The 230686-nt window shown below is 32.0% G+C and carries 232 protein-coding genes, 5 pseudogenes, 2 riboswitches and 4 other annotated features (2 of these 243 running past the window's edge); of the genes and pseudogenes, 50 read left to right on the top strand and 187 right to left on the bottom strand.

Annotation, left to right across the window (positions count from 1 at the left end):
* Positions 1 to 208: the start of an MFS transporter gene (locus ACSVC9_RS05105; RefSeq protein WP_446899272.1), read on the bottom strand. Its footprint begins 1130 nt before the window's first position; the window shows 208 of its 1338 coding nt (coding positions 1–208); its start codon is at positions 206 to 208; its stop codon lies off the left edge, out of view.
* Between the two features lie 101 nt (positions 209 to 309).
* Positions 310 to 517: a binding site (T-box leader), on the bottom strand.
* 42 nt (positions 518 to 559) lie between these two features.
* Positions 560 to 758, bottom strand: a binding site (T-box leader).
* A gap of 177 nt (positions 759 to 935) precedes the next feature.
* Between ACSVC9_RS05105 and ACSVC9_RS05100 the strand changes: the two genes are divergently transcribed.
* Positions 936 to 2240, top strand: a complete 1305-nt coding sequence (locus tag ACSVC9_RS05100; protein WP_446899271.1) for an alkaline phosphatase family protein — start codon at positions 936 to 938, stop codon at positions 2238 to 2240.
* Between the two features lie 122 nt (positions 2241 to 2362).
* Here ACSVC9_RS05100 and ACSVC9_RS05095 read toward each other — a convergent pair whose 3' ends face one another.
* The 3 genes from ACSVC9_RS05095 to ACSVC9_RS05085 form a co-directional block, all read right to left on the bottom strand.
* Complete coding sequence (locus ACSVC9_RS05095; RefSeq protein ID WP_446899270.1) at positions 2363 to 2899, bottom strand: flavoprotein; 537 nt, start codon at positions 2897 to 2899, stop codon at positions 2363 to 2365.
* A 143-nt stretch (positions 2900 to 3042) separates the two neighbouring features.
* Positions 3043 to 3546, bottom strand: coding sequence for a GNAT family N-acetyltransferase (locus ACSVC9_RS05090; RefSeq protein WP_446899269.1), 504 nt, complete (start codon positions 3544 to 3546; stop codon positions 3043 to 3045).
* A 9-nt stretch (positions 3547 to 3555) separates the two neighbouring features.
* Entirely contained in the window at positions 3556 to 3996 is a 441-nt protein-coding gene (locus ACSVC9_RS05085; RefSeq protein ID WP_446899268.1) for a MarR family winged helix-turn-helix transcriptional regulator, read from the bottom strand.
* Between the two features lie 256 nt (positions 3997 to 4252).
* Here ACSVC9_RS05085 and ACSVC9_RS05080 point away from each other — a divergent pair, with 256 nt between their 5' ends.
* A complete protein-coding gene (locus tag ACSVC9_RS05080; protein WP_446899267.1) occupies positions 4253 to 5074 on the top strand; it encodes a methyl-accepting chemotaxis protein in 822 nt (273 codons plus the stop codon).
* A gap of 275 nt (positions 5075 to 5349) precedes the next feature.
* On the opposite strand, the gene ACSVC9_RS05075 is transcribed toward ACSVC9_RS05080, so the two are convergent.
* Complete coding sequence (locus ACSVC9_RS05075; RefSeq protein ID WP_446899266.1) at positions 5350 to 5541, bottom strand: helix-turn-helix domain-containing protein; 192 nt, start codon at positions 5539 to 5541, stop codon at positions 5350 to 5352.
* A gap of 164 nt (positions 5542 to 5705) precedes the next feature.
* Between ACSVC9_RS05075 and ACSVC9_RS05070 the strand changes: the two genes are divergently transcribed.
* A complete protein-coding gene (locus tag ACSVC9_RS05070; protein WP_446899265.1) occupies positions 5706 to 6065 on the top strand; it encodes a helix-turn-helix domain-containing protein in 360 nt (119 codons plus the stop codon).
* A 93-nt stretch (positions 6066 to 6158) separates the two neighbouring features.
* Here ACSVC9_RS05070 and ACSVC9_RS05065 read toward each other — a convergent pair.
* Together ACSVC9_RS05065 and ACSVC9_RS05060 are read right to left on the bottom strand one after the other, a co-directional pair.
* A pseudogene (locus tag ACSVC9_RS05065) lies at positions 6159 to 6759 on the bottom strand (AAA family ATPase).
* 54 nt (positions 6760 to 6813) lie between these two features.
* Complete coding sequence (locus ACSVC9_RS05060; protein ID WP_446899264.1) at positions 6814 to 7677, bottom strand: PhzF family phenazine biosynthesis protein; 864 nt, start codon at positions 7675 to 7677, stop codon at positions 6814 to 6816.
* A 425-nt stretch (positions 7678 to 8102) separates the two neighbouring features.
* On the opposite strand from ACSVC9_RS05060, the gene ACSVC9_RS05055 reads away from it, so the two are divergent.
* From ACSVC9_RS05055 to ACSVC9_RS05040, 4 genes are all read left to right on the top strand, one after another.
* A complete protein-coding gene (locus ACSVC9_RS05055) occupies positions 8103 to 8645 on the top strand; it encodes an MFS transporter (protein ID WP_446899263.1) in 543 nt (180 codons plus the stop codon).
* A 41-nt stretch (positions 8646 to 8686) separates the two neighbouring features.
* Positions 8687 to 9310 (top strand): hypothetical protein, encoded by a 624-nt coding sequence (locus ACSVC9_RS05050; protein ID WP_446899262.1) that lies wholly within the window; start codon positions 8687 to 8689, stop codon positions 9308 to 9310.
* A gap of 206 nt (positions 9311 to 9516) precedes the next feature.
* A complete protein-coding gene (locus tag ACSVC9_RS05045) occupies positions 9517 to 9804 on the top strand; it encodes a GNAT family N-acetyltransferase (protein ID WP_446899261.1) in 288 nt (95 codons plus the stop codon).
* A 170-nt stretch (positions 9805 to 9974) separates the two neighbouring features.
* Positions 9975 to 10457, top strand: coding sequence for a peptide deformylase (locus tag ACSVC9_RS05040; RefSeq protein ID WP_446899260.1), 483 nt, complete (start codon positions 9975 to 9977; stop codon positions 10455 to 10457).
* A gap of 97 nt (positions 10458 to 10554) precedes the next feature.
* Here ACSVC9_RS05040 and ACSVC9_RS05035 read toward each other — a convergent pair whose 3' ends face one another.
* Positions 10555 to 12546: a methyl-accepting chemotaxis protein gene (locus ACSVC9_RS05035; protein WP_446899259.1), complete on the bottom strand. Its 1992-nt coding sequence runs from the start codon at positions 12544 to 12546 to the stop codon at positions 10555 to 10557.
* Positions 12547 to 12780: 234 nt separating this feature from the next.
* Here ACSVC9_RS05035 and ACSVC9_RS05030 point away from each other — a divergent pair, with 234 nt between their 5' ends.
* Entirely contained in the window at positions 12781 to 13152 is a 372-nt protein-coding gene (locus tag ACSVC9_RS05030) for a DUF6483 family protein (RefSeq protein WP_446899258.1), read from the top strand.
* Between the two features lie 44 nt (positions 13153 to 13196).
* On the opposite strand, the gene ACSVC9_RS05025 is transcribed toward ACSVC9_RS05030, so the two are convergent.
* From ACSVC9_RS05025 to ACSVC9_RS04975, 11 genes are all read right to left on the bottom strand, one after another.
* Positions 13197 to 13325 (bottom strand): hypothetical protein, encoded by a 129-nt coding sequence (locus ACSVC9_RS05025; protein ID WP_446899257.1) that lies wholly within the window; start codon positions 13323 to 13325, stop codon positions 13197 to 13199.
* Between the two features lie 268 nt (positions 13326 to 13593).
* The gene (gene splB, locus ACSVC9_RS05020) at positions 13594 to 14601 is read right to left on the bottom strand and encodes a spore photoproduct lyase (protein WP_446899256.1); all 1008 of its coding nucleotides are present in this window, start codon (positions 14599 to 14601) and stop codon (positions 13594 to 13596) included.
* An 82-nt stretch (positions 14602 to 14683) separates the two neighbouring features.
* Positions 14684 to 15502, bottom strand: coding sequence for a nitroreductase family protein (locus ACSVC9_RS05015; RefSeq protein WP_446899255.1), 819 nt, complete (start codon positions 15500 to 15502; stop codon positions 14684 to 14686).
* Between the two features lie 78 nt (positions 15503 to 15580).
* On the bottom strand, positions 15581 to 16060 hold the full coding sequence (locus ACSVC9_RS05010) for a DUF6442 family protein (RefSeq protein WP_446899254.1): 480 nt from the start codon (positions 16058 to 16060) through the stop codon (positions 15581 to 15583).
* The gene (locus ACSVC9_RS05005; protein ID WP_446899253.1) at positions 16057 to 16254 is read right to left on the bottom strand and encodes a helix-turn-helix transcriptional regulator; all 198 of its coding nucleotides are present in this window, start codon (positions 16252 to 16254) and stop codon (positions 16057 to 16059) included. Before ACSVC9_RS05005 ends, ACSVC9_RS05010 begins: the two co-directional genes overlap by 4 nt.
* Before the next feature lie 226 nt (positions 16255 to 16480).
* Complete coding sequence (locus ACSVC9_RS05000; RefSeq protein WP_446899252.1) at positions 16481 to 18706, bottom strand: transglutaminase-like domain-containing protein; 2226 nt, start codon at positions 18704 to 18706, stop codon at positions 16481 to 16483.
* Positions 18707 to 18718: 12 nt separating this feature from the next.
* On the bottom strand, positions 18719 to 19714 hold the full coding sequence (locus tag ACSVC9_RS04995; RefSeq protein WP_446899251.1) for a DUF58 domain-containing protein: 996 nt from the start codon (positions 19712 to 19714) through the stop codon (positions 18719 to 18721).
* A gap of 94 nt (positions 19715 to 19808) precedes the next feature.
* Positions 19809 to 20771, bottom strand: a complete 963-nt coding sequence (locus ACSVC9_RS04990) for an AAA family ATPase (RefSeq protein WP_446899250.1) — start codon at positions 20769 to 20771, stop codon at positions 19809 to 19811.
* Positions 20772 to 20894: 123 nt separating this feature from the next.
* Positions 20895 to 22721 (bottom strand): ABC transporter ATP-binding protein, encoded by a 1827-nt coding sequence (locus ACSVC9_RS04985; RefSeq protein WP_446899249.1) that lies wholly within the window; start codon positions 22719 to 22721, stop codon positions 20895 to 20897.
* On the bottom strand, positions 22718 to 24442 hold the full coding sequence (locus tag ACSVC9_RS04980; RefSeq protein ID WP_446899248.1) for an ABC transporter ATP-binding protein: 1725 nt from the start codon (positions 24440 to 24442) through the stop codon (positions 22718 to 22720). Before ACSVC9_RS04980 ends, ACSVC9_RS04985 begins: the two co-directional genes overlap by 4 nt.
* Positions 24443 to 24862: 420 nt before the next feature.
* Entirely contained in the window at positions 24863 to 25180 is a 318-nt protein-coding gene (locus ACSVC9_RS04975) for a DUF960 family protein (protein ID WP_446899247.1), read from the bottom strand.
* Positions 25181 to 25494: 314 nt separating this feature from the next.
* On the opposite strand from ACSVC9_RS04975, the gene ACSVC9_RS04970 reads away from it, so the two are divergent.
* The gene (locus ACSVC9_RS04970; RefSeq protein ID WP_446899246.1) at positions 25495 to 25854 is read left to right on the top strand and encodes a helix-turn-helix domain-containing protein; all 360 of its coding nucleotides are present in this window, start codon (positions 25495 to 25497) and stop codon (positions 25852 to 25854) included.
* Positions 25855 to 25957: 103 nt separating this feature from the next.
* On the opposite strand, the gene ACSVC9_RS04965 is transcribed toward ACSVC9_RS04970, so the two are convergent.
* The 10 genes and pseudogenes from ACSVC9_RS04965 to ACSVC9_RS04920 form a co-directional block, all read right to left on the bottom strand.
* On the bottom strand, positions 25958 to 26536 hold the full coding sequence (locus ACSVC9_RS04965; RefSeq protein WP_446899245.1) for a DJ-1/PfpI family protein: 579 nt from the start codon (positions 26534 to 26536) through the stop codon (positions 25958 to 25960).
* Between the two features lie 248 nt (positions 26537 to 26784).
* Positions 26785 to 27249 (bottom strand): cupin domain-containing protein, encoded by a 465-nt coding sequence (locus ACSVC9_RS04960; RefSeq protein WP_446899244.1) that lies wholly within the window; start codon positions 27247 to 27249, stop codon positions 26785 to 26787.
* 59 nt (positions 27250 to 27308) lie between these two features.
* Positions 27309 to 27842 (bottom strand): hypothetical protein, encoded by a 534-nt coding sequence (locus ACSVC9_RS04955; protein WP_446899243.1) that lies wholly within the window; start codon positions 27840 to 27842, stop codon positions 27309 to 27311.
* 314 nt (positions 27843 to 28156) lie between these two features.
* Entirely contained in the window at positions 28157 to 28852 is a 696-nt protein-coding gene (locus tag ACSVC9_RS04950; RefSeq protein WP_446899242.1) for a zf-HC2 domain-containing protein, read from the bottom strand.
* The gene (locus tag ACSVC9_RS04945) at positions 28849 to 29319 is read right to left on the bottom strand and encodes an RNA polymerase sigma factor (RefSeq protein WP_446899241.1); all 471 of its coding nucleotides are present in this window, start codon (positions 29317 to 29319) and stop codon (positions 28849 to 28851) included. Before ACSVC9_RS04945 ends, ACSVC9_RS04950 begins: the two co-directional genes overlap by 4 nt.
* A gap of 383 nt (positions 29320 to 29702) precedes the next feature.
* On the bottom strand, positions 29703 to 30089 hold the full coding sequence (locus ACSVC9_RS04940; protein WP_446899240.1) for a phenylalanine--tRNA ligase beta subunit-related protein: 387 nt from the start codon (positions 30087 to 30089) through the stop codon (positions 29703 to 29705).
* A gap of 129 nt (positions 30090 to 30218) precedes the next feature.
* Complete coding sequence (locus tag ACSVC9_RS04935) at positions 30219 to 31097, bottom strand: DMT family transporter (RefSeq protein ID WP_446899239.1); 879 nt, start codon at positions 31095 to 31097, stop codon at positions 30219 to 30221.
* Between the two features lie 368 nt (positions 31098 to 31465).
* Positions 31466 to 32860: an ABC transporter permease gene (locus ACSVC9_RS04930; RefSeq protein WP_446899806.1), complete on the bottom strand. Its 1395-nt coding sequence runs from the start codon at positions 32858 to 32860 to the stop codon at positions 31466 to 31468.
* Between the two features lie 51 nt (positions 32861 to 32911).
* Positions 32912 to 33226, bottom strand: a pseudogene (locus ACSVC9_RS04925) (FtsX-like permease family protein); the annotation flags it as partial.
* A gap of 206 nt (positions 33227 to 33432) precedes the next feature.
* On the bottom strand, positions 33433 to 34188 hold the full coding sequence (locus ACSVC9_RS04920) for an ABC transporter ATP-binding protein (protein WP_446899238.1): 756 nt from the start codon (positions 34186 to 34188) through the stop codon (positions 33433 to 33435).
* Positions 34189 to 35306: 1118 nt separating this feature from the next.
* Between ACSVC9_RS04920 and ACSVC9_RS04915 the strand changes: the two genes are divergently transcribed.
* Both ACSVC9_RS04915 and ACSVC9_RS04910 read left to right on the top strand, forming a co-directional pair.
* Positions 35307 to 35663 carry a PadR family transcriptional regulator gene (locus tag ACSVC9_RS04915; protein ID WP_446899237.1) on the top strand — a complete coding sequence of 119 codons (357 nt, stop codon included), beginning with the start codon at positions 35307 to 35309 and terminating at the stop codon, positions 35661 to 35663.
* Complete coding sequence (locus tag ACSVC9_RS04910; protein WP_446899236.1) at positions 35656 to 37011, top strand: permease prefix domain 1-containing protein; 1356 nt, start codon at positions 35656 to 35658, stop codon at positions 37009 to 37011. The genes ACSVC9_RS04915 and ACSVC9_RS04910 overlap by 8 nt, the downstream gene beginning before the upstream one ends.
* A 166-nt stretch (positions 37012 to 37177) precedes the next feature.
* On the opposite strand, the gene ACSVC9_RS04905 is transcribed toward ACSVC9_RS04910, so the two are convergent.
* The 5 genes and pseudogenes from ACSVC9_RS04905 to ACSVC9_RS04885 all read right to left on the bottom strand — a co-directional run.
* Positions 37178 to 38293, bottom strand: a complete 1116-nt coding sequence (locus tag ACSVC9_RS04905; RefSeq protein WP_446899235.1) for a DUF4179 domain-containing protein — start codon at positions 38291 to 38293, stop codon at positions 37178 to 37180.
* A 5-nt stretch (positions 38294 to 38298) separates the two neighbouring features.
* A complete protein-coding gene (locus ACSVC9_RS04900) occupies positions 38299 to 38811 on the bottom strand; it encodes a sigma-70 family RNA polymerase sigma factor (RefSeq protein ID WP_446899234.1) in 513 nt (170 codons plus the stop codon).
* Positions 38812 to 39062: 251 nt separating this feature from the next.
* The gene (locus ACSVC9_RS04895; RefSeq protein WP_446899805.1) at positions 39063 to 39647 is read right to left on the bottom strand and encodes a GyrI-like domain-containing protein; all 585 of its coding nucleotides are present in this window, start codon (positions 39645 to 39647) and stop codon (positions 39063 to 39065) included.
* A gap of 126 nt (positions 39648 to 39773) precedes the next feature.
* Positions 39774 to 39878, bottom strand: a complete 105-nt coding sequence (locus ACSVC9_RS04890; RefSeq protein ID WP_446899233.1) for a MerR family DNA-binding transcriptional regulator — start codon at positions 39876 to 39878, stop codon at positions 39774 to 39776.
* 244 nt (positions 39879 to 40122) lie between these two features.
* Positions 40123 to 40725, bottom strand: a pseudogene (locus tag ACSVC9_RS04885) (D-alanyl-D-alanine carboxypeptidase family protein); the annotation flags it as partial.
* Between the two features lie 155 nt (positions 40726 to 40880).
* Here ACSVC9_RS04885 and ACSVC9_RS04880 point away from each other — a divergent pair.
* Entirely contained in the window at positions 40881 to 41585 is a 705-nt protein-coding gene (locus ACSVC9_RS04880) for a VanZ family protein (protein ID WP_446899232.1), read from the top strand.
* Here ACSVC9_RS04880 and vanS read toward each other — a convergent pair.
* The 11 genes from vanS to ACSVC9_RS04825 form a co-directional block, all read right to left on the bottom strand.
* Positions 41575 to 42720, bottom strand: coding sequence for a vancomycin resistance histidine kinase VanS (gene vanS, locus ACSVC9_RS04875; protein WP_446899231.1), 1146 nt, complete (start codon positions 42718 to 42720; stop codon positions 41575 to 41577). The two genes, ACSVC9_RS04880 and vanS, sit on opposite strands and share 11 nt — an antisense overlap.
* Positions 42698 to 43396 (bottom strand): VanR-ABDEGLN family response regulator transcription factor, encoded by a 699-nt coding sequence (gene vanR / locus ACSVC9_RS04870; protein ID WP_446899230.1) that lies wholly within the window; start codon positions 43394 to 43396, stop codon positions 42698 to 42700. Before vanR ends, vanS begins: the two co-directional genes overlap by 23 nt.
* A 28-nt stretch (positions 43397 to 43424) precedes the next feature.
* Positions 43425 to 43916, bottom strand: coding sequence for a flavodoxin family protein (locus ACSVC9_RS04865; RefSeq protein ID WP_446899229.1), 492 nt, complete (start codon positions 43914 to 43916; stop codon positions 43425 to 43427).
* 131 nt (positions 43917 to 44047) lie between these two features.
* Positions 44048 to 44635: an ATP-dependent Clp endopeptidase proteolytic subunit ClpP gene (gene clpP, locus ACSVC9_RS04860; RefSeq protein WP_446899228.1), complete on the bottom strand. Its 588-nt coding sequence runs from the start codon at positions 44633 to 44635 to the stop codon at positions 44048 to 44050.
* A gap of 21 nt (positions 44636 to 44656) precedes the next feature.
* Complete coding sequence (locus ACSVC9_RS04855; RefSeq protein WP_446899227.1) at positions 44657 to 45007, bottom strand: helix-turn-helix transcriptional regulator; 351 nt, start codon at positions 45005 to 45007, stop codon at positions 44657 to 44659.
* Positions 45008 to 45266: 259 nt separating this feature from the next.
* The gene (locus ACSVC9_RS04850; RefSeq protein WP_446899226.1) at positions 45267 to 45950 is read right to left on the bottom strand and encodes a DNA alkylation repair protein; all 684 of its coding nucleotides are present in this window, start codon (positions 45948 to 45950) and stop codon (positions 45267 to 45269) included.
* A gap of 40 nt (positions 45951 to 45990) precedes the next feature.
* Entirely contained in the window at positions 45991 to 46416 is a 426-nt protein-coding gene (locus ACSVC9_RS04845) for an HTH domain-containing protein (RefSeq protein ID WP_446899225.1), read from the bottom strand.
* A gap of 30 nt (positions 46417 to 46446) precedes the next feature.
* Positions 46447 to 46986 (bottom strand): flavodoxin domain-containing protein, encoded by a 540-nt coding sequence (locus ACSVC9_RS04840; RefSeq protein ID WP_446899224.1) that lies wholly within the window; start codon positions 46984 to 46986, stop codon positions 46447 to 46449.
* A 42-nt stretch (positions 46987 to 47028) separates the two neighbouring features.
* Entirely contained in the window at positions 47029 to 47853 is an 825-nt protein-coding gene (locus ACSVC9_RS04835) for a pentapeptide repeat-containing protein (protein WP_446899223.1), read from the bottom strand.
* A gap of 70 nt (positions 47854 to 47923) precedes the next feature.
* Complete coding sequence (gene pdxR / locus ACSVC9_RS04830) at positions 47924 to 49237, bottom strand: MocR-like pyridoxine biosynthesis transcription factor PdxR (RefSeq protein WP_446899222.1); 1314 nt, start codon at positions 49235 to 49237, stop codon at positions 47924 to 47926.
* The gene (locus ACSVC9_RS04825; protein ID WP_446899221.1) at positions 49225 to 49347 is read right to left on the bottom strand and encodes a hypothetical protein; all 123 of its coding nucleotides are present in this window, start codon (positions 49345 to 49347) and stop codon (positions 49225 to 49227) included. Before ACSVC9_RS04825 ends, pdxR begins: the two co-directional genes overlap by 13 nt.
* 102 nt (positions 49348 to 49449) lie before the next feature.
* Here ACSVC9_RS04825 and ACSVC9_RS04820 point away from each other — a divergent pair, with 102 nt between their 5' ends.
* Both ACSVC9_RS04820 and ACSVC9_RS04815 read left to right on the top strand, forming a co-directional pair.
* Positions 49450 to 49938, top strand: a complete 489-nt coding sequence (locus ACSVC9_RS04820; RefSeq protein ID WP_446899220.1) for a peptide deformylase — start codon at positions 49450 to 49452, stop codon at positions 49936 to 49938.
* A gap of 7 nt (positions 49939 to 49945) precedes the next feature.
* Entirely contained in the window at positions 49946 to 50632 is a 687-nt protein-coding gene (locus ACSVC9_RS04815) for an aspartate/glutamate racemase family protein (RefSeq protein WP_446899219.1), read from the top strand.
* Between the two features lie 188 nt (positions 50633 to 50820).
* Here ACSVC9_RS04815 and ACSVC9_RS04810 read toward each other — a convergent pair whose 3' ends face one another.
* The 6 genes and pseudogenes from ACSVC9_RS04810 to ACSVC9_RS04785 form a co-directional block, all read right to left on the bottom strand.
* A complete protein-coding gene (locus tag ACSVC9_RS04810) occupies positions 50821 to 51036 on the bottom strand; it encodes a ribosomal protein L7/L12 (protein WP_446899218.1) in 216 nt (71 codons plus the stop codon).
* A gap of 29 nt (positions 51037 to 51065) precedes the next feature.
* The gene (locus ACSVC9_RS04805) at positions 51066 to 51749 is read right to left on the bottom strand and encodes a DNA alkylation repair protein (RefSeq protein ID WP_446899217.1); all 684 of its coding nucleotides are present in this window, start codon (positions 51747 to 51749) and stop codon (positions 51066 to 51068) included.
* A gap of 163 nt (positions 51750 to 51912) precedes the next feature.
* Positions 51913 to 52449 (bottom strand): stage II sporulation protein M, encoded by a 537-nt coding sequence (locus ACSVC9_RS04800; protein WP_446899216.1) that lies wholly within the window; start codon positions 52447 to 52449, stop codon positions 51913 to 51915.
* A gap of 19 nt (positions 52450 to 52468) precedes the next feature.
* The gene (locus ACSVC9_RS04795; RefSeq protein WP_446899215.1) at positions 52469 to 52732 is read right to left on the bottom strand and encodes a DUF3658 domain-containing protein; all 264 of its coding nucleotides are present in this window, start codon (positions 52730 to 52732) and stop codon (positions 52469 to 52471) included.
* Positions 52704 to 52967 (bottom strand): DUF1835 domain-containing protein, encoded by a 264-nt coding sequence (locus ACSVC9_RS04790; protein ID WP_446899214.1) that lies wholly within the window; start codon positions 52965 to 52967, stop codon positions 52704 to 52706. Before ACSVC9_RS04790 ends, ACSVC9_RS04795 begins: the two co-directional genes overlap by 29 nt.
* 22 nt (positions 52968 to 52989) lie before the next feature.
* Positions 52990 to 53644, bottom strand: a pseudogene (locus tag ACSVC9_RS04785) (alpha/beta hydrolase).
* A gap of 398 nt (positions 53645 to 54042) precedes the next feature.
* Between ACSVC9_RS04785 and ACSVC9_RS04780 the strand changes: the two are divergent.
* The 3 genes from ACSVC9_RS04780 to ACSVC9_RS04770 are packed head-to-tail and all read left to right on the top strand — an operon-like array spanning position 54043 to position 55546.
* Positions 54043 to 54645: a TetR/AcrR family transcriptional regulator gene (locus ACSVC9_RS04780; RefSeq protein ID WP_446899213.1), complete on the top strand. Its 603-nt coding sequence runs from the start codon at positions 54043 to 54045 to the stop codon at positions 54643 to 54645.
* Between the two features lie 25 nt (positions 54646 to 54670).
* On the top strand, positions 54671 to 55069 hold the full coding sequence (locus ACSVC9_RS04775; RefSeq protein WP_446899212.1) for an FMN-binding protein: 399 nt from the start codon (positions 54671 to 54673) through the stop codon (positions 55067 to 55069).
* Positions 55070 to 55546: a flavodoxin domain-containing protein gene (locus ACSVC9_RS04770; protein ID WP_446899211.1), complete on the top strand. Its 477-nt coding sequence runs from the start codon at positions 55070 to 55072 to the stop codon at positions 55544 to 55546.
* 175 nt (positions 55547 to 55721) lie between these two features.
* Here ACSVC9_RS04770 and ACSVC9_RS04765 read toward each other — a convergent pair whose 3' ends face one another.
* From ACSVC9_RS04765 to ACSVC9_RS04745, 5 genes are all read right to left on the bottom strand, one after another.
* Entirely contained in the window at positions 55722 to 56594 is an 873-nt protein-coding gene (locus ACSVC9_RS04765; protein ID WP_446899210.1) for an AraC family transcriptional regulator, read from the bottom strand.
* A 21-nt stretch (positions 56595 to 56615) separates the two neighbouring features.
* Positions 56616 to 57725 (bottom strand): C45 family autoproteolytic acyltransferase/hydolase, encoded by a 1110-nt coding sequence (locus ACSVC9_RS04760; protein ID WP_446899209.1) that lies wholly within the window; start codon positions 57723 to 57725, stop codon positions 56616 to 56618.
* A gap of 176 nt (positions 57726 to 57901) precedes the next feature.
* A complete protein-coding gene (locus tag ACSVC9_RS04755) occupies positions 57902 to 58249 on the bottom strand; it encodes a TIGR04076 family protein (RefSeq protein ID WP_446899208.1) in 348 nt (115 codons plus the stop codon).
* Positions 58250 to 58396: 147 nt separating this feature from the next.
* On the bottom strand, positions 58397 to 58777 hold the full coding sequence (locus ACSVC9_RS04750; protein WP_446899207.1) for a VOC family protein: 381 nt from the start codon (positions 58775 to 58777) through the stop codon (positions 58397 to 58399).
* Between the two features lie 230 nt (positions 58778 to 59007).
* Positions 59008 to 59292: a hypothetical protein gene (locus ACSVC9_RS04745; RefSeq protein ID WP_446899206.1), complete on the bottom strand. Its 285-nt coding sequence runs from the start codon at positions 59290 to 59292 to the stop codon at positions 59008 to 59010.
* 128 nt (positions 59293 to 59420) lie between these two features.
* On the opposite strand from ACSVC9_RS04745, the gene ACSVC9_RS04740 reads away from it, so the two are divergent.
* Both ACSVC9_RS04740 and ACSVC9_RS04735 read left to right on the top strand, forming a co-directional pair.
* Positions 59421 to 60098 carry a TetR/AcrR family transcriptional regulator gene (locus ACSVC9_RS04740; protein ID WP_446899205.1) on the top strand — a complete coding sequence of 226 codons (678 nt, stop codon included), beginning with the start codon at positions 59421 to 59423 and terminating at the stop codon, positions 60096 to 60098.
* 32 nt (positions 60099 to 60130) lie between these two features.
* Positions 60131 to 60901, top strand: a complete 771-nt coding sequence (locus ACSVC9_RS04735; protein WP_446899204.1) for an acyl-CoA thioester hydrolase/BAAT C-terminal domain-containing protein — start codon at positions 60131 to 60133, stop codon at positions 60899 to 60901.
* A 253-nt stretch (positions 60902 to 61154) separates the two neighbouring features.
* Here ACSVC9_RS04735 and ACSVC9_RS04730 read toward each other — a convergent pair whose 3' ends face one another.
* The 7 genes from ACSVC9_RS04730 to ACSVC9_RS04700 form a co-directional block, all read right to left on the bottom strand.
* On the bottom strand, positions 61155 to 61715 hold the full coding sequence (locus tag ACSVC9_RS04730) for a hypothetical protein (RefSeq protein WP_446899203.1): 561 nt from the start codon (positions 61713 to 61715) through the stop codon (positions 61155 to 61157).
* A 307-nt stretch (positions 61716 to 62022) separates the two neighbouring features.
* Complete coding sequence (locus tag ACSVC9_RS04725; RefSeq protein ID WP_446899202.1) at positions 62023 to 62811, bottom strand: ABC transporter permease; 789 nt, start codon at positions 62809 to 62811, stop codon at positions 62023 to 62025.
* Positions 62804 to 63706 carry an ABC transporter ATP-binding protein gene (locus tag ACSVC9_RS04720; RefSeq protein WP_446899804.1) on the bottom strand — a complete coding sequence of 301 codons (903 nt, stop codon included), beginning with the start codon at positions 63704 to 63706 and terminating at the stop codon, positions 62804 to 62806. The genes ACSVC9_RS04725 and ACSVC9_RS04720 overlap by 8 nt, the downstream gene beginning before the upstream one ends.
* Positions 63707 to 63740: 34 nt before the next feature.
* A complete protein-coding gene (locus ACSVC9_RS04715; protein WP_446899201.1) occupies positions 63741 to 64442 on the bottom strand; it encodes a response regulator transcription factor in 702 nt (233 codons plus the stop codon).
* A 12-nt stretch (positions 64443 to 64454) separates the two neighbouring features.
* Positions 64455 to 65309, bottom strand: a complete 855-nt coding sequence (locus ACSVC9_RS04710) for a sensor histidine kinase (protein WP_446899200.1) — start codon at positions 65307 to 65309, stop codon at positions 64455 to 64457.
* 111 nt (positions 65310 to 65420) lie between these two features.
* On the bottom strand, positions 65421 to 66203 hold the full coding sequence (locus ACSVC9_RS04705) for a hypothetical protein (protein WP_446899199.1): 783 nt from the start codon (positions 66201 to 66203) through the stop codon (positions 65421 to 65423).
* The gene (locus tag ACSVC9_RS04700) at positions 66204 to 66896 is read right to left on the bottom strand and encodes an ABC transporter ATP-binding protein (RefSeq protein WP_446899198.1); all 693 of its coding nucleotides are present in this window, start codon (positions 66894 to 66896) and stop codon (positions 66204 to 66206) included. It lies immediately after the preceding gene.
* A gap of 132 nt (positions 66897 to 67028) precedes the next feature.
* Here ACSVC9_RS04700 and lepB point away from each other — a divergent pair, with 132 nt between their 5' ends.
* On the top strand, positions 67029 to 67562 hold the full coding sequence (gene lepB, locus ACSVC9_RS04695) for a signal peptidase I (RefSeq protein ID WP_446899803.1): 534 nt from the start codon (positions 67029 to 67031) through the stop codon (positions 67560 to 67562).
* A 64-nt stretch (positions 67563 to 67626) separates the two neighbouring features.
* On the opposite strand, the gene ACSVC9_RS04690 is transcribed toward lepB, so the two are convergent.
* The 8 genes from ACSVC9_RS04690 to ACSVC9_RS04655 all read right to left on the bottom strand — a co-directional run bounded on the left by ACSVC9_RS04690 (position 67627) and on the right by ACSVC9_RS04655 (position 77532).
* The gene (locus ACSVC9_RS04690; protein ID WP_446899802.1) at positions 67627 to 69303 is read right to left on the bottom strand and encodes an ABC transporter ATP-binding protein; all 1677 of its coding nucleotides are present in this window, start codon (positions 69301 to 69303) and stop codon (positions 67627 to 67629) included.
* 46 nt (positions 69304 to 69349) lie between these two features.
* Entirely contained in the window at positions 69350 to 71131 is a 1782-nt protein-coding gene (locus ACSVC9_RS04685) for an ABC transporter ATP-binding protein (protein WP_446899197.1), read from the bottom strand.
* A gap of 107 nt (positions 71132 to 71238) precedes the next feature.
* A complete protein-coding gene (locus ACSVC9_RS04680; RefSeq protein ID WP_446899196.1) occupies positions 71239 to 72198 on the bottom strand; it encodes a helix-turn-helix domain-containing protein in 960 nt (319 codons plus the stop codon).
* A gap of 221 nt (positions 72199 to 72419) precedes the next feature.
* On the bottom strand, positions 72420 to 74555 hold the full coding sequence (locus ACSVC9_RS04675) for an HAD-IC family P-type ATPase (RefSeq protein WP_446899195.1): 2136 nt from the start codon (positions 74553 to 74555) through the stop codon (positions 72420 to 72422).
* Positions 74556 to 74677: 122 nt separating this feature from the next.
* A complete protein-coding gene (locus tag ACSVC9_RS04670) occupies positions 74678 to 74944 on the bottom strand; it encodes a hypothetical protein (RefSeq protein ID WP_446899194.1) in 267 nt (88 codons plus the stop codon).
* Between the two features lie 25 nt (positions 74945 to 74969).
* On the bottom strand, positions 74970 to 76259 hold the full coding sequence (locus ACSVC9_RS04665; RefSeq protein ID WP_446899193.1) for an HMA2 domain-containing protein: 1290 nt from the start codon (positions 76257 to 76259) through the stop codon (positions 74970 to 74972).
* A gap of 8 nt (positions 76260 to 76267) precedes the next feature.
* On the bottom strand, positions 76268 to 76666 hold the full coding sequence (locus ACSVC9_RS04660; RefSeq protein WP_446899192.1) for a hypothetical protein: 399 nt from the start codon (positions 76664 to 76666) through the stop codon (positions 76268 to 76270).
* A gap of 224 nt (positions 76667 to 76890) precedes the next feature.
* On the bottom strand, positions 76891 to 77532 hold the full coding sequence (locus ACSVC9_RS04655) for a hypothetical protein (protein WP_446899191.1): 642 nt from the start codon (positions 77530 to 77532) through the stop codon (positions 76891 to 76893).
* A gap of 466 nt (positions 77533 to 77998) precedes the next feature.
* On the opposite strand from ACSVC9_RS04655, the gene ACSVC9_RS04650 reads away from it, so the two are divergent.
* A complete protein-coding gene (locus ACSVC9_RS04650) occupies positions 77999 to 80989 on the top strand; it encodes an HAD-IC family P-type ATPase (protein ID WP_446899190.1) in 2991 nt (996 codons plus the stop codon).
* Positions 80990 to 81036: 47 nt separating this feature from the next.
* Here ACSVC9_RS04650 and ACSVC9_RS04645 read toward each other — a convergent pair whose 3' ends face one another.
* From ACSVC9_RS04645 to ACSVC9_RS04600, 10 genes and pseudogenes are all read right to left on the bottom strand, one after another.
* Positions 81037 to 81945 carry a sensor histidine kinase gene (locus ACSVC9_RS04645; protein WP_446899189.1) on the bottom strand — a complete coding sequence of 303 codons (909 nt, stop codon included), beginning with the start codon at positions 81943 to 81945 and terminating at the stop codon, positions 81037 to 81039.
* A 19-nt stretch (positions 81946 to 81964) separates the two neighbouring features.
* Positions 81965 to 84601 (bottom strand): FtsX-like permease family protein, encoded by a 2637-nt coding sequence (locus ACSVC9_RS04640; protein WP_446899188.1) that lies wholly within the window; start codon positions 84599 to 84601, stop codon positions 81965 to 81967.
* Positions 84598 to 85280: pseudogene (locus ACSVC9_RS04635) on the bottom strand (ABC transporter ATP-binding protein). Before ACSVC9_RS04635 ends, ACSVC9_RS04640 begins: the two are co-directional and overlap by 4 nt.
* 29 nt (positions 85281 to 85309) lie before the next feature.
* Positions 85310 to 86047: an ABC transporter permease gene (locus tag ACSVC9_RS04630; RefSeq protein ID WP_446899187.1), complete on the bottom strand. Its 738-nt coding sequence runs from the start codon at positions 86045 to 86047 to the stop codon at positions 85310 to 85312.
* On the bottom strand, positions 86047 to 86952 hold the full coding sequence (locus ACSVC9_RS04625; RefSeq protein ID WP_446899186.1) for an ABC transporter ATP-binding protein: 906 nt from the start codon (positions 86950 to 86952) through the stop codon (positions 86047 to 86049). Before ACSVC9_RS04625 ends, ACSVC9_RS04630 begins: the two co-directional genes overlap by 1 nt.
* A gap of 117 nt (positions 86953 to 87069) precedes the next feature.
* Positions 87070 to 87744 (bottom strand): response regulator transcription factor, encoded by a 675-nt coding sequence (locus ACSVC9_RS04620; protein ID WP_446899185.1) that lies wholly within the window; start codon positions 87742 to 87744, stop codon positions 87070 to 87072.
* 41 nt (positions 87745 to 87785) lie between these two features.
* Positions 87786 to 87971 carry a hypothetical protein gene (locus ACSVC9_RS04615; RefSeq protein ID WP_446899801.1) on the bottom strand — a complete coding sequence of 62 codons (186 nt, stop codon included), beginning with the start codon at positions 87969 to 87971 and terminating at the stop codon, positions 87786 to 87788.
* A gap of 338 nt (positions 87972 to 88309) precedes the next feature.
* Positions 88310 to 88783, bottom strand: coding sequence for an IS200/IS605 family transposase (gene tnpA, locus ACSVC9_RS04610; protein ID WP_446899184.1), 474 nt, complete (start codon positions 88781 to 88783; stop codon positions 88310 to 88312).
* Positions 88784 to 89148: 365 nt separating this feature from the next.
* On the bottom strand, positions 89149 to 89292 hold the full coding sequence (locus ACSVC9_RS04605; RefSeq protein ID WP_446899183.1) for a hypothetical protein: 144 nt from the start codon (positions 89290 to 89292) through the stop codon (positions 89149 to 89151).
* 18 nt (positions 89293 to 89310) lie between these two features.
* Entirely contained in the window at positions 89311 to 89634 is a 324-nt protein-coding gene (locus tag ACSVC9_RS04600; RefSeq protein ID WP_446899182.1) for a winged helix-turn-helix transcriptional regulator, read from the bottom strand.
* 144 nt (positions 89635 to 89778) lie between these two features.
* Here ACSVC9_RS04600 and ACSVC9_RS04595 point away from each other — a divergent pair, with 144 nt between their 5' ends.
* Positions 89779 to 90348 carry a flavin reductase family protein gene (locus tag ACSVC9_RS04595; RefSeq protein ID WP_446899181.1) on the top strand — a complete coding sequence of 190 codons (570 nt, stop codon included), beginning with the start codon at positions 89779 to 89781 and terminating at the stop codon, positions 90346 to 90348.
* A 194-nt stretch (positions 90349 to 90542) separates the two neighbouring features.
* Here ACSVC9_RS04595 and ACSVC9_RS04590 read toward each other — a convergent pair whose 3' ends face one another.
* Positions 90543 to 90998 (bottom strand): AraC family transcriptional regulator, encoded by a 456-nt coding sequence (locus ACSVC9_RS04590; RefSeq protein WP_446899180.1) that lies wholly within the window; start codon positions 90996 to 90998, stop codon positions 90543 to 90545.
* Between the two features lie 406 nt (positions 90999 to 91404).
* Between ACSVC9_RS04590 and hcp the strand changes: the two genes are divergently transcribed.
* Positions 91405 to 93057, top strand: coding sequence for a hydroxylamine reductase (gene hcp, locus ACSVC9_RS04585; RefSeq protein ID WP_446899179.1), 1653 nt, complete (start codon positions 91405 to 91407; stop codon positions 93055 to 93057).
* A gap of 102 nt (positions 93058 to 93159) precedes the next feature.
* Here hcp and ACSVC9_RS04580 read toward each other — a convergent pair whose 3' ends face one another.
* From ACSVC9_RS04580 to ACSVC9_RS04530, 11 genes are all read right to left on the bottom strand, one after another.
* Positions 93160 to 93345 (bottom strand): hypothetical protein, encoded by a 186-nt coding sequence (locus ACSVC9_RS04580; protein ID WP_446899178.1) that lies wholly within the window; start codon positions 93343 to 93345, stop codon positions 93160 to 93162.
* Positions 93346 to 93431: 86 nt separating this feature from the next.
* The gene (locus ACSVC9_RS04575) at positions 93432 to 94088 is read right to left on the bottom strand and encodes a M15 family metallopeptidase (RefSeq protein WP_446899177.1); all 657 of its coding nucleotides are present in this window, start codon (positions 94086 to 94088) and stop codon (positions 93432 to 93434) included.
* 45 nt (positions 94089 to 94133) lie between these two features.
* Positions 94134 to 94832 (bottom strand): ABC transporter permease, encoded by a 699-nt coding sequence (locus ACSVC9_RS04570; protein WP_446899176.1) that lies wholly within the window; start codon positions 94830 to 94832, stop codon positions 94134 to 94136.
* On the bottom strand, positions 94816 to 95745 hold the full coding sequence (locus ACSVC9_RS04565) for an ABC transporter ATP-binding protein (RefSeq protein ID WP_446899175.1): 930 nt from the start codon (positions 95743 to 95745) through the stop codon (positions 94816 to 94818). The genes ACSVC9_RS04570 and ACSVC9_RS04565 overlap by 17 nt, the downstream gene beginning before the upstream one ends.
* Before the next feature lie 82 nt (positions 95746 to 95827).
* A complete protein-coding gene (locus ACSVC9_RS04560) occupies positions 95828 to 96742 on the bottom strand; it encodes a sensor histidine kinase (protein WP_446899174.1) in 915 nt (304 codons plus the stop codon).
* A 1-nt stretch (position 96743) separates the two neighbouring features.
* The gene (locus ACSVC9_RS04555) at positions 96744 to 97448 is read right to left on the bottom strand and encodes a response regulator transcription factor (protein WP_446899173.1); all 705 of its coding nucleotides are present in this window, start codon (positions 97446 to 97448) and stop codon (positions 96744 to 96746) included.
* A gap of 435 nt (positions 97449 to 97883) precedes the next feature.
* Entirely contained in the window at positions 97884 to 99008 is a 1125-nt protein-coding gene (locus ACSVC9_RS04550) for an MFS transporter (protein ID WP_446899800.1), read from the bottom strand.
* A 186-nt stretch (positions 99009 to 99194) separates the two neighbouring features.
* Positions 99195 to 99638 (bottom strand): MarR family winged helix-turn-helix transcriptional regulator, encoded by a 444-nt coding sequence (locus ACSVC9_RS04545; RefSeq protein ID WP_446899172.1) that lies wholly within the window; start codon positions 99636 to 99638, stop codon positions 99195 to 99197.
* A 72-nt stretch (positions 99639 to 99710) separates the two neighbouring features.
* Positions 99711 to 100442 carry an ABC transporter permease gene (locus ACSVC9_RS04540; protein ID WP_446899171.1) on the bottom strand — a complete coding sequence of 244 codons (732 nt, stop codon included), beginning with the start codon at positions 100440 to 100442 and terminating at the stop codon, positions 99711 to 99713.
* Between the two features lie 12 nt (positions 100443 to 100454).
* Positions 100455 to 101216, bottom strand: a complete 762-nt coding sequence (locus ACSVC9_RS04535) for an ABC transporter permease (RefSeq protein ID WP_446899170.1) — start codon at positions 101214 to 101216, stop codon at positions 100455 to 100457.
* Positions 101213 to 102124, bottom strand: coding sequence for an ABC transporter ATP-binding protein (locus ACSVC9_RS04530; RefSeq protein WP_446899169.1), 912 nt, complete (start codon positions 102122 to 102124; stop codon positions 101213 to 101215). The genes ACSVC9_RS04535 and ACSVC9_RS04530 overlap by 4 nt, the downstream gene beginning before the upstream one ends.
* A 166-nt stretch (positions 102125 to 102290) precedes the next feature.
* Here ACSVC9_RS04530 and ACSVC9_RS04525 point away from each other — a divergent pair, with 166 nt between their 5' ends.
* Together ACSVC9_RS04525 and ACSVC9_RS04520 are read left to right on the top strand one after the other, a co-directional pair.
* A complete protein-coding gene (locus ACSVC9_RS04525; RefSeq protein WP_446899168.1) occupies positions 102291 to 103004 on the top strand; it encodes a response regulator transcription factor in 714 nt (237 codons plus the stop codon).
* A 14-nt stretch (positions 103005 to 103018) separates the two neighbouring features.
* Positions 103019 to 104431: a sensor histidine kinase gene (locus ACSVC9_RS04520; RefSeq protein WP_446899167.1), complete on the top strand. Its 1413-nt coding sequence runs from the start codon at positions 103019 to 103021 to the stop codon at positions 104429 to 104431.
* Here the strand turns inward: ACSVC9_RS04520 and ACSVC9_RS04515 are convergent.
* Both ACSVC9_RS04515 and ACSVC9_RS04510 read right to left on the bottom strand, forming a co-directional pair.
* The gene (locus ACSVC9_RS04515) at positions 104426 to 104983 is read right to left on the bottom strand and encodes an RNA 2'-phosphotransferase (RefSeq protein WP_446899166.1); all 558 of its coding nucleotides are present in this window, start codon (positions 104981 to 104983) and stop codon (positions 104426 to 104428) included. The genes ACSVC9_RS04520 and ACSVC9_RS04515 overlap by 6 nt on opposite strands.
* Before the next feature lie 69 nt (positions 104984 to 105052).
* Positions 105053 to 105412 (bottom strand): hypothetical protein, encoded by a 360-nt coding sequence (locus ACSVC9_RS04510; RefSeq protein WP_446899165.1) that lies wholly within the window; start codon positions 105410 to 105412, stop codon positions 105053 to 105055.
* A gap of 81 nt (positions 105413 to 105493) precedes the next feature.
* On the opposite strand from ACSVC9_RS04510, the gene ACSVC9_RS04505 reads away from it, so the two are divergent.
* Entirely contained in the window at positions 105494 to 105646 is a 153-nt protein-coding gene (locus ACSVC9_RS04505; protein ID WP_446899799.1) for a putative holin-like toxin, read from the top strand.
* Positions 105647 to 105893: 247 nt separating this feature from the next.
* On the opposite strand, the gene rlmH is transcribed toward ACSVC9_RS04505, so the two are convergent.
* Entirely contained in the window at positions 105894 to 106373 is a 480-nt protein-coding gene (gene rlmH, locus ACSVC9_RS04500) for a 23S rRNA (pseudouridine(1915)-N(3))-methyltransferase RlmH (protein ID WP_446899164.1), read from the bottom strand.
* A gap of 37 nt (positions 106374 to 106410) precedes the next feature.
* Entirely contained in the window at positions 106411 to 107286 is an 876-nt protein-coding gene (locus ACSVC9_RS04495; RefSeq protein ID WP_446899163.1) for an aldo/keto reductase, read from the bottom strand.
* Positions 107287 to 107566: 280 nt separating this feature from the next.
* Here ACSVC9_RS04495 and ACSVC9_RS04490 point away from each other — a divergent pair, with 280 nt between their 5' ends.
* Entirely contained in the window at positions 107567 to 109261 is a 1695-nt protein-coding gene (locus ACSVC9_RS04490; RefSeq protein ID WP_446899162.1) for a M3 family oligoendopeptidase, read from the top strand.
* A gap of 26 nt (positions 109262 to 109287) precedes the next feature.
* Here ACSVC9_RS04490 and ACSVC9_RS04485 read toward each other — a convergent pair whose 3' ends face one another.
* The 12 genes from ACSVC9_RS04485 to ACSVC9_RS04430 form a co-directional block, all read right to left on the bottom strand.
* Positions 109288 to 110685: a HAMP domain-containing sensor histidine kinase gene (locus ACSVC9_RS04485; protein WP_446899161.1), complete on the bottom strand. Its 1398-nt coding sequence runs from the start codon at positions 110683 to 110685 to the stop codon at positions 109288 to 109290.
* Positions 110676 to 111335 carry a response regulator transcription factor gene (locus ACSVC9_RS04480; RefSeq protein ID WP_446899160.1) on the bottom strand — a complete coding sequence of 220 codons (660 nt, stop codon included), beginning with the start codon at positions 111333 to 111335 and terminating at the stop codon, positions 110676 to 110678. The genes ACSVC9_RS04485 and ACSVC9_RS04480 overlap by 10 nt, the downstream gene beginning before the upstream one ends.
* 17 nt (positions 111336 to 111352) lie before the next feature.
* Positions 111353 to 112108 carry a lantibiotic immunity ABC transporter MutG family permease subunit gene (locus ACSVC9_RS04475; protein ID WP_446899159.1) on the bottom strand — a complete coding sequence of 252 codons (756 nt, stop codon included), beginning with the start codon at positions 112106 to 112108 and terminating at the stop codon, positions 111353 to 111355.
* Positions 112109 to 112858, bottom strand: coding sequence for a lantibiotic immunity ABC transporter MutE/EpiE family permease subunit (locus ACSVC9_RS04470; RefSeq protein ID WP_446899158.1), 750 nt, complete (start codon positions 112856 to 112858; stop codon positions 112109 to 112111).
* A gap of 1 nt (position 112859) precedes the next feature.
* Positions 112860 to 113567 carry a lantibiotic protection ABC transporter ATP-binding protein gene (locus ACSVC9_RS04465; RefSeq protein ID WP_446899157.1) on the bottom strand — a complete coding sequence of 236 codons (708 nt, stop codon included), beginning with the start codon at positions 113565 to 113567 and terminating at the stop codon, positions 112860 to 112862.
* 58 nt (positions 113568 to 113625) lie between these two features.
* A complete protein-coding gene (locus tag ACSVC9_RS04460; RefSeq protein WP_446899156.1) occupies positions 113626 to 114429 on the bottom strand; it encodes a hypothetical protein in 804 nt (267 codons plus the stop codon).
* On the bottom strand, positions 114426 to 114779 hold the full coding sequence (locus tag ACSVC9_RS04455) for a hypothetical protein (RefSeq protein WP_446899155.1): 354 nt from the start codon (positions 114777 to 114779) through the stop codon (positions 114426 to 114428). The genes ACSVC9_RS04460 and ACSVC9_RS04455 overlap by 4 nt, the downstream gene beginning before the upstream one ends.
* Positions 114776 to 115123 carry a hypothetical protein gene (locus ACSVC9_RS04450; protein ID WP_446899154.1) on the bottom strand — a complete coding sequence of 116 codons (348 nt, stop codon included), beginning with the start codon at positions 115121 to 115123 and terminating at the stop codon, positions 114776 to 114778. The genes ACSVC9_RS04455 and ACSVC9_RS04450 overlap by 4 nt, the downstream gene beginning before the upstream one ends.
* The gene (locus tag ACSVC9_RS04445) at positions 115104 to 116018 is read right to left on the bottom strand and encodes an ABC transporter ATP-binding protein (RefSeq protein ID WP_446899153.1); all 915 of its coding nucleotides are present in this window, start codon (positions 116016 to 116018) and stop codon (positions 115104 to 115106) included. The genes ACSVC9_RS04450 and ACSVC9_RS04445 overlap by 20 nt, the downstream gene beginning before the upstream one ends.
* Positions 116019 to 116189: 171 nt before the next feature.
* Entirely contained in the window at positions 116190 to 117545 is a 1356-nt protein-coding gene (locus ACSVC9_RS04440; protein WP_446899152.1) for a sensor histidine kinase, read from the bottom strand.
* Complete coding sequence (locus tag ACSVC9_RS04435) at positions 117536 to 118261, bottom strand: LytR/AlgR family response regulator transcription factor (RefSeq protein ID WP_446899151.1); 726 nt, start codon at positions 118259 to 118261, stop codon at positions 117536 to 117538. Before ACSVC9_RS04435 ends, ACSVC9_RS04440 begins: the two co-directional genes overlap by 10 nt.
* Before the next feature lie 666 nt (positions 118262 to 118927).
* Positions 118928 to 119027: riboswitch (TPP riboswitch) on the bottom strand.
* Between the two features lie 35 nt (positions 119028 to 119062).
* Entirely contained in the window at positions 119063 to 119623 is a 561-nt protein-coding gene (locus ACSVC9_RS04430; RefSeq protein WP_446899150.1) for a TetR/AcrR family transcriptional regulator, read from the bottom strand.
* Positions 119624 to 119782: 159 nt separating this feature from the next.
* Here ACSVC9_RS04430 and ACSVC9_RS04425 point away from each other — a divergent pair, with 159 nt between their 5' ends.
* Positions 119783 to 120895, top strand: a complete 1113-nt coding sequence (locus tag ACSVC9_RS04425) for an alpha/beta fold hydrolase (protein WP_446899149.1) — start codon at positions 119783 to 119785, stop codon at positions 120893 to 120895.
* Positions 120896 to 121051: 156 nt separating this feature from the next.
* Here ACSVC9_RS04425 and ACSVC9_RS04420 read toward each other — a convergent pair whose 3' ends face one another.
* The 7 genes from ACSVC9_RS04420 to ACSVC9_RS04390 form a co-directional block, all read right to left on the bottom strand.
* Entirely contained in the window at positions 121052 to 121648 is a 597-nt protein-coding gene (locus ACSVC9_RS04420; protein WP_446899148.1) for a MarR family winged helix-turn-helix transcriptional regulator, read from the bottom strand.
* Positions 121649 to 121856: 208 nt separating this feature from the next.
* The gene (gene ilvA, locus ACSVC9_RS04415; protein ID WP_446899147.1) at positions 121857 to 123068 is read right to left on the bottom strand and encodes a threonine ammonia-lyase; all 1212 of its coding nucleotides are present in this window, start codon (positions 123066 to 123068) and stop codon (positions 121857 to 121859) included.
* A gap of 105 nt (positions 123069 to 123173) precedes the next feature.
* Positions 123174 to 123427, bottom strand: a binding site (T-box leader).
* A gap of 44 nt (positions 123428 to 123471) precedes the next feature.
* Complete coding sequence (locus tag ACSVC9_RS04410) at positions 123472 to 123993, bottom strand: peptidylprolyl isomerase (RefSeq protein WP_446899146.1); 522 nt, start codon at positions 123991 to 123993, stop codon at positions 123472 to 123474.
* A 58-nt stretch (positions 123994 to 124051) separates the two neighbouring features.
* Positions 124052 to 125107 carry an HD-GYP domain-containing protein gene (locus ACSVC9_RS04405; RefSeq protein WP_446899145.1) on the bottom strand — a complete coding sequence of 352 codons (1056 nt, stop codon included), beginning with the start codon at positions 125105 to 125107 and terminating at the stop codon, positions 124052 to 124054.
* Positions 125108 to 125115: 8 nt separating this feature from the next.
* Positions 125116 to 127110 (bottom strand): methyl-accepting chemotaxis protein, encoded by a 1995-nt coding sequence (locus ACSVC9_RS04400; protein ID WP_446899144.1) that lies wholly within the window; start codon positions 127108 to 127110, stop codon positions 125116 to 125118.
* Positions 127097 to 127480 carry a PilZ domain-containing protein gene (locus ACSVC9_RS04395; protein ID WP_446899143.1) on the bottom strand — a complete coding sequence of 128 codons (384 nt, stop codon included), beginning with the start codon at positions 127478 to 127480 and terminating at the stop codon, positions 127097 to 127099. The genes ACSVC9_RS04400 and ACSVC9_RS04395 overlap by 14 nt, the downstream gene beginning before the upstream one ends.
* A 143-nt stretch (positions 127481 to 127623) precedes the next feature.
* Positions 127624 to 128574 (bottom strand): ROK family protein, encoded by a 951-nt coding sequence (locus ACSVC9_RS04390; RefSeq protein WP_446899142.1) that lies wholly within the window; start codon positions 128572 to 128574, stop codon positions 127624 to 127626.
* A gap of 213 nt (positions 128575 to 128787) precedes the next feature.
* Positions 128788 to 129062 (top strand) — a binding site (T-box leader).
* A 49-nt stretch (positions 129063 to 129111) separates the two neighbouring features.
* Between ACSVC9_RS04390 and asnB the strand changes: the two genes are divergently transcribed.
* Complete coding sequence (gene asnB, locus ACSVC9_RS04385; protein WP_446899141.1) at positions 129112 to 130701, top strand: asparagine synthase B; 1590 nt, start codon at positions 129112 to 129114, stop codon at positions 130699 to 130701.
* A 68-nt stretch (positions 130702 to 130769) separates the two neighbouring features.
* Here the strand turns inward: asnB and ACSVC9_RS04380 are convergent, their stop codons facing one another.
* From ACSVC9_RS04380 to ACSVC9_RS04355, 6 genes are all read right to left on the bottom strand, one after another.
* Positions 130770 to 133838 carry an insulinase family protein gene (locus ACSVC9_RS04380; protein ID WP_446899140.1) on the bottom strand — a complete coding sequence of 1023 codons (3069 nt, stop codon included), beginning with the start codon at positions 133836 to 133838 and terminating at the stop codon, positions 130770 to 130772.
* Positions 133839 to 133975: 137 nt separating this feature from the next.
* Complete coding sequence (locus tag ACSVC9_RS04375) at positions 133976 to 135373, bottom strand: PH domain-containing protein (protein ID WP_446899139.1); 1398 nt, start codon at positions 135371 to 135373, stop codon at positions 133976 to 133978.
* Positions 135366 to 135851 (bottom strand): PH domain-containing protein, encoded by a 486-nt coding sequence (locus ACSVC9_RS04370; protein WP_446899138.1) that lies wholly within the window; start codon positions 135849 to 135851, stop codon positions 135366 to 135368. The genes ACSVC9_RS04375 and ACSVC9_RS04370 overlap by 8 nt, the downstream gene beginning before the upstream one ends.
* A gap of 132 nt (positions 135852 to 135983) precedes the next feature.
* Complete coding sequence (amrS, locus tag ACSVC9_RS04365; RefSeq protein ID WP_446899137.1) at positions 135984 to 136970, bottom strand: AmmeMemoRadiSam system radical SAM enzyme; 987 nt, start codon at positions 136968 to 136970, stop codon at positions 135984 to 135986.
* Between the two features lie 29 nt (positions 136971 to 136999).
* A complete protein-coding gene (gene amrA / locus ACSVC9_RS04360; protein WP_446899798.1) occupies positions 137000 to 138373 on the bottom strand; it encodes an AmmeMemoRadiSam system protein A in 1374 nt (457 codons plus the stop codon).
* A gap of 72 nt (positions 138374 to 138445) precedes the next feature.
* Positions 138446 to 139270 (bottom strand): L,D-transpeptidase family protein, encoded by an 825-nt coding sequence (locus ACSVC9_RS04355; protein WP_446899136.1) that lies wholly within the window; start codon positions 139268 to 139270, stop codon positions 138446 to 138448.
* A gap of 456 nt (positions 139271 to 139726) precedes the next feature.
* Between ACSVC9_RS04355 and fsa the strand changes: the two genes are divergently transcribed.
* Positions 139727 to 140377 (top strand): fructose-6-phosphate aldolase, encoded by a 651-nt coding sequence (fsa, locus tag ACSVC9_RS04350; RefSeq protein WP_446899135.1) that lies wholly within the window; start codon positions 139727 to 139729, stop codon positions 140375 to 140377.
* A 104-nt stretch (positions 140378 to 140481) separates the two neighbouring features.
* Here the strand turns inward: fsa and ACSVC9_RS04345 are convergent, their stop codons facing one another.
* The 5 genes from ACSVC9_RS04345 to ACSVC9_RS04325 all read right to left on the bottom strand — a co-directional run bounded on the left by ACSVC9_RS04345 (position 140482) and on the right by ACSVC9_RS04325 (position 145623).
* Positions 140482 to 141297: an alpha/beta fold hydrolase gene (locus tag ACSVC9_RS04345; RefSeq protein ID WP_446899134.1), complete on the bottom strand. Its 816-nt coding sequence runs from the start codon at positions 141295 to 141297 to the stop codon at positions 140482 to 140484.
* A 129-nt stretch (positions 141298 to 141426) separates the two neighbouring features.
* Positions 141427 to 141741 (bottom strand): hypothetical protein, encoded by a 315-nt coding sequence (locus tag ACSVC9_RS04340; RefSeq protein WP_446899133.1) that lies wholly within the window; start codon positions 141739 to 141741, stop codon positions 141427 to 141429.
* A gap of 94 nt (positions 141742 to 141835) precedes the next feature.
* On the bottom strand, positions 141836 to 143074 hold the full coding sequence (locus ACSVC9_RS04335) for a YibE/F family protein (RefSeq protein WP_446899132.1): 1239 nt from the start codon (positions 143072 to 143074) through the stop codon (positions 141836 to 141838).
* Between the two features lie 12 nt (positions 143075 to 143086).
* The gene (clpA, locus tag ACSVC9_RS04330; protein ID WP_446899131.1) at positions 143087 to 145315 is read right to left on the bottom strand and encodes an ATP-dependent Clp protease ATP-binding subunit ClpA; all 2229 of its coding nucleotides are present in this window, start codon (positions 145313 to 145315) and stop codon (positions 143087 to 143089) included.
* A gap of 2 nt (positions 145316 to 145317) precedes the next feature.
* Positions 145318 to 145623: an ATP-dependent Clp protease adaptor ClpS gene (locus ACSVC9_RS04325; RefSeq protein WP_446899130.1), complete on the bottom strand. Its 306-nt coding sequence runs from the start codon at positions 145621 to 145623 to the stop codon at positions 145318 to 145320.
* 304 nt (positions 145624 to 145927) lie between these two features.
* Here ACSVC9_RS04325 and ACSVC9_RS04320 point away from each other — a divergent pair, with 304 nt between their 5' ends.
* Positions 145928 to 146668 carry a TerC family protein gene (locus tag ACSVC9_RS04320; RefSeq protein WP_446899129.1) on the top strand — a complete coding sequence of 247 codons (741 nt, stop codon included), beginning with the start codon at positions 145928 to 145930 and terminating at the stop codon, positions 146666 to 146668.
* Positions 146669 to 146709: 41 nt separating this feature from the next.
* Here the strand turns inward: ACSVC9_RS04320 and ACSVC9_RS04315 are convergent, their stop codons facing one another.
* From ACSVC9_RS04315 to ACSVC9_RS04290, 6 genes are all read right to left on the bottom strand, one after another.
* A complete protein-coding gene (locus tag ACSVC9_RS04315; RefSeq protein ID WP_446899128.1) occupies positions 146710 to 147159 on the bottom strand; it encodes a PadR family transcriptional regulator in 450 nt (149 codons plus the stop codon).
* A gap of 5 nt (positions 147160 to 147164) precedes the next feature.
* Positions 147165 to 148016, bottom strand: coding sequence for a DegV family protein (locus tag ACSVC9_RS04310; protein WP_446899127.1), 852 nt, complete (start codon positions 148014 to 148016; stop codon positions 147165 to 147167).
* Between the two features lie 164 nt (positions 148017 to 148180).
* Positions 148181 to 148960, bottom strand: coding sequence for a hypothetical protein (locus ACSVC9_RS04305; RefSeq protein ID WP_446899126.1), 780 nt, complete (start codon positions 148958 to 148960; stop codon positions 148181 to 148183).
* Positions 148960 to 149655 carry an ABC transporter ATP-binding protein gene (locus ACSVC9_RS04300; RefSeq protein WP_446899125.1) on the bottom strand — a complete coding sequence of 232 codons (696 nt, stop codon included), beginning with the start codon at positions 149653 to 149655 and terminating at the stop codon, positions 148960 to 148962. The genes ACSVC9_RS04305 and ACSVC9_RS04300 overlap by 1 nt, the downstream gene beginning before the upstream one ends.
* Positions 149656 to 150042, bottom strand: coding sequence for a GntR family transcriptional regulator (locus ACSVC9_RS04295; RefSeq protein ID WP_446899124.1), 387 nt, complete (start codon positions 150040 to 150042; stop codon positions 149656 to 149658). It lies immediately after the preceding gene.
* 152 nt (positions 150043 to 150194) lie between these two features.
* On the bottom strand, positions 150195 to 150455 hold the full coding sequence (locus ACSVC9_RS04290; protein WP_446899123.1) for a hypothetical protein: 261 nt from the start codon (positions 150453 to 150455) through the stop codon (positions 150195 to 150197).
* A 307-nt stretch (positions 150456 to 150762) separates the two neighbouring features.
* Between ACSVC9_RS04290 and ACSVC9_RS04285 the strand changes: the two genes are divergently transcribed.
* Positions 150763 to 151782, top strand: coding sequence for an AI-2E family transporter (locus ACSVC9_RS04285; protein WP_446899122.1), 1020 nt, complete (start codon positions 150763 to 150765; stop codon positions 151780 to 151782).
* A 61-nt stretch (positions 151783 to 151843) separates the two neighbouring features.
* On the opposite strand, the gene ACSVC9_RS04280 is transcribed toward ACSVC9_RS04285, so the two are convergent.
* Positions 151844 to 152095 (bottom strand): hypothetical protein, encoded by a 252-nt coding sequence (locus ACSVC9_RS04280; RefSeq protein WP_446899121.1) that lies wholly within the window; start codon positions 152093 to 152095, stop codon positions 151844 to 151846.
* Between the two features lie 185 nt (positions 152096 to 152280).
* Here ACSVC9_RS04280 and ACSVC9_RS04275 point away from each other — a divergent pair, with 185 nt between their 5' ends.
* Positions 152281 to 152682 (top strand): hypothetical protein, encoded by a 402-nt coding sequence (locus ACSVC9_RS04275; RefSeq protein ID WP_446899120.1) that lies wholly within the window; start codon positions 152281 to 152283, stop codon positions 152680 to 152682.
* 60 nt (positions 152683 to 152742) lie between these two features.
* Here ACSVC9_RS04275 and ACSVC9_RS04270 read toward each other — a convergent pair whose 3' ends face one another.
* The 6 genes from ACSVC9_RS04270 to ACSVC9_RS04245 form a co-directional block, all read right to left on the bottom strand.
* Complete coding sequence (locus tag ACSVC9_RS04270) at positions 152743 to 154632, bottom strand: LTA synthase family protein (RefSeq protein WP_446899119.1); 1890 nt, start codon at positions 154630 to 154632, stop codon at positions 152743 to 152745.
* Between the two features lie 119 nt (positions 154633 to 154751).
* On the bottom strand, positions 154752 to 156302 hold the full coding sequence (locus ACSVC9_RS04265) for an ABC transporter permease/substrate-binding protein (RefSeq protein WP_446899118.1): 1551 nt from the start codon (positions 156300 to 156302) through the stop codon (positions 154752 to 154754).
* Positions 156299 to 157429, bottom strand: a complete 1131-nt coding sequence (locus tag ACSVC9_RS04260) for a betaine/proline/choline family ABC transporter ATP-binding protein (protein ID WP_446899117.1) — start codon at positions 157427 to 157429, stop codon at positions 156299 to 156301. Before ACSVC9_RS04260 ends, ACSVC9_RS04265 begins: the two co-directional genes overlap by 4 nt.
* Before the next feature lie 287 nt (positions 157430 to 157716).
* Complete coding sequence (locus ACSVC9_RS04255; protein WP_446899116.1) at positions 157717 to 159249, bottom strand: ATP-binding protein; 1533 nt, start codon at positions 159247 to 159249, stop codon at positions 157717 to 157719.
* On the bottom strand, positions 159246 to 159926 hold the full coding sequence (locus ACSVC9_RS04250) for a response regulator transcription factor (RefSeq protein WP_446899115.1): 681 nt from the start codon (positions 159924 to 159926) through the stop codon (positions 159246 to 159248). Before ACSVC9_RS04250 ends, ACSVC9_RS04255 begins: the two co-directional genes overlap by 4 nt.
* An 81-nt stretch (positions 159927 to 160007) precedes the next feature.
* Entirely contained in the window at positions 160008 to 160568 is a 561-nt protein-coding gene (locus tag ACSVC9_RS04245) for a DUF3867 domain-containing protein (protein ID WP_446899114.1), read from the bottom strand.
* A gap of 125 nt (positions 160569 to 160693) precedes the next feature.
* Here ACSVC9_RS04245 and ACSVC9_RS04240 point away from each other — a divergent pair, with 125 nt between their 5' ends.
* A complete protein-coding gene (locus ACSVC9_RS04240) occupies positions 160694 to 161965 on the top strand; it encodes a dihydroorotase (RefSeq protein WP_446899113.1) in 1272 nt (423 codons plus the stop codon).
* 100 nt (positions 161966 to 162065) lie between these two features.
* Here the strand turns inward: ACSVC9_RS04240 and ACSVC9_RS04235 are convergent, their stop codons facing one another.
* From ACSVC9_RS04235 to yaaA, 3 genes are all read right to left on the bottom strand, one after another.
* Positions 162066 to 162518, bottom strand: a complete 453-nt coding sequence (locus ACSVC9_RS04235; protein ID WP_446899112.1) for an MBL fold metallo-hydrolase — start codon at positions 162516 to 162518, stop codon at positions 162066 to 162068.
* Between the two features lie 128 nt (positions 162519 to 162646).
* Positions 162647 to 164824, bottom strand: a complete 2178-nt coding sequence (locus tag ACSVC9_RS04230) for a methyl-accepting chemotaxis protein (protein ID WP_446899111.1) — start codon at positions 164822 to 164824, stop codon at positions 162647 to 162649.
* An 87-nt stretch (positions 164825 to 164911) separates the two neighbouring features.
* The gene (gene yaaA / locus ACSVC9_RS04225) at positions 164912 to 165703 is read right to left on the bottom strand and encodes a peroxide stress protein YaaA (protein ID WP_446899110.1); all 792 of its coding nucleotides are present in this window, start codon (positions 165701 to 165703) and stop codon (positions 164912 to 164914) included.
* A gap of 147 nt (positions 165704 to 165850) precedes the next feature.
* Between yaaA and ACSVC9_RS04220 the strand changes: the two genes are divergently transcribed.
* Together ACSVC9_RS04220 and ACSVC9_RS04215 are read left to right on the top strand one after the other, a co-directional pair.
* Positions 165851 to 166234, top strand: a complete 384-nt coding sequence (locus ACSVC9_RS04220; RefSeq protein WP_446899109.1) for a NusG domain II-containing protein — start codon at positions 165851 to 165853, stop codon at positions 166232 to 166234.
* Positions 166235 to 166251: 17 nt separating this feature from the next.
* Positions 166252 to 166770, top strand: a complete 519-nt coding sequence (locus ACSVC9_RS04215; protein ID WP_446899797.1) for a Gx transporter family protein — start codon at positions 166252 to 166254, stop codon at positions 166768 to 166770.
* Positions 166771 to 166827: 57 nt separating this feature from the next.
* On the opposite strand, the gene rnfB is transcribed toward ACSVC9_RS04215, so the two are convergent.
* From rnfB to ACSVC9_RS04140, 15 genes are all read right to left on the bottom strand, one after another.
* On the bottom strand, positions 166828 to 167685 hold the full coding sequence (rnfB, locus tag ACSVC9_RS04210) for an RnfABCDGE type electron transport complex subunit B (RefSeq protein WP_446899108.1): 858 nt from the start codon (positions 167683 to 167685) through the stop codon (positions 166828 to 166830).
* 33 nt (positions 167686 to 167718) lie between these two features.
* Positions 167719 to 168300: an electron transport complex protein RnfA gene (locus ACSVC9_RS04205; RefSeq protein ID WP_446899107.1), complete on the bottom strand. Its 582-nt coding sequence runs from the start codon at positions 168298 to 168300 to the stop codon at positions 167719 to 167721.
* The gene (rsxE, locus tag ACSVC9_RS04200; RefSeq protein ID WP_446899106.1) at positions 168300 to 168950 is read right to left on the bottom strand and encodes an electron transport complex subunit RsxE; all 651 of its coding nucleotides are present in this window, start codon (positions 168948 to 168950) and stop codon (positions 168300 to 168302) included. The genes ACSVC9_RS04205 and rsxE overlap by 1 nt, the downstream gene beginning before the upstream one ends.
* 1 nt (position 168951) lies before the next feature.
* Entirely contained in the window at positions 168952 to 169509 is a 558-nt protein-coding gene (locus tag ACSVC9_RS04195) for an RnfABCDGE type electron transport complex subunit G (RefSeq protein WP_446899105.1), read from the bottom strand.
* Positions 169510 to 169513: 4 nt separating this feature from the next.
* The gene (locus ACSVC9_RS04190) at positions 169514 to 170512 is read right to left on the bottom strand and encodes an RnfABCDGE type electron transport complex subunit D (protein WP_446899104.1); all 999 of its coding nucleotides are present in this window, start codon (positions 170510 to 170512) and stop codon (positions 169514 to 169516) included.
* 20 nt (positions 170513 to 170532) lie between these two features.
* Positions 170533 to 171855: an electron transport complex subunit RsxC gene (gene rsxC, locus ACSVC9_RS04185; RefSeq protein WP_446899796.1), complete on the bottom strand. Its 1323-nt coding sequence runs from the start codon at positions 171853 to 171855 to the stop codon at positions 170533 to 170535.
* A 161-nt stretch (positions 171856 to 172016) separates the two neighbouring features.
* Positions 172017 to 172430 carry a SoxR reducing system RseC family protein gene (locus ACSVC9_RS04180; RefSeq protein ID WP_446899103.1) on the bottom strand — a complete coding sequence of 138 codons (414 nt, stop codon included), beginning with the start codon at positions 172428 to 172430 and terminating at the stop codon, positions 172017 to 172019.
* A 732-nt stretch (positions 172431 to 173162) separates the two neighbouring features.
* Positions 173163 to 174557, bottom strand: a complete 1395-nt coding sequence (locus tag ACSVC9_RS04175; RefSeq protein WP_446899102.1) for a GntP family permease — start codon at positions 174555 to 174557, stop codon at positions 173163 to 173165.
* A 75-nt stretch (positions 174558 to 174632) separates the two neighbouring features.
* Entirely contained in the window at positions 174633 to 175481 is an 849-nt protein-coding gene (locus ACSVC9_RS04170; RefSeq protein ID WP_446899101.1) for a 3-hydroxybutyryl-CoA dehydrogenase, read from the bottom strand.
* Positions 175482 to 175580: 99 nt separating this feature from the next.
* Positions 175581 to 176582, bottom strand: a complete 1002-nt coding sequence (locus ACSVC9_RS04165) for an electron transfer flavoprotein subunit alpha/FixB family protein (RefSeq protein ID WP_446899100.1) — start codon at positions 176580 to 176582, stop codon at positions 175581 to 175583.
* Between the two features lie 19 nt (positions 176583 to 176601).
* Positions 176602 to 177381, bottom strand: a complete 780-nt coding sequence (locus ACSVC9_RS04160) for an electron transfer flavoprotein subunit beta (protein ID WP_446899099.1) — start codon at positions 177379 to 177381, stop codon at positions 176602 to 176604.
* A gap of 13 nt (positions 177382 to 177394) precedes the next feature.
* Positions 177395 to 178534, bottom strand: coding sequence for an acyl-CoA dehydrogenase (locus ACSVC9_RS04155; protein ID WP_446899098.1), 1140 nt, complete (start codon positions 178532 to 178534; stop codon positions 177395 to 177397).
* Positions 178535 to 178700: 166 nt separating this feature from the next.
* A complete protein-coding gene (locus tag ACSVC9_RS04150; RefSeq protein ID WP_446899097.1) occupies positions 178701 to 180251 on the bottom strand; it encodes an acyl CoA:acetate/3-ketoacid CoA transferase in 1551 nt (516 codons plus the stop codon).
* 231 nt (positions 180252 to 180482) lie between these two features.
* On the bottom strand, positions 180483 to 182216 hold the full coding sequence (locus ACSVC9_RS04145) for a sigma 54-interacting transcriptional regulator (RefSeq protein WP_446899096.1): 1734 nt from the start codon (positions 182214 to 182216) through the stop codon (positions 180483 to 180485).
* A gap of 362 nt (positions 182217 to 182578) precedes the next feature.
* Complete coding sequence (locus ACSVC9_RS04140; RefSeq protein ID WP_446899095.1) at positions 182579 to 182998, bottom strand: MaoC family dehydratase; 420 nt, start codon at positions 182996 to 182998, stop codon at positions 182579 to 182581.
* A 289-nt stretch (positions 182999 to 183287) separates the two neighbouring features.
* Here ACSVC9_RS04140 and ACSVC9_RS04135 point away from each other — a divergent pair, with 289 nt between their 5' ends.
* The gene (locus ACSVC9_RS04135; RefSeq protein WP_446899094.1) at positions 183288 to 183773 is read left to right on the top strand and encodes a hypothetical protein; all 486 of its coding nucleotides are present in this window, start codon (positions 183288 to 183290) and stop codon (positions 183771 to 183773) included.
* 76 nt (positions 183774 to 183849) lie between these two features.
* On the opposite strand, the gene ACSVC9_RS04130 is transcribed toward ACSVC9_RS04135, so the two are convergent.
* Positions 183850 to 184968: a D-alanyl-D-alanine carboxypeptidase family protein gene (locus ACSVC9_RS04130; RefSeq protein WP_446899093.1), complete on the bottom strand. Its 1119-nt coding sequence runs from the start codon at positions 184966 to 184968 to the stop codon at positions 183850 to 183852.
* Positions 184969 to 185180: 212 nt separating this feature from the next.
* On the opposite strand from ACSVC9_RS04130, the gene ACSVC9_RS04125 reads away from it, so the two are divergent.
* Together ACSVC9_RS04125 and ytfJ are read left to right on the top strand one after the other, a co-directional pair.
* On the top strand, positions 185181 to 185717 hold the full coding sequence (locus ACSVC9_RS04125) for a DUF2953 domain-containing protein (protein WP_446899092.1): 537 nt from the start codon (positions 185181 to 185183) through the stop codon (positions 185715 to 185717).
* A 43-nt stretch (positions 185718 to 185760) separates the two neighbouring features.
* On the top strand, positions 185761 to 186195 hold the full coding sequence (ytfJ, locus tag ACSVC9_RS04120) for a GerW family sporulation protein (protein ID WP_446899091.1): 435 nt from the start codon (positions 185761 to 185763) through the stop codon (positions 186193 to 186195).
* Positions 186196 to 186293: 98 nt separating this feature from the next.
* Here the strand turns inward: ytfJ and ACSVC9_RS04115 are convergent, their stop codons facing one another.
* From ACSVC9_RS04115 to ACSVC9_RS04105, 3 genes are all read right to left on the bottom strand, one after another.
* Positions 186294 to 187400, bottom strand: a complete 1107-nt coding sequence (locus tag ACSVC9_RS04115) for an amidase domain-containing protein (protein WP_446899090.1) — start codon at positions 187398 to 187400, stop codon at positions 186294 to 186296.
* A gap of 79 nt (positions 187401 to 187479) precedes the next feature.
* Positions 187480 to 188382, bottom strand: a complete 903-nt coding sequence (locus tag ACSVC9_RS04110; RefSeq protein ID WP_446899089.1) for a M15 family metallopeptidase — start codon at positions 188380 to 188382, stop codon at positions 187480 to 187482.
* Positions 188383 to 188455: 73 nt separating this feature from the next.
* Complete coding sequence (locus ACSVC9_RS04105) at positions 188456 to 190495, bottom strand: methyl-accepting chemotaxis protein (protein ID WP_446899088.1); 2040 nt, start codon at positions 190493 to 190495, stop codon at positions 188456 to 188458.
* Between the two features lie 156 nt (positions 190496 to 190651).
* Between ACSVC9_RS04105 and ACSVC9_RS04100 the strand changes: the two genes are divergently transcribed.
* On the top strand, positions 190652 to 191239 hold the full coding sequence (locus tag ACSVC9_RS04100; RefSeq protein WP_446899087.1) for a DsbA family oxidoreductase: 588 nt from the start codon (positions 190652 to 190654) through the stop codon (positions 191237 to 191239).
* 52 nt (positions 191240 to 191291) lie between these two features.
* On the opposite strand, the gene ACSVC9_RS04095 is transcribed toward ACSVC9_RS04100, so the two are convergent.
* Positions 191292 to 191690, bottom strand: a complete 399-nt coding sequence (locus tag ACSVC9_RS04095; RefSeq protein WP_446899086.1) for a helix-turn-helix domain-containing protein — start codon at positions 191688 to 191690, stop codon at positions 191292 to 191294.
* A 200-nt stretch (positions 191691 to 191890) separates the two neighbouring features.
* Between ACSVC9_RS04095 and ACSVC9_RS04090 the strand changes: the two genes are divergently transcribed.
* Complete coding sequence (locus tag ACSVC9_RS04090; protein ID WP_446899085.1) at positions 191891 to 192061, top strand: Spo0E family sporulation regulatory protein-aspartic acid phosphatase; 171 nt, start codon at positions 191891 to 191893, stop codon at positions 192059 to 192061.
* 64 nt (positions 192062 to 192125) lie between these two features.
* On the opposite strand, the gene ACSVC9_RS04085 is transcribed toward ACSVC9_RS04090, so the two are convergent.
* The 8 genes from ACSVC9_RS04085 to argF form a co-directional block, all read right to left on the bottom strand.
* Positions 192126 to 193958, bottom strand: coding sequence for a GTP-binding protein (locus tag ACSVC9_RS04085; RefSeq protein WP_446899084.1), 1833 nt, complete (start codon positions 193956 to 193958; stop codon positions 192126 to 192128).
* 52 nt (positions 193959 to 194010) lie between these two features.
* Positions 194011 to 194811, bottom strand: coding sequence for a sulfate adenylyltransferase subunit CysD (cysD, locus tag ACSVC9_RS04080; protein ID WP_446899083.1), 801 nt, complete (start codon positions 194809 to 194811; stop codon positions 194011 to 194013).
* A 21-nt stretch (positions 194812 to 194832) separates the two neighbouring features.
* The gene (locus ACSVC9_RS04075) at positions 194833 to 195147 is read right to left on the bottom strand and encodes a 4Fe-4S dicluster domain-containing protein (RefSeq protein WP_446899082.1); all 315 of its coding nucleotides are present in this window, start codon (positions 195145 to 195147) and stop codon (positions 194833 to 194835) included.
* Positions 195131 to 196822 (bottom strand): adenylyl-sulfate reductase subunit alpha, encoded by a 1692-nt coding sequence (locus ACSVC9_RS04070; protein WP_446899081.1) that lies wholly within the window; start codon positions 196820 to 196822, stop codon positions 195131 to 195133. The genes ACSVC9_RS04075 and ACSVC9_RS04070 overlap by 17 nt, the downstream gene beginning before the upstream one ends.
* Positions 196823 to 196832: 10 nt before the next feature.
* The gene (gene cysC, locus ACSVC9_RS04065) at positions 196833 to 197426 is read right to left on the bottom strand and encodes an adenylyl-sulfate kinase (RefSeq protein ID WP_446899080.1); all 594 of its coding nucleotides are present in this window, start codon (positions 197424 to 197426) and stop codon (positions 196833 to 196835) included.
* Between the two features lie 123 nt (positions 197427 to 197549).
* Positions 197550 to 197659: riboswitch (SAM riboswitch) on the bottom strand.
* A 340-nt stretch (positions 197660 to 197999) separates the two neighbouring features.
* A complete protein-coding gene (gene carB, locus ACSVC9_RS04060) occupies positions 198000 to 201188 on the bottom strand; it encodes a carbamoyl-phosphate synthase (glutamine-hydrolyzing) large subunit (RefSeq protein WP_446899079.1) in 3189 nt (1062 codons plus the stop codon).
* 18 nt (positions 201189 to 201206) lie between these two features.
* Positions 201207 to 202277 (bottom strand): glutamine-hydrolyzing carbamoyl-phosphate synthase small subunit, encoded by a 1071-nt coding sequence (carA, locus tag ACSVC9_RS04055; RefSeq protein WP_446899078.1) that lies wholly within the window; start codon positions 202275 to 202277, stop codon positions 201207 to 201209.
* 14 nt (positions 202278 to 202291) lie between these two features.
* The gene (gene argF, locus ACSVC9_RS04050; protein ID WP_446899077.1) at positions 202292 to 203299 is read right to left on the bottom strand and encodes an ornithine carbamoyltransferase; all 1008 of its coding nucleotides are present in this window, start codon (positions 203297 to 203299) and stop codon (positions 202292 to 202294) included.
* A 421-nt stretch (positions 203300 to 203720) separates the two neighbouring features.
* Here argF and ACSVC9_RS04045 point away from each other — a divergent pair, with 421 nt between their 5' ends.
* On the top strand, positions 203721 to 205724 hold the full coding sequence (locus ACSVC9_RS04045; RefSeq protein WP_446899076.1) for an oxidoreductase: 2004 nt from the start codon (positions 203721 to 203723) through the stop codon (positions 205722 to 205724).
* Between the two features lie 35 nt (positions 205725 to 205759).
* On the opposite strand, the gene ACSVC9_RS04040 is transcribed toward ACSVC9_RS04045, so the two are convergent.
* The 3 genes from ACSVC9_RS04040 to recQ all read right to left on the bottom strand — a co-directional run bounded on the left by ACSVC9_RS04040 (position 205760) and on the right by recQ (position 209651).
* On the bottom strand, positions 205760 to 206710 hold the full coding sequence (locus ACSVC9_RS04040) for an oxidoreductase (protein ID WP_446899075.1): 951 nt from the start codon (positions 206708 to 206710) through the stop codon (positions 205760 to 205762).
* Between the two features lie 120 nt (positions 206711 to 206830).
* Positions 206831 to 207454 carry a class I SAM-dependent methyltransferase gene (locus ACSVC9_RS04035; protein ID WP_446899074.1) on the bottom strand — a complete coding sequence of 208 codons (624 nt, stop codon included), beginning with the start codon at positions 207452 to 207454 and terminating at the stop codon, positions 206831 to 206833.
* Between the two features lie 22 nt (positions 207455 to 207476).
* Positions 207477 to 209651 carry a DNA helicase RecQ gene (gene recQ / locus ACSVC9_RS04030; protein WP_446899795.1) on the bottom strand — a complete coding sequence of 725 codons (2175 nt, stop codon included), beginning with the start codon at positions 209649 to 209651 and terminating at the stop codon, positions 207477 to 207479.
* A gap of 212 nt (positions 209652 to 209863) precedes the next feature.
* On the opposite strand from recQ, the gene ACSVC9_RS04025 reads away from it, so the two are divergent.
* Complete coding sequence (locus tag ACSVC9_RS04025; protein ID WP_446899073.1) at positions 209864 to 210220, top strand: tetratricopeptide repeat protein; 357 nt, start codon at positions 209864 to 209866, stop codon at positions 210218 to 210220.
* A gap of 11 nt (positions 210221 to 210231) precedes the next feature.
* On the opposite strand, the gene ACSVC9_RS04020 is transcribed toward ACSVC9_RS04025, so the two are convergent.
* From ACSVC9_RS04020 to ACSVC9_RS04010, 3 genes are all read right to left on the bottom strand, one after another.
* Positions 210232 to 211422 carry a transglutaminase-like domain-containing protein gene (locus ACSVC9_RS04020; protein WP_446899072.1) on the bottom strand — a complete coding sequence of 397 codons (1191 nt, stop codon included), beginning with the start codon at positions 211420 to 211422 and terminating at the stop codon, positions 210232 to 210234.
* Positions 211423 to 211498: 76 nt separating this feature from the next.
* Positions 211499 to 212335 carry a recombination regulator RecX gene (gene recX / locus ACSVC9_RS04015; protein ID WP_446899071.1) on the bottom strand — a complete coding sequence of 279 codons (837 nt, stop codon included), beginning with the start codon at positions 212333 to 212335 and terminating at the stop codon, positions 211499 to 211501.
* A 19-nt stretch (positions 212336 to 212354) separates the two neighbouring features.
* On the bottom strand, positions 212355 to 213587 hold the full coding sequence (locus tag ACSVC9_RS04010) for a M16 family metallopeptidase (protein ID WP_446899070.1): 1233 nt from the start codon (positions 213585 to 213587) through the stop codon (positions 212355 to 212357).
* A gap of 171 nt (positions 213588 to 213758) precedes the next feature.
* On the opposite strand from ACSVC9_RS04010, the gene ACSVC9_RS04005 reads away from it, so the two are divergent.
* The gene (locus tag ACSVC9_RS04005; protein WP_446899069.1) at positions 213759 to 215345 is read left to right on the top strand and encodes a DEAD/DEAH box helicase; all 1587 of its coding nucleotides are present in this window, start codon (positions 213759 to 213761) and stop codon (positions 215343 to 215345) included.
* 47 nt (positions 215346 to 215392) lie between these two features.
* Here ACSVC9_RS04005 and ACSVC9_RS04000 read toward each other — a convergent pair whose 3' ends face one another.
* Together ACSVC9_RS04000 and ACSVC9_RS03995 are read right to left on the bottom strand one after the other, a co-directional pair.
* Positions 215393 to 215860, bottom strand: a complete 468-nt coding sequence (locus ACSVC9_RS04000) for a YbaK/EbsC family protein (RefSeq protein WP_446899068.1) — start codon at positions 215858 to 215860, stop codon at positions 215393 to 215395.
* A gap of 29 nt (positions 215861 to 215889) precedes the next feature.
* Positions 215890 to 217632: a phosphoenolpyruvate carboxykinase gene (locus ACSVC9_RS03995; RefSeq protein WP_446899067.1), complete on the bottom strand. Its 1743-nt coding sequence runs from the start codon at positions 217630 to 217632 to the stop codon at positions 215890 to 215892.
* A gap of 221 nt (positions 217633 to 217853) precedes the next feature.
* Here ACSVC9_RS03995 and greA point away from each other — a divergent pair, with 221 nt between their 5' ends.
* A complete protein-coding gene (gene greA, locus ACSVC9_RS03990) occupies positions 217854 to 218318 on the top strand; it encodes a transcription elongation factor GreA (RefSeq protein WP_446899066.1) in 465 nt (154 codons plus the stop codon).
* A gap of 156 nt (positions 218319 to 218474) precedes the next feature.
* Positions 218475 to 219323: a YitT family protein gene (locus tag ACSVC9_RS03985; protein WP_446899065.1), complete on the top strand. Its 849-nt coding sequence runs from the start codon at positions 218475 to 218477 to the stop codon at positions 219321 to 219323.
* Positions 219324 to 219353: 30 nt separating this feature from the next.
* Here ACSVC9_RS03985 and ACSVC9_RS03980 read toward each other — a convergent pair whose 3' ends face one another.
* The gene (locus tag ACSVC9_RS03980; RefSeq protein ID WP_446899064.1) at positions 219354 to 219812 is read right to left on the bottom strand and encodes a hypothetical protein; all 459 of its coding nucleotides are present in this window, start codon (positions 219810 to 219812) and stop codon (positions 219354 to 219356) included.
* An 84-nt stretch (positions 219813 to 219896) separates the two neighbouring features.
* On the opposite strand from ACSVC9_RS03980, the gene ACSVC9_RS03975 reads away from it, so the two are divergent.
* Entirely contained in the window at positions 219897 to 220193 is a 297-nt protein-coding gene (locus tag ACSVC9_RS03975) for a hypothetical protein (RefSeq protein WP_446899063.1), read from the top strand.
* 11 nt (positions 220194 to 220204) lie between these two features.
* On the opposite strand, the gene ACSVC9_RS03970 is transcribed toward ACSVC9_RS03975, so the two are convergent.
* The 3 genes from ACSVC9_RS03970 to ACSVC9_RS03960 are packed head-to-tail and all read right to left on the bottom strand — an operon-like array spanning position 220205 to position 222571.
* Positions 220205 to 220816 carry an ABC transporter ATP-binding protein gene (locus ACSVC9_RS03970; RefSeq protein ID WP_446899062.1) on the bottom strand — a complete coding sequence of 204 codons (612 nt, stop codon included), beginning with the start codon at positions 220814 to 220816 and terminating at the stop codon, positions 220205 to 220207.
* 14 nt (positions 220817 to 220830) lie between these two features.
* A complete protein-coding gene (locus ACSVC9_RS03965; RefSeq protein ID WP_446899061.1) occupies positions 220831 to 221589 on the bottom strand; it encodes an ABC transporter permease in 759 nt (252 codons plus the stop codon).
* Positions 221552 to 222571: an ABC transporter substrate-binding protein gene (locus ACSVC9_RS03960; RefSeq protein ID WP_446899060.1), complete on the bottom strand. Its 1020-nt coding sequence runs from the start codon at positions 222569 to 222571 to the stop codon at positions 221552 to 221554. The genes ACSVC9_RS03965 and ACSVC9_RS03960 overlap by 38 nt, the downstream gene beginning before the upstream one ends.
* A 448-nt stretch (positions 222572 to 223019) precedes the next feature.
* On the opposite strand from ACSVC9_RS03960, the gene ACSVC9_RS03955 reads away from it, so the two are divergent.
* Genes ACSVC9_RS03955 through ACSVC9_RS03945 form a run of 3 tightly spaced genes read left to right on the top strand, consistent with a single transcriptional unit; the run spans position 223020 to position 226323 of the window.
* Positions 223020 to 224081 (top strand): sugar phosphate nucleotidyltransferase, encoded by a 1062-nt coding sequence (locus ACSVC9_RS03955; protein WP_446899059.1) that lies wholly within the window; start codon positions 223020 to 223022, stop codon positions 224079 to 224081.
* Between the two features lie 19 nt (positions 224082 to 224100).
* The gene (locus ACSVC9_RS03950) at positions 224101 to 225261 is read left to right on the top strand and encodes a glycosyltransferase family 4 protein (protein ID WP_446899058.1); all 1161 of its coding nucleotides are present in this window, start codon (positions 224101 to 224103) and stop codon (positions 225259 to 225261) included.
* A 3-nt stretch (positions 225262 to 225264) separates the two neighbouring features.
* Positions 225265 to 226323, top strand: a complete 1059-nt coding sequence (locus ACSVC9_RS03945; protein WP_446899057.1) for a glycosyltransferase — start codon at positions 225265 to 225267, stop codon at positions 226321 to 226323.
* Positions 226324 to 226396: 73 nt separating this feature from the next.
* Here the strand turns inward: ACSVC9_RS03945 and ACSVC9_RS03940 are convergent, their stop codons facing one another.
* The 4 genes from ACSVC9_RS03940 to preA all read right to left on the bottom strand — a co-directional run.
* Complete coding sequence (locus ACSVC9_RS03940) at positions 226397 to 227488, bottom strand: glycerol dehydrogenase (RefSeq protein WP_446899056.1); 1092 nt, start codon at positions 227486 to 227488, stop codon at positions 226397 to 226399.
* A gap of 128 nt (positions 227489 to 227616) precedes the next feature.
* Positions 227617 to 228627, bottom strand: a complete 1011-nt coding sequence (locus ACSVC9_RS03935) for a spore photoproduct lyase family protein (RefSeq protein ID WP_446899055.1) — start codon at positions 228625 to 228627, stop codon at positions 227617 to 227619.
* The gene (locus ACSVC9_RS03930) at positions 228593 to 229420 is read right to left on the bottom strand and encodes a 5'-methylthioadenosine/S-adenosylhomocysteine nucleosidase family protein (RefSeq protein ID WP_446899054.1); all 828 of its coding nucleotides are present in this window, start codon (positions 229418 to 229420) and stop codon (positions 228593 to 228595) included. Before ACSVC9_RS03930 ends, ACSVC9_RS03935 begins: the two co-directional genes overlap by 35 nt.
* An 88-nt stretch (positions 229421 to 229508) precedes the next feature.
* Positions 229509 to 230686: the 3' portion of an NAD-dependent dihydropyrimidine dehydrogenase subunit PreA gene (gene preA, locus ACSVC9_RS03925; protein WP_446899053.1), read on the bottom strand. Its footprint extends 55 nt past the window's final position; only the last 1178 of its 1233 coding nucleotides appear in the window; the start codon falls outside the window, past its right edge; the stop codon is at positions 229509 to 229511.

Raw genomic sequence — 230686 nt, 5'->3', positions numbered from 1 at the left:
GCCCTACAAAAGTTACGGAAATAAACGTAGCATTTAAGCTTATGTTTGACCATCCACTTTTCAATAGCACTCCCAAAACTCCTCCTGCCAGATATACATCAAACCCATCTAAAAATATTCCAAGTCCAATGAGCCATAAAATTTTATAATGCAATTTAGATACTGGAACATAATCCATTTTTTCAGAAATACAATTTACCCTTTCCATTAAGATACCTCCGTATACATAGACTAAAATTAATATTTTTATATAATTTCACTGGCCAGTAAAAATTATTTTTTAGAATTAAGTATAAAAAATAGACCTTTCCATGGGGCGAAAGGTCTATCGCGGTACCACCCAAATTTATAACTTGAATATTTTAACGGCATCATCGATGATTGTCGGCAGAATCTTACTGACTTTTTCAGATTGCAATTTAAGGGTGAGTTTCAATACAATATAAATGTGTTTTTTCACCATGAACACTCTCTTTAAAATATATTTATATTTACTTATCCCTGGCATTATTTTTGTAATATTAAATTGTCTGTAAAATAAAAAAGCGGCATTCGTTTCTCTTGGAGCGAAAAACAAATACCGCGGTACCATCCAAATTTTTTCTCTATAAAATAACGGATTAAACCGATACAGCCTACTCATATTTCAGCTGATAAACTCGAGGACGAGTTTTCAATATATAAATATTGTGAATTTACAGCAAACATCACTCTCTTTAAATATTATATATTTACTTGATTCCTGTCATAGTCTTTAAACATGATTTTTAAATTATAATACTAATTTTCTGTATTGTCAATACAGTACAGAAACATTCTCCAAAATTTTATTGATACTCTTTAATAATCATGTAATACAGTCATAATGCACAAATAATATATTAGGAATATAATAAAATTAATTAAAAATTAATTTTATTAGGGGGAAACTTCAGATGAAAAAAATCACAAAATATTTATATATAATATCATTCGATGGCCTTTCTACCTTAGATTTTAAATATATTTCTTCCTTGCCCAATTTCAAAAAATTTCTTTCCAGGGCATCTTACTGCAAAAACGTATATAGCGTTTATCCATCCTTAACATATCCTGCACATACTAGCATTGTGACAGGAAAATATCCTAAAAATCACAGAATAGTAAATAACACCTTATTGCAGCCCAGTAGAAAGTCACCAGATTGGTATTGGAATAGACAATATATAAAAGGAGATACTATCTATGATCTTGCAATAGATGAAGGTATGAAAGTAGCAGCTCTATTATGGCCGGTTACAGCAAAATCCAGAATACAATATAACATGCCTGAAATTTTCGCAAATAGATTCTGGCAAAACCAAATTGTCGTATCCTTGTTAAATGGCAGTCCATTATTTCAATTTCAGTTAAACCGAAAATTCGGTTCCTTGAGAAATGGCATAAAGCAACCCGAATTAGATAATTTTACTCATAAATCATTTTTGTATACTATAAAAGACAAAAAAACTGACATAACATTCGTCCATTACTCTGATTTGGATTCAATGCGCCATTGCAATGGGTTTTATTCTGATGAGGCAAATGCTGCACTTTCAAGGCATGATAAAAGATTAGGCGAAATAATAGACACTTTAAAGGAAAATAATATGTATGAAGACAGCACAATAATAATTTTAGGTGACCACAGCAGCCTGGATGAGGATAAAATAATAGACCTAAATGCATTGTTAAAAAATAATGGATATATTGATACAGATAGAAGAGGGAAAATTAAAAACTACCAGGCGATAGCTAAAAATTGTGATGGTTGTGCTTATATTTATTTAAAAAATAAGGATGATAAATTATTAGTGGACAAACTATGTTCCTTAATAGATAATTTTAATACAAAAACTCAGTGTATCGAAGAAATATACAAAAGAGATATTGTAATGAGATTAGGTGCTGATCCAAACTGTGCTTTTATGGTTGAGGCAAAAAAAGGATTTTATTTTCTTGATGATGTAGAAGAAGACATAATAAGATATATAAAACCAGGAGATGAAAATATATTACATAACATTACAAGAGCTACTCATGGATATTTGCCTTACAAAAAAGACTATACAACTATTTTTATGGCAAGTGGCCGAGGGATAAAAAAAGGTATTGTTATAGATAATATGAATTTGATTGACGAGGGACCAACTATAGCAAAATTGCTTGGGATTGAACTAAAAGATGCAGATGGAAAAATTATTGATGAAATATTAGAATAATCAATTATAGAAAATTTCAATAGAAAAGAACATACCTTATGATATGTTCTTTTCTATCACATAGGAATGGTACTTTTGACACACAAATAATTAGTTATTATATTTTAATAAAAATATCTTTATTAATCTCTACTAGCTACTAAAACATTTAATACTGTATCTATTATCTGATTAATAGATGGGAATCTTGAAATATGTTCTTTATCTCCATTATCTACAAAAGTAAAACCATCACCTATCAAAGTTTTTACATTACGCTGTACACTCGGACTATTGTACATTCTATCATTAATATGAGTAGCTATGACTTTAGGAACACGTGTTGACATAATAATTGTTGACAATAAATCATCTGCAATTCCATTAGCTGCCTTTCCCAAAATATCCGCAGAAGCAGGTGCAATTAAAAGTAAATCTGTATCTTGTGAAAGAGATTTATGACCTTTTTCCCATGATTTCGGCAAGTCAAATGCCCTAATTTGGATAGGGTGATCAACACTTCTTTGTACCATGAGAGGTGTCACAAAATTAGTAGAATTTTCAGTCATAGCAACATACACATCTGCATGAAGTTTCTTTAATCTAGCAATTACATCTAAAGCCTGTATTGCCATACTACATCCAGTAATACCAACTACTATTTTTTTGCCATCAAGCATACTTACACTTCCTTCATTTTGAATTTTACAATACTATATTAAATTTTAATTTAATTATATCATTAAATAGTGTTTGTATTATATTATTTTTAATCTTTTATATGAAAAATTAAAAAACTGATATATATTCTCTACTTTTTCGTTCATATTAATTTTAGTATTTTTTCATAGCAATAGAATACCTTCTCCTTTCCAAAAAAGCTAATCTTTCCAGTCATATTATAACCACATTTTTTAAGCAATTCATTCATTTTTATGTTTACTGAATAGGTATCTGTTTTTAAATACCTTATGTTGTTCTCTAAAGCTAGTTCATCAGCAAAATTCATTAATTTAGTGGCAATTCCAATCTCTCTGTAACAAGGATTGACAGCCATTCTATGAACAACCATACAATCTTCATCCAATGACCAGTTCACTCTGTTGTACTCAACTGATTTCGTTTTATTAATACATACAAAACCTAACAAACTTCCACCTATTTCTGTTACATATAAGTTTCTTTCCTTGATATCATTTACGAAGTCCTTTTCCTGAGGATAACTTTCATCCCACTGAGTGTTATTGTAATTTCGCATCTCTACAATAGTTTTATTTATAATTTTCATAATTCTTTTTATATCTTCTATATTTGCCTTTCTTATCATAATATTCTCCTAAATATTTTTTAAGTTTATCCAATGGATTTCAACATTTTTTCTCATTTTTTTAACCAATCTCACAACCAATTCTTTTTCCTTTACACTGAAATTATTAAAACAAGTCTGAATATTTCTATTTTCTTCTTCAATAATAAACGTATATATTTCTAATGCTTTTTCTTTCGGATAAAGTCTCCATATTCTTTTATCAATACCATCTCTTTTCTTATATATATATCCTAACACTACAAGTTTTTGTACAGCCTTTGTTGTCGTTGTCTTGTCTACTTTTAAGAGATTTGATAAATCAGCTTGATTAATTCCAGGATTTTCACATATCCTAGTTAAGAACGCAAATTGGCCTTTTTGTAAATTTATTTCTTTAAACTTAAGGTCACTTATATAATTAATACAACGCGACAGGGTTCCTATTTCTCTCAATATATTACTACTCAATGCTTTAATAGATCTTCACCTCCTATTAGTTGAAAATTCAACTATATACTTATGGTAATGCAACTTAGTTGAAAATTCAACTATATGTTCTCTTCATAGTCGATACAAATTATTTGCTTTTTTATAGGTATCCAAATTTTACTTATATAATTTAACAAAACTTTACATTGTTTTAATATACATAGTTTAATATATAATCATAAAGTTATAACCATACAATACATAATCATTATTTTATAATTAGGAGATGTTTAATATGGATGAAAAATATTCGGAATTCGCTGCAACATTGTTAGATTGTTTACCGAACTTGTTTGACGAGCCAATAGCCTGTGCTATTACCGATATTGAAAAAATTATTAAATGTAATAATAATGATAAATTTCCTGAAATGCATGAAGGCGATTCACTTCCAGAACAAGCTGTTCAGGTAATTAAAGAAAAAAAATCTTTAGTAAAGTATATAGATGAAAAAGTTTATGGAATACCCTTTATAGGCTATGCAACTCCAATAAAGGATAAAAGCGACAATGTTATTGGAACTTTTATATTGGCAAAAAGTTTTGAAACCAACAAAAAAATTGAAAATTTATCTAATAATCTTTCTGAATCACTAGAAAATATATCAGCAGCTATAGAAGAATGTACTGCTAATGTTCAATCAGTAACCGAAAACAACAATAATATGATTTCGGAATTGGCTAAAACCGGTGAAAATATGAAGGGTACCAATGAAATTATAAAAATTATAGATGAAGTTTCAAATCAAACTAATCTCCTTGGGTTGAATGCAGCTATAGAAGCCGCTAGAGCCGGTGAAGAGGGCCGTGGATTCAGCGTAGTTGCACAGGAAATAAGAAAACTATCCAATAGGAGTACTGAATCAACAAAACGTATAACAGAAATATTAGATAGTATAATTAAATCGGTTCAACTCATTGACAATAGAATAAAAGAATCCAACAAATCCTTTGAAAGTCAGGCAGCGGCATTTGAAGAAATTTCTGCTTCCATTCAAGAAATAACCCATGGCTCCAGTGTCTTGAAGGAACTAATCAGTAATCTACATAAAGAATAAGATATTTTATCTACATTCTATCAATATGAGATTATCCCTTAATAAATATGAATAAAAGGCCTATTGGCAATATAATTGCTATTGGCCTTTCCTTTATTATGCCTATAAATTATTATGCCTATAAATATTTGCACATATCATATAATTTGGGAAGAAACGTCTATTTTTTCTGCAAAATCACTTAAATTCTGGGCTTCCTTTGAAATTCCAGAGGTAACTTTATTACCTAGAAGCAAAAATGATAAACAATGCTATAAAAAAATCATATCAACTATTTAAAGAAATATTTTAATATCTACTTCCAGTACCTTTGAAAGTTTGTCCAATGTTTTTATAGAAGGTATAGTCCTTCCAACTTCAAGATCTGAAAGGTATGTATTGGATATACCCGCTTTTTGGGCCAGTTCATATTGTTTCATGCTTTTTTTCATCCTGGTTTTTTTGATTTTTTTACCTATATTGTCCAAAATCCCACCTCCATAATATTATTATATGATAATTACGTATTAATACAAGTAATATTTACGTATATTATGTAATATTTTTAGTCTTAATATACTATTTTACACTTCTTCTAATTTTGTTTATACTTTAATTATTACGTTATTTACGGAATAAAAGGAGCTATATTATGAGTATTATAGGAACCAAACTAAAAAAGATTAGAAAAGCCAATGGACTTTCACTAAAAGAACTTTCTGCTAGAATTGACAAAAAGATATCTATATCATTTCTAAGTGATATAGAAAATGGCAGGAGCAACCCTTCCTTTGAAAAGCTAAACCTCATTGCTGCTGCCCTTGAAACTCCTGTTTCTTTTTTCATAGAAGATTCAGAGAACAGTGTGTTCTCCGATGCTGATAATGATGCTGATTTCATGCATGTGATCAATCTGCTTCAGAATTTTAAAAGTTGGAAAATAGAGGATAAGAAGGAACTGCTTTATTATCTTAAGGCTAAAAAGATAATCAGAGATAATAGAAATATTTAGAGAGGTTTAATAATTGTATGATGGAGAGGCAAATACATATCCATTTGTCTCTTTCATATTATTCTACTATATAAGTATAGATCCACATAACTATTATAAAGTAGATTTTATTCCAAGTATATCCAACATTTTTTTAGGATTGTTAACAAATGATTTCATTATTTGATAAGCTTCAGTATCCTCATAATCAACTTTTCTCAATTTATCATCCAATCGATAAATTACAGAATTTGGATAAGCCAATACCTCTAAATCTATTCATAATTAATGACATAAAAGATTCACCATGAGATTGTGAGTGCAATGAATTTCCACCATATGATCCAATAGCATCTATATCATCAATATTGGAAGCTAAATTATAGAAACTTTCCGCTCTCAGGAAAAAGCCATCTTTAGGTATTTTAGTTCCTTTAATCAATTTCAAAGCTTCCCATAAATCAGAGTGAGTGTTTCTTGTTGCAAAATTAAAATTTTTAGATCCTCCCTCAGGATTGAAGCCATATGCTACTGCAATTGCTTCAAGTATGGTGGATTTACCAGTTCCATTCTCCCCTACTATATATGTTAATTTAGGATGAAATTTTATAATAGATAAATTTTTTATTATGGATAAACAATATGGGTATTCAGAAAATGTATCTATTTTTTCTGTGTTTAATCGAACTTCTCTTATAAAATAATTAGTGTCCATTCAATTCTCCTCGTACTTGTATAAATATTATTCACCACATTTTGCCATTATAGATCAGTTCACAAATTTCTCCTTAATATCCAGTGCAGTACCTCCAACTTTAACTCTACAAATTTTATTATTTTTAATTGATAATGATGTCAGTATTTCAGAAGGTCTTTTCATAGAATACCCCTGCTCAAAAATCATTTTTCTTGCATAGTTTTCTGAAACAATGCCATACTTGTATAAATAACAGCTCAGGGCACCATTTGATGTCCCTGTTGCGGCTTCTTCATCTATATTATAAAGTGGAGCAAAATTTCTACAACTCGCAGTAGCCAAATTTTCTGTTTCCAATGTAAAAACATGATAACCAATTACATTACAATTCTTTGATATATTTGAAATCTTATGAAAATCCGGATTTATACTATATAAAATCTTTAAGGACTTAACTGGAATCATAATATCTTTTAATCCGGTAGATACAACTCTAATTGGAATATCTTCAATTATGTCTTTCTCATTAATATTTAGAGAACGAGCTACTTCCTTTGCATCAATTATTTGATAAAATTGAGGTTTAGACTGATCCATAAAAATCATATTATTTCCGCACTCAATATTTAAAACTCCAATTTTTGTCTCTATTGTATATGTGTTCTCTTTAATAATTTTCTTGTCCATCATTAAAGAAAATGCTCCAATAGTTGCATGTCCGCATAAATCAACTTCACTATTAGTAGTAAAAAATTTAATTTTAAAATCAGCTATTTTTGATTTCATTACAAAAGCAGTTTCTGAAAGTCCAACTTTTAAAGAAATATTCTGCATTTCCATTTTAGATAAACTGTCGGCATTTAAAACTACTCCAGCTGGATTTCCTCCTCTTTCTGTTTTGGCAAATGAATTTAATGTATAAACTTTTACCTTCACTATTATCTACCCTTCTTTAAATGAAATCAGATAATCTTTTTATTTTCTATATAAAAAAATAAGATATCTCAACTAATAGATATCCAAAAATTTTATTGGTGGTTGTATTTATATTTTATATGCCCTACAACTACAGACATAAAATCATACTCATAATTTCACCTTTTATTGCACAGAAACTTTTGTTCTGCATAATTGTGTAAGTAATTAGCCTTATCTAATATATTAATTATATCACTTAATCTGCTTAATGTCAATTACACATCATTACAAAAATGCTTGACCACTGCAATTTCTATTGAAAACGACTTTAATAAAAAAGTATTGATTAAAAATTATATAGGAAATATAATAATTAATGTATATTTTTAAAATAAATTATCTACTTTATGAATTATGAATATTGATAGGAAAGGAATTATATAATGTCAAAGAAACCTAGTATTTTTACTTCAAGTGTTATAGCACTTATTCTTCTTAGTTTTATTTTAGGCACCAGTGAATTTATTGTTATAGGTATCCTACCAGATATTTCACGGGATTTAAATGTTTCTTTGTCTGTGGTTGGATCCATTGTATCTATATTCGCTTTTACTTATGCAATCGGAACCCCTATAATTACAGCGTGTACAAGCAGCATAAATCGTTATAAACTTTTATTGCTGATGAATATAATATTCATTCTGGGAAATTTTATAAGTGCAGTAACACCCTATTATAGCCTTTTAGTAATTTCAAGAATTTTAACTGCTATTGTATCAGGTGCTATAATCTCATTATCTATGACCTTTACTAGCGATGTGGCTATTCCAGAAAATCGAGGGAAAGTTGTTGCTTGGATATTTTCTGGTTTCAGTATAGCTTCAATTGTAGGTGTACCGGCAGGAACATTTCTGAGTCATTTATTAGGCTGGCATTCCGTTTTCTTTGCTATTTGCATTATAAGTGGTCTTATTACATTTTTTTAGCATATAGCTTACCAAAAAAATATAATGTCCAAAAGTCAAATATGATGCAACAACTTTCATTAATAAAGGATAGGCGCATTCAATTTGGTTTTCTAATTCCAATGTTCGGAGCAGCTGCAACCTACGTATTTTATACATATTTAACACCAATTTTTGTCATAAAATTAAACATAGAGCAAAGTTACCTTGGTATATTTCTATTTATATTTGGTATCTGTTCAATTATAAGTAACCTGCTCTCTGGAAAAATTGCGGCATCGAATGGAATGAAAAAACTACATGTAGTATTTATACTTCAAACTATTTTACTCGTATTTTTACCAGTATCCTTTTTGTTTGTTCCTGCAGGATTAGCAGATATATTTGCTCTAGGCGTGATAATGTATCTAATGAATTCCCCAGTTCAAATTTATTTTTTGGATACAGCTGCTCTATATTATCCAACTTCAATTAACCTGGCTTCATCAATAAGTCCAGTTGCATTTAATTTTGGCATTTCGCTTGGATCGCTAACCGGGAGCTTTGTTGTTGCACACATTGGTTTTACATATTTAAGCGTGTTCGGTGCGTTCTTTTCTTTTGTCGCTTTCCTGGCTGTATATTGCTTGAACAAACAAATCAGAAACTTTTCAAATGTTACTGTAAAAAAGAAAAACATTTGTTGATTTAAAGTCAATAAATGCTTTGTCTACATCTAGTAAAGCTTGGTTTATTAATAACACACCGAAATATCCTATCATAGTAATAACACTTTGGATATGAAAAACAAAAAAAGTTTTAAAAGCCCTCCATAAACTTTATAATAAAATAAAGGATAATAACTGAATATATAATATATTTTATTTTACTTTTGAATTTAAGGAGGAAAAACATGGAATGGGAATATGAAGATGGAAGAATCTACAGCTTAGGTGAAAACAATGAACTTATGGCAGAGACAACTTTTTTAACAAAGAAAAATGGAGAAGTTGATATTAACCATACTTACATTAATCCTGTATTGAGAGGTCAGGGAATGGCAGGAAAAATGATGAACGTGGTATCTCAGTTCCTGAGGAAAAATGAACTTAGGGCTGTTGCAACTTGTCCTTATGCAAATGACTGGTTAAAAAAGCATAAGAATTCCTACAGGGATATAATATCTGAAAAATTTAAATAGGAAGTAAAATGTGTGCTTGAAGTTAAAGCTGAAAAATCTTATTTTAATGATCCTATTTCTTTACATTATCAATATAATAGTGAATTCCACTCTTAGTATAGATATATCCTTTTTATAATTATATAGTACTATTGTATCAAATAAGTTACATATATCAAGGAGGCTATTTTATGATAAAAAAAATACTGTTACTTGGAAATGAGAATCTATATAAAAAAAGTTTGCCAATTAAAAAGATGGAAATAGCCACAATAAAAAGAACTGTTTCAGATCTACACGATACCTTAATAAACTTTCGGGAAAGGTACAATGCTGGCAGAGCAATTGCCGCTCCACAGATTGGCATATTTAAAAGATTGATATATATGTATATTGACAAACCCATGGTTTTTATCAATCCCGTACTTAATTTCGACAATGACGAGATGATGGAAGTTATGGATGATTGCATGTCCTTTCCCAATCTCCTAGTAAAAGTTAAACGCCATAGAGAATGTATCATAACATATAAAGATATAAATTTCACAGATAAATCAATAAAGCTTCAAGGAGATTTATCAGAATTAATACAACATGAATATGATCATCTTGACGGAATACTGGCAACAATGAGAGCTATAGACAACAAGTCTTTCTATTTAAAAAGCAAATGAAAATAAAGTTTATTTTATCAGAAATGATTTAAATCATACTAAATGCTATAAATGCCTTGTACTTGAATAAGCTTTTCAAGTACAGGGCATTATCATTCTATTCAATTTTAAATTTAGTAGATACCGTATTTACAAGAATATCCAGTCTTTGCATTGTATCTTTCGTAAGATTTGAAACCCTGGATGACATCTCTACCAGCCCAGTAGTTTCATTTGATATATTGTCTGCCCCATTAGCCTGTTCACTGCTGCTGTGAGATATTTTACCCAAAAGTCTTGACACGCCCTGAGTGGATTCAAGAAGTCTTTTGGAAGTCGCACCAAAATCCACTACAATATTATTTATATTGGACAAGTTTTCACTGGATTCTTCATTTGAATTGACAATTTTATCATATTCATTGAGCACTCTATTATCTATAAACTGAAGTATTTCATTAGAACTCTCTGATAAATTATTTACTGCCTCTAATATAAGTTTAGCAGTTTCCTGTATTTTAGATACTGTATTCTCTGAATCCTCAGAAAGTTTCTTTATTTCATTGGCCACAACTGAAAATCCTCTTCCTGCCTCTCCAGCTCTTGCTGCTTCAATGGAAGCATTCAGTGCAATTAAATTAGTACTTTCATTAACATCAAGTATTGCATTTGAAAGTTCATGTATCTGTTCTACAGCTTTTGATTTCTCTATAGCCTCCTGCAGGCTCTTCCTAGTTCTTTCATAAAGTTCCATGGTATCTTTTCTGGAAGTCAGGGCTCTGTGTTTCAGATCATCTGAAACTTTATTTGCATTTTCCACAGCTTGGATACCATTTTCTGCCTTTTCGGCTATACTTTTTGCAGCATTTTCAATATTATTGGAAAATGAATTTATTTCTTCCGCCGAGGATGCAGTTTCTTCTGTAATACCTGACAGCTGATCGGCAGTGAAAGATATTCCCTGAAGGCTCTTGTTCAAGGTTATCATCTCCAAAGAAACTTGTTTCATCTTTCTAATTACATCTGTAGATTGTTGTATAATCTGTTTAATCACATCTATCTGGGTCCTTTGCATAGAATTTACCATATTTGCAAGATTACCTGATTCGTCCTTAATATCAAGCAAATCTTTTGGTACACTACCTGTAAAATCTCCCCTGGAAAATTTCTTAATATATCCTGTAATTGCAACTATAGGTTTTGATATACGTCCTGCAATCAAAATTGCAATTAGTACACCTGCAATTATAAACAATATTATGGTAACAAATTCAACTATACGATATTTTACCAATTGCTCCATTACTTCTCTCTTAGGCACAGATATGGCAAGAGACCAGTTAGTACCTTTAACCGGAGTATATCCCAAATATTTTACGGTTCCATCCCTGTATATGTACTCCCCTGAACCACTTTCACCGGCAATCATCTTCTTTTCAATTTCCATTAGGGTCTTTAAATCAGGGTTATTTTGACTTTTCTTTATCACATCTTCCCTTTTGACTACAATAGACTTGTCCTTATTGGCTACAGTTCTCCTGCTTTTGCTAAGCATGAACGCCGTACCTGTTTCTTTGTATTTAACATCACTTATAAGCCTGCTTAATTCATTTCCATCCCTTGTAGCAATAAGTACTTCTTTTACTTTTCCATTTTCCTTTATTGGAACAGCATAGGACATGACCAGAATGTTTCCCGACTTTCCCACAATAGGATCCGAAATAGCACTTCTACCTGCCAGAGCTTCCTTGTAATTATCCCTGTCAGACAAGTTTGCCTTTACACCATCTGTATATATTACATTTCCATTTATATCTCCTATTCCCATACTTATATGACCGCTTCTTTTTACTTCATCTTTTAATATGTTCAATTTATCGGAAGTAGGCAACACGTCACTTTTTATATAATAGTTGTTGGCCAGGGCTTCCATGGAATCCAGCTGTGATTCCACCTTAACTTGTACAACTTTAGCTGTTTCTCTGGCCATCTGCTCAAGTGATTCAGTTGCCGAATCTTCAAGAACTTTATATGATTCAAAATACGATATTCCACCAATTCCTATGCATACAATCAATAACAAAATTCCAAAAAATACAGCCATTTTCATCTTGATACTTTTAAATTGTAATATAAAATCATCTCCTTATCTATAATGATTACCAATTTCAATTATAATATATTATAATTAAGTAAATCAAGGGATGCATAAATTTTACCTTCCATTAATTTCATTGCTATACTGCTTTTTTAACCAATTATGCAATTGTAATATAATAAAATATCACGTATAATAATTATATTATTGAATTTATGTATTTTTATGGGGTGGTGAAATCTATAAATGTATGAAGAAGATTATATAAAAAGACTCATAAAATCCATCGCTCAAATGGCAGTTGCCATCGTTGCTGGACGAGATGCTGTACAAAGTAATATTAAGCTGGATAAATTTAATATATCCATTTCTGAAGATGGATTACTGGAAATGATGGTTAGAAAATATGTAAGTGATGGTAAAATTAATGAAGCCCAGGATATGATAATTGAAGCCATAAAATCACATAAGTCAAAGCAGAATTACAAAATAGCCTTATTATTTTACGAAAAAATCAACAAGTGGGATAAAACTAAACTCAGCAAATGTAATTTTTCAAAGCAAAAAATAATAGAGGGATTAAAAAATATAAATAAATTATATGTCCAACCTTATTAAAAAAGCATCAATTTTTTAATCTAATTCATGATGGACTGAAAGAATTAACTCTGCATTATTACTGTATGGCAATCGCCATACCCATCCCAGTTCTGTCTCATTTGTTCAAATTCTTGTCTTTTATATTCATTTTCCTGCAAAGTCAAAGAAAGAGATTCAATATTTTCATACACTAAAACAACCAGTATATCAAGCGATCTTACTTTTTAAAATCCGTTGAAAACTCGAGCTTACTCCTTTCTATTGAGACTTTCATTATTATTTGGAGTAAATCCGGTGATCCAGCAGCAGAGCTTGACAATGTGGGAAATTCTATTCAGACTTATTGCATCTACCAAAGCAAAGCGAGAAGAAAATATGATAGAACATGTATATGAAATAATATCATTAATTCTGCCCCAATACAAATATGGGGCATACCCTTTTCTTTTTGTTAATCACTCATATTATATATTTTATACTTGATTCATCAAAGTATTTTCTGATATTTTCTCTGAAAAACTCTTTCATATAGTTCAATTCATCATCTCTATATACATATTTGCCATATCCAAACTGACCATATTTAAATTTCCTGATTTCTTCTTCCATAGGCAGCATTGTTTTAGGATACACTGTTAAAATATTTTCTTTTGCCCTTCTGGTAAACCTATGGGATATTATTTCAAAAGAAATTGATGAATTGCAAAAAATATTTCCTATCTTATCTATAACATTTCCGTATTCAGTTTTCCAATTAGAGTACAAAAATACTGGTGCAATTATAAAGCCAACATTATATCCGGCATCTAAAACTTTTGTGGCCGCATTTATTCTATCTTTAAGTTCAGGAGTTCCATGTTCAAACTCGCTTATTATTTTATCTGTATTTATACTGAATCTTATGGTAGTTTTCCCATTGTGATTTAAATTGAGAAGATTATCTACATCAGTAAATTTAGTCACAAATTTAAAATACCCACTTTTACTTTTTCCAAAATGCAATATACATTTCTTCAAATTCCCTGTATAAGGCTCAACAGGAACAGGATCGGAAGTTGCTGCACCTTCAAATACTGTTATATCCAGCAGTCTCTCTTCAATATATTTATCTGCCCTGCTCAATATTTCATCTATATTTATATAAACCTTTGTATACGGCTTTTTGCCCATTTGAGTATTAAGATAGCAATATTCACACATTCCCATACAACCACTTACCAATGGTAATTGATAATGTGCAGATGGCTTGCATGATTGAAACTTATAAAACTTTCTAATTCCTACTACTAATGTACTCTTACCTTGAAAGTACATTTCAGGAGCTGTATTCCCCGGTATCTGCGTTATTCTTCCACTTTTAGAAAATCCCAATTCCACATCTTTATGTTTAAAATATTCCATTATCTTTTTCCCTGTTTCATACTCAAGGGCTGCATTTTGAAATATAACTCTTTTAGGACGAAACAATATAATTCACCTCAGAAATATTATGTGATTATAATTAAAAATAATTCTTTTTTATAAAAGGATAAATCTGTTAAGTACTGTCCTATTTCCAGGTCACATCCGCCTGTTTTCGTGGAACCGTTCTAAGATATCTTACATCAGGATATCCTATTATCATGCAGGTTACAAGTTCTTTTCTTCTTTTAATCTGAAGAAAATCAACAATATCTTTGCTCTCATTTGCTGCTTTTACAAAAAATCCGCTAAAAAGGACTCCGAGTCCCAACGCATCAGCAACAAGTTCCATATTTGACGATGCCAGTGCTGCATTTACTTGAGATGAGGCTGTAACAGCAATCACTACCGATGCATTAAAAAATATCCTGTCATTTTTAGGATTTTGTCTGTAGTCTTCACACATCTTTATCCATATTTCTGCATATCTCCTATATAGCCTGGCCTCAAGAGTTTTACTTTCAAGCACACTATGAGCCAGCCTTTCCATATTTTTAAATGTAAGATCTTTCAATTGTTTTAAATTATCCCTTACAACTATATAGGATACATCCTGCGCATTACTGCCTGTTTCAGTAAATCTACCAGCTTCTATTATCTTGTCAATCTTCTCCTGTTCTACTTTCCTATCTTTGAACTGCCTTATACTCCTTCTGAATTTTATGAAATTCAACATATTATCTGCATCTATTGAAAAATTTTTTACATTATACTCTTTTACATCGCTCATGTCATATTCATCCATAGATACAGCCCCCTTGGGACAGACTGCAATACAATGTCCACACTTGATACAATAATTACCATTGAGTTCTGCTTTACATCCATTCATCTCTATACACCTTGGAAAGCAGTCCTTAACACACTGTCCACATCCTATACATCTTTCAGTATCTATTTTTATCATTTTTAGTCCATCTCCCTTTTTCGATTCTTAGGCACAAATATTCTACCACTTTTATTATACCAAGTACTTGCTCAACTATCACATTGTTTTATCATACATTTTATAGGCAACTATATATGCTATAAGGAAAACACATACCATAACCAAAAGCACTTCCATTAAAAACGGATAAAAAATACCTCCAACAAGTCCAACTACATATAATACAATCAATAATACAATTGTAGCCATTTTAAATGCCCTGTTGCTAATTTCCTGTATTCTTTCATCTGTATTGTTCAACCTGCTTTTTTTCAATTTTTCGTCGTCAGCCAATATCAATTTATTTTTTATCCATAAAACACAAGAGACACCCATAAAACCAACTCCAACGCCTGTATAAACTCCAAGCATATGAATGTTTATTGGGACTGCCCATATATTTTTAGCCAAAAGGGCAACTGTCAAGGTAATAAGTCCTATAATAAAGAGTGCTTCACTTATTCTCATTCTTGCCTTTATTACTTTTTTATACTCATCATTATTACTAGCTTTACTACTGCAAAACAACCATTTCATATATTTTCATCCTCCCTATCAAAAATAAATATTTTTTCAATTGAAGTTCCAAAAAACTGGGAAATCTTGTGTGCCAGTATAAGAGATGGCTTATATCTCCCATTCTCAATAGATATAATTGTCTGTCTTGTAACATTTACAGCATCCGCAAGTTCGCTTTGTGTAATTTTTTTCATTTTTCTTAATTCATGCATTCGTATCTGCAATTTATCACCTTTCTTTCTCTGTATAGTTTAGTTTACATTTATAGTATAGTAAACTATACATTTTATGTCAAGCTTATTTTACATTTAGATTTAAAAGGAAAACACTTATTGATTTTAATATAGTCAATAAGTGCTTTCTTTTTTAATGAAATATTTCCAATAATCCTGCCAGCAATACTACAGTGCAATCAAAACCCTCATGATATTCATTCCTTTATATATTAATATTGTTCTTTACTGTTTTTTCTACAGCAATTATAATAGAGCTTCTATTGAAATTACTTTTTTCATTTCCATATATCTCTCTGTATAAGGCCTTTACCAACAATTCAATATCAATTGTATCTCTTATCCTAACAGCAAATTCCTCGTCAGTTTCATAAGGTTTTTTTACCAGTCCTATTGTTTTCAATCTTTTCAATAAATAAGTATATAATGGTATCAGAGATTCACTATAAACTATACTTTTAAGTATAAATTTTTTTCTTAAAAGTTTGATTACGATACATATCAGGCTTATACAAGCAATTGCAACTGCATATTTATAATTTTCGACTTTTCCTAAAATATGAATATAATTTTTATCTGCTGACCTTTTTTGCTTATTTTTAACCTCAGTCTTTTGCTGTGATTTTGGAATTGCTTTCGTTCTGCCATTATACTGAGTTTCTCGCATCTGGCTTTTTTCATTGTTACTTTTAATATTCCCACTTGGCAAAGTAGTATTTGTATTGCCTACTGAACCTTGCTCATATCTTGGAGTAGTTTCAAGTATTGACCATGTACCTTTATCAGTCGATGTAAGAACTTCACACCATGCATGAGCATCCGAAGACCTTAAAATATATCTGCCCTTGCTGTCCTTTTTTCCACTAACTTTAAAACCTTCCACATATCTGGCCGGTATACCTGCAGCTCTGCATAACATTACAGCCGCAGTGGCAAATGACATACAATATCCCCTCTTTTCATTAAACAAAAAGAAATCTACATAATCTGGAGAATTGTCGCCCATTGGATCAGGTTGTAAATTATATGTATAATTACTAAGCAGATAATTTTGAATGAGCTTTAGTTTCTCAGTATTATTGGATGCTTTTGATGTTATTTTATATGCCAGCTTTTTCACTCTGTCAGAACTTGTAAAGCTTAAAGCATTATTAATCAGGCTATAATTCACATTATTAATATTAACTTTCCCATGGATATTATTTATATCATTCTTATATTTTGACTTCATATATTTTTCAAAAGTTTCCATACCAGTGTAGTCATAGTAATCTATACTATAATTTAATAAATTTTGTCCTACCAAATAATTTTCATTGTCATACATTGTAATATATGAATTTTTATTTGAAATCACTTTTTTTATGTAATTGGGTGATATCATAACATTTGAAAAATCATTGTTTAGGTTTCGGATAAAGATAGTTTTAATTTTAATATCATTTTCTTCGTTATATTTAATATTCTTTTTGAAAAATTCACTGTTGTCTGCTATGTTGGGTACATTATAATGCACTAAACTATTAACATCCAGTATATTCTTTCCTATTATTATAGGAAGTTGTATATTTTCTATCCACCTATTATGATTATATCCATAATATACTTTTGTCCTTAAATACTTAGGAACATCCCCACTTATCAATGAAATCTTTGTATTACTCATCTGAAGTTTCTTACCTAAGAAAGATATATTTCCTTCATTGATTCCAATAGTAGAAAAATTGTAAATCTTCGTTCCCTCAACATTAAACATACTACTGAGTTTATACTCCATATTATCTGCTTCTTTTCCCGATCTGTCTGGAGCAAATTTAAATACAATACTAGATAAAACAATGCTTATTATAATATAGTATATAATTATTCTTTTACCGTAATTTTCTCTTGATTTTTTCCCAAAATCATACTTGTTTAAACTTATAAAAACAAGAAATACATATAAAAATAGTACATTTTTTACAGCCGAATCAAATTCCAATAAACCATATAATATCATTACAAAGGTGTTGATCAGTATTACTACTACACCCTTCTTCAACTTAAATAAGATCAAATAAATGCTTGTTATTATAGGTATTACCAAAAAATAAAACGGGTAAATTAATGAAAATTGAACATATGAGTTCACAGCAACTATATCGTTTATTTTTAGTGCCCTGTTTTCCATATTATTGAAAATAATTATAAAATAAGAATACCTATAGATGCCTATAAATATAGACAATGCAATAAATATAATTAATAAAATCAAAAAAGTTTTCTTTTTCTTACTTAATATGTAATTTATAAGTTCAAATACTGCTACAGTTCCTATAAACAACAACATTATATATTTGTAAGGAATATCTACAACGCTATAAGCTCTGCTAGCCAGAATAACAAGTAATACAACATTCAATATGGATATAGGAATATATAGTCTTTTCATACATTCTCCCTCTTAAGCAGTCAATACAACACAATGTATTCCGACATTGGACAATTTTTTCTTAAGTTCTTTAGATATATCTTTTAATATAAATATAATTAAATTTTCACAGCTCTCTTTTATTTTTAAAACTGTTTGCATATTTTCCGACAATATCCTATAGGTTATTATATAAGTAAATTTATATTTTTGGTTATTTTTCAATTCGTATTTCACTATTTTATCAAAGAAACTTCCTTCTCCAATACTTTTATGCTTTAAGTAATATAATAACATCAACTCATAGTCTTCAGGTCCTCCCAATTTAAATGAAGAACTATTTAAATTTTCAATAATCAAGTGAATATCTTCATTTTTATATAATAGATACCTCATTATAGATAATGAAAAAGAAACCAGTATTTCATCCGATACATTATGGTTTATCATATCCATATAAATTTTGATGCCCTGCATTTCTACAGCATCAAATTTCTTAACATATAAATTATTTCTTTTGGCACTCAATTTCCAGTGTATATTTTTTAGACTATCTCCAGTTACATATTTTTCAACAGATAAATATGCATCCGACATATATATACTTATATTATTTTCTGAAAAATGGACTGTATTATCTATAATTTTCTGAACTTTCAAAGGCAACTTTATACTCTTAGGATAAACCTTCATGATAAATCTATTATTAAAAGCTGTTCGCTTTGATGATATTGAGAACAGATCTACTGCTTCCAGAAAATAATTTTGTAAAGTATAGGTTCCCCTTCTGTTCAAATTACAGTTTAATTCAACTTTAACACTGCTAAAGGGCAGTAAACTAAATCTTTCGTCTGAATTAATAATTTCAGATATAAAACGCACATATGGATACAAGAATATACTTTTATTTTTTATTTCCAGATAAATTTTCAAGTTGTCATTTACGAAGAATTTTTCATCTGGAAGATCAAGATCTACTTTTATATATTTTTTTAAAAGAAGTAACGAAACTACTGAAACAACAAACATCGATAGGAATACCAAAAATAATGAATTAACTATTCTCTTCCCATAAAAATAGCATGCAACAGTTAATAACGCTAAAATAAATATAAATGATATTTTAAATTTTATCATTTATAGTTAAACTTGGCACTGATATTTCCTTCATTATATTATCGATAATTTTAAAAACATCAGTACCATTAAATTTTTCTTCTCTTGATAATACTATTCTATGGGAAAGTACTTTCTTTACATTTTCCTTCACATCATCTGGAACCACATAGTCCCTTTCATTTACAAATGCAGTAGATTGGGACATTTTTAACAGTGCTATTGAGGTCCTTGGTGAAGCTCCCAATGATAATTCGAGACAATTTCTGGTTTTATCTACAATGTCAACTATGAACTCATATATTCTTTTGTCTACATGCACATTTGCCACTTCATTTTGGCAGCACCTCAATTCATCAATATTCATAACAGGTTTTATAGTATCCAAATAATTTTTCCCTTCACCATATGTGGAGCGATAAGTAGAAAGCATTTTTATTTCCTGATTCTTTGACGGATAACCTATGGACAATTTGATTATGAATCTATCAAGTACCGCTTCAGGCAGCGGGAAAGTACTGGAATAATCCAGCGGATTCTCTGTAGCCATAACTATAAAAGGACTATCCATTGGATATGTATTGTTTGCTTCAGTAACCTGGCATTCCTCCATTACTTCGATTAATGCACTTTGAGTTTTTGGAGATGTTCTGTTTATTTCGTCCGCCAAAACCACATTTGCAAAAATCGGTCCTCTATTAAATTGGAATTCATGTTTCTCAGGATTGTAAATAGAAATTCCCAATATATCAGAAGGCAGTACATCAGGTGTAAACTGTATTCTACTAAACTTTAAATCCAAACTTTTACTTAAAGCTTTTACCAGAAGGGTTTTACCTACACCAGGTACATCTTCAATAAGTACATGTCCTCCTGCCAAAATGGACTTTAATATATCCAATATTACTAGTTCTTTTCCAATTATAATTTTTGATACATTTTCTACTATGCTATTTATATCTTTCCGCAATTCAATCTCCTCCTGGTAATTTATCCATATTCATATACTACAATTATATATAATATTATAAAAATAACAACAATTATAAGGTTCTTATCTTGAAATCAAGTATTTTTATACTATTCCCCCCCATTATTCAAATGATTGATTAAAATACATATTGTAGTATATGCCTTTTTTTTTCACAAGCTCATCATGATTGCCAAGCTCAGCTACTTTCCCGGCATCTATTACCATTATAATATCTGCATTTCTTATGGTACTAAGTCTATGTGCAATTATGAAGCTGGTCCTTCCTTCCATGAGACGATTCATAGCCTGCTGTATCTTTAATTCCGTCCTGGTATCCACATTACTGGTAGCTTCATCAAGAATTAATATTGATGGATTTGAAAGCACAGCCCTTGCAATTGTTATTAGCTGCCTCTGCCCCTGACTCAAATTAACTCCTCCTGGTTGAAGCATAGTATCGTATTTTTCAGGGAGCAGTTCAATGAATCCATCTGCTCCTGCAATTTTTGCAGCAGCTCTGACTTCCGAAGAGCTGGCATCTAGTCTCCCGTATTTTATATTTTCAAGTATACTTCCTGAAAAAAGATACGTATCCTGAAGTACAATACCGAAGCACCTTCTGAGACTGTCCCTTGTATAGTCTCTTATATCTACACCATCAATAGATATTTTACCTTTTGTAACATCATAGAATCTAGTAAGAAGATTTATAATGGTTGTCTTTCCTGCTCCAGTATGTCCAACAATGGCAGCAATCTGTCCCGGCTTTACCTCAAAATTAATATTCTTTAATATTTCAACATCTTTTCTGTAGCTAAAACTTACATTTTCAAAGGCAACATGGCCTTTGGAATCTTTCATAATTTTTGCATCGTTTTTGTCTTTTGCTTCTTCACTTTCATCCAGTATTTCAAAAACCCTTTCGGCACCTGCAACAGCAGATTGAAGAGTGTTGAATACACTTGCAATATCATTCAAAGGTCTGGAGAACTGCCTTGAATAGCTTAAAAAGCTGGCTATAATTCCAACTGTTATACTTCCTTTTACTGCTAAAATTCCACCTACTCCTGCCACAGCTGCAAATCCTACATTATTTATTACATTCATGATGGGCATAAGAAATCCAGACCATATCTGGGCCTTTATACTTATTTTACATAACTTTCTATTTATCTTGTTGAACTGCATTATTGACATCTTTTCATGGTTGAAAGCTTTAACAACCTGAAGCCCGGATATGCTCTCTTCTATATGTCCGTTAAGCATTCCAAGTTCCACCTGCTGATTTTTAAACAGTACACTGGTCTTTTTTGCTATTATCCTGGTCAACAAGAATACCATGGGTACTGTTATAAGACTTACAAGAGTTAAAATAGGGCTGAGCATGAGCATCATTACAAAAGATCCAATAACGGTAACTATCCCCGACATAAGCTGAACAGTTGACTGTGATATTGTAGTATCTACGTTTTCTATATCATTTGTAAGCCTGCTCATAATTTCTCCATGAGTATTATTGTCAAAAAAAGAAATCGGCAGTTTTTGAAGTTTTCCAAATAGACTTTTCCTGAGGCTTATGACTATTTTCTGAGCTGTCACCGCCATAATCCATCCCTGAAAGAACGTAAGCAGAGCATCAATTATATATGAAGCTAAAAGCAGCATAACTATTAAAAAAAGCAGATTAAAATCTGTCCCGCCTTTTAGATCAGACATTGAGTCAATAGCTTTCCCAATAAGATAAGGTCCCAGAAGGCTCACTATGGAATCCAGCATTATAGAAATAAATATTATAATAAGCACTTTTTTCTGACTTCCAAAATACTCCCACAATCTTGCCATAGTTTTAGTAAAATTTTTCGGCTTCTCTATAGGCTGAATGCTGCCTTTACCTTTTATACCTTTTTTGGGGCCAAATGATGCTCTTACATTTCTATTCACAATCATGCCTCCTTTTTCCCTAATTGAGACAAATATATATACTTGTAAACTTCACAGCTTTTCATGAGATCATCATGGCTTCCCATACCTGCTATCTTTCCATTATCAAGTACAATTATTCTGTCTGCTGCTACTATAGATGATATCTTCTGTGCAATTATTATTACAGTCATGTCTTTTGAGTATTTTTTTATCCCGGATATAATCTTTGCCTCGGTAGACGCATCCAAAGCACTTGTACAATCGTCCAGTATAAGTATTTCAGGTTTTTTGATAAGCGCACGTGCTATAGAAACACGCTGTTTCTGTCCACCTGAAAAATTTACTCCTTCCTGACCAAGTTTAGTATTATACTTCTCGGGGAGTTTGGAAATAAATTCATCTACTTCCGCAATTTTTGATACCTTTTTTACCTCTTCCTCAGAGGCATCTTCTTTGCCCCACCTTATATTTTCAAGTACACTCCCTGTAAAAAGCATCGACTTTTGAGGTACAAGTGCTATTTTATCCCTTAAAATCCTTTCATCAATATCTTTAACATCAGTTCCATCAATTTTTATATTCCCGGAAATAGCATCATAAAACCTTGGAATCAAATTTACGAGACTACTTTTTCCTGACCCTGTAGATCCAATTATGCCAATCGTCTCACCAGGCATACATGTAAAGCTGATGTCATGTATAACCTTATGTCCATCTTGATATGAAAATGATACATTTTCAAAATCTATTCTTCCAATTTCACTATGATCAGTGCTTTTTCTACCCGAAACAAATTCAGTTTTTTCTTCAAATACTTCTGCAATACGGATTATTGAGGCCCTGAATCGCACAAACATGTTGAAAACAGAAGATATTATCATAATCGAAAACAAAATCTGTGTCATATAATTTATAAATGCAATTATTTGTCCTACATGCATGCTTCCACCTTCAACATATCTTCCACCAATCCACAAGACCAATACTATTCCTATATTTATAGTTAAATTTATACTTGGAGAAAATACAGCCATAATACGCATAGCTCTGGCTGACGATTGTCCAAGATTTACATTTGCATCCTCAAATCTATCAACTTCATAGTCGAATCTGTCAAATGCCTTTACCACTCTGACTGCAGAAAGATACTCCCTTATAAAAGAATTGACTCTGTCCAGAGCATTTTGAACTTTAATAAAGTATGGATATCCTATATTCATACTGGCAAATATAAGAATACCTACTGTTGGTATCACTATATAAATTATTCTAGAAAGATGCATATCAAGTCTTGATGCCATAATAATACTTCCAATACATATAAGAGGGGCTTTCACAAATATCCTCATAAGTCCATTTACAAAATTCTGAACCTGAACCACATCATTTGTAAGTCGTGTTATAAGAGAACTACTGTCAAATCTGTCAACACTGGCAAATGAGAAATTTTGAATCTTCTCAAATAAATCCGATCTCAGTTCCATACTGAATTTCTGTGACACATTTCCAGACAATATATTACGTCCTGAAGCTCCAAGTGCTCCTATACCTGTAATTACAAGCATAATTATTCCATTTTTTATTACATAATCCATCTGTTCATTTGCAACCCCTATGTCCACTATTTTTGACATTATAGCAGGTTGCATGAGATCACAAAGAGCTTCTACAGAAAGACATACTAGTGCAAGACAAAATCCCTTCCAGTAGTTATGTATATATTTTTTCATGAATTTCAAATTCATACACTCCCACAACTTATTTTATTAATAATATTCTTTTTAAAATATAAATTCAATATAAACTGCAAAAATTAATGTTTCTTATTTTGCTTACTAATCACCATATAAATTATGTATTGTATAAAATTCATAAAATGTAAATTATATACAATACATAATGGTAAAAAACGCACTAGAGCATAGTCCTAGTACGATCTGAGCAATTTTATCATAATCTGCTCATGGGATCATGTTCAATTAATTGTTCTTAATATTCAAGATATTATTGATAATACCCTCAATAGGTATTTGGATAAGTAGGTGGAATAACCTCCTATTAGGCATAAAAATCCTATTGCTACATTAATATTGATGAATATCTAATGTAATAACTACCTTGTACCTATTTCTTTAGATATAAAAAATTGGATTTAATAATCAATTTTAATATTCAGAAGATTCCATCATTATGGTATGATCAGAATAATCTATTACATATATCTTGATATCTGCTGGATTATCTACTTCTAGAAATATATTCTCCTTATATTCGGGATGCCTCTGAAAATGAATTATCTCCTGATTATAGCGATTGTTAAATTCTTCAGTATTTTTTATTTCTTTTAACTCAAACATCTGGAGATAGTCCATGCAATTAGGAATAGCCTTGAATTTATCAATTATATTCCATATTTCCATTTGAATTTCTTCATCTATGTAATTACGTATTCTTCTTGTTATACATCTATCACTATCAAACATTTACAATAACCCCTCTTCTTTAAAGCTGAAGTAATTTTTACCCCTTTTTATATTTTAAATTTATTCACCAATATTTTTTACTTCATTGAATGATACATCATCTAAGTTATTGCCACCCTTCTTAAGTTTTTACCTATATTATCCAAAAACTCGCCTCTATAATACTATTATACGATAATCGCGTATTAATACAAGCAATATTTACGTATACTATGTAATATTCTGTAGCATTAGTATACTATTTTACACTTTTTATTATTTTGGTTATACTTTAATTATTACGTTATTTACGTATTAAAAAAGGAGTTTATATTATGAGTATTATAGGGAAAAAATTAAAAAAGATTAGAAAAGCCAATAAACTTTCATTGAAAGAACTATCTTCTAGAATTGATGGAAAAATATCCATATCATTTTTAAGTGATATTGAAAATGGCAGGAGCAACCCTTCATTTGAAAACTTGAAACTTATTGCTGACGCACTTGAAACTCCGGTTTCTCTTTTCATAGAGGATTCAGAGAACAATATATTTTTCAATGCTGCCAATGATGCTGATCTCATGCATGTAATTAATCTACTTCAAGGTTTTAAAGATTGGAACATAGAGGACAAAAAAGAACTGCTTTACTACCTCAAAGCTAAAAAGGTAATCAGAGATAATACAGATATTTAGGCTTGAAAAATAGATACCACCATCACTGTATCCTATTTTTGCGGTGATGCTGGTGCCTACTTTTTTGATAGAAGTAACTACCTCATATTATTTCTTATATCTATTAAAATCCCATAGCAGCTTTGACAATTTTCATTTGTTCCTTTGATGTAAGCATTTCTAAAAGTTTAAACGCCACATGAGAAGCTGTTTCCGGACAATATGAAGTAACAATATTTTTATCAACTACAATTGGTTCATCTACAACATTAACGCCAAATTTTTTTAATTGTTCTTGTCTATATGCATCTCTTAAATGATATGTAGTAGCTTTGCGATTCTTTAAGACTCCACTCTTACCTACTGGTAAAGCCCCAGCACAAATAGTAGCAATAATTTTTCCTCCTAAATCAAATTCTCTTATTAAATTCAGAAAACACTCATCATAAGCTTCTTCATAAAATCCAAATTCTTCAAAGCCGCCAGGAATAGCCAGTGCATCATATTCAGCAACATTAATTTCATCAATTGTTTTATCGACTACTACAGGAATATTAAATGTACTCATAACTTGTTTATGAAATCCACAAGTTACTACCGAAACATCATATCCATGATCATTTCTAGCCCAACCCATAACATCTACAAATGCACTAAACTCCATTGTTTCAAATCCTTTAGCCAGAAAAAGTAGTATTTTCATTTTAAACCTCCATTATTTTTATCACATCAATAACTTTTATTGACAAATTGTTACACAATAATTTACTTTTTTAAATTGGAATTTGTGTTACCTTAATACTTCTACTTCAAATCCATATCAATTCACCTTCAAATTACTAATTTAAATAATCTTTACTTTGCATTTTAGGTTATACTAATAATCTACTATAAACATGATTTTCCATAACCAATTTATACATTTCCATATTTGAAACAACTAATTGAATATCATTCATTTGGTTCAGAACTCCAACTTTTAATATCATTACTAATGTTAAAAATTAAATTTTTATTTTTTATGAAAATTACATTTTCATCAGGATATGTAATAATATCGTCTTTTTCACGAGTTCCTATATCAAGGATTTGTAATATTTCTGAACTATTATTTATAAACTGATGTGCTATATTTTTACCAGCTGGTTTTGAAACAACATCACCTGTCTTTATTAATATTTCTTCTCCATTAAATCTTAATATACCATGTCCATTCATTATTAAAAAAAATTCTTCTTGCTGTGAGTGTGAATGATATTTTGTACTTTCACCACCAGGTTTCACGTAATCTATGTTCACATAGAATTTCTCACATCCAATGCTATCTCCTAATAGTACGGTTTTTAATTTGGTTTTAAAATCAGGATCATACATATATTCTTTAGATATATTATCAATATTAGATATATTATTCATGATAAATCCTCCTTCAACAATTTAAATCATATCATAATATAATTAATTTAATAGTCAAGTTAAATGTTAAAACAACAAATAATTACTTCGCAATTATTATCATTGTCTAATGGTACTTTTACTCTGCTACAATTGTCTTCTTCTGTTAATTCTTTACCTGTTTCATTGGATATTCTACTTAAATATTCCATCCACCTATTATCACCAATTGGGACAGGAAACAATACAAATGCTATTATCCCACTTCCTACACACTTTTCAAGCTTCTTAGTGTCAATAATAATCGAAGCAATATTCTTGGTAATAGGTCTAACCTTATTCTCAATTTCTTTTATACGATAATTTGTATTAGGTGTTTTTAATTCTACATAATAATGAACATCATTACAAACAAACCCTATATCAGCCCTACTGTTACTATGATTATATTTTGGTTCAACTTCTACACTATATATTCCATATTCCTGTAAATACTCAGCAAGTTCAAATTTTAACCATCCTTCAAATTTAGCACGTTGCCTTATAGCAATTCCAATCAGATGCTTATTATCATTTATTATATCTGAAATACTTTTTCTTATTAACTTATCCATATTATTAACCTTCCACTACTTAGCTTTTTTCATAAAATCATTAACCAACCTTAAATAATATTTGTTGTCTAATATACTGTTTAAGTATGCACTTGTAATATATTAGAATACTGCACATAATAATTATATAATTACATTTTACATATTCTCAGCGAATTTGTATATTTTTAAGGGATTGTGAAGTTTATAAAAGAGATTATATATCCAACCTTATCAATAAATTTTCTTTTCTTATATAAAAATTTTTACCAATATTGTTTGAGCATCCATTCTCTAAACTCGCTCATATCACTCCCTTTAACTGCTTTATATATTTACTTTCTCCAGAGAAGAACTGCCTTCGAGGAATTTTTTTGTAGTTCTTCTGTAGACAGCTTTTGAATATATGAATAGTCCAGATAATATACTGCTGATATATCTTTTTTTACTTCTATAAATCTATTGTCGTCATCATAATCAAAAAACTCATTATTATTAATTGTATATTTATATTGTTCATCCTTTTGTGGCTTAGAAAAATACTTTGTCCATATAGTATCTGTGTAATAAATATATACAACATTTTGTTTTATACCATTTTTTTTAATCATGGTTTTCCATTTATATGAACAGTAGTAATCATCCCCATTAAAGTAAACATGAAGCATTCCGTTATCTCCCCTTTTAACACTTACTAGTCCATTTTCATAGGGAATTGGCATTTGGTAGTGAAAGATAAATGAAAATCCTCCTAATAATACAACAATTGCACATATAACTGATATAGCTGATATCATAATATTTTTTCTTAGCAGCTTCTTTTTTATTCCTTTTAATATATCAAATTTTGCCTGTTCTGCTACTTTCTCGTCATTAGTTTGAATGAAATCGCCATCCATATCTTCAAGATACTTTTTGCAGATATCACATTCTAGCAAATGTTCCTCGATAATGGTACGACTTTCATCACTGCAAACATTATCATGGTAGAGTGGCAGTAAATCTTTAACTACTTCACAGGGAATTTTCATTTTAACACCTCCTTGATTTTAATCTTTGCACGATGAAATGTGACTCTTGCCCAGCTTTCTGTTCTCTCAAAAAGCTCAGCAATTTGTAAAAAAGATAATTCACCAAACACCCTTAAAGTGAAAACCTCTTTATATGGTTCATATAAAAGATGAAGTATTTTATGTATTTCCCAGACTGTTTCACTATCTATTAATTTTTGCTCAATACATTCACCTTCATTTTCCTCACGATATTCATGTGTAATATGCTTATTTTTATGATATGCCGAAAAATAAGTATTTTTTGTTATTTGGCACAACCAAACTCGTATTTTACAGTCTCCTTTAAACTTGTCTACATTTTTCAAAGCTTTAAAAAATGTTTCCTGGGTTATTTCCTCTGCCAAAGTTCCATCACGGCATAGCGACAGAGCATATTTATAGACATCAGCAAAATATTGAGAGTATATACTTTCAAAATCAGTCACAGTTTCACCTCTCTTTCATACATAAGACTCTTTAAACTAAATTTCGTTACAATCTTTTAAAAAAATAAAGCATTCGTTGTCTTTTTTATATCATCAGCAAATAATTTTCTATTTTTATAATATATCTAGGAAAGAGATAATGCCAGCTACAGACTTATCTTAAATAGTTTATTCTCAATTTACTATTAGCATTAATAGTTTTACTTATAAAAAAATAGTAGCCCTGCACAAGCAGTTACTACTATTTAAAATTCTATTTTTATAAAATTTTCATTTATTCAAATTACCGACCTTTCGTTGTAATTATGCTTTGATCTTCGATCACGGATTTTTTTAAATACTTCTCTAGATCATTTTTAACTGTAGCTTGAATTATTTCCATGTCAGAATACTCTAATCCAAACATATAAACTTACAACCAAGGCAATCTTTGTTTTTATATCAATCATAGTTCTATTAGAATCAGATGTTGGGCTACCAAAGGGACCCTTGTCATCTTTCAATAATAAAAGATTTTCTAAATTGATTTCGCTTTTCCCAATACCTTGATAACTATCATTGGATGTTCCAGATGATAAAACCACATTACCAAAAATTTTATCCAAATCATAACTCCCAAGTGGAAATTTTAATTTTAATGATAAATAGTTATTCAAGTCTACTAAAGCATTGATTTGATAGAGACCTTTTTTTCTTAATAATTCGACGCCATAAGCTATCGGAGGATGGATTGTTTCTAATGTATCTATTTCTTCAATTTTGACAAGCATGGGATTAATTAACTTTTCCCATATCACATCGTTCTTTTTTTCATTTTTAAATAGGTAATTTCTGATTTAACGTTATATTCATTTTCCATTCTCCCTTTTTAATTCATAATATCTTTCTCAACAGGTATATTAATCAACAAACCGTATAGTTACCCAAACGCTGCCTAGTATTAATACTGTTCCCAAAAAGAATCCCCAGGAAATACTCTCACCAAGAACTAGCCAGCTTAATAAAGTACCTACTATGGGTTGAAAAAGGAAAAATAGGCCTGAACTACCAGCATTCATTAACTGAAGTCCCTTATTCCACATTACAAAACCAATAGCAGTAGAGATAATACCTAGATAAAGCAAACTGAATATTATTTTCAAATCAGTAAAATGAATATTATTAAATACAGAAAAATTATTTATTACAAATGGTGTTAAACAAACAACAGCAACAGAAGTAGCATAAATTGTAATTTGGAGTGAATCGTACTTTCCAGATACTTTTTTTATGAGGACTGACATTAATGCCCAAGTTAGTGCAGCAACAACTAACGACAGTGCCCCCAATAGTCCATGCCTACCTGTTATATGAATACCAACAATCATAATTACACCCAAAGTAGCCATAATAATTGAAACTATTTTTACCAAATTGATCTTTTCTTTTAGTAAGAACCATGCAAAAATAATCATAAAAGTTGGCGTTGCCGATGTAATAACTGCACCTAATTGAGCAGAAGATAGCCAGGTCCCAGCTTCTTGTGTAACAATTGAGATTGTATTTCCAATTAATCCAATTAGGAAAATTAAAAATAAATCTTTTCGTTCAATGCGCCATTTTATTCCTTTTATTAATGCAAAAATAGCTAAGAAAAAAAGCGCAATTAGATAACGCAACCATACTAACTCAACTGGTGGTATATATTCAACAACAACTTTAACAACTACAAACATACCGCCCCAGATACTGGCAGATGTGCTAAGAAAAATAGCACCTAGAATTTTATTTGAACGCATTTAATTTCCCTCCGCTTTAAAATTTCAGAATAGATTGAAATTGTCAGCGGAAATTATCCGCTGATTAACGGATAACAGGAACATCACATTCATTTAATGGTGAATAAATCATTTTATTACCTCCTACTTTACTATACTCAATTAAGAAATATTTCCCTTAATTTTTGTCTTACAGCATTACTAACTAAACTTAAACTGTTGTGAACTATGTTTAAGTTGCCCTTGTATATTGCTATTTTGTCACCCTCAGTGAAGTTTGTCAAGAACGAATTTTAGGAAATCTAAATCCAGGAATTGTATCAGCATCAAGCTAGCAGACTTTAAATACACGATTAATCTTGAACCATTTTACACATTAATACATGCCTTTAATTTAAATCTAATTTTGAAATAATTTTTTTATAATATATATTAAAATACAATCTACATATTACTAAATGTATTATTAAAAAAACAAATGAAGTAATAAGAGCAAATAAAACACCTATGATACCATATCCATATGAACTATTATCATAATAACTATATGCAATATTTATTATAATAGCATATATTAATGGGATAAAATACATTATTAGTATTTTTTGAAATATAATTTTTTTTATCTCTGTCTTCATTATGCCAATTCTATATAGACTAAAACATCTTTTTCCCTCATTTTTATATTCCATTTTTAATTTAAAATGGATCATTATTATAGCAGAAAAGTATAAAAGAACACATATGTATATTATAATAAATATTAAAAAATTAGAACTTTTTAAAGCCATGTTATATGCCTCTATCCTTGAGCTTATTTTATAAAAACTATCATTATTATCAGTATTATTCTCTTTGGCTAATTTACTTGATACTTGTTTTACTATGCTATCAGAACTATACCAATTACGGAAATTATATAAATGTAATATTCCTTTCAAATAGTAATCGATACTATTTATTGTTATCCATTTATAATCTTCTTTATTAACTAAAATTATATTGTCTGATATGCAATTTATTTTACCAAATAAAGGATTAATAATTGTGTTTTGTAGAGTAAATTTTTTTGTATCTTTATGAGAATTAATACTTATACTGGAAATATCTAAATTAGTGTCATGTTCATAACCATCATTTACATCATATGGATAGACATATATAAACGAATTTGATTTAATCTTATAACTTTGTTTCATAACTTTATTCACATCATCTACACAAAATATTGTAAAAGCATTATTTCTTATAAATCTAACATCATAATGTGCAGTTATATCATTACCATTATTATATACAATAGACTTAATTTCATTATCATTCAGAGGTTTAAAATCGTCTTCAATTTCACCATATATCATATGAAATGGATGATAAACAACAGCATTTTTAGTAAAGTTAGGGTAAGTTACCAAGCTAAATACAATAAAAAATAAGATAGTAAAAAATATCCATGTAGTAGCAAAAAATATTTTTTTATTCTTATTATAATAATATTTTATATCTGAAAATAGAAAAATATCTTTTATATATTTCTTATAATACTTATTTTTTAAATATTCCATTAATATTTCTCCATTAAAAAATATTAAAATTGAGCCTAATATACAAAAAATTAAGCTTAAGAACCATATATTACTATTTACGTGATAAAAAATAATCATTACAATAAAAGCAGTAATTGTAAATACTACTCCAGCAAAAAGTAATCTAATATTATAATGTTTTCCATTTTCAGACTTCTCAGCAGATTTTATCTTATCATATATAGTACTTTTAATCATAATACAAATATTTATAACTAATGAAATTGCAAATATACCCAATACATATAAAGTCATTATTTTATATGATAATAACGACACAGTAATACTAATACTATATATACCTACTATATTACGAATAAAGTTTAAAAAAAACAAAGACAAAAATGTACCTACTACTAGTCCACTTACTAAAAAAACTATACATAATATTAAATTTTCTATTAACACTCTATTCTTAGCTTCATTTTCTGTCATACCAAGCGTTAATAAAATACCAAAATCTTTCTGTCTAGATTTTATAAAAATACTTTGAGAATAAGGGATAAATATACCAGTAAATATCAAAACTAAAAAAGTAGGTGCATATATATTACTAGATATCATTGGGTCAACAATAGAAGCATTCATAAATTGCTTATTGACTGATACTGATATAAAACTATATAAAATGGCAATTGAAAATAAATTACACAAAATAAATAGCATATATTTTTTTGCATCTGCCTTAAACATTTTAAATGCAATTTCACTAAATGTCATATCAAATCTTATATGATATATTTATTATCATATTTTCCTTTCCTGAATTTTTAATTTTTAAACGTATTAAAATTTTGTATTATTTTAATAATATAATTAAAAAAATCAATCTTTTCACTTTTCTTCTTAATTTCCTTAATAATCAAACCATCTTGTAAAAATATAACTCTATCACAATAGCTAGCACAAAATGGATCATGTGTTACCATAAGTATACTTGCATTACATTTATTATGGAGCAATTCAAAATATGATAAAACTTTTCCAGAGGACTTCGAATCGAGATTTCCTGTAGGTTCATCAGCAAATATTATCTTAGGATTGTTTACAATAGCACGACAAATTGCAACTCTCTGTTGTTGTCCACCAGATATTTCATATGGATATCTTTCTATTATTTCACTTATCCCCAGCATACTAGACAATTTGCTAACTATATCTCCTTCCATAATTTCATATCTTTTATTTAAAATTAATGGAATCATAATATTTTCTTTTACAGTTAAGCTACTAAGTAAATTAAAATCTTGAAATACCATACCAATATTATTTCTTCTAAACAACGACAATTCATTTTTATTCATTTTGCATATATCATTACCACATATATCTATTTCTCCTCTATCACATTTATCTATACCAGATGCTACATTTAACAAAGTTGTTTTTCCACTTCCTGAACTTCCCATAATCGCCACAAATTCATTATTTCTTAATGTCAAGTCTATATTCTTCAAAGCTATTGTACTAACTTTTTTATTAATAAAGTATTTTTTGCATGCATTTTTCATTTCCAATATATTCATAATATTTAATCCTTCATTCTAATAATTTCAACATTTTTTTATATGCTAATTGGCAATTTCTCTGCGTTTATTCCGGCAATACCTTTTTCCTTGATGAACTGAATTGCTACAACGTTACCTTATAATAAACTTGTTTACCCATCAAATTTTCTTTTTGCAAATTTACAGATTGATAGTTAATTATTTTCATATTTCTGATAGCCTTTACGGATCATATAAATTGAATGTCGTCCAAGTCTGCTGCCTAAATCTAAAAAATATTGAAATTTCTGTTTCTTCCGTATTAAGGCAAAATATACACTTTCTATGTAAGGCACAAGTCACTTGTCATTAAAATTTTTTGTCCAGTCCCAGGGTCTTGATAATATCATTTTTACTTCTCCCCTTTTTAAATTACATATAAGAATTAGTTTACTTTACAGCCCAAGTTGTCCAAAATGCCGACACCTGATCTTCATAAATAAGACAATTGAGTTTCTCCTTGTGTCATTAGGTGAAAATAGATGTGACTAAGAAGCCACTCATTATTCCACAAATAAATTCAGAAAATATCAAAACCTGTCTCATAATCATCGGTATATTTTTTCCCCACAGCCGTCAACGGGTATCTCCACCCAAACAACAGAAGAATCAATACTTCTATTACGACCAATCCAATGGCGATAAAGATATAGATATTGATTCTATTAAATATACCTGCAAATAGGATTAAATTCCCATTTATAAAACTACTACCAATAAATTAATTATATTTCAACAAGTAAAAGTTGGCAAACAAATTTCCCGTTTTTTGCTGTAGATACAGAAACAAAACAGCTTTGTTATCTTCTTGCAAATTGTATGTAAAATGCCACAGTTTGTTCAAACTTTGCAATGTCCATAGCTTATATATCGTCTGAGTATGCTTGGCTTTGTCGCAGCCAGTATACATGCTATATCTCATTCGCAGGTCAAAATCTGGCACTGGTGAGTGATCTGATATTAAGCCAGGAAATCAGGCAGAGATACTGCACTAATATCATCAAATAAACATCCTATTATTTAACAACTGCTTGATATACCTAATACACCTATGTATAATATACCTAGAGATATTAGGTATAAGGGAGGGGAAATTTATGAATGTATCAAAAGATTTGATTGCTGCCTCCGCAACCCCCCTAGTTTTGGCAATTATAAAAGAAAGCGACAGCTATGGTTACCTGATTATCAAAAAAGTAAAAGAATTATCTAAAAACGAAATTGTTTGGACGGAGGGAATGCTATATCCTGTTTTACATCGTCTGGAAAAACAACAATTCATTGAATCTTACTGGAAGGTCTCTGAGACAGGACGCAACCGAAAATATTACAGGATAACCGAGGCAGGTCTGGAAAAACTGGAAATGCAGATGAAACAATGGGAAATCGTCAATTCCACTCTCGAGAAAACCAAAAACATTATAAGTAAAAATGAGGAGGAACACCATGTTTGATTTGGAATTCAATATTCGCTCATGGAGCGACCATTTACGTTCACGCGGTAAATTGAAAGAAGATGATATCCTTGAGCTGGAAAGCCATCTCAGGGACGAGATAAATGATCTCACCAAAGCTGGGCTAACCCTGGAGGAAGCTTTTATCATCAGTGTTAAACGATTAGGTAATGTCAACGCAATCTCCAAGGAATACTCGAAGATCAATATGACAACTTTTTGGAAACATTTGCTGGTGGAACAGACCGATTCATCCTCGAAGAGGAAAAACCATAGGAACATCGTCCTGGTTGTTCTATTTTCCCTGTTTGCCGGAACACTTGCTAAAATTCCTGAATTATTTGGCTATAACCTGACTGACCCTGCTTACACCTTGTTTTATTTCAAAAACCTGAGTTTATTTATATTGCCGCTAATTGCCCTTTATTTTTTAATTACAGGAAAGCTAAGCTGGAAATACGGTATGGCGGTCCTAGGTACCTTCTGCCTTTCCGCAATCATCATCAACCTTTATCCTTCTTTTGCACCCAATGACACGGAACTCTTAACGGCGATTCACCTTCCGATTTTGTTATGGCTAATTACTGGCATACTATACATCGGCAAAGGCTGGAGAGAAAGCAAAGGTCGTATGGACTTTCTCCGTTTTACAGGTGAAACAATCATTTACGGCGGCCTGGTTTTTTGTGGTATCATCGTATTGGGAATGTTTATTCAAATTATATTCAGCACTATAAAAATCAATATTTTCTGGTTCAATGAGGAGTATTTGTTTGTCTACGGTGGATGTGCTTCCGCTATGGTTGCAATCTATTTAGTAGAGGTAAAAAAAAGCATTGTGGAAAACTTCGCGCCAATTTTGGCGAAAATTTTCAGCCCACTGTTTCTAAGCGGTATGGCAGCTTTCTTAATCACAATAATTGCCACTGGTAAAAGCCCTTATGACGAGAGAAACTTTCTAATCGGTTTTGACATCATGCTCGTTGTGGTACTCGGCTTGGTTTTGTATGTGATATCGGCAAGAGGTCTTAATGATCTGCCAAACTTTTTCGATTACATGAATTTCGCCCTCATCGTAATGGCCCTAATCATCAATTTCGTCGCACTCTCAGCTATTGCCTACCGGCTTTCGATCTATGGCATATCACCAAATAAGATCGCCGCGCTGGGTGAAAATCTGATCTTGATGATTAACCTAGGGGGCTTGGCTATTCTATACCTAGGTTTCTTTAGGGAAAAGCTAGAGTTTAACCTGCTTGAGAAATGGCAAACTGCCTATCTCAATGTATATGCATTCTGGATGGCTGTTGTCGCCTTCGTTTTCCCACTTATTTTTGCGTTTCATTGAGGACTTATTAAATATGTATAATCTCCTGATTTTCATCATTTTCTATAATGTCCATCCGACATAAAAATAAATTTGAAAAGATTTTTCTCCTCTTTTGCAAACACAAATAACATATGTTACGTAACATATGTTATTTGAAAAATTCCAGTAAAATACAATTATATGCCTATTTTTTCTTAAGTACTATTTTAAAATTCTTTTCCACATTATTTTCTTCACTTTTGATTACCAAATACAATTTTGTGACTTTTTCAAAATAGGGACTCTCAAAATCAGAAATTTCTTCACGAAAATTAGGATTGTCGTCCTTATAACGCTCTCTAGTACCACACCTGTATTTATTTCCCTTGTCATCTTCAAGATATACATTCTTAATGTTCATATCAACAGGAACTGAAAGTTTAGCATTTGCTACAGTAGGATATACATTTACATATTTTATTTTTATAGCTGAATTTACATCTGCATTAATATCTTTTACATAATTAATTTCCTTGGCATTTTTCAATTTGTCATCAACTCTTATATTGACCTGCCAATTTCCAGCAATGATTTTAGGAGCTTTATGAGATAATTTATCAAAAAAATTCATTTTTTTATAAATATGCGGACTGATGGTATTGTCATAAAAATCGTAAAATTTAATAGTAATACTATCAGGCAGCTTTGATATTTTAGTTTTATTAGTGCCAAAGTGAAAAATTCCTTTTTTTGTCCTTGAATTTTTAAAGTTCCCCTTATCTACATCTATATAATAAATGGAACTATATACAGCATCACTGTCACTTCCATCAAACAGTATTCTACCGTTGTTATCTAGAATTTGTAGTGAATCACACATTAAATCATTCCAATCATTATATCTACTATCAGCTTTTACACTATACCCAATAAGAAGTTCATTTCCACTCATAGTAAATTGGTCTATAGTTACTGTAATTCCCTTGTCTTTAGCTGATTGAGAAAAATCATTTTTATTTTTAACAGCCTCCTGCACAAATCCATTTCTTACTGCATTATCAATTCCTTTATCTCCAAAATTGCTGAGTAAATTTTTTACTTCTGTTGATGCATTATTTATATAATTAGCAAAAACAGGTGATGCTTTATTCAAAAACACAAACAAGGCAAACATAATTGCTATGGAACCTGTAACTTTTAAAAAAATATTTTTCTTTCTGTTCTTTGCTCTTTTTATAGCTCTATCTATAACAAAATCAATTTCTTCTGGAATTTCTACAGGCTCTAGATTATTCCCAAAAAATTTTTTATCATAATCCATCTTCTCTATTCCTCCAATTCAATTCTTAATTGCTTTAAAGCCTTATGAATATAAGTCTTTACTGTTCCAATAGGGTAGTCCATAATATCAGCTATCTGCGGAACAGTCAAATCGTTGAAATACCTAAGTATTATTATCATTTTAAATTTGCCTTCCAATGTATCGATAGCCTTATATAAATCCAATATTTCTTCTCTATTGTCAAGTGACTTATAATCTTTACTTCTATCAACATTCTTACCAAAAAATATAAATCTTTTTCTTTTGTTTATATAGTTAATAGAACTATTTATGAGTATTCTCATTATCCAAGTATTAAAATACTTTCCCTGCTTCAATTTTTTTATAGATATATAGGCTTTATATACAGTATCATCCAATATTTCTAATGAATCATGTTTATTCTTCGTATAAAAATATGCTGTTTTATATAGAGTCTCTTTGTTCATTTTTATAAGTTCACAAAAAGCATTTTCATCTCTATTTTTTGCTTTAATAACCAACTCCTCAATATTCATATAATAATCCTCCAAGCAAGATATAATATTATTACTAGTAATAACTTGTCATCTATTAGACATTTGAAAGCATAGTTTCGTTTTATTTATTTTCTATAGATAATTTTCATGTTACTATCTTCTAAATATAAATAAGGCATTCATCCCAATTCGGATTAATCAAAAAACTGGTTTCTATATTTTAGGAGAAACCAGTTTATATTTCTATATGGGCAAAATTTACCCAAAGCCAATAATTAATTTGACAGCTTTTATTTCTTGCCTATTGGAAAATAGACCTCCGTTATAAATTCGTTGGGGCTGTATTTGGATTCGGGACCCTTTATATATTCATCATGAGGGGCTCCAATTATTTTGTGGGAATTTTTGTCAATCCAGTCCAGGATTTCTCTGTAAGCTTCACCAATTTCACTATAGGGGCCTATAAAGGTAGTATGGCAGTATAGGCCTCCTTTTAGAATTCTTGTTGATATTCGTGGCGTTTTCAATTCTCTATCCACAGGTATACAGATCTCTATGTTCGCATTATTTGGATCAAAGTCTTCATCATAGTACAGGGTCATTATGTTTCCATTAATAGATAGACCGTTACTGGAGACAGTTCCGAAGACTTTACCGATTAAATTGTCTATATTGTCCATTGGAATGGTATCTCTCAGACTCAAAACTCTTGTGTCCTTTAAGGTATCTAATAAAATATTGAAATTTCGCTTTGAATTCATTATATCTTCACCTCTCTCTAATTTATTTAAAGAACCTTTTAATTCAAGCAGAATATTCTTGGAAGACTGTATTTGAAATTCAATTTCATGTACCTGCTTTGACAATAATATCATCAAGGTGGTATTGGTACTGTCTTACATAATTTGTTTTATCTGATTTGATGAAAATCTGTATCTTCTAAGTTTATTTATTTTCAATATATCCTTTACCTGGTGCTTTTCATAATATCTGTATTGATTTTAAGGATTGATAAAACTTGGCTTTATCAATCCCAGCTTATCATAATACCTGAGCATCCTGATAGAAATTCTTCCAATTTTCGAAAATTGACCTATAGTATACATAGAATCCTCCTAAATCTTATTCCTCTTCGAAGTGGTTAATTACATATTAAACCTTCACATAGTGTCAGAGTCAATAGGTTTTCGTAATCTTCTTATAAAAAGCTGCCCTTCAATTGACTGAATTTATCAAAAAAACGGACTCAACGAATTTATATAATCACAATCAAGACGTATACAAAGGATTATAATTTAATAGCCAAAGTATCATATAAAGAACTTATTATTTTCCTATACTGTTGTATGCAGCTAATGCATCGGTAATATTATACTGCTGTGAATTGTGAAGTCCCGTTGCATTTTCAAAATGGGTATTGTCCATACCAAGATCTGCCGCCTTTCGATTCATCATCGTTACAAATCCCTGCTCCGAACCTGCAATTTGATCTGCAAGCCCAATACAGGACTCTGCACCACTTGGAAGCAATGCCCCATATAAAAGGTCAATGGAGCTTACCTTTTCACCCGGTTGAAAGCCCGTCATCGATGCATCTGCTTTGTACAGCCCCTGGAATGTGGACTTGGTAAGTCTTATTTCTTCATTGAGATCAGATAAATTTTCTATTGCAACAACGGCTGTCATAATTTTAGTCAAAGAAGCAGGATAGATTTTTTCTTCGCTGTTTTTTTGCATCAGGATAGCATGATCTTTTAAACGGATCAGAATAACATTGGGGCTGTTCAGCTTATCGGAAGATATGGAGACAGTTGAATCCGGTTCTATCTTAAAGATATTTTTGTTTTCCGAGGTAATGATGAATTTATAAACACTAGCAACAATGACAGCCATCAATAGAAATATTACAAGTATGTATATTTTTGAGTTTTCCATTTTTTCTTTTTGTACCATATAAAACAGCTCCTTATTCTGTACTGGTATTATTTAACCACAGAAAAAAGAGCCATGTTGTAATTCCATCCTATGAATTTCTTAAGGTTTTATTAAGACATTTCTTTTTTTTATATGCTATTATGAACGAGTCAATTACAACGGAGGTGAATCTAATGTTTATTATTATAGTGTCGATTACATGTTTTATTGGTACTTTACCATTCTTGATTCCATACCATATACTACTGACCTCTCAAAGCAAAAAGACTGGCCGTAAACTGTCAATTGAACATATTATAATCGTATATATCTTTGTGTACTATCTTACTGGCGTGCTGAGTTTTACTGGTATTACTTCCATAGGAGATATTGTTCATGACAACTTTGGAATAATAATACCAAAGGGATTGAATATTTCACCGGATGAGATTAATCTGATTCCATTTCGCTGGATTGCGGAGAACGCCAGCCCATACATGGAAAATATATTGCTTTTTATACCTCTTGGATTTATGCTCCCATGTATTTGGAAAAAGTATGAAGTATTATGGAAAACAGCATTATCAGGTGTCATATTCTCTTTTATAATAGAATTGAGTCAATTGTTCAATAGAAGAATAACGGATATTGATGATTTACTGATGAATACTCTCGGAGCGTTAATTGGATGGGTAATTTTCAGGCTGCTGAAAAAGCATTTATCAAAACTACAGAACAGGATTTCTGTTCAAAGTACAAATACGGGAAAAATACCCCTGCTCCTTCGTGAAGAAGTATGCTTTTATATGTCCATTGCATTTGCCGGTATGCTGTTTGTGTTTTACCCATTTTTAATACCTTTACTGCAATTCGTACTTAAAATTAGAGTTAACATATAAGTGGAAGCACCACAGTAAAAACTGTCTTTTCTGTATCACTTTGCACGAAAATATTACCTCCATGGGCGTTTACGATTTCCCTGGCAATAGCCAATCCAAGCCCGGCACCACCTGTATTGGTGGAACGTGATGTATCCAACCGAAAAAATTTTTCAAATATCGTTTCCAGTTTTTCTCGTGGAATTGGATTCCCCTTATTAGTAAAAGTTATAACGATATTTTTATCCTGCTGCCCGGCGGAAATGTCAATGACACTGTTTTCATAGCTGTAGGCTATGGCATTTTTCAGAATATTATTGAATACACGGGCCAGTTTGTCCGCATCTCCCCACAGAATAAGGCTGTCAGGCACATTGACGGATACCTGCTTTCCCTGTGGAGTCAGCATTGGATAGAATTCGTCCGCCATCTGCTGGAGCATGAACAGTAAATTGATTTTCTCTTTATTCAAAACAATAGTTTGAAGATTAAATCTTGTAATCTCAAAAAACTCATCTATAAGCTGCTCCAATCGATAAGCCTTTTCCAGGGTAATGCCAACATATTTTGCCTTCTGTTCAGGAGGCATATCAGGAGCTTCATCCAGAAGGCTCAAGTATCCTATAACAGAGGTCAGAGGTGTCTTTATATCATGAGCCAGGTAAACTACCAGATCATTTTTGCGCTGCTCGGCATCAATAGCAGCTTTTTTTTGCTTTTCCAGATTGCTTTTTATCTGATTAAGCTTATTTTTCATAAAATCCAATTCCGGTGATAATGTAATTTTTTCATCAGAATCCTCAGTAAGTTTATCCATTTCAGTACTTATTTCATCAAAATATTTGGTAAACCAGGAAACAGAAAATCGAAAAAGGACGGCTAAAAATATTAGGATTACAACGAAAAGGATCATTTCCATATTGTTGCGGATCACCAACTGATAGATTTCCTGTGCGTCCAAATTTTGAAAATGAAAAGCGCTGACCAAATATCTAACAATACGATCTCCGATCTGTCCGCGAAGAATATGGCGCAATAGATAAACAATCACAGCCGCGGCAACTGTAATCAGAAGCATCTGAAAAAATACTTTCCCTTTTAATTTGGTATAATCATTTCTTCTTTTATCTATCCTACTTTTCAATTTTATAACCAACTCCCCATACCGTTTTGATATATTTATGATGCTCCGCGCTGTCCTGCATTTTTTCTCTTAGATGCCTGATATGAACCATTACAGTATTATTGCTGTTGGTGAAATACTTGTCTTTCCATACCTCATGGAACAATTCTTCCGAACTTACCACCCGTCCACAATTGGAGCAAAGAACCCAGAGAATTGAAAACTCTGTAGGAGTTAGAGACAGCTTTTTTTCACTCAGCGTACATTCATGGGTGTCCATGTCCAGTACCAGTCCTGAAAAGGCAATCAAGTGTTCTTCCTGATTTGGCTCCGCAGAATTATATTTGGTAAATCTCCTGAGCTGCGCCTTGACACGGGCAACAAGCTCCAGAGGGCGAAAGGGTTTTGTTATGTAATCATCTGCACCTAATGTCAATCCGGTAATCTTGTCAATCTCTTCTTCTTTGGCAGTCAGCATGATAATAGGGAAATTATTACTTTCCCTGATTTTCCGGCAGAGAGTAAAACCGTCAATATCCGGCAGCATTACATCAAGTATTGCAAGCTCCAACTGTTCCGACTCAACACACCGCAGCGCATCCTGACCGTTATAAAATTTATATATTGTAAAACCTTCATTTTTTAAATAAACTTCAATCAGATCCGCTATGGACTGTTCATCGTCTACAACCAAAATATTGATACTCATAGGCTCCATCCCTTCCATACCTGAACAATTATAGTTTTTTACATACATTTTCAGCCCACTGTGCAGCTGTTTTTACATTTTCTTCTGTATTATTGCTAAGAGGGTTTTTGAATTCAATTTCTCCCAAAAATTCATTTTCTCCAAGTTCACTTTTCATATTTTCAAAAGTTTTTCCATTATTTCCACCGTTGCAACTAAACAAAGCTATCTTCTTATGTCTCAAACTCGTCCTGGCAAAAAAGCTTCTCATGGCAGGAGCAAAATTCCACGCCCAGACTGGAGTTCCAATAAATAAAACATCATACTCTTCCGGCTTTATATCATAGGACAAAAGCTTCGGTTTTTCCCTGGTCATAGATTTTTTACCACCTATCAAATATCTCATCTTGCTGTTTGGATCTATATCATTTTGGGGCTTTATCTCCAGTGCATCACCTGATACAGCTTTTGAGATAGCTTCGGCTATCAACTTTGTATTTCCTTCAAGTGAATAGTATACAACGAGAATTTTATTTCCCATAACAGTATCTACCTCTTTTCTATTTATTAAAAATTCTTATACCTACATATTATAATAAGTAATTCAAAAAATCCATTTAAGTACAAAAAAGGCCTTTATTCAAGGCCCTTTTTTAATATCGAACTATGATATTATTTTTTAGAAAGCACTTCGTCTACTATTCCGTAATCCACAGCATCTTTTGCAGACATAAAATAATCCCTTTCCATATCTTTTTCTACCTTTTCAATAGGTTTCCCCGTTCTTTCACTATATATTCTATTTATTTTTTTCTTGGTTTCAAGAAGCCACCTGGTGTGAATTTCTATATCCGTAGCCTGGCCCTGCATTCCTCCATATACTGATGGCTGATGAATCAATATCTCACTATTTGGAAGCGCATATCTTTTCCCCTTTGTACCTGACGTCAGTAAAAAGGATGCCATACTGGCGGCCATACCAATACATATGGTTGACACATCCGGCTTTATATACTGCATTGTATCGTATATTGCCATCCCCGCGGTAGTTGATCCTCCCGGACTGTTTATATAAAAATTGATATCTTCATCAGGGTTCTCGGATTCGAGATACAAAAGCTGTGCCACAATGACACTTGCCGTTGCATCCGTCACCTCCTCATTCAACATTACTATCCTGTCCTCTAGAAGTCTAGAATATATATCATAAGAACGTTCTCCCGAATTTGTATGTTCAACAACAACTGGCACATAGCTCATCAAACCACCCCTTTACTGTATTTATGCTGCCATAAAAGCAATACCGTTGTTTGAATTTTTCCTGAACTTCCTGGGAGGTGCTCCATAAAGTTTTTTAAATGCTTTCGTAAAAGCTTCCTGTGAACTAAATTGATATTTCAATGCTATATCCACAATTTTGCTTTCCGTATTTACAAGCTCCTTCGCAGCTTCTTCAAGTCTTCTTCTCCTTATATATTCGGCTACTGATTCTCCTGTAGCAGCATGAAAGATTCTATGGAAATGAAACTTCGACAGAAACACCTTCCCTGCAATATCTTGAAGCCCTATTTTTTTATCCAGATTACTATTTATATATTCAATGGATTTCCTAATACAAACATTATAATTCATCTAAGATCAACTCCCTCCTCTGAGCTTTTCTATATTATATATCAGCCGCCAGTGTAAATCCTGTCTTTTTTTGCTCCTCTATTATAAAAGCATTATCTTTGTCTTTTCTTACAATGCTGATTATAAAAAAGGATTGTTAACTGTAACCCTAGCTAATGTCTTTAACATACTTCAAAAGCTGCTAAGATGGTAATCACCCCAACAACAGTAGCAAATGCATTACTTATTTTTCCATTTCATATATCATTATTCCAATAATTTATTTACGTTTCATACTTTTAATAATTAGCTTTGTCTTATTATCAATTCTAAGAGATTCTGTTATTTTCTGAAGTGATTTATTATATGTAAAATCGTCTAAAGAACTATTCTTTAAATATAACATTGTGTTTTCGGGAAATTTTATATAACAAATTGACACAGCCCAGGCAACTGCCATTTTTACATAATAACCATCGTTCTTTATCTTATCCAAAATATCAAGCACAGGATTTATGTAAATTTCATCTATATAGAAATCCAACAGAACCACTACACCAAAACGAATATGAAATTCATTATTTGATTTCAAATAAGGTTGTATAAAATTCCAAACTCTTTCTCTATTTGATTTTATAAATTTAAGTCCATTGCAAAAACTGTCACAAATTCCCCAGCCATCAATCTTAGGAATAAATTCACCAATAAGCTGAAGCCTTTCCTCTACATCAACCTTTACATACCCTATCACTATCCCCTGAAGCATTATTTCCTCATAATATTCACTCTCAGCTGTTGTGAGATATTCTCTCCAGTCTCCTTTTGCTATCTCCTTTGCAAGTTTTCTCAATAGAGGCATTCTAACTCCAATTATATTGGACTTGGTAGGAGATATTTTAGTATGGAATTCTTTATATTTTTCATCTGCCAGTTCAAAAATTTTCTCTCGTATTTTTTTGTTCAATTTGATTCTCCTTATCTTAATTTTAAAAACATATTGAAATTTATGGTTCTAATTCTTTTAAAAAAAACCGTAATGCCATTACTGTTTTGGATATTTTATATTTACTTTCTAAAGATACCAGTTTAGGGGTTTCAACTAAACCAATAACTTCTTTTTCACTAACTCCAGACATCAATGCAATTGTTTCCACCGAAATATTATGATATTCTAATAATACCTGCAAAAATGCTCCAATTTTAAAATCAGCATCATCTTTTCCAATAAGTTCAAGCATAAGAACCAGATCAAATATCTTACCAAAATCTTTAGAATTATCAAATAGCCCTTTTTCATCCTTACTTAAAATAACTTCCTTTTTTACATCTAATAATTTTGAAAGTACATCTACATTAAACTTGTATTTTTCAATCAATAGCTGCAATGCTTCCATTATATCTTTCAAAATTACCGCTTTCATATCTTTCATATTGGACACCTTTCTTACAGAAACATTTTTTCAATGAGAATTTTGTGAAATAACATAAGCTATTATTTTATGTATATTCTTCTTGTCTGTAAAATCTACCGGCTTATCATATATGGAAAGCATACCTATTTCATCAACTGACATCTCTCCCGGCTTTTTATTTTTGATTTTCCATTTCAGCAGCATCATAAGAAACCTATCAAAAAAATTTAGTTTGCTATAATTAAAACCACCTCTTAAATAAAAAAATTTGATGTATCTGCGCTCATCAACCGAAAAATTTTTATCAATTACTTCATTTATAACATTATCTCTTGAAGGTGATGCTCCTGTTGCAAAAACAACTAACTTTTTATTTTTAAGCTTCTTAATATTTTTTCTAATTAATTTTATTCCAATAATGCCCACCGCATATAAACTTCCACCATAAATTATAGTATCATATTTATCCAGCATATGAACATTAACCTTTGATGCATCAAAGATATCAGCGGATAACTCTTCTGCAATCCACTTAGCGTACTTTTTTGTAAAACCTGTTTTGGACTTATATATTACTACTGTTTTCATTATTCACCTCTATATATCCAAAATTTGTCGTTCTTTTATTTATTATTTCCATGTTATGGGATAATCCAAATGTTCGGGTAGTTTCGTATTTCTATTTCCCCTGGCAGAATTAATTTGTCCTTGTGTTAAGAAAACAGCCTCTCTCAGATCTGCATTGCTAAAATTCGTATCTCTTGTATCTGCTCCTAAAAAAACTGTTCCGTCAAATATACAACCGTCAAAATTAGCTGCAATTAATAATTTCATGCTTAAGTCCAGTCCACTCATATCTTTCTTTTTAAGATTCCTTCCTAAGAACTCTGTTAACCTCTTATTATCACTATTTCTAAAACACTTTATAATAGAATCACAAACTTGCTTCAAGGTAATATTAACTTTATTTCTATAACTATCAATATCAATATTAAGGACACTTTGTGGAATGGAATTACATAGACCTTCATTTTCATTAATCAAACTTTCAATATCACTCCATAATTTTTTTGCTGGAATTACTATTCTTGATTCTTCTAAAAAGTAGCGTATTTGATATAATTGAAAAACAATTACAAAGATATCAAATATTTCTTCAGATTGCCTGGGTAAGGTTTTCCATGTGTCACCTTTATAAATATATTGTGTTACATGTTGTCCTGCCCCAAAGCAATCATATCCTATGCAGCCCTTCATATTACGTCTTTCCAATTCATGATGAATTTTACAGCGATAATTATTTTGTAGTTTTGTACAGGGCCTACCTGCTTTTTTATCCTCTGGAAAACCATCTATTTTTGAAAAAAATAATGCTGTACAACATAAGCCACTACATTCTGAACAATCTACCTTTAATTGTTCTAATCTATCCTTATTTTTTTCGTGTATCTTCATATTATAATCTCCTCAAAACGTTCTAATTTTAAATATATTATATCATTGTTCTTCATATGAAAACATCAACTCAAAACCAGGCTTTTTTTAAAAACCTTATTCCATTTTCCATCTCCTCAAAACCCAGATGTCCATATCCCATCAACACCATATTATGTTTTTTATAATTATTTTTATCAAAATAATAAAAGGATACAGGATAAACTTTGACCCCTTTACCTCGAGCTCTATTTATCAATTCCTGCTCATCCAGCTTGTTTTTTACCTGAAGTACAATGTTGAGTCCTGCTCTCTCACCATAGACGGCGGCATTTTGTCCAAATTCATTTCTTATACAATCTATAAGAAACTGCTGTTTTCTGGCATATATATTTCGCATTTTCCTGAGATGGGCTTCAAATAATCCTCCTCTCATAAATTCTGCAATTGTCAGCTGATGAATTTTGGATGCAGCTTGATTTATAAAGCTTCCTTTTTCAATAAAAAGATTCATTATGCTTTCAGGTAAAATCATATATCCAACATGCATTCCGGGAAAAAGAGTTTTTGAAAAAGTTCCAAGATAGATCACTCTATTTTCATTATCCAGGCTTTGAAGTGAAGGTATTGGATTTACATTATATCTAAATTCGCTGTCATAATCATCCTCAATAACATATCCACCGCATCTGTCAATAAAATTGAGAAGTCTTATGCGGTTTGAGACAGGCATGATCATACCCATGGGATGCTGATTGGACGGCGTTACATATATCAACCCCGGGACCGTTTCCAGGATTTCAAGTTTTTTTATGTCCATTCCAGACTGCGTTAATTCAATAGGCTCTATATTATATCCATACCATTCAAAAACCTTTCTCACAGGAGAAAAACCCGGTTCTTCAAAAGCAATACTCCTATTATAATGCTCACTAAGCAGTTCGCATAATACAGCCATCAAAGTCTGTGTCCCTGCACCTACAATTATCTGTTCAGAAGAACAAGCCACTCCTCTTGAACTTTTGACATAATCTGCAATCTGATTTCTTAATTCAAATTCACCTCTGGGATCCGAATAGGTCAATATGCCCATATTTTCTTTTTTCATAATACCCTGTTCAATTTTTCTCCAGTTTGCAAATGGAAAACTGCCGTGATCCACCGAGCCGGGTTTAAAATTATAGGGATATGCTCTATCATCTATATGAATACTTCTCAACGATTTAAGCTTTAAGGGTACATTTTCTCTCTTGACGGTTTTTATCTGCTTATCTATACCTTCCACATAATAACCACTGCCCTTTCTGCTATAAATATAGCCTTCACACAGCAGTTGGTTATAAGCCTCCTGAACTGTATTTCTGCTGATACAAAGCCTGCTTTTAAGCTGCATTATAGACTCCAATCTATCGTTTTTTTAAGTATCCCTTCCAGTATAGCTTTTTTGTAGCATCCATATATCTGAATATACAGCGGTTTTTCACTTTTATTTTCAATGAATACTGGTATTTCCACAAAATCATCCCCATAGTTTTTATAAAAATTATACCTTTTTACAGTAACAATTATATAGTAATATTGTATCAAATATATATCACATGTAAAGGAGATCGTTTTATGATAAAAGAAATATTGTTACTTGGAAATGAAGATCTATATAAGAAAAGCCTTCCTGTTACGAAAGAGGAAATAGATGCAGTAGAGAAGACTGTTTCGGATTTGCACGATACCTTAATTGATTTCCGCAAAAAATATAACGCAGGAAGGGCAATTGCAGCGCCGCAGATTGGAATATTTAAAAGGTTGATATACATGTATATCGACAAACCCATGGTTTTTATCAATCCCATACTTAAATTTGACAATAATGAGATGATGGAAGTTATGGATGACTGCATGTCCTTTCCAAACCTGCTGGTAAAAGTCAAACGATATAAAAAATGTACCGTGATGTACAAAGATATAAATTTCATGGATAAAACAATAAAATTTCAAGGAGATTTATCAGAACTGATACAGCATGAATATGATCATCTGAATGGAATACTGGCAACAATGAGAGCTGTAGACAACAGATCCTTTTATCTAAAAAACAAAGGAGTATAAGAAAATTATGAAAAAAATAGGAATTCTTGGCGGAATCAGTTCCGCCTCCACAATTCAATATTATAAAACCATACTTGATATGTACTATAAAAAATTCTCGAATTACTATTATCCCGAAATAATAATCAACAGTTTAAATTTTCAATATTTTACAGATTTAGAAAATAGGCATAAAACTTCTGAATATATAAATTATATAATAAACGGTATAAATAGTTTACAAAGATCTGGTGCCGATTTCGTCATAATGGCCGCGAACTCCCCCCACTCAGTATTTCACAGTATAAAGCAGCAAATAAACCTGCCCGCACTGAGTATTGTGGATGCAGCTGCTGAAAAATGCAGCAGACTTAAATTGAAAAAAGTATTATTGACAGGGATAAAGTACACCATGCAAAGCTCCTTCTATCAAAGTGGATTTAAATCCTGCGGCATAGAGGTATTGACCCCATCAGAAAAACATCAGGATAAAATAAACTCAATAATTTTCAGTGAACTTGTCTTAAATAAGGTAACGGAAAATGCCAGAGAAAATTTCAAAGAAATCTTGTCCAGCTATGATGTGGATGGTGTTATTTTAGGCTGTACCGAATTACCACTGCTGCTAAATCAGAAAGATATGAAACTCCCATTGATTGACACCCTCAAGCTTCACTGTAAAGCGGCATTATCATACGCTTTAGTAGAATCCTGAACTGGAGTCACAGCCTCAAATACCTTCCTTCAGTAATGATTATATGAGCAAATCCATTAACTATAGTTGTAAAGTTCATCATTTATGGATGAACTATTATTTGGCATACTGATTACCTACCGTATGTTGCTTACAAGTTTTTTATAACACGGTTGGGTACAGTGTGCCATATTTAATTTTTACCATTATTACCAATTTAGATTTTTATTTCGCAGAACTAAAGTTAAAGAATCAATATAGTCCTTGGCTTCTTTTAATCCGGCCCCAGTAGCCATTCTATATTTTTTAATTGCTTTAATTTTTTCTCCTTGGGAAATAAGATCCTTCAATTCTTCAACAATTTCCTCTTTCAATTCATCATAAATACCAATATATTTAGAAATCCTGTTTAATTTTGAATTCATGCGATTAACTTCACTACATATTCCTATGGTTATTTACGTTTCATACTTTTAATAATTAGCTTTGTCTTATTATCAATTCTAAGAGATTCTGTTATTTTCTGAAGTGATTTATTATATGTAAAATCGTCTAAAGAGCTATCCTTTAAATATAACATTGTGTTTTCGGGAAATTTTATATAACAAATTGACATGGCCCAGGCCACTGCCATTTTTACATAATAACCATCATTCTTTATCTTATCCAAAATATCAAGCACAAGATTTATGTAAACTTCATCTATATAGAAATCCAGCAGGACCACTACACCAAAACGAATATAAAATTCTTTATCTGATTTCAAATAAGGCTGTATAAAATTCCAGACTCTTTCTTTATTTGACTTTATAAATTTAAGTCCATTGCAAAAGCTGTCACAAATACCCCAGCCATCAATCTTGGGAATAAACCCGCCAATAAGCCGAAGCCTTTCCTCCACATCCACCTTTACACACCCTATCACCAACCCCTGAAGCATTATTTCCTCATAGTACTCACTTTCAGCTGTTTTGAGATATTCTCTCCAGTCTCTTTTGGCTATTTCCTTTGCAAGTTTTCTCAAAAGAGGCATTCTAACTCCAATTATGCTGGAATCAGTGGGAGATATTTTAGTATGGAATTCTTTATATTTTTTATCTGCCAGTTCAAAAATTTTTTCTCGTATTTTTTGATCCAATTCAATTCTCCTCATCTTAATTTGTGATTTGAAAGTTCAGACTGCAATTAGTCAATTTATAAATAGTTAAATAAGATTATATATTACATTTACTGATCAATCGTCCATTATACTTTGGGGATTATCTTTATTTTGTTATCCTATGTGTGGTGTAATAAATGCTTCAATTAGTGCCGCCAAAATAAGCAAAGGAAATGCATTTGACGGCTTTCTTAAAAGCTGAAACAAGATCAACTTCAGTGTGTACTTTCTTAAATACTTTACTTCGAATCGCTTGATTAAATCTGTATAGGACCGCCAGTATAACAAAAAATGCAAGCAATTCAATTATGGCATGAGGTAAAATGCCTAAAAAAATCTCAGGAATTGTTATTTTGCCTTGCAAATCCGGTGCCAATGGTAAGTAAAAAATGAAACCTGTAACAGCTGCGGTTAGTGCAATAGGCAAGTAGTAAATAAATGGAATAGGTACAAGAGATAAAATAAACATTTGCAGTGGAACTTTGACTCCATTATTGATTACATATTGAAGAAATTTTTCTAATTGTGTTTTACTGGTTCCTATGCCTTTATTGTCCGCCCAGTTAATAAACTTAGAGATATCCGGCTGGATAAGTGAGGATACAACAAAAGCAATTATAATGATTCCTAATGTGACAATTGAAAATCTGATTATTAATTTTCCAGACTCTTTTAGCATAAAATAAACCTCTCATTTTTTATGATTTTTTTATTTTTAATTCTCGCATGAGGCTTAAATTACCTCTATAGTCAATTTTGCCCTCTTTTATCAGTTCTGTTATTCTCCAGAAAATAAAGATATCAGATACATAATTTTTAGCTTTGCCTATGACTTCCCCTACTGTTCTCGCACTACATACAAAATTCCTATATGTATAATGAAGGATCATGTCGTCAAAATAATCCACTTGAACACTTTTAACTTCATTGCCTTCACAAATACGCAGAATTGAGCTCAGCAAGTTTTTTATAATGCTCCTGGATCTCCCCAAAAATTATGCTATCTTCTTCAATATATATTTTTTTACACCAATTAATTCTTTCTTTTAATTCAATGAGTTCATCTATAGGACCATTGGATAGATCATCAAAAAATCCTACTACTTTTTTACCTTCCAGCAGCCCTGTTTTAACTGCATGTCTCATACTCGCCCAGGCACTGTCAGAACAGCATATATGTATTATTCCTTTTGCCACTTAATAAACCTCCTCTTATTATCTATCGTACATAATATTTTAGCCACTGCCTAAAATATTTCAATTGTTCTTTGGTATGAAAATAATGAAGATATCACAGCAAATTTACATAGGCTGTCCTCTGAGCCATATAGAATTGAAGTAGGAGTATCCCACATATCAACAGGATGTTCTTTCACATAACAATAGTAATCCCAGTAAAGAGTCTGTCCTATAGGAGTACAAATTTGTTTTTCTAATTTTAAGTTGTCTTCAGTTATATTAAAACATGCCATCATATTATTTATGATAAGTTCCATATTTACTACAGGTGATAGAAATAGACACTGTTTCAATAATTCATGTTTGTATGTAAGTAAGCTAAAATATGCACCCATACTACAGGCAAATATACTTATGCTGCTCCACATAGATTTTGCATAATTCATAATAATACTAAGATCCTTAACACAGTTTTGAACTTTGCAGGGATAAGACTTATCCTTACGATCCCCATGCTCAGGTAGATCGAAACTAAGAACTTGATAGCCTTTTGCAGCTGCTTCTTCTGCAAATATAATAATACTGTCATCTGCCTTATTTGACATATTACCATGAACTGCTATAAATAATTTATCTGATTTTTCTCCCCACAAAATTGCTGGAATACCTTGTATTTTAAAATTATGTTTTATCATGATGTTTATCCTCCATAAATTATAAATAATTCATCTAATAATATTATTGTTCATTATACAAATTGTTGTTTAATTCATCATTTCTTTAACTACCTCAAAATTATTCTGCAAATATCTGCTGTCAATAAAATCATGTCAATGTATTCAAATACAACAATATATGCATGGCTGTAATTTTTAATTCTAAAGCGATTTATCCACTCACGTTTTATAATTGCGTGGAAGGATTCAATACAGACATTATACCATGGATATGCTTTTTTAGAATAACTAAGTATCATTTTTGAAGCAGCTTTTTCGTATTTCTTTTCAATGGAAATACGAATCTTGACACAAAAATAAATCAATGTTATATTAACAGTGTTAAGTTTATTAACGCTGTTAATGAAGGTGATGAAATGAGTTTTAAAAAACGACGTTTACAAGAAAAGGAAGATATGAAAAATTTGATTTTAAATGCAAGTATTAAAATCATCAATGATAATGGATATGATATGTTGTCAATGAGGAAAATTGCAAATGTTATAGAGTATTCTCCTACTACCCTCTATCTTTATTATAAAAACAAAGCACAAATAGCAGAAGATATTGGCATAAGAATATCCGAAAAGATTATTATGGATATTACCGAAATATTATCGAAACAAGATAATCTGACAATCAAAGAAAAACTAGAACAATCATTTAAACAATTTATTTTGAGTATGACCAGTAATCCTGAAATGGGTAAGGCTTTTATTAGAAGTGGTTCGAATGTAATGTTTAAAATTAAAGCTGATGAAAAGACAGGAGAAAATCTCTTGCAAACACTGCTTATAGAAGGTCATGCACAGGGTATTGTTAAGGAAGTGGATAGTAATTCTTCTTGGATGATTTTAACTGCTCTTATTGGCTTTGGTATGAACTCTATTGAAAACCAATTATACCTTTTAGATAATTGGGAAGATTTAATTGAATCGTTTGTCAGCATTCTTATGAATGGAATTGCAAAGGAGAATTGAAAATAATATGAGGTCAAAAACTAAAATGAAAAAGAAAACTAAAATAATTCTAACTATCGTTGTCGCTTTTTTAATCTTCGGAGCTGGTATTGGTGCCGTTGTTTTAAACAAGATTTCTAAATCAATGGTTATACAGCCTGTCAATAATGTAAATCTACAACAAGTTTCTGATGGAACTTACTTGGGGAATGCCAAGAATGATATCATTGTTGTTGAGGTAAAAGTGACAGTCGCAGGTCATAAAATTACTAGTATTGATATCTTAAGACATGATAATGGCTTCGGTGGCAAAGCAGAAGCAATTGTTGATAACATCATCTCTAAGCAAAGTTTGGAAGTAGATACAATTTCATCTGCCACTTATAGCAGTAATATTATTCTAAAGGCTGTAGAGAATGCTTTAGAGAAAGGAGTCAATCATTAGATGAAAACATTAATCGTATATTCGAGTAAACATGGATTTACAGAAGAATGTGTAGAGTATATAAAAGACAAATTGAAATCCGAAGTATCTGTTGTAAATGTGAATGAAAATCAAACTATTAACCTCAATGATTATGACTGGATTATCATGGGAGGCTCTGCATACATGGCAAAAATGAACAAAAACTTAAAACGCTTTGCAGTGCAAAATACAAACACACTCATTACTAAAAATCTTGCACTATTTGTTTGTTGTATGACACCAAACGAATCAGAAAAATATATTCAAGAATGTTTTCCTAAAAAGATATACAAGTCTGCTAAATTTAGAGCCAATTTTGGAGGGAAACTTAACAAAAAGAAACTTAACTTCTTTGAGCGTAATATTACTAAGATGGTCGCAAAACAAGAAGATAAAAAAGAGGGAACATTTTATCAAAATATGGATACGTTAGTTGAACTAGTGAATTCACAATGAGGGAGCTTGGAACCATTTATATGCTCAAAAATCAGGCCGGCTCCTACCTTATGTGCCGACCTGCTCGGTCATCATTATGCTTATACTACTTCTTTGTTAAGCCCAGGCTGCACTATGTACATCCAACCAGCCTCCTCGACAAGTTGGAATTTAGTAACTTCTTATTGTATTTTTGCTATTGTATCGGAAAATAAATTTCAATCTGCGATTCTTCATTTTCAGCTCCTAAAAATTGCTCTGTGTAGCATTCCAAATCATCTCTGTCATCAAGTTGGAGACTACTCTTAGGTAACCAAACACCCCAAATATAATAATATGTAGAAAGCAAATTTTTTACTGTACCTTTATGTATGAATTTAGCATACCTTCCACCACTAATTTCTTTTAACTCCATACCTTCTGGAATATTAGAACCACCCGATGTTTCAATGCCTATAAATATAGCAGCTTCACTATTTTTATTAAATGTATTTGACAGGCATGTACCACCTGTTTCATAAATACTATACCGATTTTTATTCATTGAAATATAATTTTGCTTTGCCAATTGAGCATTCAACTTTTCCCACATTTCAATACTGTTATTTTTCTCAATACTCATGTTAAATCTAAACCCAACAACAGATTTAGGCTCAAATGTTACGATTTCTGGTGATAAATTTTCATAATTGCATTCGGTTATTTTGTCAAGCTGCATAGGGTGATGTTTTCCTATTAATACATCAACACCATTTTTTCTATATTCTGTAGGTGTAATACCATATCTTTTCTTAAAAGCTCTTGTAAAACTTTCAGCAGATTCGAAATACAGGGAAACTGCAATATCTAAAATTTTCCTATTGCCATATATGAGATCATATGCTGCTTGAGTCAACCTCCGGCTTCTGATATAGCTGCCAATAGTTTCTCCCATCACAGCTTGAAAATAACGGTGAAAATGATAATATGAATAGGAAACTGCATTGGCAACTGATTCTACAGTCAAAGGCTCATACAGATTTGTTTCAATAAATATAACTGCTTTACTAATGATTTGATTATCTTTCAATACAGCACAGCCTCCCCCTCTTTAATAGGTAATATTATAAAAATCTTTTCCCGCCTTTTCATAAGGAAGATTTACTATAATCTCTTGCTCTTGTAATTTTTGTACCGTAAAAGTTTTCCAGTCATTGGCTTGCGGCGAACCAAAAGTCATTTCTATTTTTTTCTCGGTTGTATCAAATAACACAGATCGCAAAGTTCCAAAAAACTCGGGATAATAGTGACAGCACAATCCCTGCGGATAAGGTGCCGACAGTATGGCCTTTAAATCCTGTGCTGATATTTTTTCTTTTTCAGAAAACATTTTTTCTATGGTTTTATAGCGGATTACCGAGTTTTCAATTAACATTTTCTCATAGGGCTTTATTTCTTGCAAAATTGTATGGTTTGTAGAAATCAAAAAGTTTTTCCCAGAGTCATTATCTAAAATGCGATATGTTTTATGACCATCTATACATTGCAATAATGCAATTTTATCATTACCATCAGCAAGCATTAGATTTATATTATATCCAATAGGTGCATCCATTGCCCATGCAATGCCTTCTTCAACATTTTTGCAGTTTTCCAAAATGCTTCGGATAACAATCCAAAAAGAAAAACCAGTTACACCTGCTTTCTGTCCTCCATCAAAGTTGCCAACAGGCAATCCATTACTGGCCTTACAAGCTGCCAGCCCATATTCATTCATTCCATCACATCGTCCAAATAGGTTTAGTGTAGAGCCAATATAACGATATTTTCTCCTAATAGCTGTATATGCAAAACACATTTTTTCCATTTCATCATTAAAATCGTAGTTACGTGCCATTAGAGTATGCCCAGTTTCAGTCTTGTTTGGAACCGCAGCCATCAAACTGCACCCACGTTCCAAATATGTCATTGCATAAAAAATCACTTGTTCTCTTGAAATTCCAACTGTATCTGCAAAACCTTTGATCTCCTCATTTACACCACTGCAGTATTGATCAAGCAAATTGAATATTTCCGTTAATTTGCTTTGAGGATAGGCCTTAGGTGGTAAAATCACCTTTTTCAATAAATCAGGTTGTGATAAAATCCAATTACCAATCTGTGTCCCAACTTCATAACTTGTTCCTATAAAATTCTTCAAGTATGTTTTTGTTTTTTTCATTAAAAGCACCTCACCTTTCAAAAAAATTATAAGACAAGGTAAGATGATATACTTGATATTTTCTGCGGATTATTTATATAATCTGTTAGTCAAATTACTATTTATAATACTCAACCTTAGATTGGAATTTGTACATTTCGACTTATCTTAATCTGAATGAAAAATAAGAATCATAACTACTCAAAAAACTTTCCCTTATAAAAATTCTCATTCCCAAGTTTTTTTGCCGTCAGCCTAAATATAACACAACCATCTGGGCATACAATATCTTTGCTATATTTACTAGTTCCACCAATATTCTCTAAATCACCGCCACTCCTAACAGCCTCCATTATTGGAAACATAATCATCATGGCTTTGGAACAAATACCTTGTCCATCAGTATTTACAGGACAGCCATAGGTGCAGGTATACTTATCTCCAACTTCCTCTCCATTTCGGCAATATCTCTCAGTGTGGTCTCCACGAAGAAACCCTATAACCTCGATTTCCCATTCATACTCCTCATCATACCATTTTTTCATGATAAACCTCCATATTCTAACTTTTCTGCTCTTTCTAATATCCAGACAAATTCTGATTTGTACATTTTATTAATAATAAACAATTCGATAAATTACTCAAACTTAAATTTGAAATTTCTCAAATGACTTAATTGAAATTGGTTACAATCATGTTTCATTTTCTTGGGCACAAAGGCAAAAAGGGTGCCCTGCAGGATCTATCATAGTAACCCATTCACTTCCGCCGAATTGAAATGTCGCCTTCTCAGCACCTAGTGATTTAGCATATTCAACTGCCGCTGCAACATCTGGAACTTGAAAATCAAAGTGCATTTGTTTCTGTTGCTTTCCTTCTTCTTCTGGCCATATAGGCGAAATATAATCTTTTTCCTCGATAAATAAAAATACAATTCCATTTTTATTTCTTAGCGCTGGACGACCAAACATTTTGCTTTTTTCCCACCCGAGTAGTTCGTGATAAAACTCACACAGTTTTTGTTCATCATCGCAGTCCACCATTATATTTCCCAAATTTATTCCATCAACCACTGAAATTACCTCCTATTACTATTTATCTGTGTATCATTTAAATAGTCTTTGTTTCGCATTTTGAGAATATTGTTTATTAAATAAAAAGGCTTTATTGCCTTTTTTATTTTGTCATTTAGGACATATTTTCTTGTATTACTCTTATATAATATACAAATTTAACATAAACAAAAGATGTATCAACGGTTGATACATCTTTTGTTTATGTTAATAGTCGCTTGTATGACTCATTAATACTTAGCCAATTCATCAGTAAACTTATCTATCAAACTATTATAATTATTATATTGAGATTTACTGAGAAGATTACTATATCTACTATCAAAATAATCTTTAAATCCATTTATCAAATTCAAATAATCACTAACACTATTTTGAGTATTATTTATATATTCATCTTTTTTATAAAGCTGAATATATAATACCATTCCTTGAGCTGCTCTTTTTTCATCAGGCGTAGCATTTTCAAGTGCCAATCTATAAGGGGTAGCGCCAACATTTCCGACAAAACCCACGCTAAGGAATATTATTCCTTAGCGTGGGTTTTCTTAATAATAAATTCCTATATATTGACACTTTATGAAAATAATCATATAATGAATTTGAATTCAAATTCATTGAGCTATACTTAAAGGAGGTTTTTATGAATCATATTGGTCTTACTAAAGCAGAAAAAACAAAAGATTTAAAGAGAAAATCTATTCTTGAAGCAGCCGCAAAAGTCTTTTCCCATAAAGGATACATTGATTCTTCGATAAAGGATATTACCAATGAAGCTTCTGTATCAGTAGGTTCTTTCTATTCTTACTTTAATAATAAAGAGGAAGTATTAGCACAGATCTACGAAGAAATTTCCGATATGAGTTTAAAAGCGGCCTCTGATGCTTCTATGACCGTAAAAGACAATGTTGTTAAAAAATTTACTTTGGCAATGACCAGTGCAATTTGCACATATGTAAATAATAAAGAGTTTTCAAAGATACTGTTTGTAAAATCTATGGGAATTAATGACTTATTTGAAAAGAAACGTTGGGATATATTAGACAAGATAAATATTTATTTGAAAGGGATATTGGAACATTTAAATAAATTCCACTCATCTGGTATTAATGATATTGACGTAACTTCTGTATTACTTACTAACAGCTTATTTGGTGTTATAACCTACTGGCTTAACGAAAAGCTTACAGGTAATTTTAAAAATATGATTTTCTCTTTGTGTACTTATCACCTTAGAGCCTTGAATATTAATTTTACAGATAATGAAGTAAATCAATACATCAATGAAATACTCATGTCAGATTACAAAGAACTTCTCTAATAAAAGAATATAAATTTGTGGAGGTAAATATAATGCAAGAATATAGAACTAAAGAAATTTATGGTGATTTTTATAAAAATGAGGGTAAGCCACTAGTTGTTATTTTAGGTGGTAGTAGACCTGGTCTTCCAGCTCCATTAAGTGAAGAATTATTGAATTATTTAAAACAAAATTATAATGTTTTACTACTAGCATATTTTGGAGTTGGTGATCTCCCAAAAACTTTAGAAAGAGTTCCGATGGAATACTTTGTGAATGCTATTAGATTTATCAAAGAAAATCATAAAACAGATGATAATCAAGTAGTTATTATTGGTCAATCTAAAGGAGGAGAAGCTGCCTTACTATTATCCAATTACATGGAATCAGCAATTACTATTGCTTGTGTTCCTAGCTGTTATGTATTTCAAGGGTTGCCAGTTACTCCTTTTAGTATAAAACATCATAAATCTTCATGGTCATTTAATAATGAGGATTTACCGTATATTAAATTTTATTATGATAAAAATATTATGAAAGATGCAGAGAATAAGATTTATTGTACATGTCACGAAAAGTCTATAGAAAAGAATTTTAATAAAGATGCATTTATCAATATTGACAATTATAACGGGAAAATATTATTGCTTTCTGCTGAAAATGACAAGTACTGGCCAAGTAAAAATATGAGCAATATTTTAATTGAAAATAGCAAGAATAAAAATAGTATTGACCATATTACCTTAGATTTAGATGGACATTACTTTTTAAATTATGATCAGTCAGTTGATGAAATAATTAGCTTTTTAAGGGCAAATAGTTAAACTTATATTATTTTCAAACAAAAGTTTTAAGGCTTTTGTTTAATTTGCGTACTATAAACGGTCGTTTGTGGTACTGTATTAAAAACTTATTTACATTTTAGTAGGGGTAGAAGGAGCATCTGTGTCATGTACTGAAAAGTAAATGTTATAATATGGAATTTATATTTATGGAAACATAAAAAAGGCAATAAAGCCTTTTTATTTGATAAACAGTAGTTAGAAAATTGCGACTTATAGATAATTTTTCATAAGATTACTTTATAAGAATTCCTGCTCCTGTATACAAGTATGGAGTATACCTATCTAATGTAAGCTTACCATTAGATTCGATAATAAAATTCTCCCAAATTACATTATCAATACCATTACCATAAATAGCTGATGAATTTAACATTTTGAATGTATTATCTTCATATTTGATGAGTATATAATGTAATGCTCCAGCAGATTTTTCCGAACTGCACAAAATAATCGCATATTTATTAGCACCTGATTTAACTTTATCAATAACATTTATATTTACAACAGATATGTTAAATCCATTTGCAAGTTGTATAAGTGGACTATTAGGTAATATACATATATAGGAATTTGAATGCCATTTATAGCTTAATTCCATGGACATCCTTTCTGGATTTGAACAAGCTTCATGGATGCCCATATTATTTGGTCCTACTTGTATTTTCTTGTAAATATTATCAACAAAAGTTCTGTCATTTATATATTGAGCTTTATTGGTTTCCCATAAATAATAAGCAATTGAATATGCACCGCAACTCATACTACCTTTAGGTTGAGAAATGTATGGCTTCATTAAAACATCGACTTCCTCTCATTATATCACTCGCATTAATAATTCTTCTGATTATATTTTAAGTATACATTACATTATTTTTGTTCGTTATAATCTTACTGCTGTAAATTAATTTATGAATAAATTATATCATTTTTATACAATGTCATATACTCCTGAATAACTTTTTACCCTTATTGTACGCTACTATTTTTATCAATATTAATTTCAAGTCAATATCCTATCTTAAATTCAGCACAAAAATAATAAAAATAACCATCCAATCTTTTTAATTCGAGATTAGATAGCTATCTGTTATTTTTCAAACTTACCCAGTATCCAACTTATTGAATTTAATCACACCTATAATAGTTGTAACTGTAATAATGAAAATTGACGAAAATACAATGCTAAATGGATCAATATTAAATGAACCCATTTCTATTAACATAAATACAGGGGAATTTTTCATAAAAGTATTAAAACTATTGGGTAAGATTGTTAAAACAATAAATAATACCATACATGTTATTAAAAATATAGCTTTATTTCTTATAAACACAGCCAGACACATACAAATACTCACTAAACTTGACAGTATTAAAGTTGTGAGAAAAATAAAACCAATTAGTCCAATTAAATCACTAAAAAGAACAAATTTTTTTAAGGAATTTATAAAAATTCCCGCAATCATTGTACCACACAGCAGAAAAACAGTCAGTAAAAATGCCGATAATACCATTACAAGAAACTTTGATATATAAATATTTTCTTTTTTATGTCCAGATATTATAAGATTATTTATTGTGCCACTTGAAAATTCCTCCAATACAATACTTTCTACCATAAATACTAAGATTATAACTATAAATGGACAAAATCCAAATGAAGAATAAAAAAATTCAACTGGGCTTACATGAAGTCTGTCTTTAAAATTATTTACTAAAAATCCATATTCACTTCCCTGAAAGGACACATCCAGTATTTTAAGTGTATTTTTACTGTAAAAAAATAAATATATGGAATCTGCAATCAAAAGGAATATAATAATTATTGAAACTAAAAATGTCCTGTTGTATTTTAATTTATATATTTCAAACTTAAATAGGTTATACATCTTCCAATACTCCTTCAATTACGTCTTTAAAGTAATTTTCAAGGTCACCCGACTCAGTTACAAGTCCTAATATTGTAACCCCTTCCCTAAAAATTGACGATGAAACTTTTCCAGGATTATCAACGTAATCATAAAGTATTACAGTTCCGTCCGGTAGAATTTTAAAATTGTGTGTATGCAATTTGGTTTCAAGCACAAAGACAGCTTTATTCACATCATCTACTTCGATTCTTAAACTTTTATTCAACTTTTCATTTAACTCTTTCAGAGTAAATTCATTTAATAATTTTCCATTATGTATAATCCCATAACAAGTCGCAAAATTATAGAGCTCTTTCAAAATATGACTTGACACAAGTATTGTAACATTTCTGTTTCTATTTAAATCCAACAAGATATTCCTTACTTCCATAATTGCCAGTGGATCGATGCCGTTTATCGGTTCATCCAAAACCAAAAATTCAGGATCTCCAATTACAGCCATGGCAATACCTAATTTTTGTCTCATTCCAAGAGATAAGTCATGTACCTTTTTATCTTTTATATCATTTAATCTAAAAAGCTGCAGCACTTCTTTTATACAATTTTTCCCTGGTATGCCTTTTTGAATCCTGCATGCCTCCAAATTCTCTGATAATGTCATATTTGCATACAAAAAAGGCTTTTCAATCAATGCTCCAATCCTCTTTCTCTGAACATGCAAATTGTCCTCCGTACTTTCACCAAATAATTCAAGGACTCCAGAAGTCTTCGAGGCAATCCCCGTTATTATCTTGAATATCGTTGTTTTACCCGCTCCATTCTCACCTATAAGTCCATAAATATCTCCTTGATTTATATTCATATTTATATTTTCAACTGCCGGTTTATCATTATATATTTTAGTTAAATTCATAGTCTTTAAAATTGCTTGCACCTTAACTCTCCCTCTATTCAGCATTCAATTTATAACCTATCCCCCAGATGGTCTGTATGTAATTCCTGCTTCCCCCTGAATTTGACAATTTATTTCTCAAATTGCTTATATGCACGGTGAGAGTATTATCATCACATAAATAGCTGTCTCCCCACACACTCTCAAATAAGTTTGCTTTTGAAAACACTTTCTTAGGATGGTTCATCAAAAGTTTTAAAATTTCAAATTCCCTCGTAGTTAAATCTATAGATGAATTATTCACACATACTTCTCTAGTATCCTTATTCAAGGAAATTTCTCCACACTTTATTATATTTTCTCTTGGAATTTCACTTGAAAAATTCATATATCTTCTCAGATTCGATTCTATCCGTGCAGACACTTCTTCCATATTAAAAGGCTTGGTTATAAAATCATCTGCACCTATTTTCAAGGTTTTTACTCTAATATCAATATCCTCCCTGGCTGAAATTACTATAACGGGTATATTGCTGTTTTCACGCAATTTAAGTAACAATTCCTCACCATTCATTCCCGGAAGCATCAAATCAAGCAGAACCATATTACAGCTTCCTTCATTTATATATATCAAAGCTTCCGTTCCTGAATAAGCAGCTTTTGAAGTATATCCTTTTATCTCAAGCATATCACACAATAATTTATTTATATCTACGTCATCTTCGACTACTAAAATCTTAATATTACCCTTCTTCATTTCTTCTTCCCTCTATTTTTTTATCAGTTTCCACTTACAAAAAATATATAAAATATTTTTATCCAATCTAGCATAAATCAATCCATTCATCTTGTCCATAAGACTTTTTGCAATAGCCAATCCAAGACCTGCATTCATTCCATATGACCTTGAAGGATCAGACTTGTAAAATCTGTTAAAGAGAAGATTTACATCATGAACATTCAAATTTTTAGTTGTATTTGAAGTTATTACAACTGCAAATTCCCCGTCTTTCTTTAAAGTTATAGAAACCTTCCCCTGTGCATGTTCTATAATATTTGAAATTAAATTTTGAATCACACGTTTTGAAGCAGCTTTGTTTGCCACAACAATCATATCTTCATCAGGTAAATTTATTTCTGGAACTATTTCCTTGTTCACAAAACTATCATAGAAAGCTGTTATAACTTCACACAATATGTTATTTAAATTTACATAGTCCAGTTCAATATTATACTCTGGAGACTCTATAATTGAAAGTTCAAAGAAATTATTCAATAATTCTTTAAGAAAATATGCTCTTTTCAGAGCTATATCAATATATTCACATTGTTTTTCAAGAACTACTTTTCCAGATTTTATCATTTCCAAATATCCAATTATAGAAGTCAATGGTGTACGCAAATCATGGGATATACTTGCTATGGATTTTCTTATATCATATTCTGTTTGTTTCTGAATAGCCTTATCCCGTATATTGATATCAATATGTTTATTTATACATTCTGCCAAATTTTCAATATCACTATCAAATAACTTAACATCTATTTTCTTATGTAATTTTAAATCATTATAATCATTAAGTTGATTCATGATATTTCTAATCTCAACTTTAACAAAAACCAAGCGAGCAAGTAAAATAACAGAAAAGACAGTCAAAACCAATATCAGAAAATTCACTTACTTACTCATTCCCCTCAAAATGTTTTATATCTTAATTATAATCCAAAATTAATACTACTTTCCTGGTACTTCATATTTTTTTGAATTAAAAATAAATGTTATGACAGCATAGCCAAATATATATGTCAAAAAATTATAAATTATATTGTTCCAGTATATACTTTTGGAGATATCATCAAGATGTCTGTCAGACTGCACTAAAATCGAAACCATTCCTGCCGACTGCTTAAATGCTTCCTGGGACGTAGTCCCTATAGAATAAAATACTTTTCCCTGCCCAGCTAAATTTGATTTCATTATAAAATACAGCCCTAACGTGATACACAGTAGTACTACAGCAATTACAACGATTCCCAGGTATTTCTTTCTTACAAGTTTACTAAGAGCTATAGAGACTCCAATTATAACCGGGCCACTTATAAATCCGATAAATCTTGCAGATATGAAATATACAACTCCGCTTGCCGGACTAGTTGAATTGAGTATCCTTGCATGATAAATTCCATTCAGACTAAATAACTCAAATATAAGACATGTTGACCACATAAGCATAAGTCCTATAGAAAACACGGTTGACTTTATTAAAAACTTTGTCGAAGTCTTTATAGGTATCATATGAAACATAACATCTTTTCCCGTGTAAAAATTATTATACAGGTCAATAAAAATATACATTGAAATCACAATCCATACAACTGCACTCAACTGCAAGTGAATATCTATATATTTATTGTAGTCGGCAAGTACAAATATGCCTAAAACTGTCTCAATCAATATGAGAATAAAAAATATTTGAAAATGTTTTTTAATTTCAAGCTTGAAAAATGAAAAGAACATTTATATTACCTCCTTAAAAATTTCCTCAATGGACTTTTTATACTTTGCTTTAAGAACTTGTACATCATCATGAATCAGAATTCTGCCTTCATTTATAAATACAACTTCATCAAAAAGCCTTTCTACATCATTTATAAGGTGAGTACTCAAAATAATTGAACTACTACTATCAAAATTATCTCTTATGCTGTTAATTATTTTTTCTCTCATGGACGGATCGACTGCTGCAAGTGGCTCATCAAATAAAAAAAGCTTTGCCTTTCTTGAAAATATCAAGGATATATTCAGTTTTTCCTGCATACCTTTTGACAGGGTACGTATCTTTAAATTTAAATCAAGTCCCAAATCAGTTACCATTCTAGTTGCCTTGTCATAATCAAAGTCCTCAAAGAAATTCCTGAAAAATTCAAGGGATTCACCTATGGTCATCCAGTTATATAAAAAATCTCTATCAGGCAAATATGAAACTATTTTTTTAGTCTTAATCCCGGGAAGCTTACCATCAATCATAACATTCCCATCGTCACAGCTTAAAAGTGAGGCTGCTATTTTTATAAATGTAGTTTTACCTGCCCCATTTGGCCCCAAAAGTCCGACTATCTTTCCCTTTTTTATTTTTAAATTTAAATTGTCCAGAACTATCTTACTACCATATGTTTTGGTCAAATTGCTACACTGTAATATATAATCCATTTTAAATCTCCTTCATAACTTTTTGATTTCATCATAATTATAAAACTCACTTTCTAAGCAGTTGTGAAGAATTTCCTAAGAAAATCTTAATATTTGTGTTATAATGAAAACATATTGAAGGGATGCGATATTATAGAAAATAAAGGATCTTTTAAGAAATTCACGGAATATGCCTTTCCCATTATTCTGGCTATTGGATTGGCTTTTATATGCAGAAGTTATGTTTTTGCCCGGACCGATGTAATAGGACCTTCCATGCAGCCGACTTTTAGTGATAAGGATATTGTATTTATGGAGAAGATAAGCACTGAAACAGGACATATAAATAGAGGTGAAATTGTTGTTTTCAATTCTCATGACGAGAATGAGGACAACTATATAAAAAGGGTTATAGGAATACCTGGAGATAAGATTGAGATAATGTCTGGAAAGGTGTATTTAAATGGAAAAATTCTCGCTGAAAATTATCTTCCAGAAGGAGTTATCACTGAATCCAATTCAGCTGTTACGAAGTATGTTGTACCCGAGGGTTATATTTTTGTACTTGGAGATAATAGACAAAATAGTACTGACAGCAGAATAATAGGGCCTGTAAATTTAAAGGACGTTAAGGGACATGTAATTCTAAGGGTGTATCCTTTTGATAATATAAACTATTTCAAATAATTACAAAACACAAAAACGCTATTCGATTAATATCAATCAAATAGCGTTCTAAAATATATATCATTTATAACTTCCAGGAAGCGGCCTCCATTTGTATTACAGCCATATGCCTGTATATTCCATTTCTTCCGGACAGCTCGCCTGGTGCACCCTGTTCAGCTACAACTCCATCTTTCAACACTATAATTTTATCAGCACCTGCTACCGCTCTCATTCTATGTGCAATAACAAGCACCGTCTTATTTTTGATAAGCCTGGATAATGATTCCTGTATCATGGTTTCATTTTCTACATCCAATGAAGCTGTAGCTTCATCAAGCAATATAATAGGCGCATCCTTCAAGAATGCCCTGGCAATGGATATCCTCTGACGCTCACCTCCGGAAAGTTCAGAACCATTCTCACCAATTAGAGTATTCCACCCTTGTGGTAGTTTTTCTACAAACTCATTACAATGTGCCAGCTTTGCTGCCTGTATAACTTGCTCATCTGAAGCATCTTTTCGTCCAATACGTATGTTTTCCATTATAGAATTATTAAATAAGGTGACATCCTGAAAAACAACAGCATATAGAGACATGAGGGTTTCTGGATCGATTTTTGAAATATCCATTCCCCCAACAGTAATCTTACCTCTGCTGATATCCCAGAAGCGTAGAGCCAATCGTGATACGGTAGTTTTTCCACCTCCAGACGGGCCAATCAGTGCAGTAACTTCCCCTTGTTTGGCAGTGAATGATACATCCTCAAGTACAGTTTCATTGCCATTATAGGCAAATGCAACTCGATCAAATACTATGTCACAGCCTTTATTCGTAAGATTTTTTGATCCAGTCTGCATTTCATGTCCAAGAATTTCATTCATACGCTGACACTGGATATCGGCGGAAATAATTGCTGCCAGATTCTGCAGTGACATCTGCATAGGATCGTATAACCTTGATACCAAAAGTAAGAACATGAAAAATGTCAAAACATCCAGACTTCCATTTACAAGAAGCATTCCACCGACCAATGCAACTGTGGCAATTCCAAGTTTTAGAACCATCTGTGCAGCTACAACAAAAACAGCAGTTCCAAGTTCTGTAACAATTGCACGTTTTTCAACAGCTTTAATTTTTATATCCAGCTCATTCATATATGCCCTTTCTGCATTGTTTGCCTTAAGATCCCTCAAAGATTCCAGGCACTCCTGGATTCCGTCCGCACAAGCCATCTTTACTTTCATCTGCTTTTTCCCCAGATTATGCTGCACTCTTGATGAAAAGAAGACAATTATAAAGGAAACAGGAAGTACCCACAGTGCTGCAATGGCCATACGCCAGTCAAAGAAAAACAAACTCAGGGAGATGATAAAAGTTGAAATAATAGAACCGACAAGCTCCGGTATCCAGTGAGATGATGCTGTTTCTAATGTGGAACAATCCGCCATAATAGTACTTGTCAAATCAGATAAATCTTTCTTTCCGAAGAAAGAAAGTGGAAGCTTTCGCAATTTCTCAGCAAGTGATATTCTCCTGACACCACTCTCCAGGTATGTTGCAAAAAACGTTGAATTATATTGAAAATATGTTATGACAAATATGAATACAAGGCACACTGCAATTCCAAATACATAAAGTGAAATATGTCCACCTTCAATATTTCTATCCATTAAGTCATAAACCAGATAATAAAGAAGACCTACAGGCAGTATAAGTACAATATTGGATAATGTGCATGCAGAAAATGCCTTTATCATATCTTGTGCGCCTTTTTCAGAAAGGGCATATTTACGTTTTAGTTTTTCAACTAATCTCACTTTGTACACCAACCTTCCATTTTACAGCACTGTTATACTCACTCCACATATGTGCATATAATCCTCGCTGTCCTATTAATTCAGAATGACTTCCAGATTCACATATTTCCCCATTTCTCATCACATAAATACAGTCCGCCCTTATTACAGTAGATAACCTATGTGCTATCATAATTACTGTTTTTCCCATTGACAAGGTTGAAAATGCGGCCTGAACCTTCGATTCATTGTCGGGATCGGCAAATGCTGTCGCCTCATCAAGTATGAGAATTGGTGCATCTTTAAGCATCGCCCTTGCAATGGAAATACGCTGCTCTTCTCCGCCTGAAAGATAATTTCCATTTGTTCCAATTATGGTGTCTATTCCGTCTGAAAGTTTTTCTATAATGTCATCACATCTGGCATCCTTCAAAGCTTTAAGTACTTCCCTCCGTGTTGCATCCGGTCTGGCAAGACGGACATTCTCCAAAACTGACATTTTTAAAAGCCTGCTGTTTTGAAAAACGAAAGAAACATTATTCATCAATTCTTCTTTGGATATATTTTTTACATTCACTCCCCCTATTGTAATCCTGCCACTGTCAACATCCCAGAAACGCGGTATCAAGCTTGCCAAAGTTGTTTTTCCGCCGCCGGAGGGTCCCACAAAAGCCACATGCTGACCTGAAGCAATATTGAATGAAACATGCTTCAATGCATTTTCCTCTGCACCTTTATAGCGAAATGACACATCATGAAATGCAACCGAATTGTCACGTGGATATTCATGTACTTCACTATCATGCAATGGTTTCATCTTCATTATGCTGTCGATTCTCTCCATTGCATCCTGAACAATCATGATATTTTCACTTGAATACATGATCTTGTTCAAAGTAACTGTTATAATAGGTGTGATGATTATATAGAACATCAGATTCAACAGGAACTCACCAGTGACCCCATCCGATGTAAAAAATAAGGCCGCCGATATCAGCACGGCAAAGACAGCATTGATAGCTGTGGTATAGAACATCATCGGCAGACGCAAGTCTTTTGTATAGGAAATCACCCATTTTTGATAATTATCAATTGATGCTTTAAATCGCTTAAAGGAAAAAACAGATTGTCCGAATGTTTTTAATACCGATATTCCCCTGACGTATTCAACTGCCTCATTTGACATTTGCTCTAACGAATTCTGGTACTCCTTCATTTTTTGCTTCATTCTGCTTCCGGTCATTACAGACATGATTCCAAAAGCAATTACAACTGGTATCAAGCTCAGAATACCAAGTCTCCAGTCAAATACCAAAAGCATTGCGAGAAGACCAACTGGTGCAGCCATGGCACCTGCACGATCAGGCAATTGATGGGCCAGATAAGTTTCCGTGGCTGCACTGGACTCATTTACAATTCTCCTTATCTTTCCGCTTCCAATATCATCCATAAACCCTAAAGGCAGTGTACTAATATGCTGCATGGCCCTGGATCTTATATTGGCCTGAACCCGAAATGCAGCAATATGGGAGCACATTAAAGCAGCTACATAAACAAGTATGGACAAAGCAGAAAAAATTACAGCCATCCAGCCATACTGCACCAGGTTGTTCGAATAGCTGAAATTTGGGGCAGCCTCCAAAACTTCCTTGATAATCCTCCATATATAAATAAATGGTATCAACGCCACAAGTGCACTTGCTGCAGACAATACCCATGAGGCCATTGTCAAGTATCTGAATTTTCCCGCATATTCAAATAGATTTGACATGATAGATTTTTTCTCCATCTCAAACTCCCCTTTCCTGTAATTCTTGAAGTACATTCCCTGTTACACAATTTATTCTAATTTATTATGTATTTACTTTCTACTCTATCTAGACTCCAGTACTCCATTTAGACATCTTTTCGATATATGCTCGGATTTATGCCAATCACTTTTTTAAACGCCTTGGAAAATTTACTTGCATTGCTATATCCAAGACATGCTGCAATTTCATTGATTCCCCTGCCTGTGCTTTTAAGAAGTTCCACTGCTTTCTGCATTTTATATGTTCTTATAAAAGAATATATACTGTCTCCGTACATTTCTTTAAATACAAGCTTCATGGTTGTAAGGGGAATTTTGAATTGTGCCGACAGTTCATCCAAAGTGATTTTTTCAGAAAGATTTATTGTTAAATAATTTTTTATTTTCTTCACTGTATCCACCTGCTTTTTCGGGTAGTAACGTTTGCTCTGCTTCAATTCTTCTTCTCCCAAACTGCTTAAAAAAAGAAGAATTTCCAAAACCTTTACCTTATAATATCCTTTTCTTATCTCCTCAGCCACTGAATACAGTTCAGAAAAAATATGACGTATACTTCTATTTTCTCTTATTATTAAAAACTCTTCATTATTTTCAAAAAATTTACTCTTCAATTTTGATAAATCAACTGAAACTTCATCCAAAATACAAGACAAACACTCCGATACTTTATCAAAATCCAGAGCAACAGTGATTCCGTGAAAATGATTCAGCGGAAAATAGGAACTATTATCCACACTGAATTTACGATTTATTGCAAGACTGCCATTGGAAAGATATAGATACTCGCCTTTTCTGCTCTCACACTCAATTATCCCTTCTCTGCAGTGATTGATTTCCAAAATATTTTTTGGTGGATCTACATCAACGCTTACAAATTGTGCATGAACGTCATTATAAATCAATTCAATGCCCGGGAATACCGAATAACTCGTCATAACAGCATCACCTGTAGAATTATCGATTCTATAAATCGTACAATCTTCATCCTTTTTAACTACATATACCTGACTTCCATATAATTGTTTATCTCTATCTGTTACATGCACAATATCACCTCACATATAAATTATACCTATAGACTGATAATGAGAACTATTATCAGTCTATAGGTATAATAATACTATTCATATTCCAAACAGTCAATTATAAAAAGGCCTCCATGATTTTTATAGTTTTAATTATAGTACAGTTTTTCTTTGAAGGTAAGCAGTAATCGCTTGCAAATCTTATATTCATATTTATTAACTCTTTATAGTTAAAATTGAACTTACTTCAATCTTTTTGGCCTCAACCTGACTCTTTCATTCATAGCTAAAATCAAAATAGAATTTATTGTATCTATTAATTTTGCAGCAAATGTATCGAAGCTTCCCAAAAAGGCAAGGGTTCCAAAAAAAACATTAAATAAGTTTGCCATGGCAATATTTTGCTGTATAGTACTATATGCATTCCGAGACAGTATTATTAAATCATTTAATTTCCCAATATCTTCATCAAAAATAATGCAGTCTGAATTAAATTTAATCTCATCACTGGAATAATTTTTAAAACTCACACTTACATCTGCAGTTCTCATAGGTAGAATGTCATTTATCCCGTCTCCTACCATCATAACAGGCCCATCAGATTTTTGATTCAATACAATTTCAAGCTTTTGCTCACTACTGCAATCAGTATAAACATTCTTTATTCCCAATTTATCAGCAATATATCTGCCCTTCCTCCCACAGTCACCTGTCGCCAGAGATATATTATCTATGTGACTGGATCGAAGTCTGTCAATCAGCTCAGGAGTGCCTTTCCTTATATTTTCCTGCATTACAATAATACCAACTACCACCTCATCCACACTTACAAGCATGGGATTGTAAAGTTTATCCTCATAATATAAGTACTTTTCCACCACATTATCTAAAGATATGTTATTTTCTTTAAGAAAATCATCATTTCCAATTAATAATCTATGATTATTGTACTTTGTGCTTATTCCCTTTGAAGGCACTAAAATTATATTTTTCAGTTTTGCCATACTACTATTTAAGTTTGTTTTCCTTAATATATTTGTAGAGGTATCCGAGATTTTCTTGAAGCTGTCGTCTTCACAGGCAGTACACATTCTCAGCAAGTCTTTCTCTTTATAATTTTCACTAAAAGATTCAATATGGGTAATATCCATGTTTTTATAAGTAAGAGTTCCTGTTTTATCAAAAATAATACTATTTGTATTTACAATTTTTTCAATAGTATTAGGATTTTTCAAGTATATGTTATACTCACTCAGCAAATGTACATAATTTTTTATTGCCGTGCCCAGTGCCAATTCCGAGGATGCTGGACACAAAACCAATATTATTGATAATGCATTCAATATATCTCCCATAAATACATAATTTAAAGCCGATAATAGCACTGCAACAGCCATTACCTTTTTCTCATATTTTACGGCCTTTTTTCTCAAGTGCAATCTATCAACAGAAACATCCTCCTTGTTAAGAGGTTCAGCCAATCTCAATATACGTATTTTCAACTCTCCAGACATGACGATAATTCCTTCATATACTTTGCTCCCTTTTTCCGCTAAGGAAATCAAAGGCTGCCCTGTATAGTAAAAATCATTTATTGCAGCCCTTCCCTCTAGAACTTTTCCATCTACAGGTACAACTTCCCCCTTATGGACCAATATAGTATCTCCCACTTCCAATGATTTTACTAAAGTAAGCACTTCATCACCATTTTCTGCAGACATCCAGGCTGTACCAGGAGGTCTAACTATACTCTTTCTCAATATGTACTGACATTTCAAATCTGCAGATGTCTTTATATAATCCGTAAAATCAGTAAGTAAAATTAAAAACAAACCCTCTGTACTCTCTCTGGAAATAGTTAGAATCAGACCTGTCAATTTCAGTAGGACATCCGGATGGGGATATATGCGTCCTGCAAGCCTGTTATAAACATTTCTAAGCATGGAATATCCGCCTACTATTGCTATAATAGACGCTGCTTCCACCAGTGCAAGGCTCCCACTTAAAAAAAATTTCCCGAATATCAGTTGTTTGGTTTTAAAAAATATATATACTAGAGTAGATCTTATAAAGTTATTTTTAACGAGCTCCCTTTTATGTTTAGTATCATAGTATAAATCGTAGGAACTAAAAACTTCAGCATTATAATCTATTTCAGACGTCAGTGTCTTCTCAATACTGCTTTTGATTGATTTGAAATTGGTCTTAGATTCATCATACAAAACTAGTATAGTTCCAATATTATAATTTACTTTGCTATATTTTACTCCATATAATCCTTCTATATATATATCAATATATTTTGCCAATCCTTTGTTTAAATATGTCTCATCACATTTAAGTCTTACTCTTCCAGGTAGAACACTTAATTCCCTCAACTTTAAAATTCAGCCTCCTTACTGGGTATTTAAAGACTGTCAACTTTTATAATCAGCCTTTATCCAAAGGTTCGGATGGAGAAAAGTATTTCTTATGAGCAAACTCCATGTGAACCTAAGAATCATTTGATTAATTTCTTAAACATCAGTGACCTTATTATACGCTTATATAGTTTCTTATTATCTATTCTTTGACATTCTCTAAAAAAGAAATCGTCTAAAGCTGCTATGGATTGAGACCATAGTGCCAGTATTTTTTCCTCAGAAGATGGACTATTTTTAATTTCTTCTAAGCTAAAAATCAATAAGTCCTGTAAAACCTCCTCAGCTCTATTTAAACTGTCATCTATCAAAATTACATTAGCTGAAGCGTCTTTATTGTTTTCCATTGTAAAACTCCTTGTATACAATATTTTAATCTTTCAAGCAATTATATCTGGTATCAGATAATATATTAAAATTTTTATAAGAGTTAAATCTTAATTTTAAAGTTAGCATCATAAGCAAAGTATTTAAAATGTAGTAAATTACAGAATATAATGGAGTCAAATAATTTAATACTGCAAGAAGCATTCCAAATACATTTAATGTAATTGCAATATTTTCAGTCTGAACATTTACTTCCCTGCAAAAATAAGCTAGTTTTATCAACAAAGGTAATTTATTCACATCAGAATAGTGCAAATTGAAGTCTGCTTTTAAGAAACTCAATTTATCATTTCTATATAAGCATATAATGGAATCAATACACAGCTCCCTCAATTCACTTTCAAATAACCTGTCTGTAGTTATTAAAACTGTATTATTATCCTCCAATTTATCTATTATCAAAGGATCCTTCTTCTTTTTCAGATCATTTTTATCCAGTATTTCTATTCCCAACAAGTAACCAATATAATTTGTGATACTGTTCTCACTGCTTCCAATTATAAATATATTATTGATGCCAAGCATACGTATATTATTCACAACCAGCTTCATGTTTTCGTCAACCGGGTTATCCAATTTTCCCAATATCACCAGCTTTTGTATATCATATTTATTCAAATTCATATCATACATCTTATTCTTTATAAATTTGCTTTTAAAAACTTCATCTTCTATTAACAAAGCATTTATACTTTCAAGAAAACTCAAAGAGGTACTATCTTTCATATATATTTTTTCAATATTCAATTTGTCAGATACATAGTAATAGGAGACCTCTCTCAAGGCAAATAAAATTACCGGATATCCCAATATAAATACAGAAATAGCATTGGCAATATTACCCGTAAGTAAAAATACAACAGCGGATACAGCTATTGAAATTTTAAATAGCTTACCTGAAATACCATATTCGTTTTTATATACTCTCTTCGAATATTTTTTTTTAAATAAAACTAAGGGATTTACTCCATCAATAAAAATTTTAAGCAAAGATGACTTATGATTATTTTCGGCAGTCGTTACTTCCTGACTATTAAAAGCCTTTTTTATTATAATCAATACTCTATCCTCATCAAATTCATCAGTATTATAATATACAAGAACGTTTCCAGTAAATTTATTTACATTCGCTGACAGTATACCGCTGTACCTATTCAGTTTACTTCTCACTTTAAGTACCTTTTCGTCATTTCTGAGCAGACCCTTTATATTAACTCTGATTCTTCCCGGAAGTGATGACATAATTTTTATTATATTAATTCTTAAATCATACATTTCATGTTCTATGCCTCATCCATGGAAACCTTACGTTTTCTTTTTCTTTGATATTGAGCCTCTGCAACTATATCCTCAAATCCCTCTTTTGCTCCACAGGCTAATTCAGTGGTTTTGTCTATTACTGCAAGAACTGAACCTACAGCACCCACTGTCAGCTTTCGCAGAGGATTGAAAAATGTTTTCCCTGCTGAAAAATCTGTTTTTTCGTCATCCGTTCCTCTATTATTGTCACCAATACTGTCAAGTTTAGCTAATATATCTTCTACATTTTTATTAACCTGTTTAAATCTGTCATTCATGGTTTTAATACTGTTTTTTAAATCGGATTTATCATCTTGCATTTTCTGCATCTGAGTACTTATTTGACTATATTTTTGTTCGAGAGCCTCCAATTTCTGCTGCATTTTTTTTGTAATTCTTCCACATTGGTTTCATTGTTGTCATTATTCATTTTTATATCAACCTCTTTCTAAAATTATAATCAAGTTTATTATTCACAATTTTGTTTTAATAATACATAATTATAACAATTATTTAGAAGTACATGCTAAAATAAAAAAAAAAGCCTTGCCAAAACAAAGTTTCTTTTTATCACCTTCATTAATTCTATTTTAGTCACCAATTATTTTTAAATTACAGTGGAATATGTAGCTTCAATTCGATCTATTGCTGTAATGCAGACTTTGATTAATTCATTTTTTAAACTTAACCTTATATTTGTTAGCAGCCCTTTCATCTGTTTATATATTAACTCTTGATGCTTTCTTTTTTGATTTACCAGGTTATTCTTGTACAATATTTTTCTGCTTGAAATATGTCTTTTCAAAAGTTCATTTACTATATTGTTTCTGCACACTTTATTTAAAGTAAGAGATATACTATAATCCATAATATGCTCACAGATCCCTGTTGTCATTTGAGTAATTTTAGCATTATTGATTGTTTCCTTAAGGAGCCTATCATAGCACTCTTCAACTGATTCTACAGATAAAGCATTAAAATCCAAATTTACCTTATTCTTAATAACTTCCATATTGATCCTGAACAATATAGCCTCTATGCATTTTTTAATCTGGTAGTCTGACAATACTCTCTCTGCGAAGCTCTTTTTCTCCTGCAATATCAAATTATCGACCAATGCTCGAGAATAGACAGATGCTTGTTTCATACATTTAGAAAAAAATATGTTCAATTCTTCTTCTACAAGCAAAATACAGGACATTTCAAGTTTGCTTATATATTCTAGAGAATAAAAATTTGAACCTGCCATAATAACCTCCCTATTATTTTTAAAATTACATATCTATATCAAATAATTTCTAAGTTCAGACGGAGTTTTCTTATAACGGATAGTTTGCCTGCTGATTTCAGGCAGAATAGCTTGTATACAAAATCTAATCTTCTGTTTTAAAAAACTGAATGAATTTCTGCAGCTACCTTGTCATATTACTGATATCGTAATTTTACTGCATATCTTAAATGGAGAAATTCCTTCCAAAACACTTCAAAATTTATAGTTTTATAGATTTGCAAATCTATAAAACTATAAAAATAATAACATAGAAATATTAATAACTAATTATGCATTTGTTAAATTCAGAAATAAAACTAATATTACTCAAAGTTAAGCTGAAAATTGTGTAATAATTTATAACTTTGTTGGAAAACATAATCAAGTAACTTAAAGTAAATAAATTAGTTTAACAACTTATAATTGAGAAAGGTGATGTAACAAAGTGCTTTATTCAAATAATGCTAAAAATCCTATAGATGATTATGACTTTTTATATAAAAGGATAAGAATACCAATTAAATCTATTTACAGAAACCAGCTGGCAGCAAACTCAATAACAAAATACATATTGTCTATAAAAGGAGTAAAATCGACTAAGGCAAATATCATAACCGGTAAAGTATTGATTTTATTTGATGAGGATATAGTATCGGAAAGATACATTGAGAAACAAATCAACATTTATGTGAAAAAATCTAAAGTTAGTCATGATTCCAATGTAATCAAAATCAACAATATAGACAAAGAAATGGCACTACCAATTGAATTTGAAAATGTTAAATCACCAATACACAATAATATAACGTCATCTAAATCTTCAACATCCATCAATGAAGCATCATGGCATACAATGAATAAAAATCAAATTCAAGCTATATTCAATACAAATCTGAAACAGGGTTTAACCAACAAAACGGCATCAAAAAAAATAAAGGAACTCGGCCTAAATGTGCTGTCGAAGAAAAAAAGGACCTCATTAATCTCTAAAATTTTAAAAAGTCTCAGTGATTTTTCAGTAAAATTACTTCTTGGAGTCAGTGCAGTTTCATTTGTTCTCGGTCAGATTCCAGATGCCATAGCTATACTCAGCATAGTATTTATTGAAACTGTACTTGGAACTGCACAGCAGCATAAAGCAGAAAAATCCATGTATTCCCTAAAGGATGTAGTTGTTCACAAAACTAAAGTACTTAGAAACGGAACTGAAACTTATATAGATGCCAAATATTTAGTTACCGGTGATATAATATCGGTTCAAGCAGGAGATAAAATTCCCGCCGATGCCAGAATAATCGAATGTTATGACTTGAAGACCACTGAAGCCTCATTAACCGGCGAATCCACTTCAGTAGCTAAATCCACCGATTTATGCAGCAAATTTACCGAACTTGGCAGCAGACACAATATGCTGTTCATGGGCACCAACGTTATTTGCGGTACAGGTAAAGCAATTGTTGTAGCCACTGGTATGGATACTGAAATAGGGAAAATTGCTGCAATGCTTCAAAATATAAAATCCCAGCCAACTCCCCTTCAGATAAGAATGCAGAATTTCACTACTAAATTGACCAAGATATGTTTGATCTGCTGTGCATTTATCAGTTTCGGCACCCTGCTTGCCGGTAAAAGCCTTATGGAGGTTTTAAACATGTCAGTAAGTTTTTCCATAGGAGCTCTCCCTGAAAGCCTCCCTGCTATTGTAACTGTTGCTATGGCCTTAGGTATGCAGAGAATGAGTAAACACAATGCCATTGTAAGAAAACTTACTTCATTGGAAACCTTAGGCTCTACCAATGTAATTTGTTGTGATAAAACAGGAACTCTTACCATGAACGAAATGACAGTTCGAAAAATTTATACAGATAGATGCCTGTATGATGTAACCGGTTCGGGCTATAATCCGGAAGGCAGTATAAACCTTATTGAAGGAGAACATAAAATAAAATCTGGCCTTCAAAAGCTGCTGACTGCTGGAGTAATCTGTAACAATTCATCTTTATCAAAATGTAACAATAAATGGACTGTAGAGGGAGATCCAACAGAAGGTGCCTTAATAACTGCTGCCCATAAACTGGGATTAGATGAATATACACTCAGAGATCTTAATCGTCGTTTAAAAGAAATTCCCTTTGACAGTTCCAGAAGGTTCATGACCGTAGTAACAGAAAACCAGCAAGGTAAAACTGCCTTTTGTAAAGGGTCACTGGATTGTGTCATTGAAAAATGCAAAACTATTTATGAGAATGGAGTTGAAAGACTTTTAACCTCAACGGATAAAAAAGAGCTTACGTCAATAGCTGATGAAATGGCAGAAAATGCTCTCAGAATTTTGGTCTTTGCATATAAAAAAATCAGTCCCAAGGGTTCTGAAAACGTTAACGATAACTTTGTACTGTTTGGTATAGCAGGAATGGAGGACCCTCCAAAAAAAGGCATCAAAGATTGTATAAAAAAGTGCCACAGGGCAGGTATAAAGGTTGTTATGATTACAGGTGACTATAAAAACACTGCAGCTTCTATAGGAAAAGAACTTGGTCTATTGACAAATGGCTTAGTTATATCAGGAAATGAACTGGATAATATGAAGGATGAAGATTTAGACAGTAAGATTAGAAGTGTACAAATTTTTGCAAGAACTTCTCCGGAACAGAAACATAGAATAGTAAAATCTTTTAAGCGTTTTGGATATGTAGTTGCAATGGCAGGTGATGGAGTTAATGATGCTCCTGCTATTAAAGAAGCTGACATAGGTATAGCTATGGGAAGCAATGGTAGTGATGTAGCCAAGGATGTTGCGTCTATAACTCTTGTTGATGACGATTTCTGTACAATAGTAAAGGCCATTGAAGAAGGAAGAACTGTTAATAATAATATAAAAAATTGTATGAAGTACCTGCTGGCAGGTAATCTTGGTGAAATCCTCGCTATTGCCCTAGCTTCTAGCATGGGAGGAATTTTACCCCTCATTTCTATACAGATACTATGGACTAATTTAATTTCAGAAAGCATCCTTGGTTCTGCCTTAACTGCAGAATCCTCCAGTGATGATGTAATGAATTCGGCTCCATTGAAAAAAGATGCACCTTTAATCAATAGAAAACTAGGACTACAAATTATCAGAAGAGGTGTAGGAATAGGTTTAACTACCTTTGCAATATTCGAGGGATCACTGCTGCTGGGAGCAGGCTTAAATAAGGCTAGAACTTTAGCTTTCTCCAATTTAATCTGTTCACAATTCCTAAATATATATGACTGTAGAGAAAATAAATCTAAACTACCCAACAGGTATATAAATATTGGAGTTGCTTCATCCATGGCTATGCTGCTAGGCATAATATACCTGCCATTTATAAGTACGTACTTTGGAACACAAGCATTAACGGTATTGGATTGGGGAACTATAACAGGAATGTGTATGATTAGTAGAATATAATCCAAACTATATTTTAAATTTAAATTTCCACTGCTTATTTAAGGTAATTAAACTTTAGGGAATAAAACAGATATTGAGAATTTGCTATTATTATAAAAAGCTTCTATTGTTCCATTCAACTGTCTGGTAATTTTCCTAGCTATTGTCAGCCCTAATCCTGTAGTTTTTTTATTTCTAGACTTATCCTTTATGTAAAAACGTTCAAAAATATAATCCAGATCATCTCTGGTCATAGGTTCGCTAAGATTGGAAAAAGTAAACATATAATCACTATCTGATTCCTGAACTTCAAAACAATATTCTCCCCTGCCATGTACAATTGCATTGAAAAGAATATTTGAAAATATTCTTTTCAATCCCTGTTCATCTCCTTGTATTACACAGGGCCTTTCCGGCAAGTGAACAGTTGGCTCCTGGCCCTTTTTATAAAAATCATTATAATACATAACAAGTACATCCATCAAAACTTTTTTTGCGTCCACAGGCACATGTTCATAAGTAATTTCCCCTGACTCAATACGTACATATTCAAACAATTGCTCAAGTAGTATCTTGACCATATTCTGCCGTTCCAATACTATTGCCAGGTACTCTTGCTGTTCTTTATCTGCAGCACTTGTATGGAGCATTTGAACATACCCGCTTGCAGTTGTCAATGGTGTACGTAAATCATGTGAAATATTGATTATACTCTGCCTGAAATTCCTGTTCAGCCTTTTAATTCGTATACGAGACAATCTGATATCTCGCATTAAACTATTGAGATGATTAACCAGATCCGTAATATCCCTTTGTTTTACTGCTACTGTCAGCAGCTGATTGGTATCTGTATTCATAATTTCATTTAATTGTCTCGTAATGTACCTGATATTCATGCGGTAATACAGATGATAAAAAACAAGTATGATAAACATAAATATAAATAAAAAAGTTGTAATTACCCAGATATATTCCATATTGACTCCTTTATATGAATTACCCTAATTCGTCTTTCATTGCTTCTATAATATTACTTTGTTTAACAGATTTAGCAGAAAACCAATACGACAAAAATATAGCTATAAATATTAGTATAATATAAATTGAAATTGCTTTACCTTGAAAAACAGCTATAAACTCATTCCATGTTATTGCTGTTAATTTTAACATAGACCAACAAATAGCAAGCAGGACTGGAATGCCAATAATAATTGGCTTTAATGCAAAGAACAGACCTTCCAATATCAGCATTTTATTTAATCCTCTGGGTGTTAATCCTATTGATCGAAGCATGGCAAATTCTTTCCTGCGCAGTCTGATATTATTTGATATGGTAGAAAATACATTAAAAATACCAATTATTCCAATCATTAATGCAACAGCAAAAACAGCAAATGCAATGGCTCTTTGAACAAGTTCTTTATGAGTCTTTTCTTCCAACAAGCTCCATATTCTAAAATCTTGTGATCCTAGGTAAGAATTACAGATTTGTGTTAATTTTTTCTTTACGTTTGGACTTGCTTTATCTCCAACTAACAAATCAATTGACATTATATTAGACTCAAGTTTACGATCTGATGAAAAATCACCAACTATCTTTTTATAATTTTTCATAGGAACAATAAATGCTAAGCTGTATCTATTATCATCCAGGTCACCGGGAGATTTTTCTGTAACATCACCTATATTAACATAAAATTTATTGTTTGTTTTCATATCATCATCTACTTTTTCATATAAAAGCATTTTACTTCCTTGTTTTGTATTTAACAAGGGTATTTTTTGTACAACTTTTGAATTGGCGGGTTTATTATATGAGCTATTTAACAATATGCCTGTTGAGTTACTTTTTTTATAATATTGGTCAGCATCAGTTCCAATATCTCTACAATATTTTTTAAATGATTTATCGCTTAATCCTACTAAATTTACTATAATTCTATACTTCCCATTTTCTTTTAATATATTGTATTTATTGAAGTCTATTCCAGCAAATCCACCAGACTTAGCAAAAATAGCTGACTCTTGATTTGATGTGACATAGGTTGAAGTACGTACCTGTCTTCTAATTACGCTATCTTTAATCTCGGGCAATGATATAATCTCATTAATCATTTTATCACTTGGTTCATCAACAATGTCTAGATTAAGTGTAATATCATGACTGACTTCTTTATCATTCTTGGAGTCGGCTAAATTATATATTGAAATAATATTAATATAACCTGCTATTAAGATAAAACATATTGAAATAGATAGGACAGCTGTACGTAAACTTTTTTTATTAGCTGAAAATTGAGAACTTGCCAGTTCACCTTCTATACCAAATATTTTCTTGATTATTGAATGCCGTTTTAGCTTTTTGATTTTTATAATTTGGGTATTCTGACGTATTCCAGAAATAGCTGATACTTTTGACACTTTTCTTGCAGGAATATATGCTGATAGTAAAACGGTAATTAATGACATTATTATGGAAAAAGCAATTACTATCCATGAGAAGGAAACATGTATATTATTATAATTTTCTGTAATACTGAGGATTCCATTAACTTTAGAGAAGACAATATAACTAAATATATATCCTATAATTAAACCAATTGGTAATTGAACAATCCATAGCAAAAATCCCTCATAAAGGACAGAATACTTGATTTGTCTTGGAGTTGCTCCTAGACTTTTTAGAATACTCAATTCTTTAATCCGACTGTTAGCAGATAGTGAAAATACATTATAAATAATAAGAACAAATGCACCCATAACTAGTAAAAATAGGATTGCTACTATAGCTAAAATTATAATAAGCTGAGTACTTGTATTGCTTTTATCGCTAATTCCATATAAAGTTAATAACTGGGTATTATACATAACTCCATACTGTCCATATTCGTCTTTGGTTAATCCAACAGATTTTGCAATATTAGGTAATGTCTTATATATTTTACTAGGATTCTTAAAACGCATATAAACTGTAAGTTCATCATTAGGTCGAATGTCTGAAACATTTAAATAGCCCATGGCAATATATCCTGGATAAGCTGAAATTCCAGAAATGTCTAATTCACCAACTATTGTATAAGTCTTAGTTTCTTTTATCTTAAAAGTTTCACCTGTCTGTTTATAATCTTGAGTTTTAATTACTTTATTATTTAACATACGATTTCCTATGGGAAGTGTTAATTTATCACCAATTTTATATGAGGGATTATCTGTAAAGAATAATTTTGATACAACAATTTCGCCGGATTTTTTAGGAATGTGACCTTTTGTAAGAGTATTTTTCAAATTCATGTCACTCCAGAAATTTTTATCTGCATCTCTCATCAATAGATATGGACGTTTGGAATTAGAAAGTTCAGCAGTGTCCCAATTTCCTTTAATCATAGTAGTTTCAACATCTGGATTTTTTATAATATATTTTAATTTATCGCCAGATATAGAGTCCCATAATTCTCCATGCCAATAACCTGTTTTTTCAACTGTTGATGTTACCTTTGCATCCCATATAGAATACATAAATATACATAATGAACACAATAATGCAGAAGCAATTATTATAGCAACTAATATGGAAATAGTATGTCTTTTATTTTTCTTTATTTGGTGATATGTGTATTCATTCATAATATTCATTTCTTGTTCACCTCATCTGACACTATTCTTCCGTCAACAATTTCAATTATCCTATCAGCTGATAAGGCAATTTCTTCGTCGTGTGTAATCATCACAATTGTTTGATTGTATTCTTTGTTTGAAAGTTTCAACAAGTCAAGAGTTGTTTTGGTGTTTTTTCTATCAAGATTACCAGTAGGTTCATCAGCCAAAATAATGGCCGGTTTATAAATTAATGCTCGTCCTATAGCAACTCTTCGCTGCTGCCCACCAGAAAGTTGGTTTGGCAAATGATTAAGTCTTTGTGTTAAACCAAGCATATCTACAATTTTATCAAAGCCTTCTTGTTTAGGATTTACACCATCTAACAGCATAGGTAATAGTATGTTCTTTTCCACATTAAGTGTAGGAATTAAATTATAAGACTGATAAATTAATCCTATATTTCTTCGTCGAAATAAAGCCGATTCAGTTTCATTCATTGATGAAATATCTGTCCCTTCTATATATATTTTCCCTTTTGTAGGATGATCCACACCTCCTAATATATGAAGCAGTGTAGATTTACCTGATCCACTTGGTCCAATTATTGAAACGAATTGACCTTTACTTATTTTTAAATTTAGATTATCTAATGCAGTAACCTTTGTTCACCAATTCCATAGATTTTTGAAAGATTTTCTGTTTTTAATATGTTCAAAATATTCTCTCCTTTCTCTTTCTTGTCAGTTAATCCAAGTCTCTTTTTGAGAACAACAAACTGGACCCCAGAATTGTAATTATTCCAATTAAGAAAAATACAATTGAATACTTCATAACCTCCTCTGGTTTTGAAGTGAAATCAATTATAGTCTTACGCATATTTGTAAGAGTGTATCTTGTAAAAACATCATTTCTGGTTAATAAAGCAAGCAGATTTGCTATAAAATTGCTGCCTATCACTAGTAAAACAGAAATTATAATTGTAATACCTTCGTTTTGCAGTAAATAAGATAAAAAAGTGCCAACCCCTGCAGTACCCCAAAACATGCAAATCACCCCAATGTTCATCCGAATAAATGCAGCTGTATCAACCTCTCCTAATTCAGATAATATTGTACATGATAATAAATTTAAAATTCCAAACACCAACAGAACTATTGTAATAACAGAGGACATGGCTATATACTGTCCAAGAACCAATTTCCATCTAGCTATTCCATGACATGCCATTTGCCGTATACTGCCATTTGAATATTCGGCAGTAATCAGGCAGGCTATAAAAATAGGGATGATATAGAAAATAAAATCCGCACTATAGGAGCCTTGATAATTGGAAAATCCCGTTCCCGACATCTTCCCTTTTACCTTAAGAGAAACAGAAGCTGCAAAGGAAATACAATTCATTGCCAGCAATATAATTGATATGGCATAAAAGACCCTGCTTTTAAATATTTTATAGAATTCACTGGAAACAACATTCATCATTATTGATTGCCTCCCATCATCTTCAGGAAATATGCCTCTGTATCATTTCCTTCCACGCAGATTTTTGATACTAAAACACCATTCTCAACCAATTCCCTATTGATTTGTTCAGGTATATTCATGCAGTCATAAATACAGATTTTCCCTTCATCAAATACTTTAAAATCTTCACTTTTAATGTTATTTTTTAAAATGTAGGCTGCTCTTTCAGAATCATTTACCGAAATGGCAAGACATTTTTTGCAGCACTCTTCCAATTCCACTGCTTGAAATTCATCCACAAGTACTCCTTTATCCATAATTCCATATTTTGTTGCTATCCTGGCAAGCTCTCCCAAAATGTGAGATGAAATCAATATGGTAATTTCATTTTCACTATTTAATTTCAGCAGTAATTCTCTAATCTCTCTGATGCCAGAAGGATCCAATCCATTAATAGGCTCGTCCAAGATAAGGAAATCAGGATTGCCCAATAGGGAAATTGCAATGGATAAACGCTGCTTCATACCAAGAGAAAAGGCTTTAGTTTTCTTTCTCCCTGTATTTTTTAAACCAACCAGGCTCAGAACTTCACCCACATTTCCATAATCCGTAATACCAAGCAGTTTATCATAATAAATCAGGTTTTCCCCTGCTGTCATGTCAGGATAAAGTGCCGGCTGTTCAATAACACATCCCATTCTTTTTCTGCTTTTTTCTAAATTGCCGCTTTCAAACAGCTGGATGTCACCCTCATCCTGATAAATCAATCCACAGGCAATTTTCATAATCGTTGTCTTGCCTGCACCATTTTTCCCTATTAAACCGTAGACATCACCCTTATTAATATTCAAGTCAACCTTATTTACAGCTATTTGCTTTCCATACTTTTTAGTCAAACCATTAGTCTGCAATACCAACTCCATATATTTTACCCTCTACTTTCTGCAATTAAAGCATTATTGAAACCTATATTTAGATAATAAATAAAAAATATTAAAATAGAGTTTAGAATTTATCAAGAAAGTATCAAGTTTTATAACTTAACTGTCCTGCATTTTATATCCTATACCCCAAACTGTTTTTATGTATTCTTCTCCATGACTCAATTTATTACGCAGATTACTAACATGTACCGTAACTACTCTTTCATCAACATATTCCTCAGACCAAATACTTTCAAATATATTCTGTTTGGTAAATACTTTCTTTGGATTACTAATTAACAATTCCAATATACTATATTCTTTCATTGTAAGTTCAATAGGCTGACCCTTGACAGTTACTATATGATTTTCACTGTCCAAAATCAGATCTTTGAATTGAAATATATTGGATCTATCTATGTTTGTACCCTTGTTCACTCTTCTCAATACTGCGCCTATTCTCACAATTAATTCCTCATTATTGAAGGGCTTTGTTATATAATCATCTGCCCCATCTCTAATAAGTCCAAGTTTAGTGTCTAAATCATCTTTTGCAGATACACATATAATAGGGATTTGGAATTGTTGGTTAATCTTCACTAAAATTTCCTCACCACTTAATCCTGGTAACATCAAGTCCAGTAAAATCAAATCAAAAGACTCTTTTTCCAATAACAAAAGCGCCTCTGTGCCAGAAAATGCAGCTGCCGATTCATATTTGTTTTTTCCTAATAAAGTTTGTACCATTTTATTAATTTCAGGATCATCTTCTACAATTAATATCTTATTCATTCTTCTCTACCCTTCTATTATATAGAAATCCAGCATAACCATTACAGCAAAACAAATATGTAGTCATATTCAGCATTTGACAGCAGAGTATCAATAACATTGACAGTTATTTGATCAACTTTTTGTATCTTGGAATTAACAAGAACAATACCGTTACTTTTTAGTTCCTTAAATCTTTTTCCACGTACTAAAACAGTTAGATCATTTCCTGCAAAAACACTTCCAATAACACCAGTACCATATATAATATTTTCAAGCCCTCTCGCCCTTTTTTTGTATTATAAAAGTGTATATACAAGCTATACTACTTCTTAGCTGATTATGAATACGTATAATAATTATATCATTACATTTTAGTTTTTATTGTTATTAAATATGTTTTATGTACTTTCAGTGAATTTGTATATTTTTACATGTTATCATCTTTCAAATATAAAAAAATCAGCACCACCCGTAAAACAGGTGGTTTGCTCTAGCCCTATAAGGGCATGTTACTGGCAGTGCTACTCGCACACTGAACGGTCTGCCAACCGCATGCCTTCACAGGCTGCACCTAAAAGGTGCTTTATTTCTTGCTTTTTTTTATTTTGTCACCCGTAAATGGGTCAATATATTCTTTTAAACTCATTTGTTCGTATGCTAAATCTTCTTGTATTTGATTTTTTATATATTCTTCTATAATTTTTTTATTCCTTCCTACAGTATCAACGTAGTACCCTTTACACCAAAATTGCCTATTGCCATATCTATATTTTAAATTTGCATGTCTATCAAAAATCATTAATGAACTTTTACCTTTAAGATATCCCATAAACTGTGATACACTTAATTTAGGCGGTATACTTACAAGCATATGTATGTGATCCTTACATGCATTTGCTTCAATAATTTCTACATCCTTATGTTCACACAATTTTCTTAGTATTACTCCTATATCTGACTTTATCTTTCCATATATTATCTGTCTTCTATACTTTGGTGCAAAAACTATGTGATATTTACAATTCCATTTGCTGTGTGCTAAACTATTATTGTCCATTTCGGACACACCTCCAATATATTTTAGTTGTGGTTGGCAAACCCACTTCTATTTTATATTGGAGTTTTTCTTTTTTCTACTCATAGCTATAAGCTTTTTAGAACCACAGGTAAAACCTGTGGTATTCTGAATACAATAAAGTATTTATTGATTTTACATCAATAAATACTCCTCGCTCAGCACAATATAGATATTACTTATTTTATAGTTATTTGCTGCAGGATACTTTTATTTTTTATACTATATATTTTAAAAAGCAGACAATACCAAGTCTATGAAACTACTCTATAATAATTCCTACTCCTGTATATATGTATGGATTATCCCTCTCTAATGTAATCTTACCATTAGATTTGATAATAAAATTATCCCAAGCCACACAAAATAATTGCACATTTATCATTACCTGATTTAACTTTATCAGGAACATTTATATTTACAAAAGATATTTTCATTGATTTACTGCCATTCTTTTGAACGTATTCCCATAAAGCAATATACTTACTCATAACATTTCTCTCCTTATGTCAGAACTTTCCTGCCATATAAGTATGTCCCCAATTACAGATGGAATTAATAACTGGGGCAAGAGTTTTACCACGCTCGGTAAGAGAATATTCTGTCTTAGGAGGGACAACAGGATAAACCTTTCTGCTTATGAGACCATCTGATTCCAGTTGGCGTAGCTGCTGACTCATCATCTTAGGGGTTGCTTTTGGAATATATTTTTGTAATTGGTTAAAACGGAGCACTTCGTCTGTTAGCAAGTAGTATAAGATAATTGCCTTATATTTTCCGCCAATCTGACTGAGAGTAGCCTCTACAGGGCAGCTATACTTTAGTTCAGTCATAAAATAAAACCTCCTAAATATCATTTTAGATAGTATGTTACAAAAAAGTACATTCTTGCTATATGTAAATTATATGGTAAAATAATAGCATAACAAAATGTAAAAAGCAAATTTAAACAATGAAAATATAAGGAGTATAAAAATATGCAGAAAAATATTGGTTCGGTCATGGGATTATATCCTACACCAGTAACAGTTGTTGGGGTAATTGTTGATAAAAGAGTCAACTTTCTTACAATTGCACATGTTGGCATTGTTGAGCATAGTACATTTTTAATTAGTATAGACAAAGCACATGAAATTTCAGACCGTGGCATCAGGGAAAATAAAACTGTTTCTGTAAGCCTTGTGAATCAGTCAATACTGAAATCAGCTGATTACTGTGGAATTGCCAAGGGTGAAACTACGGATAAATCGGGTGTATTTAAATATCATTTTGGAGAGCTTAAGACTGCCCCAATCATTGATGAAGCTCCGGTGTCCATGGAATGTAGTGTCATTGATTCTTTTGAAGTTGGAAATTTTACAAATTATATTCTGAAGCCAGTTAATACCTACGTACAGGAGGAATATCTGAATGAGAAAGGCAAAATCAATTATGAAAAAGCAAGTCCTACCCTATTTGAATTTCAGAACGCACAATACTTAAGTACTGGAACGGTCATTGGAAAGTGTTGGAACATGGGAAAAGATTTTGTAGATAACAAACAATAATAAATACAGTTTTGAGAAAGAAGAACGTACTCAGTAGCTAAAAAATATTCTTAACCTCTTCACTGAATTTCACCTCTTCTTTCTTCAGTTTATTGTTTCCTTAAATTATCAACAAACAGCTTACATATAACTAAATTACAGTTTACTACAAATTTTATCAATGTGAATGTATTTGGATTTGTTTTAATATTCTTTTATAATACTGGAACACAAATTTCACAGTAATGTTTTTTTATCATCTGCATTTCATAGCGTTCAATAATAGGTCTTCTATCATCAAATTCATAATTTCTTTTTGATAACTCCGGAAATATTTCTATCCATGCTTTTTGCATGGCATCTACCGTATAGCTTATTCTAAATACACAATATTTTCCAACAATAGTTTTTCCAAAATTAATATGCTTATTGTCAATCTTAAATTCAGCTGAAACAACCAAACATGCATCATAACGACAATCTTTAGTTTCTGTAAATTGAGGATTATCTTGGGCTATTCCCAATATGATTGAACTTTCATTTAATAAATTTTTTCCTCTAGCCCAACTTTTTAATTGTTCCATTATCTGCATATTCTCCGAACCATAAGATCCTGTTCTTCGTATATAAGCAACTTTATATGACGGTATCATTTCAATATTAGTATCCATAACTTACCTTCTTTTTAAATAAAGTACATCGATGCCTGAATTCATCATATAATGCTTTAAAATATATTTCAACCTATTCTTTAAATTTTTCACTTTCCATAAAGTATTATATTTACTCATGACATCTCGCTCCTTATAAATTTAAAATTTATTCTCCTAGTTCTTTTTTATCTGTTATATAAGGTGATTACTGTTTTTTAGATACAAACCTACAAACAAATTCATTATAGAAAAATTATCCTTTTTATATTCTGTAATATCAATTTTGTTTAAATTGCTACGCCACTCATATTTATTGTTATGAATAATTATATATATAAGTAGTTAAAATAAAAAGTGAAAAAGTAAGCAGCTAACCACTTTATTAGGTAAAACAGGAATATTATTGTAAAGGAGAGAAGTATAGATGGAAAGTTCTATGTTTTGTTACCAATGTGAGCAGACAGCAGGAGGTAAAGGATGTACAAAAAGTGGAGTTTGTGGTAAAACACCAGAAATTGCAAATTTACAGGATTTATTGATATATCAGCTGAAGGGAATCTCCTGTTATGCAAAACCACTTATTGAGAAAGGAAAAGTTATTGACAAGGAGATAGTAAAATTTGTAGAAAATGCTCTGTTTACAACATTGACAAATGTTAATTTTGATGCTGAAGTCCATGTAAGATTATTGAAAAAGTCACAGAAAGTAAAGGAGTCTTTAAGAGCTCAGGCACCGGAAGGGCAGTATCCGGATGCGGCCGTATATAACCTGAGTGATACCAAGGAAATAATGTTAAAGGATTCAGTAAAAGCAGGTATTATGTATGATCAGAATCTTGATGCGGATATTCGTTCATTGAGGTCCACTATATTGTACGGGTTGAAAGGCATAAGCGCCTATGGACATCAGGCCAGATTCCTTGGATACAATAATGAACAGGTGGACAACATTTATTTTTTAGGATTGGAAGCTATCACAAATGACAATTTAACTCTTGAAGATATGATACGTATGACCATGAGAATCGGTGATATGGCTGTACAGGTAATGCAGACTCTGGATGAAGCTAACACTGCTACTTATAAAAATCCTTCACCTCATAAAGTAAATGTCAATATCAAAAATGGTCCATTTATTATAGTGTCCGGACATGATTTAAAGGATCTGGAAATTCTCCTAAAACAGACGGAGGGCAAGGGAATTAATATTTACACCCATGGAGAAATGCTGCCTGCAAATGGGTATCCGGAACTGAAAAAATATAAACATCTGGTTGGAAATTTTGGATCTGCGTGGCAAAATCAGCAAAAAGAATTTGATGGAATTCCAGGATGTATTTTAATGACTACCAATTGTATGATGAGGCCAAGAGAAACTTACAAGGACAGGATATTTTCAACAGGCGTTGTAGGTTGGGATGGAGTAAAGCATATACCGGTTTTGGAAGACGGAACTAAGGATTTTAGTGAGATAATAGATAAGGCATTGGAGCTTGGAGGATTTAAAGAAAATGAAGATGAAAAAGAGATATTGGTGGGCTTTGGGCATCATGCAACATTGTCCCATGCTGAAGATATAGTAAATGCAGTTAAGGAAGGAAAGATAAGACATTTTTTTCTGATAGGAGGCTGTGATGGGGCAAGACCTGGAAGAAGTTATTATACCGATTTTGCCAAAATGGTACCCAAGGACTGCATAATTCTCACCCTGGCTTGTGGCAAATACAGATTCAATAAATTGGATTTTGGAACAGCAGCCGGACTGCCAAGACTGCTGGATGTAGGGCAGTGCAATGATGCCTATTCAGCGGTGAGGATAGCCACCGGACTTGCAGATGCTTTTGAAACAGATGTAAATGGTTTGCCTCTTACTATTGTACTCTCCTGGTACGAGCAAAAGGCCGTGGCTGATTTATTGGCACTTTTGTCTTTAGGAATAAAAGATATATATTTGGGACCCAGCTTACCGGCGTTCATATCTCCAAATGTACTGCAGTATCTGGTGGATACTTTTGATATTAAACCGATAAGTACTCCAGAGGATGATCTAAAAGCCTCACTAAAGCAGGCAAACTAGAATTTGAGTAAGTAGAATATTTTTAGTCAAAAAATAAGGAAAGACCTCCAGCAATTATCTAGCTAAAAGGCCTTGGTGCTTTTTATAATGGTTTAAATATAATTACCTATTATGTTCATCTGGAAATCCTAGTAAATCACTTGCAAAGAATTGACAAATCCAGTTACGTAGTCCTTTTTCCCCATCAGCAAGTGATATTAGTTTGTCATATTCAATGATATGTTTTACTTCAAAACCAGCTTGATTAAATAATAACTTATATTCTTCCTTTGACAGTATCAAAATCATTTTTAAAAGGCAGATTCGTTGCGTCCTCCACTTGAAAGATTAAGGCAGGTTCAGAAATCATTGATATTAATAAATCTGGCATTATGTTATATTTTCTTGTCATCAACTGGTAAATATAAAGCATTGCAGTTATTTAAAAATGCCCAATAACAATCTCCATAAGACCAGTGCCACCATTCAGTTGGATAATTTTTAAATCCAGTTTTCTCCATGCATCTAATTAATATCTCTCGGTTTTCTTTAGCAACATCATTTATATAGTTTGAATATAAATATGTAAGGTTTTTAGGTGCAATAGGTATATCATTAAATTCTGTCCCCATATCTATTTCAATTCCATCTTTAAGCAATGTAATGTCTATTGCTCCACCTGTTGGATGTCCTGCAACTTTAACAGGTGCTACATATTGACATGTCAAATCATATACTTCACTATCATTTTTCATCGGGTATTGTTTTTTGTATTCTTCAAATGCTTCTTCGAAGGATTTTCTCTGCCTTGATAATGGTCTATATGCTTCTTTTATTAGAAATTTATATCCATGTGGAAGATCGTTAGTAGCTTGTATCAATTTAGTAATAACTGATTCTCTTGCATAACAAAATAAATCTGACTTACTTTCTATTTGGCCTCTTGTATCATCAATTAAAATTTTTTCATGCTTATTTCTTAAAGACATTATTTTTTCATTGTTATCAATACACTTTATTTGTTGTATTCTTTTATCACTTAAAAGTATCATCTTTTCTCCTTTAATATATTTTTATTATATCAAATTATTCAATTTTCAATTAACATCTTCTTTTAACTTCATCATTATGGTATAAGCGGCCGCCCCAAAAGAAACCATAGCAACAACAATAAATTTAACAACCGTACCCTGCAGTGTTGCATATTTACCTCCCAGTACAGGCTGCATCAAGGCACTCACCACAACTGCCGTCAGGACTGTTGAAGGAACTGATTTTTTCCTCATTCCGACAGCAAAAGGCAAAAGTGCCAGGAATCCTCCTGCAGAAATAAACCCCCAAAATATGAGATATGCATCTGAAATATAACTGAAACTAAAATTCCCTGCAACAACATCTATAATAGAATCCAAAATCACTGCATAGGATATACACAGCATATCACTTATTAATATACACACTACGGCAAACACAACAACTATAATCAATTTTGCAATAATAAGTTTTTTTCTGTCTACAGGATAGGAAAACATCACCAGAATTGTCCTGTCTTTATACTCTCCTATAATAATCTTTGCCGTCAGTGCAGAAGAAAATATCAAAAATACATAGGTGGATAAAATGTTTGCCATAAGTACCGCACTTTGCCAGGTATCCAGGTCATTAGGTGTCCTTGTCTTGTTATCAACAAATGACATGGTCAAGAAGGCCATTATACAGAAAATAGCTGCAAATACTCCCTTGATATACTTTTTCAACTTATATTTTTTTATTTCCAATTTAATTAGCTGCAGCATAACTGTCCTCCTCCATCAGTTTTAAAAAATACTCCTCCAGAGTACCTTCTTTTCTATAAATGCTCTCCAATTCCACACCATTTTCCACAAGTATTTTTGAAATTGTACTCTGCCTTTTACTCAAATCATATACACGCATTTTATTTTCAGACACTATTTTATAGTTTTTAATTCCAAGTCTTTCTTCAATCAGGTATCCTGTCCTGCTCAGATTGTCTACTTCCAATTCTATATATTCCTTATTGTATTCGTGAATCACTTCAAGAGGCACTTCCTTTAAAATCTTTCCTTTTTTTATAATTCCCACTGTATCTGCAATCAGTTCCATTTCAGCAAGAATGTGCCCTGAAACAAGAACTGTCATTCCATATTCTCTGTTCAAATCCTTTATAAGCGAACGAATCTCCTTGATTCCTTCTGGATCCAGGCCATTGATCGGTTCATCCAGTATGAGGAATTCGGGTTTTGTAAGTATGGCCCTTGCAACGGCCAGTCTCTGCTTCATTCCCAGGGAATAATTGCAAACCGCCCTGCCATCAGCATCATACAGGTCAACTAAATTCAAAACTTCATCTATTCTCTCCCCATTGTGATATCCCATGTATTCACAGTGAAGTTCAAGATTTTCCCTTCCTGTCAATTTGTCATAAAAATAGGGATTTTCTATAATGGAACCTATTCTTTTTAAAATTTCAAAATTATCCTCCTTCACTTCTTCCCCAAAAATGATTATATTACCCTTATCCGGCTTTACAAGGTTGAGAATCATTTTGAGCACAGTGCTCTTGCCTGCACCATTGGGACCCAGAAATCCATAGATCTCACCCTTTCTTACATTCATATTGGCGCCGTTCACCACCGTCCTGCCCCCATATGTCTTGGTGAGTCCATCTATTTTTAGTGTATAATCCAAGTAAACTCCCCCTTTCTGCATACTACTATACCAAACTGAGCTGTCTTTTTTCTGTCATAAACCTTACTTTTTTCTTAAGCCGTCATTTCTTTGGCAGTATTATGTCAAACAACGTCCTTTTATTTGGAATACTGTCCAGTTCGATTCTTCCATTCATATGTTCAACAAGCTCCCTGGATATGGCAAGACCCAATCCGCTTCCCTGATAATCCCTGCTCCTTGAATCTTCCAGCGTATACATCCTCTCAAAAACATTTCCCCTGTCACTTTTGGGAATTCCCCTGCCGTGATCCTCAATTTCAATACAAACTGTATCTTCACAGCTGCCTACTTTTATACCTATGTACTTGCCGGCACTTCCATATCTTACGGCATTGTCAATTATATTTTTCAAGACACGATTCAGTGCTCCCCCATCAGCCCTTGCATAAACAGGCTTTTCTGGTATATCTATGTTCACCTGAAATTTTCTTTCAGAAAGTATGTCATAGAATTCAAACATATTCTCTCTGCATATTTCACATACATTTACATTTGCAATATTGAGTGCCTTGTCTCCGGATTCCAGTTTGGCAAGATCAAAAAATTTATTTATCAGCTGTAGAATTTCGTCAATTCGTGAATCAACTTTTATAACCATCCTGTCATCCTTCAGTCTGAGCCTGAGCATCTCGGCATACCCTTTCAAAGTAGTCAGGGGAGTCTTTAAATCGTGGGAAATATTGGACATCATTCTCATCATGGAAATTCTGGAGTTTACATATGCTCTTTTACTGTGATTGCTGTAGTCCAGCAGCCCATTGATACTGGAGGCAATGGACCTTATAGCTTCATCTTCTGTAGAAATCAAAATAGATTCACCTGTTTCGTCTTTGACAATAGAATCTATTTTATGGGATATATACTCAATTTGTCTTGACTGAAGCCTGTATTTCCTGTGTTCCAATATATAAGCTGCTGCAAAAACGAAAATCAAAGAACCTAAAAATATTGTCATTTTAATATTCCTCCATTTTATATCCAATTCCCCACAGGGTCTTGATATATTGGAAATCACTCTTACTCTGGGATAATTTACTGCGCAGTCTCCGCATATGTACATTTATGACATTTTCGTCTCCATAATAAGGCTCTTTCCAAACCTGATTATAAATCTGTTCCTTGGAAAAAACTCTCCCCAAATTGGAAGCAAGGAGTTTTAAAATTTCAAATTCCTTATTGGTTAAATCCAGCTGCTTTTCCTTTTTAATAACAGAATGTTTATCTATATTTATCTCCAGATCCTTCACATAAATAACCTCATTCTTGTCCTCCTGTTGTTTTTTTACATATTTTGTGGCACGCCTTATATTTGCCTTGATTCTCGCTGAAAGCTCGACCAGGGAAAATGGTTTTGTCAGATAATCATCTGCTCCAAGACCCAGACCAACTGCTTTATCCGTATCACTGTCCCTGGCTGTTATTATAATAATGGGTGTCACATCTTTTTCTCTTATTTTTTTCATAACTCTCATACCGCTGATTTTTGGAATCATCAAATCCAGAAGAACCAAGTCATAAGGATGTTTTCTAAATTCACCAACTGCAGATTCTCCATCATAGACCTGTGTAACCTCATACAGAGCACCGGTTAAATATTCAGTAACCATTTCACTTATATCTCTATCATCTTCTATCAATAATATCCTAGACAATGTTTTCATTCCTTTCCTTCACTTTAAAGCTCAAATAAAAATTCCACGGTACAATTAATTCTACCATGGAATTTTAAATATTGTAAAACCTGCAAAGGACACGGACAAAGTTTTTACCTCAACTTATAAATTTTTTCATCCGAACGATACTCCCACGCACTCTGTGAAAGCGACTGTCACCAAATCAAAAATTTGGGACATCTGCTTTTCTCAAAATGAGAGATACGCACTGCTATGCGCCTGGATAAAGTGATTCTTAGGTTCGCAATGATTTTGCTTATGAGAAAAATCTTTTTCAAGAACCTTAAAAGAGTCAATGCAGGGGCGTAGCAGTTCTTAACCTGCCATGTTATAAAACTGGAAGGTTTTAGAACTGGCAGCCATCGGATAAGTTCTTCCCCTAAAGGATAACGTATTCTAAGTGCTAAAGACACTAAGAATCACTTAATCTCTGTAAACTACAAAATGGGCAATAACAGCTAGAGCTTGAAAAACAAGTCCAATTGTGCAGACACCCTGCCAGCCAAAATTCTGCCAGAAGAGAGTACCAAGAAAAGAGCCTGCTGCACCTCCCATAAAATAAGAAAACATAAATACAGTATTATTACGGCTGCGAACCTTGTCCCCCAGAAGTTGTACTCTTGCCTGATTTGATACCTGACCGCACTGATTTCCAAGATCAAGAATAACTGCACCTAATATAAGACCAATAATATGGTATCCAAAGAGGATAAAACATACATAAGCAGCAGTAGAAAATATTACTCCTATCCCTACAGTAAACCTGGGACTTTTCCTGTCAGCTGCCTTGCCAATAAGTGGTGCCGCCAATGCACCGGCAACTCCAAAGAGGCCAAATAGTCCGGCTTCTCTGGTACCCATATTATAAACTGGTGTCTCAAGCAAAAATATAAGTGAAGTCCAGAATATACTGAAGGAACCAAACATAAAAAAGCCATTCACTGCAGATTCCCTCAGTGAAACCTGATTTTTTATCAAATCTGGAATGGACCTTAAAAGCTCCTTGTAAGGAATTACATTTGCCGGCTTATCTTTAGGAAAAAGCCCTAAAATGAAGGCAAATAGCAGGGCAATAAAAAACGCACCGAAAATATACACAACTCTCCAATTAAAAATTGAACCTATTACTCCACTAAAGGTACGCGAGAGCAAAATTCCAATAAGAAGACCGCTCATAACATTCCCTATAACCCTGCCTTCCTGCCCTTCCGGTGAAAGGTGGGCGGCATAGGGAACAATAATCTGCGGAACAATAGTGGTAAGACCTATTGCAAACATGAATAAAAGCATGACAAAATAATGTTGTGAAAATGCAGTTATAATCAGGGACAAACCTACCAAAACCAACATTCGCAGTATAAGTGAACGTCTTTCGCACATATCTCCCAGGGGCACTATAAATAAAAGTCCAAGAGCATATCCAATCTGAGTGACTGTAGCTGCTATTCCTGCAGAACTCTGTGATACTAAAAAGGTATCCGCAATCTGTGATTCAAGTGGTTGAATATAGTACAAATTCGCAACACAGACTCCGCAGGCAACTGCCATAAGCAGAACCAGTGATTTACTTAAAACAAACTTCTTTTCCTCTCTAAAATCTTTCAATTGTAAAACTCTCCCCTATCAGTATTTAATATCTGAACTTTGAACTACATATAAGATGTATCGGACTTTGGATAAAAAATTATTCTATAGCGTATATGTACTATACACTATGGGTATGGAGAACTTCCTTCAAAGAAGTTTCTCCAGCTGCTCTAAAAAACTATAGATAGCTTCCATTTCCTTATCGGATTTATCCTGTACGCAGGACAAAATAACTCTGCTGATGTTTTCATGATATTTTTTGTGTTCACAGTAAGCCGTCCATCCCTTTTTAGTCAATAAAACAATGGCCTGGGATTTATTTTCCGGATTCAATGCCTTTACAATTAATTTTTTACCCTCCAATCTTATCAGCGTTTGAGAAACCGCACCTTTTGTAATATTGTTTCTCCTTGCTATTTCGGACACGGAAAGTTTTTCATTGTCGCCTATGAACTCAACAAGATGGATTTCTGAAAGGTGAAGCACCGTATCCGTACCAAAATTTCTAGACTTTTTATCAGTTTCATTAAAATGGTTTATGACATCCAATAATTTTCTAGGTAATTTATCCGCATAAAATTTTTTATCCATATTAACAATTGTATACATCATATACACAGCTGTCAAGATCAAATGATCCTTAGCTTCGGATAAGCACTCAAACTATATATCCCTGCTTTTAAATTCATGTGCACCAATGAGCGTAAATACTATAAACAAAACAACAGATACCGCATACATATAGGGTGGGAAATTGAAGCTTGCATTTGTTGCACCTACCAATACCCTGCCTGGATAATCCCAAGGGAAAAACATCCAGTACCTGGTGTTGTCAATTAAAACTGCAGGCAGAGAAAATACCAGCCCAACACCTAATGGCACAGCAATATTATTGCATTTCATACTCAGATAATATTGAACTGCTATAACAGGCAGTGAAGCTATAATGCAAAGTAACGGAGCATATATTAACTCTTGGGGCATACTCTGATTCTTCGGCGCTATAATCAGGCCGGCTAAAATTGTAAGGATCATAAACAGCACAAGATTTAAAAATACTATGCCGCAGGTAACAAGAAGTTTTGCCCTATAAAGCTGTTCTCTTTCTACGGGCAATGTCAGCATCCACTTAAAATTCTCTTCACTATTTTCTATTCTCACCATGACAGCCGTCACTATGGTAATAAACAGTGCCACAATAAACAATCCATAGAAAATTGAACTCTGGGTATACACCTGATTCCATACATTTTGTCCTTTCAAGGTAAAAAGATCTCTATATCTCAGGAAATTTGTAAAACCCAGTATAACAAAAAACAAGGGAACAAACATAACTATATTCAATATTTTGGAGTGTTTCAATTTCAGTAATTCAACTTTATATATACTTTTCATACTATTCACCACCTATTTTATATCCCTTTTATTGAATTCCAAAATTCCTATCACAAGCCATAGTATCCCTGAAGCTATCCCAAAAAATGCTGCTCTCTGGGCGTCGCTTTTATCTCCCGTAGGCATCGCCAGCAATACATTGGCATAGGGAACCACATAGGAAAGAAATTTACTCTGTGCAAGCATATAGGACCCTATGCTTCCTGCAAAACCTATAGCTGCAGCTGCCAGCGAGTTCTCCATGTAACAGCTTATAAACTGCTGGAAACCCACCACTCCCAAAATTGCACACAATTCGAATCCTATATAATTGAAAATCAATCTGTAACTGCCATCAATATGGAACAAGTTTTTTATAATTATTAGAAATATGCCATTTAAAATCACCAGGGTAAATGCAGCTGCAAGTACTACAATCCACTTTGACAAATAAACTTTACTTCTTTCAACCGGCCTTGATATTATCTGTTTCCAGGTTTTTTCACTGTATTCCATGTAATTTACAATTACTGCCACTACAACAACGGATAAATTCAGCAAAATAAACCACAAGGTAGCGGCATGACTCTCATAAATAAGTGTTCCTATTCTGTCATAAATTCCAAAATCATACAGAGATTTTATATGCTCCTTTGCCATTAAAAAACTATATCTCACGTGTAAATCCGCAGTTAAAAGTATAAAGGAGAGAACCGGGATGAAAAATACACCCTTCAAGAGTATTGACCTTTTGTATTTCATAACCTCGGATTTCAAAATCGAAGTAAATGTCATAGGTTTTCTCCCCCTTCAGTAAGATCAAGAAATATTTCTTCAAGGGATTTTTGCATTTCCACAAATTTAAATACTTTATTGTCCTTTAATACCAGCTGTCTTAAAATCTTCTCCGGCTCCTCTCCACGTGGATTTAATAAAACGTCTCTGCCCTCTATCCTATACTCATATCCGCAGCTGTTCAACATATTCTGAAGCTTTCTGGAATCTCTGGCCCCTATACAGATCTGACCCTTGCTTTTTGAATGAAGCTCTTCAAGAGTCCCCTGAAACAGCATATTCCCTCTATTTATAATTCCAATATCATCTGCCACAAGTTCAATTTCGCTCAGGTTATGACTGGATATAATTACCGTCATATTGTAGAGCTTGGGAAGATTTTTAATAAGCCCCCTTATCTCATGGATTCCAGAGGGATCAAGTCCATTGGTGGGTTCATCCAATATAAGAAGTTCCGGTTTTGATATGAGGGCCTGGGCAATTCCAAGTCTCTGTTTCATGCCGAGTGAAAATTTACTAGCTTGTCTATTTTTCCACTCCGTTAGTTTCACAACTTCCAAAACTTCATCAATATATTTATAGTCAAGTTCCAGAAGTTCTGCAGATACCTGCAGATTTTCATAAGCCGTCAGATTTCCGTAATAAGATGGTGCTTCTACTAGGGATCCAACTCTCTTCAGAATATCCATCCTGTTTTTCTGAAGATCTTTGCCAAACACAGAAACTTGTCCACCTGTAGGCTTTATAAGTCCTAGAAGCATCCTTATAGTTGTGGATTTTCCTGCCCCGTTGGGACCAAGGAATCCATATACTCTCCCCTTTCTCACGGATAGATTTACTCCCTTTACTGCCTTGAAGTTTTTAAAACTCTTTGCTAAATTTATAGTTTCTACTATATTTTCCTCCATACAATTTTCCTCCTTGAACCAGTATATGAGAATATACTAGATCTTTAATCTTAAATCCTATTTACCGCAACCTTATGGGAACCTTAAATTTAATTATATAAATAAGAACCGCCCAAATATGATGCTATAATTAAAATATACATATTTTTAACCATTGGAGGTAAAAATGCAGGATCAAATTTTAGATAGAAAGATACTTTTAATAGATGATGAAATTGAACTTTTAAAGCTTATGGAAACAGTTCTCAGAAAAGAAGGGTTCAGGAGAATATTCAAAGGTAATAACGGCTCAGAGGGCATAAAAATCTGCAGAAATGAAAAACCTGATATAGTAGTCCTAGACATAATGATGCCAGATATGGACGGATTTGAAGTGTGCAGAAATATAAGGAATTTTTCTTTTGTGCCGATTATCTTCTTGTCTGCAAAATCTGAAGATGTAGATAAAATACTTGCCCTGGGCTTGGGTGCTGACGATTATGTAACCAAACCTTTCAGTCCAAAGGAGGTGGCCTTCAGAATCAAGGCACATTTGCGGAGAAATATATATATTAAAAATGAAATGTCAATAAAAAAGAAGAAGCTAAGCTTTGGAGACATAACAATTGACCTTGCAAAAGGCGAAGTGTCAAAATCGGATAAAAATATAACACTTACTCCCAAGGAATATCATCTGTTATGTTACATGGCCCAAAATGCCAATCAAATTCTGACCAAACAGATGATATGCAATGAGGTCTGGAAAGACAGCTATGAGGGATATGACAATACAATTATGGTTCATATAAGAAAATTGAGGCAAAAATTAGAAGACGATCCTTCCAGTCCAAAATACATAATTACAGCCAAGGGACTGGGTTATAAGCTGAAAATCTATTGAAGAGGTAGCTGCATATGAAAATCAGAAATAAAATCAAAACCAATTGGAATATTACTACAAGATTTCTTGTAACACTGATATTCATAGTCATAATTGAATTATTTATAAATCTACTTTTCTGGAATCAGGTAATTCTGTATACCAAGGGGAACTTTACCGCCCCCACCCCGGAAAAATTCACATTGAATTTCTCCAAATATGTGGCCTTTAAAAATGGAATACCCTTTGTAAAAGAAGAAGGTATAAGACAAATTCAAGAAAACAGTGTCTGGATTCAAATAATAGATGAAAATTTCAGGGAAGTGTATTCTTTTAAAAAACCCTCTACAGTTCCCGTTAAATATATTCCCATAAAATTTGCCCATATCTACAAATACGACATAGCCAATTCTTCAATATTTATAGGTGAAAAGAAACATGGTGACAGGAACTTTTCCTATATAATAGGTTTCCCTCTAAACAAAGTGGCAAAACACACCCTTGTCTTCAATCCCTCTTCACTAAGAAGTTTTTTCTGGAATGGAGTTCTGCTGCTGATAATCATGGATATACTGGTAGCAATAATCCTGTCCTATTTTGTATTTGGAAAAAGGATGGCAAAACCACTCCAAAACATAATCAACGGCATAGATGAACTTTCAAGAGGTAATTATGAAACAAATTACAAAGAAAAAGGTGTCTATAAAGGCGTTTTTTCAAACTTAAACAATCTTGGCAAAACTCTCAAGGAAAACAGAAAAAAAAGAGAAGAACTGGATAATACAAGGTCTACCTGGATCTCCTCCATATCCCACGACCTTAAAACCCCCCTGTCCTCCATAAAGGGCTATGCTGAAATAATGAAAGATCCTGAGTACACTTTTTCTAAAGAAGAAATTCACCAGTACTCGGAGATAATATACAACAAATCCTCCTATATACAGTCACTAATTCAGGATTTAAACTTAACCTACAAATTAAAAAACAAAGCTGTACCTTTAAAAAAGGAAGAGACGAACATGACTCTGCTTTTACAAAATACAATCATAGAAATTTTAAACAATCCCCTTTACTCCAATAAAAATGTAAATTTTTACCCTGAAGATGAAAATACAAAAGCTTTCGTAGATAAAAAACTTTTAAGAAGGGCACTGAGCAATTTAATTTTAAATGCCATAATTCACAACACAGACACCGTGCAGATTGACATTTCAATTTACAAGAAGGATAAAATCCATATTACAATAAAAGATAATGGCAGAGGTATACCTGAAAAGGATCTGGACTATGTTTTTGAAAGATACTACAGAGGTACAAATACCAGTTCTTCCATCGAAGGTTCAGGCCTTGGCATGGCAATATCCAAGCAGATAATAGATGCACAGGGTGGAAGTATAAATATAGAAAGTACTCTGGGTGAAGGTACAATTATAAGTATAACACTATAGTTGATATTTCGGCTTGATGTATTTAACCGGGACATTACCAGTAAGCCAAATGCCATTCTTAGATAGATAGAATTTAAATCCATCTTCCGACATTCGTCCTGCTGCTACAATTAAAACAAAGGGATCCCCATGCCTCTTTCCAACCTTCACAGCCGTAGAATAGTCTTTTGACAAATGCACATACTGTCTGGATTTTCTAATTAATCCTAGAGACAGTATGCCTGGAAGATATTTTCTTCCTGTACCGTGATATAATACATCAGGCGGCACAATTTCCTTCAGCCCGAGATCTACTTTTATCGAATGTCCTTGATTTGCTCTTATTTTCACCATTTCATTATCAAAGGAATATCTTTGCTTTTCATCACTTGCTACTATTTTTTCCAGTAATGCCATATCAATTTTATATCCATGGTTATTCAATCCATCTAGCAATTCTTTCACAGACATATATCCATTTCTGTCTATTTGCTTGCCTATTGCCTGTGGTTTATGTCTCAGTACAAGTGAAATAAATTTACTTAATCTGGTCTCATACCGTTTATTGTTCACATTACACACCTTCTACACTTTTTCAAAACATATTCGCCAAAAATATGTAAGTTAATATTATAAACAGCATTAAAAATTTATGCTGTTTTTTATTCGTCGAATTATTCGCTGCCTAATATCATCATTATCAACAACAGGTATTCTCTTAGTATTATAATACTCTATTACATCAACAATTTTAATTCCTAATTCAGGAAGAGGTTTAACTATTCCCTCTATTGCATATCCCGTAGAATCATTGGTGTTTCCTGCACAAACGCCAACGACTATTGCTTTCTTAGTTGAAATATTATTACTTCTTAAGAAAAATTTATCTACTTTAATACTTTTCTGTTTTAAACCATCAATTACATAATCTACTATTAAGTCTGTATTTTTTTCTCTTCGTGGACTGCCAACTATTGCGAGCCATTTTTTCTTCATAAACATTCCTTTCTAAATTCTCACATTATTATTAATTCTATAGAATTAAAATACCAGACATGCTATAATTTACTAGTACAATTGAATATGTTGCGTGTGGGCTACTGGTATCACTCATCCCTCTTGAAGGGAGGTGATACAATGAGCAATGACATCTTAATGTTACTTTTTGAAGCAGGATTATTCCTCATTTCACTGTTAACATTTATAGTATTACTTATTAAACAAATAAAAAAATAGTAGCCCCCTCTGCAATGGATGGTTACTATTTTTTATTACAAATTAATAGTGACGCCAGTTGCCTAAGCAACTAGATTGTATACTACAGGATGTTCTCAGCATCCTGTTTTTATTTTCTCTCTTTGTATTTATATTATAACACATTTTACAATTTAAAATCATATTTTCATAAAATTTTTATTAAGCATTATCTTTAGTATAGCTTCTTAATTTCGCTCATATCAACCCATTACACAAAAAAGCTACGTCATTTGTGGTAAGGTTCACCTCTCTGTATTTTAAACAATCTGTAAATTTGTTCCAAAAGCATTACTCTAAACAATTGATGTGGGAAAGTCATCTTGGAAAAGCATAATTTATAATCAGTTTTATTTAAAATTTCCCTGGAAATACCAATAGAACCTCCAATTATAAAAATTATACTGCTCCTTCCTGTTAAAGTCAGCTGTTTGAACTTATGGGCAAACTCTAAAGATGACATCATGGTCCCTTTTAGATCAAGAGCTATTACATAACTACTTCCATTTAAATATTTTAATATCCTTTTGCCTTCTTTTTCTCTTATTATGTTCTCTTCTTTTTCTGAAGCTTTCTCTGGAGTTTTTTCATCCATAACTTCAATTATATTCAGTTTACAGTACCTTGAAAGCCTTTTTGAATACTCTTCAACTGCGTCTTTTAAATATTTCTCCTTCAGTTTACCCACAGAAATTATTGTAATATTCATATTCTCTCCATACATATTTTTAATAGTTAAATAAAATTTACAATATATCAAGGCTCATTTTTCTATCTGGCTTTGGAAATATTTTATCAAGTCTAGCCAGATCACTTTTTGACAGCATAATAGAACCTGCTTTTGCATTTTCTATTACATGTTCTTCACAAGAAGCCTTTGGAATTGCAACTACATCCTTTGTTCTTATAGACCATGCCAGAAGTATCTGTAAGGGATTTGCACTATATTTGATTGCTATTTCATTCACAGTTTTATCTTCTAATAATCGTCTCCTCAATCTTCCACCCTTGGCTATTGGACAATATGCCATAATAGGCATATTATGCTTTCTCTGCCACGGCAATAAATCAAATTCAATACCACGTGAACCTAGATGATACAATACCTGATTTGCCATACAATTTTTACCATTTTTATAACTTACTATTTCTTCCATGTCCTGTGTATCAAGGTTTGATACACCCCACCTTAAAATTTTTCCTTGTCTTTTGAGACTTTCCATACACTCTATAGTTTCTTCAAAGGATATGCTTCCTCTCCAATGGAGCAGATACAAATCCAGATAATCCGTATCAAGTCTGCTTAGGCTATTTTCACATGAAGTAAATATATTTTTAAATCCTGCATTATGGGGACATACTTTTGACACCAAGAATACTTTATCCCTAATTCCACTTATGGCTTTACCTACCAATCTTTCAGATCCACCATTACCATACATCTCTGCGGCATCTATAAGTGTCATGCCAAGTTCTATTCCAAGTTTTAGAGTCTTTATCTCACGTACCTCACTTGAAGTATTTTCTCCCAAATACCAAGTTCCTTGACCTAATGCAGCTACCAAGGTTCCATCAGGTAATTTTACTTTTCTTTTCTCATTTTCACTTCTTACTTTTTCCATATCGCTTTCACTTATCAAGTTTAAAATATCACCTCTTTCTTACAAAGCCAAAAAATTTAATTTGAATTTATTATTAAATAATATCATTACTTTTTCAAAATAAATAAAATTAATTTTAAGTAGTTACAAAAATAATAATAGCAATGAGACAAAAATAAATCAATATACTCTTTATCATAAATTTCTATTCCTTATGGATGCACATACCTATTTTGAAAATCCATTTTCTATATTATAATTATAATATTAGTAAGACCAAATTTCACTGGAGGTTTAATAGATGAAATTCAATAATTTTAAATATGAAAGACCTAATTATGAAAAAGTTAAAAAATCAGTTAATACCCTGGTAAATGAGTTAAATACTTCTCAAAGCTTTCAAAAACAATTGGATTGTATAAACAACATAAATCACATTAGAAATTACCTACAGACCATGGGAACTCTTGCTGAAATAAGGCACAGTATAAATACAGAGGATAAGTACTATGATAAAGAACAAATCTACTGGGATAAATACTCACCATTATACGATGAACTTGATTTTACCTTCTATAAAGAGCTGGTTCATTCAAAATTTAGAAAAGAATTGGAAGAAAAATTCGGCAAACAATTTTTCACTTTAGCGGAATTTTCCCTGAAAGCTTTTTCACCTAAAATAATAAAAGATCTGCAGCTTGAAAACACACTGTCTTCACAGTACACAAAACTGTTGGCTTCTGCAAGGATTCCCTTTATGGGCGAGACCAGAAATCTTTCCGGGTTGACACCTTTCATGCAGAGCAGAGACAGAGATGTGAGGAAAAATGCTTCAAATGCCAAATACAAATTTTTTGCCGATCATGAAGGTGAAATTGACAAAATATACGATGATCTGGTAAAGGTCAGAGATAGCATTGCCAAAAAACTAGGGTTCAAAAATTTTGTGGAGCTAGGTTATATAAGAATGAAAAGAAGTGACTATAACCCAAAGATGGTGGCCAATTTTAGAAAACAGGTGGGAAAATACCTTGTACCTGCAGCTTCAAAGCTATATGAAAAGCAGAGAGAAAGACTTGGCCTTGACAAGCTTACTTATTATGATGAAAGTTTTGAATTTATCACAGGGAATGCCAAACCTAAAGGAAGTTCGGAATGTATAGTTGAAAATGCCCGTAAAATGTACTCTGAATTATCCGAGGAAACCGGTGAATTTTTCAATTTCATGCTGGAAGAAGATCTTTTGGATCTTGTAACTAAAGAAGGTAAGGCTGGCGGCGGATACTGTACCTATATACCAGATTACAAGGCACCCTTTATATTTTCAAATTTCAATGGCACTTCAGGAGACGTAGATGTTTTAACCCATGAGGCAGGGCATGCCTTTCAGACTTATATGTCACGATGGATTGATATTCCCGAATGTATTTTCCCAACTTATGAGAGCTGCGAAATACACTCCATGAGTATGGAGTTTTTTACCTGGCCCTGGATGAAACTGTTCTTTAAAGAAGATGCGGATAAGTACAGATTTGCCCACCTTGAAAGTGCTGTAAAGTTTATTCCCTATGGTGTTACGGTAGACGAATTCCAGCACTATGTGTACGAGAACCCGGAGGCATCCCCCGAAGACAGAAAAAAAGCCTGGAGGAGTATAGAAAAGAAATATCTTCCCCATAAAAATTATACCGGATGTGATTTTCTTGAAAGAGGCGGCTGGTGGTTCCAGCAGTCCCACATATTCAATGTGCCTTTTTACTATATAGATTACACCCTTGCACAGATATGTGCTCTTCAATTCTGGAAGAAAGCCATGGACAACAGAAAGTACGCCTGGAATGATTATATAAATATATGCAAAGTTGGAGGTACAAAGTCCTTTTTGGAACTGGTAAAACTGGCTAATCTCAGATCTCCTTTTGAAAATGGATGTATAGATTCAATCATGAGCTCTATAAATGGCTGGTTCAATTTAATAGATGACAAAAAACTGTGATTTTAAAATTTCACCAGAGTAAAATTTTACTCTGGTGTTTCTTCATTATCAATGACATCAAGTGGTATTTCAAGTATTACAAGAGCTCCCCCTGTAATCTCAGAATTCAGCAATTTTATACAGCCACCATGAAGTTTTATAAAGGACTTTACAATAAAAAGGCCCATGCCATAATGGGTTCTTGAAGTTCTGCCGCTGTCACCCCTGTAAAATTGTTCCACGGCCAGCTGAAGTTCCTCTTTGGAAAATCCTCTTCCACTGTCTTCAACTGCGAATTTTATTCTATTATCATTTTCCTCCAACTTGAAATTAATTTTCCCACCTTCAGGGGAATATTCAACCGCATTTGATATAACATTTATAAGAGCCCTGTACAACAACTCTTCATCTCCATAAAAGAATTCCGGTACATTTCCCTCCTTGCTGCCCACAAACTGAATATTTTTTCTCTCCGAAATAACCTTTCCCTGGGCTTCTAACTTTCTGAAAAATGTTTTCATATTTATTTTGACTGGATTAAAATCAATACTGCTTTCCGATTTTATCATATTTATAAGCAGTTCCAGATAACGCTCAATTTCACCGGCACTTTTAAGGATATGTTGATTATACTTCATAACATCGGAATCACTGCAGCTCTCTTTCATAAGTTCTGCATTTCCCCTTATAATGGTAAGTGGTGTCTTTATGTCATGGGCCAGTGAAGAAATTTGATTTTTCCTTGTGCTTTCCATATTCCACTGTTTTTCCAGTGAATCCTTCAATGCCCTTTTCATCTCATCTAAAGAGTTTATAACTCTATCAATTTCATGGATTCTTGAATGCCGGGGACTAAAATCAAGATTCCGCTGTTTTATCCTTTCTGTAATTTTCATCAATATATCCATCTCTTTTGAAAAATATCTTCCAAATCTTGCAGAAAGTAAAAGTACCTCCATTATAAAAATTAAGAATGCAAGAATATATAATAGATTTTCGATATTAGGAAAATATTTCCTGAGAAATAGATTTGTAAACTGCGCTCTCAGCGGATACCTGACAATACAGATTTCATTACTTCTGTAAAAAAACTTGTAATAGCGATTTCTCCCTGAAGTCACTTTATTGTTTTTAAAATCCCTCCATACCTCCTGAAATTCTCTGACTTTAAAATTCCCATAGAGAATTTTACCCTGCCTGCTGTAAACACCATACTGACAGCCTTCAGGCACCAGAGCTTCGGTTACTTTTTCCACCCTTGCAATCTCATTCCCATTTTGCTGGATTTTCTTTTCAAAATAATTGGCAGGAAACACAATCTTTGCTTTAAGCATAAAATCAAATCCAAAGAAGATAAATAGAAAAAGTATAAAAGTGCTGAAAATAAAATATATAATATATTTCAAAAATAAACTTCTAAAACTCTTACTGTTCTTTAAATCCATTTGTAGCCAATCCCCCAGACTGTCTTTATTGGATTGCAATTCACCTTGTCAAATTTTGACCTTATATTTTTTACATGCTCCACTATGGCAGAGCTGTCGCTTTCCCTGTCAAATCCAAATACGGACTCATATATCTTTTCTCTGGAAAACACCTGGCCGTGGTTTAGTGCTAAAAATTCACTGATTTCATATTCTCCCTTTGTCAAAGGAACCAGTTTGTCTTTGACATATACTTCTTTTGCAGACATTTTAAATTTAACACTTCCCAGGGCAAAACTGTTGCTCTTTTCCCTGAGATCCCGTCTGAGATGGGCCGCCACACGGGATCTCAGCTCCCCAATTCCAAAGGGTTTTGTGATATAATCATCTCCACCCAGTCCAAGCCCTTTTATAATGTCACTTTCAGAAGTCTTTGCCGTCAAAAATATAATAGGACAATCCACCAGATCCCGGATTTTCCTGCAGAGTGTAAACCCGTCCATATCCGGCATCATTATATCCAGAAGTATCAGATCATAATCTCTACATCTTTCCACCGTAAAATCTGAAAAATTGCTGACAGCAGTAACTTCATGCCCTTCTCTGGAAAGCGCAGTTTTTATAATTTCAAGAATCCCCTCTTCATCGTCAATTGCCAGTATCTTAGCCATTTTATCACCTCATCTGCTCAATCTCCGCTTCTTCCCTCAAAAGAGTAAAAGAAAACCACACTTATTATAATTATAACAGTTGTCATTACAGTACAGGTACAAATTCCACTTTTAAAATCCCCCATAATATAAGCCCTGTTTGTAGTATTTGCATTTAAGGCAATATAATAATCGGAAAATCTCACCCCAAAGGCACAGGGAATCCACTTCCATATCTTATCTCCAAGACCCGTGAGCATTAGAGCCGAAATCAAACTCTCACCGATTCCAAGACCTATGGACGCCCCGCTGCCGAATTTCAGACTGCAGAGTACATGGAGAAAGTATAAAAATATCATGCTCGAAAAAAGCAGTAAAACAATTTTCCCATAAATTGCTGCAGTAATTAGATTGTCACCATTTAAAAACTTCATTCCAGCTGTAAAAAGACCTGATGCAATGAACAAGGAAAATAATTCCAGCAAAAAGAGCATTACTATTTTGCTTAAAAATCCAGCCGTTCTGCACTCTGCCGTCAAAAGCTGCTGAAAATTCCCCGCATCTTCCTCCTGCTCAAGTGCATTACTAGTCACTATTCCAATTATGAGGGGAAATCCTATGGACAATACTTCGAAATATCCGGATATCTTTGGAACTTCTTTTACAGTAGAAAATGAATAGTAGGCAACAAATGCCGCTGCTATAAAAATCGGTACAAGAATATGAATCCATAAAAGAGAGCTCCTCTTTATTTTCTGGAAATCTGCCCTGACAAGCCTAAAGAACTGAACCATCTATCTTGCCTCCTGTCTTTCATACCACTTTGAAGTTACAAATACAAGTACTAAAAGCAAAACCAGTGTAATTGCAATTCCAGGCAGGATGACACCTTTTGAAAGAAGCTCCGGCCTGAAGGTCTGATTTCCCGGTGCAGCCGGCAGGCCATTTGGAAGAACTTTTAAAATGGGACACATGAGTCTTGCGGGAATGGCATAGGGTACCATCCAGAACAAACCCTTCACTGCACACAATATCCCGAGCACCATATAAGCTGTCATATTTATAATAATTGTAGGAAAGATTCCCATTTTGCTTCCAAGAAAAAGGCAAAGGGGGATCTGCCACAAAAAGGTGAGTACGAGCACTGAAATTCCTTCAAACTGGTTTAAAAGAGGCAATTTGAAAATACCTACGCCCAGGAGGTTCCCGATTACTACAGCACCGGCCAGAATAACAGCTGAAGCTTCCACCACAATAAGCATGCACAAAAGTATCTTGGACATCCACACTTTTTTAAGATCCACCGGCAGTGACATCACCGCCATATTTTTCATTTTACCGTCCTGTCCTGCCACAAGGGTACACACTACGGATATCATTCCCGGAAGTATCATTACATACCACCAGTTATAGACATTCTGATGGAAATAGGCTCTAGAGAGAAAAAGTACCGCTACTATGGTAAAAGCAGGTGCCAGGAAAACAAGTTTTTTTGAAAAACTATGTCTTGCCTTCAAAGCCTCGGACTTAAAATATGCTGCCATGCTATTCGCCCTCCCTTCTGTATTTTCCTGCAACTTCCACAAAAAGTTTTTCCAGATCCTCTCCTGCTTTCATGTCTCCCTGATATCCCAAAACTCCACCTGAAATAATTCCTATTTCCTGGGCCACCTGTTCTACTTCACTCAATATATGACTTGACAGTATAACTGTTATGCCCTGCTTTGGAAATGATCTTATAAGTTCTCTCAACTGCTGTATTCCAAAAGGATCAAGTCCATTAGTGGGCTCGTCCAAAATTAAAAGCCTGGGTTTGTTTATAAGGGCCAGAGCTATACCAAGGCGCTGCTTCATACCCATTGAAAACTGATGTGCCCTCTTTTTCCCTGTATTTTTAAGATCAACTATGTCCAGCACTCCATCAATTCTGCTTTCCGCCAAACCCAAAACAGTAGTTCTCACCTTGAGATTTTCCCTTGCAGTAAGGTTTCCATAAAGAGGCGGGGATTCAATAAGGGCTCCTATATCCTTCAAATTGTCCCTGCTCCAGGGCTTGTTTTCGAATAAGATCTTCCCGCTTGTGGGGCGAAGCATACCTGTCAGCATTTTCAGTGTGGTGGATTTCCCAGCCCCATTGGGTCCCAGAAGTCCATAGATGGAATTTTTCTTTATCTTGAGGGATATGTTCTTCACCGCATATTCTCCTTTGAAGGCTTTACAGAGATCTTTAGTCTTTAAAATCAAATCATCCATTTCAATCATCCTTTCCTGTACAAAGATGATAGCAGACAATTATAAGGATTCTATAAGGTCAGCAGTTAAATTCTTTCATTTTAAAAATTTTTCTGCCTGCAAGATAAGCTGCTCCAAAGTAAACTGCGGAAGTTGCATCTGCCATGAGCAGGGAAATCAAAGATACATTATCCGCTCTCAACTTCTCCATAAGTCCCAGCACACCTATGGGTGAAAAACTGCTTGTAATCGTAAGCCTGTCCGAAACAGTCAGAAATATGGAAAGTACAATGCCGATTGTTATGCTCACATTCTTATTTCTTATAAACATGGACATAAGTCCTATTATAAGGCCGAAAGAAGCCACAGGCACAGCTGCCGACAGATAGATTAACATAATCCTGAAAAAACCGTAAAAGCTCACTGCAAATACCAGGGAGCTTATAGCAAAACCAAGCAGGAAAGTCACTGCCACTACTGAAAATGAATAAAAGATCACAGCCAGTACTTTGGCTTTAAAAAGCTGTCCTTTTTCCCCGGATAATCTTATAAAATATTTCATATTTCCGCTGAAGAAATCTTCACCGAAAATTTCCACCGAAACCACCACCATAAAAAATACAAAATAGGGTACCACTGTTCTGAACACAAATTCCGTGCTGAACAGCTTCAAAAATACAATACTATTCATATTCAATATCTCCATTCTAAGCTGTGTACTGTATCTTCTCGTTTTAGGCACCCCGTTTATTATATTCAGTTTATCAAGGTGCATCATGTAACATATGGCTCCAATCATAAACAGCACAAATATCAGCAGTATGCAGGTCTTTTTGGAATACAAAATCTTTACAATCTCGTTTTTCAGAAATTTCCAGGTCAACATAAAATCTCCTTTCTTACAAAAAGCCTTATATCAATGAGGGCGAAAAAAATTGAATATGCCAGAAACAGCACAATATCGAAGCTGTGATAACTATTATTTAAAACCCACCCCCACAGAAATCTCCTGGGAGTTATATCCCCCATGACCTTTGGAATAAAATCCGACATTATAAGAAGCAGAAACACCAGTACACATATTATTCCGCTGTTTTTAAACAGTATGCAGATCATGACATATATGAGAAGCACAGGTACCAGGGCTGCAGTAAATAAAGCTACTTCCTTCAAAAGCTCCGCTTTCCAGCCATAAACCTGCCCGCCATTTCTGCACAAATAAATGATTGTCAAAACTCCAAAACAAGAAGGAGCATGGTTTCCGTTATAAAAACAAGTGCTGCCGCCTTTGCTGCAAACACCTCTTCTCTGTTCTTGTAGATCATAAAAAATTTCATGCAGCCGCTTCTGTAGTCCCGGGTAAATATATCTGAAACTACAGATGCCAGAATTATAGGTATGGCAAAGATCTGAGTTTCCATGTTGGATTTCAAAAAATTGCGGTAAATCATACCCTTTGCAGAATTATCTCCAAATACGATATTATCAACAAATATAAATAGAAGTATTGTTCCTCCATAGATAAATATTCTGGAAGGAACAAAGAACTTTACAAGCTCATTTTTTATCATTCTCACAGTATCCAACCTCCTCCATAAAATATTCTTCAAGAGAAGTGCTTTTTTTGACAATGTCGTCTATCTCCACATTTTTTTCTGCCATAACTTTATTTATCAGTTTGAAATCCCCCCTGTTTATTTCTATGGAAATTCCACCTTCAATATCATGCATTTTCAGGCAATAGTCCTTTAACACCTTTTTCAATTTTTCTGCTTCACCTGTAAATATGCTGTACCTTTCCACGTCAGTGTTTAAAAGTTCATCCACAGATCCTTCTGTCAGAATTGAGCCTTTATTTATGACTGCCACCCTGCTGCACAGGTTCTGCACTTCATTTAAAATATGAGAACAGTATATAAAAGTAACCTTCTCGTCTTCTGAAAGCTTTTTTATCAGATTTCTCATATCCCTCACACCTTCCGGGTCCAGACCATTGGTGGGTTCATCCAATATCACAATTTCAGGATTGGATAGAAATGCCCTGGCTACCGCAAGCCTCTGCCTCATCCCCATGGAATAATTTGAAACCTTTCTGTCCTTGTATTCCTGAAGATGTACCATATTTAAGACTTCCATTATCCTATCCTCTTTTATATCCAGTACATTGGCATACAATTTCAAATTTCTGAAGGCGGACAGATTGTTGTAAAAGCTTGGATAATCTATCATTGCACCTATATCCCCCGGGTTTTTATATTTATCTTTGACAATATCTCTTCCCTCAATATAAATTTTACCGCTGGAGGGCCTTACAAGCCCCAGTATGCTTTTTATAGTGGTGGTTTTTCCAGCACCATTGGGACCTATAAATCCGTATATATCGCCTTTAAATACTTTCATGCTGATATTTTTAAGTACCTGTTTGTTTTTATAGCATTTGTTCAAATTTCTAACTTCCAAAATAGGCTCCATGCTTTTCCCTCCTGATTTAAAAAATAAAGCCGGAAACTTTCAAGATATCAATAACCTTGAGCTACCGGTTTAAATATTAACAGATATCATATTCAATTTTATCTATATTTCCAAATCAGCCGCTGTGGATTCATAAAAACATACTGATTATTACGGCAATGAATAAAAATTTTACATTGGTGAAGTTGTGTCCTTAATCCATAATTCCTGAATAAATTCACTGTCTTCAGCACTTGTATTCATAAAAACATTGTTGTATTTTTTCTCTATTATGTTCTTTGCCGTGTAAAGCCCCAGGCCTCTGTCCTCTCCTTTAGTAGAAAAACCTTTCTCCCATATTTTATGGATCACAGGCCTTTCACCTTTGAAATTGTTTTTAAAAACCAAAACCACATAAGACCCTCTGTTGAAAGCACAAAAATACATCCGGGGCGTGTCACATTTCCCTGCGCCTTCAAGGGCATTGTCCATAAGTATTCCAGCTATCCTGCACAAATCCATTATATTCATGTCAGCCCTGGATATGTCCTCCACTATCTCTACTTTCACCTCTATATTTTTTGAAAGTGCCTCTATGAGTTTGGCGGATATAAGGGCCTTCAAAGCTGAAATCCTGATATACCTAAGTTTGTCTATATTCGTACTGCTCCAATTTATATGGTCATCCATATGCATAACATTTTCATAAAAAAATTTCTTAATTCCTTTTGTATCTCCACTGTCTATATACCCTTTAAGGGGCAGGAGCATATTTTTATAGTCGTGCTTGAACTTTCTCGTCTGTCCGTACATTTCTTCCACTACAGAGGCATATTCCTCCAGACGATGCCTTTCTTCAGCTTCCCTTTTTAATTCCAGCTGTATGCCTATGCTCTTTTCATAGTTGTATATTATGAACAGTATGAGCACAATTGAAAAGAGAGGTATCACAATGGGTATATACCAGTCTATTACAAAGGAAAAGCCGCCGTAACTTCTGGAATTCACATAGGGGTATATGAGCCTTATACTCACCATTATGGGTATGCTCAGAGCAAATATCAATCTGAGCCTTGTTCTCCAGAGTGAATCTTTCGTGCATCTGTTTCTGCCCTTAAAAACAGTATTCTTGAGTAGGGATATTAAAAACACACCTGCAAGTACTACTGCATACACCATTGCATAATTTATTATATAGGAACTGCTTTTCCAGTAAAAATAAGCCCCGTTAAGGGCTTTGAGCATGACTTCTATAAAGTATATGGAAAATATAGCCATGAGCACTTTCAAAGTATCCATCATATTTTTACTGTTTTTAAATTCAGCTATTGTCACAGCAATAAACAATGGAAACACTATGACATAGGAGCCTGTTTGAAGTACCATTCCTATCAGGTAAGAAGTTAAAAAATATTTTTCAGCTTTGTGAAAGTCGGTTTTGTATCCGGACAGGATCCATATTGAAATGCAGCACAATATACTGACAGGTATGGGAGGAAGCACAAGCTCCGTGAAAAGTTTACTTAAGGGGAATTCTTTTATAAGCACCCTTTAAGCCCCCTTTTGTATCTGAAGGAAACATAGCATTTTTCCCCATTTGTCATGGTTATCCTGTTTGACTTCATGTCCACTTCAGCAATCTTATCCCTGTTGACAATATAGGATTTATGGCACCTGTAAAAATTGGAAGTAAGCTTTTTTTGTATATCCTTCAGACTTCCGTAAAATTCAATCTGTCTATTTTCTTCATGAACTCTTATCCTGTGTGCTGCAGTACTGGTTTCTATAAAAAGGATATCTCCTAGTTTTATATTGATGATTCTACAGTCTTCATTTATAGAAATATACTTGCCATTTGAACTCTCCCTATAGTAATTCCTATAAGCTTTAAGCAGGCAGTCTTTCACTCTGTCTGTAAAATTCTCCTCGTCTTTTGCCACATAATCCATGGCCTCCACCTTGTATTTAAACACCATATAGCTCATTTCCGTATGAACTGTAGTAAAAATTATAAATCCCCGTGGATCAAAATCCCTTATCTTCTCACCCAATTTTATGCCGTTCATACTGCACTTCAAATCCACATCCAGAAAATAAATACCTGTAATATCCCGCCTTTTTATATATTCAATTACTTCCATGGGATTTTCGGTACACAGGGATATTTTTAAATCGATATTCTCTTTTAATATAATATCTTCAACAGCCTTTTTAAATTTTTCCCTATAGACCGCATTGTCCTCACAAATCAAAACCTCAAGCATGATTTCACATCCTGTTGACTTAGTATTTATTTATATTTTACTACAACACTAGGTAAATTCAAAAGATACTTGACACATATCGGTATTTCCATTAAATTAATCTTATATTTATGACTACTTTTTTCAAAAATTATCTCACTTACATTTTATTATAAATTTATATATATGTACTGTCATATAATATTATCAGTACATCCTGCAATCCCCCGCAAACTTCTTTAGTGAAGCTCCTTATAGAATATAACTCCAGCTCAAATTTATTATTCTTATGTTCCGAGTCTATTACAATACTTTTAGCATTTTTATAAAACACGGCTTTATTATAAGACAATAATCTACTTGATTTGCCTTCTATACTTATACCTATACTCTTTTTTTAAAGCACTGTAAATATTGTTCCAGCTTTTTGACTACATCTTCATTTTCCAAGAAATTTGTCATTTATCCTCTCTCCTTTTTTACATATAATCAAGTGATTCTAAGGCTCTTGAAAAGGCTCCCTCTCATAAGCAAATTATTACGGGCCCTAAGAAAATCATCTTATTCAGGCGCACAGCAGCACTTATCTCCCAATTTAAGAAACTAGGAGTATTAGCAATGGCAGCATTCAGATAAAAATAAAAAAGTACCTATTAGGAAACAATAGGCACTTTATAACTAACTATTTAAAATAATTAATTTGCTCCCTACGCCAGTATTAACTTAAACAGGTTCAAAGAGTCAGGTTTCAGCCTTCTCAACCAAAATGGTTCCTCCGCAAACACATATATTTAATTTTATATTCCATTTTTTGTAATAACCTTAAAGGGACATTTGTGTGAAAAAATAATACTGCAATCTATTTAGAAGATTGATAGCCTTCTTATCTATACCATTTTCCAGTATCCAGGTCATAAGCACAAAAACATTCGCCACATAAAGATTAGCCAATAGATCTAGTGAAACATCTGTAGATTTCTTATGCTGTTGTAAATATAAACGACACTGTGAAAAAAGAATCTTTTCAATTTCTTCTCGCAGATCCCCCCTGGGTACATGAACTTTCAGCAGTGTTTTTATCTCTTCCTTACGATGTGAAAATATTTGGGAAACATCGCCTATAATTTTCTCTACACCGCCGCTCTCCGTTTGTAAAAAACGCAGTTTTGCTTTCTTCTTCACAATATCAACATAGTACTGCACAACTTTTTCCAAAAGATCATATTTGTCTACATAGTGGCTGTAAAAAGTAGAACGGCTTGTTAATGAAGCCTCACATATGTTTTTAATTGTAATACTGTCAAAATCTTTTTTCCCCAGTAATTTGATAAAAGCTGCTTGGATATTTTGTTTTGTTTTAAAAATACGCACATCTTCCGCCAATCAATCTCACACCTCTTGTTCGATTTAATACATTTTTATATTTTTCATTCGATTACGGACATATTATATCATTTTAACAATTGTTTGTCCTTTAAAATAACAATATACTCTAGTTGATGGCCCATAGGTCAAATCAATCAATTAAACGGAGGTATTCTTATGTTCAAAAAATATACAGGCAATGAACAATTTGATCTGCAGATAACTCGTTTTACTTATGATTATGAAAATGATCCCGGGGTAAGGGAGGATTTAAAACAAATAGTGCCCAAATTAAAAGATTTTGACAGCTGGTATGAAAACTGGTCATATCTTGCTGTGAAACGTGAAAATGAAGGCTCTTACGGCATAGCCTCAAATTATTACAAGGCAGCTGAATTTTACCTGCAGCCCGAAGATCCCAACAAACAGAAAATGTATGAAGGATACCGCAGAAACTTTTACAAATACTATAATGATTTTGATTTCAAAAGCTACAAGGTTCCCTATAAAAACTCCTTTCTTCCAGCTGTAGAGCTGTCCAACCCAAACGCACATAAAACACTGATTATTTTTGGAGGCTATGATTCCTATATGGAAGAAATCATCAAAGAAGCTATATTTTTAAAAAATACAGACTATAACATAATTGTTTTTGACGGTCCAGGCCAGGGTACAGCTTTAAAAAACGGGCTTAAGTTTATTCCAAACTGGGAAAAACCAGTTTCGACAGTAATTGATTATTTCAATTTGAAACGTGTCAGTGCAATGGGCATATCCTGGGGAGGTTATTTTGTCATGCGTGCAGCAGCTTTTGAAAAGCGCATAGACAAAGTAATAGCATTTGATATCTTCTATTCCGGACTAGATCCATTTATGAATCGAATGCCCAAAGAAATAGGAAATAAACTCATTAAATTGTTTGAAGCCGGTAAATCCGCTGAATTCAATAATTTCATAAACAAGATGATGCAGGGCAATATTGATCTGACATGGAAAATAAATAGAGGTTACGAAATCACCGGCGAAACTACACCTTTTGATCTATGCAGAAATTTCAAACATCACAGCATGAAAGGCATAGGGCAATTTATCAACCAGGACGTTCTCCTACTGGCCGGTGAAGATGATCAGTATGTGCCAATTTCAAGACTCCCTCAAATTCAGCAGGAACTCTGCAATTCAGGCTCCATTACAACAAAGGTCTTTACCAGAGAAACCGGCGGAGAACAGCATTGTCAGGCTGACAAGATTACCCTTGCCTTTGATGAGATCAAAAAATTTCTGAGTTGAGAAAATCTATTTGCAAGGATAAAATTGTATATTTTAATATCTGTACACACAATTATGTAACAAGTAGAAAGCAGCATCCAATTTATAGGATTACTGCCTTCTATTTTTATATATTATACTTTAGTCAAATTTTTTGCTAAAATACCTGAAACAATATCAATCTCTCTTTTTTTCCATGTCATTGCCATGTCTGCCGCACCATCCATGATGAAATCCGCCTCCAAAGAAAACATCTCCGTGTTCTCTAAAGTGATGACCATGTTCCATAAATTTCTCCATCATCTGCTTGCGAAAATCCTCGTTGTCGCCTCCGAATTGCTTTTGAAGTCCTTCAATAATGCGCTTGAGATATTCACTGAGATTGGACAGTTCCTCATCGCTCAGACAGTCAAACACTTTATCCAGTTCAGGCGGCGTATCATCCTCCATCTTGCCGGCTGCTGCAGCACCTTTTTCAGTCAGCTTTACATTGAAGCTGCGGCGATCTTCCTCCGATGTCTCGCGTTCAATATATCCGTTTTTTTCTAATTTACTCAAAAGTTCCGCCAGGGCCTGCCTGCTCATATCTAAAAGATAAGTCAACTCTTTCTGGCTGATTTCAGGTTTCATTTTGAGAATTGAAAGAACACGTCCCTGCCCTCTGTGTGGATTGCTAAAAGGTCCAAAATTCCTGAGATTTTGCATTCGATAGCGGTGCAGTAATGTATGCAGATGTGTGAACTGCTCTAAAATTTCTTCTCTTATTTCACTCATGTGAAATACCTTCCTTTCACTAATTTTAATTACCTAGGTATTTTGTCAAGTACTTGACTATAGTATAATAATTAAAGGCTAGTTTGTCAAGTACTTGACTATAATTTAGGAAGGTTTAAACATCTTAGCAAAACCTTGAACTTTTTCCTTCTCCAGATATGTCCCCAGATCATACCGCACCTAAGCCAAAAGTAGGTATGTAATTATTTCAACAAATTCTCTCTACATTATATCCTTCATCATTTAGTGCCCCTACTATGGACTCTATATGTTCATATCCATTTGTTTCAACTGTTACTTCCAGTGCAACATGTTTTAATCTATCCACAGCCTTGAATTGATTGTGATCCAATTTTATTACATTTGCTCTCTTTTCTGCCAGTATTTGAGCTATTTTAAGAAGTTGTCCAGGAGTATCCTTAAGTTTAACTGAAAAACAGAATATTCTGCCTCTTGAAAATAGTCCATTGTTTAAAAGAGATGCTATTGTTACTACATCTATGTTCCCCCCACTTATTAGAGAAACTACCTTTTTACCTTTGAAATTTAACCTCTTCAGTGCTGCCAATGACATTGCTCCTGTTGCTTCTGATATAAGCTTATGCTTTTCGAGAACAATAAATACAGCCTCCATAAGTTCCTGATCACTTACTGTAACAATCTCATCTACATATTTCTTCACCACTTCAAAAGTAAGATCTCCAGGTTGTTTTACTGCTGCTCCATCAGCAATAGTATTAACTTCCTCAGCATAGGTAAGTTTTCCCGTATCGAAAGAAATTTTCATTGGATCTGCACCTTCAGCTTGAACTCCTATTATCCTTATATTTGGATTAATAGATTTAGCCGCCACTGATATACCACTTATTAATCCACCTCCACCTATTGGTACCAATATAGCATCCACATCACTTAATTCATCTATTATTTCAAGTGCTATAGTTCCTTGACCTGCCATTACATCTATATCATTAAAAGGATGGACAAAGGTATATCCTCTATCTTTTTCAAGTCTTTTTGCCTCTTCATAGGCCTCATCATAAACTTTACCTTTAAGTATTATATCTGCTCCATAGTTTTTAGTAGATTGAACTTTTATAAAAGGTGTAGTCTCAGGCATAACAATTGTTGCCTTAATTCCAAGTCTCTTTGCTGAATACGCCACTCCCTGGGCATGGTTTCCAGCTGAAGAAGCTATCAATCCTCTGGATTTCTGTTCATCACTTAATTTGCTTATTTTGTTTGAAGCACCTCTTAGCTTAAAAGCTCCAGTAATTTGAAGATTTTCCGGTTTTATATATACTTCATTGCCACTTTCCCTGCTGAACTCTGGACTATATATCAAATTAGTTTTTATACATATGTCCTTTATTCTTTCTCTAGCTTCTAATACATCGTTTAATGTTAAATCTACTTTCATAATTTTAAAGCCACCCTTTCTATCTAATTTAACATAAGTACTATTAAATATATTTTTATACAAATAAAAAATCCTTCATTCTTACAAACATAATTTTAATATGTTCATAAGGACGAAAGATTATATTCCCGTGGTACCACCTTATTTGCAATCAGTTCTCCTAACTGCCTCTCATTTCAGGTCATCATAAACCCTAACCATATATCGCTGGTATACGTCCTCGTTTACTCGGTAAAATTCCTTTCCACTCGGAAGTTCCGGAGTGATAACTACATATTTACATTAACATCAGCTTGCACCAACCGCCAACTCTCTTAAGTCAATATATTAAATATTTTTTTCTCCATCACAACTTACATCATATACAATATGATGTTAAGTATATTATTATTTTTCGAAATTGTCAACTTATTTTTTCCGGTTCATCATATTCTTTGCCAAAGGTTTCTACAACGATACTTTTTATTTTTTGATCCTCGTATGGTTTGTCATTATAGTCTCTTTCCTGTGACGCTATATCATCTACTCCCTCAATTCCTTCTACAACCTTTCCAAAAGCAGCATATTGTCCATCAAGGTGAGGTGCATCATTTGTCATTATAAAAAATTGTGAACCTGCAGAATTTGGTGCCATTGTCCTCGCCATCGATATAACTCCCCTTCGATGTTTTAAATTATTTTCAAAATCATTATCTGAAAATTCTCCTCTAATTGAGTAACCAGGTCCTTCCATTCCTGTACCTTCGGGATCTCCTCCCTGGATCATGAATCCCGGTATAACCCTATGAAAAATTGTTTCACTATAAAAGTCTTTTTTTATCAATGATATAAAATTATTCACTGTATTTGGTGCAATATCAGGATAAAGTTCTATTTTTATCAACTTCCCATTTTCCATTTCAATTGTAGCTATAGGATTTTCCATTTGCTCTCCTTCTTTCTCTAAATATAAGTTACTTTAAATACAAGAATAATGCAAGTGCTTATAGTACCTCTTCTATGAATACAGTATTTTCTATACCTAAATCAATGTCTTTTGGTTCACTTAAAGGTCTGTTTACCCGATTAAAGTACACACGTACAACAGGCCTTGGCCCTAAATTTTTTCTAACATTGACAACCACCCCAACTTCTTTCGTAGTTAGTCTTACCAAAGACCCTAAGGGATATACTGCCAGATTATTAGTAAAAGCATTTACTACATTGATATCGAACAGATATCCACCACTTCCGTAAAGATATTCAATAGCCTGATAAGGTTGATATTTTTCAAATACAATCAACCTGTCATATTCATCGCATACTGCAATAATTCTAGATCCTATAGGGATATCAGAATTTGAAAGCTTTTCAGGAAAACCAGAGCCATCCCATTTTTCATGATGATAAAGAATATTCCTCGTGATATTTAAAGGAAGATTCTTTTCATTTGCAAAGTGATAGCCATATACTGGATGCTGTCCCCACAATAATGCTTGTTTTGAATCAAGTTTGTGCAAATTTATCAGAAAAGGCATCTCACATAATCCTATATCATGTAGTAGTGCGGCGACACCTATGTCATACATATGTTTTTTCCCAAGTTCCATTGAACCAGAAACCAAAAGTGCCAAAGCACAGGTATGTATACTATGTTTAAATAAATACTTATTATCCAGTATTTTCATCTCAATACAAAAATCTAGGACCTCACTGTTCAGTACTATATCGTCTACAATTTCTTTTGCTAACTTTGATATGACAACCATATTATCAGATGTATTTGCTTCTGCCTTATCAGGAGCATGTTTTGCAATTTCCGATTTAATGCATTGCTCAAGCTCCTTAGCCATAATTTCAACTGGCGTTACAAATAACGTATATCTATCCATTACTTTTATGGTTTTTATATCATTCTGTTTAAGAAGCCTGATCATCTTGCTGGAAAGTGTAGTTCCCCCAACTAATAACAACTTACCAGTTTCTTCGGAATAAACAGAATCACCTAAAATCATGCCTTTCCTCAGCTCATGCGTATAAATTTCATCCAATCTCAGCACCTTCTATTTCATATTTTGAATTTTTTAACTATTTCATTGAGTTTCTGTGCCATCTTTGTCTGTTCCTGTGCTGTAACCGCAGCTTGTTCTATTGATTTGATATTTTTATCTATATCACTTTTTATTATTTCTACATTTCCTGAAGAATTCTGTAAATTTACTGCCATAACCTGGACCGCTTTACTTACTTCACTTATAGTATCAGTAAGCTGATCAGAAAATACTGCTATTTCACGTGACATCTTGCTAGTATAATCTGAATCATTATAGAACTCATTACCCATATTCTGAAAATTCATAAATTGTGGATTTATGTCCTCATTTATAAAACCTAACACTTGCTTTGCATTATGAGAAATCTTTTCAAACGCCTTTCTTACATCAACAATAGTATTTTGAATCCCTGATACTGCTTGTGATGACTGTTCTGCAAGTTTTCTTACCTCTTCGGCAACTACTGCAAACCCTTTCCCATTTTCTCCTGCCCTTGCCGCTTCAATCGCCGCATTGAGGGAAAGTAAATTTATCTTTTCAGCTATGTCTGCAATAGTATCTGCCATTATCATTATATTTCCTACTACCCTTCCATCCTGAATTGCATTTATTATACTCTGCTCCTTTTTACTGTATAAAACTTCAATATTTTTTATAGATGCTTCAACCTTTATATTTATATTCTCAGCATTTTTCTTAAACTTGCCTGCAACATCATTTCCATCACTTGCCTTGCTTGAAAGTTCATTTATATTTGCATCGACCTCTTCTATAGAAGCACTTATCTCTTCAGATACTGCACCTGATTCCTGAACGGAATTCACTATATTTTTTACAGCACCGCCCATATTTTGTGTCTTAATGGATATTTCCCCAATGACTTCAGAAAATTTCTCACTGTCTGTACTCATCTTCTGTGAATTATCAAGTATATTTTTAACTAATCCCGTTAGCTCCTCCTTCATGATTTTGAATGAGTTTGCAAGCTTACCTATTTCATCTTCCCTTTTCAATAAATAGTCAAAACTATGATCTTCAGTTAAATCAAAATCTGAAATCCTGTTTACATCCTTGGATAAAGACAATATGGGATTTCCTATTCTCCTTCCAAAATACATTGATATACCTACCGCAAATATCAAAGAAACAATTATTACCAGTACTAACCATAAAAGCAATTTCCTCAATGGTTTTTCTAGTTCACTTTTAGGAACTGATAAACCAACAGTCCAAGCACAGGAAGGTATTTTGGAAGTTGTAAAATATTTGTATACTCCATCATAATCTTCTAGCAAGATCATATCATTTTTAACTATTGCTGAAAAACGCCCATTCATTACCTTGTTTATATTCTGCGAGGATTTTTCCGTAGGTTTAAAATTTTTGTTTGGATGTATCATAAAATTATTCTGGCTGTCTAAAAGGAAGGCATAACTATTGTTTATCGGTTTTGCTTTGTTTATTATGTTTACAATAGTATCAATTTTTACATCTGAACTTACAACTCCAATTATCTTGTTGTTCTTTATTAAAGGTCTGGATATGGATATGACCATTTTCTTAGTCAAGGCATCAACATAAGGCTCCGAATACGTCAGGTCTTTTTTGTTTAAAGCGTCTTTATACCATATTCTCTGTGTACAATCATATCCACTGTCAGGAATCCAGCCTGATCCATCAATATATCTTTTATTCTGAAAGCCCATATATACAGCCAGGGAATATGGATTTGACTTGGTTTTCAATGTCAGATATTTCAATAGTCCCTTATCATCTGAAATATCCATCTGCTCTACGGCATCACCTATTTCATCTACTATTTTACCTTGACCTTCAATCCAGCCATTGATAGTTTCCGCATATTTATCCGATTGTGCTGATATTTTATTTCTTGATTCTGAAATTATGGAATTATAGAATATAAAATAACTTACCGCAGAGGCTAATATCAAACTCAATATACACGTAATGGAACTAACCAATGTTATCTTATTCTTAATAGTTTTCAAAATGTCTTGCCCCCTCCAATAAATGCTTCTTTAAAACTTCTTTATATTTGTCTTTTAGAACTATAAACTTCGCCCCAACAAAAAAACCTTTATCACTTAGATTAGCATGAACTACTTTAAGTACTGCGGTAATATTAACGTTTTTACATTTGAATACAATCTCAATCGAATCACCTTTTTCAAAACCTACCTCAGACAAAAATCCAATACCGGAAATTGAAATATCTACACCAAGCACTTGATAATTGCAGCTTTTGTTATTTATACTAATAACTTTAAAACGGGTATTATACTTGAATCTCTCATCTGCTCTAATATCTTCTCTTATTTTCTGATCTCTATTAAATAAATAGCTATATGCGTCTTCCATAGTCCAAATTTCCCCTTTGTTTATAGTTTGTTCTATATATATAAGTCTTTAATGGAATATAGTCTATTTTTTAATATTAAAGCATATAATAGTTATATTAAGGTTATATTAAAGTAAATTCTGGGTAAAATAAGGTATACATATTATTTACTTTGAATAACAGCAAGTGCCACAGCACCAATCACACCAGCATCTGTCCCAAGTTCAGCTGGTACAATTCTACAGGATTCGGCTATTGTATTAAAGCATCTTGTATTTACTACTTGTTTAATTTTTTTTAATACAATGTCTCCGCCTTTTGAAACCCCTCCTCCAATCACTACCATTTCAGGATCAAATGCAATTATAACATTTGCTACACATATTCCCAGGTATTCAAGACTTTTTTCTAATATTTCAGAGGCAACCCTATCACCTTTCTTTGCCTCTTTAAATACTTCGTAAGAAGTTATTTTCTTATACTTTTTTAAAGATGTATATTCTTTTTCTAAAGCAGCCTTTTCTCCCCTCTTTCCTATTGCAGTTCCCGATGCAAGTACCTCTGCACAGCCATAATTACCGCAATTGCACTTAGGTCCATTTTTTTCTAGAGTCATATGACCAATTTCAAGTGCATTACAAGTATTTCCCCTATAAATTTGTCCATTTATTATAGCTCCACCTCCGATTCCCGTACTAACCGTAATAAAAATCATGTTTTTTGTGCCCTTTCCTGCTCCAAACATAAATTCTCCTATGGCTCCAACATTCGCATCATTATCCAGATAAACAGGAATTTCAAATTTTCTTTCTATTGGACCTGTCAAGTCAAAATTTTTGAAAGGAAGATTAGGAGTTGTTATTATTATTCCTTTTTCAGCATCAAGTGGTCCTGGTGAACCAATTCCAATGGCTTTAATATCTTTTTTACTCTTATTTCCATTTTTTAGAACCATATCAATAACTTCCATTACTCTTTCAAGTACTGCTGCTTCTCCTTCAGAAGCATTAGTCTGAATTGTGTATTTGTTTAATATATTACTGTCTATATCTGACAAAGCTCCGGTTATTTTAGTTCCACCCAGGTCAACTCCTATAACATAATTTTTTTTCATTAACATTCACCCCATAATTTCTACTAAATTTAAACTTTTTATCATCATCCATAATAATACTTGACTTGTACTCAGATTTCAATTTATCAGTCTTATCACAATAAATAATTTTAATAGTCATAAAAAGAAATCGTTTTCGTTACTTTTTTGATATTATTACAGCAAAAAATTGTTGACAAAGACATATATACAGTTTAAAATTAAATTCATCAAAGGAAAGCTATGATGAAGACAAGTAAAAAAAACATTCACCAACAGTGAACTGGAGATAGTGTGAACCCAGTGGCAGAGTTTTTTTGAATAACACTCCGGAGCAGCAAACTGAAATACCGGCTGACTTGTATTTTAAACCATGTTTAAAATAAATTGAAGTAAAGTAGGGGCGCCGTATTCCATGCGTTATTTGGATACCAGTAGTAGCTGGAAAGAGACCAATATGATATGGTAAATTAGGTGGCACCACGGATAAGCGTCAATTCGTCCTATTATTAAAAGATGAATTGACGCTGTTTTTATATCTAAGGAGGACTATCAATTATGTGTACAATTATGTGTTATACAGGAACAGACATGAAATATGAAAAATTCGCAGGGGCATTACAGAGAACCGAGTCGAGAGGACCGGATATGATGGAGATTCTCACTTTGCCCTCTGGTATTTTGGGATTTCAAAGACTCTCCATTATGGATTTGAGTTTTAGTGGAATGCAGCCATTTACAAGGAAAATGGATGCAGCCATATGTAACGGTGAAATTTATGGATTTCGTAAAATCAAAAAAGAACTAATAAAAAAAGGCTATAATTTTATTTCAAATAGTGATTGTGAAATATTACTTCCCATGTACTATGAATATGGGCTGGATATGTTTTCAAAATTAGATGCTGAATTCGCAGCTATTATCTATGATGGGAAAAAGGATAGTTATATAGCAGCAAGAGATCCAATCGGAATTCGTCCTTTATTCTATGGCTATTCTACATCAGGAAAAATCATATTTGCGAGTGAAGCAAAAAATCTAGTTGGTCTTACAGAAAGTATCAAGCCATTTCCACCAGGACATTATTATGCTGACGGTAAATTTACATGTTATTGTGACATCGCAGCAACAGATGGCAAATATTGCAAGGATGACCTGGAAGCTATTTGCAGTAATATTCATGATAAGCTGGTATCTGCCGTAGAAAAACGTATGGATGCTGATGCTCCTGTAGGTTTTTTATTAAGTGGTGGATTAGACAGCTCATTGGTATGTGCAATTGCCCAAAAAATGAATCCTGAAAAACCAATTAGAACATTTGCTATAGGTATGACCGAGGATGCAATTGACCTAAAATACGCAAAGGAAGTTGCAGATTACATTCATAGCAATCATACCGTTGTTTACATGACAAAAGAAGAGGTAATTAAATCATTGGATGAAGTTATCAAAATGCTTGGAACATATGATATTACAACAATAAGAGCAAGCATGGGGATGTATCTGCTTTGTAAGAAAATACATGAAATTTCTGATGTCAGAGTTCTTTTGACTGGTGAAATTTCTGATGAATTGTTTGGCTATAAATATACTGACTTTGCTCCAAATTCAGAAGAATTCCAGAAGGAATCTCAGAAGAGAATCAGAGAGTTATATATGTATGACGTACTTCGTGCGGACCGTTGTATCAGTTCAAATTCTCTGGAAGCAAGGGTACCGTTTGGTGATCTTGATTTTGTAAGATACGTTATGGAAATTGATCCTGAGAAGAAGTTGAACAAATATAAAAAGGGCAAATATCTTTTGAGACACGCATTTGAAGGTGACTATCTTCCGCTTAATATTCTATACCGTGAAAAAGCAGCATTTAGCGATGCAGTAGGCCATTCCATGGTAGACTACTTAAAGGAATATGCAGAAACATGTTATTCTGATGACGAATTTGAAAAACTATGTAAAAACTATGAATATCACGCTCAACCATTCACAAAAGAGTCGTTATTATATAGAGAAATCTTTGAAAAATACTATCCGGGACAGGCTAAAATGATTGTAGATTTTTGGATGCCAAACAAAAAATGGGAAGGCTGTAATGTAAATGATCCTAGTGCCCGTGTATTATCAAATTATGGTGCCAGTGGTAAATAATTATGGAAATAAAAAATAGTAACCATCCGCTTGGAAACGTGGTTACTATTTTTTATCAAATAATTGTATTATTTTTCTGTATCTAAAATATCATTGAACAAATCTTTGTTACCATCTATTTTATCTCTTGAGCCCTCCACAAAATATATATTTTGTTTTAACACTTTATCAAGCATGTTTCCATAATTTCTTATATCCTCCGGAGTTGTTGAAAGAGCCTCCTTTTCATATTTCAAAATATCATTTTGAGAAAAATCTTTAAGATACATGGAATCACACAAAGCACTTTCTATAAGTGGTCCATTTGTTTTTAAATTTACGAAATCCCTAACTGCTCCTATGATATAATCTGTCATTTCCCCCTCCGTAGCCTGAAAATTTTTCAGATAATCCACTGCACCTTCAAATGCATTGAGAGTTTCTCTAAGCTTTGGATCTCTCATAGATGCAAATAAAACTTCACCACCTGGAGAAAATGAAGCTTGAACTCCATATGCACCTCCAGTTGTTCTCACCTTGTTCCACAGATATCCCATATTAAGTATATTCTGCAATACCATCATCTTTCCACTGTACGCATATTCTGTCTTTTTGAAATTTCCTCCCTGCAATACAGTTTGAACCTTTGAAGAAGATGAAAAAGCTATATTTTTATTGGATTCTTCAAAACTATATTTCTGCTTTGAAAGTTTCTGTGAATTCAATTTTGGGCCTATTGTTTCCAATTCTCCTTTTAATACTTTAGCTCCTTCTTCACTTCCGCTATAAGTTACCAGGAGATTATTTCTATTTAAAGCCAATTTTGAAACTTCCTTCAGGTTTTTAGAAATATCATTCCATCTAGAATCAAAATTGTCACTTAAATCCTGTAAAAATCTATAGTATGGAATTCCTGTAATCTCCTCACTATATTTCCCTGATTCGCTCATATAGGAATTCATGGCCATGATTGCCACACTTCCAGACCCAGAAGAAAATAGTGACTGCAGTGCTGCCTTGTTTTCATCAATAACCTGTTTTATCTTTTTCCTATCGTTGAATTCACTGTCATTTATAATTTCTGTAGCTATTTTCATACTTCCAGCTATGTTTTCCTCTGGCGCTAAAATTGTCATTGTCATCTTTGGCTTGTAATTATCGTCATTATTGTTACTTGCTATTGCCGAAGCTGAAAATGAAATTGGACTTCCTATCTGTTTCAGCATATCATTTGAAAGTTCCCCTTCACTATGCTCTTTTGTATTAACATTTCCAAGCAAAGTTGACAACAAGCTCAAATATTTTAGTTTTTCCTGTGGTACCCTTGAAGTATCAAAATAGAAACTAATTGCTGAAAGTCCATTTAAATTTGCATTATGTGTAAGAACATTCATTCCGCCTTTTTTTTCAACCCTATAATTTAAATTTGGAAGTTCAGGCTTTATATCATCAACTGAAAGCTTCGGAAGTTTTTCAATTTCCTCTTTTGGGTCTTCCTCCTTCTGCCATATGTTAAAATTCTGGGTATTCCCAACTAGTGAATTAACTGCTGCTTCCCCTATGGAGTTTTTGTAATTCGCAAGTTTTCTTATAGTATTCTGTTCATTTTCACTTTCAAGGCCTGCCTCTGGTTTCAATATAACCATGGAGTGATGAGGATTTGAAAGTAAATATTTGTTGATAATATTCCTAAAATATTCATTCTGATCCAAGCCGTTTATCTTTTTCATCACGTCATCTGTATCAAAATACATGGTTGGATCCTTGTCATATATCCACGTAGCAAGAGCAGTTTGCAATAAAACTAGTCCAGTTCCACCCATAATAGGCGTTACAAGTTTCTCTGACCTACTGCTTATTTCATAGGATGCCAGTGCAGATTTAAGAAATTCCGGATCAAATCCATTCTTGGATATATCTTTTAATGTATCAAACACTGTATTTTCAAATATTTTCTTCGATGACTCTTCAGAATTAGCCGCAGTTATAGAAAACACAGGCTGAATACCCTCCATACTAAAGGAAGAACTTACATTATCTGCGATTCCTTTTTCCACAAGTGCCTTTTTTAAAGGAGCATTATCCATTCCCATAAGTAAATAACTCAAAAAGCTCATTGCTAAGTTTGTTTCTCTGTCATCCACACTGCCAGTTACAAAATTTAATGACAGATAGGTCTTCCTCTTGGTATCTGAATCCTTAGATACGGGATACATAACAGTTTTGTCAGATATATTTGAAAGAATATTTTGATATTTTATAGAAGTATCTACATTGCTTTTATCAAATTTGCTTAAATAATTCTCATCTACGAACTTCAGATATTTAGATATATCAAGTTTTCCATATAAATATATATAACTATTTGAAGGCGTATAATTTTTATTATACACAGCTACAAGCTGTTGCCTTGTAAGTGAAGGAATATTTTCAGGATTTCCACCAGCATCCCATTTATAAGAAGTGTCGGGAAAAAGAGATTGGTATACTGCATTATGTAATATCCATTCGGGATCTGAATAATTTCCTTTCATCTCATTGTACACGACTCCATTTATGGACAGTTGAGAATCCTTTGAAGGAAGTTCATACCTCCATCCTTCCTGTTTGAATATATTTTCATTTTTCACGATATTTGGATAGAATACTGCATCCAAATATACTCCCATAAGATTCTGAAGATCCTGTTCGTTTGTAGTTGCCACAGGGAAAGTTGTATAATCATTAGTGGTCATTGCATTTATAAATGACCCTAAAGATCCTTTAAGCATTTCCTGAAAAGGAGACTTAACAGGATAATTTTTAGAACCGTCTAAAACTGAATGCTCAATAATATGGTTAACACCTGTATTATCCGAAGTAGGCGTACGAAAAGTAATATCAAAAGCTCTCTGTGTATCGTTATTTTTTATATACATGAGCTGTGCTCCTGTTTTTACATGAGTAAAGATTAAAATCTTAGAATCATATTTGGGAAGTTCCTTAATTGACTTAAGTTGAAATCCATAGTATGTTTCTCCAACATTTTCGCTGACTATTCCATTTGAAACAGCATCTTCTGCATAAGCAACACTATTTGAAAAGGCCAGACCACCTGAAGAAAAAATCATAAAAAATACTATAATTATTGTGATTGTTTTTCTAAGAAAATTTTTCATTAATACAAAAGTCCCCCTTATTATATAATATTTATCCATAAATTATTTACATTTACATTATCGTACAGATTCCCTTCAATTTTAATATGCACATTAACAATAGATTTTATATATCCAATAAATATATTTATATTTCCTTATCTAAAAGATTCACCTATAATATTGTCATTTAAATTTTTTACTTTTAAGACCTTGCCAAAATTTGAGCTGTACAGCACAATACTGTAATCACAAAATCTCTTCTTATGCTGAAAATACGTATAGGATGAAGTAAGTGATTGAACTGCTTTCATCTTTAATATAGACTGCGTTCTATTGAACCCATGATAGCACATATATATTAGCTTCCCATTAATCCCAAAGGCAGTATTTTTAAATTCAAGATATCCCATAATCAAGAGAAATAATAATATTATCAAAGTCAATATGACAAATCTAGGTTTTATGAAAAAACATACAGCCGCTGTAAATCCCCCAAAAATAACCTTTTTATAGAAGAACCTAAATTCTGCATTTTTTCGTGGTCTTGTAATATTTCCATTGTATTCAAACTCGCCCAGCAAATTTTCAATAATTTTATCTTTTAAAGGACTAGGACAGATAGGGTATAATATAGCTTTTTCTCCTTTTTCATCTCCATATCCAATGCTTTCAATTTCCACTGTAAAAAATCCAAAAATCTGCATGAGAATTGTCTGCTTTATATGAATTCCATTTATTTTTTTCCTATCAAAGCTGTAATTTTTTCTGTTTATTACTCCATATTTCACATGTATCTTATTACTATCTGACCACATTTGAAAATCATAGTATTTAAAAAAAGTATATACTACGGATAAAAATATGCTGACAAATATTAATCCCAATGCTAAAAATAATATAGTATATATAGCATGATAGATATCCTCCTTCTGAAATTCATCTACATAAAGAGAGGTATCTATATGGATAAAACTTTTTAGATACTGATCAAAAAACTGCTGTACAACAAGCAGCATTCCAATTCCCTTTAATATTGAATTCGAAATAAGAGAATATATAACAAGTTTGCTTGGTTTTATGGTGTAGATCTTCTCATTCTGATTTGTATCATCACTAATTTCCTTTTTCAACAAAATATTTCTCAGCTCTTCGGCTCTAGCTTTTTTTAAAGTAAATTTTAATTCACTGCCTTTATTTGAAGTATCTCCTGTATCAATTTTAATGGTGGCAACTTTGAAAATTCTTTCTATAATATTTTGAGAAATATCTATTGTATTGATCCTCTCAAATGGGATTTCTACCTTTTTTATATTGAATATTCCTTCCTGGTGATATATGGCACTTTCTCTTATTATGAAAAAATTTTTTCTCCACAATAAAAATTCATACACAATAACTGCCATAAATACTATACTTCCTATCAGTATGGATTTTACCAAACCTATTTTATTTACCATAAAACCCAATGCAACTATAATACCTATAAATTCCTTAATCAATTTTGCCATATCATAAAATATTTTTAAGACATGGTTTCTCTCTATCCTATACATCTTTGTCTCCCATTTCTATAATTCTTCTAAGTTTTTCCGAAATTAATTCTGCTTCTTTCACCGGTATTGCAGGTATCTCATGGCAACTGCCTGCAGTTATTATATTTATGGAGGTTATTTTATAAATTCTCTGAATAGGTCCCTGTTCTATCTTTAAATTCTGAATTCTTGAAATAGGAACTATTACCTTTTTCCTGACTATAATTCCATTCAGCAGTTCAATTTTGTCTTCAAATATGCCATATCTCCATTGCTCATACTCTAAAAACGGCCAAATAAAACTATGAAGAAAGGAAAATAAAATTATAATAAATCCCAATATGTTCATTAAATATTTAACAACAGGAATATAATAGAATTTTGGAATAACAAGTAAATATTCCACCAAAATATATATAGTAAAAATTATAACACTCGTTATGGTCCTCCCAATCATCCATGTCTTAACAGCATTTCTATCAATACTTTCATAATTCATATTTATTCTCAAACCTCCTATCTCAATTGCCTAAAGTATATCTTATTTCCATACTAAAAACAGTATCATCAATGGAAAAAAGAAATACCCCGGGTGAAGATACCAAAATAAATATAATTTTATACTTTAATTTCAAAATAATACATTTATATGGCATCCACATCTAGGGCATTTGTTATCATTCATATAAGTTCTGGTGACATATCCTGCTCTTTCTATTAAAAGCTCTCCACACTTAGGACAATATGTAGAGTTGTCAACAACTGGAACATTTCCAAGATAAACATAGTCCAAATGTTCTCTAGCAATTTTTCTAGCTTCTATCATTGTATTTATATCCGTAGCCGGATATTCCATCTTGTAGGTTGGAAAATACCTTGACAAGTGAAGAGGAATGCTTTTATCAAGGCCCTCAAGATAAGAAGCTATACTCTCCACTTCTGAAGTAGAATCATTCAAACCATTTACCAACAGCGTTGTTACCTCTACATGAGTCTTTTGAAACACTTTGCTTATGGTGTCAAGTACAGCCTCAACATTCCCTCCACATACCTTTTCATAATAATTTGGATTAAATGACTTTAAATCTATATTCATAGCATCCACATATGGTAAAAGCGTTTGAAGCGGTTTTTCTTCAATATATCCATTTGTAACAAGAACTATACTAAACTCTGGATAACTTTCTTTAAGCTTTTTTGAAGCCTCATATACATATTCATACCATATTCCAGGTTCATTATAAGTAAAAGCTATACCAATATTATGTTTTACATTCAAACATATTTCTATTAATTTGTCAGTAGATATATACTGACTCTTAGGTTTATACTGAGATATAGCATAATTTTGACAAAAACTGCATGAAAAATTGCATCCGAAGCTTCCAACAGATAAAATGTTGCTGCCAGGTTTAAAATGATAGAGTGGTTTCTTTTCCACAGGATCAACTGCCATAGATGTTATCTCACCATAATTTACAGATTGTAGTACTCCGCTTCTATTCACTCTGACAGCACATCTCCCATGCATTTTATCACCTATAATACAGTTATGGGGGCACAACCTACATTTTATTTTGTCATTCTGCTTTTCATAAAATAATCCTTTATGCAACAAGAGTTATCTTCCCCCAATACCAAAAATTTTTATTTATGCCTTATAACCTGAAATCTTTCAACAGTATAATCTTCATTTGGAGATATATTCCCCTTTTCAAGTGCAATTCGGAGCTGTTCATCCACTGTATTTACACCTTCTAAATCTGGAAGCAACAGTCCACATCTAGAACCTTTTGTGACTATTACTCCATATTTTTCAGGATTTAATTCTTCTTTTGAAGACTTTTCCGATTTGGTAAGTACATCTACAGAAATATCTATGTCTTCAAGCTCTTCCTCACTAACCGGCATAAATCTTGGATCATGTATTCCTGATGAAACAGCATTTCTTATAATTTCTTCAGCTATATTTTTTGTAATTGGAAAAATAGTTCCAATACATCCTCTAAGTCGACCTTCCTTTTTCATGGATACAAAAACTCCTCTTTTGTTATTTTTCATTTCATCAGTTACATATCCTGGAATTTTTAAATATTGTCCACAAGCCAGGTAATAAGTTAAACTTTCACGTGCAAGCCTTACGTAAGGATCTTGAATTTTCCTCCTTTTTGCGATCATTTCTTGTTTTTCTTCAACTAATTTTCCATAGGTATCTCTATGATCATATTTAAGTGAGAAACTCATTACCCCATACCCAACTCCAAAAGGTCCCTCATAGGATAAGATGCTACCTTTAATATCATATCCATTCATTGTTCCAAGCATTATATAGTAAGATCTCAATCCACATTGTCCTGCCTCATTTATAGTCTTGCTGTCAATATTGAATATTCCTGAAACATCGCCTTTTTCAAGCAGCAATGTAATCTCCCTATCAAATTTTTCTCCATAAGGACTGTATTCATAAGGGCCATCTTTGGTGAGCCTATGTGATAAATCTCCACTTGCAATAAATACTGCTTTGGTATCTACTTCACTTACAGCTTTTTTAATACACATTCCAAATTCATAAAGCTGCAGTTTAGGGAGCATCCCATAAGAAATATGAACTAATTTATAACCTTTATATTTCTTATTTACAAAATATAAAGGCACTAAAGCCCCATGGTCCAATTCATATTTGATTCCATACTGCTTTGCAGATCTTGCCGTTATTTTTGCCGTTAATATATTTTGATCTTTAGAATATTTTATTATTTCTTCTGTCAAATTTAAATTTATATTATAACTCTGTCTTACTTCTGATGCTCCAAAGTTACCCAAATTTCCCTCTATAGATTCATAACAGGAAAGAGCAATTGCATCCCTGAATACTGGTCCATGTGGTGTAATTATTATTATGGTATCTGGTTTTATAGCTGCTATCTCTTCACCAATTTTATAGCAGGCATCCATAGTATTTTTTATTTTTAACTCCTGACCAAGTCCTACCTCTGGAACTGCAATTGGTGGATGGGGCATCGTATAAAAGCTATATATTCTTCCCAAAATAATCACCTTCAAATCATACTTTTCATTCAATTAATTATAATATTATTCTATCAAGATTCCAGAACCTATGGGTATACTATCGTAGATATATTTTGCATTTTCAAGAGCTAATCTTATACAACCATGAGAAGCAGATTTACCAAGTGTACCATCTACTAAATTACCTCTTTTATCAAATAAAACACTATGAAATAAGTAATTCCCCTGAAACTGCGTAAAATACTTAAGTGTAACTCCATTTTCTGTTTCAAACTGTGGTCCCTTGATTCCTACAAAAAAATGTCCTTTGACTGTTGGTGTACCTCCTGTTCCCGATGCACACTGAAATGAATTTATTAATTTCCAATTACCATTACTTCCGTTAAAAATATATACCATTTGTTGCGATATACTAACCATAATATAATAATCAGTATAACTTTGAGTATTTAATTTATTTATTATGCTTTCAACATCGGCTGAATAAGCATCAGATATTACTTGAGCTGTAGGCTTATACATTACATCTGATGCAGGTTTCTTTTTTAAATCGTCCAATGTAGATCCTCTTACTATTCCATCAGTAGTAAGTCCATGCCTTTGCTGAAAATCCATTACAGCATACACTGTCTGTTCTCCAAAATCTCCATCTTCATTTACAGTATAACCAAATTTATTGAGTCTTTTTTGAATATCTTTTACATCATCTCCCTTGTCCCCTGCCTTAAGAATATTTCTAGGCGGTGGTGACACTGGCTTTTTTTCTTTTGGATGTGCGACAACATTTACTTTCTGAGCATTCCCATTATACATACGGTCTAAGCTGGCACATGCTGAAAAACTAAAAACTATCATACTTATAATTACTATTGATAAAATTCGTTTCATATGGGTTCTCCCATCCATCTCATTACTTTTTCGATTTCCAAATTTGATTACTCGTAACAAACATTTATTACAGAAATATATAACGGCATTTTTTGAAATTAATACAATAACAAAAAAACAGTAACCGCAGCTGGCAATTGGAGACTACCATTTTATATAAATTTATATAAAAATTAGTTATACCATATATTTAAGTAACTGCTTGTACACCATAAAATATTCATGTACTATATTTCTATTTTTGCTGCCATTATTTACTTTTATTATAGCACATTATCCAATTTAAAATCATATATTTCACGAAAATTTTTACCTATGTTATTTTAAGTATATCTCCCTAACCTTCACATATCAACTCATTTAAGTTGATATAAAAAAATATATAAGTTAAAATTAGAAAAGTACTGAGTATAAGAATATCTGTATTATTTTTATTATTTAAGGAGGTTTAAAAATATGAAATTATTTATAGATACTGCCAATGTAGATGAAATACGAAAAGCAAATGAAATGGGTATAATCTGTGGAGTTACTACAAATCCTTCATTGATTGCAAAGGAGGGTAGAGATTTCAAAGAAGTCGTAAAAGAAATAACTACTATAGTAGATGGTCCAATAAGTGCAGAAGTCATAGGGCTCGAAGCTGATAAAATGGTAGCTGAAGCCAAAGAACTAACTAAGATACACAAAAATATAGTAATAAAAATTCCCATGACCTCTGAAGGCTTAAAAGCTGTAAAGATTCTTTCAAAGATCAATATAAAAACCAATGTGACACTGGTATTTTCTTCTTCTCAGGCCTTACTTGCTGCAAGAGCAGGTGCAACTTATGTAAGTCCTTTCATTGGCAGGTTAGATGATATCGGAACAAATGGAATTGAACTCATAGAACAGATAGTTTCCATATTCAGACTTCATAATATCACTACAAAAATTATCTCAGCCAGCATAAGAGGACCTCTCCATGTCATAGATGCTGCAAAAGCAGGATCAGACATCGCAACAGTTCCTTATAAAGTTCTAATTCAGATGACCAAGCACCCTTTAACAGACATAGGAATCCAGAGATTTTTAGATGACTGGAAAACCGTGCCCCAGAATCCTTGAACATTTAAAATTAGCCAGTGAAATCTTCACTGGCCTCATTCATAAACATCGGAATAAACTTCATTATAAAATTCCATTTGCTTTTACAAAACTTTGCTGTAATATCATGAATCAATAAATTGTCTTACTATTTTGTTAAATTTTTCGGCATCTTCAAAAAACATAAAATGCCCTCTATCTTCAAAAAATTCCAGTTTTGAATTTGGTATTCTCTCCTTGTTCCAAACTACAGACCTCCAATTTATAAAACTTTTTCTACCACTTATAAGCAGAGTCGGAATAGTAATTGTAGGCATAATATCTCTCCAGTCAATTAACCAATGAATAAATGCCAGTCTTGAGGAATATTCCGCCGGTATTTTCAAATTTTCATCAATTATACTCTTTAACTCTTTAGGATAGTTCTCATCCTTCTCAGAATCCTTAATAGTTAAGGTTTCATCAATAAACTGTTTGGTAAATCCCAATTGATCTTTTTTAATATTGTTGCACATAGCTATCAATTCGTCAAATGTCGAGGCTCCTATATCATAGTCTTCAGTTTTCATAAGCCAGGCAGGTTCGTCCACCAATATAAGCTTGGACAATCTTTCTGATCTAAATAGATCCCAATAACTCCAGATAATAGAGCATCCCATTGACCATCCAAGAAGATTTACATCCTTTAGATTCAAATAATTCATAAGTTCATATATATCTTTCGCAAAACGAGAAAGTCTATAACCATACGCCGGTTTACCAGATTCACCATGTCCCCTTACATCAACAGATATAACTCTGTAATACTTGCTGAATTCAGGTATATTTCTTCTAAATATAGCAGCAGATTGAGCCCACCCGTGTATTAAAACAAGCGGCTTCCCAGAACCAACATCTTCATAATGCAGTTTACATTCATCGTTTGTTGTAAAAAATGGCATATTGTCTATTCCCCCCAAAAACAATTTGTTTTTTCTTATAATTGTATTATAGAGTAAACGTTTAAATATTGCAAATTCTCTAACAAATTTAAACAGCCATTATCTCCATAATGACTGCTTGATGATGAATTACTTATTTGGCTCAAGTGCCTCTTTTAAAGATTCCAGTACATTTTTTAAAGTTTTATTAGCTAATTCCTCAATATCATCCATAATTTCTTCTTTGCTTTTTATTTTATCAATATATATATTCAATTTACCTGCATGTAAATTTTTTACAACCTTAACTACTGAATACTCAATGTTATCTTCTTTTAAAATTATTGTATCACCTGGTTTGAGATTAAAATACGCCTGATTATCTGATTTTATACTTTCATAGGGTTCCAAAACATCCCCCAAATCATAGTCTTCAATCATATAGAAATTTACTGTAGTATCCACTTATTTGTCCTCCTTTTTACTGATTTTTCATCCTATATTTTCAGTAATTAGTATATTATTTCAGACTTGCAAGTGTTACTACTGCTAATAGTCTTTAACTCTTTTTACCTTTAAAGAATATACTTTTGAACTTATTGTATAATTCATCAACTTCCTGGCCTTGATCTTCTCCAATATCTCTTTTTTTTCTAGTAATCAAAAATGATGCTGCAAATGCAGTTATTGGTATTGCAAATATGAGTCCTATACTTCCTGCAAGTGCTTTGAGAACTTCCGCCGCTATTATATCCTGGTTTATAGCAGTAGATATAGATGTAGTATATGAATAAGAGGCTATCATTATCATAAGATACATGGCACCTCCAGCATAAGCGAGTATAAGTGTATTTGACATGCTCCCCATAATATCCTTTCCCACATTCATTCCTGATTTGACAAGTTCTTTCATATTCATATCTTTTTTTGCATCCTTTAATTCCCATATTGCTGATGCAATTGATATACTTGTATCCATAACTGCTCCCAGAGCTCCCATTATTATCTCCGCAAACAGTAAACCTGAAAAATTGAAATTGACATTCTGAACTGTATATATTATAGTTTGCATTTCATCATCAGTAAGTCCGCTTACTCTTAAAATTGAATTTGAAAATATTGCTATGGCTCCTGCAATTATAACTCCTCCTGAGGTACCTATAATAGCAGCTAGAGTTTTTTCATTTTTACCACTTATTATAGTAAGATTCACTATAATTAAAAACAAACATATTGCGGTAGCTACAAAAACAGGATTAAATCCCTGCATCACAAGTGGAATAAGTACCTTTACTATGGCAAACCCGGTTATTGCAAGAGTTATTACAGATTTAAAACCTTTCAATCCTCCAATGACAACAAGTAAAATTATAAATACTGCACCCAGCTCATATAAATATCTATATCTCACAATTTCGTATATATAGGCACTATTTGGGTCTCCACTCTTGTATTTATCAATATTCACAAGTACATTGTCTCCTACTCTAGCAAAGCTCTGGGTATTGCTGCTTTCATCATTTATCTTTCCACTCACAGAATTTTGAACTGTAATAACCTGACCCTTCATTTTTCCAGAGGTTATTTTCACATCTACATATAAATATCTTATGGAATTTTTACTTAATGATTCCGATGTATTATGTATTTTGACTACCTTTCCATGAATAGGAGAATTATTATCTGGACTACCACTTTCAGGAAAAGCAGATATACCCAAAGAAGGTATAAATAGTACAATCAACACTGCAATCAATGCGGCTATAACTTTTTTATTTAATTTAAATATCTGAGTCACCTTCTCAATATCCTACATAATTTCTATTTTTCCATCCTGGGCATCTATAATTACATCATTATTATGGATTTCTTCATCAAACAATACCTTATCTACAAAGTATGGCTTTATTTCTTGATTTACTATTCTAATTATTTCTCTTGCACCATATTCTAGGGACATTCCCTTTGATGCTAGAAAATCATAACATTTTTCGGTAATCTCTATATTTATTTTCTTTGCTTTAAGTTTATCTTCAAATTCCTTTAATACTTTTTTGGCAACCAGATATGCCATATCTCTATCAATAGCGTTAAACACTATAATATCATCAAGCCTGTTTCTAAACTCCGGTGAAAATACATTCTCAACAGCCTTATCTATAGCATCTTCTTCCATAATCCTGTTTCGAAACCCCATGAGCGATTTTCCAACGGATCTTGCACCTGCGTTGGATGTCATTATGAGTATAATATTTTTAAAATCTGTTTTTCTTCCCGCATTATCCGTAAGCGTAGCATAATCCATAAGCTGCAGAAGTACATTAAGAACATCGGGATGAGCTTTTTCTATTTCATCAAGAAGCAAAACACAATAAGGCGTCTTTCTTATTGCATCTGTCAAAAGTCCACCTTCTTCATATCCTACATAACCCGGTGGTGAACCTATGAGCCTAGCTACAGTATGCTTTTCCTGATATTCGCTCATATCAAATCTCACAAGTGGAATTCCCATTGTCTTTGCAAGCTGCTTTGTTATTTCGGTTTTTCCAACACCTGTAGGTCCAACAAACAACAGATTTGCAATTGTCTTGTTATCATCGTTGAAACCAGCTCTCGATCTTTTTATAGCCCTAGTTAATGATCTTATAGCCTTATCCTGCCCAAATATTTTATTTTTAAGAGTGGACTCGAGATTTTTCAATACAGCAGACTCATCCTTAGACACACTTTCCTGAGGAATCTTTGCTATAGAAGATACCGTCTTTTCTATATCTTCTTTTAAAATCAATATATTGTCATCCGTTTCTGAATGAAGTCTTGCATAGGCAGCAGTTTCATCTATTATGTCTATAGCCTTATCTGGAAGGAATCTATCATTTATGTATTTGGAAGATAGTTCAACAGCAGCTTTCAAGGCATCATCATTATAGGTTATATTATGGAATTTTTCATATTGTCCCTTGATACCGGTCAATATTTTATATGTATCCTCTACAGATGGTTCAGGGACTTCTATTTTTTGAAATCTTCTGGATAAAGCCCTGTCTTTTTCAAATACTTTTTTATATTCATCATATGTAGTAGCACCTATAAATTTAATTTTTCCGTTAGTTAAAAATGGCTTCAGAATATTTGCTGCATCAAGAGAATTCCCAGATACTGATCCTGCACCTATTATTGTATGTATTTCATCTATATATACAATTGGTTTATCTTCTTTTTCTATCGTCCTCAATATATTTTTTATTCTTTCTTCAAAATCTCCCCTATATTTTGTACCTGCAAGTACAGCTCCCATATCCAAAGAATATATTTTACTATTCTTAAGCTTTCCAGGTACTTTGTCATCTACAATCAATTTAGCAAGTCCTTCTGTAATAGCAGTTTTTCCTACCCCCGGTTCACCTACATGAATGGGATTATTTTTTGTTCTTCTAGTTAATACCTGCATAGTCCTATCCAGTATATCTTCTCTTCCAATAAGCGGATCAATCTCCCCTTTTCTGGCTTTTTGTGTAAGTTCCGTGGTAAAATCATCTATTTTAGTAGTGTTTTGAAAATCACTTTCAAAATTATATTTTTGTTCACTTTTTTCATTATATTCCACACCTTTTTCAGAAATACCGTGAGTTATATAATTCAATATATCTATCCTTTTTATACCCTGCTTTTTTAAATAGTAACTGGCAAAACTTTTCTCTTCATCATATATAGATATAAATATGTCTCCAAGTCGTATAATTTCCTTTTCAGAAGCCAATACATGCTCACCTGCCGAGGTAATTATATTTTGAAGAGAAACAGTTTCAACAGGTTCATTCTCCTTATCAGTAATGGCTATATGATCGTTAAAATACTGCATAAGATCTCTTTTTATATCCTGAACATTTCCACCGCATCCTTCTATAATATCTATTCCTTCCAAAAAAAACAAAGATGCATAAAGAACGTGTTCTGGCGTAAAATATTCATGTTTACAGTATTTAGCCTCATCATAAGCTGCATTTATAATTTCATTTACTATTTTATCCAGTTTCATAGTTATTCCTCTTCCATACTAAATTTTAGTGGAAATCCACTATTTTTTGCCATTGTTGTAGCCTGAATCACTTTAGTCTCGGCTATATCATAACAGTATATACCTGCAATTCCTATACCACGTCTATGTACATCATACATTATTTTAATAGCTTCTTCTCGCTGTTTTTTAAATATCTCCATCAAGACCTTAATGACAAAATTCATAGTAGTATAATCATCATTATATATTACAACCTTATATAATTTAGGTTTGTTTAACTCGATTTCGGATTTTGTATTTTCAATAATTTTAACTTCTGAATTCATTTAAAAACAACTCCAAAATAATTTATTTAAAATTATTTTAGCACAATTTGTGCTAAAAGTGTACAGTATAAGACACAAGCTCCATAAAATAAAAAATTAATATATAGTTATAAATAAAACTAAAATTAAATATAAATAAAATAATAAAGGTACAAAACAATTAAGCTATATAGTGTATAAAAACTTATATAGCATGTATTGTAACTATATTATGAGATTATTTGCTTTATATTCTTATAAATCTATGATAAAATATTAATAGTTTATTTAATATACTAAAACTAATTAATAAGGAGCTAAAAATATGGAAAACTTAACTGTTTTTACAATAAGTGCTCTACAAATCACCCTCCTGGATATAGTATTAAGCGGTGATAATATAGGCGTTATTGCACTTGCCACCCGAAATCTACCAAAGAAACATGCAAAAGCAGCATCTTTAATTGGAGTTATTGCTGCTGTAGTTTTAAGAATAATATTTGCCTGCCTAATAACTTATATTTTGATAATAGACTGGCTTCCTATAAGACTGGTAGGTGGAATTATATTAATATACATCACTTTTAACTTTATAAAACCCGAACAAAAAAATATTGGCAATGAAGATATACATATACACTCTTCAAATAAATTTATGGGAGCAATCCTCAGTATAGTAGCAGCAGATGCAACCATGAGCCTGGATAATGTACTAGCAATAGCCAGTCTGGCAGATGGAAATACAATGCTTATAATATTTGGTTTGATTTTAAATATACCTATTATATTTTTTGGCAGCCAGTTTGTAGCAAATCTTATGAACAGATATCCAATAGTTACTTATATAGGTGCTGCTATACTCGCACATACATCTTTTAAACTGATTTTTGATGATAATTTAACTAAAAATCTATTAACTCCTATTACAGTAAATATAATAAGTTATGGTGCAGCTTTACTAACTATAGTTTATGGAATCTACAGAATAAACAGGGCAAAAAACTACTCACTTAAAGAATACAAAGAATACGAAAAACAAAAAGAACAAAAAAGGAAAGTTAATTAAGGAACGCTGGTGGAAGATATAAAATTTTCCACCAACGTTCCTTATTTATAGAGATCCTTATATACTATTTTAAATACATCAAATGCTTCCTCTATCTTGTTTTTCAACAGATTTTTTTTATGTTCAAGTTCCTTTTTGCCAGCATCTGTTAAAGAATACATCTTTTGAATTTTTCTATTTGAGTCATCCCATCTACCTTCCACCATCTTATTTTTTTCAAGTTTTTTTAAAAGTGGATAAATTCCACCTGTACTTGGAATCCATTTTCCTGTGGTTCTATTTCCAATTTTATGTGATATATCACTCCCACTGGAAGGTCCTAAACTTAAAATGTATAGAACATACAGTGGCAAAAGTCCTTTTGTAAATACTTGACCTACTGCTTCACGTTCCTTTTTTACTTTCTTCAGATCTTCAAGCTTTTTTTTGTATTCTCTATACAATATCTTCTCCTGATCTTTAGGATCTTCAGTAAATTTAGGTTTGGTCATAATGATCATTCTTCCTCAAGCAACAACATTCCAACAAGACCGGGCCCACTATGTACTCCTGACACCGGACTTATTGAACCACAAAATTTAGATGAAACTATATTTGGATGTATTTTAACTTTTTCAAACACAATCTTTGCATCTTCAAGTGCAAAACCATGTAAAATATATAGACTGCATTTTTTTATATCTAAAATTTTATATGCTATTTCTATTATTCTGTTTAAAGATTTTTTTCTTCCTCTCACTTTATCATATGTATAATACTTACCATCACTATTATCTACAGATATAATTGGCTTTATATTTAAAAGTTCACCTATAGTTCCAGCAACTTTTCCTATTCTTCCACCTTTCTTTAGATATTCTAAAGTTCCAACTATAAAAAATAAGTTGATTCTTCTCTTTATAGATGGAATATTTTTTACAATGCTATCAAAATTAATTCCTTTTTCTATTAATTTTGCACATTCCATAATTATAATTCCTTCACCAACAGATATGGACTTGGAATCAACTATATGAGTTTTTATTCTGGGATGGTTATCACTTACAATTTTTACTCCATTATAAAAACCAGTCAATCCACTGGATAGAGTTACAACTATTGCATGGGTATATCCCATCTTCTCAAGATAACTAAATGTACTTTCCATTTCATCAACAGGTGGTATAGATGATGTAGGGATTTCATTATGTAAATTTTCATAAACATATTCTGGAGTTATATCAACCTTATCTCTATATTCTCTGTCTTTATATATTATTCTATAATGCATCACATAGATATTATATTTTTCTATAATTTTCTCTGGTAAATCACTAGTTGAATCCGTTATTAAAGCTATTTTTTCCAAAATTATTCCTCCTAAGTATCACAAACAATTTTAATAATATAATCATTATATCATCTTTTCTCTATATATCAATAGTGATATATATCAGTATTGATATATAATTTTAAAACAAAAAGTGAGCTCAGTATCTCACTTTTTGATATTTCACCTATATTGTTATATATTTATAGATCGAGTTTGTCTTCCAGAAGATATGCCGTAACCCAAAATATTGCTATCACAAGTATTATACTCGATATTACAAGAGATACGTTAATATCAACAAAAGCATCCGGAACAACAAACGTATTTTCAACTCTTAAGGATAACATATTCAATCTAAATGTCTGTGGAAATATATGCATTAAAAAATCTTGCAGTTTTCCCTGAGCTGCAGCTAATAATATAAATATAATAAAGCTGCCAAACTTTCCAATTTTTTTATTTTTAATTGCAACTTTACTTAAAGTTATTGCCAGATAAACCGTTAAAAGAAAGCTTATATAAATTACAAATGAACCTACGATAGAAAATGTAATAAAATTAACACTTAGATTTTTTATGATTAAATCAAATATTCTTCTCACATCAAGAACAAATCCAGAAGTTACTTTTAATATATTAATCCACAACATTATAATAATAAACGAAACTACTATTACCGCAAATATCTGTATAATAGATGTTATAATCTTACTTCCAAGAATTGAGTAACCACTTTTGGGAACTGTAAAAAGGAGGTATCCAGTATCTTCGTATATGTCTCTGCTAAAAACTCTTATATTCCATATTACAGCTATAATACCTGCTGCAAAGCTTATTGCCATACTTAATCCAAGTATTGTATCTGGTCCCCAGTCATTTACTTTGATTGACAATGCCAAATTCAAGAGTACCATTGCACTTATCATTATGACAAAATCCTTGTAATAGCCCTTTACATCATATTTAACAAGTTTAAACATTATCTAAATACCTCCCTATATATTTCATCTATTGATTTACCATGCTCTGATCTAAGCTCTTCGGCAGCACCTGATAGTTTTATCTTTCCTTCTGATATAAAAGCTACATCATCAAATAATCTTTCTATGTCACTTACAAGATGGGTTGTTATTAGTATTGAGCTTTCCTTGTCATATATGTCCAATATGGCATCCAGTATTTTTTCTCTTGTAGTAGGATCCACACCTCCAAGAGGTTCATCTAATATATATAATTTTGCATTTCGAGAGAGGGACAAAGTCAAATACAATTTTTCACTCATTCCTTTTGAAAGCGTCTTTATTTTACTGTTCAAATCAAGCTCCATAAATTCGAGAAGCTTCAGGGCCTTCTCATAATCAAAGTCTTTATACATATCAGTAAAAAATTCAAAGGCATCTTTTATTTTCATCCACTTGAACAAATAATCCTTGTCAGGTAAATACGAAACTTCTGCCTTTGTAAGTGCTCCCGGTTTATTACCATCTATGAGTATTTCACCTGAACTCTGTTTTAATATTCCTGCGGCAATTTTAAGAAATGTTGTTTTCCCACTTCCATTAGGACCAAGAAGGCCTACTATTCTTCCTTTCTTTACCTCCATATCTATTCCATCTAGAGCTTTTTTATTGAAATACATCTTTTTTAAATTTAAACTTTTCAGTAGAGTAGTCATTTATCTATTCTCCTTTCCAGTATCTTCATTTCCTATCTTATTTTGAACTATTCTAATTATCTCCGGACCTGTGAATCCCAAATCTTTCATTCCATCTATAAATCCCTCTATTATATTTTCAGCCATCTCTTCTTTTAATCTTTTCACCATATCCATATCCTCCTTAACAAAATTCCCCATTCCCCTCTGAGTATAAATAATACCCAATCTTTCCAGCTCCTGATAAGCTCTTTGAATTGTATTTGGATTAACTTTAAACTTTTCAGCCATCTCTCTTATAGAGGAAAGCTTATCACCTGGCTTTATTTCATAAGATATTATACTTCTTTTAACTCTGTCCATTATTTGTCTGTATATAGGTATATTTTGATCAAATTCAATATTCATACTGCACCTCCATTTTAAATTGCAATATAGTGTATTACATACATAGTACACTATGTATGTATGTAAGTCAATAGTGCCATAAATAATATAAAAAAAGCTATCGACAACAAGCATCAACAGCATATCAAAACATACAGCAATATAATGGAATCTCATAATCCTTTTGGTATAAAAGCTATTCTGTAATTCATGGGTGAATTTTTAAAAAGCACTTTATTCCTGGTAACTTGCCTCACTTCTTCCATATTTTTTGCTGTGTATATAATACTTCCTCCCCTTTTATTTATAATTCCACTTCCTATTATATATTTACCCGAATTTATAGATATATTATTTACTTTAACATTATTTTTTTTTCTAATTTTACTGTGATCATTATAATTTATGTTCACAAAAAGATTGTACCCATTCATTCTACAAAACCTCCATATTAAATTTAACATATAAAGTTCTCTATAAATATATACTAACTTCTATAAAAATATTCCCTAAAATTAATTTGTTAATTCATTATAGCGAACATATGTTCTTATGTCAATGTTTTATTTATTTTTATTTTCTAAAATACATTAAATTTTCACTATAAGACATTTTTTATTTAATATCTATTGAAATTAGAAGCAATTAATCATTATAATATTTTGTAGAAATATAAAATATTATAAATGATTAAAAAATATTTTTACTTAAAATTTTTACTTAAAATAGAGAGGAGTTAACATGAACTTTCTTACAGATTTTTTTTCAAAAGAATCTACGAAAAGAGTATTACTATTCGTAGCTATAATATTGTTTTTTTACATCTTTCAGTCCCTAGTAAATTTATTTTTACTCACTTTTCTATTTTCCTATATAATGAACAGCCTCCAGATACTGATATTAAAAAAATTTAAAAATATAACTCCTGCTAAAGAAAATTTAGTTACATCATTACTGTATGCTGCATTATTTTCATCTATTATATTCATAATAGTAAAATACATACCTCAACTAATAAATCAGACAAAATCTCTTGTAAGCTACTTTTCTGAGCTTCAGTTTACTGATACACAAAATTCGGATATAGTTCAAAAATATTTAGCAGCAATACTAGGTCAAATAGATATCAAGAGTTACATAAAATCTGGGTTTAATGCATCTATCCAATTAGTTTCCGATATTGGGAAATGGAGTGTGGATATATTCATATCAATTATGTTAAGTATGTTTTTCCTTATAGAAAAGAGAACATTAATTAAGTTTACAAAGAAATTTGGAAACAGCAGAATATCCGGATTATATAAATATCTAATTTTTTTTGGAAGAAATTTTTTAAATTCTTTTGGTAAGGTCATCCAGGCACAAATAATAATAGCCTTTGTAAATACAATTTTATCTGTTATAATTCTATCTATATTGGGTTTTCCACAGCTTCTTACCCTCGGATTTATGATATTTGTACTTAGCCTTATACCTGTAGCAGGTGTTATAATATCATTGGTCCCACTATCTCTAATAGCTTTTAATATAGGAGGTTTGACCAAAGTTGTATATGTGCTTATTATGATAGCCGTAATTCACTGTATAGAAAGCTATATACTGAATCCAAAACTCATGTCATCTAAAGTAAAAATACCAATATTCTTTACTTTTGTAATATTAATAGTTTCAGAACATATACTTGGAGTATGGGGTCTTTTAATTGGAATACCCCTATTCATGTTTATACTAGATCTTTTAGATGTAAAAATACATGACTAGACCAAAATACCAGAGAAAACATACTAATCAATGCAGCTCTGGTATTTTTTATATATGGTATCTATTTAGAAACTTCGTCAAATTTTACATCTATAACTTTTCTATAGGAATTTTGCATATTTGGAGATTTTTTATAAGTACTTTTTCTATTTCTGGAAGTTCTTTTTTTAAAATAGTTTTTGCATTTAAAAACACCAAATAATATAAGAAGTGTTATTACAACAACAGGTAATAGCCTTATGAATACTGCTATTACAATTATAGCAAGTCCCAATTTCCACAATATAGATAAATTTTTACTCATAATTTTCATATACAAAACCTCTTCTCTGGTTACATAATATATAAAATAATATTTTAATATATTATAACACAAATACAGATAAAATAGTATAGAATAACTCATAAGCAAGTATTAATAATATGTTAATTTGTTTTGTAACCATTATATGTCTAATTACATAAGTTATATTGTAGTCAATTATATGGAGGATGAATATGAAATTTAAATCTCAAGAGAAAGAATCTAAAGACAGGGATCAAATTATGGACATAGAAAATGACTCCAATTACACGGGATATAATAATTCTAATTACATTGACCAGGATGATAACTATTATAATACCCCTATGCCATATGGAATGATGCCTTATGGAATAGTACCTGGTATGCCTGGGATGATATCCGGGATGATGCCTGCTGGACCGGCCCAATATTGTCCATTGGTAGATAACGGTGGAATATATAATGATTCTTATTGTGACAGTGACGAAGATAATGAATGTACTGATATGAATAATATGTCAAGATCCAGAAGAAGACATAGAAGAAGACGCCGCTACGATTACCCTTATTATTATCCTGGTGGATTTCCTTTCTGGCTCTGGTGGTTTCTATAAATTCACCTAAATAACTATCTAGAAAATAGATTGGACATCAATTGATGTCCAATCTATTTTCTATTTATCTTCATCCATAAAAGTTTTTAATAAATTGTGATTTAAAAAATCATCTGAGTACTGAAGTTCACTAGTATATTTATCTTTCTCCTTTTTTAATTCTGTAGTTTCATTAATAGGCTTTCCCGTAGCCAAATCATAATAAGTGTTTGTCCAAGATACATACAAATTTTTTCCGTCTATAAAGGATCCATTTCTAAATATAACTTTTCCACTGTTACTGTTAAGTATATCTTTCCCAAACATATATCTATTTTTAATATTAAATAGATTAGCCAAAGTAGGATACAAATCCATCTGGCATGTATAGTTATGATTGACAACACCAGTGTTGCTTCCATCAGGAAAATGCATTATAAGTGGGACTTTCTGATACATAAACCAGTTATAATCATTCGGACTGCTTACATTTTCGAATTTATACAACTGATCAATTTTATCCTTTGGTATAGCAAAATGATCTCCATATATTGCTAAAACTGAATTCTTGAGTGTTCCATCTTTTTCAAGATTATCTAAATACATTCCCAATTGAGCATCAGTGTAATGTATTGCCTTTAAATAGTCTCCAATAAAAGTACCATTATATTCCCCTACATCAAAATTACCATACTTATCTCCTGCATCATATGGAAAATGACTTGTAAGAGTTACTAAAAAAGAATAATAAGGGGTCTTTAATTTTTTCATCTTATCCAAAGACTGGTTTAAAAATGACTTATCACTAAGTCCAAGCCCTATCGTTTCATCTACATTATAACTGTGCTGTCCAAAAAAATCATCAAATCCCTCAGCCTTATACATTACATTTCTATTCCAGAATCCTTCAGTATTTCCATGAAAAGCAGCAGTATAATATCCCTTGCTTTTTAAAGCAACTGCCAAAGAATTATATGTATTGCCGCTATAAGTATAATAAGCCGCACCTGACTGTGCAGGATATAATGAATTGTTGGACATAAATTCGGCATCGGAAGTCGTTCCTCCTGCTACCTGATAGTAATAATTATCAAAGTACGTACTTTTTTTAATCCATCTATTTAAATTTGGTGTTATTTCCTGTCCATCAACTTTCTTATTAATTACAAATCCCTGAAGTGCCTCAACCTGTATTACTATAAGATTCTTTCCTTCATACTTTCCTTTCATAGTAACCTGTCCATTAATTTTATTATTGTTTTCAAAATAATTCTTTATTTCATTTTGTTTTTCTAGTGAAAGTTTTTTAGAATTTTTTATATTTGTACTTATAAAATTATAAGTATCCACTATATGAAAATCTATATTTCCTATCATTTTGGTCAGATAAATTCTATTGCTCATTGCAGTCAATAGAGTTGGCTGACTTTGAGAAACCCCATACAGCACCTGTACATTAACTCCTATTCCAATTGCAAATACAATTAAAAAACTCAGTATTCTTGTTGGAAAAGCAAGTGAATTTTGCTTTATCCTCTTATATATTCTTTCAAAAGGAATCAATATAAAAACATCCAATATATATAGTATATCTTTAAAATCAAATAAACTAGTTACACTATTTGATACTCCCACGAGAAGTTTGGCATTTCTCACTGCTGACAAGGTTGTTATATCCTTGAAATATCTATAGTACATAATATCAGCAATAAGTATAGAACTTATAACTATATTAGTAATATAAAGAAAACTAACTCTAGATTTTTCTTTAAACAACAAAGAAATACTTACTAAAACAGCTATAGAAGCTATTATAGGCAAAACAACAGCTATATACAAATAATCTGGAGAAATTGCCTTTGAATACTTAAATAGTTTAATAAAAACCAGAACACTAAATAATATAATATCTATATTGTTAAATAGAAAATTGAATATAAAATGAAATATTTTTTCACCTTTTGCCTTCATTATTTCTCCTCTTCCCCGCTTAACTATTTTTAACATTAATAACATAGATTTTACATTAAAAAAATGACACATTCATGGCAATTATATGAACTATTTGTTAACTATCTGTTATCAAAATTTTATTCTATTATTTTTTGTTCCCTTAAGAATTGATCTGCAACTGCTTCAGGTTTCTGTCCAAGACTGTCAACTTTGTAATTCAACTCCATCATAGTTTCATCATCTATTTTACCTGCAAGCTTATTTAAAATGCCTTTAAGTTCAGGATTCTTTTTAAGTACTTCACTTCTTATAGTAGGAACTGCATAATATGGTGGAAATGCACCTTTATCATCTTTTAAAATTTTCAGATCAAACTGTTTGAGCAACCCGTCCGTAGAAAAAGCATCAATTACATCTGATTCTTTTTGATTTAATGCAGTATACCTCAGTCCGCCATCTATACCTTTTACATCCTTGAAATTAATTCCATATACTCTTTCAACTGCCTTCAATGCATCCGGTCTTTCTCTGAAATCCATGGTACAGCTCAACCGCAAATCATTACTTATCTTTGCAAGATCAGACATTGTATTCAATCCATATTCACCTGAAGTATCCTTCGACACAGCCAGTGTATAGGTATTGTTGAATCCGATTGGTTCAAGCCACTCTATCCCGAAATTCTTCCTATAATAATCTTTAACTGTTCTGTATACCTTATCAGAATCCTGAACCAGGTCACGTTTCATTATACTCATAAGCGCAGTACCAGTATATTCCACACCTATATCCATATTTCCCGACTTCATTGCATTGAACATTACATTTGTCCCACCTAGATTAGGCTTATACTCTACTTTTATGTCACTGTTCTTTTCAATAAGTTCTCCAACCATATATACCATAATAGTCTGTTCTGTAAAATTTCTTCCTCCAACTACTACAGTATCCTTTGCATTTTTATAATAAAATACTGATCCCAGAACTATGATTATACAGATTGCAAAAGCTGCTATACTTTTATATTTCAACGAAGATTTTCTTTTTCTTCTCTTTTTTCTGGTTACTGACTTCTCAATTGTTCCAATTGAGAAGTCTATTATAAGTGCTAATATACAGGCTGGTATTGCCCCTGAAAGTATCATATTATTGTTCACACTTTGGACCCCGGTAAATACCATATAACCCAGGCCTCCTGCTCCTACAAAGGCTGCTATTGTCATAAGTCCTACCGCTGTAACAGCTGATATCCTTATACCTGCCATTATTACAGGAAGTGCAAGGGGCAGTTTCACGATTTTTAATATCTGCGGCTCCGTCATACCCATTCCTTCAGCCGCTTCTATAATGTTTGGATTTATACCTACCAGTCCGGTATATGTATTCTTTATAATCGGCAGCAGTGAATATAAAATCACCATTACAACCGCGGGCTTACTTCCTATACCTATAACTGGAATCAAGAATCCTAAAAGTGCCAGGCTGGGAATTGCCTGTATTATATTTGCTATGCCTATTATAATAGAAGATATTTTTTTGTTTTTTTCTATGAGTATTCCCAGAGGTACACCTATCAATACAGCTATAACAACCGCCAGCAATGTAAGCTCTATATGCTGGAAAAAAAGCTTTAATATTTCTTCCGACCTGTTTGCAACAAAATTGAAAAATTCCACTATCGAATTCATTGAATAACCTCCTCTGTATCTAGAAATTGAGTACTTAGAACTGTTATTAGACTGCTTCTAGTAATAAGCCCTGCCAATTTACCTTTATTATCCAAAACAGGTATATATCCTACTTTCTCATCATTTATCTCTTTAAGTACATCAACTATGCTGTCTTCTTCATCTACCGAAAATATATTTTTTTCCATTATATCTTTCAATTTCAGGGTCTTATCCATACCTCTTCTTATATCTTTAATGGTTGTTATACCAATTAGCTTCGAAGTCCTATCCACAATCATAAGTGCATCCACTTTATTTACCCTCATTATTTCTACCGCCTGAACTATGGTTCTTTCTGAATTGGTTACTACAGGATTAGTTATCATTATATCTCTTGCCTTTATAAATTCAGGCTTATTCCAAATTCTATTCTTACCTATGAATTCTTCTACAAAACCATGTGCTGGATTCTTCAATATTTCTTCCGGAATATCAAATTGAAGTATATTGCCATCCTTCATTATACATATTCTATCTCCAAGTTTTATTGCTTCATCCATATCATGGGTTACAAATACTATTGTCTTTTTCAATTCCTGCTGCAGATCAAACAATTCATCCTGAAGCTGGTTTTTAGTTATGGGATCAAGAGCACTGAATGGCTCGTCCATAAGAACTATATCCGAATCCATGGCAAAAGCTCTTGCCACTCCCACCCTTTGCTGCTGTCCACCACTTAATTCTTCAGGGTATCTATCTAAATATTCTTCAGGATTCATTCCAACCATATCCATTAGCTCAATTGTTCTACGCTCTATTCTATCTTCAGGCCATTTTTGCAGTCTCGGTATCAATGATATATTTTCTGATATAGTCATATGGGGGAAAAGTCCGGTCTGCTGAATTACATATCCAATATTTCTCCTAAGTTTTATGGTGTCCTCTTTTCTTATATTACTGCCATTGACAAAAATATCTCCAGAAGTTGGTTTTATAAGTTTGTTTATCATCTTCAATGTAGTTGTTTTCCCACATCCGCTGGGACCGATAAGTACTACCAGTTCACCCTTATGAATTTCCAGATTTATATTATTCAATACTGTTTTGCTTTTAAAAGACTTGCTAACATTCTTGAATTCTATCATAGAAATTTCTCCCTTCGACTAAATTTATTGAACAAATTATCAAATTATTTTATATATTTAATAATTTAACTAACTTAATGTTAACATAAAAATACATGACTTATCAAATGCGCAATCCATAAAAAGTAAATTTATAAAAAAACTATAAAAATTAGCAAAGCTATTGTTAATAAAATAACAATAGCTTTGCTGCACCATATAGTATAGATTAAGACATTATTTAAAAATTTTACCTTTTTATATAATTAAATAAAAGTTTACACTATATTAATATAAAGTTTATATTTTTATTTTTCTGAAATGTTACCTATAAAATAAAATTTTACTCCTCTCTCTGTATTTTTTACTCCATATTTATATTTATGAAGTGTTAATATATTTTTTACTATGGCAAGTCCAAGACCAGTACCTCCTAATTTTCTATTTCTAGACTTATCTATTCTATAAAAATTATCCCATACCTTACCAATCTGAACCTCCGGTATATGACTTCCTGAATTTTCCACAGATAAAATAAATTTATCGCTTGATTTTTCTATTGAAAGTATTATTTTTCCTCCACTATCAGTATATCTAATAGCATTTGTTAAAAAATTAGTAGCCACCTGTTCAATAGCATCCCAATCCGCATATATTTTTATGTCTTTTAATATTTTAGTTTCAAGCTGAATACCTTTGTTCTCTATAATCACCGAAAATCTATCTATAACTGAACTTATCAATTTGTCTATAAAAAATTTTTCTTTTGTCAACTTAAAAATTCCAGATTCCATATGTGAGAGATTTAACATATCATTCACAAGATCAGCCATTTTCCTACTTTCATCTATTATTATGTCAATATAGTAACCCCTTTTCTCTGATTCAAATACTCTATCTTTGAGCCCTTCTGCATATCCTCCTATAAGATTTATAGGTGTTTTTAATTCATGTGACACTGAATTTACAAAGTCCTTTCTTGTTTTCTCAAGTTTTCTCTCTTTCTCTATATCATTCTCCAATTTTTTATTTGCTTCTTTTAAAGATGTTAGTGCATTATCCAGATTATCTGATAAAAAATTGAGAGTATCAGCAAGATTTCCAATTTCATCCTCACTTTTTATATTACACTTTTCTGAGAAGTCCATAACCGCCATTTTTTTTGCAACACTATTCATTTTTACAAGGGGATTTGAAACCATATTTGTATATATCAAAGATAAAATAACAATAAGCACAATGGCTCCTATATAAAAATATATATAAAACTCCTTTATAACTGAAGAAGCTTCATTCACAGGCTGCAGTGAAATTATAGCAAATATTATTTCCCCTTTTTTGTTATCAGGAACTGCACTTAATATATTTTTAATACCATTAATCCTCATTTCTGTAACAACTGTAATAGGTTTATTTTCTGCTTTCATTTCGTCCAATAAATTCGAATTCATACTCCATTGGGTTACGATATCATTTATAATTTTAACTTTCATTTCATCATAGCCTCTAGTATATGGACTTGTTAAAAATTTCATCTTTTTATTTTTATCTATTATTACAACCTTGGAATTATTGTCTTCTTCAAAACTTCTTATAAGATTAGTTACAACTTCTTCATCTTTAGTTCTATTGTAACTAGTCTCAAATTTTTCCAATCTGTTTTGTAGATATCTTTTTTTATGCGATATATAGAATTTGTCAAAAAATAATGACTGAAAAACAAGTGTACTGGTTATAAATATAGTAAATACCAGTGTAGTTATTATAAATAACTTAAATGTTATATTTTTTTTTATCTCTACAATAAATCTACTTCTAGATAATATACTCTTTAATTTCATTTTTTTGCTCCAAATTTATACCCGACTCCTCTTACAGTATTTATCAAATAAGCCCTGTCACCAAGCTTTTCTCTAAGCCGTTTTACATGGGTATCAACAGTTCTTAAATCGCCATAATAGTCCATTCCCCATACAGAGTCCAATATCTTTTCTCTAGTTAAAACTATATCCCTATTTTTAATTATGTAACATAAAAGTTCAAATTCCTTAGGCGAAAGATATATATCCTTTCCATCTATTTTCACTTCATGTGCTTCTTCGTTTATGCTAAGTCCATCAAAGCTGTCATCGTTCTTTTCTTGATCCACCGTTGAATAGGCTCTCTTCAAAAGTGCTTTTATTTTTGCTACCAATATATTTGGACTCACAGGCTTAGTTACATAACTGTCGGTTCCAAGTTGAAATCCAAGAAGTTGATCTTCATCTTCTGACCTTGCAGTTAGCATTATTATTGGTACATTTGAAGTTTCTCTAAGTTTTCTGCACACCGTCCATCCATCCATAAGCGGCATCATTATATCCAAAACTACAAGATCTACTTTGCTTTTCTTAAATTTTTCCAGTGCCTCCTGTCCATTTTGCGCTAATATAACTTTAAAGCCTTCCTTTTTTAAATAAGCATCCATAAGAACTCTCATTCTATCCTCATCATCTACCATTAAAATAGTTCTATTCATATCATTATTCCCCTTGTAATCAAAAATATATTTAATAAAAAATACCACGTACATGTCATTTACGTGGCTATAATAGTTGGCCTAATATTCAAATACTTTTGTATTTTCACAAATTGATATCTTTAGCTTTTTATCCTTTATTACTTTCTTGTAAGAGCACAAAAACTCATTTAAATCCATATCATTTAAATCTATTTTTTCTGAACTCCTTAGCAGTATCTTTTCCTCATTTATGTATATTTTTACATTATTTATATTATACGTTGTAATCAATGAAGTTCCAATTTTATCCTTATACTTTTCTTGAAAGCTCAAAGTCTTTCTTACAGTTTCATAATCAGTATTTTTATTCATTGAAGGTATATTAAAACCCATGCTCTTCATCTGTTTTTCCATATCTTCCATATCAATACCGTATCTTTTCATGAGTTCTTTCTGTATATTAAACATCTTTTCTTGAGATATATTGTTATCTTCCATATATTTTTGAAGACTTTTTGAAAAATCAATCATGGTAATTTTACCTTGAGCCATATCATAGCAAAGTCCATACACATAATCTTCTATTTTTTCCACATCTTTTTCTCGTGCTTTATTCTTTAATTCATTAAAACTCACAATTTTATCATCGTTATCATCCATGAAAAAATCCTCCTAAAAATTATATAACTAGTATCCAATGGGATAATACCCTTTTTTATATTTTATCAAAATTCATTAAAATATGCTATACTTATAAATAAACTTGATATTGGAGGAAATCTATCATGATACTTATAAAAAACGGTTGCCTCATCGACCCTTCAAGCAACACAGAAGAAAAACTTGATATACTCATAGATGATGGTAAGGTATCAAGAATTGATAAAAATATAGTTAATTTACCGGAAATGGAGCTAATTGATGCTTCAAATTGTATCGTTGCACCAGGTTTTATTGACATACACAGTCATTTCCGCGATCCGGGCTATACATATAAGGAAGATATATTCACAGGTGCTGAAGCTGCAGCTGCAGGTGGCTACACAACCGTTGTGTGCATGGCAAATACAAAACCTGTAGTTGACAATTTATGTACTTTAAAGTATATACTTGATAGGGCAAAATCAGCAAAAATAGAAATACTACAGGTAGCTTCAATTACAAAGAACATGGATGGTAATGAACTTGTAGACATGTACTCCCTTAAAAAAGCCGGAGCTGTTGGATTCTCCGATGATGGTAAGCCAATAACGAATCCTAAATTGGTACTGAAAGCTATGGAAATGGCAAAAAAGTTAGATGTTCCTTTAAGTTTTCATGAGGAAGATCCAAATCTCATAGGACAAAACGGAATAAATGCAGGAAATATATCGGAAAAACTTGGTCTAAAAGGTTCTTCACAGGAAGCAGAAAACATTCTCGTTGCCAGAGATGCATGTCTTGCTTTATCTACAGGAGCAAAAATAAATATACAGCATATAAGTTCGTCTATTTCAGTAGAACTTATAAAATGGGCAAAAAAAATGGGAGCCAATATAACAGCAGAAGCCACTCCGCATCACTTCAGCATGACTGAAAATATAATTCTTGAAAAAGGAACAAATGCCAAGATAAATCCACCACTTAGGACAGAAAAGGATAGATTATCCATAATAGACGCATTAAGTGATAATACAATTGAAATAATAGCAACAGACCATGCACCACATTCACTTAAAGAAAAAAATAAAGAATTTTCTAAAGCTCCAAGTGGAATAATAGGTTTAGAAACCTCTCTTCCTCTATGTATAATGAATTTAATAAAACCCGGTTTTCTCACGTATATGGATATGATTGCAAAGCTAACAGCCAACCCTGCAAGATTATATGGACTTGACAGGGGTTATATAAAAATTGGTCGCAATGCAGATATTGTTATATTTGATCCCACAGAAGAATATACATTAAACACATTTTTTTCCAGGTCCAGTAACTCTCCTTTTATAGGATCATCACTCACAGGAAAAATCAAATTTACAATACATAGAGGCCAAATAGTATATGAATCCTCTGATTGATCATAAACTTGAAACTAAGAATGCCATAACAAATTACTATTATTTTACTACACATTTTAATAAAATATAAGCCGGACTTGAGTCCGGCTTTCTCATTATACTATATAAACAATATGCTGTCATTTACCATATATGACATCGATCCTGACGGATGATCTGGGATTACAAAGGATCTAACCTTTATTTTTCCTATATTGACTATTTCCCCATCTTCAAGTTTCTTATAATCCGATTTTATTTTATTGTTCAAGTATGATATCAATTTTTGCGATCTTTTAGATGAAGTATCTTGAGAAAAATATATATTAGCATTTTTGAATACTTTGATTCCTCCCGTACGACTGAAATCAGGATAGGTCAAAAATATACCTGAAATCATGCACGGATCTATATTTATCTTTTTTAATTCCCTGTTTATAATTGCTGGCATAAATCCCGTGTCGAAACACACTGCCGTATTATTATCAGAATATATAAAAAAATTTGAAATCATTGTTTTAACAACAAAGACATTTCCTGTTATTCTCTGTGTTTTACTCAACCTAAATAACATAATTAATACCTCTATATATTTTATTTTCTCAATAAAAACAAAGTTGTATTCTTAATGTATAATCTCCATATTTCAGCTAAATTATACATTAAAAAAAGCAAATTTCTCCTGAAGATATAATAATTTTCCTAAACAACCTTAAACGCTCCAACCATCTCCTGAAGATTATTAGACGAATATTCTAGATTATCCGTTATCTGTTTTAATATTGCTGTTCTATCCGATATTTCTTCAAGCAAATCAAGACATTCTGCACTGCTACTAGCTCCTCTGGTTGTTGTCTTATTTATCTCATCGGCTGCTTCATTTATACTAATAACCATGCTATTCACATCCTGACTTTCTCCATTTGTTATTTTGAGTATGTTTCCCATATTGTCACTTATATCTTCTATATTATCTACAATATATTTAAAAGTACTTATATTATCCTTTACATTGCCAGTTGACTCATGAACTTCAGTATCTATTTCATTTATTTCTTCAAAAGTATTTTTGATTTCACTTTGAATATTCGAAACAATAGCTCCTATTGATTGAGTTGCTTCTTCTGTTTCCACTGATAATTTTGATATTTCCTCTGCAACTACTCCAAAACCCTTGCCATATTCCCCTGCTCTAGCAGCCTCTATAGTCGCATTTAATGCAAGAAGCTGAGTTTGTTTGCTTATATTGCTTATAGTTGTAACTGCCTTTGTTATTGAATCAGAATGCTGCTGAAGTACCGTTATTCTATCCAGTGTTATTTTCATTGTCTTTTCAAGTTCATTTATCGAGTTAAGCACCTTATTCGAGGATTCATTTGCATCAAGTGCACGTCCATTTGTGTCTACTACCTTATCTGTAACTTCATTTATAAGTCCTCCCATTTCCTGTATAGATCGGGATAGATTGTTAAAATGTTCCTTTGTGCCTTGAAATACATCATTTTGGTTTTTTGAAACATCTACCAGTGCTCTAACTATATTGGCTACTGTCTTCATACCATCCTTTATGCTATTGGTCAAATTTGAAACTACCTCAACTGATGACTTAGATATTTTTGAAGAAGTATCAACTCTCTTTATCATTGACATTTGATTGTTGATAAATTTATTAAACCATCTTGACAATTCACCTATTTCGTCATAAGACAGTTTGTCTACTCTCATTGTCAGATCTCCCTCTCCTTCGGCCAGAATATGAAGCATATTTACAGTTTTATTCAAAGGTCGCACAATGATTTTCTTACATACAACATAGCCTATTATCGTTATTAAAAACCAAGCTGCAAATAAACTTATAAACCTGAAATTAGGATTCAAAGAATATATAATGGAGTTTATTATTGTAACCAATGCTGTAACAACAGATATTATAAATGGTACTTTAAGACTTATACTGCCAAAATTATATATTTCAGATATGTCTCCCTCACACATCATACCCCACGTCTCATCACTATAAGGAGGTTTTATAAGTGTTCCTTTCCCTCCAACCATTATATGTCTATAATCTGGATATCCAGGCCAGCAGTCAAGGTTACTGCCATTTTTTATTGTATTTTTTACACCCTGATGCAAATCTGCAGTTTCAGGATCTGTAAACCTTATTTCGAATTCCGTATGTTTTTTAATTTTTACAACTCCCCACTTTGAAGTTTTTACCCCATCTTTAAGATTGTCCCCCTTAGTGAAAGTATTATCTTCAAATCTACTCCTCGAAATAGCCGTTCCTGGAAGTATATCTCTATTAGTATTTACCATAAAAAGATAATTATCACCGGAATCTTTGTATACATGAGTATCTTCATCCTGAATTACATTGCTCATGTCATCATTGAGCACCCTTCCTAAAAGTATTCTTTTACCTCCGGAACAATTTATATATGGTATGGAAAACATCAATGTGACTTCATCTGCAAATTTTTTACTGGATAGATCGATATCCATAGTTTTTGAATCTTCATAGGGGCCATACATCAGTTTTTCATTTTTCATGCCATTTTTATAACCTGGAAGATTACTCATATTAAGTCCCATATGCTTTCTGCAGGTAGATTCCAATACATTTCCTCTGTCATCCAATATAAAAAGTTCACAAAAATCTTCATACTGTTTGAGCCTTTCATCCAATTCTTCCTGAAGTTTATCCTCATTCTCATCAAAATTCTTTAAAACATTACTCGTAGTTTCCAGCTGCATCCATCTGTCCCTGAACCAGTTATCCAAAGCTTTTTTCCTGCCCCTGGATATTCCTTCAAATACCTGCTCAGATTGATCCTTAATTTTTCTGTTAAGCATGTGCATAAATTTTAACTTAACCATAATTTTGCCCCCTATCATGAATATAGTTATAATTATAGCACGCAAATTATAATTATTACATATTTTTAGCATTATGGTCACATTTTTTCATAAAAGCTCAGAATTAGATTTATATCTGTTTTTTAGGAACACTAGATTGTCATCGGAAGACAATGAATTGCTATATTTATATCCCATATCAAATTTTTTTATGTCTTCTATCTTGTCAACAAAATGTTGAGTCATGTACCTTACCATCAAGCCTCTTGCCCTTTTGGCATTAAAAGGTACTACCTTATATTTACCATTTCTATACTCCTTAAAAACTATATTGATAATTTTCCCTTTAAAATTTTTCATATCTATTACATCATAATATTCTCTAGATGCTAAATTAATCATTAAATTATCTGCATTATTTTTTACTTCCATATTAAAATATGCTGTTATCTTATTTCTCCAGAATTCATACAAATTATACTCCTTTGTATTTCCTAATTTGATGCTCATTTCCAATCTATATTCCTGTATAATATCAAGAGGCTTCAGAATTCCATAAAGTCCCGATATAATTCGCAAATGTTTCTGCATAAAATTCAGCTCATCTTCATTCAATTTTTCTGAATTAATATTTTTATATACATCACCGTCATAATATGAAATGGCCTGTTTTGAATTATATACGTCATGCTTTTTTTCCCATTTATGATATCTCAATACATTCACTTCAGATAATTTGTTACTTACTTTCATCAAATGGACTATATCAGGAGGTGCATATTTTTTTAATTCATTTATTAGTTTTTCCGCTTCATTTATAAATACTGGCTGTGTATAATACTGTACTGCAATTTTTTTATTAGCCTTCATACTTTTTGCCGAAGAAATTATCCATATCATTATATTCTCTCCTCTCTGAATTATGATGTCTTAATATTATAATTATAACCTATTATATTAGCATCAGTCATTGTAACTGTATTCATAATGTAGTAAAATCTTAATAGTACGTTATAATAATATATATAAATCAAATAGGAGAACTACATGAAAAAAGGAGATAAAATTGCACTAGCAATTATAATTTTAGTAGTTATACTTAGTATTGCTGGAGTTTTTGCATACAAAAATTATATATCGGGTTCAAAGAAGATAGCAATTATAAAACAGGATGGTAAAGTAATAAAAAATATTGATTTAAACAAAGTCAGTGGTACAGAACAGTTTATCATAAAATATAAGGGCTCTCATTTCAATAAAATCAAAATGCAGAAAGGCAAAATTTCAATTGAAGATGCAGATTGCCCTGATAAAATATGTATAAAAACAGGCTGGATATCAGAACCCGGCCAAAGTATAGTATGCCTTCCACACAAACTCATAATAGAAATAGAGGGCAAAAATTCTGACTATGACAATATTACGAGATGATTGGATATGGTATTATAATGAATAATAATACAAAAAAAATGGTATTTTTAAGCTTCATGGTAAGTATAGCTCTTGTTATATACATATTAGAGGCTCAAATTCCCGTTATATTCCCTGGAATAAAACTTGGACTTGCAAATATGGTTTCCCTTACTGCCTTGGTACTTCTTGGTTGGAAAGAAGCTTTGACCATTATGCTGCTGAGAACACTTCTTGGTTCTATATTTGGCGGAAGCATGTCAGCTTTTATTTTTAGCATATGCGGTGGAATATTGAGCAACCTAGTAATGATACTATTGTACAGATTTTTAAAGAATTCAATAAGTCTATGGACTATAAGCATATGCGGTGCAATATTTCACAATATAGGTCAATTATTCGCAGCTTCACTTATAATAAATGACTTTAGAATATATGTATATCTCCCTGTACTTTTAATATCAGCTATTATAACAGGTTATTTCATAGGATTGTGTACTAAATTTCTAATTTCACACTTAAAAAATATCCCTATGTTCAAGGATTTAATACAATAATTAAAGATTACTCCTTAATTATTTTGGAGTAATCTTTAATTATTAGCTTAATATAGATTAATTAGCCGCTGCTTCCTGTTTACTCTTCTCATGTTCATTTAAATCCTTAAGTATATACTTGATTGCACCAGTTGGACATTTTGTCAAACATTTTTCTTCTGAACATTCATTTATACAAATATGAGTATCAACTACAGCCAGGTTGTCCACAACTTTGATTGCATTGTGATCGCAGTTTCTCGCACACATGCCACATCCTAGACACCCAACTTTACAATTTTTACGTACTTTAGCACCCTTATCCTTAGAATTACACTCTATTTCAACTTTTGCTCCTAGAGGTATAAGAGAAATTACTTTTTTAGGGCATACACTTTCACATTTTCCGCAGCCTACACACATGTCTGTATCAACTAAAGGTAAACCATTTGGTCCCATCATCATCGCACCGAATGGGCAATTTTTAACACAGGTACCAAAACCTATACATCCATATTCACAAGATTTTGGACCTCCCTGAAGAAGATTTGCTGCAGCACAGTCCTTCACTCCAACATAATCATATTTTCTTGTAGCATTTTGAAAATTTCCTTTGCACATAATATGTGCAACCTTAGGTTCAATAGCCTCTGCTGATTTTCCCGTCAATTTGGCAACAGCTTCTGCTACAGCAGCTTTTCCAGGAACACATAGATTAGGAGGAACATCTTTATCCAAAACTACTGCCTCTGCATAAGCACGACATCCAGCATATCCACATCCTCCACACTGACCTTTAGGAAGTTCTTCCTCAACTAAATCTATAAGAGGATTTGACTCAATGGCAAATCTTTTGTTTGCATATCCAAGTATAACTCCAAATATTATACCGGTAGCTGTCATTACAACGAGAACCATAATTGCTATACTTAACATTTAAAAATCTCCTTTCTATAGTCTATAGAGTTATCATGATACTGCTATCATGCCTGAGAAACCAAGGAAAGCTAACGCCAACATTCCAGCCAGAATAAAGGCAATTCCAAGTCCTTCAAGAGGTTTAGGAACATCCGCCAATCTCAATTTTTCTCTTAAACTTGCCATAAGTATTATAGCAAGGGCAAAACCCATACCTCCACCGATGGCATTTACTATACTCATTAAGAACGAATAGTTTGAATCTACATTTAAAAGAGGTACTGAAAGCACAATACAATTTGTCGCAATCAACAGCAAATAAATTCCCCACATATTGTACAATGCTGGTGCCTGCTTCTTTATTATCATTTCAAGAAGCTGTACAAAACTTGCAATCAGAAGTACAAATACAACTGTTGTCAAAAATGTCAAATGGAAAGGCATAAGTACAAAATGATATATAATCCATGCAAATATTGAACTAAGTGTCAAAACTGAAGTAACAGCCATTCCCATACCAATGGAAGCATTTAGATTTTTTGAAACTCCAAAGAAGATACAGAGTCCCAGAAATCTCGTTAAAACGAAATTGTTTATAAGTACTGAACTTATAAATAGCGTAAGATATGCCATTACATTTCACCTCTACTCATCTTTAACTTTTCCTGATGCTGATTATGAACTTTAACTATTGCAACAAGATATCCTATAAGTATAAAACCGCCAGGCGGTAAAATCATAATAAGTGCAGGATTATACCAAGCTCCTAATACTTTTAATCCAAATATAGAACCCATACCAAATAATTCACGTATTACTCCAATTATAACAAGTGCAAAACAAAATCCAGTTCCCATGCCAAGTCCATCAAGGAAAGATGGAACTACCGAATTCTTTGAAGCAAATACTTCTGCACGTGCAAGTATTATTGCAAATACAACAACCAGTGCTAGATATATACCAAGTTTTTTATATAAAAGCGGTGCAAATGCTTGAAGTACAAGCTCCACCATTGTAACTATGGTTGCTATAGAAGTTATATAAACCGGTACACGAACTTTTTTATTTACAAAATTTCTTATTATAGAAACAACCGTATTATTGGCAGTTATAACAAACATTACGGAAAGCCCCATTGTAAGTGCAGTAGCTGCTTCGCCTGTTACTGCAAGTGCTGGACAGAGGCTGAGTGCAAGTACAAAGATAGGGTTTTCCATAACTATTCCTTTTTCAAATATACCCCATAATTCTCTGCCTGTATATTTTTTAACACTATCTTTCATATTATTTACCTCCTGCATATTTAGTAACTTCAACTACAGCTTCTTTAACTCCCTTTGTAACAGCCCTAGAAGTTATAGTTGCTCCCGTCATAGCCTGGATATCATCTTTATCCGACTTATCCTTGGTAACCGTAAGATTTTTAGCTGCTTTCCCTTTAAATTGTCCTCTAAACGATGGTTCAGATGCATTTGCACCAAGTCCAGGTGTTTCATTATGGGATACTATACTAAAATCTATTACCTTACCATCAGGAGTAACGGCTACCAATAAATTTATAGCTCCACCATACCCTTTACTTGATGATGGAATTACATAGGCAATCGTCTTGCTTCCTTTAACAGCAGAATACCATTCCTTCTTTCCACTTATAGGCTTAAAGTTATCTGCATCTTTAACCAATTCCTTCATGGAATCATTTTTAATCTGTACCTGCTTCTTTGCAGCAACTGGAGCAGTAAAGTAATAAGTACATGCAATTACAGCCCCGGATATAAAACAGGCTCCTGCCAAATTTTTGGCAATATTAAAAATGGAATATTTATCTTTTTCCTTTGCCATAAAATTACCTCCTTACCTCTGCACCAAATTTAGTTGGCTGAATTATACGGTCAATCAATGGTGTAGCAGCATTCATTAAAAGTATAGAATAACAAACTCCTTCTGGATAACCACCTTTTAATCTTATAAGCGTAGTTATAAGCCCTGCACCAATTGCAAAAATAATTTGGCCTTTTACAGTTATAGGTACTGTAACCATATCTGTCGCCATAAAAAATGCCCCTATTATAAGTCCTCCAGCCATCATGTGAAATAATGGATCACCTGTAAATGCACCACTAGGTCCAAATATCCAGGTCAATATTCCTACAGTCGCAATCATAGTTACTGGAATTTGCCAATTTATATAATGTTTATATATAAGATATATTCCTCCTAAAATAAGTAATATGGTAGAAGTTTCACCTATACTTCCATTTCTATTTCCTATGAATAAAGCTTTATAAAGATTTCCAGCGCCACCAAAAGTTTCTATTAATTTAGAGTAACCTTCCATTTTCAGTATTCCAAGTGGAGTAGCCGAAGATACAACGTCTACACTGGTTGTCATTTTACTCCACAGTGTCATAGCTGCAGGCCATGAAGCCATAAGAGCAGCTCTTCCTACGTGAGCCGGATTGAATATATTATATCCAAGTCCACCCATTGAATGTTTTGCTATTACTATTGCAATAAATGAACCTATTGCTATCATATATGGTGGAAGTGTAGGTGGCACACACATAGCAAGTAGAAGTCCAGTTAAAAATGCACTTCCATCTTTTATGCTTATTGGTTTATGTCTTACCTTTTCTACAAACACTTCTGATATAAGTGCTGCAATTATACTTACTACGATTATTTTTAATGCAGGTACTCCAAAATTATAAATTGAAAATATCGCTGCTGGGGCAAGTGCCACATTTACACTCCACATTATTTTTGGTATAGATTCTTCACATCTTACATGCGGTGATGTTGAAACAGTAAAAACTTCTTTTTTAACTAATTCTGTCTCTGCCATTTTTTACAACCTCTCTTCCATCATTTTGCAGCCTTAGCCTCAGCTGCATTTTTAGCCTTAGAATATTTAATATATTGAACAATATTCCTTTTGGCTGGACAAGTATATACACAACTTCCACATTCAACACAATCCAAAAGATTGTAATCTTCTTTAGCTTCCTTATATAAATCGTTTTGACCAAGTATACTCAACATACTAGGATTCAATCCCATTGGACAAGCCTCTATACATCGTCCACATCTAATGCAAGGAGACTCTGTACCATAGTTAATATCACTTTTAGTCAATGCAAGTATACCTGAAGTTCCTTTAATTACAGGTATGTCCAAATTTGACTGCGCAGCTCCCATCATAGGTCCGCCCATTATCAGTTTTGCAGGCTCCTCTGAAAAGCCCCCACAAAGCTCAATAACATCTCTAAATGTTGTACCTATTCTAAGCAAAAGATTTTTTGGTTCTTTTATAGCTCCACCAGTTACAGTCGTTATTCTCTGAATTAAAGGAATTCCCCTTTCAACGGCATCACTTATAGCTATAACTGTTCCTACATTTTGAACTACTACTCCCACATCTACAGGAAGTCCACCAGATGGAACCTCTCTACCTGTCAGAACTTTTATAAGCATCTTTTCAGCTCCCTGTGGATACTTAGTAGGAAGACCTACCACTTGAACATCAGTGCCCTCAAATGCCTTCTTCATGCTTTCTATTGCATCAGGCTTATTATCTTCTATTCCAATGTAACATTTCTGTGGCTTTAAAATTTTCATTACTATTTTTATTCCACTTACTATTTTGTCATCATATTCAAGCATTGCCCTATGATCTGCAGTTAAATATGGTTCACATTCAGCTGCGTTTAAAATAAATACATCTACAGTTTTATCCTTTGGTGGAGATAATTTTACATGAGTTGGAAATGTAGCACCTCCCATTCCAACAATACCGTTTTCCTTTATAATGTCCATAATTTCACTTTCACTTAAATCTTCGAATTTACGTAGTACAGGGATTCCCTCTACCCATTCATCTTTTCCGTCATTTTTAATTACTATTGCCTGACACATTCCAAAGCCAGGATGTGGATACATTCCTACATCTACTACTTCTCCCGAAACGGAGGCATGTATATTGCTTGATACAAATCCACCACTTTCAGCAATTAGTTGTCCTTTTTTTACTAAGTCCCCTTTTTTTACAACGGGAGATGCTGGAGCTCCAATATGCTGTCTGACGGGTATGAACACCTTATCAGGAATAGGTGCCATTTCAATAGATTTATTTGCTGTATATTCTTTACTTCCATTTGGATGTACCCCGCCTTTAAAACTTTTTATCACCATATAACACCTCTTTCAATATATTTTGTTACAGGCAAAACCTGTAACAAAATATTAATTATTTTTATATTTTTGTTATAGAAATATAGTATTATCACTATCTCTAAAATAAGATATTTTTATAAGCATAATCCATAGTTAAATAGTTCTAATCTATCTAATTATAGTATACTTTTGATAACTGGTTTTATGGAATCATTTTTACCTGCAGATTTGTCAAAAATTTTTACATATAAAAGTGACAAAACAAATAGTATAACTGCACCCCCTATTTGAAATAACTTTAAATTCCCACCAACTTTTCCAGATATCCATGTTCCAATAAGAGCTCCGAAAAAAATACCTATAAGCGGCAATATATATACAACAAAAGCAGCTTTTAACATATTTGTTTCTTCTATTTCAAATGTAACATGTTGTCCAGGTTTAGCTCCAACAGGATTTCTTGCATTAACTATGGAAGCAGCAGAACCAGGGCATGCTCCGCAGTTTTCACAGTCACTATGATTGCTAGTCCTAACTTTAGCAATATCATCTTTAACTTCAATTACAACTCCTGAAGATTCATTTTTCATTTATTTCACCTCCATAAATCAGTCATTGCTTTAATATTTCAAACATAATACTACATTGTCAATTTAATTATATCACAAATCAATGAATTGTCATTCTGTATTATTATTTTTTTTTATCCTGTATTAATAATTTTTTTGATAAAATATTCTCATATCTATTGTTAACTTAATTTTAATTTTTATTTCTAAAGAATGTATATATAATTCCTTTAATTTTAAGTGCTTATTTATTTTTGAGAGTACTAACATAAAACACAAAAAATCTAATACTAGCTTATACTGTAGATACTGTTATTTTTTACACATAAAAATTTCTACTAAATATATTAATATGCAAGTTAATTTTAAAAATGAATAATTTTTTAAAATTATGAATAATTTGTATATTAATATTATGATAACGTATATATAAGCTGGCAAATGTTTGTATGCCAACGTTTACAATATATAAATAATTATCTGTATTATACTATTTTATTTATCTGTTATAATACTTTCTAAATTTTCCACTTTATTTTTATTCAAGAACTTATGGGAAATTGTCAAATGCTTATCAATAGCTATATGTATGTTGTTAAAAATTTATATATATACTATACCATATTTCCATTTTAAAAAGAATATATCATATATAACGACAGAATTATAGTCTAAGATAATTTTTAAATTCACAAAATTATCTTAGACTAATTTTTATAAATATTAACTTATTCTATTATTTTTTCATACGGTCTATACAAAATGGAATATACTTTGTAAAAATATCATTACGAAACAAGTTCCTGCTTTAAGCAATGTTACAGCAAACATATCTTTATAAGATTGTTTATGAGTCAAACCTGCAATTCCAAGAAGTGTAATAACTGCACCATTATGAGGCAAAGTATCCATACCACCTGAAGCCATGGAAGCTACTCTGTGAAGTAGTTCTGGTGGTATACCACTTTCCTGTGCCCATTCTAGATATCTCTTTCCAAACATATCAAGTGCTATACTCATACCTCCTGAAGCCGAACCCGTAACTCCTGCAAGAACATTTACACTAACTGCCTCTGACAAAAGTGGACTTCCATTAGGATTTATGTTTATCAATGCATTAGCTATAACCTTAAATCCTGGCAATGTCTTTATAACATTTCCAAAACCTACTTCTGATGCTGTGTTCATAACAGCCAACAGAGAACCGATAGCTCCAGCATTTATAGCTTTTGGAATATTCCTTTTCATATTTGAAGGATTAATTACCAACGCAATAATAATTCCAATTATCAATCCGATTATAAGTGCCCAGTTATTCATAGTACCTACCAATCCATCTTTAGCAATACCATAAGGTTTCTGAGTTACCCATGATACGATATCCCAATTTGGGAAAACTGCTTTTTGTAAAATTAATGTTACTACCAATACTGCTATCAATGGAATAAGTGATAACACCATAGAAGGTAAATGTGCCTCATCACTAACTTCAGGTTCGTTGATATGATTTATACCATATCCTTCTCCTGCGTTCATGGCACAACGTTTACGCCATTCCAGATAGAATAATCCACCAATCAACATTATTGCTGATCCAATTGTACCAAACACTGGTGCTGAATATAAGTCAGTGTTAAAAAATTTCATAGGTATAGTATTTTGAATTTGCGGCGTACCTGGAAGTGAATCCATGGTAAATGAAAACGCCCCTAAAGCAATAGTAGCTGGAACAAGTCTCTTTGGAATATCTGCTTCCTTAAAAATAGAAGCTGCAAAAGGATATACCGCAAAAGCCACTACAAACAGACTTACTCCTCCATAAGTTAAAATAGCTGCTGACAAGACTACAGAAAATATTGCCTTGTCCTTTCCGAGTTTTTCTACAATACTTTTAGCAATGGACCTAGCAGCACCAGATTCCTCCATTGCTTTACCAAATACAGCTCCCAATAAGAAAAATGGGAAATATGTCTTTACATAATTACCTAAATTAGGCAAAAATATTTCTGTATAAGTTGGTAAAAGTGCCATTCCTGAAAGTAATGCTCCAACTAAAGCAAAGACAGGTGCAAAGAAAATAACTGAAAACCCTTTATAAGCCATAAATATTAGTAATCCTAACGCTAGTATGATTCCTATGACTCCCATTGACAACACCTCCATCAATACATTAAATAAACTATGTTATTTATTATATTTCTTATTTTAATTATTTTTTATAAATTATTTTGAATAATCAAAGATTCCTTTTTTAGTTTTCCTACCCAGCCATCCTGCTCTTACATATTTTCTAAGCAATGGATGAGCTCTGTATTTTGAATCTCCTGTTTCCCTGTATAATACATCCATAATTGCAAGACATATATCCAGACCGATAAGATCACCTAAAGCCAATGGTCCCATTGGATGGTTAGCTCCAAGTTTCATAGCCTTATCAATATCTTCTGCTGAAGCTATTCCCTCAGCATAAATTCCTATTGCTTCATTTATCATTGGTATTAATATTCTATTTACAACAAATCCTGGGGCTTCTGCCACTTCTACTGGATCCTTTCCTATTGAAACTGCAAGTTCTTTTATTGTATCAAAAGTTTCTTGAGAAGTAGCCATACCTCTTATTACCTCAACTAGCTTCATAACAGGTGCTGGATTAAAGAAATGCATTCCTATAACCCTATCCTGTCTGCCTGTAGCAGATGCTATTTCGGTTATTGACAATGATGAAGTATTAGAAGTAAGAATTGTTTCTGGCTTACATACTTTATCAAGCTCTCCAAATATCTGTCTCTTGATATTCATATTTTCAACTGCTGCCTCTACTACTACATCACAATCAGCTGCCTTGTTGAGGTCAACTGTTCCACTTATCCTAGCAAGTACTGCATCAGCATCTGCCTGCGATATTTTTCCCTTTGATACCCTCTTATCAAATCCTTTTTTTATTCCTGAAATTCCTCTTTCAACAAATTCATCTTTTATATCTCTTATTATTACTTCACAACCTTTGGCTGCAAAAGCCTGAGCTATTCCAGATCCCATTGTACCTGCCCCAAGAACACATATTTTTTTCATAATTATTTTCCTCCCTATAAGTTAAATATCTTAATTTTAAAAATCAAGTCTACATATTGTGAAGAAATAACATATATTCTAAATAAATTATATCAACTATTAATCTAGAGCTTTAATCTGAGTTACGAGCTCCGGTATAACTTTGTGGTAGTCACCTACAATAGCAAGATCTGCTATCTTCATTATTGAAGCATCTTCGTCCTTGTTTATAGCCACTATGTAGCCACTGTCCTGCATACCTGCTAGATGCTGCAATGCTCCTGATATTCCAACTGCTATATAAAGTGTAGGCCTTACTGTCTTACCAGTCTGTCCAACCTGATATGCCTTGTCTATCCATCCATTATCAACTGCAGCACGAGAACCTCCTACAGTTCCACCAAGTACATCTGCCAGTTCCTTTAAAGCTTCAAAACCTTCCTTGCTTCCAAGTCCTCTTCCTCCGGATACGATTACCTTTGCTTCTCCAATATCTACTGTATCTTTTGCAAGTTTTATTACTTCCTGTACATCTATCTTGATGTCTCCTTTAGTAATATTTGCATTTAACTTTTCTATGCTGCCTGCCTTTACTTCACCCTTTTTGAGCTTTTCAAAAACTCCAGGCCTTACTGTTGACATCTGTGGTCTGTGATCGCCGCATACTATTGTTGCCATCAGGTTTCCACCAAATGCAGGTCTTGTCATCATTAAGTTGTTTGTCTCTGGATCTATATCAAGTCCTGTACAATCTGCTGTAAGTCCTGTAACAAGCTTAGCTGCAAGTCTTGGTCCCAAATCTCTTCCAATGAAGCTTGCTCCGATCAACACTACTTCTGGTTTTCTCTCTTCTATAAGTTCTGATATTACTTTTGTATATCCATCTGTAGTATAGTGCTTTAAAAGTGGACTGTCCGCATACAATACTTTGTCTGCTCCGTATGCAGTTAATTCCTTTGCTATATCATCTATATCACTTCCGAGAAGCACAGCAGTTAAATCTACCTTCAGTTTATCTGCCAACTCTCTTGCTTTTCCTAATAATTCCAGGGCTACCTTCTGTAGTTCCCCATCTCTTTGTTCAGCAAATACCCATACGCCTTTGTAATCTGCTAAATTCATTCTAAATCCCTCCTATATTTTAAATAACATGTTTTTCTTTTAATTTTGAAATTGCATATGTTACTGCTTCTTTTACTGGTTTATTGACAATCTCTCCTGCTGCTCTAGCTTCTTTTGTAGCAGATCTCTTTACCTTTGTAGGAGAACCTTTTAGTCCAAGACGTTCTTTGTCAACTTCCAGATCATTAGCACTCCATACTTTTACTTCCTTTTTAAAAGTTTCAAATATGTTTTTCATGTGCATATATCTTGGATCATTTAATTCTTTTATAGCAGTTAGTAATACTGGCGTATTAACCTTTATTGTTTCATATCCATCTTCCCATGCTTTTCTAACTGTCAATCCATTTCCTTCCACATCAACTTTTTCTACATATGTTATCTGTGGTATTCCAAGAAATTCTGCTATTTCAGGTCCAACCTGTGCAGTATCTCCATCTATTGCCTGTCTTCCTGCAAATATTATATCATAGTCCAGTTTCTTAAGTGCTCCTGAAAGTGCATAAGCTGTAGCGCAAGTATCTGCTCCTGCAAATGCCCTGTCGGATATAAGTATTGCTTCATCGGCTCCCATTGCCAGTGATTCTCTAAGTGCAGCTTCTGCCTGTGGAGGTCCCATACTTACAACTGTAACCTTTCCACCTATTTTATCTCTTATTGCTATTGATTCCTCAAGTGCATTCTTATCATCTGGATTTATTATTGATGGAACACCTTCTCTTATCAATGTTCCTGTTTTTGGGTCTATCTTAACTTCATTTGTATCTGGTACCTGTTTTAAACAAACTACTATATTCATTTATGTGTTCCTCCTATCTAAATAAACTTCCTGATATAACCATCTTCTGTACTTGTGATGTTCCTTCGTAAATCTCGGTTATCTTTGCATCTCTCATCATTCTCTCTACTGGATAATCCTTTGTATATCCATATCCACCGAAAAGCTGAACAACTTTAGTTGTAGTTTCCATTGCAACATTAGCTGCCACAAGTTTTGCCCTTGCTGCATCTATTGTATACGGCGTATGGTTGTCCTTATCTAAAGCTGCTTTATATACCAAGAATCTTGCTGACTCTATTTTTGCATCCAAATCTGCAACTGCCCATCCCAGTCCCTGGAATTTATTGAGTGATCTTCCAAACTGTTTTCTTTCTTTCATATATTCAATGGCCTCATTCAATGCACCTTCTGCTATTCCAAGAGCCTGTGCTGCTATTCCAATTCTTCCTCCGTCAAGAGTTTTCATTGCTATTCCAAAACCCTTTCCTTCTCTTCCTACTAAATTTTCTTTTGGAACTATGCAATCCTCAAATATAAGCTCTGTAGTTGATGAAGCTCTTATTCCCATTTTATTTTCAACTTTTCCTATTGAAAAACCTGGCATTCCCTTCTCAAGTATAAATGCCGATATTCCTTTTACTCCTTTGCTTCTATCAGTCATTGCAAATACAACAAATACGTCTGCAACTCCTCCATTTGTAATAAATATTTTCTGTCCATTCAATACATAGTGATCACCATCTAAAATAGCCAAGCTCTGCTGACCAGATGCGTCTGTACCTGCATTTGGTTCTGTAAGCCCGAATGCTCCAAGCTTTTCACCTTTTGCAAGTGGTATGAGATATTTCTGTTTCTGCTCTTCTGTACCAAATTGCTCAATTAACGAAGCGCAAAGTGAAGTGTGGGCTGAAATTATAACTCCCGTTGTAGCACAAGCCTTGGAAAGCTCCTCTACTGCAAGTATATATGAAAGGGTGTCTCCACCTGATCCACCATACTCAACTGGAAATGGTATACCCATCATCCCGTACTTAGCCATCTTCTCTACTGTCTCTTTAGGAAACCTTTCGGTTTCGTCTATTTCTGCAGCTAGAGGTTTAACTTCATTTTCTGTAAATTCTCTTACCATTTGTTTTACAAACTCTTGCTCTCTTGTTAATGTAAAATCCATTTATTTTACCTCCCACATCAATAAGTTTAAATTACTCATTTCTTAATTTTTATTTATGTTATATTTATTTAATAGACAACTAAGTGCCAATAAGGCATTACTTAGTTGTATATTTTCACATTATGTCACACAATCGTCCTTTTCCCCGGGAAGTGATTAATTATTTTCAAATTTTTATTCCTACTAATCCCTCTTTAAATATGTTTTCATCCATTGTTTTCAAATCTGGAGATACTCTAGGTTTAAAGTCCATATGTGCCAATATATCCTTTTCCAAATCTATTCCAGGTGCAATTTCAACCAAAACCAGTCCATTTTCATCCAATTTAAATACTGCTCTTTCAGTTATATACAATACTTCCTGTCCAATCTCTCTAGCATATTTTCCACTAAAAGTTACTTGTTCCACAGTATCTAAGAATTTATTGAATTTTCCTTCTTTTTCTATGTTAAGCTTTCCATCTCCTACTTTTACCTTCAGTCCACCTGCTTTAAAAGTACCACAGAATACAACTTTTTTAGAAGTTTGTGTTATATTTATAAATCCTCCACAGCCTGCTATTTTAGGTCCAAATTTACTTACATTTATATTTCCATTTTTATCGCACTGTGCCAATCCCAAGAATGCAACATCAAGTCCACCACCATCATAGAAGTCAAATTGGCTTGCCTGATCAAGTATGCACTGTGGATTAGTTGCTGCTCCAAAACTCTGTCCTCCTGCAGGTACTCCACCAATTCCACCAGATTCTATAGTCAAAGTCATTTCATCGCCAATACCTTCCTCATTGGCAACTACAGCTATTCCTTCTGGTATACCAATTCCAAGATTAGTTACTGTATTAGGTACAAGTTCCATGGCTGCTCTTCTAGCTATAACCTTTCTTTCATTCAAAGGCATGGATGCTACAGAATTAGTTAAGAATCTAGCTTCACCTGTATAAGATGGATTATAATACTCTCCAAATGTCTGCATACGATTTTTAGGATCAGCTACTACTATAGCATCTACATATATTCCAGGAATTCTAACTTTCATTGGATCCAATGATCCCTCAGCTACCACATGATCAACCTGAACAATTACTATTCCGCCAGAATTTTTAGCTGCTTGAGCCATAGCAGTAGCGTCCAGTATAGTAGCTTCTTTCTCTAGAGTTGCATTTCCAAATTCATCAGCATAGGATGCTTTTAAAATTGTAACATCAATAGGAAAAGGTTTATAGCGAAGATACTCTTTTCCTCCTATGTTTACTAATTCTACTATATCCTCTTTTGTAACTTCATTGAGCTTGCCGCCTTCGATTCTAGGGTCTATAAACGTTTGCAGTCCCACATGGGTTATAGTACCTGGCCTCTTTGCTGCGATATCTCTATATAACTGTGATACTACTCCCTGTGGTATATTATAAGCTTGTATTTTATTATCAAGAGCCAATTTTTGAACCTTAGGTTCTAATGCCCAGTGTCCAGCTATTACCTTACTTAATAGTCCTTCATGTCCTAGATGATTCAATCCTCTGCTATCGGTATCTCCCTGTCCTGCAGCATTCATCAATACTAAATCTCTAGGTGAACCGCTTTTTAAATATTTTTCTTCTATTCCAGATATAATGTCTTCTGGGAACGCACACCCTACAAATCCCCCTACTGCAACCGTGTCACCATCTTTTATCAATCCAATTGCCTTTTCCTTAGACATCACTTTTGATTTCATATTGAATCCTCCTTCATTTAATAAATTAATTTTGAGCTGCAGTAATTATTTACAGCAATTAGTATGCCAAAAATGGAATGGCTTTATGCGAACGTTTAAAAAAGTCATAAAATGTAAATGTGTATATTATGTTTACATTTATTTTTTATACCCGCGTAATGTCTATAATTAATCAGGCATAAAAAAATGTATATTTTTCTTACATGTATATTTTTATTACACGAATATAGCTTAGTTTTTCAGCTTATACTCTTCTATCTTTTTATACAATCCGACTCTACTTATACCAAGTATATTCGCGGTTTTATTTTTATTCCAGTTATTTTTATTAAGGCAATCCAAAATAACTTGTTTTTCTACCTCCGATACTATACTTTTTAAATGTTTACTATTGCTATCATGCATCAGATATTTTTTCAGGCTTCCTTTTATGATTCTTTCTGGAAGATGTTCCAATTTTATAATCAGGTCTGAATCGAGAAGATCAATGGCTCTTTCTATAACATTTTCAAGTTCCCTTACATTACCAGGCCAATCATACTTCATAAAACATTCAATAGCCTCTTTAGATATGCCCTCCACATATCTTCCCAACTTGTTAGCTATTTTGATTCTCAAGTTATCGGCTAATGCAGGTATATCTTCTTTTCTTTCTCTCAAAGGTGGTAGAACTATTCTCATAACATTAAGTCTATAATAAAGGTCTTCTCTAAATTCCCCTTTTTTTACACAATCTTCGAGGTTTCTATTTGTAGCTGCAATAATCCTTACATTAATTTTTTCAACCTTATTGCCTCCTACTCTCTCAATTTCCCTGTCCTGAATTACTTTGAGTAATTTAACTTGCATATACATAGGCATGTCACCTATTTCGTCCAAAAATATGGTACCGCCATTAGCTAGTTCAAATTTTCCCTTTTTACCATTCTTTTTTGCTCCAGTAAAAGCCCCTTCTTCATATCCAAATAATTCAGATTCAAATAATTCAGAAGGAATAGCTGCACAATTTATTTCCACAAAAGGTTCTAAATATCTTTCACTAGCATTATGAATACCATGTGCAAAAAGTTCTTTACCAGTACCGCTTTCTCCGGTTATAAGTACATTTGAATCGGTTTTTGCTACTTTCAACGCAAGAGACTTTGATAGCTGTATTTTAGTGGAATTACCTATAATATTTTCAATTGAACATTTTGCTTTTCTTTCTTTTCTATCATCATCCTCATATGGCTCAATTTTATATGATTCAATTTTTTTTTCTATATTATTTAGCTTTTTACTCAAGGTATAGAAATCTCCAATATCCTTAAATATTACTTTTCCTACGGCTCCTACAATCTTTCCACTTTCTTTAATGGGAACACGTGCAGCAATCATCTTGTTTTCATTTATTTTTTGAATATCTCCTATACTTACATTACCACTTTTTATAACTTCACACAGCTTAGTATTCTCTATTACATCCTTTACATTTTTTCCCTCAGGTTCTGTAATACAACCTAAAAATTCTTTATAGGCCTCACTCATCATAGTTATAATACCTTTCTCATCAACTACAACTATGTATTCATTGAGAGTATTCATAATAGTATTTAATATATTTATATATATTTCATCATCCTTCAATTTCTGCTGGATTTTTTTATTATTTGTTACATCTTGAAAAATTGCCACTGCCCCATAAATTTTTTTTTCAGCGACTATAGCAATTCTATTAGTTATAAATTCATGGTTATTATTAAAAAATCTTCTATTCAGTTCATTTCTACCGGTCTTTAATACCCTGTCTAATTTTATTTCAGGAATAACAGCTTCTATACTCTTTCCTATATTCTTTTTGAGATCAGTTTGTAGCAATTCTTCTGCATTAGTATTAGTCACAATAAGCTTTCCCGTTTCATCTATTACCACTATAGCCTCATTTATATTTTCAGCTACCACCCCAAAAACATTTTTTAAAAACATATATCTCACTCCCCTTAAATCTATTTGCTTTAACTATTTAATTTTTTATATGGTATATTTTTATATTAAAATTTAAGTTACTTTTAAAACATTTATTAGCTACATCCATTAAACGGTTCAATTGAGACTGAGGTATTTTATTAAATTTACTGAGGTATTTTATTAAATTTAATGTTTTATAATATTATACACTATTATACACTTATTTTTATATTAAAGATTGAGTTACATAATTTAAGTATATCCAAATTACAAATTTTAGAGATAATAAAAATCTTTCTGTATATATTATATAATATATACAGAAAGATTTTTAAAAAATATATAAAGTTAGTTGATTGGCATATTAAAACGACCTAAAATTATTTCCTAGGTGGCATAACAAGTGCTTCCCCTTCTATAACAGTTTTTCCAACTTGATTGGTGCACGTTGTTTTTAGCTTAATTCTATTTTTTGGAACATTCATTTCTATAACTTCAACCTCTGCTTTTATTGTATCACCAATATGAACTGGTGCTGTAAATTTAAGCTGTTGACCCATATAAATAGTTCCTGGACCAGGCAAATGCATTCCAAGGCATGCCGAAATAAGCCCTGAAACCAGTATTCCATGTGCAATTCTGCCTTTAAACATTGTTTTTTCTGATTTAACCTGATTTACATGTGCAGGATTCAAATCACCAGTTATTCCAGCGAAAAGGTATACATCAGTTTCAGATATAGTCTTTTCTATGGAAACTTTATCCCCTATCTTTATTTTATCAATAGTCAAGCCTTCCATATTTACTACCTCCCTATTTTATTAAATTAAGTAACTTTCCGAGTATTTATTAGAGCAATAAGCATGCCATATAGCTATGCTTTATTTTAAGGGCCTTGTTAATTTACATACTGTTAATTAATTATACACTTTGTAATAACCTTATTGTATTTAAATGATTTGCATTATGGTATACTTATCTTACATGTATATAATATTTACATATATTTTTTATAAAATAATAAATAACTTCAATATAGTTATAAAAAATTATGATATAATAAATTATCAGGTTATGAAGGTGGAACTTATGGACAAATATAGAAGAAATTTTTTTAAGAAATTATGTAAATACTGCATTGATAATTATACTATATCAAACAGCGGACCTATTATATCATCTTTAATATATAGTTTATGCAAATATTTGGACATAGATGCAATGGCTGTTAGGGGGATACTAACTATACATATAAATGAGAAGTACAGTAAAAATTTTGCCCATTGTTTTAATACTTATAATGGAATCATAATAGATGCAAGCATATATCAATATGCTATTATGAACAAGAAAATAGAACACCTTATACCAATATATATAGTTGAAAGCATACCCTATCATATAGAATATACCATTCAGAAAGAGATCCCGGAAGATTACCGTTTTAAGTTTTCTCACAGATTCTTAGAAAATCTGATTATTAAAATTCAAGCTATGGATGAAAAAAACATCGTTCCAGAAAGATTTGATCTAACAGAAGATTCTAGAAAACAAAATCTATTTTATTGTCGATGATCTAAATTATATGTGAAAATAAAGGAGCAACCTAATTTATTATTTTTTTGTTGCTCCTTCTATCTATAATTTATATTCATTCTTTATTTAGAAATGGTATTTTGAAAATTCTCCTTATTTTAATTGTATTTGAAGCTTCTAATGGACTGCTATAAATTTTTCTTTCATCTTTATAAATACATAACTCACCTATGCTATTACCCTTTTCTATAGTTGAAACTATCTTTTGCGGCTTTAAAACTTTAAAAGTATACTTACTCCTAGGATCAACAGGTATAATTATATCCTCTGCATATCTAAGTTTTAATTTCTTCCTATTGATATTTAATTCTATGGCTGTATCTCCTTTAGAAAATAATTTTTTAAATTTATAATTGTTATTTATATACTCATTTATTTTTTTAGTTTCTTTCCATCTCCCAGGACAATTCAAAACTACTATTATGACATCATTACCCTTTATATTGACAGATGTAACAAGGCATTTGCCTGCTTTTCCCGTATATCCTGTCTTTACACCATTTGCTTCAGGAATTTCCCACAAAATTTTATTTATATTGTGATAACTTCTAGTAAATCTATTTTCTGTATTATCTATATCTTTAGAACTTACAATGTCATTGAACAACTTATTTTCCTTTGCTTTACACGCAATAACTGCTAAATCATAAGCCGTAGAATAATGCTCATCTTTATCGAGACCATGAGGAGATTGAAAATGCGTATTTAAAACTCCTATTTCACTGGCATATTCATTCATAAGTTTTACAAATTCTTCTACACTTCCACTAATTCCCTCTGCAATAGCTATAGCTGCATCATTACCAGAACGAGTCATAAGTCCACACAACAATTCTTTTAGCTTTATTTTTTCACCTTTTTTATATCCTACAGTAGATCCCCTTACAGTCGCAGCTCTCTTTGATATTTCTATTTCCTTATCTAAATTACCATACTTTAATAACACAAGTGAAGTCATCATTTTTGTTGTACTTGCCATAGGTACCAATTCATAGGCATTTTTTTCGTATAGAACTATTTTTGATCTGGCATCTATAGCAACTGCACATCTGGCATCAATATCTGGATTATTGGAATGATCCTTGTCCCGTGCACTTGTATTAATATTGCAAATATCAAACATTATCAAAAATATTAATAACAATATAAAATATTTTCTAAAATTTTTGCCCATTCTAGTTCCTCCTAATTGATATCTAAAAGTATATTGCTTGTTAATATTTTTTACTAAAATCCTCAAATTAACCTTTAAATTGTTACCATATAAGTATATATTTTCTTATTCAGGTTATAATTATCAATATGTAAAGTGTACTTTTAATGAATTTAAAAGGAGGAATTGATTACCTTCTGTTTTGTAAATTTTGATTGTAATCATAGTCTAATATGCTTATCACATTTATTGTAATATTTATAATCATGGCCCTGTTTCTTCCTGTACCTTTAAAAATTCGTGTTAGCTATGACAATAAAAAAATTTATATAAATTTTTTCAATATAGATATATTAAATAAATTTACATCAAATCAAAAAAAATTCAAATTAGAATCGAATAGATCCAAGAAAAATTTATCGTATACCATAAAAAAAATTAAATCAATTATAAGATATCTCCTAAATTCAAAATCAAAGTTTAGAATAAATATAAAAATAAATATCTATTATGGTCTTGATGATGCAGCTGATACAGCCATTTTATATGGAGTGCTTCATTCATTGACTCCAATATTGTTTATATTTATTTCAAAATTATTCAAGATAGGAAAGAAGAATATAAATATAACCCCGTATTTCAATAAAAATTATTTTAAAATAGAAATTACTAGTATAATCTACATAAGTTTTGCAAAAATTATATATATAATTATATTTCTATCTGTAGAAAATCTAGCATCTAAAAAATCTACACCTAGTAAAATATAAAATCTAATTTAAGTCATTAATTATATATAAGGGAGTGATTTTCATGGATGGTCATCCTATAGAAAATTTATTAAAGAGCACTATGGAAAACTTAAAGGATATGATAGATGTAAATACCATAGTAGGAAATGCCATAGAGTCAAAAGATGGTTCCCTGGTAGTTCCGATTTCAAAAGTATCTTTTGGTTTTGCTTCAGGTGGAAGTGAATTCGATACAAGCAAAAAAGATGAATCAAAATCAAATTATCCATTCGGAGGAGGCTCAGGTGCCGGGGTAACAGTTAAACCTGTAGCTTTTCTAGTTACCAAAGGAGATTCAACCAAACTTTTATCACTAAATCAGCATAATACCTATGACAAAATAGTAGATTCTGTTCCACAAATAATGGAATTCATAAAAGAAATGGTATGCTCGAAAAAAAGCAAAAATAAATCTAATTCAGACAATGATTCTGACAATTTTGCTTCAGGAATTTAAAATCAACTTCCATCAAAAATATATTATGTAAAAAGGAATCTAGTACTGAGAAAAACTTATTTTCAGTATTAAATTCCTTTTTACTTTATAATAATATACTAATAATTTACTCTTATAATCCAGAATTTTATATTTTTGTCGTTCCATCCAAGATCCCAGGGTACTTTATCCCTATCCGTATTATGACATGTAACTAGAGCATATCCTTTTGAATCCACACCTGTTACTATGGAAATATGAGTTATATCTCCTTTTTTTTCATAGGCTACAAAATCACCTGGTAAAAGTTTATAGGATGCTTTATATACTTTTTCATAACTTCCATATGCTATGATTGATGCTCTTCCACTGTATATCATATAATCTTTGAATCCATCTGCATTTATCCAGGCTCTTGTCGCTCCCTTCTTGTCATAACTCCATGCAGAGTTTTTTCTAAAATTTCCACCCTCAAATAGTATTTGAGATGCAAAATTTGCACAATCCCCTCCTTTCCAGTTATAGTTTCTGTACTTCTTATTATAGCTATACCTATTCCCTTCTTCAGCAGCCAATCCACAATATTTGTTTGCATACTCCACTGTTGATTTTCTTTTCTTATCTATAACCGATATATCTTTGGGTTTTTGCGAGAGTATATATTGTTTTATTGAATCAACCTTTAAATTGTTTATTTTTAGGGAATCAGCAAATGGATCTTTATACCACTCCTTTGTTATAATCCATTGATCACCTCTTCTTACAATATTTAATACATGGGAGGTTCCAATTCTAAATACATTTATTTTTTTTGAATTATCATTATAGGAATATCTATATTGTGTAGAACAAATTAAATTTATAGAAAGTTTTTCATCACTTTTTTCCCGTATTCTTTTTATTACAATTTTAGGTTTTATATCTATAAATTTTATTCCTTGCTTTTCCTCCCAGTTTCTAATATACTTCATCTTTTTTTCTTCATATTCATAGGCCCATGTACCATATTTAGTATTTTTATCATAAATGTCTTTCACTAATTCAAGATCACCATTCAATATAGCTTTATTTCTGTCAATAAATATTTTTTGGAGTGCAGTTTTGACCTCATTTTCATCGTATATTTCTCCAGCCTTCACTACAGAGGAAAATAAACCTACAAGTAAAAATGCTATAATACATATATTCACAAATTTAATATTTATTTTTATCAAACGAAATTTCATGGCACTATCCCTACCTCAACAACCTATTTGATCGATAGAGATATTATCTCCAGTTATCAATAAATTCACTCTGTTAATTCTAGCCAAATACACTATCAATTTTTTCAATATAGCTTTTAATTTTACTATCTTTATATGGAACACCTTCAAACCACTTATTATCTATATTATTTTTTTCTTCAAAATACCTGGCTTTGAAAATTATTTCAGGCCTGTATTCAAAATGTAATATATCAAAATGGCTCCATTTTCCTCCCCATACAAAATTATTTTTTTCAAATGCTTCTACAATTTTTTTAGGATAAGATTTTATTCTAGCACTGCCTCCAGATTCATCTACCCATTTCCAGTAATCTCTTCTATCTCTTGCTAAATCTATTGCTATAGCAAAAGAATGAGGACTTCTAAGATTTGTGCCTGATATGTTTCTATAATTGAAAGTTCCACTGCAGGGGAAAAGACAATTTAAAATATTAGAATTTTTTTCAGCAAGGGGCATTATATCTTTTATTGCATTCTCAAGAGATCTAGCTGCCCCATTGTTTCTATTAAATTGAAATTTCCTATATCCCAAATTTACCATTTCAAGATTTGACTCAACTTCATTTTTAGAATCACCATATACCTCACTTAAAATTGGATATACTCTCAATCTGCCTGGATCAATGTTCTTATTCATTACCCCATCAATTGCATCCAAAGGATATTTTTGTTCCATCATATCTTGTATATCCGTATTGAAAAACTTTTTATCAAAATTCTTTTCTTTTTTGTCATCATAGAGAACTTTATTACCAGATTTCATTATAATATATACATTTCCTTTATTGTCTCTTTCTACATCTTTAATATATTCAGGATATGCCATCATAAGACATAGTATGTCCTGTTTCATCACAATATTGTAACTATAAACATCTTCTGCCTTTACTCTGCACGAAAAAAGCACTATAAAAGCAAGTATAAATATCATCTTTTTCATAAAATATCACCCCATTTAAATATTTCCTTATATTTTTTCTTAATAGGGAGATATTTATACATGATAATAAAGCTCATAATTTGAATTTCTCAATTATATTTTTAAGTATACCTGCACTGTTCTTATTTTGAAGAGCTGTGGAATTTATATCTTCAAGTTTTTGGCATATATCATTACTTCTTTCAGATATATTCTGTATCTTACCTGCACCGTCGCTTACTGTTTCGGCCATTTCGTCTACTGCTTTTACTATTCCTTCAATAGATGCACTTAATTCTTCAGATACTGTGCTGAAATTAGTCATAAAATTATTTACTGCTTCCGAATCCTTACTATATTGAACCGCTACACCATTTAATTTATCATAATCTTTAATAACTGTACTTTCAATGAAGCTCAATACACTATTTGAGCTGTCTACTAATTGTTTCACAGAGCCTCCAACTATATCAACTATACTTTTTATATTGTTGGCTGTCTCTCCTGACTGATCTGCCAATTGTTTTACCTCCTCTGCAACTACGGCAAATCCCTTTCCAGCTTCACCTGCCCTTGCTGCTTCTATTGAAGCATTTAAAGCCAGTAAATTAGTTTGTTGTGTTATATCAATTATTGCACCTGTAAGTTCATTTATTTTATTTACAGACTTACTTTCCTGAATTGCCTTCTCCAGATCAGATTTTATACAGACATAAATATTATTTGCCTGACTCTGTGAATCTTTCGAAGATTGTTTGAGCCCTTCGGCTCTTTTCTCAATATCATCGGAAGTCTTTGATCCCATCTCAGCCTTATCTGCCATTTCTTTTACAGTACTTCCCATTTCACCGGAGGATGCAGCAATTTCCTCTGCTGTAGCTGAATTTTCTTGCATACCTGCAGATATATTTTCAGTTTGCTCCAATGTTTCATCTAAATATTTTTTTACTTCCTCTGTTAAATTATTTAAAGATAACGCATTAGTGTTAATTTTATCTGATACCTCCATTAATGAATTTACCGATTTTCTAAGAACAGACCTCATTGATACTATAGATCTATATATGTTCCCAATTTCATCCTTATAACCAAGTAAATGATTATAGTTATCTGATTCATATGATTCACTTAGATCCAATTTTGAGGTTCTGTCAATTATTTTTGTAATTTCAATCATAGGTCCAGATATTCTTTTAGAAAAAATAAATCCTGCTATTACAGCTATTAATGCCAATAAAAGCATCATTGCTACAATTATGAGCGTTACTTTTCTTGCACCTGAAATTACAGCATTTTTATCAGCTGAAAGCACAAATGTCCACTTTACTCTTGGCAAAGCAGTATAATAGGCTATTTTATATTCTTTCTTGTATTCATATTCAATATAATTTAATTTAGTTTTTTCTGTATTTTTTATACTATTTATAAATGTTTTTACATTATTTTCTACCGGCTTACCTATTTTATTGCTTTCAGGATGAAATATTACATTACCATTTTCATCCACCAAATAAGCATAACTTCCTTCTGTATTTGATACAGTAAGATTTTTAAATGGATTTGAAAAACTTTTTGCAACAACTGCCGCAGCAAAATATCCACACAATTTTCCATTTATTTTAACTGGACTTGAAAATATTATTATCTGTTCACCTGTAGATTTTGAAGTCATTGTTTCACTTATAACATCCTTATCCTTTAATGTTTCACTATTATACTTTCTATCACTTATATTGGTGTTTATAAGATGTGTATCACTATCGGCTATTATAGTCCCTGTCCTATCCACAATAAATGCATGCTCCAGATTCCCCTGATTTTCAACATACTGCACTAATTCAAAACCGACTGTTTTTATCGAATCTTTATATTGTCGTGAGTTATATGAATTTTCCCTTAAATACAGAAGATCATAAACAGATTTTTTATTCGCCATACCTTTGACTTTGATTTTTTCTTTATCTATCATGTCCTCTAGAGTACTAGTATAGCTTTTTGTTAACGATTGCATTTCAATTTTACTATTATCGTATAACTTAGATGATGTCTGACAGTATACCAGTGTAGACGCAATTACCATTGTTACTAAAACAAGAGCCCCTATAAGTATAGGTATTTTCTTTTTTATGCTCATTTTCACTACCCCCAATTAATAATTATGTTAAATTCTTATTAAATATATCGTACAAATTTTTAAAGAATCAAGCTATAGGTATAAAATATTGACTTTAATAGCTACTGTAATTATAATTAATCACAGTAGCTATTATACTGGAGGTGTTATGTAAATATGGTAAAAAAAGTTCATATTTTTTTTGATTTTGTATGTCCTTTTTGTTTTCTTGGAATACACAAATTGGGCAGTGCAGTAAAAAACACTGATACAGAAATAATATGGCATCCCTATGAATTAAGCCCGGGTTCAGAAGATACACTTGATCCAGTTAAAGACAATGAGAAACTAAAATCTATAAAAAAAGTTATTCTTCCATCTGCAAAGGAACTTGGAATTTTTATTAAATTCCCTAATATTTCCCCATACCCTCATACAACTATGGCTTTTTATGGTATGCAATATGCAAAGGAAATGAACGTGGAGTCACAATATATTAAAAAAGTTTTCTCTGCATTTTTTCAAGAAAATAAAAATATAGGCAAGCCGGATATATTAAAAAACATTGCAGGAAATATAGGTTTAGACAAATATAAATTTAGGGAAGCTTTAAAATGTAAAAAGTATAGAGATCTTCATGAAAAGGCTTTAAGATATTCTTATGAAGACATCTCTATAAATGTAATACCAACTTATGTTATAGGAGAAAAAACTCTTGAAGGTGAAGTTAAAACAAATGACCTTAGAAATGCAATTAACTACTAGCTAATGTCAAAAAGATGATGTGGCAATATGATAGATTCCACATCATCTTATATTATCTTATATATGGTAGAATAAGTTTTATTAAATTTTCTATCAACTTCAATTCCTTTTTGGAGCATTTTTTTAATAAAAAATACAAATTATTTTCACAATTATCTTCATCCTTTAAATTAACGTATTTTTCTTTACTCTCCTTAACAAAATTTCTGTTATTTATTGTTGAACTTCTTCCATATATTAAATAATCAGTTGTAATATGAAGAGAATTAGATATTTTTACTAAAGTAGAAAGACTCATCTGTCTCTCTCCCCTTTCAAGTTGTCCTACATACAATGCAGAAAGATCTACAATTTCGGCAAATTTTTCTCTTGTAAGTTTCAGTGCCTCTCTTTCCTTACGCATTCTCCATCCTATTGCTTTTCTATCAATATCTAGTAATTTGTTTGTCAATTGTATTCACTCCTGTCCTAACCTCTTAAGATAACTTTATACATAACAACCAATTACATAAATAAGCTATTTGCAGATAATTAATGATTGCAAAAAGCCTATATATTGTGTAAAATTGTAATTATTAATATATCAGTGCTAGGACTATAACAGTATATACTGATAAAACTAGATATACCTATAATATTGGAGTGTTCTTTATGAATATTGAGGAAATTAGTAAATTAAGAGATTATTTACATCTATTGATTTCTAAAAATGCTGATTATAGTGATATACTAAAATCAAGCAAAGAACTGGATGAAGTTATACTTGAATTTTATCAGGAAAACTTAAAAGGAAAATCCATAGAAAACAATAATCCAAAATAAGCAGTTATATGTGCATATAACTGCTTATTAACTAAAACCTATTTAACTTTAAAAGCTGTATTTGTCAATATCCAAGCATATTCACTATGTTTTTAATTTTTATATCGGAATTGAAATCAGCTTTGTCTATATAAAGCGTTATAACCGGATAATCAGATCTTTCGTATTCAAATACAGAATCGCCGTCTTCATTAAATACAGAAGGGTTTCTCTTTTTACATATATCATTATTTGCATCTACAAATATTTCAACATAATTTTTTTCTCCAATTATGTTTTTGGCATATTGCCTGTCTGACTTAAATCTGCTTACAGATGTTACTATAGTTATCATTCCACTGTCCACAAATAAATTTGCTACTTCTGCAATTCTTCTCGTCTGTTCATGTGCATCCCCAGGCTCAAATGTTAAATCCGAACTGAGCCCAAACCTCAGATGCGATGAATCAAGATAATATACCTTTTTACCAAGATCCATGATTCTTTTCTCAAGTTTCACAGCTATCTCATTTTTTCCACATCCCGGTAGGCCAGTAAGCCATATAACCTTACCTTCTTGTCCCATACTTTTCTCTCTGTCACTTCGTGATACAAGTCTTTTCCTTATAGATATATTCTTGCTTCTAATATCTTTTATCTCTCTTTTAAGTGAATCTTCAACAGCCGAAATAATTCCACCACCGCTTATATCGTAACCATCTACTATTACAAACCTTCCAGTAGATTGTAGCTCGCTGAACTTGTCAAAGCAAATTGGTTCTTTTGTCTTTATTGTGACTTCAGCAACATCATTTTTCTTTATAAAATTACGTTCATCACTGCTATTCAATGTAGCAGCATCGATTATTTTATTTATGGATATTATATTGAATTCTTCCTCTTGAGTTTCAATTTTCAATTTATAGGTTTTATCTTTTACCAAATTATTCTCACCAAGCCAGAATACATTGGCATTAAAGACATTTCCAACAGTAACAGGATGCTCTCTATGGCATATAAATTCACCTCTTTTATTATAAAATTCATCTTCAACAGTAATTCCTACAGACATTCCAGCAGTTACAACATCCTTTCTATCTCTATCCTGCCATGCCTCAATTGATTTTACTTTTGTAGTTTTTCCAGAAGGATAAATCACAATTTCATCTCCAGTTTTAAGTGTACCGGATTCAATTCTGCCAGCTATAATCCTCCTGCTGTCAAATTTATATACATCCTGAATAGGGAATCTAAGTTCTTTCTCTTCTATCCCTCTATCTTTTTCTATACTATCCATACTCTCCAGAATATTTTCTCCATTATACCAAGGCATTTTATCAGATCTATTTGCTATATTGTCTCCATTAGAAGCTGAAATTGGTATATATCTTTCTGGATATATATTTATATTATTCAAAAATTCATTGAATTCCCTTTCTACTTCATTAAATCTCTCCTCCGAATAATCCACCAAATCCATTTTATTTATGGCTACAAATACTTTTTTAATACCTAGAAGGGATAATATATATCCATGCCTTTTTGACTGTTCTTGTACTCCCTCTTTGGCATCTATAACTAAAATAGCGGCTTCAGCACTAGCTGCACCTGATATCATATTTTTTAAAAACTCTTTATGCCCAGGAGCATCTATAATTACATAATCTCTTCTTTGTGTAAAGAACTGCAACATAGTTATATCTATAGTTATACCTTGTTTCTGTTCCTCTTCAAAAGCATCAAGCAAATAGGCATATTCAAACTTTTTTCCGTTTTCTTCGGATATCTTCTTTACTTTTTCAATTTCACCATCTGGTAATGAACCTGTATCGTAAAGCAATCTTCCTATTAATGTCGATTTCCCATGATCTACATGTCCAACGACTACTATATTTAAATTTTCTCTATCTTTTGCCATCCGATCTAAATCCTTTCTATATTTAAATTGTTAATTGTGAACTTTATATTGTTTACATATATCCGTCTTTTCTAAGTTTCTCAAGTGCATGCGCATCAGCCTTATCTTGAGCCCTTCCAGACCTTTCGGTTTCATTAGTATTTTTTAGTTCTTCTATTATATCGTCCAATGTAGTGGCATTTGACTCAATTGGATTAGTACATGGAGCACAACCTAAACTTCTATATCTCTTCCCATTTTTCGCAAAATACAGGCTAACTACAGGAATATTTTCTCTTCTTATATATTCCCATATATCAAGTTCTGTCCAGTTTATAATTGGATGTACTCTTATATGATTTCCCTTTTTAAAATCAGTCTTAAATTGATCCCACAGTTCAGGCGGCTGATCTGTGTAATCCCATTTGGATTCTGAATTTCTTTCACTAAATACTCTTTCTTTGGAACGAGAGCCCTCTTCATCTCTTCTTATTCCAACTATAAGCCCTTCAAACCTATATTCATCCACTACCTGCTGTAGGCCTTCAGTTTTCAATGCCTTACAACATACAAGTCTTCCCTTTTCAGGTCCCATCCCATCTTTCAATGCCTGTGTATTCGTATGGACTATGAGATTTAAATTGTATTTTTTAGCCACCCTGTCTCTGAATTTTATCATTTCAGGAATCTTAAATGTAGTATCCACATGTATAAGTGGGAAGGGACAATTCCCGAAAAACGCTTTTTGAGCAAGCCACAGCATGACTGTAGAATCTTTTCCTATTGACCATAACATTCCAAGTTTTCCGAGTTTTTTATATGCTTCTCTAAAAATATATATACTTTCAGATTCCAATCTGTCTAAATGATCCATTTATAATATTCCTCCTAGATATTAGTATTTATTTGATTCTTTTCTATTTGTAACTATAATAGTCTCATGATTATCTCTGTTTATTATATGCCATTCCAGCTCATTGCCATTTTGACTTGTATATAAACAAGAACCATTTCCCCCTATATCTGCACCAAGATAATATTTAATCGCTCCCATTTGGCATTCCTTAATACATGCAGTACATCCCCAGCAATTTTTTTCGTATTTTATATATGCTTTTTCATCGACATCACTGTATATCAAGCTCCCAGGGCATATATATATACACTTGAAACATCCTATACATCTATCTTTGTCAATTTTTATGCTCATATATATTCTCCTTTTTCACTATATTCCTAAACATGATACTTACTTTTCCATCTTTATATACCGAATTAACATATTTAATCCAATTTTCATCATCTCTTTCAGGAAAATCTGAGTTTTCTTCATAACACCTCCATCGTGTTTCATGCCTTGCTTTTAAATGCCCTATAAGCACTTTGCACACATAAAGCCTATCAATAAGTTCATATATAAACAGGAGTTCATGGCAATTATCTGCTTTCAGATCCCTGCTGATTTCAAACAGTTCATCTATTCTCTTTTGAGCTATATCAAGCTTTTGAGAATTATAACTATAATTTTGCGATATACCTCCTGCATATTCATCCATTGTCTTCTGCATAGCTTCTTCTATTTGGTCAACACTATATAAACCTCTTTTGTTATTGAAAAATTTATTTATTTCATCCAGTTTAGCTTTTATATATATGTCATCAAGATAATCCATATTTATATTTTTAATGTACTCTAGTGCAGAATCTGCTGATATTTCTCCCTCTGCAAAACATCCAGTGGCATATTTTTTTGGACTCCCTCCGCTTACATCTCCTGCACAATATAGTCCTTTCAAGGTAGATGCTCTCTTTGTATCAACCCAGTATCCACTAGCTGCATGCCCACCTACCACATAAGGCTCGGTTCCTTCAATTTCAACATTCTCTTCAGATGGCATTCTTTTACTGTCTATCCATTTAAGTGCCTGTGAAGGTGACATATTTAAATAAGCCTTAATTAAATTACTTTCTTCCATTTTGGTAATATCATTGGTCTTCAAAAAACATGGACCATTTCCATTTTTATTTTCCATTACCGTAGCATATAATCTGTTTATGGTCGTTGGCTTCCCGTAGCTCTTAACATACTCAATTCCCCTGCCATTTATCTGAACCGCTCCTACTCCTTGTGCTATAGTTCCAGTAGGTGCTATAGTATCTTTACATCTTAAAGCGATAAATCTCATTTCAAAGCTAGTCATTTCAGCACCGGCCCTTATACCCATGGCATAACCTGACCCGGTGTTAAAAGGAGAATACCACATTTTATGTCTAGAAAAATTAGGGTTATTAGGTTTATATAATCCTGACGCCCCACCTGCTGCACATATGACAGCTTTGGCATAAATTGCATAAAACTTTTCTCCATATATAGAAAATGCATAGGCTCCTATAACTCTTCCATTTTTCTTTATATAATCTATAACATTTGTTCCATTCAATACATTTATATTACTGTATTTTTTAACTACAGTTGCAAGTATTGGTTTAATATTCTCCCCATTTATTTTTATACTTCTTTTTCCTCTTTTTATATATTTTCCACTGGAATCCTTCAAAATAGGGAGCCCCATTTTTTCAATCTCCAAAGTTACATCATTAAGTTTCCTTGCTATTGTATATACTAAATCCTCTCTTATGACGCCACTGAACTCGCTCTTCACATAATCTACAAAACTCTCTGGTGTCTCACCATCATTTATATATGCATTGAGTGCATTAATACCTGCTGCAAGACATCCACTCCTTTTTATATTTGCCTTCTCCGCAATTAGAACATTTACCGCAGGATGCGTTCTTGCCGCCCTAATTGCTGCAAAACATCCTGCAGTACCACCACCTATTATCAAAACATCGGCAGTCAACTTTTCAGGTACCAGTTTCATTCAATCACTCCTATCCTTTATAAAACAAATAATCCAGTATTTTATCAACACATTGTTCTATACTACTTTTATAAGTTGATAAAATAATTTCGGGGTTATCTGGTATTTCATAGGGAGAATCTATCCCAGTAAAATCTTTTATCTCTCCATCTCTTGCTTTTTTATATATTCCTTTAGGATCCCTTCCCTCACAAACTTCAAGTGGACAATCCACATATACTTCTATAAAATCCTTGCCAAGCATACTTCTGACTTTATCCCTGTCACACTTGAATGGTGATACAAATGTTGCAATTGTGATAATTCCGACATCTGCAAATAGCTTACAAACCTCCGATATTCTCCTTATATTTTCAGATCTATCTTTTTTAGTGAACCCAAGATTAGAGCTTAATCCATACCTTATATTGTCGCCATCCAGGATATAGGTAAGCTTACCCATATTATATAATTTAACTTCCAATTGAGAAGCTATAGTTGATTTTCCCGAACCAGAAAGTCCTGTAAACCATATTACAGTTCCTTTCTGATTCAGAAGTTTTTCCCTAAGCTCTCTATTTACAAAAGTTTTATGCCAGACTATATTAGTTGATTTTTTGTCCAATAAAATCCCCCCACTATCCACGATAATTTATCAATATAAAGCTGCACAGTATTAAATTCCAAAGTAAAAATTATGACCATTTTTCTTTTGTAAGAAAAATGGTCATTCAATACCTTGCCACTTTTCTTATCTCTCAGAAAATTATTCCGTAGGAATTAACACCGCTGCATTCACATGAGAATGCCGGTTGTCGGGTTTCATTGGGCCAGTCCCTCCACCTCTCTTGATAAGAATACATTTAATTTTAGTGAAAAAACACTTCTGCCTCTTTACAGAGGCAGAAGTTACTTCCACGGTTCCACTCTGTTTATTATATAATTACATTATGCAAATATACAATAACTTATATCCTTAACGTTTTAACGTACATCCCCGCCTAAACCTACTAATTTCAATTCAAGAACTCATAAGTGCATTTCCATTACTTCCTCTTAGGATCTCTCTCAGCTGTGAGATCCATCTCTTTAAGACTTCATAATATACTTATCTTAATCATAGCTTTTTATCTTCCTATTACATTGAATTTATTATACTTTCTTAATTATATTTTGTCAAGAAATAACTACATGTTCTTCATCTTAAATACTCCTCCATGGATCTATATTCCACTTTTTCACCGTTATTTTCTATTTTTATACACAAAATATATACATCCGCCGTATTCAAACATGTAAATAAAACCCTATCATGAGCAAGCGCCGCACGTCTAAGCTCAAAACCAGGCGTTCCACTTTTATATCCAATAGTAGGAGTGTTGATAACTATATCTATCTTCTTTTCTCTTAGTTTCCCTACAGCATCCTGTATAGCCAATCTTTCACATTCTATTCCACTGTCGATCAAGAATTTATAGGTTCCTGATGAAGCAAAAATGTTAAATCCAAGTGACTTATATTTTTCGATTATGGGAATCGCTTCTTCTTTATCTCTGTCATTTACTGATATATACAGGTTACCTTTTAAATATACATCTATTCCTGCTGCCCTAAATGCCTTGTATATAGCTTTATTCCTGTCAAAATCAACTCCAAGCACTTCCCCTGTGGATTTCATCTCAGGTCCAAGTGCCACATCAACCTCAGGCAATTTCTTATTTGAAAATACAGGCATTTTAACTGCTATCATTTTACTATTTCTATATTCGTCCTGTCTATATCCAAAATCCTTTATTTTCTTTCCAAGCATGACATCTACAGCTATTTTCACCATAGGTATATCAGTCACTTTGCTTAAAATAGGGACTGTTCTTGATGCTCTCGGATTTACTTCTATAACATACACTTTTTGTCCATCAAAGGCATATTGAACATTCAGAAGTCCTTTGACATTTAGTTCCCTTGCTATTTTAGCAGTATACTCCTCTATCTTTTCCAGCACTTCTTCTTGCAAATCAGACGCAGGATAAATGGCTATACTGTCTCCTGAATGAACTCCTGTCTTCTCTACATGCTCCATTATACCTGGAATTATGAGATCTTTTCCATCAGATATAGCATCCACTTCAATTTCTTTTCCAATTATATATTTATCCACGAGTACAGGATATTCCTTGGATAAATTTACCGCATCTTTGAGATATTTTGAAAGTTCTTCATCATTATAAACAACTTTCATAGCTCTTCCTCCTATTACATAGGATGGTCTTACGATAACTGGATACCCTATCTCTTTTACCAATATATCAGCTTCTTCCAAACTTGTCACAGATCCTCCTATTGGAGAACTTATACCTAATTTTTTAAGGAGAACTCTAAATTTTTCCCTGTCCTCCGCTAAATCTATAGATTCAAAAGAAGTTCCCAGTAGATTTACTCCCCTATCATTTAATTTCTTAGCTAAATTCAATGCAGTTTGTCCTCCAAACTGTACCACAACTCCATCTATTTCTTCTTCATTTATTACATTCATAACATCATCTATATAAAGCGGATCAAAATACAGTTTATCAGAAGTGTCAAAGTCTGTACTTACTGTCTCTGGATTATTATTTATAATGATGGCTTCAAGTCCAGCCTCTTTTATCGCCCATACTCCATTGACACAACAATAGTCAAATTCTATTCCCTGTCCAATCCTTATAGGTCCAGATCCTATTACCAATACTTTTTTATTATTTGAAACAACATTATCACTTTCAAGATCGTAACAGGAATAATAATATGAGGTTTTTGCTTCAAATTCTCCACTGCAAGTATCTACCATTTTATAAACTGACCTTATACCGTTTATTTCCCTTAGTTTTTTCAAATCATCTAATCTCATGCCAATCAATTTGCAAATATACTCATCTGTAAATCCCATGACTTCTGCCTTATGTATTACATCCACATTGGGAACATTTTTTATCAATTCATCTTCCATATCCACTATATTCTTTATCCCACGTATGAACCACTTATCTATCTTAGTTATATCATGAAGTTCTTCAATGCTCATCCTTTTTCTAAGAGCCTCTGCCACGGCAAAAAGCCTTTCATCATCCTGCATTTCTATTTTTCTAACTATTTCATCTCTACTAATTTCTGTCAATTTGTCCAGCTTTAGTCCTATTATTTTTCCTTCAAGACTTATTACAGCTTTTAAAAGTGCACTCTCAAAATTCCTATCTATTGACATGACTTCCCCTGTAGCTTTCATCTGTGTTTTTAGTCCCCTATCTGCACTTTTAAATTTATCAAAGGGCCATTTAGGTATTTTAACCACACAATAATCAAGTGCTGGTTCAAACAATGCACTGGAATTCCCTGTTACATAGTTTTTAAGTTCATCTAAAGTATAGCCAAGTGCAATTTTAGCAGCAATTTTAGCTATAGGATACCCTGCAGCTTTAGATGCAAGCGCACTAGATCTGCTTACTCTTGGATTTACTTCTATTACTTTATAATTACTGCTTTCAGGATCTAGTGCAAATTGGATATTACAGCCGCCTTCTATTTTCAATGTTCTTATTATCTTTACAGCAGATCTTCTAAGCATCTGATACTCTTTGTCAGTCAAAGTCTGGGAAGGTGCGACAACTATACTGTCTCCTGTGTGTATTCCAACAGGATCTATATTTTCCATATTACATACTACCATGCAGTTGTCTTTTTTATCCCTCATAATTTCATATTCAAGCTCTTTCCATCCCGACAAGCTCTGCTCAAGTAAAATTTGATTTATAGGACTCTCCTCAAGTCCATTTTCGCATATTTCGATGTACTCTGCATAATTAACTGCAATACCACCGCCTGTACCACCTAGGGTATAAGCCGGTCTTATTATTATTGGAAAATTCACCTTATCTAGGAACTCTATACATTGGTTTATACTTGTGGCAATTGTTCCAAGTGCTATAGGTTCATCTATAAATTCCATAAGATTCTTAAAGCTTTCCCTATCCTCGGCATTTTTTATAGATTGAATCTTTATTCCCAGCAATTCAACATTATATTTTTTGAGTACTCCAACTTTTTCAAGTTCCATGGCAAGGTTTAAAGCTGTTTGTCCTCCAAATCCAGCAAGAATCCCATCTGGGCTTTCCTTTTTAATCACTTCCTCTACTGCTTCAACAGTAAGAGGCTCTATATAAGTTCTGTCAGCAATATTCTTGTCTGTCATTATAGTAGCCGGGTTACTATTTATAAGTACAGTTTCTATACCTTCACTTTTAATGGCCTCACAAGCCTGTGTCCCCGAATAATCAAATTCCGCAGCTTGACCTATTATTATAGGTCCTGAACCTATAATCAAAACTTTTTTCAAGCTCTTTCGCAATGGCATTTTATCACTTCTCCTCGTTTATTTTACTAAAGTCATATACTTTAAAAATTTATCAAATAAATATGCTGTATCTGTTGGTCCCGGACATCCCTCAGGATGAAATTGAACTGAAAATACTGGTAATCTTTTATGTTTTATACCCTCAACACTATTATCATTTAAATTAATATGAGTTACTACAATTTCATCTTTATTCAAACTGCTTTCTCTGACTGCATATCCGTGATTTTGAGAAGTTATAAAGGCTTTATCCATATCTGCATCATATACTCCATGGTTTCCACCTCTATGACCAAATTTCATTTTATAGGTATCTCCACCCAGGGCAAGACATAATAATTGATGTCCAAAGCATATTCCAAATACCGGTATTCCGCTGTTTACTATGGCTTTTATATTTGGTATGATATCCATCATATCCTTAGGATCTCCGGGTCCATTAGAAAGCAGTATTCCGTCTGGATTTATGCTCATTATCTCGTCATATCGAGTATTATATGGGAAAATAGTTATATCACACTTTCTTTTCATTAAATCCCTTATCATATTTTTTTTAACTCCAAAATCTAATACTGCTACTCTTGAGCCATCACCCTCTATATGCTTTATGTTCTTTATGCTTACCTGCTCTACTAAATTCTTGTAGCTATACGAATCTAGTACCTTCCTTATTCCATAAATCGATTCATTCTCACTGCAGATTACACATTTCATAGTTCCCCTGGATCTTATTTTTTTAGTAACACTTCTCGTATCTACACCACTTATTCCAACTACATTATTTTTCAAAAGAAAATTTTCAAAGTTGTCTTTACATAAATAGTGGGAAGTATCATTATAACAATTTTTCACTACTATTCCTTTTGCTTGAATTTTATTAGACTGGCTTACATTATGGTCAATCCCATAATTCCCTATATATGGATAGCACATGTTTATTATCTGTCCAGAATAAGATGGATCTGTAAGTATTTCTTGATATCCCGTCATTGAAGTATTAAATACCAGTTCACCTACTGTTATGCCTTTTTCCCCTATGGCTTTTCCCATAAATACAGTACCATCCTCCAAATACAAAATAGAGTTCATAATATACCTTCTTTCTAAATATTGTCATTTCCCAAGGTTGCAACCATAACTGCCTTTATAGTGTGCAGTCTGTTTTCCGCTTCATCAAATACTACTGAATTTTTACTTTCAAATACTTCATCTGTAACTTCCAGAGAAGAAAGTCCAAATTTATCATATATCATCTTTCCAATACTTGTCTCAATATTATGAAACGAAGGAAGACAATGCATAAATTTAACTTGACTATTACCAGTTATATCAAGTAATTCAGTATTTACCTGATATGGTGTAAGCATATCTATTCTATCCCTCCATAGTTCCTTACTTTCACCCATTGAAAGCCAAACATCAGTATATATCACATCTGCACCCTTAATATTCATATCTATTTTATCACTAACAGTTATATTTCCTCCAGATCTTTCCGATTCCTTTTTACATTCATCTATAAAATCCTTGTCTGGAAACAATGCCTTCGGAGTGATTGTCTTAAAATTCATTCCAACTTTTGAAGCACCTATCATAAGAGCTCTGGCAACATTGTTTCTTCCATCACCTATATAGACAAAATTAACTCTATCAAGTGGTTTATTCACACATTCCTGAACCGTTAAAAAATCTGCCAGGACCTGAGTTGGATGATCTTCATCTGTAAGTCCATTCCATACAGGAACCTTTGAATACTCAGATAGTATCTCCACATTTTTCTGTGAAAATCCTCGATACTCTATTCCATCAAACATTCTTCCAAGAACTCTAGCAGTATCTTTTAACGATTCTCCACTTCCAATATGACTCTGTGAAGAATTTATATATGTAACCTGTGCACCCATATCATATGCAGCAACTTCAAAAGAACATCTTGTTCTCAAAGATTCCTTTTCAAATATCAACGCAATATTTTTATTCTCCATCCTCTTTTTCTGATTTCCTTTATGTTTTTCTATTTTCAATTTGGCCGCCAAATCTAAAAAAAATTTTATTTCCTCTAGTGTAAAATCCTTTAAAGTCAAAAAGCTTTTTCCCTTCAAATTCACCATTAATTACCTCCTAAATAATTAATATCTCATATATGAGAATCAAATTTTCTCAAATTGTTTTATATATGGTATTTTCTATAAATAAAATTAATTTATCCAACTATTTTTATTTATAATTATACATTTATATTTATAAAAATTCAATATTGTATTAAAATAATTTCATATTATATAACTGTATAATATAGAATATATCTTATCTCATCAAACTAAAAATCACTTTATATAGATTAAACTCATATATAATATTTTTGGTATATTAATTAGTATATCCATTCTTTTGAAATTCATCAAGAATATTTTTATTCAATATAACTTATAATATGTTTGATAAATTTTAAAAAATTAAGTATAATTATAGAAGGCATATAAAAACGTTTACAAAAGTTTTATAAATTTCCATATAGGGAGGTAAGTTACTATGAAAACCAGTTCTTTATTTGACCCTATAAAAATAGGCACAGTCGAAATAAAAAACAAAATATCGATGGCACCTATGGGAGCTTTTGGACTCGTAGATAATGAATCTTGCTTTAACCAGAGAGCTACTGATTATTACGTTGAAAGGGCAAAAGGCGGAACAGGACTTATTATAACAAGCGTAACCAAAGTAGAAAATGAACTAGATAAAGTTGTAACCGGTGTACTCCCAATTATCTCAATAAATCCAGGAAAATTCATAATGACATCCGCAGAAATGACAGAGAGAGTTCATGCCTACGGCACAAAAATATTTTTACAGTTGTCTATGGGATTTGGAAGAAGTGGTTCACCTGGAACACTGTTAACATCACAACCTGTTTCCGCCTCGGATATACCAAACTATTGGGATCCAACTGTTACTTGCAGAGCACTTACTACTCAAGAAGTCGAATGGATAGTTACACAATTTGCAGAGGCTGCCCATGTTGCTAGATCTGCTGGCTTTGACGGTGTAGAAATACATGCTGTTCATGAAGGATATTTACTTGATCAATTTACCCTTGCAATATTCAATAGAAGAACAGATAAATACGGTGGAGACTTGAGAGGAAGACTTCAACTTCCTATAGAAATAGTTCAAAGTATAAAATCCAAAGTTGGAGACGACTTTCCCGTTATACTAAGATATAGTGTTAAAAGTTGCATAAAGGATTGGAGACAGGGAGGTCTTCCTGAAGAAAACTATATTGAAAAAGGTCGTGATCTTAAAGAGGGACTTGAAGCTGCAAAAATACTCGAAGAAGCAGGATTTGACGCCTTCAATTCTGATCTTGGGACATATGATGCATGGTATTGGGCACATCCTCCACTCTATCAAAAGGATGGACTATATCTTCCATATACAAAGGAACTAAAGAAAGTAGTAAACGTTCCAATTATAGTCGCAGGAAAACTTGGTGTACCTGAGAAAGCCCAGGAAGCTTTAGATAATGGTTCTGCCGATATGATAGGACTTGGGAGACCCCTTCTTGCAGATGCATACTGGCCTAAAAAAGTTCTTTCAAATCATCTAGAAAAAATTCGTCCTTGTATCGGCTGCCATACAGGATGTATGGGAAGAGGTTTTGAATGCAAACCTTTAAGCTGTGCAGTAAATCCATCTACCGGAAGAGAACGATACTATGAAATAAAACCTGTCAACAAGAAAAAGAAAGTAATGGTTATAGGAGGTGGCGTTGCCGGAATGGAGGCTTCCAGAGTTGCATCGATGAGAGGACATGAAGTTATTCTTTATGAACTCAAGGACAAATTAGGTGGAGTGGTTGTTCCTGGTTCAGTACCTGATTTCAAGATTGATGACAGGAAACTACTAAAATGGTACAGAAATGAAATGAATGAACTTGATATCAAAATAGTATTAAATACAAAGGTAACAGAAGATATTGTAGATAAAGAAAAACCAGATGTTGTTATTATAGCCACAGGATCTAGAGAAATTGAAATGAAAGTACCCGGTATAAAAAAAGGCAAAGTTTTAACAGCAATAGAGGTTCTAAATGGTAAAAATGATATTGGTAAAAATATATTAATGATAGGCGGAGGACTTGTTGGATGTGAAACGTCACTTTATTTAGCAAATAAAGGCAAGGAAGTTACAATTATCGAACAAAAAGATAGTATATTGAGTTCAGGGAAACCAATTCCACACATGAACAAAATTATGCTTGTAGATTTACTTAAAATGCAGAATGTAAAAATTATTACAAATACATCTCTACTTGAAGTTACTGACAATGGTGCAATAATCATTGACAATAAGTTCAACAAACAGGATATATGTGCTGATACTGTAATAATAGCAGCTGGATTCAAACCTGAAAATGATTTATATAACAAACTTCGTAAAAAAATAGTTGAGTTATATTTAATTGGTGATGCGAGTAAAACTGCCAATATAATGGATGCAATATGGAGCGGAAACGAAATAGGTCTTAACTGTTAATAAGAAAAATGGAGGTATTAGAAAACATACCTCCATTATATTTTATTCGTACATCTTATACCCTCTTTACCAATACAATTTCCACAGGATGTACAACTTGATATCGCTTTAGTCCCATTTAACCATTTATTTACAAGATCCGGTTCACATATAAATGGTCTGGACATAGAAAAATACTCTATTTCTGTAGTATTCAATATTTCATTCATATTTTCTATACTTCTATTGAATGCCCCCAATACTACAGGACATTTTACACGCTCCGCTATGTTGGATACATATCTTCTTAAATTAGATTCGTCTTTATTTGAACTTATTTCTATGGCATTTACACCATATCTGTCCAACTCACAGCATATAGGAATGTACTCACCATCTAAAGAATTGACCTTAACAAATATATTAAAATTTTCTCCAACTCTATTTCTAATTTCACTGTATATTTCAAATAAAAATTTTTTTCCGTTCTTCATGCTTTCACCATATGTATCAGTTCTTGTACTATATTTCGGACTAAGTGCTTTTCCCAGGAAATAATCCCTCGATATATTGATTTCCAATGCATCGAAACCAGATTGTTTTATTCTATAGGATGCATTTCCAAATTCTTTTATTATACAGTTCATATCATAACTTGAAATATCATCATAAATTTCAGATGAACACGACTTTCGAACTATCTCCATAGATATTCTGCACCTATTATAGTGAACCATATTCGTCAATTCCCTAAATTCATCAATAAAGGAATCATCATATATTCCAAGCATTTTATCCCCATGAACGTCATTCCTAAATTTAAATATATTACTATTCCCTGTAATTAGCATGGCTACTCCTCCTGATGCAAGAGTCTTATACAGATTGAACAATTTATCCGTAAGATGTCCAGCCGAATCAGCCATATTTTCACATGTAGCAGAACGAATAAATCTATTTTTTAATTTTATATCATTTATATAAGTAGTTTCAAATAATGATTTCATAAATATACCTCCATATTATACAATCAAACCATATCTTCTACTTCTAAGTTCTATTTTTTCCCTACGGATTAATGTTCTGTTTCCCTGCTGGGAATCAACCCTATCATTGAACTTAATTTATTAATTCTCTCCAATATAACATATCCAGTGTTTATCTTCTTTTATTTCCATCTTAATATCTTTATATCCGATTTTTGCCATAATTTTATAAAGTTCTTCAGGTGTATATATATTCATTTTATCTACATATTCTTCATATTGCTCTTCGGAGTTATTATCCATGTACATTTCATTTATTATAACAAATTTTCCGGATGGCTTTAGTACCCTTTTTATTTCTTTTAGGTTATTTATCAAATCCGGCCAGAAATATATGGTTTCAACTGCCGTTATCAAATCAAACTGGCCATCTTTAAAAGGCAATCTTTCCACACTGGAATTATATACATTAACTCTTCCTTCCTTAATAAACTGGCTATTAAATTCCTTAGACCACTCAACACAGTCTTTTGAATAATCCACTCCTATTACTTTTCCGGATTTTATCAAGCCTGCCAATCTATTTATAGTTTTTCCACCGCCACATCCAATATCCAATATCATAAAATTTTCTTTTATATCAACTTTATCAAGTCCCCAACTTGTTAACTCAAAATGGTCCCGATTCATTTCACTGGCAACAGTTTTTCCTTCCCTGCCAGATGGTTTCCTACACTGATCTAACCTTCTTGCTATTTCACTCATATAACTCACTGCTCCTCTCCAATTAACTAATTTTATTAAATGCATAATTTTTAAGTATTACAGCTCTTATTTTATCGTAATTTATATCTGACGGAATTATTTCCTTAATTGGATATAATCTTTCACATCCAACCTTATCTATTGCAGACATAATAACCGTTTCTTCCTCTTTTGTAAATAAATTTCCAAATTCTATATTTAAATTCGTTCCATTATACTTTTCGATATATTTTGTAATGTGAGTCAATATAGTAGAAATCGTAACTCCTCTCTCTTCAGCAACTTCCTGTATATTTTTGTTGTTTTTTATCATATCTATCGTCACTTCATAAGCTTTTAGTTTTTTAGTAGGCTTTCTATCTCTGTCATAAATACTGACACTGTCATCTTTATTAAATCTCCACTTTATATTTATATTTATATTGTTTGCCAAAACATATTTCTTTATTTCTTTCAGGAAAGGTTCTGCATATTTTTTTAATTTTAGTTCTCCTATACCTGATATATCAAGCATCTGTTCCTCCGTACAAGGATATCTACTACTCATTTCTTTTAAAGTACTATCTGAAAATATCAAATATGGAGGTATATTCTCTTTCCCTGCTATATTTCTCCTGATTTTTCTAAGTATTTCAAATAAGTCACTATTTATGCTTATCTTTCTAACTACTATCTTTTCTTTTAATATTACCTTATCAATTCCCTTTAGAATCCTTATAGATTCGTTATTTAAAACTACAGTTGGATATTCCCCCTCTTTCAAAGACGCATAACCATGAGCTATTAGTGTATTTATAAAATCTGAAAGGTACTCTCTTGAATATTCCTTCATTATTCCATATGTAGATAATCTATTAAATTCATTTTGAATAATTTTTCTCTGTGATGAACCTCTAAGTACATCAACTATCATATTTACTCCAAAGCTCTTCTTCATCCTATATATACAGGATAATACCTTTTGAGCATCTATGGTTCTATCCACACGTTCACCATCACTTATGCAATTACTGCAGTTACCACATTCTTCATAGTCAACTTTTTCGCCAAAATAATTCAGTATATACTTCCTAAGGCATCCACTATAATGAACAAAGTCTACCATCTGCTGCAGCTTCCTATATTCATTTAATTTTCTATTCTCCGATTGTATGCTGTTCTCAATTAAATATTTTTGCGTTACTACATCCTGTGATGTAAACATAAGTATACATTCACTACTTTCTCCATCCCTTCCAGCTCTTCCTATTTCCTGATAATAGCTTTCTATGTTTCGGGGCATATTATAGTGAATTACATATCTTACATTTGATTTATCTATACCCATTCCAAAAGCATTTGTAGCAACTATTACATTTGCCCTATCATATACAAAATTTTCCTGGTTTTTCTTTCTATCACTATCGGATAATCCAGCATGATATCTGACAATATTTATATTATTTTTTAAAAGCTTATCATAAATGCTATCTACTGTCTTTCTGGTAGAAGCATATATGATACCGGACTGATCTTTATTTTCGATTATATAATTCAGTATATAAGAAAATTTGTAACCTATTTTTAAACAGCTTATTTTTAAATTTTTCCTGTCAAAACCTGATATAAACACAGCAGGCTTTTTCAATTTTATCTGTTTTACAATATCTTCCCTGACTTCTTTAGTTGCGGTAGCTGTAAACGCAGTTACTACAGGCCTACTGTCAAGGCTATCTATAAAACGCCATATACATCTATAGCTGCTTCTAAAATCATGACCCCATTGTGATACACAATGTGCTTCATCTATAGCAACCTGAGATATAAGTATATTTTTCATAAGATGACAAAAACTAATTGACTCAAGTCTCTCTGGAGCCACATATAAAATTTTTATGGAATTTTCCTTTAATTTTGATATTATAGACAGCATCTCATCCTGACTTAATGAACTGTTTATATAATCAGCCTTTATACCCAGATCCTTTATATTATCCACCTGATCTTTCATAAGTGAAATCAGTGGAGAAATCACTATAGTAATCCCATCAAAAAGCAATGCCGGTATCTGATAACATATAGATTTTCCTCCCCCTGTAGGCATTATAGCCAAAGTATCCCTTCCACCTAAAATACTCATTATTATATCCTGTTGTGAACTCCTAAACTTTTCATATCCATAATATTTATGCAGAATCTTCAATGCACTTTCAATCAACAATTTTTCACCTCTTACGATAGATTCTGGTTTCAATAGTTAAATTATATCACATTTTTCAAGCATACCTTATTACAAGATATGCAAAATACTGATCTTTATATTTTCATGAGGAATATTTTTATAAAAGTTGGATATAAATTACTATATAAAATAATTATGAGTTGGCATAAAATTCATTGAATTTAAAGCTTCTTAGAGGAGGGTTACAATTGAAATACTTTCAAAAGGCTAACGAATTCTATAATATTAAAGAGTACAGAAAGGCTATTGCAATGTATGAAAAGGCAATAGCTGTAAAAGATAATGAGGTATCTTCACTTTACAATTCAGCAGTATGCCTCATAAAACTCAATGAATATTTACAAGCAATACCTAAATTAAAATCAGCAATAAAATTAAAAAAAGAAAGTAAGTATTTTTTTAATTTGGGATATTGCTATACCATGTTAAAAAATCATAAAAAGGCACTGCTGTCTTTTAACAATGCATGGTGTCTGGATAATTCAGATACTGACTGTGAAAAGGCAATAAACATCTTGTTAAACAATTATTCTAAATCGAAATAGGAAAATATCAATTACCATTCTCCCACTATCTGCGCATTCTTGTGATCAATATTAAATCTAGAACTATCAAAGTAATTTCCTCCTCTATAGAAAGTTGTATCTACATTTATCCATCTGTTTTTTTCAGGAATGTATACTTGATTCCACGCATGGCTCACCCAACTTATTCCATTAAACCCTTCTCCAGTTATAAGTCTCACTTTAATATTGTTTGCTCTAGCCATAGCAACATAAAGACATGAATAATCAAAACAAATTCCCTTCTTTGTTTCGAAAGTAGGTATAGCTCCTGATTTAACATTGAAATCATTGTTCAAAACCTTATTTGCCTTATCATGATCATAGGATATACTAGTTCCTATCCAGTTATACAACATTTCAGCTTTTTCTGTAGTATCATTTCCTTCTGATCCAAGTTCCTTTGCAAGTTTATCAATTTGGGCATTAGATCTAATGCCCTGATCTAAAGTTACTCCATTATAGTACACTATAGTATTTCTATTATCAATTTCTTTCAACGGTGTAGATGAATTAAATTGAACCTGCCTGCCATCAGCTTCTCTTATTACTATTCTAAAAGAATTATTCAGTATATTTGGCAGCTGCTTTGCAATAGTTGAATTTGTAACTGGTATTATAACACTCTGGCATATAGATCTATAAATTCTAGATGCCTGAAGATATCCACTTAATTTATTATTAACATTAAATATTGACATTATATTCAGTACAAATGTAACTAAAAGCACATAGCATATGGCTTTGGGCAGCTGAAATATCATTCCTGTTAGTCTTTTAAACAGATTACTTTTTGTTCTAAGGAACTTTTCTATACTGTCTAGTGCTGGATAAAAAGTCAGATAATTTATTAAATCAAAAAGTAATTTAATAATTCTGTATATAATAAATACAATTATAGGTATTATAACAGCATATATTATCAGATTATTATTTTCTAAATAGCTTAGCATTTGCACCGGTATATGGTTATATATTCTTTCATATATTCCAGTATCATGTTGTATAAATATCTTCTTTCCAAAATATACTCCTACTATTATAGATATAATAAAAGATATATTTCTACTTACCTCATCTATATCCAATTTTAGATCCCTGGAAGAAAATTTAAACAAAAATCCTTTCAAAATCGGATACAAAAATACTGCCAATATAATAATTGTTATGGGATTTATCTTCATAATAACAACCACCTTTTAAATATTTATCCCACTAAAAGAAATCCCTATCAAAAACCAATTAATCGCAAAAAGGTAACTAATCTTCTAGGTTTTTATTTAAAATTTTTCTTAAAACCGGCTTTATATCCTCCCATAAATAATTCCTTCGCAGAAGATATTGCCCAAGTTTTCTACTTATTTTGTCAGTATCATTTTCAGACCTTGCTATTATATTATACCTTTTTTTTGCAGTTGAATATAGGGCATCCATGTCTTTTCTGTAAATATTTTCTTTTAGTCTGAAATCCTCTTTCTTGATTACCTTTCCCAAAATATTTTTAGTAAGCTGCATATCATATCCATTATTAATCATATAGTTTCCAAGCTTTCTATATATATATGACATATCTGTATGTTCCTTTACCATAATATTATACTTCTTCAAGGCCAATTCAAAAGCATCCTTTTCATACTGCGACTTATCTATAGTTTTCAGCTCTTCTTCTATTATATTTTCTCCTATCCCCTTTTTTATAAGATCATACTTTATCTTATTCTTACCAAAACGTTCTATTTTTTGATCTATATACATCTTCGCAAATTTATAGTCGTCAATAAATTTATACTTTCTTAAAAATTTCAAAGTCCTTTTTATTGTATCTACATCATAATCTTTTTTTACAAGTTTATCACATACTTGTTTTTCTGTCCTATAATTTCTTTCTATAATCCTAAGAGCCTGATTTTTACATTTTATATAATTATCTTCTTCAATTACGCTTTTTAAATAATCCATATTTATACATTTTCCCTTTGTTATATTATAATTATATATAGTTTCCGTACTACAGGAAAATGAAAATTCGTTATCTACATATACATATACTCTATCCTTGCTTTTCAGCTTTATTCCAGTTACTACATTTCTACACATAATTAGTTTAAATTACTCCTTAATATAAATTTTTCAAAATATAGATAGTTGGATTGTTGAATATTTTTCGTGCGACTTCATATATATCATCTTTTTTGATATTCTCAATCTCCTTTATATCTTCATTGAATTTAAATATACTATTTCCTTTCATTGACTGACTGAGTACATAATCTCCAATATCCGTACTATCCTCCAGAGTAAATACCACTGCAGTTTTTAAAGCCTTTTTCATAATAGAAATACTACTGCTGTCAAATACTATGTGTTCATCTTTTATATCTTGAATGCATTTCAAAATGGTATCAACTGTAATTTCAATGTTCTCTTCACTTACCGATGTGTATATGTAGAAAGTTTTTACATTCTGCGCTAAATTTAAATCCGTATATACATCATATGAAAGTCCTTTTTCTTCCCGTAGTTTTCTAAATAATATGGAATTAGTACTTTCTCCGAACTTGTGACTTAGTATTCTAAGTGCCAGCTCTTGCTTCTTACTGAGCCCGTAGAGCGTAAACAGAAATGTAATAGTACTTTGTTCTATATCTCTTTTATATCCAATCTTCCTGTAAGGTAGATTTTTTTCAACTATAATCTTTCTACTTTCAAGTTCTCTGTATTGCCAGTCTCTGAAATACTTAAGAACAAGTTTCAAAACATAATCATGCTCATAATGAGATACTATAGATATAAAGCAATTATTAGGAATATAGAATTTATGATAAAATTCCACCAACTTCTGTCTTGTAAATTTTTTAACTGTATATTCATTTCCACATATATCATATTTAAGAGGACTATTTTTAAATGCCGCCTCATTCATTTTTCTAAAACTAAGTTGTTCTATATCATCATTTCCTGACTTTATTTCTGATAGTACAACTTTTTTCTCCATTTCAATTTCCTTATCCTTAAATGCAGGATTAAGTATCATATCAGATATAATTTCTACAGACTTCTCTAATTCTTCCTCTAAATTTGTAATACTGTACACCGTACATCCATAATCCGTGTACGCATTATATTCCCCACCAAGATTTTCTAAATCTGCATTCAATTCTTCATTGGATCTTTTCTTTGTACCTTTAAAAAGCATATGCTCTATAAAATGCGATATCCCCTTCTCATTTAAATTTTCATATATAGATCCTATTTTTATTCCAATATGCAGAGATGAAATTTGTGTATCCTTTTTTATAGTAATAAGTTTTATCCCATTTAATAAAACTTTCTCAACCGCATCGAACATATAAGTCTCCTCTAAGCTTCAGCTAAAATATATTTTATAAAAACCTTTATATCACATTATATCATACATTTTAAACTGTTCATCAAATTCATTGATTAAAGTTTGATATTATTGGAATACTATGTTATGATAGGATTTGTTTTGTAATATAAAAAAGAAAGAGGAATTTTAATGAGTAATATTAGTTTTAATGATTTAAACTTACATCCCAAGGTACTTCAATCTATAGATGCTATGGGTTTTGAAGAACCATCTCAAATTCAAGCTGAATCAATTCCCGTAATATTAGAAGGTCATGATGTAATAGGTCAGGCACAAACAGGTACAGGTAAAACATTGGCTTTCGGTGCCCCTATGCTGAGTAAAATAGATAATTCAAGTAAGCACATATCAACTCTTATACTTACCCCTACACGAGAACTTGCAATTCAAGTTAATGATGAGTTGAGTAAGATTGCCAAGTTTAGGGAAATTCGTCTTATGCCTATATACGGCGGACAGCCAATTGAAAGACAGATAAGATCTTTAAAACACGGTATAGATGTTGTAGTTGGCACTCCTGGAAGAATAATAGATCATATAAACAGGCACACAATAAACTTGAGTAAAATACAATTTTTAATAATAGACGAAGCAGATGAAATGCTTGATATGGGATTTATAGATGATATAGAGAGTATAATAAAAAGCACAAATTCTGATAGGCAGACATTATTATTTTCTGCCACTATGCCAAATCAAATAAAAAAATTGGCTTCCAATTACATGAGCAAAGATACAAAGTACATAAAGATAGAAAAGAGTACTTTAACTGTAGAAAAAATAAAGCAGTATTACTATGAAATTAAGCATAAGGACAGATTTGAATCTTTATGCAGAATATTAGATGTAGATGAACCCTCAAGTGCCATAATATTTTGTAAAACAAAAAAAGGTGTGGATGAACTTGTAGAATCCATGCAGGCAAGGGGTTACAATGTAGAAGGCATGCACGGTGATATGAATCAAAATCAAAGACTAAACACACTTAAAAAATTCAAAGACGGAAGTTTGGAATTTTTAATTGCAACAGATGTGGCTGCCAGAGGAATAGACGTAGAAAATGTATCTCATGTAATAAACTATGATCTTCCACAGGATACTGAATATTATGTACACAGAATAGGTAGAACTGGAAGAGCAAATAAAGATGGAATAGCTTATTCCCTTGTAACCCCAAGAGAATACATACTCTTAAAACAAATAGAAAAATTTACAAAAAGCAAGATAAGAAGGAAAGAAGTTCCTACCATAGATGATATATTTGAGGCTAAATACAAACACATTTCAGAAAAAATTCGATCTGTACTGGCAGAAAACAATTTTAAAAAATTCATTCCTGCGGCTACTGAATTAGATGAAGAATATAACCTCGTTGATGTTGCTGCAGCTCTTATGAAAATGGTTTTTGACAGCGAAGTAAGTTTTAATTATAAAGAGAATTCCATAAATGCAAATGTAGATGAAAACGTAAGATTATTTCTGTCAATAGGAAGAATGGATAATATAACTCCAAGAAAACTAATTAAATTTTTAAATGAAACTTCTTCTGTAGAAGCCCACGAAATAGGGGATATAGACATATTAAACAAATTCACTTTTATAAATGTTCCTGAAAGCATATCTTCCATTATTTTAAAGAAAACTAACGGGAAAAAATTTCAAGGAAGACGTGTATCTGTAGAAGTTGCCAAAAATAAAAAGTCTAAAAATCACTAATATAATATACCCACAAAATTTTTTGTGGGTATATTACCATTTATGCCTTACTCGGAATATTTACATATATCTACCCATTCTCCTTCAACCAGATTGAACATTTTTTCAGGAGAAATCTTTAGAGCATAATTTTGGGAACCTGCAGCTGGATATACATAATCAAAATCTTTTATTGATATGTCTATATACACTTTTATTTTATTTTTCAATCCAAATGGACATAATCCACCAATAGGATGACCTATTTCATTCAAAACTTTATCATGATCTACCATTCTTGCTTTTGTCTTGAAGAAATTCTTAAACTTTTTATTGCTAACCTTGAGATCGCCTCGTACCACTACCAATACATCCTCGTTTCCTATTTTAAAAGCCAGTGTTTTTGCTATATACTTTGGCTCCGTATGTATAACCTCTGCGGCCTGCTGAACTGTAGCCCCGCTATCCGGTAATTTGAAAACAGGATTCTCCAAAGCTCTATCTTCAAAATATTTTATTACACTTTCTACACTCATCAATAAATACCTCCATATAAGTTAAAATTTTATTTTTCTATATTTTTTATTTCATCCAGAAGTTTTAATGCAGCCCTCTTAGGTCCCTCCTTTTCCTTACCCGGTACACCTAATCTTGTTCTAAGCTGTCCCACTTTTATGCCTACTTCAAAAAATTTTTCAAAATATTTTTTAAGAAGTTTATCAGTGTTCTCTGATTTTTGCGCAGGTCCAAATGGATTTGCAAAGTACGTTTTTACGAGCCCTTTCTCAGAAGTGGTTCCCTTTGCCATTCTTGCTCCATTTCTAAATGTATCTATAGCTTCTTCATAGCAATTGAAAAATTCCAATTCTTCTCCATCTTCATAATTATTTGCATATAAAAATAAATTTACAGGATATCCATTTGTTATTTCAGTATAACTTGATACAGGGATAACCAGTCTTGCATTTATTTTGTCGGGATTCATAAATATACTCCTATCTATTTCTCTGAATGCATATCCAGTATCCAAATCATCCAATCTAACAAAAGCCCCTATCTCAGTTCCATAGGCCAGTACTTCACCATTTTTATTAATCCTCACTGTACCCATATCATCAAATATAATTTTCATATCACTTATATATTTATCTCCAAGCTGCCTAAATGCCTCAAGGCTTTCAGATTTGCCTGCGCCGCTGTCTCCCATTATAATTATATTGGCAGTTTTATTGTCTTTTGTAATTATATTAACCATAGCTCCATGGATAGGCAAAAATCCTTTTTTTATCATTATAAGATTATGGAGGGTCAATGTCATTTTTTTCATATATCCAAAATAATCTATGGCTTCATTATAATTTATGTAGCCAAGCATTATATCATTTTCTACGTCATCATAGAAAATGGTCCTCATACTTTCTGAATTATCTTTTGCTCCAAATACATAAACTATATCAGGTTTCTTATCCATATATTCTTCCTCTTTTGCAATCTCGAATAAATTGCATAAGGTAACACCATGTGCCATAAAATCTCTGTGAAAATATATATACGCCATAAGATCTCCTACTTTTGCTGGATAACAAAACCAATGATCTGGATTTATGGTACACTCCTTTAATGGATTTCTAAAATATTCTTTGAACATTCCTGTCCTAGTATTTTTTTTAGGATATATTATAAATGGAGGATCCAATATTATTGATTTAATAAATAGTATATTTTCAAGTCCTTCATAGTCTTTGGGATAAGGCCATCTTACATCCTCCAATACTAATCCCGCATTTCCTCCCGCCGGAAGCTGTCTATATATTTGCGGCCTTTGGGATAGTATATTCTCTTCTATTTTTCTATAAGTATCCAAAATCAATTGGGAAAATCTGTTGTTTGCATCTATAAAGCTTACATTTTGAAATCCTTCACCTGTTTTATTATTTTGTATAATAGTATATCGTTCTATTTTTCTCCAAAATCTATAAAAATCTTCTACAAATAAAATAAGCTTATCCTTGTCACAAAATATGTCCTTACAGTTGATATCCAAATTTTTAATATGTTCTGAATCAAACATCATAAGTAGCTTAAATATACTAATTATGGAATCTGCCAATTTATCCGATTCTTTAATTTTAATGCCTTTACTAATATATTTATATACAGAAGTATCTTTATCTTTTATTTTTTCCAAATACCTGGTGAGAATAGCTTTAAAAGCAGAACTTTTAAACAACTTCTCAGGTGATTCACAAAATTTCTCAGTGAAATTTATCATTACTTTTCCATTTTTTAAATAAAATTCTTTTTTCATAACTAATCCCCAATCCCAACAAAATCTGTTTCTTAAAATTTATTTAACTTATATTATATCACAATATATTAGTTTGCTAACAAATTTGCAACATACAAAATAAATTCTTGTATTATCCAATTAGTAATACTATAATAGTAAGGTAGCTTATATAGTCATATTGTAATATTATGGTTTTTTCTTACCAGTGCATAATAAATTTAAAATAGTAGGTGATTTTTATGAATAATGTAATATTAACAAAATCAGGTAAAAAAAAGCTAGAAGATGAACTGGAATATCTCAAAACAGTTAAAAGAGTAGAAATTAAAGCAGCCCTTAAATCTGCGCGTGCTCAAGGCGATCTTAGTGAAAATGCAGACTACAGTGCTGCTAAAGATGATCAATCCATGACTGAAACAAGGATACAGGAATTGGAGAATCAACTTAAAAATGCTGTAATAATAGAAAGTTCTTCTGATTCAGATACTTTCGATATAAATAAAACTGCACTGGTAAGATTTTTTGATATAGATGATACAGAAGAAGTTACCTTGGTAAGTTCTGTAGAAGCAGATGTTAAAAACATGAACATAAGCATAGATTCTCCACTTGGAAAAGCTTTATTCAGATTAAAAGTTGGAGAAAAAGCTACTGTAGAATCTCCTGATGGAAACTATGACGTAAAAGTTGAAAAATTATTATAGACATGAAATATTTTATTTTAATTGTTAGAACGAAAAGACATTCATATTTATATGAAATTGGAGCATATATAAATCTAGGAAGAATCTAACTTGGGTTTTATATGTTCTTTTTTAGTGTATTATATAAAATATTATAAATTCAGGGAGGTATTATATGTGATTAAAAATTTAAAAGATATATTATTATTACTGTTCGGATCTTTCTTAGTATCTTTCGGGACTTATTTTTTCCTTGTACCATGTCACATAGCAGCCGGAGGAGTAAGCGGTATGGCCATAATTATAAATAGCATTTTTCCAAATATACCAATAGGACTGTTTATGATGTGTATGGAAGTATTTTTATTCATACTTGGCGTTATAGTAATAGGTCCCGTCTTCGGTGGGAAAACAATCTTTTGCAGTTTTTCAATATCACTTATGATATTTCTAATGGAAAAAATATATCCTGGATTAAAACCATTTAGCACTGATACCCTACTTCAATTGATATTTGGAATACTCATATGTGGTGCAGGCATGGGAATTGTTTTTAACAGAAATTCCTCCACAGGAGGCACTGATATAATAGCTAAAATAATAAATAAATATACAAAAATAAGCATAGGCAAGTGCATATTAATGCCGGACATTTTAATAACATTAGCTGCTGGTGCTGTATTTGGAATAGATAAAGGCATGTATTCAATATTAGGTGTATTCTTAAATGCAACAATAATTGACAGAGTTATTCTAACTTTAAACACCTATAAACAGGTAGCCATAATAAGCTCCAGAGGTGAAGACATAAAAAATTATATCGTTGGTGTATTGGACAGAAGTGCAACTATATATTATGCAAAAGGTGCCTATAAAAATAATGAAAACGAGGTTATAACAACTATATTGAGCAGAAAACAATTTATAAAACTTAAGGAATATATAGTCAAAATAGATAACAAGGCTTTCATTACTGTAAATGAGTTAAATGAAGTACTAGGTGAAGGATTTTCAAGCATTATATAGAATATAAGTACCTTATATTCTATATATCCATCAAATTATTCTAAGCTGCAGTTTTACTATGTAGTTGTCTTTCCTTATAACAACTATACTGTATTTATAATTTCTAACTATATGTTCTATAGAATTATAGAATTTATTTTTAATTTCATATACAAATTCACCATTTTTTCTTATAAGTTTATAACGCCCATTCACTAATTTTATATGCAAATTTTCCCATTCATTTATATTTATATTTTTGACTGTAATCTCAAATATTATTCCCCTTGATTTTAGTAATTCCAGAAGCTTTTTATATATCTTGTCTATTTCAATACTCTTTTCTTCTATATTTTCCTTTATTTCTAAAATCTTATTGTATTGTTCATTTTGTGTGTTCAATTTCACTTTTAACATTTTTATTTTATTATCTAAATTTAATATTTTATTCTTTTTCCTCATGTCATAATTTCTTATAAATTTTGAAAATAATTCATCACTTTTATTCATAAAAATTTACCTACCTTAATAGCAAATCATATTATATATTGCATTTTTATTCATATTTATATAAAATTATATATAGGTGATAATATGAGTAATTTTTCAGGATTAATATCAGAACACATAAGAAATATAAATAAATTTATTGTTTCTAATATAATTTGTTTAAATAAATTTTTTAAACGTAAAAAAACTATTGACAGTATGTATAAAGATATAATAGACGAAAAAATTGCAGATATCAATATGTTGATATCAAAAATAGAATCTATAAAAAATAAAAATAAAGAACTCATAAATTATATTTCAAACACGGAAAAATATATTAATGAAAAAGAGGCCCTTATAAAAAACATTCAAATTCTAACTTCTAATAAGTCATTATAATCATTTTTTTATTATGATAGCGAATAAATAATATCTCCCAACTTTTCAGCCTCTAATTTATCGTGAGTCACAAATATTACAGTATTGTTTGCTTGTTGATGAATTTTCAAAAACTTATCCATAATTTCATCTTTTAACTTACAATCTAGACCTTTAAATGGTTCATCCATCAAAATTAAACTGGCATTATAGGCAATAGCCCTTGCAAAAGCTACTCTTCTCTTCATTCCCCCACTCAATTCTTCAGGGAATTTATTTTCGTATTGTTTTAGATGAACCATTTCCAAATATCTAGAAACAGTACTAGCAATATTCTGTCTGCTAATATAAGATTTAAGCACAAATGCAATATTCTCATATACAGTTAAATTTTTTATAAGCCTATCCTCTTGAAATACATAGGAGATATTTGTACTGTTTACAACTACATCTCCATCATAATCTTTGTCAATACCAGATATTATATTTAAAAGTGTAGTTTTTCCACAGCCTGAAGCTCCTAACACAACTGTAACTTTATTTTTTATAAATTTCATATTAAGTCCATAGAAAACATGGCTTTTCCCATAGGATTTGTATAAATTTTTTATTATGACTTCATAACTATACTGATTATCTTGCAAAATACCATCCCCATCTATTTACATGATGAAAACCGATTGATAAAATATTTGAATATAATTTCAAACATAAAGCTCAATGCTATTACTACAGATGTCCAAGCAAATAATTCAGATGTTTCAAGCATTGTTTTTGCGTCAAGAAGATTTATTCCTATAGAATATTTAGGAGTACTTAGAACTTCAGCAGCAACCGAAACTTTCCATCCTATACCTAAGCACATAAGTATTCCTGATACAATATAATTTTTTATTCCAGGCAAATATATATCTTTTAATATATATTTTTCTTTTACTCTATAAAGTCTTGCCATCTGTATAAGATTTTTATCTGCAGATCTTATTCCTTCTAATACATTTGTATATACTATTGGAAAACATATCAATATTGCTGTAAATATTACTACATTTGAAGACGTAAACCAAACAAGAGCAATTATTATTATTGACATTACAGGAGTAGATTTTATACTTATAACTATCGGCTGTAAAAAATCTTCTACAAATTTATTAATTCCTGCAAATATTCCTAAAATAATTCCAGAAAATATTGATATTGATATTCCCAATATAACTCTAAATAAACTGTATAAAATACTTTTCCAGAAATATACATCCCCAATTAGGGTAAACAAAGATTTTAATACTTGAAATGGAGATGGAAGTAAAATATCACTTCCCACTAAAGCGGAAAGTATTTCCCATATTATAATCCAGAATACACAAATACCTAATTTTTTAATTGTTTTTGTTTCCACTGTAATAGAAATTCTCATCCGGCAATTTTCCCCCAATTGACTTTGGATAATAATTCATCAATATACTATAAAAATTTTTCAAAGCTTTTTTTCCATTATCTGAACTTATAAATACTATGTTACACCTTGGTATTGCCATTTCAGCTACTTTTGCCTTTGGAATTATTCCATTCTTTTCTACAAGTTTTGCTGCATCCTCAGTATTTTTATTTACAAAATCTACGGAATCTTTATACTTTTTAAGGAACTCATCTGCACGTTTTCCATTTTTGTCTACAAAATTTTCTGTAAATATAACCGTTCCCATAATAAGATTATTGTCTTTTCCCGATACTTTACTCCACTCCTTAGTAAGATCTATTGGTATGTTCAATTCTTTGTCCTTCATTTTTACAGTAGTCACAAATGGTTCTGGAAGTAGTGCTATATTAACTTTCTTAGCTGCAACTACCGTTGCCAGATCACTATGATTCATTTTATAATCTATGTTAACATCTTCTCCGGGAGTTAGTCCATTCTTTTTCAAAATATAATTTAATGCAAACTCCGGTACGGCACCTTTACCGCTGGCATATATTGTCTTTCCCTTTAAATCACTTATATTCTTAATAGTATTTCCATTCTCAACTATGTACAATACTCCTAGAGTATTTATTCCTGCTAATTTCACTTTTCCTTTTGTTCTGTTATATAAAATCGCTGCCAGGTTAGAAGGTACTGCTGCTATGTCTACATCCCCAGATACAATTTTGGAAACCACCTGATCTGCTGAATCATATATTGAAATATCATAAGATGACCTGTCATCTTCCATAAGTTTTACCATTCCAATTCCAGTAGGACCTTTTAAGGTCGCAATTCTAATCTTATCATTTTGAGAAACCTGCTGCTTGTTTTGACTACTTCCCAATTGATCTGAACTATTTGCGCATCCCGATATGGATAATATTGAAATTATCAAAACAAATACTGCTAAAACAATGCCAAATCTGTTTTTCAAAGATTCCACCTTCCTAATTTTTTATTTACAACTCTTTATATATGAATATTATATATCAATTTACCCCAAATTTCCATTTATGCTACTTAACATAATAAGGTGTTTTGAATTAGTTTTTTCGGGAAAAGGTTGACATTGTAGAAAACATGAACTAAAATGTATTTATTAGCAACCATTGTTATTGAGTGCTAATATAAGAATTATAATATAATGTACGTGCTTATTTGGCGTATAACTCAAAAAACATATCTCAACTGATATCATACTAAATTTAAGTTTGATATCCAGCTAAAATTTATCTTAGAAATTTTAACCTTCTAAAATAAAAGATTTTAAAAGTTAAAGACAAAATGAAATAATTAAATGTGCATTATACAATTTCTATAATTTTATTATGCTTATTTGGTATACTAAAAATTATTATTTATGTTCATAAGGGGGAATTGCAATGAAAGCATTACTTTTAGCAGGTGGCAGAGGTACTAGGTTAAGACCTTTAACTGACAGTATTCCAAAGCCTATGGTTCCTATTATGGGAAGACCTCTTCTAGAAAAAACTATATTAGAACTAAAAAAATCTGGAGTAAATGAAATTATAATTAGCACTTGTTACAAATCCGACTATATTAGGAACCATTTTGGAAATGGTGAAAAATTAGGCATAAAAGTCAATTATATATCTGAAGATTTGCCCCTTGGTACAGGTGGCGCTATAAAAAATTCAGAAAAATTTTTTAATGATACTTTTATAATTTTAAATTCTGATATAGTATCAAACATACCTTATGACAAGTTTATAAAATATCATAAGCAAAAACATGCTCAAGTGTCAATAGCCATGACCAAGGTTGAAGATCCTTCACAATACGGTGTAATAGAATTTGACGATAATAACTATATAAAGGCATTTAAGGAAAAACCTAAAAAGTATGAAACTGTTTCAAAGTGGATAAATGCAGGTATATATATTTTTGAACCGGAAATATTAAATGAAATTCCAAAAGATAAAATAGTATCTATTGAAAAGGATACATATCCTCTCCTTTTAAATAAAGGTTATAGAATGGCTGCATACAAATACTCAGACTATTGGTTGGACATCGGCACATTAAAAAAATACTTTCAGGCACATATAGACATCTTTTCAAGTCATTATAAGAATATCTTAAATAAAAAACCTGATTTCAAAATAAATAATCTTATAATAAAAGGGAAAAATGTAATTATAAATTCAAATTCAAATATAAGTGGTCCTGTATTTATAGGAGATAATGTCAATATATGTGGTAATTGTCATATAGGTCCATATACAGTCATAGGAAATAATTCAGTAGTATCTTCTAATTGTACTATATACAAAAGTATATTGTGGAATAAGGTTAATGTTGATAAAAACGTAACATTAAAAAATACTGTAATAACTTCAAATTGCAAGGTAAGGGCATATTGCAATATTGAAAATAAAGCTTGTATAGCAAATGATTATAATATTGATTTACTTGCCATATAAAATTAAAGGAGTGAAACACATGAATAAAAATATAGTCTTCTTAAGCACATATCCACCAAGACAGTGTGGCATAGCAACATTTACAGAAGACTTAGTAAAAAATCTAGAAATCAATTATCCCTCGAATTCCTATAATATCATAGCTATAAATGATAAAAACTATGATTACGACAATCATGTATTATACAGCATAGACCAGTTCAAAAGAGATAATTACAAAAAAATATCAGAAAAGATAAACAATTCTGATGTAGATTTAGTTGTAATAGAGCATGAATATGGTATATACGGTGGTGATACAGGTGAATATGTACTTGATTTTGTTGAAAATCTCAATGTTCCTGTTGTGACTACTTTACATACCACTTTATCAGAACCTACTAAAAAACAAAAATCTATAATATGTAAGCTTGGCAAAAAAAGCAATAAAATAATAATTATGGCTCAAAATTCCATGAAAATATTAGAAGATATATATTCCATACCAAAGAAAAAGATTGAGGTTATGCATCATGGTGTTCCAGACATTGTGATACCAAATATTAACCAGCTAAAAGGAACTCTTGGCTATAAAAATAACTCTATAGTAAGCACTTTTGGTCTTTTAAGCCCTGGAAAAGGAATAGAATATGCAATAGAATCCATAGGAAAAGTTTCTATAAGACATCCTGAAGTACTTTATCTTATACTTGGTAAAACCCATCCCTGCATAAAAAAGGATTTTGGCGAAAGCTACAGAGAAAGTTTAAAAAATATGGTGCAGAAATTAGGTATAGAAAACAATGTTAAATTTGTAGATAAATATCTCACAAAACAGGAAATAGTAGAATACTTGAGCATATCCGACATATATATGACACCTTATTTGGGAAAAGAGCAGTCTGTAAGTGGAACTCTAGCCTATGCAGCAGGCTATGGCAAAGCAATAGTATCAACTCCTTATAGGTATGCCGAAGAGATGCTTAAAAACAGAAATGGCATTCTTGTGAAATTTAGAGATTCAGATTCTTTGTATAATGCAATTGAGTTTTTACTCGACAATCCTGTTGAAAAGGCTATTATGGAAAAAAATATGCTTAAAACAGGTAAAAACATGAGATGGCCAATTATAGCATCTAAATACAACAAGCTATTTTCAAATATCATCAAAAACAATGAATATGCTAAGCAGGTGGTGTAATTAATGTTTACAGAAGTAGATTCAAAACCTCTACTAATAATAACTGATGATACAGGAATGATACAGCACAGTTGTTTTACAATACCTGATCCAAATTCCGGATATACCACTGATGACAATGCAAGAGCTTTAATAGCTGCTGTTATGCTATATGAAAGATACAAAAGTCAAAAATATCTAAAATTGATATTTAGATATTTTTCATTTCTCATATATGCACAAAATAAAACCGGGAGTTTTAGAAATTTTATGGATTACAGTCGAAATTTTTTAGAAGAAAATGGATCAGAGGATTGTTTTGGAAGATGTTTATGGTGTCTTGGCTTCACAATTAATTCACGGTGCCTCCACAGTACCATTAAACATTCATCATTTAAAATCATAAAAAATTCCCTCCCAAACATAGGTAATTTGAATAACATAAGGGGCAAAGCTTACACGCTAATAGGTTTATGTCTGATTTATAACTTTCTACATAAACCAGACATAGATATAAACATATCCGATTCAATTAAAACTACAATAAAAAGCTATATAATTAAAATGTCAGATGAACTTATATGTGCATTCAAGGAAAACTCGGACAGTCACTGGAGATGGTTCGAAGGTGAATTGACTTACGGTAATTCAATAATACCTTTAAGTTTATTAAGAAGTTGTAATATAAACAAGAAAAAAGACTGCTTTACAACTGCAATTGACTCTCTTAACTTTTTAGACAATCTATATTTCAAAAATAATTATTTTAAACCTATAGGATGTAGAGGGTGGTACAAAAAAGGAGATTCCTCACCAGCAGAATTTGATGAACAGCCTATAGAGGCGTGTGGTACATCCCTACTATACAATGAAGCTTATAAGATAACCGGCATAAAAGCTTATAAATCAAAAGCAAAATTATGTTATGAATGGTTTACAGGCAAAAACTCCATAGGATTACCTCTTATCGATGAATTGACAAGGGGATGCTATGATGGGATAATGGACTCTAAAATAAATTTGAATACTGGGGCAGAAAGCATACTTTCAAAAATAATTACACAACTAATAATTAGTGAATAAGTTAAAGAACAGGTTTAATGGGTCATTCAACAGCTCCCATATTTATCCTGTCCTTTAAAAAATTCATTTTGAATTATTCATATAATCTCCCCAATTTATCTGTAGATAATATTGCAGCATAAACATCCTCACTGGTAACTTTAAAAGGCATATTGTGTATTGTTTCACCTTCAGCACAGGAAAGTTCTGCTGCTTTCATTATATCTTGCTTATCTATTTCTTCTATTCCCATATCGGATAGTGTAATCGGCAACCCAACCTGCAGACAAAAATTTATAACCTTTTCTATTTCTTCTAAAGAACTGTTTTCAAGAATTAATTGAACTAATGTTCCAAAAGCAACTTTTTCACCATGATACAGATTATGGCTTTCTTTAATTGCAGTAAACCCATTGTGAATTGCATGTGCAGCTGCAAGTCCACAGCTTTCAAAGCCTACTCCGCTTAAATAAGTATTTGCCTCTATTATATTTTCAAGTGCTTTAGTAGAAACTTTGTTAAGTACTGACATCTTCGCTTTAAGTCCATCTTCAAGGAGTGTATTATAACATAATTCTGAAATAGCAAAAGCAGCTTTTGTAGCCTTGCCTCCAGCCATAGTAATTGCTCCTGAATTGATACAGGCCCTCGCCTCAAAATATGTAGCTAGAGCATCTCCCATACCTGCTACAAGAAGCCTCACAGGTGCTTTTGAAATTATGGATGAATCTACAAGTACAATATCAGGATTTTTAGGAAGAACAAGGTACTCACTAAACACACCTTCATCTGTATATATTACCGAAACTGCACTGCATGGTGCATCTGTTGCTGCTATAGTCGGAACTATGACAACAGGCATTCCTGAAAAATATGCTACCGCTTTTGCAGTATCAAATATTTTACCACCTCCTATACCAACAACTACATTACCGCCTTCTTCTTTTAAACGTTTACTTAGCCTATTTATCTCATTTCTAGAACATTCACCATTAAAACTTTCAAATGTCAATGAACAATTTTTTGCTTCAAAACTATTTTCTATAGTCTTTCTAGTTCTTTCTATTCCACTTTTACTGGCTATTATAAAAAAACTGTTTCCAAGATCTTTTACATAATTATATATTTTCCCCAATTCACCATTGCCCTGTACATACTTTCCAGTAGAAATAATAATTCTTGGCATTACTACCACTCCTTTAATATTAACATCAATGATATAATATAATTATATCATTAATCATTTCTACATTAAAGTAACACATTTCTCATCAAAATTTACAAAATCTGATTAATTTATACTTTATGATCTTTTTAAATATATATCTTTTCTTTTTCTAAATACTCGGTTAGAATATTATAAATAAAATCTATCATTTCCGTACAATGGGATTTAGTATAAGTGTACACTCCATTATCAATTCTAAATGGATATGCCAAAATTTCAGACAATGGGTTTACCCTTTTCATATTTTTAATATAGTTTTTTGAGATTCTAAACATCCCGATACTAACATCGTAAACTTCAAGAGGCGAAATATTATCAAAAACACATCTTATACATTCATTATAGTATTTCTTCCAATTTTTAACATAAAGAATTGGATCAAAACACAATCTTACTTTCCATCCCCTAGAAATTGCTGCTTTTACGCTTTTCAATCTTGATTTAAAAGCTGGTGCACCTGATTCATACCTTCTGGATATTTCATCCGGTGAAAATGTCCATGCGAGTATTACATTCTCACAAGGTTGCAAGTTTTCTATACTTCTAAAATTAGCACTTTTTGTTCTTATTTCTATAATTAGATTCTTGTGTTTTCGAGTAAATTCTATCCATTTTTCACTAAACCCCAATATATTTTCAAATGCTAAAATATCTGTATCATAAGATATACATAAATATAGAGGATGCTTTTTTAATATATTTTCGACTTCCATAAATGTATCCTGTAGATTCACAAATACAACTATGTTAGCTGATGAATACATTCCCTGAAGATAACAGTATTCACAATTATATATACAATTCATGATAGAGGATGTGTAGTAAAAATATTTATTTCCAAAATTTTCGCATACTTTAGCACCTTTGTAGATTAAAGTTCCTTTTTTTATAGCAAGTATTAAATTTGGATGACATTTCTGCAGAAAAAAATCCTGATTTTTTCTGCAAAATACATTTTTATAATGATTTATTACTATAACTTTAGAATTTTTAAAATTAGATAATATTTTCTTTGTATTTTCATTTTCAAAAGCTCTATTTTCTACATAAATATGAGAAAAACTAGAAAATTGCAAGTTGTTTTTTAAGCTGCTCAAAATATATCTTCCCTTCGCGTTTCGATCTACAATAAATTTGAGTAAAAGGTTCAAGTGCAAGAATTAAATTATCATTTATAAGTTTGTAACTTCCAGATAGCTTTCTCAATTCATGTTGCATAGTTATAGATAATTTTAAGTTAATTGCTATTTCATTTATATAATCCATGTCTTTTGAAGAAAAAATATTCTTCGGCTTTGCCACCTGATCTTTTATCTCTATAATCCAGTCCGATATCTTCTCAATATTCATTCTTATTAAATTTTCAACATCATCTCCTCTTAATATTTTATTATCCAAATAGTCAGATATAACCTTAATACAAATAATTCTATGAGGTGGCATGAATATGGCAACAGATTGAAAAAAAGCCGCTCCTTCCATGTCCACGAATTCACTTTTTATATTACTATTGGAATAAACAACCCTATTAAAACTTTCAAGACTTCCTTCTGCAAACGGATGTTTAAATAATACGTCAGGATAGAACTCTCTATTGTCTTCATTACTAATTATTTTATTCATCAATACAACCGTACCAATTCCTATTTTTTTTGATACACTACCACATATACCTATATTTAAAAAAGTATCATAACTGTCTGCATTAAATTTACTAATCAGATATGTACATGCACATGCTGTATTTATACTTCCAGCATCTGTAACTATAAGAACAATTTCTCTATTTTTAAACACCTGAAACTTATTTATGGAACTATCCTTTTTCAAGCAGAATCTATCTATAAACGGTTTTGCTTCATAATATAACGCTGCTGCCAGAAAAATCATTCTATTCTCTCCTCTTCTAACTTATAATATTTTTATACAAATACACCACTTTATTATAATATAATAAAGTGGTGTATAAAACAATTTTCTAGGTATCCACCGATATATTTTTTACATTTATATGCTTATACGCCTTTTCTCCATACACTATATCATTTACAGGACATATATTTGCACATAAATGGCATCCAACACATTTTTCTTTTAAAAGAATTGGCTTTCTATTTTCGTAATCCCATTTTATTGCCTGATGTCCACCATCATAACATGATATGTAACACCTCCCACATCCAACACAATTATAATCTTCAAATTTGGGATAAATTATATAGGATCTGTCAAGCTTTTCTGCAGGGACAATATTATCAATTGCAATTCCAACCATGTCTTTTAATTTTTTAAATCCTTTTTTTTGCATATAATTAGACAATCCATCCTTAAGATCATCTATTATCCTGTAGCCATATTGCATAACTGCTGTAGTAATCTGTATATTAGAAGCACCCATTAATATAAATTCTGCTGCATCTTCCCAGGTCTCTATTCCTCCCATTCCACTTATGGGTACATTATCCATTGTAGAACTACTTGCTATATCATATATAAACCTAAGTGCTATAGGTTTTATTGCTTTTCCGGAATAACCTGAAACCGAAGATTTCCCATTTATTACTGGACAAGGTGAAAAATTCTCCAAGTTGACTCTTGTTATGCTTTTTATAGTATTGATTGCCGCTATAGCATCTGCACCACCTCGTATTGATGCCTCTGCAGGTAAAACAATATTTGTAATATTAGGTGTCATTTTAGCAAGAATAGGAATATTTGTACCTTTTTTTACTGCCTTACAGTACTTTTCTACAAGCTCGGGATTTTGCCCTACATCTGATCCCATACAATCGGATGCCATCTGTGGACAGGAAAAGTTACATTCAACCATATCACATCCTGCTTCCGTTACCATTTTTGCCAACTCAGTCCATTCCTTCTCAGTTTGTCCCATAATTGAAGCTACGAGAATTTTTTCTGGATATTTCTGTTTTAGCTTCCTCATAAAACAAAGATTCTCTTCCAGGGAATGATCTGAAATCTGTTCTAAATTTCTAAGTCCTATAAAAGGTGTATTTTCTTTTCCTATTACATCAAATCGCGGAGATACTTCATCAGCAACATAAAATCCCACAGTTTTAAATACAATTCCTCCCCATCCCATTTCAAATGCCTTGGAGCACATTTCATAATTACTTCCAATTACAGAAGATGATA

This window comes from Clostridium sp. LBM24168, assembly GCF_052953915.1.
Note: the sequence above shows the minus strand (reverse complement) of the source record. Positions and strands in the feature narration are given on the sequence as shown.

Excerpts from the sequence above, each read along its gene's own strand:
- ACSVC9_RS05100 (WP_446899271.1), top strand. The coding sequence starts at position 936 with ATGAAAAAAATCACAAAATATTTATATATAATATCATTCGATGGCCTT.
- ACSVC9_RS05095 (WP_446899270.1), bottom strand. The coding sequence starts at position 2,899 with ATGCTTGATGGCAAAAAAATAGTAGTTGGTATTACTGGATGTAGTATG.
- ACSVC9_RS05090 (WP_446899269.1), bottom strand. The coding sequence starts at position 3,546 with ATGATAAGAAAGGCAAATATAGAAGATATAAAAAGAATTATGAAAATT.
- ACSVC9_RS05080 (WP_446899267.1), top strand. The coding sequence starts at position 4,253 with ATGGATGAAAAATATTCGGAATTCGCTGCAACATTGTTAGATTGTTTA.
- ACSVC9_RS05070 (WP_446899265.1), top strand. The coding sequence starts at position 5,706 with ATGAGTATTATAGGAACCAAACTAAAAAAGATTAGAAAAGCCAATGGA.
- ACSVC9_RS05055 (WP_446899263.1), top strand. The coding sequence starts at position 8,103 with ATGTCAAAGAAACCTAGTATTTTTACTTCAAGTGTTATAGCACTTATT.
- ACSVC9_RS05050 (WP_446899262.1), top strand. The coding sequence starts at position 8,687 with ATGATGCAACAACTTTCATTAATAAAGGATAGGCGCATTCAATTTGGT.
- ACSVC9_RS05045 (WP_446899261.1), top strand. The coding sequence starts at position 9,517 with ATGGAATGGGAATATGAAGATGGAAGAATCTACAGCTTAGGTGAAAAC.
- ACSVC9_RS05040 (WP_446899260.1), top strand. The coding sequence starts at position 9,975 with ATGATAAAAAAAATACTGTTACTTGGAAATGAGAATCTATATAAAAAA.
- ACSVC9_RS05035 (WP_446899259.1), bottom strand. The coding sequence starts at position 12,546 with ATGAAAATGGCTGTATTTTTTGGAATTTTGTTATTGATTGTATGCATA.
- ACSVC9_RS05030 (WP_446899258.1), top strand. The coding sequence starts at position 12,781 with ATGTATGAAGAAGATTATATAAAAAGACTCATAAAATCCATCGCTCAA.
- ACSVC9_RS05015 (WP_446899255.1), bottom strand. The coding sequence starts at position 15,502 with ATGATAAAAATAGATACTGAAAGATGTATAGGATGTGGACAGTGTGTT.
- ACSVC9_RS05010 (WP_446899254.1), bottom strand. The coding sequence starts at position 16,060 with ATGAAATGGTTGTTTTGCAGTAGTAAAGCTAGTAATAATGATGAGTAT.
- ACSVC9_RS05005 (WP_446899253.1), bottom strand. The coding sequence starts at position 16,254 with ATGCATGAATTAAGAAAAATGAAAAAAATTACACAAAGCGAACTTGCG.
- ACSVC9_RS05000 (WP_446899252.1), bottom strand. The coding sequence starts at position 18,706 with ATGAAAAGACTATATATTCCTATATCCATATTGAATGTTGTATTACTT.
- ACSVC9_RS04995 (WP_446899251.1), bottom strand. The coding sequence starts at position 19,714 with ATGTTTGTTGTTTCAGTAGTTTCGTTACTTCTTTTAAAAAAATATATA.
- ACSVC9_RS04985 (WP_446899249.1), bottom strand. The coding sequence starts at position 22,721 with ATGATTGTGAATAGAAATGTAAGAGCATCATTTGGCCCCAAAAAAGGT.
- ACSVC9_RS04980 (WP_446899248.1), bottom strand. The coding sequence starts at position 24,442 with ATGAATTTGAAATTCATGAAAAAATATATACATAACTACTGGAAGGGA.
- ACSVC9_RS04975 (WP_446899247.1), bottom strand. The coding sequence starts at position 25,180 with ATGTTTGATAGTGATAGATGTATAACAAGAAGAATACGTAATTACATA.
- ACSVC9_RS04970 (WP_446899246.1), top strand. The coding sequence starts at position 25,495 with ATGAGTATTATAGGGAAAAAATTAAAAAAGATTAGAAAAGCCAATAAA.
- ACSVC9_RS04965 (WP_446899245.1), bottom strand. The coding sequence starts at position 26,536 with ATGAAAATACTACTTTTTCTGGCTAAAGGATTTGAAACAATGGAGTTT.
- ACSVC9_RS04960 (WP_446899244.1), bottom strand. The coding sequence starts at position 27,249 with ATGAATAATATATCTAATATTGATAATATATCTAAAGAATATATGTAT.
- ACSVC9_RS04955 (WP_446899243.1), bottom strand. The coding sequence starts at position 27,842 with ATGGATAAGTTAATAAGAAAAAGTATTTCAGATATAATAAATGATAAT.
- ACSVC9_RS04950 (WP_446899242.1), bottom strand. The coding sequence starts at position 28,852 with ATGAAAATTCCCTGTGAAGTAGTTAAAGATTTACTGCCACTCTACCAT.
- ACSVC9_RS04940 (WP_446899240.1), bottom strand. The coding sequence starts at position 30,089 with ATGCTTGTCAAAATTGAAGAAATAGATACATTAGAAACAATCCATCCT.
- ACSVC9_RS04935 (WP_446899239.1), bottom strand. The coding sequence starts at position 31,097 with ATGCGTTCAAATAAAATTCTAGGTGCTATTTTTCTTAGCACATCTGCC.
- ACSVC9_RS04930 (WP_446899806.1), bottom strand. The coding sequence starts at position 32,860 with ATGATTAAAAGTACTATATATGATAAGATAAAATCTGCTGAGAAGTCT.
- ACSVC9_RS04920 (WP_446899238.1), bottom strand. The coding sequence starts at position 34,188 with ATGAATATATTGGAAATGAAAAATGCATGCAAAAAATACTTTATTAAT.
- ACSVC9_RS04915 (WP_446899237.1), top strand. The coding sequence starts at position 35,307 with ATGAATGTATCAAAAGATTTGATTGCTGCCTCCGCAACCCCCCTAGTT.
- ACSVC9_RS04910 (WP_446899236.1), top strand. The coding sequence starts at position 35,656 with ATGTTTGATTTGGAATTCAATATTCGCTCATGGAGCGACCATTTACGT.
- ACSVC9_RS04905 (WP_446899235.1), bottom strand. The coding sequence starts at position 38,293 with ATGGATTATGATAAAAAATTTTTTGGGAATAATCTAGAGCCTGTAGAA.
- ACSVC9_RS04900 (WP_446899234.1), bottom strand. The coding sequence starts at position 38,811 with ATGAATATTGAGGAGTTGGTTATTAAAGCAAAAAATAGAGATGAAAAT.
- ACSVC9_RS04895 (WP_446899805.1), bottom strand. The coding sequence starts at position 39,647 with ATGATATTATTGTCAAAGCAGGTACATGAAATTGAATTTCAAATACAG.
- ACSVC9_RS04890 (WP_446899233.1), bottom strand. The coding sequence starts at position 39,878 with ATGTATACTATAGGTCAATTTTCGAAAATTGGAAGAATTTCTATCAGG.
- ACSVC9_RS04880 (WP_446899232.1), top strand. The coding sequence starts at position 40,881 with ATGTTTATTATTATAGTGTCGATTACATGTTTTATTGGTACTTTACCA.
- vanR (WP_446899230.1), bottom strand. The coding sequence starts at position 43,396 with ATGAGTATCAATATTTTGGTTGTAGACGATGAACAGTCCATAGCGGAT.
- ACSVC9_RS04865 (WP_446899229.1), bottom strand. The coding sequence starts at position 43,916 with ATGGGAAATAAAATTCTCGTTGTATACTATTCACTTGAAGGAAATACA.
- clpP (WP_446899228.1), bottom strand. The coding sequence starts at position 44,635 with ATGAGCTATGTGCCAGTTGTTGTTGAACATACAAATTCGGGAGAACGT.
- ACSVC9_RS04855 (WP_446899227.1), bottom strand. The coding sequence starts at position 45,007 with ATGAATTATAATGTTTGTATTAGGAAATCCATTGAATATATAAATAGT.
- ACSVC9_RS04845 (WP_446899225.1), bottom strand. The coding sequence starts at position 46,416 with ATGAAAGATATGAAAGCGGTAATTTTGAAAGATATAATGGAAGCATTG.
- ACSVC9_RS04840 (WP_446899224.1), bottom strand. The coding sequence starts at position 46,986 with ATGAAAACAGTAGTAATATATAAGTCCAAAACAGGTTTTACAAAAAAG.
- ACSVC9_RS04835 (WP_446899223.1), bottom strand. The coding sequence starts at position 47,853 with ATGAAGATACACGAAAAAAATAAGGATAGATTAGAACAATTAAAGGTA.
- ACSVC9_RS04820 (WP_446899220.1), top strand. The coding sequence starts at position 49,450 with ATGATAAAAGAAATATTGTTACTTGGAAATGAAGATCTATATAAGAAA.
- ACSVC9_RS04815 (WP_446899219.1), top strand. The coding sequence starts at position 49,946 with ATGAAAAAAATAGGAATTCTTGGCGGAATCAGTTCCGCCTCCACAATT.
- ACSVC9_RS04810 (WP_446899218.1), bottom strand. The coding sequence starts at position 51,036 with ATGAATTCAAAATTAAACAGGATTTCTAAATATATTGGTATTTATGAT.
- ACSVC9_RS04800 (WP_446899216.1), bottom strand. The coding sequence starts at position 52,449 with ATGCTAAAAGAGTCTGGAAAATTAATAATCAGATTTTCAATTGTCACA.
- ACSVC9_RS04780 (WP_446899213.1), top strand. The coding sequence starts at position 54,043 with ATGAGTTTTAAAAAACGACGTTTACAAGAAAAGGAAGATATGAAAAAT.
- ACSVC9_RS04775 (WP_446899212.1), top strand. The coding sequence starts at position 54,671 with ATGAAAAAGAAAACTAAAATAATTCTAACTATCGTTGTCGCTTTTTTA.
- ACSVC9_RS04770 (WP_446899211.1), top strand. The coding sequence starts at position 55,070 with ATGAAAACATTAATCGTATATTCGAGTAAACATGGATTTACAGAAGAA.
- ACSVC9_RS04760 (WP_446899209.1), bottom strand. The coding sequence starts at position 57,725 with ATGAAAAAAACAAAAACATACTTGAAGAATTTTATAGGAACAAGTTAT.
- ACSVC9_RS04755 (WP_446899208.1), bottom strand. The coding sequence starts at position 58,249 with ATGAAAAAATGGTATGATGAGGAGTATGAATGGGAAATCGAGGTTATA.
- ACSVC9_RS04740 (WP_446899205.1), top strand. The coding sequence starts at position 59,421 with ATGAATCATATTGGTCTTACTAAAGCAGAAAAAACAAAAGATTTAAAG.
- ACSVC9_RS04735 (WP_446899204.1), top strand. The coding sequence starts at position 60,131 with ATGCAAGAATATAGAACTAAAGAAATTTATGGTGATTTTTATAAAAAT.
- ACSVC9_RS04730 (WP_446899203.1), bottom strand. The coding sequence starts at position 61,715 with ATGAAGCCATACATTTCTCAACCTAAAGGTAGTATGAGTTGCGGTGCA.
- ACSVC9_RS04725 (WP_446899202.1), bottom strand. The coding sequence starts at position 62,811 with ATGTATAACCTATTTAAGTTTGAAATATATAAATTAAAATACAACAGG.
- ACSVC9_RS04720 (WP_446899804.1), bottom strand. The coding sequence starts at position 63,706 with ATGAATTTAACTAAAATATATAATGATAAACCGGCAGTTGAAAATATA.
- ACSVC9_RS04715 (WP_446899201.1), bottom strand. The coding sequence starts at position 64,442 with ATGAAGAAGGGTAATATTAAGATTTTAGTAGTCGAAGATGACGTAGAT.
- ACSVC9_RS04705 (WP_446899199.1), bottom strand. The coding sequence starts at position 66,203 with ATGTTCTTTTCATTTTTCAAGCTTGAAATTAAAAAACATTTTCAAATA.
- ACSVC9_RS04700 (WP_446899198.1), bottom strand. The coding sequence starts at position 66,896 with ATGGATTATATATTACAGTGTAGCAATTTGACCAAAACATATGGTAGT.
- ACSVC9_RS04690 (WP_446899802.1), bottom strand. The coding sequence starts at position 69,303 with ATGATAAAGGCATTTTCTGCATGCACATTATCCAATATTGTACTTATA.
- ACSVC9_RS04685 (WP_446899197.1), bottom strand. The coding sequence starts at position 71,131 with ATGGAGAAAAAATCTATCATGTCAAATCTATTTGAATATGCGGGAAAA.
- ACSVC9_RS04670 (WP_446899194.1), bottom strand. The coding sequence starts at position 74,944 with ATGGAAAACAATAAAGACGCTTCAGCTAATGTAATTTTGATAGATGAC.
- ACSVC9_RS04665 (WP_446899193.1), bottom strand. The coding sequence starts at position 76,259 with ATGTATGATTTAAGAATTAATATAATAAAAATTATGTCATCACTTCCG.
- ACSVC9_RS04660 (WP_446899192.1), bottom strand. The coding sequence starts at position 76,666 with ATGCAGCAGAAATTGGAGGCTCTCGAACAAAAATATAGTCAAATAAGT.
- ACSVC9_RS04655 (WP_446899191.1), bottom strand. The coding sequence starts at position 77,532 with ATGGCAGGTTCAAATTTTTATTCTCTAGAATATATAAGCAAACTTGAA.
- ACSVC9_RS04645 (WP_446899189.1), bottom strand. The coding sequence starts at position 81,945 with ATGGAATATATCTGGGTAATTACAACTTTTTTATTTATATTTATGTTT.
- ACSVC9_RS04640 (WP_446899188.1), bottom strand. The coding sequence starts at position 84,601 with ATGAATATTATGAATGAATACACATATCACCAAATAAAGAAAAATAAA.
- ACSVC9_RS04630 (WP_446899187.1), bottom strand. The coding sequence starts at position 86,047 with ATGATGAATGTTGTTTCCAGTGAATTCTATAAAATATTTAAAAGCAGG.
- ACSVC9_RS04625 (WP_446899186.1), bottom strand. The coding sequence starts at position 86,952 with ATGGAGTTGGTATTGCAGACTAATGGTTTGACTAAAAAGTATGGAAAG.
- ACSVC9_RS04620 (WP_446899185.1), bottom strand. The coding sequence starts at position 87,744 with ATGAATAAGATATTAATTGTAGAAGATGATCCTGAAATTAATAAAATG.
- tnpA (WP_446899184.1), bottom strand. The coding sequence starts at position 88,783 with ATGGACAATAATAGTTTAGCACACAGCAAATGGAATTGTAAATATCAC.
- ACSVC9_RS04605 (WP_446899183.1), bottom strand. The coding sequence starts at position 89,292 with ATGAGTAAGTATATTGCTTTATGGGAATACGTTCAAAAGAATGGCAGT.
- ACSVC9_RS04600 (WP_446899182.1), bottom strand. The coding sequence starts at position 89,634 with ATGACTGAACTAAAGTATAGCTGCCCTGTAGAGGCTACTCTCAGTCAG.
- ACSVC9_RS04595 (WP_446899181.1), top strand. The coding sequence starts at position 89,779 with ATGCAGAAAAATATTGGTTCGGTCATGGGATTATATCCTACACCAGTA.
- ACSVC9_RS04590 (WP_446899180.1), bottom strand. The coding sequence starts at position 90,998 with ATGGATACTAATATTGAAATGATACCGTCATATAAAGTTGCTTATATA.
- hcp (WP_446899179.1), top strand. The coding sequence starts at position 91,405 with ATGGAAAGTTCTATGTTTTGTTACCAATGTGAGCAGACAGCAGGAGGT.
- ACSVC9_RS04580 (WP_446899178.1), bottom strand. The coding sequence starts at position 93,345 with ATGATTTTGATACTGTCAAAGGAAGAATATAAGTTATTATTTAATCAA.
- ACSVC9_RS04575 (WP_446899177.1), bottom strand. The coding sequence starts at position 94,088 with ATGATACTTTTAAGTGATAAAAGAATACAACAAATAAAGTGTATTGAT.
- ACSVC9_RS04570 (WP_446899176.1), bottom strand. The coding sequence starts at position 94,832 with ATGCTGCAGCTAATTAAATTGGAAATAAAAAAATATAAGTTGAAAAAG.
- ACSVC9_RS04560 (WP_446899174.1), bottom strand. The coding sequence starts at position 96,742 with ATGACAATATTTTTAGGTTCTTTGATTTTCGTTTTTGCAGCAGCTTAT.
- ACSVC9_RS04555 (WP_446899173.1), bottom strand. The coding sequence starts at position 97,448 with ATGAAAACATTGTCTAGGATATTATTGATAGAAGATGATAGAGATATA.
- ACSVC9_RS04550 (WP_446899800.1), bottom strand. The coding sequence starts at position 99,008 with ATGGCAGTTGCCTGCGGAGTCTGTGTTGCGAATTTGTACTATATTCAA.
- ACSVC9_RS04545 (WP_446899172.1), bottom strand. The coding sequence starts at position 99,638 with ATGGATAAAAAATTTTATGCGGATAAATTACCTAGAAAATTATTGGAT.
- ACSVC9_RS04540 (WP_446899171.1), bottom strand. The coding sequence starts at position 100,442 with ATGAAAAGTATATATAAAGTTGAATTACTGAAATTGAAACACTCCAAA.
- ACSVC9_RS04535 (WP_446899170.1), bottom strand. The coding sequence starts at position 101,216 with ATGACATTTACTTCGATTTTGAAATCCGAGGTTATGAAATACAAAAGG.
- ACSVC9_RS04530 (WP_446899169.1), bottom strand. The coding sequence starts at position 102,124 with ATGGAGGAAAATATAGTAGAAACTATAAATTTAGCAAAGAGTTTTAAA.
- ACSVC9_RS04525 (WP_446899168.1), top strand. The coding sequence starts at position 102,291 with ATGCAGGATCAAATTTTAGATAGAAAGATACTTTTAATAGATGATGAA.
- ACSVC9_RS04520 (WP_446899167.1), top strand. The coding sequence starts at position 103,019 with ATGAAAATCAGAAATAAAATCAAAACCAATTGGAATATTACTACAAGA.
- ACSVC9_RS04510 (WP_446899165.1), bottom strand. The coding sequence starts at position 105,412 with ATGTTTATGAAGAAAAAATGGCTCGCAATAGTTGGCAGTCCACGAAGA.
- ACSVC9_RS04505 (WP_446899799.1), top strand. The coding sequence starts at position 105,494 with ATGTTGCGTGTGGGCTACTGGTATCACTCATCCCTCTTGAAGGGAGGT.
- rlmH (WP_446899164.1), bottom strand. The coding sequence starts at position 106,373 with ATGAATATTACAATAATTTCTGTGGGTAAACTGAAGGAGAAATATTTA.
- ACSVC9_RS04495 (WP_446899163.1), bottom strand. The coding sequence starts at position 107,286 with ATGGAAAAAGTAAGAAGTGAAAATGAGAAAAGAAAAGTAAAATTACCT.
- ACSVC9_RS04490 (WP_446899162.1), top strand. The coding sequence starts at position 107,567 with ATGAAATTCAATAATTTTAAATATGAAAGACCTAATTATGAAAAAGTT.
- ACSVC9_RS04485 (WP_446899161.1), bottom strand. The coding sequence starts at position 110,685 with ATGGATTTAAAGAACAGTAAGAGTTTTAGAAGTTTATTTTTGAAATAT.
- ACSVC9_RS04480 (WP_446899160.1), bottom strand. The coding sequence starts at position 111,335 with ATGGCTAAGATACTGGCAATTGACGATGAAGAGGGGATTCTTGAAATT.
- ACSVC9_RS04475 (WP_446899159.1), bottom strand. The coding sequence starts at position 112,108 with ATGGTTCAGTTCTTTAGGCTTGTCAGGGCAGATTTCCAGAAAATAAAG.
- ACSVC9_RS04470 (WP_446899158.1), bottom strand. The coding sequence starts at position 112,858 with ATGGCAGCATATTTTAAGTCCGAGGCTTTGAAGGCAAGACATAGTTTT.
- ACSVC9_RS04465 (WP_446899157.1), bottom strand. The coding sequence starts at position 113,567 with ATGGATGATTTGATTTTAAAGACTAAAGATCTCTGTAAAGCCTTCAAA.
- ACSVC9_RS04445 (WP_446899153.1), bottom strand. The coding sequence starts at position 116,018 with ATGGAGCCTATTTTGGAAGTTAGAAATTTGAACAAATGCTATAAAAAC.
- ACSVC9_RS04435 (WP_446899151.1), bottom strand. The coding sequence starts at position 118,261 with ATGCTTGAGGTTTTGATTTGTGAGGACAATGCGGTCTATAGGGAAAAA.
- ACSVC9_RS04425 (WP_446899149.1), top strand. The coding sequence starts at position 119,783 with ATGTTCAAAAAATATACAGGCAATGAACAATTTGATCTGCAGATAACT.
- ACSVC9_RS04420 (WP_446899148.1), bottom strand. The coding sequence starts at position 121,648 with ATGAGTGAAATAAGAGAAGAAATTTTAGAGCAGTTCACACATCTGCAT.
- ilvA (WP_446899147.1), bottom strand. The coding sequence starts at position 123,068 with ATGAAAGTAGATTTAACATTAAACGATGTATTAGAAGCTAGAGAAAGA.
- ACSVC9_RS04410 (WP_446899146.1), bottom strand. The coding sequence starts at position 123,993 with ATGGAAAATCCTATAGCTACAATTGAAATGGAAAATGGGAAGTTGATA.
- ACSVC9_RS04395 (WP_446899143.1), bottom strand. The coding sequence starts at position 127,480 with ATGGAAGACGCATATAGCTATTTATTTAATAGAGATCAGAAAATAAGA.
- ACSVC9_RS04390 (WP_446899142.1), bottom strand. The coding sequence starts at position 128,574 with ATGAAAAAAAATTATGTTATAGGAGTTGACCTGGGTGGAACTAAAATA.
- asnB (WP_446899141.1), top strand. The coding sequence starts at position 129,112 with ATGTGTACAATTATGTGTTATACAGGAACAGACATGAAATATGAAAAA.
- ACSVC9_RS04380 (WP_446899140.1), bottom strand. The coding sequence starts at position 133,838 with ATGAAAAATTTTCTTAGAAAAACAATCACAATAATTATAGTATTTTTT.
- ACSVC9_RS04375 (WP_446899139.1), bottom strand. The coding sequence starts at position 135,373 with ATGTATAGGATAGAGAGAAACCATGTCTTAAAAATATTTTATGATATG.
- ACSVC9_RS04370 (WP_446899138.1), bottom strand. The coding sequence starts at position 135,851 with ATGAATTATGAAAGTATTGATAGAAATGCTGTTAAGACATGGATGATT.
- amrA (WP_446899798.1), bottom strand. The coding sequence starts at position 138,373 with ATGCCCCATCCACCAATTGCAGTTCCAGAGGTAGGACTTGGTCAGGAG.
- ACSVC9_RS04355 (WP_446899136.1), bottom strand. The coding sequence starts at position 139,270 with ATGAAACGAATTTTATCAATAGTAATTATAAGTATGATAGTTTTTAGT.
- fsa (WP_446899135.1), top strand. The coding sequence starts at position 139,727 with ATGAAATTATTTATAGATACTGCCAATGTAGATGAAATACGAAAAGCA.
- ACSVC9_RS04345 (WP_446899134.1), bottom strand. The coding sequence starts at position 141,297 with ATGCCATTTTTTACAACAAACGATGAATGTAAACTGCATTATGAAGAT.
- clpA (WP_446899131.1), bottom strand. The coding sequence starts at position 145,315 with ATGAAACTGGATAAAATAGTAAATGAAATTATAAATGCAGCTTATGAT.
- ACSVC9_RS04325 (WP_446899130.1), bottom strand. The coding sequence starts at position 145,623 with ATGAATTCAGAAGTTAAAATTATTGAAAATACAAAATCCGAAATCGAG.
- ACSVC9_RS04320 (WP_446899129.1), top strand. The coding sequence starts at position 145,928 with ATGGAAAACTTAACTGTTTTTACAATAAGTGCTCTACAAATCACCCTC.
- ACSVC9_RS04315 (WP_446899128.1), bottom strand. The coding sequence starts at position 147,159 with ATGACCAAACCTAAATTTACTGAAGATCCTAAAGATCAGGAGAAGATA.
- ACSVC9_RS04305 (WP_446899126.1), bottom strand. The coding sequence starts at position 148,960 with ATGTTTAAACTTGTTAAATATGATGTAAAGGGCTATTACAAGGATTTT.
- ACSVC9_RS04300 (WP_446899125.1), bottom strand. The coding sequence starts at position 149,655 with ATGACTACTCTACTGAAAAGTTTAAATTTAAAAAAGATGTATTTCAAT.
- ACSVC9_RS04295 (WP_446899124.1), bottom strand. The coding sequence starts at position 150,042 with ATGAATATTGAATTTGATCAAAATATACCTATATACAGACAAATAATG.
- ACSVC9_RS04290 (WP_446899123.1), bottom strand. The coding sequence starts at position 150,455 with ATGAATGGGTACAATCTTTTTGTGAACATAAATTATAATGATCACAGT.
- ACSVC9_RS04285 (WP_446899122.1), top strand. The coding sequence starts at position 150,763 with ATGAACTTTCTTACAGATTTTTTTTCAAAAGAATCTACGAAAAGAGTA.
- ACSVC9_RS04280 (WP_446899121.1), bottom strand. The coding sequence starts at position 152,095 with ATGAAAATTATGAGTAAAAATTTATCTATATTGTGGAAATTGGGACTT.
- ACSVC9_RS04275 (WP_446899120.1), top strand. The coding sequence starts at position 152,281 with ATGAAATTTAAATCTCAAGAGAAAGAATCTAAAGACAGGGATCAAATT.
- ACSVC9_RS04270 (WP_446899119.1), bottom strand. The coding sequence starts at position 154,632 with ATGAAGGCAAAAGGTGAAAAAATATTTCATTTTATATTCAATTTTCTA.
- ACSVC9_RS04265 (WP_446899118.1), bottom strand. The coding sequence starts at position 156,302 with ATGAATTCGATAGTGGAATTTTTCAATTTTGTTGCAAACAGGTCGGAA.
- ACSVC9_RS04260 (WP_446899117.1), bottom strand. The coding sequence starts at position 157,429 with ATGATAGAATTCAAGAATGTTAGCAAGTCTTTTAAAAGCAAAACAGTA.
- ACSVC9_RS04255 (WP_446899116.1), bottom strand. The coding sequence starts at position 159,249 with ATGAAATTAAAGAGTATATTATCTAGAAGTAGATTTATTGTAGAGATA.
- ACSVC9_RS04250 (WP_446899115.1), bottom strand. The coding sequence starts at position 159,926 with ATGAATAGAACTATTTTAATGGTAGATGATGAGGATAGAATGAGAGTT.
- ACSVC9_RS04245 (WP_446899114.1), bottom strand. The coding sequence starts at position 160,568 with ATGGATGATAACGATGATAAAATTGTGAGTTTTAATGAATTAAAGAAT.
- ACSVC9_RS04240 (WP_446899113.1), top strand. The coding sequence starts at position 160,694 with ATGATACTTATAAAAAACGGTTGCCTCATCGACCCTTCAAGCAACACA.
- ACSVC9_RS04235 (WP_446899112.1), bottom strand. The coding sequence starts at position 162,518 with ATGTTATTTAGGTTGAGTAAAACACAGAGAATAACAGGAAATGTCTTT.
- ACSVC9_RS04230 (WP_446899111.1), bottom strand. The coding sequence starts at position 164,824 with ATGGTTAAGTTAAAATTTATGCACATGCTTAACAGAAAAATTAAGGAT.
- yaaA (WP_446899110.1), bottom strand. The coding sequence starts at position 165,703 with ATGATATGGATAATTTCTTCGGCAAAAAGTATGAAGGCTAATAAAAAA.
- ACSVC9_RS04220 (WP_446899109.1), top strand. The coding sequence starts at position 165,851 with ATGAAAAAAGGAGATAAAATTGCACTAGCAATTATAATTTTAGTAGTT.
- ACSVC9_RS04215 (WP_446899797.1), top strand. The coding sequence starts at position 166,252 with ATGAATAATAATACAAAAAAAATGGTATTTTTAAGCTTCATGGTAAGT.
- rnfB (WP_446899108.1), bottom strand. The coding sequence starts at position 167,685 with ATGTTAAGTATAGCAATTATGGTTCTCGTTGTAATGACAGCTACCGGT.
- ACSVC9_RS04205 (WP_446899107.1), bottom strand. The coding sequence starts at position 168,300 with ATGGCATATCTTACGCTATTTATAAGTTCAGTACTTATAAACAATTTC.
- rsxE (WP_446899106.1), bottom strand. The coding sequence starts at position 168,950 with ATGAAAGATAGTGTTAAAAAATATACAGGCAGAGAATTATGGGGTATA.
- ACSVC9_RS04195 (WP_446899105.1), bottom strand. The coding sequence starts at position 169,509 with ATGGCAAAGGAAAAAGATAAATATTCCATTTTTAATATTGCCAAAAAT.
- ACSVC9_RS04190 (WP_446899104.1), bottom strand. The coding sequence starts at position 170,512 with ATGGCAGAGACAGAATTAGTTAAAAAAGAAGTTTTTACTGTTTCAACA.
- ACSVC9_RS04180 (WP_446899103.1), bottom strand. The coding sequence starts at position 172,430 with ATGAAAAATGAATCTTCAGGAGTTGTAATTGAAGTTAAAGATGATATT.
- ACSVC9_RS04175 (WP_446899102.1), bottom strand. The coding sequence starts at position 174,557 with ATGGGAGTCATAGGAATCATACTAGCGTTAGGATTACTAATATTTATG.
- ACSVC9_RS04170 (WP_446899101.1), bottom strand. The coding sequence starts at position 175,481 with ATGAAAAAAATATGTGTTCTTGGGGCAGGTACAATGGGATCTGGAATA.
- ACSVC9_RS04165 (WP_446899100.1), bottom strand. The coding sequence starts at position 176,582 with ATGAATTTAGCAGATTACAAAGGCGTATGGGTATTTGCTGAACAAAGA.
- ACSVC9_RS04160 (WP_446899099.1), bottom strand. The coding sequence starts at position 177,381 with ATGAATATAGTAGTTTGTTTAAAACAGGTACCAGATACAAATGAAGTT.
- ACSVC9_RS04155 (WP_446899098.1), bottom strand. The coding sequence starts at position 178,534 with ATGGATTTTACATTAACAAGAGAGCAAGAGTTTGTAAAACAAATGGTA.
- ACSVC9_RS04150 (WP_446899097.1), bottom strand. The coding sequence starts at position 180,251 with ATGAAATCAAAAGTGATGTCTAAGGAAAAGGCAATTGGATTGATAAAA.
- ACSVC9_RS04145 (WP_446899096.1), bottom strand. The coding sequence starts at position 182,216 with ATGTTTTTAAAAAATGTTTTTGGGGTGGTAGCTGAAAATATAAATGAG.
- ACSVC9_RS04140 (WP_446899095.1), bottom strand. The coding sequence starts at position 182,998 with ATGGAAGGCTTGACTATTGATAAAATAAAGATAGGGGATAAAGTTTCC.
- ACSVC9_RS04135 (WP_446899094.1), top strand. The coding sequence starts at position 183,288 with ATGGACAAATATAGAAGAAATTTTTTTAAGAAATTATGTAAATACTGC.
- ACSVC9_RS04130 (WP_446899093.1), bottom strand. The coding sequence starts at position 184,968 with ATGGGCAAAAATTTTAGAAAATATTTTATATTGTTATTAATATTTTTG.
- ACSVC9_RS04125 (WP_446899092.1), top strand. The coding sequence starts at position 185,181 with ATGCTTATCACATTTATTGTAATATTTATAATCATGGCCCTGTTTCTT.
- ytfJ (WP_446899091.1), top strand. The coding sequence starts at position 185,761 with ATGGATGGTCATCCTATAGAAAATTTATTAAAGAGCACTATGGAAAAC.
- ACSVC9_RS04115 (WP_446899090.1), bottom strand. The coding sequence starts at position 187,400 with ATGAAATTTCGTTTGATAAAAATAAATATTAAATTTGTGAATATATGT.
- ACSVC9_RS04110 (WP_446899089.1), bottom strand. The coding sequence starts at position 188,382 with ATGAAAAAGATGATATTTATACTTGCTTTTATAGTGCTTTTTTCGTGC.
- ACSVC9_RS04105 (WP_446899088.1), bottom strand. The coding sequence starts at position 190,495 with ATGAGCATAAAAAAGAAAATACCTATACTTATAGGGGCTCTTGTTTTA.
- ACSVC9_RS04100 (WP_446899087.1), top strand. The coding sequence starts at position 190,652 with ATGGTAAAAAAAGTTCATATTTTTTTTGATTTTGTATGTCCTTTTTGT.
- ACSVC9_RS04090 (WP_446899085.1), top strand. The coding sequence starts at position 191,891 with ATGAATATTGAGGAAATTAGTAAATTAAGAGATTATTTACATCTATTG.
- ACSVC9_RS04085 (WP_446899084.1), bottom strand. The coding sequence starts at position 193,958 with ATGGCAAAAGATAGAGAAAATTTAAATATAGTAGTCGTTGGACATGTA.
- cysD (WP_446899083.1), bottom strand. The coding sequence starts at position 194,811 with ATGGATCATTTAGACAGATTGGAATCTGAAAGTATATATATTTTTAGA.
- ACSVC9_RS04075 (WP_446899082.1), bottom strand. The coding sequence starts at position 195,147 with ATGAGCATAAAAATTGACAAAGATAGATGTATAGGATGTTTCAAGTGT.
- ACSVC9_RS04070 (WP_446899081.1), bottom strand. The coding sequence starts at position 196,822 with ATGAAACTGGTACCTGAAAAGTTGACTGCCGATGTTTTGATAATAGGT.
- carB (WP_446899079.1), bottom strand. The coding sequence starts at position 201,188 with ATGCCATTGCGAAAGAGCTTGAAAAAAGTTTTGATTATAGGTTCAGGA.
- carA (WP_446899078.1), bottom strand. The coding sequence starts at position 202,277 with ATGAACTCTATTTTGTATTTGGAGGATGGTACTGTATTTATGGGAAAA.
- argF (WP_446899077.1), bottom strand. The coding sequence starts at position 203,299 with ATGGTGAATTTGAAGGGAAAAAGCTTTTTGACTTTAAAGGATTTTACA.
- ACSVC9_RS04045 (WP_446899076.1), top strand. The coding sequence starts at position 203,721 with ATGAAAACCAGTTCTTTATTTGACCCTATAAAAATAGGCACAGTCGAA.
- ACSVC9_RS04040 (WP_446899075.1), bottom strand. The coding sequence starts at position 206,710 with ATGAAATCATTATTTGAAACTACTTATATAAATGATATAAAATTAAAA.
- ACSVC9_RS04035 (WP_446899074.1), bottom strand. The coding sequence starts at position 207,454 with ATGAGTGAAATAGCAAGAAGGTTAGATCAGTGTAGGAAACCATCTGGC.
- ACSVC9_RS04020 (WP_446899072.1), bottom strand. The coding sequence starts at position 211,422 with ATGAAGATAAATCCCATAACAATTATTATATTGGCAGTATTTTTGTAT.
- recX (WP_446899071.1), bottom strand. The coding sequence starts at position 212,335 with ATGTGTAGAAATGTAGTAACTGGAATAAAGCTGAAAAGCAAGGATAGA.
- ACSVC9_RS04010 (WP_446899070.1), bottom strand. The coding sequence starts at position 213,587 with ATGTTCGATGCGGTTGAGAAAGTTTTATTAAATGGGATAAAACTTATT.
- ACSVC9_RS04005 (WP_446899069.1), top strand. The coding sequence starts at position 213,759 with ATGAGTAATATTAGTTTTAATGATTTAAACTTACATCCCAAGGTACTT.
- ACSVC9_RS04000 (WP_446899068.1), bottom strand. The coding sequence starts at position 215,860 with ATGAGTGTAGAAAGTGTAATAAAATATTTTGAAGATAGAGCTTTGGAG.
- ACSVC9_RS03995 (WP_446899067.1), bottom strand. The coding sequence starts at position 217,632 with ATGAAAAAAGAATTTTATTTAAAAAATGGAAAAGTAATGATAAATTTC.
- greA (WP_446899066.1), top strand. The coding sequence starts at position 217,854 with ATGAATAATGTAATATTAACAAAATCAGGTAAAAAAAAGCTAGAAGAT.
- ACSVC9_RS03980 (WP_446899064.1), bottom strand. The coding sequence starts at position 219,812 with ATGAATAAAAGTGATGAATTATTTTCAAAATTTATAAGAAATTATGAC.
- ACSVC9_RS03975 (WP_446899063.1), top strand. The coding sequence starts at position 219,897 with ATGAGTAATTTTTCAGGATTAATATCAGAACACATAAGAAATATAAAT.
- ACSVC9_RS03965 (WP_446899061.1), bottom strand. The coding sequence starts at position 221,589 with ATGAGAATTTCTATTACAGTGGAAACAAAAACAATTAAAAAATTAGGT.
- ACSVC9_RS03955 (WP_446899059.1), top strand. The coding sequence starts at position 223,020 with ATGAAAGCATTACTTTTAGCAGGTGGCAGAGGTACTAGGTTAAGACCT.
- ACSVC9_RS03950 (WP_446899058.1), top strand. The coding sequence starts at position 224,101 with ATGAATAAAAATATAGTCTTCTTAAGCACATATCCACCAAGACAGTGT.
- ACSVC9_RS03945 (WP_446899057.1), top strand. The coding sequence starts at position 225,265 with ATGTTTACAGAAGTAGATTCAAAACCTCTACTAATAATAACTGATGAT.
- ACSVC9_RS03940 (WP_446899056.1), bottom strand. The coding sequence starts at position 227,488 with ATGCCAAGAATTATTATTTCTACTGGAAAGTATGTACAGGGCAATGGT.
- ACSVC9_RS03930 (WP_446899054.1), bottom strand. The coding sequence starts at position 229,420 with ATGATTTTTCTGGCAGCAGCGTTATATTATGAAGCAAAACCGTTTATA.